Origin of the sequence: Pseudomonas sp. D8002, from assembly GCF_013385695.1 — a bacterium.
Classification (GTDB): domain Bacteria; phylum Pseudomonadota; class Gammaproteobacteria; order Pseudomonadales; family Pseudomonadaceae; genus Aquipseudomonas.
Window position 1 is genome coordinate 1 of the sequence record NZ_JACAPM010000004.1, and the last position, 214826, is coordinate 214826.

Sequence of the window (214826 nt, forward strand, 5' to 3'; positions counted from 1 at the left end):
ACGAAGCCGCCGAGCGTATCGCGCGCGTGCTGCACAACGACCCGGCGACCGGCGTGATGCGTCATGCGGATGCGGGCTACCAGATCGCCATCGACTGCGCCAAGGAGCAGGGCCTCAATCTCCCGATGATCAAATAACTAATGTGGGAGCGGGCTTGCTCGCGAATGCGGTGTATCAGTCACTGAAGTCGTTAGCTGACCCATCGCTTTCGCGAGCAAGCCCGCTCCCACATGTGATCTGCGTTTCACCCAAAAACAATCCATCAGAGGTTGAACATAAATGGCAGTAAAAGACGCTCGTGCAAGCACCACCCCGTTGATCGAAAGGCGTTCGATCGACTACATCCCGGAAGCGGAAAGACACGGCCGTCTATTGAGTCAGTTCACCCTGTGGTTGGGTGCCAACCTGCAAATCACTGCGATCGTCACCGGGGCCCTGGCCGTGGTGCTGGGCGGTGATGTGTTCTGGTCGTTGATCGGTCTGTTGATCGGTCAACTGCTGGGCGGTGGCGTCATGGCCCTGCATGCGGCGCAAGGCCCGCAACTGGGCTTGCCGCAGATGATCTCCAGCCGCGTGCAGTTCGGCGTGTATGGCGCGGTGATTCCACTGGTGCTGGTGTGCCTGATGTACATCGGTTTTTCCGCCAGCGGCTCATTGCTGGCGGGGCAGGCGGTGGCGCAGTTGCTTCACGTTGAAGACTGGGTCGGCATCGTATTGTTCGCGGGGCTGATCATGGTGTTTACGATCTTCGGCTACCGGGTGATCCACGGCATCGGTCGCATCGCCAGCGTGCTGGGGGTGGTTGCCTTCGTGTACCTGTTCTACAGGCTGCTGGCCGGTAACGACATCGGTGCGTTGCTGGGCAACAAGCATTTTTCCCTCAGCAGTTTCCTGCTGGCGATTTCTCTCTCGGCGTCCTGGCAGATTGCGTTCGGCCCGTATGTGGCGGACTACTCGCGCTACTTGCCGCGCAGCACGCAGGCCTCGAAAACCTTCTGGGCCGTGGGCCTCGGTTCGGTGATCGGCGCGCAGGCTTCGATGGTGTTCGGTGTGTTTGCGGCAGCCCTGGCAGGCTCGCAATTCGCTCACCACGAAGTGTCGTTTATCGTCGGCCTGGGCGGCACCGGGATCGTCGCGGCGCTGCTGTATTTCAGCATCGCCTTCGGCAAGGTCACCGTCACCACCCTCAACGCCTACGGCAGCTTCATGTCGATCGCGACAATCATCAGTGGTTTCCGTGGCAGCCGGCATATCGGCAGTGGCACGCGGCTGTTGTACATCTTCGTGATGGTGTCGATTGCCGCCGCGCTGGCGTTGCTGGGCAAGGACTCGTTCCTCAAGGATTTCTCCGCGTTCATCCTGTTCCTGCTGGCGTTTTTCACGCCCTGGAGTGCGATCAACCTGGTGGACTTCTACTGCATCACCAAAGAGCGCTATGACATCCCGGCCCTGTCCAACCCCAATGGTCGCTACGGTCGCTGGAACCTGATGGGCATCAGCATCTACGTGTTCGGCGTGCTGATTCAAATGCCGTTCATCTCGACGCATTTCTACACCGGCCCACTGGTCGCGAGCCTGGGCGACACCGATATCTCGTGGATCATCGGGCTGGTGGTGCCGGCGGCGTTGTACTACTGGGCTGCGAAAAAATGGCACAGCCCGATTCCTGAGCGCCTCGTGCTGCCCGATGTGCAGGGCGCCGCTGCTCAACCTGCTTAACCAGAACCCGGTACGCATGACAAACAGCGAATTGAAACAGCAAAACTGGCGAAAACTTTCCTCAAGGGACATCCTGAACTCTGGCACGCATGGTGAGCGACAACGCAGCCAAGAAAATCGACGCGGCCTTGTAGGTTGAGCGTTTCCGGTTGCCGCCACAGGCAACCGGGCGCCCGGCCACAATCCACTGGATCGAGAGCACACTATGTTTCCTGAGAGTTTTACGTTTTCCATCGCCGACTGGGTCAACAGTTGGGTCGATGCGCTGGTGACCAACTACGGCGATGTGTTCCGGCACATCTCCGATACGTTGCTGTGGGCCATCGTTAACCTGGAAGGTTTGCTGCGCGCAGCGCCCTGGTGGTTGATGTTGCTGATTGTCGGCGGTATTGCCTGGCATGCCACTCGCAAGTGGTTCACCACCGTCGTGATCGTCGGCCTGCTGTTTCTGGTGGGCGCGGTCGGGCTGTGGGACAAACTGATGCAAACCCTGGCGCTGATGATGGTGGCCACGGTGATTTCGGTGCTGATCGGCATTCCCCTGGGGATTCTGTCGGCCCGCAGCAACCGCCTGCGGTCGGTGCTGATGCCGCTGCTGGACATCATGCAGACCATGCCCAGCTTCGTGTACCTGATCCCGGTGTTGATGCTGTTCGGCCTGGGCAAGGTCCCGGCGATTTTCGCCACGGTGATCTACGCCGCACCGCCGCTGATTCGTCTCACCGACCTGGGCATTCGCCAGGTGGACGGTGAAGTCATGGAAGCGATCAACGCCTTCGGTGCCAACCGCTGGCAGCAACTGTTCGGCGTGCAACTGCCGCTGGCCCTGCCGAGCATCATGGCCGGGATCAACCAGACCACCATGATGGCCCTGTCGATGGTGGTGATCGCCTCGATGATCGGCGCCCGTGGCCTGGGTGAAGATGTACTGGTGGGCATCCAGACCCTCAACGTTGGACGCGGCCTTGAAGCCGGTCTGGCGATCGTGATTCTTGCCGTGGTCATCGACCGCATTACGCAAGCCTATGGTCGTCCACGGCATGAGGCGAGCAAATGACTACTGTCAGCAAAATTGAAGTCAAAAACGTATTCAAGATTTTCGGCAACCGCTCCAAGGATGCACTGGCGTTGATTGGCCAGGGCAAGACCAAGGACGAGGTGCTGGCCGAGACTGGTTGCGTGGTGGGTGTGAACGACCTGTCCCTGAGCGTCGACACCGGTGAAATCTTCGTGATCATGGGGCTGTCGGGTTCCGGCAAGTCGACCCTGGTGCGTCACTTCAACCGGCTGATCGACCCTACCAGCGGTGCGATCCTGGTGGACGGTGAAGACATCCTGCAACTGGACATGGAAGCCTTGCGCCAATTCCGCCGGCACAAGATCAGCATGGTGTTCCAGAGCTTTGGCCTGCTGCCTCACAAGAGTGTGCTGGACAACGTTGCCTACGGCCTGAAAGTGCGTGGCGAAACCAGGCAAGTGTGCGCCGAGCGTGCGCTGCACTGGATCGAAACCGTGGGCCTCAAGGGCTATGAAAACAAATACCCGCATCAACTTTCCGGCGGCATGCGTCAGCGTGTAGGCCTGGCCCGGGCGCTGGCGGCCGACACTGACATCATCCTGATGGACGAGGCGTTCAGTGCGCTCGACCCGCTTATCCGTGCCGAGATGCAAGACCAGTTATTGGAGCTGCAAAAGACCCTGCACAAGACGATCGTGTTCATTACCCACGACCTCGATGAGGCGGTGCGCATCGGCAACCGCATTGCGATCCTCAAGGACGGCAAGCTGATCCAGGTCGGCACGCCCCGCGAGATTTTGCATTCACCGGCGGATGAGTACGTGAACCGGTTTGTCCAGCGGCGGGTGGCGGTGGTTTGATCCGATATTTGTGGTGAGTTGGCTGAGGCTATCGCAGGCAAGCCAGCTCCCACATTTGGAATGCGTTTCCCCTGTGGAAGCTGGCTCGCTTGCGATGAGGCCAGTGAAGCTGCACAACAATTGCGAATTTCATGAAGAGGTCAACGATGTCCCAGGCTGAAAAAATCATCATCGCCGACGCCCCGATGCGTTGGCAGGACGTGGTCGCCGTGGCTCGCCACGGTGCGATCCTCGAACTCTCGGGCCAGGCCTGGGCTCGCATCGACAATGCACAGGCCATCGTCCAGCGCATCGTCACCAGCGGCGAGCGCGCCTACGGCATCAACACCGGCCTGGGTGCCTTGTGCAACGTGTCGCTCAAGGACGAACAACTGAGCCGGCTGTCGCGCAATACCCTGCTCAGCCATGCCTGCGGCGTCGGTGCGCCACTGAGTGTGGAGCAAACCCGCGCGATCATTTGTGCGGCGATCATTAACTACAGCCACGGCAAATCCGGCTTGCATCCGCAGGTGGTGCATTCGCTGCTGGGGCTGCTCAACCATGGCATCACGCCGCAAGTGCCGTCCCAGGGGTCCGTGGGTTACCTGACCCACATGGCGCACATTGGCGTCGCCTTGCTCGGCGTCGGCGACGTCAGCTATCGGGGCCGTATCGTTCCCGCACACCAGGCGCTGGCTGAAGAAGGTTTGCAGCCGGTAGTGCTTGGCGCCAAGGACGGGCTGTGCCTGGTCAACGGCACGCCGTGCATGACCGGCCTCAGCAGCCTGGCCCTGGCCGATGCGCACCGCCTGCTGCAATGGGCCGACGTGATCGGTGCCATGAGCTTCGAAGGCCAGCGCGGCCAGATCGACGCCTTCGACGAAGAAATCATCGCGCTCAAGCCGCACCCGGGCATGCAGCAAGTGGGCATCAACCTGCGCGCGTTGCTGGACGGCAGCGAAGTGATCGCCAGCAGCAAAGGCATTCGTACCCAGGACGCCCTGAGCATCCGTTCGATTCCCCAGGTGCACGGCGCGGCCCGCGACCAACTGGAACACGCCACCCGGCAGATCGAAACCGAACTCAACGGTGCCACCGATAACCCGCTGGTGCTCGGCACTCCAGACAACTACCGCGTGGTGTCCCAGGCCAATCCCCACGGGCAGTCCGTGGCCCTGGCGGCAGACATGCTGGCCATCGCCATGGCCGAAATCGGCTCCATCGCCGAGCGTCGCCTGGACCGTCTGATCAACCCGCACGTCAGTGGTTTGCCGGCGTTCCTGGTGAGCAACCCCGGGGTCAACTCCGGGATGATGATCGTGCAGTACGTCGCCGCCTCGCTGTGCGGGCAAAACCGCCAGTTGGCGCAACCGGCGGTGCTCGACAACTTCGTCACCTCGGGCCTGCAGGAAGACCACCTGAGCATGGGCACCAACGCCGCGCTGAAGCTGTATTCGGTGCTGGAAAACGTCACCCAGATCCTCGCCATCGAGTACTTGCTGGCGGCCCAGGCGTTCGAGTTCCTCCAGGAGCAACGCTTCGGCGCCGGCACCGATGCCGCCTGGCGTTTGCTGCGCGAACACGTCCCGGCCTACGACCAGGACCGCTGGCTGGCGCCAGACATCGCAGCCACCGCCGCGTTGCTCAAGGACGCCGATTTACTGCAACGCACGCTACCGAATTTGCACTGACCTTTTCCCAACAATAACCAGCGTGCCAAGCCGACTGATCCTCTAAAAGAGCACAGCGGCGGATAACGGAAGCATCCGGAGCGACTGGTAGTTAACAACACTCTCAAAAGGAGCATGAATGTGACTGCGCTAAACCTGATTCCAGGCCAACTGAGCCTTGCCCAACTGCGGGCCATCTACCAGCAGCCGGTAACCCTCAGTCTGGATGACAGCGCCTCGGCCCAGATCGAAGCCAGTGTCGCCTGTGTGGAGCAGATTCTCGCCGAGAACCGCACCGCCTACGGCATCAACACCGGTTTCGGCCTGCTGGCCTCGACCCGCATTGCCAGCGAAGACCTGGAAAACCTCCAGCGTTCCCTGGTGCTGTCCCACGCCGCCGGCGTCGGTGAGCCCATCAGCGATGCGCTGGTACGGCTGGTCATGGTGCTCAAGGTCAACAGCCTGAGCCGGGGCTTTTCCGGGATTCGCCGGCAGGTCATCGACGCGCTGATCGCCCTGATCAATGCCGAGGTCTACCCGCACATTCCACTGAAAGGTTCGGTGGGCGCCTCCGGTGACTTGGCACCATTGGCCCACATGTCGCTGGTGCTGCTGGGCGAAGGCAAGGCCCGCTACAAAGGCGAATGGCTGGAAGCTACCGAAGCGCTGAAAGTTGCCGGCCTGACGCCGCTGACCCTGGCGGCCAAGGAAGGCCTGGCGCTGCTCAACGGCACCCAGGTTTCCACCGCTTATGCATTGCGTGGGCTGTTCGAGGGCGAAGATCTGTTCGCCGGTGCCCTGGCCTGTGGCGCCCTGACGGTGGAAGCCGTGCTGGGTTCGCGCTCGCCGTTCGACGCACGCATTCACGCTGCCCGGGGCCAACGCGGCCAGATCGACTCTGCGGCCGCGTATCGCGCCCTGCTGGGTGAAAGCAGCGAAGTGTCGCAATCCCACGAGAACTGCGACAAGGTCCAGGACCCGTACTCCCTGCGTTGCCAGCCACAAGTCATGGGCGCCTGCCTGACCCAGTTCCGCCAGGCGGCCGAAGTGCTGGTGGTGGAAGCCAACGCCGTGTCGGATAACCCGCTGGTGTTTGCGGCTGAAGGTGACGTGATTTCCGGTGGCAACTTCCACGCCGAACCGGTGGCCATGGCGGCGGACAACATGGCGCTGGCCATCGCGGAAATCGGCTCCCTGAGCGAGCGTCGCATCTCGTTGATGATGGACAAGCACATGTCGCAACTGCCGCCATTCCTGGTGGGCAATGGCGGTGTGAACTCCGGCTTTATGATCGCCCAGGTGACGGCGGCGGCATTGGCCAGCGAGAACAAGGCACTGGCGCATCCCCATAGCGTCGACAGCCTGCCGACGTCAGCCAACCAGGAAGACCACGTGTCGATGGCCCCGGCGGCGGGCAAGCGCCTGTGGGAAATGGCCGAGAACACCCGCGGTGTGCTGGCGGTGGAATGGTTGGCGGCTTGCCAGGGCCTGGACCTGCGCAATGGCTTGAAGACTTCGCCGGCGCTGGAAAAGGCGCGTGGGATCCTGCGCAGCAAAGTCGCGTTTTATGAGAAGGACCGCTTCTTTGCGCCGGACATCAATGCCGCCAGTGAGCTGCTGGCAACGCGTTGCCTGAACGAGCTGGTGCCGGCGAAGTTGTTGCCGAGCTTGTAAGAGCGACACCGATCCAGTGTGGGAGCTGTCGAGCCCCGGCGAGGCTGCGATGGCGCCGGAACAGGCAACACTTTCGTAGCCTGACCCACCGCTATCGCAGCCTCGCTGGGGCTCGACAGCTCCCACATTTGATCTTCTACAGATTCGAATTTTCTCAGGATAAAAATAATTAAGGACGAGAAATGCACCAGCAAGAAAAGACGTTAAAACGCGGGCTCTCCGCCCGACATATTCGCTTCATGGCCCTCGGTTCCGCGATCGGTACCGGGCTGTTCTACGGCTCTGCCTCCGCCATCCAGATGGCCGGCCCGGCCGTGCTCCTGGCCTACCTGATCGGTGGCGCCGCGGTGTTCATGGTCATGCGCGCCCTCGGCGAAATGGCCGTGCATAACCCGGTGTCCGGCTCCTTCGGCCAGTACGCCAGTACCTACCTGGGCCCGATGGCCGGCTTTATCCTCGGCTGGACCTACGCCTTTGAAATGATCATCGTCTGCCTCGCCGACGTCACCGCCTTCGGCATCTACATGGGCTTCTGGTTTCCCGAAGTCGCGCGCTGGGTCTGGGTGCTGGGCATCGTGTTGCTGATCGGCGGCCTGAACCTGTGCAACGTCAAAGTCTTTGGCGAAATGGAGTTCTGGCTGTCGCTGCTCAAGGTCGGTGCCATTGTCGCAATGATCCTCGGCGGCTTCGGCATCATGCTGTTCGGCATTCACTCGGCGGGCGAAGCACCCGCTACCGGCCTCAGCAACCTGTGGGCTCACGGTGGCTTCATGCCGAACGGCGTGGGTGGCTTGATCGCGTCCTTCGCGGTGGTGATGTTTGCGTTTGGCGGCATCGAAATCATCGGCATCACCGCCGGCGAAGCCAAGGACCCGCAGCGGGTGATCCCCAAGGCAATCAACGCCGTGCCGTTGCGTATCCTGCTGTTCTACGTGCTGACGTTGTTTGTGCTGATGGCGATCTACCCGTGGCCGCAGATCGGCAGCCAGGGCAGCCCGTTCGTGCAGATCTTCAGCAACCTGGGGATAGGCTCGGCGGCGACCATCCTTAACATTGTGGTGATCTCGGCCGCCGTCTCGGCCATCAACAGCGACATCTTCGGCGCCGGTCGCATGATGTATGGCCTGGCCCAGCAAGGGCAGGCGCCCAAGGGCTTTGCCCAACTGTCGAGCCAGGGCGTGCCGTGGATGACCGTAGTGGTGATGGGCGCCGCGTTGCTCGGCGGTGTGGTGCTCAATTACCTGATCCCGGAAAACGTGTTCCTGGTCATCGCCTCGATTGCGACCTTCGCCACGGTGTGGGTATGGCTGATGATCCTGGTCACCCAGGTGGCCATGCGTCGCTCGATGACCAGGGAACAGATTGCCGAGCTGAAATTCCCGGTGCCGTTCTGGCCCTACGCGCCAGCGGCCGCCATCGTGTTCATGCTGTTCATCTTCGGCGTGCTGGGTTACTTCCCGGACACCCAGGCCGCTCTTATGGTCGGCGCCGTGTGGATCGTCTTGCTGATCGTCGCCTATCTGCTGTGGGTCAAGCCCGCCGCCGGGCAAACGGCCAAGGTCCACTACGACCCGGCTTTGTCTCATCGATAACCTAATGGAGGCGTTGATGAAAACGCTTTGGCAACACTGCCACGTTGCAACCATGGCCCAGGGCAACTACTCGATCATCGAGGACGCCGCCATTGTTACCTCGGGCACGCTCATCGAGTGGATCGGCCCGCGCGCCGATCTGCCGGATGCGAGCTACGCAACCACCCATGACCTGCAAGGGGCGTGGGTCACGCCCGGGCTGATCGACTGCCACACCCACACGGTGTTCGGCGGCAATCGCAGCGGCGAGTTCGAGCAGCGGCTGCAAGGCGTGAGCTACGCCGAGATCGCAGCGGCCGGTGGCGGTATTGCCAGCACCGTGCGCGCCACGCGTGCGGCGAGCGAAGATGAACTGTTTGCCAGCGGCCACAAGCGCCTGCGCAGTTTGCTGCGCGACGGTGTAACCACCGTCGAGATCAAGTCCGGCTACGGCCTGGACCTGGCCAGCGAGCGCAAGATTTTGCGGGTGATCCGTCGCCTCGGCGCCGAGTTGCCGGTCAGTGTGCGCAGCACCTGCCTGGCGGCGCATGCGTTGCCGCCGGAGTACGTGGACCGGGCCGATGCCTACATCGATCACATCTGCACCGAAATGCTCCCGGCGCTGGCAGCGGAAGGCCTGGTGGACGCGGTCGACGCCTTCTGTGAGTACCTGGCGTTCTCACCGGAGCAGGTGGAGCGCGTGTTCATCGCCGCCCGGAAACTTGGCTTGCCGGTAAAACTGCACGCCGAACAGTTGTCGTCCCTGCATGGCTCCAGCCTGGCGGCGCGTTACCAGGCGCTGTCGGCGGACCACCTGGAATTCATGACCGAGGAAGACGCCATCGCCATGGCCGCTTCCGGCACCGTCGCGGTGCTGCTGCCGGGCGCGTTCTACTTCCTGCGGGAAACCCAGTTGCCGCCGATGGATGCCCTGCGCAAGCACGGCGTGAAGATCGCGATCGCCAGCGACCTCAACCCGGGCACCTCGCCGGCGTTGTCGGTGCGCTTGATGCTGAACATGGCCTGCACCCTGTTCCGCATGACCCCGGAAGAAGCCCTGGCCGGCGCCACGCAACACGCGGCCACCGCCCTGGGCCTGGGCAACAGCCATGGCTCGCTGGAAGTGGGCAAGGTCGCGGATTTTGTCGCCTGGCAGATTGATCGTCCCGCCGACCTGGCCTACTGGCTGGGTGGCGAGCTGGATAAACGCGTCGTGCGCCACGGCGTCGAAGTCACCGTTTAAGGAGTACCGCTGTGGATAAGGTTCTGAACTTCAAACAAGGCCGTGTGCCGCTGCTGATCAGCATGCCCCACGCGGGGCTGCGCCTGACGCCGGCGGTGCAAGCCGGGCTGATCCCCGAGGCGCAAAGCCTGCCGGACACCGACTGGCACATTCCCACGCTGTATGACTTCGCCGAAGCGCTGGGCGCCAGCACTCTGGCGGCGGAGTATTCGCGCTTTGTCATCGACCTGAACCGGCCTTCAGACGACAAGCCGCTGTACGTTGGCGCAACCACCGGCCTGTACCCGGCGACACTGTTTGACGGTGTGCCGCTGTTCCGCGAAGGCCTGGAACCGTCCAAGGCCGAGCGCGCCACGTACCTGGAGCAGGTGTGGACGCCGTATCACCGCACCCTGCAAAACGAACTGGCCCGGCTCAAGGCCGAGTTCGGTTATGCGCTGCTGTTTGATGCGCACTCGATCCGCTCGGTGATCCCGCACCTGTTCGAAGGCAAGCTGCCGGACTTCAACCTCGGCACCTTCAACGGCGCGGCCTGCGATCCGCAGCTGGCCAGCGAACTGGAAGCCATCTGTGCCGGCCACCCGCAGTACAGCCATGTGCTCAACGGGCGCTTCAAGGGCGGGCACATCACCCGTCACTACGGCAACCCGGCCGAGAACATCCACGCCGTGCAGCTGGAGTTGGGGCAGTGCACCTACATGGAAGAGTTTGAGCCCTTCCGTTATCGCGCCGACCTGGCCGAGCCGACGCGGGTGGTGTTGAAGGAACTGCTGGAAGGGTTCCTGGCGTGGGGCAAGCGGCATTACTCCTGAGTGGCGTCGCTGCTGAGATAGCCTTCGCGAGCAAGCCCGCTCCCACATTCGACCGTGTTTCTTCAGGAGGAACACGGTCGAATGTGGGAGCGGGCTTGCTCGCGAAGAGGCCCTCAACAGCAACACACCTCCCAAGTCGTCTGTGTGCAAATCCCTGTCGCCACAGGGCGCTTTGATCGAGGTCTCGCTGGGTAAGGTGTTGGGCACGGCGCGTCAGTCGCCACTCCCACAATAAAAACTGCCGAGTGAGACCGCATCGATGAAAAGACTGTTCAACCGTTGCCTGTTGATTCTCACCGGCGCCGCACTCTTGAGCGCCAACGCGATGGCTGCCGACCCGGCCTCGTGCAAGGTCGTGCGCATGGGCGTGGTCAGCTGGACCGACGTGATCGCCACCAGCGGCATGGCCGATGTGCTGCTCAATGGCCTGGGCTATGACAGCAAGCAAACCAGCGCCGTGCAGCAAATCATCTTTGCCGGCATCCGCGACAAACGCCTGGATATCTTCCTCGGCTACTGGAAACCGGCGATGGACAACAACATCGCGCCATTCCTCGCGGCCAAGCAGGTCAAGGTGTTCGACAAGCCGAGCCTGTCCGACGCCCAGGCGACGCTGGCGGTGCCGCAGTACGTTGCCGACGCCGGCTTGAAAACCTTTGCCGACATTGCCCGCTTCAAGGACAAGCTGGGCGGCAAAATCTATGGCATCGAGCCGGGCAGCGGTGCCAATACCGATATCCAGAAAATGATCGACAGCAACCGCTTTGGCCTCGGCGGCTTCAAGCTGGTGGCGTCCGGCGAGGCAGGCATGCTGGCGGCGGTGCAGCGGGCAGTGAATCGCAAGGAGTTCGTGGTGTTTGTCGGCTGGACCCCGCACCCGATGAACATCAACATGAAAATGGCGTACCTGACCGGCAGTGAAGATGTGTTCGGTGCCAACGAAGGCATGGCCACGGTCTCCACGGTGACGGCGCCGGATTACGCCGAGCGTTGCCCCAACGTGACCCGCCTGCTGGAAAACCTGACCTACACCGCGGCCCAGGAAAGCCAGTTGATGGTGCCGATCATGGACCGCAAGACGCCGCAGGATGTGGCCAGACAGTGGCTGCGCGACAATCCCGAGGACTTGCAGCGCTGGCTGGCGGGCGTGACGACCCTGGATGGCAAGGACGGCGTGGCGGCGGTGCAGGCCAGCCTCAAGCCCTGAGCAAATGAAGATCAAAATGTGGGAGCGGGCTTGCTCGCGAATGCGGTGGGTCAGCCACACAAGTATTGACTGATAGACCGCATTCGCGAGCAAGCCCGCTCCCACATTGCATTCGTGGCGGCTGTTAAATCCTTATCTTCAGGACGATCCTTCGATGTCCCATTACCCGATTTCCGCGCAGATGTGCGCATTCGTCGAAAAAACCGAATCCTTCACCAGCGACGACACATCGCTGGCCGGATTGCGCCGAGGCTACGACCGCATGTGCCAGGCGTTCACCCCGGCGCGGCCCGAAGGGTTACAGGTGTCAGACGTTTCCCTGGGTGGCGTGGGCGTACGCATTTATCAACCGGCGACGCCAACCCCTGATAGCGGCTGGCCATGCATCCTTTATATGCACGGTGGCGGCTGGGTGGTCGGCGGCCTGGATTCCCATGACTTCATGTGTGCTGAACTGGCCGACTCACTGCAAGTGTTGGTCATCGCCATCGATTACCGCCTGGCACCCGAACACCCGTTTCCGGCCGCCTTTGAGGATTGCCGTGCGGTCTGGCAGGCGATCCAGGTGGGCGAAGCGCCCCAGCCGATCAACCTTCAGCGTCTGGTGGTGGCGGGTGACAGCGCCGGCGGTAACCTGGCGGCGGCCCTGTGCCTGGGCCTGCGGGATGACCATCAGCCGCAGCCCCTGGCGCAAGTCCTGATCTACCCCGGCCTGGGCGGCCCCGCCGACCTGCCGTCCCGCCGCGATTGCGTCGACGCGCCGCTGCTCAGTACCGCCGACACCGAGTGCTACCTCGCCCTTTACCTGCGTGGGCCGGACAAGCCGTCGCCCTACGCCATGCCATTGCTGGCCGTGGATTTCAGCGGGTTGCCGCAGGCTTTGATCGCTGTCGCCCAGTTCGACCCGTTGCGGGACGACGGCATGCTCTACGCCGAACGCCTGCAAGGCGCCGGGGTGGCGGCCACGCTGTATCCCGGCAAAGGCCTGGTTCACGGCTGCCTGCGGGCCCGGGGCCAGGTGTTGGAGGTCGACCGGCTGTACGTTTATCTGCTGGACTACCTGCGTGGTGTTCTGCTGACACAGGTCTAGGTCCACGAGGACATGCTCATTGCACAATTCGGGTTTATGATGCCAGACGGCAAAATAATAGACGTCCCCCCAGGGATGAACTCGACCCCTTACGGAGCGCGCAATGCAGACTTTGTACCCGCAGATCAAACCCTACGCCCGGCACGATCTGGCCGTCGATGAAACCCACGTCCTGTACGTCGACGAAAGCGGTTCCCCGGAAGGCTTGCCCGTTGTGTTCATCCATGGCGGCCCCGGCGCCGGGTGTGATGCCAATAGCCGCTGCTATTTCGATCCCAATCTGTACCGAATTGTTACTTTTGATCAGCGTGGCTGCGGGCGCTCCACCCCACGGGCCAGCCTGGAAAACAACACCACCTGGGACCTGGTGGCCGACCTTGAGCGGATTCGCGAACACCTGGGCATCGAAAAATGGGTGCTGTTCGGCGGTTCCTGGGGCTCGACCCTGGCCCTGGCCTACGCGCAAACCCACCCGGAGCGTGTGCACGGCCTGATCGTGCGGGGCATTTTCCTGGCCCGCCCCCAGGACATTCAGTGGTTCTACCAGGCTGGCGCCAGCCGGCTGTTCCCCGATTACTGGCAGGACTACCTGGCGCCTATCCCGGCGGAGGAGCGGCACGACCTGCTCAGCGCCTACCACAAGCGCCTGACCGGCAACGACCAGATCGCCCAGATGCACGCCGCCAAGGCCTGGTCCACGTGGGAAGGGCGCATGTTGGGCCTGTGCCCGAACCCGCAATTGATCGAGCGTTTCTCCGAACCCCAGCGCGCCCTGTCGATTGCCCGTATCGAATGCCATTACTTCACCAATAACTCGTTCCTTGAACCTGACCAACTGATCCGCGACATGCACAAGATCGCCCACCTGCCTGGCGTAATCGTGCATGGCCGCTACGATATGATCTGCCCGCTGGACAATGCCTGGGAGCTGCATCAGGCCTGGCCCAACAGTGAGCTGCAGATCATCCGCGAGGCCGGCCATGCGGCTTCCGAACCCGGAATTACCGATGCGCTGGTGCGTGCGGCGAGTGAAATGGCACGGCGCCTGCTTGATTTGCCGCCTGAAGAAGCATGAAGGGGCTTTTGCAACGGGTGCGCGGCGCCCGGGTCGAGGTAGAGGGGCAGGTGGTCGGGGCGATAGACCAGGGTTTGCTGGTGCTGGTGGCTGTCGAGCCTTCGGATACGCAAGCCAGCGCCGACAAGCTGCTGCATAAGCTGCTTAACTATCGGGTGTTCAGCGACGACGAGGGCAAGATGAACCTGTCCTTGAAAGACATTGGCGGCGGTTTGCTGCTGGTGTCGCAGTTCACCCTGGCGGCAGACACCAAGAGTGGGCTGAGGCCGAGCTTCTCCACGGCGGCACCGCCGGCGTTGGGCGAGGCGCTTTTCGACTATCTGCTGTTACAAGCGCAACAATTGCATGGCACGGTAGCGGCAGGGCGTTTTGGCGCTGATATGCAGGTGCATTTGGTCAATGATGGGCCGGTCACCTTCCTGTTACAGACGTGAATGTACTGAAAACGACTTGTGATGCCCAAAAAACCGGGTTTTCGCTACAAATACTTCGCTGACCCTGATGCGTTGTCACGCGGGCTACTAGATAATCGCGCGCTACGGGGATCAGCGTTAATTGGTCCATTTTTGACTTAGGTAGAGACTTGTCCGATAGCCATTGGGGAATCATTTAGCCCCATGGGAGTCGGAACAATGCTCGCCAACCTGGCATATAGATAGCTGGCCGTTGGTTTTTTGATCTGTTTTCGGCGAGGGTTGCTCGTGATTGTTAGTCCCTGTAATGCACCAAAATTGTCTGCCAAACGGTTACGAAACGTACTGGTGACGGGCTCTGCCCTGTTTTGCCTGTTCGGCGCGGGTCAACTGTGGGCATTCAGTCTGGATGATGTGTCGGCCAAGGCAAAAGAGCTGGCCGGGCAGAAGTACGAAGCTCCGCGCAGCAATTTGCCGAACGAATTCCGCGAAATGAAATTCGCTGATTACCAGAAAATTCGTTTCCGCAACGAAAAAGCCGAGTGGGCCGATCAGAACACCCCGTTCAAGCTGTCCTTCTACCACCAGGGTATGCATTTCGATACACCGGTGAAAATCAACGAAGTCACCGCCGACAGCGTTCAGGAAATCAAGTACGACCCGTCCCGCTTCGATTTCGGCGACGTCAAGTTTGATCCCAAATCCACCGAACAGCTGGGTTATGCCGGTTTTCGTGTGCTGTACCCGATCAACAAGGGTGACAAGCAAGACGAAATCATGACCATGCTCGGCGCCAGCTATTTCCGCGTCGTGGGCAAGGACCAGGTCTACGGCCTGTCTGCCCGCGGCATGGCGATCGACACTGCGTTGCCGTCCGGCGAAGAATTCCCGCGTTTCACCGAGTTCTGGATCGAGCGTCCAAAACCGGGTGAGAAACAGCTGGTGATCTACGCCCTGCTGGATTCGCCGCGGGCCACCGGCGCTTATCGCCTGATCCTGCGCCCGGGTACCGACACCATCGTCGACGTCAAATCCCAGATGTACCTGCGTGACAAGGTCACCAAGCTGGGCATCGCCCCGCTGACCAGCATGTTCCTGTTCGGCGCCAACCAGCCGTCCAAGGTCCTCAACTACCGTCGCGAGCTGCACGATTCCAGCGGCCTGTCGATCCATGCCGGCAACGGCGAGTGGATCTGGCGCCCACTGAACAACCCCAAACACCTGTCGGTCAGCAACTTCACCGTGGAAAACCCGCGTGGTTTCGGCCTGCTGCAACGCGGCCGCAACTTCAGCCACTACGAAGACCTCGACGACAACTACGACAAGCGCCCAAGCGCCTGGATCGAGCCTGAAGGCGATTGGGGCAAGGGCTCCGTCGACCTGGTAGAGATTCCGACCGCCGATGAAACCAACGACAACATCGTTGCGTTCTGGAGCCCGGAAACACTGCCTGAGCCAGGCAAGCCGCTGGACGTTGCCTACCGCCTGCACTGGACATTGCAAGACGCCGAGTTCCATTCGCCAGAAAGCGCTTGGGTCAAGCAGACCCTGCGTTCCACCGGCGACGTCAAGCAATCCAACCTGATCCGTCAGCCAGACGGCAGCGTGGCTTACCTGGTGGACTTCGAGGGCCCGTCCCTGAAGAAACTGCCAGCTGACGCACCGGTTCGCAGTCAGGTCAGCGTGGGCGACAACGCCGAAATCGTTGAAAACAGCGTGCGCTACAACCCGCACACCCAAGGCTGGCGCCTGACCCTGCGCATGAAGATCAAGGACGCAGGCAAGCCGACTGAAATGCGTGCTGCTCTGGTTCAGGACATCGTGCAGCCGGAACCGGAGAAGGTTTCGACCCAAGTGTTGAAAGCCGACAAAGTACTGGCTAAACAGCACGAGAAAGCGGCCAAGAAAGACGCCAAGGACAAGGACGCCAAGCAGCCGGAAGCGGCTGCCCCAGCCACACCACTCCCTACCCAGGATCAGGCCAAGACAGAGCAAGTCCTGACCGAAACCTGGAGCTATCAGTTGCCTGCCGATGAGTAATTCTCAAGTCCAGCCAGAGACTCTTGCCGAGTACCTGGCGCATCTACCGATGACCGATGAGCAGCGCGCCGAACTGGCGGGCTGCGAGTCCTTCAGTGAATTGCACAAGCGCCTGTCATCGTCCACGTTCGACGCGCCTGCCGACGCTGCCCAGGCATCGGTAGGCGCCCGGCTGACCCTCAACACTGCCGAAGAGCTGCAAGACGCCGAAATGCTGGTGCTCGACGCCAGCGGCCGGGTTTGCCTCAAGGCCACGCCGCCGATCCGTCGGACCAAGGTCGTGCCTGAGCCGTGGCGCACCAATATCCTGGTGCGTGGCTGGCGCCGCCTGACCGGCCGCACGAATCCACCGGCCCCGCCGAAGGATGAGCGCGTACTGCCGGCCGCCCGCTGGCGCACCGTCGGTTCGATCCGTCGCTATATCCTGCTGGTGCTGATGCTCGGCCAGACGATCGTTGCCGGCTGGTACATGAAAGGCATCATGCCGTACCAGGGCTGGTCCTTCGTCGACTTTGACGAGATCCGCAACCAGACCCTGCTGCAAACCGCGACCCAGGTACTGCCTTACGCCCTGCAAACCAGCATCCTCGTGCTGTTCGGGATTCTGTTCTGCTGGGTCTCGGCCGGTTTCTGGACCGCGCTGATGGGCTTCCTGGAACTGCTGACCGGTCACGATAAATACCGTATCTCCGGTAAAAGTGCCGGTGACGAGCCGATTCCGAAAGACGCCCGCACCGCCCTGGTCATGCCGATCTGCAACGAAGACGTGCCCCGGGTATTTGCCGGCCTGCGCGCGACGTTCGAATCGGTGGCTGCCACCGGTGACCTGGACCGTTTCGACTTCTTCGTCCTCAGCGACAGCAACGAGGCCGACATCTGCATCGCCGAGCAGCAAGCCTGGCTCGACGTGTGCCGCGAAGCCGGTGGCTTCGGCAAGATCTTCTATCGCCGTCGTCGCCGTCGCGTCAAACGCAAGAGCGGCAACCTCGACGACTTCTGCCGTCGCTGGGGCGGTGACTACAAGTACATGGTGGTGCTCGACGCCGACAGCGTGATGAGCGGCGAATGCCTGACCAGCCTGGTGCGTCTGATGGAAGCCACGCCGGATGCCGGGATTATCCAGACCGCGCCACGTGCGTCGGGCATGGATACCCTGTATGCGCGCATGCAGCAGTTCGCGACCCGGGTGTACGGCCCGCTGTTTACCGCCGGCCTGCACTTCTGGCAGCTGGGTGAATCCCACTACTGGGGTCACAATGCGATCATCCGCATGAAGCCGTTTATCGAGCACTGCGCCCTGGCGCCGTTGCCGGGTAAAGGTGCGTTTGCCGGTGCGATTCTTTCCCACGACTTCGTTGAAGCTGCGCTGATGCGCCGCGCCGGCTGGGGCGTGTGGATTGCCTACGACTTGCCGGGCAGCTACGAAGAGCTGCCGCCGAACCTGCTGGACGAACTCAAGCGTGACCGTCGCTGGTGCCACGGTAACCTGATGAACTTCCGCCTGTTCCTGGTAAAAGGCATGCACCCGGTGCACCGTGCGGTGTTCCTCACCGGCGTGATGTCGTACCTGTCGGCGCCGTTGTGGTTCTTCTTCCTGGTGCTGTCCACGGCCTTGCTGGCGGTCAACACACTGATGGAGCCGCAATACTTCATGGCGCCGCGCCAGTTGTATCCGTTGTGGCCACAATGGCATCCGGACAAGGCGGTGGCGCTGTTCTCCACTACCATCGTGCTGCTGTTCCTGCCTAAATTGCTGAGCATCATCCTGATCTGGGCCAAGGGCGCGAAAGAGTTCGGCGGCAAGTTCAAGGTGACCCTGTCGATGCTGCTGGAGATGCTGTTCTCCATGTTGCTGGCGCCGGTGCGGATGATTTTCCACACCCGTTTCGTACTGGCCGCGTTCCTCGGCTGGGCGGCGACCTGGAACTCGCCACAGCGTGACGACGACTCCACGCCATGGAGCGAGGCAGTCAAGCGCCACGGTCCGCAGACCCTGCTCGGCTTCTTCTGGGCGCTGCTGGTGGTGTGGTTGAACCCAAGCTTCCTGTGGTGGCTGGTGCCGATCGTCGGTTCGCTGATGCTGTCGATTCCGGTGTCGGTGATTTCCAGCCGGGTCAAACTGGGCCTCAAGTCTCGCGACGAGAGCCTGTTCCTGATCCCCGAGGAATACAATCCGCCCCAGGCGCTGTTGTCGACCGACAAGTACACCCACGAAAACCGTTGGCATGCGCTCAATGACGGTTTTGTGCGGGCGGTGGTCGATCCGCAGCAGAACGCCCTGGCGTGCGCCTTGGCAACTTCCCGTCACGGGCAGGCGGAGCCGATTGAATGGCTGCGTGTTGACCGGGTTCGCCACGCGTTGAAAGTCGGCCCGGCCGGCCTCAACAACGGTGAACGCCTGGCCTTGCTCAGCGACCCGGTCGCCCTGGCACGCTTGCACGAGCAGGTCTGGAGCGAAGGCCACGCCGAGTGGCTGAGCGCCTGGCGCGAATCGGTCAAGGCCGATCCGCATGCGCCATTGCTGCCATTGAAGCCGCTGTCGTCCCAGGCTCAACCGGCCTGATTCCGACGCCCCCGAGGTGCCACCTCGGGGGCGTTTGCGATAACCGTCCTACGTTGTTTTTCCCTTCTGCTGCATCGCGCTAACTCCTTGTTATTTCGAAACAAAAGACCCTTCTCCGAGGCATATTGCCGTGCCTGCGAGTGGGTTAGCATCGCCCCCCAAATCTGACTCGAAGCCTGCGGCTTACGCGAACTTGCGCGTGGCCGGGTGTGGGAGTGTTTAATGGAACAGGGGCTTTTTTCATGATCAAAAGGTATTTGTCGATGCTGCTGCTCGGCATCGTCACATTTTCCCACGGTTACCTGGCGCATGCCGGAGCCATAGATGAGGCCGTTCGGCGGGGTGTGTTGAAAGTCGGCACCAATCCGGCCTACGTGCCCTTTGAGATGACCGACAAGAAAGGCCGGATCGTCGGGTTTGAAATTGACCTGCTCCGGGAGATGAGCAAGGGGCTGGGGGTCAAGCTGGAGCTGGTTTCGGTACCGTATATCGACCTGATTCCCGGCCTGCTGGCCAGCCGGTTCGACCTGATCGGCAGCGGCATGACTGTCACGCAGGAGCGCAACCTGACCCTCAATTTCAGCGACTCGTTCATCATCGTCGGCCAGACCGTGCTGCTGAACCCTCGGTTGGCCGACAAGGTCCAGAGCATCGAGGACTTGAACGAGGCCGGTTACCGGATCGTGGCCGCCGAAGGCACCACAGGCGAGGCGGCGGCGAAAAGGTTTCTCGGCACTGCACGGCTGCGCAGTTTTCCAACACCTGAAGAAGGCGTGCGCCAGGTGGTGGAGGGCAAGGCCGATGCGTTTATCCATGATGCGCCGTATAACCTGATCGCCATTACCAAGCCCCAGAACAGTGCGCTGTTGGCGCTGGAGCAACCCTTCACCTACGAGCCCCTGGCGTTCGGCTTGAAAAAGGGCGATTACGACAGCCTCAACTGGATCAATCATTTCCTCAACCAGGTGGCCCAGGACGGCACCTACGATCGGCTGCATGACAAGTGGTTCAAGGACTCGGGCTGGATGGCGGAAGTGGACTGGTAGTCATAACTGCTTACACATCAAGCAATTGGCTGGGCCGTGGGTCGAGGTGTCTAGCCATGCCTTTCTCTGCACGGTTGTGGGGCTTTTCTGTCATACCTTGGCAACAAATCCCGGCGAAACCTTTGTACCCGGCGGTGAGTGAGTTAGGATCGCACCCCGAAATGGTGCAGCCCTTTTGCGCGCCGACCTCACAAGAAAATGAGTTCAGGGGACTTGATGATGAAAAAGTATCTTTCGATGCTGCTGCTGGGCGTCACCGCACTGGTGGCGGTCAACGCGGCACATGCCGGCGCCATCGATGATGCGGTCAAGCGCGGTACGCTGAAAGTCGGCATGGACCCGACCTACATGCCGTTCCAGATGACCAACAAACGCGGTGAAATCATCGGCTTTGAAGTCGACATCCTCAAAGCCATGGCCAAGTCGATGGGCGTGAAGTTCGAGCCGATTTCCACCGGTTACGACGGCATCATCCCGGCCCTGTTGACCGACAAGTTCGACATGATCGGCAGCGGCATGACCCTGACCCAGGAACGCAACCTGCGCCTGAACTTCAGCGAACCGTTCATCGTGGTCGGCCAGACCCTGCTGATCCGCAAGGAGCTGGAGGGCACCATCAAGTCCTACAAAGACCTGAATGACGAGAAATACCGCCTGACCTCCAAGCTCGGCACCACCGGCGAGATGGTGGCCAAGAAGCTGATCTCCAAAGCCAAGTACCACGGCTATGACAACGAGCAGGAAGCTGTTCTGGACGTGGTCAACGGCAAGGCTGACGCCTTCGTCTATGACGCCCCGTACAACGTGGTGGCCGTGAACAAGGTCGGCGCCGGCAAACTGGTGTTCCTTGATCAGCCGTTCACCTTTGAACCCCTGGCGTTCGGCCTGAAGAAGGGCGACTACGACAGCATCAACTTCATCAACAACTTCCTGCACCAGATCCGCAACGACGGCACCTACGATCGCATCCATGACAAGTGGTTCAAGAGTTCTGAGTGGCTCAAGGACATGGAATAAAAGCTGACCTGCATTGATCGTTCCCACGCTCCGCGTGGGAATGCAGCCCGTGACGCTCTGCGTCACAAAGCGGACGCTGAGCGTCCAGTGAGGCATTCCCACGCAGAGCGTGGGAACGATCTCGACATATCCCGGAACCCGTAATGAAACAGAAAAAAGCCCAATGGCCCTGGCACCTGCTGACGGTGCTGGTGCTGGTCGGCCTGGCCGGCGCGTTGTATTACGCCACCTCGCTGATGTCCTACGAATGGCGCTGGAACCGCGTGCCGCAGTACTTCGTCTACCAGGCCGAAGAATCCCAGCGTGCGTCGGACATTTCCACCGTCAGCGAGCTGGTGCGCAAGGGCGATGTGGCTGACGTCACCCTGCGTAATGACGAGGGCAACGAACAGCACCTGACCGTGGCCGAGAACAGTCTGCAAGTGGCCAAGGGCGATGACGTGGCCGAGGGCGATGTGGTCGGCGTCACCCGGCATTGGGCTGCGGGCCCTCTGCTGTGGGGCTTGTGGACTACGTTGTGGCTATCGGTGGTGTCCGGGGTGCTGGGACTGTTGATCGGCCTGGCGACCGGATTGTGTCGCCTGTCGAACAACCCGACCTTGCGCGATCTGTCGACGATCTACGTCGAACTGGTACGCGGTACGCCACTATTGGTGCAGATCTTCATTTTCTATTTCTTTATCGGCACGGTGCTCAACCTGTCCCGGGAATTCGCCGGGATCGCCGCGCTGTCACTGTTTACCGGCGCGTATGTGGCGGAAATCATCCGTGCCGGCGTGCAGTCGATTGCCCGGGGCCAGAATGAAGCGGCACGTTCCCTGGGGCTCAGTGCTGGCCAGTCGATGCGCCATGTGGTGTTGCCGCAAGCCTTCAAGCGCGTGCTGCCGCCCCTGGCCGGGCAATTTATCAGCCTGGTGAAGGACACGTCCCTGGTGTCGGTGATCGCGATTACCGAGCTGCTCAAAAGCGGCCGCGAGGTCATCACCACCTCGTTCTCGCCGTTCGAAATCCTGTTCTGCGTCGCAGGCCTGTACCTGCTGATCAACCTGCCGCTGTCGAAAATCGCCAGCCGGCTTGAGCGGAGGCTCGCGCAAAGTGATTGAAGTCCGCGATCTGGTAAAAGTCTTCGACACCCGTGGCCACGTCGTGCGCGCGGTGGATAACGTGACCACGCAGGTGGCCAGGGGTGAAGTGCTGGTGGTGATCGGCCCGTCCGGTTCCGGCAAGTCGACGTTCCTGCGCTGCCTTAACGGCCTGGAGGAATTCGATTCCGGCTCGGTAAGCATCGACGGCCTGCAACTGGCAGACCCGAAGACCGACGTGAACGCCTACCGCCGTGAAGTCGGCATGGTGTTCCAGCACTTCAACCTGTTCCCCCACATGACCGTGCTGGAAAACCTCTGCCTGGCGCAAAAAGTCGTGCGCAAGCGCGGCAAGAAAGAGCGCGAGGCCAAGGCCCTGGCGCTCCTGGAGAAAGTCGGCATTGCCCAGAAAGCCCACGAGTTCCCGTCGCGGCTTTCCGGTGGCCAGCAGCAGCGCGTCGCGATTGCCCGTGCGCTGGCGATGGAGCCCAAGGTGATGCTGTTTGACGAGCCCACCTCGGCCCTGGACCCGGAAATGGTCGGCGAAGTGCTGGACGTGATGAAGACCCTGGCCCTGGAAGGCATGACCATGGTCTGCGTCACCCATGAAATGGGCTTTGCCCGGGAAGTGGCTGATCGCGTGCTGTTCTTCGATCACGGCAAACTGTTGGAGGACGCCGCCCCGGCGCAATTCTTCGATGCGCCGAAGGACCCTCGCGCCCAAGCCTTCCTGCGCCAGGTTCTATAAATGCGTGGGAATGCTTCTTGTGGCGAGGGAGCTTGCTCCCGCTGGGCTGCGTAGCGGCTCCCAAAAAAGATAGGAGCGCTGCGCACTCCAGCGGGAGCAAGCTCCCTCGCCGCAGGTTGGGTTTTTTCAGACCTTGAACTTGCCCACCCACACCTGCAAATCCGCCCCCAGGCGCGCCAGTTCGACACTGGCCGCCGCTGTGTCCTGACTCGCGGCCCAGGTCTGTTCCGATACATCCTTGACCTTCAACACGCTGCGGTTGATCTCCTCGGCGACTGCGGTTTGTTCCTCGGCGGCAGCGGCAATCTGCGGGTTCATCTCCTGAATCACGGACACGGTACGGGTGATGCCAGCCAGAGCCTCTCCTGCGCGGCGGGTCAGTTGCACGCTGTTGTCGGTGAGGCTGCGACTGTTGTCCATAATGTCCGCGACCTGCTGCGTGCCCCGGTGCAGGCCGCTGATCAACTCCTCGATTTCCTCGGCCGACTGCTGGGTGCGTTGTGCCAGGCTGCGCACTTCATCGGCGACCACGGCAAACCCCCTGCCGGCTTCGCCTGCGCGGGCCGCCTCGATCGCGGCGTTGAGGGCCAGCAAGTTGGTCTGTTCCGATACCGACTTGATCACCTCCAGCACGCTGCCGATCTTCCGGCTTTCCTGTTGCAGGCCTTGCATGGCCTGGCTTGAACGCGCCATCTCCTGAGCCAGGTGCTCGATGTGGGTAATGGCCTCAGCCACCACCTGATCGCCCTGGCCCGCCTGCCGGTCGGCCTCGGCAGCAGCCAGCGACGCTTGCTCGGCATGGCGCGCAACTTCCTGGGAGGTGGCGAGCATCTCGTTCATGGCGGTGGCCACCTGTTCGGTTTCCTGCTTCTGGCCGTCGACCCCGTCGCGGGTTTGCTCGGTGACCGCCGAGAGTTGCTCGGCGGCGCTGGCGATCTGCTGGGCGCTGTCGCCGATGCCGCTGATCAAGCCCCGCAGGTTGAGGGTCATTTGCCCGATGCTGCGCTGCAACTGCCCCAGTTCATCCTGGCGCGAGGCCTGGATGTCGTGGCTCAGGTCACCTTCGGCAATCCGGTTGGCCACGGACAGGGCCTGGCGCAGTGGTGCGACGATCTGGACGGCGATCAACCAGGCGGCCACGACACCGAGCAACAGCGCCGCTGCAGTAACGTTGAGCAGCAGGGTGCGGGCGAGGCTGGCTTCGTTGTCACGCTTGGCGGTCTGGTCCTGGCTCAGCAGGTCGCTTTCCGTGAGCAATTGATCCAGCCACTGTTCAAGCTGGTTCTGGGTGGTTTCGGCGCTGAGTTGGGCGTCCTTGAGGCGTGTCAGGTGAGTCCGAAAATCGAGCAGGACTTTTTTCAGGGCGCTGGCGTCAACCGGCAGCGCGCCTACCGCCGCCTGGGCGCCATCCAGGGCCAGTAGCGCATCACCCACGCCCTTGGCGTAGGCGTCCAATGACGCAGCGGCCCAGGCGGGGCTCTGGGCGCGGTCTTCGGCTTGTTCCAGGGCCTGGCGCAATTGTTCCACGGCATCGAGAGCCTTTTCATCGTCTTGATTGGGCAGGTTGCTCGACAGTTCAGAGAGGCTGTCACTGCTCTGGACTGAGCTGCGCTTGAGCTGTTCACGGGCGTTTTCACGTTGCTTGATCAGCCCCTCCAAGCCGCTTAAGGCGGTCTTGAAACTGGTGACGAAGCGTCGGCTTTCCTGCAGTTGTTGTTGGTTGACCGGGTCGGTAAATCGCGGGGAAAGATCCACCAGGAACTGGTCGATCTTGTCCATGTGCAGCTCTATTTTGGACAGGCTGGCCGGGTCGTTCAGGGTGCGATAGACGATGCGATCAGCGCGCAACTCTTCGCCGACGACTGCCAATTGCGAGAGCAGCGTGAGTTTTTGGGAGCGCTCGAGGGATGCGCTCAAGGCTTGCCAGCCGGTAGAGGCGATGATCAGGCTGAGGCTGAGCACCAGGCCAAAGCCCAGGGCAAGTTTGAGGCTGATGCTGATGTTTCCGAGCAGGCGGGTCAGTGGACGAAACATGGTGAACCTCCAACGAATCAAAAGGAGCGTCTCAAGCGTCCGGCCAACAATGGTCAGGGGAGTTGAAACGCTACTTTTATTCGGCGCCAGGTGTGTGATCCACGACCTGAAAAACGCGTAGGAAATTTCACATATTGTCGGAGCGGTGGCCCTGATGGCCGCCGCAAGCGGGTCAGACCTTGAAGCGACCTACCAGGCTTTGCAGGTAAACCCCCAGGCGCGCCAGCTCGGCACTGGAAGCCGCGGTTTCTTCGCTGGCCGCCGAGGTTTGTTCGGAAACATCCCGCACGTTGAGCACGCTGCGGTTGATCTCTTCGGCCACGGCGCTTTGCTGCTCGGCGGCGGTGGCGATCTGCTGGTTCATCGCCTGGATCGCCGAGACGGTACGGGTGATGTTCTCCAGGGCATTGCCGGCCCGACGGGTCAGCTCGACGCTGCTGTCGGTCAGGCCGCGACTGTTGTCCATGATGGTTGCTACCTGCTGGGTGCCGCTTTGCAGGCCGACGATCAACTCTTCGATTTCCTCGGTGGACTTCTGCGTCCGCTGGGCCAGGCTGCGCACTTCATCGGCAACCACCGCAAAACCGCGTCCGGCCTCACCGGCGCGCGCCGCTTCAATCGCTGCGTTAAGGGCCAGCAGGTTGGTTTGCTGGGCCACCGACTTGATGACGTCCAGCACACTGCCGATCTTGTCGCTCTCACGCTTGAGATGGCCCATGGCTTCGGTGGAGTTGCCCACCTCGCTGGCCAGGCGCTCGATCTGGGCGATGGCCTCGCCGACCACCTTGTCGCCTTCACGGGCCTGTTGGTCGGCGGCTACGGCGGCTTCCGAGGCTTCTTCAGCGTTACGGGCGACTTCCTGCACGGTAGCGGCCATTTCGTTCATGGCGGTGGCCACCTGGTCGGTCTCGACCTTCTGGCTGTTGACCCCGGCGCTGGTCTGCTCGGTAACGGCCGATAGCTGCTCGGCGGCACTGGCGATCTGGGTGACGCCGTCGCTGATACCGCCAATCAGCTCCCGCAGGCCCACGGTCATGCTTTGCATCGACCGTTGCAGCTGCCCCAGTTCATCCTGGCGCCGGGAGATCAGGTTGTGGCTCAGGTCGCCGGACGCCACGCGTTCGGCGACTTTGAGGGTCTGGTTCAATGGAATCACGATCTGCCGGGTAATGGCCCAGGCGGCGAGTACACCAAACGCCAGCGCGAGGGCGGTGGCCAGTAACAGCAGGTTCTTGGCGTGGGCGGCATCGGTATCACGCACCACGGTTTGCGAAGTGGTGAGTTTGTTACTGCGGTCGAGCAGGATATCGCCCTGCTCGCCCATGATTTTCATCGCGGCGGCACTGGCCACCTGGGAGTCGCGGTACTGGCTCACGGCGGCGCGGTAGGCCTGCAGCGAGACGCTGGCCTCTTGCAGGTTGGCCCGGTATTGCTCGGGCAACTGATCGTTGAGGTCGGTGATTTTCTTCAGGGCGTTGTCGATGGCATCCAGCGCCGGCTGTTCGGCCTCGACCTTGCCGCTGTAGGTGTAGCCGCGCACCTGGAAGCGCGCTTGCTGGATCAGTTTGCTCAGGTCGACCACGCTGTTGAACAGGGTGACGCTGTCGCCTTGCAGCAGGGATTTTTCCACTTCGTTGATTTTTGCGACGGCGTTGTCGGCGGTATCGCCCAGTTTGCTGCGGGCGCCTTCACGCTTGAGGCCGGCCTGCACCATGGCGCCGAAGGCTTTTTTGTATTGGCCCAAGGCATCCTGTTGCTGCTCTACCACGAGCTTGTCGTCGGGTTGCTCGATCAGGTCTGCGGCGGTTTTCAGGCCACTGTCCAGCTGGGTGATCAGGTCGTTGACCGCGCTGGTGCCTTGTTCGCCACGGCGCATTTCGAAGTCCAGTCGCGCCAGGCGCAGGTCCTTGGTCAGCCCGTTGAGGCTGGAGATGTAGCCCAGCTTGTCGCCACGGCTGATCACGCCGCTGAGGCCGGTCCAGCCGGTGAAGGTGATCAATAGGGTCAGGACCAATACCAGGCCGAAGCCTATGCTCAGCTTGCGGTTGACGCTGACATTCCCCAGTTTCTCGGCTAACCAACGATACATGCTGCGAACTCCCCTGGAACAAGGCTTGGACTTATTCAGAGCGTATCGGCAGATTCGGATGTTTCTGTAGGAGCGAGCTTGCTCGCGAAGGTCGTCAACGATAACGCGGGCATTCTGAGTGAGCGCGGTGTCCTTGAGTTTTTCGCGAGCAAGCTCGCTCCTACAGGAGAGGGCGGTGTTAGAAAAGGCGGGCGAGCAATGCGGTGACGGCGGTTTCGACTCTCAGGATGCGCGCGCCGAGTTGCACCGGCTGCAATCCGGCCTTGGCCAGCAGGTCCACCTCGTAGGGAATCCAGCCGCCTTCCGGCCCGATGGCCAGGGTGACCGGCTCATCCAGCCCGCGAGGGCAGGGCGGATAGTCGCCAGGGTGACCAATCAGGCCGAGGGTGCCTTGCGCCATGGCGGGCAGGCGGTCTTCGACGAATGGCTTGAAGCGCTTTTCGATCACGATCTCGGGCAGCACTGTGTCCCGGGCCTGTTCCAGGCCGAGGATCAATTGCTCGCGAATCGCTTCCGGCTCCAGGAACGGCGTCTGCCAGAAGCTCTTTTCCACGCGATAGCTGTTCACCAGCACCACCCGCGGCACGCCCATGGACGCCACGGTTTGCAGCACCCGGCGGAGCATTTTCGGGCGGGGCAGGGCCAGCAGCAGGGTCAGGGGCAGTTTGGCCGGCGGCGGCTGGTCGAAGGTCACTTCCAACTCGGCTTCCCGGGCTTCCAGGCGCAGCAACTGCGCGTTGCCCATCAAGCCGCCAATCCGTCCGACCCGCAGGCTGTCGCCTACGGCGGCACGGTGGACTTCCTGCATATGCACCAGGCGCCGATCACGCAGCACCACCCGGTCGGCCGCGATAAAGTCGGCCTCCTCAAGCAGCAGCAGGTTCACGGCTGGGTCGCTGGCGGCTGGTCGTCGTCGGCGGGTTGGTCATCGGGGTGATCGCCACGCTTGCTCACCAGGCTGCCAAACAGGATGCCAATCTCGAACAGCATCCACATCGGTACGGCCAGCAGGGTCTGGGAGAAGATGTCCGGCGGGGTCAGGATCATGCCGACCACGAAGCAGCCGATGATCACGTACGGGCGGATCTTCTTCAGGTATTTGACGTCGACCACGCCGATCCACACCAGCAGCACCACGGCCACCGGGATTTCGAACGCCACGCCGAAGGCGAAGAACAGCGTCATCACGAAGTCGAGGTAGCTGGTGATGTCGGTCATCATCTCTACGCCGGCCGGGGTGGCGGCGGCGAAGAACTTGAAGATCAGCGGGAACACCAGGAAGTAGGCAAAAGCCATCCCGGTATAGAACAGCAGGATGCTCGACACCAGCAGCGGCACGGCGATGCGTTTTTCATGCTTGTACAGGCCCGGCGCGATAAAGCCCCAGATCTGATGCAGGATCACCGGGATCGCCAGGAACAGCGAAACCATCATCGTCAGCTTCAACGGCGTGAGGAACGGTGACGACACGTCGGTGGCGATCATCGTCGCGCCGGCCGGCAGGTAATTGCGCAGCGGCGTGGAGACGAAGGTGTAGATCTGCTGGGTGAAGGCAAACAGCCCGGCAAAGATGATGAAGATCGCCGCGACACAGCGCAGCAGGCGGGTGCGCAACTCGGTGAGGTGCGAGACCAGTGGCATGTGCTGGTCGGTTTCCGGTTTATCAGCGCTCATGGGGCTCGCGGCGGCAATGTAGGGTCGTGGGGCGCGGGCGACACGGCAGGTGTCGGCGCGGGTTCGGTCGGGGTCACGGGCGCAGTGGGCGCAGGCTCGACGGCGTGCACGGGTTCAGCGACCGGTGCAGGCGCGGGTGCGGCGGGCGGAGCAATCGAATGCTCGGCCACAGGCTCGACCGGCTTGGGCGTTTCCTGCACCGGCGAGAGAATCTTCCGTGCCTCCTGCTCCAACGACAGAATGTGTTCGTTGTGCAGTTGCCGGCGAATCTCGTCGGCGCCGATTTCCCGTTCAACTTCTTGTTTGATGGCGTTGAAACTGCGTTTCAGGCGCCCGATCCACAGGCCGGCCGTGCGCGCGGCACCGGGCAGGCGTTCCGGCCCCAGTACCAGCAGGGCCACGAGGCCGACGAGCAGCAGTTCAGAGAAGCTGATACCAAACATTATTCAGTACTCACGAGTCTTTTTGGTTCTGCTCTTTGACGTGCTCGGCCTGCACGTCGAAGGTGCGACGTTCAGTGATCGGCTGAGTGGCCTGCGGGTGTATAGGCTGCGCCGGTGGCACCGGATTGACGGCCGGGTCGGCAGGCTTTTCGTCGTCGTTCATGGCCTTGCGAAAGCCCTTGATCGATTCACCGACGTCGGTGCCGAGGTTTTTCAGTTTCTTGGTGCCGAACACCAGCACAACGACCACAAGAATGACGATCCAGTGTTTCCAGTCAAAAATGCCCATGCTGCAATTCCTCTGTAAAAGTTGGTCAGACGGACGGGCGCGAGGCCTTTTCGGCATGCCCGGACAAGCCGAAGCGACGGTCCAGTTCATCAAGCACTGCCTGTGGATGCTGCCCCAGTTGGGCGAGCATGACCAGACTGTGGAACCACAAGTCGGCAGTTTCGTAGATCACGTCGCTGCAGTCGCCGCTGATTTGCGCGTCCTTGGCCGCAATAATCGTCTCGACGGATTCTTCGCCGAGTTTTTCCAGGATCTTGTTCAGACCCTTGTGGTACAGGCTGGCGACGTAGGAGCTGTCGGCGTCCGCGCCTTTGCGGTCTTCCAGCACCTGGGCCACACGGTTGAGGGTATCGCTCATGTTCAGTGTCCTGGCGAATAGATAGCGTGCGGGTCTTTGAGCACGGGCTCGACGGTCTTCCACTCGCCGTTCTGGAACACGCGGTAGAAGCAGCTGTGACGGCCGGTGTGACAGGCGATATCGCCGATCTGCTCGACCTTGAGGATCACCACATCGGCATCGCAGTCGATGCGCATCTCATGCAGGGTTTGCACGTGCCCGGACTCTTCGCCCTTGCGCCACAGTTTGCCACGGGAACGTGACCAGTAGATGGCGCGGTTCTCTGCGGCGGTCAGGCTCAGGGCCTCGCGGTTCATCCAGGCCATCATCAGCACGCGCCCGGTCTTGTAGTCCTGGGCAATGGCCGGCACCAGGCCGTCACTGTCCCACTTGATCTCGTCCAGCCAGTCTTTCATTTTCGGCTCCGGCAATTTGCGACAGTGTATAACCGGATTGGCTATCGACGCACGATCAGATACACGCCCACCGCGACCATGATGCCGGCCGGCCAGTGGCCCAGTTCGTTCAGCGGCCCGCCGGCGGCCAGTATCGTACCGCCCACCAGGTGCGCGGCACCCAGCAGGCGCAGGAACCAGTCGTCCTTGCGCTTGTGCCACGGCGGTGCGGGGTCCTTGGCGTGGGGCTGGGACATGCGCTCCAGCAGGTCGCGGGTCATGTTGGCCAGGTGCGGCAGTTGCTCGACCTGGCTTTGCAGGTTGCCCAGCAGGGTTTTCGGGCTGATACGGTCCCGCATCCAGCGCTCGAGGAACGGCTGGGCGGTGTTCCACAGGTCGAGGTCCGGGTACAGCTGGCGGCCCAGGCCTTCGATGTTCAGCAGGGTCTTTTGCAACAGTACCAACTGCGGCTGCACTTCCATATTGAAGCGCCGCGCCGTCTGGAACAGACGCATCAGCACCTGACCGAAGGAAATATCCTTTAACGGTTTTTCAAAGATCGGCTCGCACACAGTGCGGATCGCCGCTTCGAATTCGTTGAGCTTGGTTTCGGCCGGCACCCAGCCCGAATCGATGTGCAACTGCGCCACGCGGCGGTAGTCACGCTTGAAGAAAGCGAACAGGTTGCGCGCCAGGTAATCCTGGTCTTCCGGGGTCAGGCTGCCGACGATGCCGCAGTCGATCGCAATGTACTGCGGGCTCCACGGGTTCACGGTGCTGACGAAAATGTTGCCGGGGTGCATGTCGGCGTGGAAGAAGCTGTCGCGGAACACCTGGGTGAAGAAAATTTCCACGCCGCGCTCGGCAAGCATCTTCATGTCGGTGCGCTGGTCGGCCAGGGTCGCCAGGTCGGTGACCTGCACGCCGTAGATGCGTTCCATCACCAGCACTTTCGGGCGGCACCAGTCCCAATAGACTTGCGGCACGTACAGCAGCTGCGAGCCTTCGAAGTTGCGCTTGAGCTGGCTGGCATTGGCCGCTTCGCGCAGCAGGTCGAGTTCGTCGTAGATGGTTTTTTCGTAGTCCAGCACCACGTCCACCGGGTGCAGCAGGCGTGCATCGGCAGAAAAGCGCTCGGCGGCGCGGGCAAGGATGAACAGCCACGCCAGGTCCTGGCCGATGATCGGCTTGAGGCCCGGGCGGATCACCTTCACCACCACTTCTTCGCCGCTTTTCAGTTGCGCGGCATGCACCTGGGCCACCGAGGCCGAGGCCAGCGGCGCGATGTCGAAGCGGCTGAAGACTTCGCTGATCTTCTTGCCCAGCTGTTCTTCAATCAGCGTGACTGCCAGTTGCGAGTCGAACGGTGGCACGCGGTCCTGCAACAGCATCAGCTCGTCGGCGATATCTTCGGGCAACAGGTCGCGGCGGGTGGAGAGGATCTGCCCGAACTTGATGAAGATCGGCCCCAGGTCCTGCAACGCCAGGCGCAGGCGCGCGCCACGGCTCAGCTCGAGGGTCTTGCGCGGGAACCAGCGCCACGGCAGCACATAGCGCACCGCCAGCAGGAACCACGGCAGCGGCAGGGCGAACAGCAGGTCATCGAGGCGGTAGCGGATTACGACGCGCTGGATACGAAACAAACGGCGGACGGCGAGCAGCTTCATGCGTTATCGCTTGAATCAAGGGAGCGGCTCAGGCGCTCGAAGCGCGCCTCAAGTCGTTCCAGGTCGAGTTTGGCCTGGTCGAGTTCGCGAAAGCGCGCTTCCGCTTCCCGTTGTCCGACCAGGGTGCGCGATTCTTCGCTCAGGTATTCGGCGAGGTTCTGGTTCAGGCTGGCGAAACCCTGCTGGTACCAGCGCGTACGGCTGCGCAGATGACCGCTGATCAGTTGGGTGGCCACCGGGCCGAGCCAACGTGACAGCTCGTATTCCCAGTCCAGTTCCAGGTCTTGCAGCACGGCGGCCAGGTCCATCAGCACCGCGCTGTCGCCTTCAAGTTCCACGTCCGGGCCGTGGAGGATCGCCGTCTTGTCCCGGCTCAGGGCCAGGCGCAGCAGGCTTGAGCCGGAAGCACGCAGGGTGCAGTCGGCGTCGGCGGCCCAGTGGGACGCCAGCAACAGGCCTTCATCGCTGGGCAGGATAAACAGCTGCAAGGCGGGGCTGGTGCAGTCGACGGCGATGATCCTGCCGTTCAGGTGCGCCAGCCGTGCCAGGGCGGTGCTGTCCAGGCGCAGTACACGGTTGAGGCCGTGTTCGACGCTGGCGAGAAGGCCTGCGAAGAGCATCAGGGCTTGATGCCGCGGTGCAGGGCGACGATGCCCGAGGTCATGTTGTGGTAGGTCACGCGGTCGAAACCGGCCTCTACCATCATCGACTTCAGGGTTTCCTGGTTCGGGTGCATGCGGATCGATTCGGCCAGGTAGCGGTAGCTTTCGGCGTCATTGGTGATCAGCTTGCCCATCAACGGCATGAAGGCGAACGAGTAGGTGTCGTAGACCTTGGACATCAGTGCGTTGGTCGGCTTGGAGAACTCCAGCACCAGCAGGCGACCGCCGGGCTTGAGTACGCGCAGCATCGAGCGCAGTGCGTCTTCCTTGTGGGTCACGTTACGCAGGCCGAAGGCGATGGTCACGCAGTCGAAGTGGTTGTCCGGGAACGGCAGCTTTTCAGCGTCGGCCTGGACGAACTCGATATTGCCCGCCACACCTTTGTCCAGCAGGCGATCACGACCGACCTTGAGCATCGAGCCGTTGATGTCGGCCAGTACCACCTGCCCGGTGGGGCCCACCAGCTTGGAGAACTTGGCGGCCAGGTCGCCCGTGCCGCCTGCGATATCCAGCACACGGTTGCCGGTGCGTACACCCGACAACTCAATGGTGAAGCGCTTCCACAGGCGGTGCATGCCGCCGGAGAGCACGTCGTTCATCAAGTCGTACTTGGCGGCGACCGAGTGGAACACCTCGGCGACTTTTTCCGCTTTCTGGCTTTCCGGGACGTTCTTGAAGCCGAAGTGAGTGGTGGGTTCGGCATCGCTGCCTTTGCGCTGATCAGTCATATCGCTGTCACCAAAAGAGAATGGGGGCATTCTAATCCCCAAGGCATGCTTTGTCTTGGCAAGGCTGAAGGTAAGATAGGTGGTCACCGAGACCTTTTGCCGCATGGCGGGTCGACAAGTCTCTATAACGAGGAGTCATTCAAATGGCCCGTATACAGGTTGAACGTGCCCACACACTGGGCAAAGACGCTGCCCGAGAAAAAGCCGACAAGTTGGCGAGCAAACTCAAGGAGCAATATGGCCTGGAGTCTTCCTGGGCCGGCGACACACTGAACCTCAAACGTTCGGGCGTTAAAGGCACCGTGAAAGTGGCGGAAGATTCCCTGCGGATTGAAGTCGAACTGGGCCTGTTGATGTCGGCCATGAGTGGCACCATCAAGTCCGAAATCGAGAAGGCACTGGATAAAGCCCTGGCCTGATTTGCGACCTTCTTAGGGTGCCGATTCTAATTTTTCTGCCTACTTTGTGCCCAAGCCCCCAACTTCTGTGGGCAGTTCCTCCCCCCTTTATGCGTGAGGTGCACCATGGCCAAAGTTATTTTGAAGAAAAAAATTGCTACCGGAACTAACGCCCTGACTGACGTTAAATCCTATGCCCGCAAGATCTGGCTGGCCGGTTTGGGGGCTTACGCCAAGGTCGGAAGCGAGGGCGCCGAGTACTTCAAAGAGCTGGTTAAGACTGGTCAACATGTTGAAACTAAAGGCAAAAAAGTTGTGATTGAACAACTTGATGCAGCCAACAGTCAGATTGATCAAGTCAAGAGCGAAGTCTTCGGCATCAAAGGTCGAGTCGAAGTGCAACTGGATAAAGTTGAAAGCGCTTTTGATAGTCGTGTTGGAAGTGCCTTGAATCGGATCGGCATTCCGTCTAAACATGACGTGGAGACACTCTCTGCTAAGCTCGATGAGCTGACGGCATTGCTCGAACGTGTCGCGCGTAAACACTAAGGAGACAACGGGATGGCTGGTAAAAAGACTACTGATAAAGAAGGCAGCTCGTGGATCGGGGAAGTTGAAAAATACTCCCGCAAGATCTGGCTGGCCGGTTTAGGCGTGTACTCGAAGGTGAGCAGTGACGGCGGTAAATACTTCGAGACTTTGGTTAAGGACGGCGAGAAGGCCGAGAAGTTGACCAAGAGCACAGTGGGTAAACAAGTCGATGCGGCAAAGGCTTCCGCCGGTTCTGCCAAATCACGTATCAGCGACAAGTGGGGCGAACTGGAAGGGGCTTTTGACAAGCGCCTGAACAGTGCCATTTCGCGACTGGGCGTACCTAGCCGTACTGAAGTGAAAGCGCTGCACAGCAAGGTCGATACCTTGACCAGGCAAATCGAAAAACTCACTGGCCTCAAAGCTGCGCCAGTAGCGGCTAAAACTGCAGCGGCTAAACCGGCTGCCAAGCCTGCGGCGAAAACTGCAGCGGCCAAGCCTGCTGCTAAAACCGCCGCTAAACCGCTGGTCAAGGCCGCCGCCAAACCGGCAGCCAAGCCAGCCGCCAAGGCGCCGGCCAAAGCTGCTGCAAAACCGGCTGCCAAGCCTGCGGCGAAAACCGCAGCGGCTAAACCGGCCGCCAAGCCTGCCGCTAAACCAGTGGCCGCTAAAGCAGCTGCAAAACCTGCGGCGAAACCTGCAGCCAAGCCGGCAGCAAAAGCAGCAGCCAAGCCAGCGGCGAAAACCGCTGCCGCCAAACCTGCTGCAGCGAAGCCTGCTGCCAAGCCAGCCGCTGCGAAACCTGCAGCCAAGCCGGTTGCTGCCAAACCCGCCGCCAAGCCTGCGGCTGCAAAACCTGCAGCGGCCAAGCCAGCTGCAAAACCGGCTGCGGCGAAGAAGCCGGCCGTAGCCAAAAAGCCAGCAGCGCCGAAGCCAGCGGTAGCGGCCAAGCCTGCAACTGCAGCGCCGGCGACCAACTCGGTCACGCCACCGACGCCTGCTGCTACCCCGACTGCAACGCCGGCAACCCCGACGCCTACCAGTCAGTCCTGATTTTTACGGGACACATAAAAACGCCCGGCCTGCGAAGGTCGGGCGTTTTTTATGGAGTCTACAGAACAACACAAATCCAATGTGGGAGCGGGCTTGCTCGCGAAAGCGGTGGATCAGTCACACATGTATTGACTGACACTCCGCTTTCGCGAGCAAGCCCGCTCCCACATTTTAGTCCGCGTCGTCCAGGTAGCGCAGCGCCAACCTCTCTGTCGCCAGCCTCGCCGGCATCAGCAGATGCGGGGCCACCAGCATCATGATCTGGTACACCACCACCCGTACCTCACCTGCTCGGTCGAGAATCCGCTGGTAGTCCAGGGAAAACAGCAAGGTCATGGTGATCTGTTCCACCAACTGCCCCAGCGCCTGGGTTTCACTGACCAGTTGCCCATCCGTCTTGAGGCGGGCCAGCAACGAGGCCAGCGTGCGCTTGAGCGCCGTCAGCAGGTTGCGGATGCCCTTGGCCAATTTCGGCAGGCGGCCCGCCAGGTTCGACAGGTCCTGGAACAGAAACCGATAGTGCGCCATGCGCTCCACGATCAGGTGCAGGAACAGCCAGTAATCCTCGGCCGCCAGTTGGGCGTCTTCCGGCGGATCGAGCAACGGCGCCAATTCGTTTTGAAAGCGCTCGAACAGCCCGAGCACCAACGGTTCCTTGCCATGGAAGTGGTAATAGAGATTGCCGGGGCTGATCCCCATTTCATTGGCCACCTCCATGGTCGACACGTTCGGCTCGCCCTTGTGGTTGAACAACTGCAAGGCACATTCAAGGATACGGTCGCGGGTCTTCATCCAGTCTTCTTAAAGTCGTCGTGGGGCTCAGCGGACTCGCACATAGGTGCCCGGCGCCGCTTCCATCGGTGGGTAATTCTGGTTGCCCAGGGCGGTCAGTGTTTCGCGCTGCACACCGGAGCGCTGCTGGATCCACGCCAGCCAGTTGGGCCACCAGCTGCCCTCGACATGATTGGCGTCGTAGTACCAGGCGCGCGGGTCGCTGCTCAGCTTGAGGTTCTCGACGTAGTTGGCCTTGGGGTTGCCCGGCGGGTTGAGGATGCTCTGGACATGCCCGCTGTTGGACAGAATGAAGCGCTTGTCGCCGCCCAGCAGCTGGGTGGAGCGGTACACCGCGTCCCACGGCGTGATGTGGTCGTTGATGCCGCCCACGCTGAAGCTGTCCACCGTCACCTTCTGCAAGTCGACAGGCGTGCCGCACACCTCCAGGCCGCCGGGATGGCTCAGCGGGTTGTGCTTGAAGAAGTCCAGCAAGTCGCCATGCAGCGCGGCGGGCAGGCGGGTGTTGTCGTTGTTCCAGTACAGGATGTCGAAGGCCGGCGGTTCCTTGCCCAGCAGGTAATTGTTGATCCAGTAGTTCCAGATCAGGTCGTTGGGACGCATCCAGGCGAATACCTTGGCCATGTCCCGGCCGTCGAGTACGCCTTGTTGGTAGGAGCGGCGCTTGGCGGCTTCCAGCGTCTGTTCGTCGGCGAACAGGGTGGCGGGGCTGTCGATCTGGCTGTCCAGCAGGCTCACCAGGTAGCTGGCGCTGGAGATGCGGCGCAGCTGGCGCTTGGCCTGCAGATGGCCTTGCAGCGCGGCGATGGTTAGGCCACCGGCGCAGGCGCCCATCAGGTTGACCTCACGGGCGCCGGTGATTGCGCGGGTTACGTTCAGCGCTTCTTCCAAAGCCGCGACGTAGGTGGACAAGCCCCATTCGCGGTGGCGTACATCCGGGTTGCGCCAGCTGACCATAAACACTTGCAGGCCATTTTTCAGAGCGAACTGGACGAAGCTGTTGTTCGGGCTCAGGTCGAAAATGTAGTACTTGTTGATTTGCGGCGGCACCACCAGCAGCGGCTTGGCGTACTGTTTTTCGCTCATGGGCTTGTACTGGATCAGCTCCAGCAGTTCATTGCGAAACACCACCGAACCGGGTGTGGTGGCCACCGTCTTGCCGACTTCAAAGGCCTGCTTGGTGACCTGGCGCGGCAAGCCGTTGTTGTGCAGCAGGTCGTCGAACAGGTTGCTGACGCCACGCACCACGCTGTTGCCGCCGGAGTTGAGCAGCTCCTTGATCGCCAGCGGGTTGAGCAGGGTGTTGGATGGCGACACCGCATCGTTGAGCAGGGCAAAGGCAAAGTGCGCCCGCGCCCGGTCGTCGGCGCTGAGGTTGCTGTCGTCGATCCAGTGGCGGGTCTGTTTTTGCCAGCTCAGGTAGGCTTGCAGGCTGCGCCGATAAAACGGGTTGAGCTGCCAGGTCGGGTCGGCGAAGCGGCTGTCCTTCGGGTTCGGCTCGTGCACCGTTTCCCCGAGCAGCACGCGGCCCAATTGCCCGCCCAACTTCAAGGCGTGACGGGCGGTGTGCACCGGGTTGCGCAAGCCGTGTGCGGCGACGCTGCGCAGGGTCGAGAGCAAATCCCGGCCGCGCAGGCCGGTGATCGCACTTTCAATATTGATGAACGCGGCGGGTGTGGGCACCGGGTTCGATACGGGTCTTTCTCGCATGCGCCAACACTCCTTCGTCAAGCCATCAACAAGCACGCCAATTCAGAACCATAGTCGGTTCTGGCCAAGTTGCGCGGCGCGGTCGTCCTGACCGCTGCCGTCTAAAGTGCGGGTTGCGGGTGAATCACCGCCCTCAGGCGTTCCTCCTGGAGAAACTTCATGATGATCGGCGCCACGGCCTCGGCCCGGGTAATCAGGAACAGATGGCCGTCGTCGATGATGTGCAGTTGGGCGTTGGGAATGCGCCAGGCCAGCATGCGCATGTTGATCAGCGGGATCAGCGGGTCGTCGTCGCCGGCCAGCACCAGGGTCGGCTGCTTGATCTTGTGCAGCCAGTGGATGCTGGTCCAGCCAAGCCCGGCGAACAGTTGCCAGTAGTAACCCAGCTTGCCCGCCGAACGCACTTTGCTCGCGTGTTCGGCGGCCAGTTTCGAATCCCGACGGAAGGAGCCGCCGTAGATCATCGGTGCAATGCGCACCACGTGGGACGGTTGGATATAACGCCGGGGGCTGGCCATCAGCCACAAGACCTTCGGCTTGCCCGGCACCATGAAGGCACCGGCGGCGGTGGCGGCCAGAATCAGCTTCTTGCAGCGTTCCGGATAGTCATAGGCGAACTGCTGCGCCAGCGCGCCGCCCCAGGAAACGCCCACCGCGTTGACCTGGCCATAGTCCAGGTAATCGAGCATGCGCGCGGTGAGTTTGGCCAGGCCGGGAAAGCGATAAGGCCGGCTGGGGGTCGACGAGCCGCCGACGCCTGGCACATCAAAGGCAATCACTTCCAGGTCCGGGTCCAGGGCCTGGACGAACGGAAACACCAGCTCAAGGTTGGCGCCGATGCCGTTGAAAATCAGCAGCGGCGTCAAGTGAGGCTTGCCCGGGCGTACCGCCGTGCGGATGGCTTGGCCATCCAGGTCGATGGTACGGAAGATGAACGGTTGCGGCATGGGCTTACCCTGCAAAATGGCGCGCTATTCCCTGTCGGAACTCGGTCAGTGTGGGAGCGGGCTTGCTCGCGAAGGCGGTGAATCCGTCTCTAGATGCATCAACTGACACACCCCCTTCGCGAGCAAGCCCGCTCCCACAGTTGATACCGTTCCAGTCACAAAAGTGTGTGTGCTTTATCGTTCATGTACATAAGTGCCCGGCGCCGCTTCCGCCGCTGCATAAGTCTTGTTGCCCAGGTTCGCAGGCGCCTTCTTCAACTTGCCCGACCGCTCCGCCTGCCACGCCTGCCAATGCAACCACCACGAATCGGTGTGCTTGGTGGCGTTCTCCTGCCAGTCCAGGGCCTTGCCCGGCATTGTATCGCTGGTCTGGTAACGCGATTTTGGATTGCCCGGCGGGTTCAGAATGCTCTGGATATGCCCGCTGCTGGACAGCACAAACTCCACCTTGCCGCCAAACAGCTGCGCCGACTTGTAGCAGGACTGCCACGGTGTGATGTGGTCGTTGGTGCCGGCCAAAGAATAAATATCGGCAGTGACCTGCTTCAGGTCGATCGGCGTGCCGCACACTTCCAGGGCATTGGCGCGCACCAAGGGATTGTTCTTGAACAGTTCGATCAGGTCGCCATGGAACGCGGCCGGCAAGCGGGTGGTGTCGTTGTTCCAGAACAGGATGTCGAACACCGGTGGCTCGTTGCCCAGCAGGTAGTTGTTGACCCAGTAGTTCCAGATCAGGTCATTGGGGCGCATCCAGGCAAATACCTTGGCCATGTCGCGGCCTTCCAGCACACCGGCCTGGTAGGAATGGCGCTTGGCCGCTTCCAGGGTCTGTTCGTCGACGAACAACGCCACCTGGGTGTCCAGGGTGGTGTCCAGCACGCTCACCAGCAAGGTCAGGGCGTTGACCTTCTTCTCGCCCAGCGCCGCGTAGTGGCCCAGCAGGGCGGTGCAGGTGATGCCGCCGGAGCAGGCGCCGAGCATGTTGATGTCTTTGCTGCCGGTGATCGCGCTCACCACATCGACCGCTTCTTTCAGCGCCTCGATGTAGGTCGACAGGCCCCACTCGCGCTGGGCCTTGGTCGGGTTGCGCCAACTGACGATAAACGTCTGCTGGTTATTGCGCAGGCAGAAGCGCGCCAGGCTCTTGTCCGGGCTCAGGTCGAATACATAGAACTTGTTGATCTGCGGCGGCACTACCAGCAGCGGACGTTCGTGCACCTGCTCGGTGATCGGCCGGTACTGGATCAGCTCCAGCACATCGTTGCGAAACACTACGGCGCCTTCGGTGGTGCCCAGGCTCTTGCCCACTTCAAAGGCGCCCATGTTGACCTGGCTCGGCATGCCGCCGTTGTGCACCATGTCCTTGGCCAGGTTGGACAGGCCATCCAGCAGGCTCTTGCCGCCGGTTTCAAAGAAGCGTTTGACCGCCGCCGGGTTGGCTGCGCTGTTGGTGGGCGCCATGGCTTCGGTCATCAGGTTGATGACGAAGTGGCCGCGGCTGATGTCGTGTTCCGACAGGTTGCTGTCACCGATCCAGTCGTGCAGCTCCTTGCGCCACGCCAGGTAGGTTTGCAGGTAACGTTTGTAGAGCGGGTTCTGGGTCCACGCCGGGTCGTTGAAACGACGGTCGTCGGCCTCGGGTGTCAGCTGTGATTTGCCGAACACCACGTTCTTCAATTCGACGCCGAAATGGGCGACATGCTTGACGCTGTGCAACGGTTGTTTGATGGCCTGGGTCAGCACCATCCGAGCGGATGCCAGTAAATCCTTTTTCCGTAACGCGATGATCGGGTTCAGCCCCAGGGTGTTTTCCGAGGCCTGGCGTTTCAAGTCATCGTTGTTCTTGTTACTCATCTACGACGCTCCATTGTCCGACAGACGAGTACCGGGTACCGCTGTGTACCACTACTTGCCACACAGCACAGCCTGGTACTACTGCTCGGGTGACCGTTAATACCGCATCGTCAAATGCAGGGAACTTGCCAGTTCCATTGGTTACCCGAGTTTAATTTTTTTCGCAAGCGGGCCAATCGTTGGCCACGACAGAGGGGCATTCAAGCAGATGGAATTAGAAAATGCCCACTAATGAGCAAGAGGCCTGGGCTAGAGCATCAGCCGCACGACCGACTGGCTCGGGTCGCGGGTTTTTCCGGCGGCTTTCAGCTCGGCAAGATAGTCAGCCCACAGCGCGTCCTGACGCACGGCAAGTTGATAGAGGTAGTCCCAGGTGAACAATCCGCTGTCATGGCCATCGTCGAAGGTCAATTTCAGTGCGTATTGGCCGGCGGGTTCGATCTTGGTCAAGCCGACATTGAGCTTGCCGAATTGCAGGATCGGTTTGCCGTGGCCCTGGACCTCGGCGGAGGGGGAGTGCACGCGAAGGAATTCGGCGGGCAGTTGATACACCTCGTCGGGACCGTAGGTGAGGCCCAGGGTCCTGGAGGCTTTGTGCAGGTTGATGGCGGTAGGCAGTTTGGTCATTTGGGGAACCGCTCAGAGATGATCCTGAAGGAACCGGCTTTAAACTGTGGGAGCGGGCTTGCTCGCGAATGCGGTGGGTCAGTTCATGCAATTGTGACTGACCCACCGCATTCGCGAGCAAGCCCGCTCCCACATTAAAGCAGAGCGGTTCCTGCGTGAGGCTTACAGGATATAACGAGACAGATCTTCGTTCTGCGCCAATTCGCCCAGGTGGCTGTTGACGTAGTCGGCGTCGATCTTGATTGCCACGCCATTCTGCGCGCCCGCCATGTCGCCAGCACTGAAGGACACTTCCTCCAGCAGGCGCTCCAGCAAGGTGTGCAAACGACGGGCACCGATGTTCTCGGTCTTCTCGTTGACCTGCCAGGCGATCTCGGCCAAACGCTTGATACCGTCCGGCAGGAACTCAATCCCCAGGCCTTCGGTTTTCAGCAGCTCGCGGTATTGCTCGGTCAGCGACGCGTGCGGCTCGCTGAGGATGCGTTCGAAATCGCCCGGCGTCAGCGCTTTCAGTTCAACGCGAATCGGCAGGCGGCCTTGCAGCTCCGGCACCAGGTCACTTGGCTTGCTCAGGTGGAACGCACCGGACGCGATAAACAGGATGTGGTCGGTCTTGACCATGCCCAGCTTGGTGTTGACGGTGCAGCCTTCGATCAGCGGCAGCAGGTCGCGCTGCACGCCTTCGCGGGACACATCGACCCCGCCGGAATTACCGCGCTTGGCCACCTTGTCGATCTCGTCGATAAACACGATGCCGTGCTGCTCGACTGCTTCCAGGGCCTTGGCCTTGAGTTCTTCCTCATTGACCAGGCGCCCGGCCTCTTCGTCACGCACCAGTTTCAGCGCTTCCTTCACCTTGAGCTTGCGGCTTTTCTTCTTGCCCTTGCCCATGTTGGCGAACAGGTTCTGCAACTGGCTGGTCATTTCTTCCATGCCAGGCGGTGCGGAGATGTCGACGCCGGACACTTCGGCGACTTCGATCTCGATTTCCTTGTCGTCCAGCTGACCTTCACGCAGGCGCTTGCGGAACAGCTGGCGGGTGTTGGAATCCGAGCTTGGTGCGGCGTCTTCGTTGAAGCCCATGCGTGCCGGTGGCAGCAAGGCGTCGAGGATGCGTTCTTCAGCGGCGTCTTCGGCGCGATGGCTGACCTTGGTCATTTCCTGTTCGCGCAACAGCTTCAGGGCAGCGTCGGCCAGGTCACGAATGATCGATTCGACGTCACGGCCCACATAGCCCACTTCGGTGAACTTGGTGGCTTCGACCTTGATGAATGGAGCATTGGCCAGCTTGGCCAGGCGCCGGGCGATCTCGGTTTTACCGACACCGGTCGGGCCGATCATCAGGATGTTCTTGGGGGTTACTTCAACGCGCAATTCTTCGGGCAGTTGCATCCGGCGCCAGCGGTTACGCAGGGCGATGGCAACGGCGCGCTTGGCATCGTCCTGGCCGATGATATGGCGATTGAGTTCATGGACGATTTCGCGGGGAGTCATGGACATAGTAATTGGCGGTCCTCAAGCGGGAATAAGCCTGCGGCTTATTCGGCGAGGTCCTGCTCCTCAATGGTCAGGTTGTGGTTGGTGAAGACACAGATGTCGCCAGCGATACCCAGGGCAGTCTCGACGATTTCCCGGGCCGACAGGTCGGTTTTCTTCAACAGGGCGCTGGCCGCCGCTTGTGCGTAGCCGCCGCCGGAGCCCATGGCGATCAGGCCTTCTTCGGGTTCAACCACGTCGCCGTTGCCGGTGATGATCAGCGAGGCGTCTTTGTTGGCGACGGCCAACATGGCTTCCAGGCGGCTGAGGGAGCGGTCGGTGCGCCATTCTTTGGCGAGTTCGACGGCGGCACGGACCAGATGGCCCTGGTGCTTCTCAAGTTGGCCTTCAAAGCGCTCGAACAGGGTAAAGGCGTCAGCGGTGGCGCCGGCGAAACCGGCGAGGACCTGGCCGTGGTACAGGCGACGGACTTTTTTCGCGTTGCCTTTCATCACGGTATTGCCAAGTGAAACCTGGCCGTCGCCGCCCATGACGACTTTGCCGTGGCGGCGAACTGAAACGATGGTGGTCAAGGGGAGAGTCTCCACGCTGCGGGGCGAAAATGCCCTGATGGAACTCATATGGGGGTGGCGGGGGGGATTTCAACTGTAGGACGGGAGGGCGGACGAGTGGTGTTTATGTGTCGGACTCGGTCCTGAGGCCGATGAAAATCAAATGTGGGAGCGGGCTTGCTCGCGAATGCGGTGTGTCAGTCACCTAAAATATTGACTGATCTACCGCATTCGCGAGCAAGCCCGCTCCCACATTAACCCGATGCTGTTTCCGGAATCAGCGGCTCTGGCGTTGTTGTAACAACAGGTTGCTAAACCCGGCGCCGGCCAGTTGCTTCTGCGCCACGGTCAGCTGTTCACGGTTGCTGAACGGCCCCACCAGCACGCGATACCAGGTCGCATCCTTAACCGTCCCGGACTCCACCGTCACCGCCTGCCCCAACAGAATAATCTGCGCGCGTACCCGGTCCGCATCCGCCTGTTTCGGGAACGAGCCCGCCTGCAGGAAGAACTTGGTCACGGGCGCGGCCTTGGTGGTGGCGACCGGCGGCGGTGGCGGCGGGGTAATCCCGGCCAGCGCAGCCTGGGCCCGGGCCGTGTCGATCTTCGCTGCTTCCGCCGGGGTAACCGGCGTAGTCGGCACCGGCTGCGGCGTCGGCAGGGTTTTCTCCGGCACGGCGTCCGGCGGCACGATCACTTCCGATTCCGGCAGCAGCGTGTAGAAGTCGTATTTCGGCTTCACCGGCGCAGTCGGGCTAGGCGGTGTCTTGTTCGCCTCGGCCATTTTCGTGGCCTTCTGCTGTTCTTGCTTGACCCGTTTGACGTCATCGCCCTTGCCCGGGTCGAGCTTCATCAGGAACACCACAAACGCGCCGACCGTCAGGCCGATGGCCATCCACAACCAGCCCGGAATAGGCTTCTTCGCCGGTGCCTGGTAGCGGCTGGCGCCGCGCTTGGGTGCAGGTTTTTTCTTGGCAGCCAACTTACATACGCTCCAGAGTTTCCAGGCCCAACAATTCCAGGCCTTGCTTGAGGGTCCGTCCTGCCAGTGCGGCGAGGCGCAGGCGGCTCTGCTTTTGGGCTTCGTCGTCTGCGGTCAGGATCGGGCAGTTCTCGTAGAAGCTGGAGAACAAACCGGCGACTTCGTACAAATAGGTGCAGAGGATGTGCGGTGTGCCTTTTTCGCCGACGCTGTTCAGCACTTCGCCGAATTGCGCCAGTTTGGCGGCCAGTTCCTGCTCGTGTGGCGCCTCAAGGTTGATCTGGCCTTCGACTTCGCTGAAGTCCTTGCCCAGCTTGCGGAACACACTGGCCACCCGCGTGTAGGCATACAGCAGGTACGGCGCAGTGTTGCCTTCGAAGTTGAGCATCAGTTCGAAGTTGAAGCTGTAGTCGCTGGTGCGGTGCTTGGACAGGTCGGCGTATTTCACCGCGCCAATCCCCACGACGCGGGCGATGTTGCGCAGGTCGGCTTCGGCCAGCTCCGGGTTCTTTTCCTTCACCAGGTTGTAGGCGCGGTCCTGGGCTTCGTTCAGCAGGTCGATCAGCTTCACGGTGCCGCCGTCACGGGTCTTGAACGGGCGGCCATCGGCGCCGTTCATGGTGCCGAAGCCCATGTGTTCCATCTGCATCGGGTGGGTGACGAAACCGGCGCGGCGCGCCACTTCGAACACTTGCTGGAAGTGCAGGGCCTGGCGCTGGTCAACGAAATACAGGGCACGGTCGGCTTTCAGCACGCCGCTGCGGTAGCGCACGGCGGCCAGGTCGGTGGTGGCGTAGAGGTAGCCGCCATCGGCCTTGACGATAATCACCGGCAGCGGGTCGCCATCGGCGGTCTTGAATTCTTCGAGGAACACGCACTGCGCGCCGTTGCTTTCAACCAGCAGGCCCTTGGCCTTGAGGTCGTTGACCACGTTGATCAGGTCGTCGTTGTAGGCGCTTTCGCCCATCACGTCGGCCATGGTCAATTTGACGTTGAGCAGCTCGTAGATTTCCTGGCAGTGGGACAGCGAGATCTCGCGGAAGCGGCCCCACAGTTCCAGGCATTCGGCATCGCCGGCTTGCAGCTTGACCACCAGGCCACGGGCGCGGTCGGCGAACTCTTCGGATTCGTCGAAACGCTTTTTGGCGGCGCGGTAGAAGTTCTCCAGGTCCGACAGCTCGTTGCTGGTGATCGGGTTTTCCTGCAGATAGGCCATCAACATGCCGAACTGGGTACCCCAGTCGCCCACGTGGTTCTGGCGGATCACGTCATCGCCGAGGAACTCCAGGACCCGCGCCACGCCGTCACCGATGATGGTGGAGCGCAGGTGGCCCACGTGCATTTCCTTGGCCAGGTTCGGTGCCGACAGGTCGATGGCCACGCGCTGTGCCGGGCCGGCCTTGCGCACGCCGATTTTCGCGTCGGCCAGGGCCGCGTCCAGGCGCGAAGCCAGGGCCTGGGTGTTCTGGAAGAAGTTGATGAAGCCTGGGCCGGCGATTTCAGCCTTGGTCACCTGTGGATCGGCCGGCAGCGCGGCGATGATTTTTTCCGCCAGGTCGCGCGGCTTCAGGCCGGCCGGCTTGGCCAGCATCATCGCGATGTTGCTGGCGAAATCACCGTGGGTCTTGTCGCGGGTATTTTCCACCTGGATCGCCGGCGTCAGGCCTTCAGGCAACACACCTTCGTTGACGAGTTGGGTGAGGGCTTGTTGGATCAGCTGGCGAATGGTGTCTTTCATGGTGTTCTCTTTCGACCGCAAGCGGTGGCGCGCGATGCGCAGGTGGAAAAACTGGGCATTATCCGTGGCGAGGGCGGGCTTGCCAACCTTCGCGGGACCTTGACGGACGATTAACCTGTGGCGAGGGAGCTTGCTGTGGCGAGGGAGCTTGCTCCCGCTGGAGTGCGTAGCGCTCCCGGCTTTTTTGGGGCTGCTACGCAGCCCAGCGGGAGCAAGCTCCCTCGCCACAGGGGGTTAGTACAAATCTACCGGGTCTACGTCCAGCGACCATCTCACCTGGCGACCACTGGGCATTTGCTCCAGCGCAAGTAACCAGCTGCTTAATAAACGATGCAGCGGCGCGCGGGCGCTGGCTTGCAAAAGTAGCTGGGCGCGGTAACGCCCGGCGCGGCGTTCCATCGGTGCTGGCACCGGGCCCAATAGCTCGATGCCGGTCAGACCCAGTTCCCCCAGCAAACGTTCAGCCTCGCTGCACGCTTCATCCAGGAAACCTTCGGCCTGCCCCGGCTTGTGCGCTTCGGCCCGCAGCAGCGCCAGATGCGCAAACGGTGGCAGACCTGCCGAGCGTCGCTCGCTCAAGGCCTGTTCGGCGAAGGCAAAGTAACCTTGTTCTGTCAGTTGAATCAGCAGCGGGTGGTCGGCCAGGTGCGTCTGGATGATCACCTTGCCCGGCTCTTCGGCCCGCCCGGCCCGGCCTGCGACCTGCACGATCAACTGCGCCATGCGCTCGCTGGCGCGAAAATCCCCGGAGAACAGCCCGCCGTCGGCATCCAGGATCGACACCAGGGTCACCCGTGGGAAGTGATGCCCTTTGGCAAGCATCTGCGTGCCCACCAGAATGCACGGCTGGCCCTTCTGGATCGTGGCGAACAACTGATTCATCGCGTCCTTGCGCGAGGTGCTGTCGCGGTCGACCCGCAGCACCGGGTAATCCGGGAACAGGATGCCCAGTCGTTCTTCGGCGCGCTCGGTGCCCGCGCCCACCGGTCGCAAGTCGACTTTGCCGCACTGCGGGCAGTGCCGCGGCACCCGTTCCACATGGCCGCAGTGATGGCAGCGCAACTCGCCGGAGCGCTGGTGCACGGTCATTCGCGCATCGCAGCGATTGCACTCGGACATCCAGCCGCAATCGTGGCACAGCAGCGTCGGCGCAAAACCCCGGCGGTTGAGGAACACCAGCACTTGCTGGCCCGCCGCGAGGGTTTGCCCGATGGCTTGCTGCATCGGCCCGGAAATGCCGCTGTCCAGCGGGCGACTTTTTACATCCAGGCGCAGGAAGCGGGGCTGCTTGGCACCGCCGGCACGTTCATTGAGACGCAGCAGGCCGTAGCGCCCGGTGTAGGCGTTGTGCAGGCTTTCCAGGGACGGCGTGGCCGAGCCCAGCACAATCGGGATGTTTTCCTGGCGAGCACGCACCAGCGCCAGGTCGCGGGCGTGGTAGCGCAGGCCTTCCTGCTGTTTATAGGAGCCGTCGTGTTCTTCGTCGATGATGATCAGCCCGGGATTTTTCATCGGGGTGAACAGCGCCGAACGGGTGCCGATAATAATGTCGGCCTCGCCGTCCCGGGCGGCGAGCCAGGATTCCAGGCGCTCGCGGTCGTTGACCGCCGAGTGCACCAGGGCGATGCGCGCGTTGAAACGCTGCTCGAAACGCGCCAGGGTTTGCGGGCCGAGGTTGATCTCGGGGATCAGCACCAGTGCCTGTTTGCCGGCTTCGAGGGTTTCGCGGATCAGTTGCAAATAGACTTCGGTCTTGCCGCTGCCGGTGACGCCCGCCAGCAGGAACGCGTGGAAACTGTCGAAACCGGCGCGAATCGCTTCATAGGCGGCACGTTGTTCGGGGTTGAGCGGCAGTTCCGGCTGGGCCAGCCAGTGTTCGTGGCGCTCGCCGGGAGCATGCTTGCGGATCTCCACCTGCACCAGGCCCTTGGCCAGCAGCAAGTCCAGGCTGTCCTTGCTCAGCATCAGCTTGCTTAACAGCTGATGGGCGACACCGTGGGGATGCTGGGCCAGGGTTGCCAGGGCTTCACGCTGGCGCGGGGCGCGGGCGATGCGCGGGTCGTCCATGCGCGCCCCCGGGACCATCGACCAGAAACGCTCCTGGCGCGCCTCGGCCAGTTCGCCTTGGCGCAACAGCACCGGCAGCGCCCAGCTCAAGGTGTCGCCGAGGCTGTGCTGGTAATACTGCGAGGTCCACAGGCACAGTTTGAACAGTGCGGGCGGCAGCGGCGGCGTGCTGTCGAGGATGGCCACGGCGGGCTTGAGCTTCTCGGCGGGCACTTCGCTGTGATCGGCGACCTCCACCAGGATGCCGATCATCTCCCGCCGGCCAAACGGTACCCGTACGCGCATGCCGGGCTGCAACTGCGACCGCAATACGCCGGCAGGGGCCCGATAATCGAACAGGCGGCGCAGGGGCGAGGGCAGGGCGAGGCGCAAAATGGCGTCGGGCACGCGGGGGTTCTCATATGACGGGCGGCGAAGAAGGGCGGGAGCCTAGCAGACCAGCGGTGGATGTGGGAGCCGGGCTTGCCCGCGATAGTATCGACACGGTGCACCTGAGGCACCGCAGCGCCTGCATCGCGGGCAAGCCCGGCTCCCACAGGGCCTTGTGTATGCCGCGCTTTTCTGATGAAAGGGGCCGTTGTGCTTCTTGCGCGTTTAAAAAGGTCTGGTAGAATCCGCGGCCTAATTACGTGCGGTATTCAACAATAGTGTTGATTGGCGGCACGCTAGCCTGAGGAATACACCATGAAAGCCGATATCCATCCAAACTATGTTGCCATCGACGTTACCTGCAGCTGCGGTAACAAGTTCGAAACCCGTTCGACTTTCGGCAAAGCTCTGCCAATCGACGTGTGCAACGAGTGCCACCCGTTCTACACCGGTAAGCAGAAGACTCTGGATGTTGGCGGCCGTGTTGACCGCTTCAAGACCCGCTTCGGTGCTTTCGGCGCTAAAGCTGCTCCTAAAGCCGAGTAAGGCTGGTCCGCTTGGATGGCCTGTATGGCTTGTCCTCGCTGATGAAAAAGGCGTCCCTCGTGGGCGCCTTTTTTGTGTCTGCGATTTGGCTGGCGCCCGCCCAGGCCGAGGTGTTCTGCCCGGCGCCCGGCGATGTCGCGACCTTCGACGTGCAGCGGGTAGTGGATGGTGACACCGTGCGCCTCAAGGACGGCCGCAGTATACGCATGATCGGTGTCAATGCCCCGGAAACCGGCAAGCAGGGGCGCACTGACGAGCCCTTCGCCGTGGCCGCTCGCGAGCGCCTGCAAAGTCTGGTGGACGCGAGCGGTGGGCGCGTTGGCGTGGTGCCCGGACGGGAGAGCAAGGACCGTTACGGCCGCACCCTGGCCCATCTCTACGGTGCCAATGGAGCAAATCTGGAAGCGCAGTTGCTCGCCGAAGGCCTTGGCTTCCAGGTGGCGGTCGCGCCGAATGTGGAACTGGTGGCCTGCCAGCAAGCCGCCGAACGCAGCGCCCGGCAGGCCCGGCTGGGGGTGTGGCGCCGGTCACCGGTGGTCGATGCGGCGAAGATCCAGCGCTCGGGCTTTGCCGTGGTCAACGGCCGAGTGAGCAAAATCGAACGCAATCGCGGCGGAGTCTGGATTGAGTTGCAGGGCTCACTGGTACTGCGCATTGCACCCAATCTTGTGGGCCGATTCGACAGTGCGCTGTTGAAAGGTTTGCAGGGCCAGTCCATCGAAGCCCGCGGCTGGGTGCTGGACCGCTCCCGACGCGGCGGCTTGGAAAAGGGCCAGGCACGCTGGCTGTTGCCACTGACCGATCCCGGCATGCTCGAGCAGGCGCCGTAAGAAAAAATTGTAGACATTTTTCAGGTCGATTGTGAACAGTTGAGCCCTTGTATCCCGTGGCTCTTGGCCAAAAGTCGTAGGGCAGGGCCCTTGACACCTGTGACTGCCCAGTCTTGTGGGGACTTTGCGACACGCGTATCCTCGGCGGTCCGTCGACCAACAGTAAAAGCGGAATGCCGATATGTCTGATTTGAAAACTGCCGCTCTCGAATATCATGCCCATCCTCGTCCAGGAAAGCTGAGTGTAGAGCTCACCAAAGCCACTGCCACCGCCCGCGACCTGTCGCTGGCCTACAGCCCTGGCGTTGCCGAGCCCGTACGTGAAATCGCCCGCGATCCTGAACTGGCCTACAAGTACACCGGCAAAGGCAACCTGGTTGCAGTGATCTCTGATGGCACCGCGATCCTCGGCCTGGGTAACCTCGGCCCATTGGCTTCCAAGCCAGTCATGGAAGGTAAGGGCGTGCTGTTCAAGCGCTTCGCCGGCATTGACGTATTCGATATCGAAGTCGATTCCGAGAGCCCGCAGGCTTTCATCGACACCGTAAAGCGCATCTCCATCACCTTCGGTGGCATCAACCTGGAAGACATCAAGGCACCTGAGTGCTTCGAGATCGAAAAGGCCCTGATCGAACAGTGCGACATCCCGGTATTCCACGATGACCAGCACGGCACCGCGATCGTTACCGCGGCCGGCATGATCAACGCCCTGGAAATCGCCGGCAAAACCCTTGGCGAAGCCAAGATCGTTTGCCTGGGCGCCGGCGCCGCGGCCATCTCCTGCATGAAATTGCTGGTGAGCATGGGCGCCAAGCTGGAAAACATCTACATGGTCGACAGCAAGGGCGTTGTGCAGTCCGAGCGTACCGACCTGAACCAGTACAAGGCGATGTTCGCGCATCCGTCCTCCAAGCGTACCCTGGCTGACGCCCTGGACGGTGCAGACGTGTTCGTTGGCTTGTCCGGCCCGAACCTGCTGAGCGCCGAAGGCCTCAAGTCCATGGCGGCCAACCCGATCGTGTTCGCGTGCTCCAACCCGGATCCGGAAATCTCCCCGGAACTGGCCCACGCCACCCGTAGCGACGTGATCATGGCCACCGGCCGTTCGGACTACCCGAACCAGGTCAACAACGTACTGGGCTTCCCGTTCATCTTCCGTGGTGCCCTGGACGTTCGCGCCAAGCGCATCAACGAAGAGATGAAAGTCGCGGCCGCCAACGCCCTGCGCGAACTGGCCAAGCTGCCGGTTCCTCAGGAAGTGTGCGACGCCTACGGCGGCATCAAGCTGGAATTCGGTCGTGAGTACATCATCCCGAAACCAATGGACAAGCGCCTGATCACCCTGATCTCCGATGCCGTGGCCAAAGCCGCAATCGAGACGGGTGTGGCCACCCTGCCGTATCCGAAGAACTACCCGCTGCAAAGCGTGGATGATGTGTTCAACGGCTAAGCCGTTGTAGCGCACCACCAAAAAGCCCCGGCTCTTGCGAGTCGGGGCTTTTTTTGTGGCTGGCAATTGGCTCGAGCCTGGCGGTGATCCAACTGTGGGAGCGGGCTTGCTCGCGAAGACGGTGTGTCAGTCGGCCCATCTGAGCCTGATACTCCGCTTTCGCGAGCAAGCCCGCTCCCACATTGGAACTGCGTGTTAGAACAAGTCGATCGGCGCCGCCTCGTCCGCCGGCAGCGGGCTGCCCGGTGCAACACCATTGCCCAGCTCGTTGACCGACGGCGGCGTGTCCTCGCTCTTGAACAGCTCGAAGTACGCATTCGGCGTGCTCGGCGCTGCTGCACGGCCGCTGACCGGGTCGATCCGCAGGCTCAGGATGCCTTCCGGTTCCGGCTGGGTATGCAGCGGCATATCCTTCAGCGCGGCGCCCATGTAGCTCATCCAGATCGGCAGCGCGACGGTGCCGCCGAACTCCCGGCGACCGAGGCTTTCCGGCTGGTCGTAACCGGTCCATACGGTGGTCACGTAGTCGGCGTTGTAGCCGGAGAACCAGGCATCCTTGGAGTCGTTGGTGGTACCGGTCTTGCCGGCGATATCGGCACGGCCCAGGGCCAGGGCGCGACGCCCCGTACCTTTCTTGATCACGTCTTCCAGGATGCTGTTGAGGATGTAGGTGGTACGGCCGTCCACAACGCGTTCGGCTACCGCCGGCGCTTGTGGTGCGGCGGGGGTGCCGGCTGCGGGGGCTTCGCCTGGCGTTGCCTCGATGGTGATGCCGCCGTTGGCCGGTGCTGCCTGGCCGTCAGTGGCCGCGACGCCATTGACCACGTCGCCCGGTACCCGTGGCGGGTTGGCGGTGAACAGGGTTTCGCCGCTACGGCTTTCGATCTTGTCGATCAGGTACGGGGTGATCTTGTAGCCACCGTTGGCAAAGGTGCTCCAGCCGGTGGCGATTTCCATCGGCGTCAGCGTGGCGGTACCCAGTGCCAGGGACAGGTTGGGCGGCAGGTCCGACTTGTTGAAGCCGAAGCGGGTGATGTAGTCGATGGTCTTGCCTACGCCCATCGCCTGCAGCAGGCGGATCGACACCAGGTTACGCGACTTGTACAGCGCCTCGCGGACGCGGATCGGGCCGAGGAAGGTGTTGGTGTCGTTCTTCGGGCGCCAGACCTTGTCCAGGTACTCGTCGACGAACACGATCGGTGCATCGTTGACCAGGCTGGCGGCGGTGTAGCCGTTATCCAGTGCAGCGCTGTAGATGAACGGCTTGAAGCTGGAACCCGGCTGGCGCTTGGCCTGGGTGGCGCGGTTGTAGTTGCTCTGCTCGAAGGCAAAGCCGCCGACCAGGGCGCGGATTGCACCGTTCTGCGGGTCAAGCGAAACCAGCGCGCCCTGTGCCACGGGCACCTGGCTGAATTTCAGGCTGTCGTCCTTCTGGCGCTGCACACGAATCAGGTCGCCGACCTGGGCCACGTCCGACGGCTGCTTGGGCATCGGGCCCATGCTGTTGGTGTTCAGGAAAGGGCGGGCCCATTTCATGCTGTCCCACGACACATGCTCTTCGCCGGTGCGCGTCAGTACCTGCACGCCATCTTTCTTCACCTGGGTGACGATGGCGGGTTCAAGGCCGCTGATCGGGCGCTGTTTGCCCAGCTCGACGGTCCAGGCGCTCAGGGTCTTGCCCGGCAGGCGCGATTCAGGGCCGCGGTAGCCATGGCGCTGGTCATAGGCGACCAGGCCGTCGTGTACCGACTTGTTGGCGATTTCCTGCAGGTTGCTCGGAATCGTCGTGGTCACGCGGAAACCTTCGGTGTACGCCTCGCTGCCATAGCGGCCGACCATCTCGGCACGGGCCATTTCGGCGATATACGGGGCATTCACTTCCGGGGTCGGCACGTGATAGCTGGCGTTCAGCGGCTCGGCCACCGCACTTTCGTACGCGGCCTGGTCGATCTTGCCCAGCTTGTACATGCGGCCCAGGATCCAGTCGCGGCGCTCTTTGCTGCGCGCCGGATTGGCCAGCGGGTTGAAGCGCGAAGGCGCCTTGGGCAGGCCGGCAATCATGGCCATCTGCGCCAGGCTGGCGTCACGAATCGACTTGCCGTAGTAAACCTGTGAAGCCGCCTCGATGCCGTAGGCGCGGTTGCCCAGATAGATCTTGTTGACGTACAGCTCAAGGATCTCGTCCTTGGTCAGCTGACGTTCGATCTGCAACGCCAGGAGGATTTCCGTGGCTTTGCGGGAAAAGCTGCGTTCGCTGGTGAGGAAGAAGTTCTTCGCCACCTGCATGGTGATGGTGCTGCCACCGGATTGAATGTGTCCGCTTTTTACCAACTGCGTGGCCGCCCGCACCAGGCTGCTTGGGTCGACGCCATAGTGATTGGCGAAGTTATCGTCTTCAGCCGACAGCAGGGCGTTGATGAAATTGGGCGGAATGTCGGCGAAACGGATCGGTGTGCGGCGCATTTCGCCGAACTCCGCGATCAGTTTTTCATCGCTGCTGTAGACCCGCAAAGGAATCTGCAACTGGATACTTCTCAGGGCCTCTACGGAGGGCAAACCCGGACTAAGGTAGAGATAGGCCCCGCTGAGCACGAGCATCAGCCCGCAGACGATCGCGACAATGGAGTACCCGAAAAACTTCAGCAGACGAATCAAGGCTTTTGGATTTCCAAGGAAAAGAATGGGTTAGGCGTCGGGGCATGCACGGCAAGTGGTGGATCGACCCGGCCAGCAGATAAACGCGGGAAAAAACGCTGGGCATTAAAGCATTTTTCGGCTTCGGGCGTCATTCGCGCCGCTCATACAAGCCGACCGAATGCAGGAAGCCTGGCAGCAATCAGTCCGTAAGACAGGGAAAGTTTTGGGGAGTTTTATGAGAAAGGGATTTTTCAGGCGAAAAGCCGATGCCGTCCTGGGTATCGACATCAATGACACCGGCGTCAGGCTGGTGGAGCTGGAGGCTTCAGGCACTGGCTACAGCGTGCGGGGCTACGCCATGCAGCAGTTGCCGGCCCATGCGGTGGTCGACAGCAGCGTGGTTGATTTCGATGCCGTCGCGCAGGCACTTTCCCGGGCGCTGGTACAGGCGCATACATCACTCAGGCATGCCGCCGTGGCCGTGGCAGGGCCCTCGGTGATTACCCGCGTGCTGGAGATGGACGCGGGGCTGACGGATGCTGAAATGGTGCGTCGAATCCATGGCGAAGCAGACCAGTACATTCCTTGTCCGCTGGAGGATGTGGCTATCGACTTCCAGGTGCAGGGCCCGTCGGCCCATGACCCGCAAAGCGTCGATGTGCTGCTGGTTGCCTGCCTCAAGGAACAGGTGGAGGCCCGTGAGGCGGTTTTGGCCCTTGCGGGGCTGACGACGCGGATAGTGGATGTCGAAGCATTTGCATTGGCTCGCGCGGGCAGGCAGGCTTCGGACAGCATCACGCCGGGCCGTCGTGTCGATGGCGCGCAATGGGCCGTGGATGCCCAGGGAATGGGAGTGGCCTGCGGGCTGGCCCTGAGGAGTTTCGACTGATGACACGAATCAACCTGTTGCCGTGGCGCGCAGAACGGAATGAGCGGCGGCGCAAATATTTTCTGGTGTTTTTGGCGGGGGCTGCAGCGGTGGCGCTGGCTGCGGTTTGGCTGGCAGACCAGGTGATCGACCGTGCAGTCGATCGGCAGTTGGCCCGCAATAACCAGTTGAGCCAGGGTGTCATCGGGCTCGACTCGCGGATCAAGGCCATCGACGAACTGCATGAGCAGCGCCAGCAGTTGATGGAACGGATGAAAGTTGTGCAGGGTTTGCAGGACGATCGTGCGGCGGGTGCTCAGTTGCTGGACCAGTTGGCCCGTGCCGTGCCGGACGGGGTGCAGTTGCGCGAAGTGAGCGTCGACGGCGGGTCTGTTTCCATCAGCGGCACGGCCGGATCGAACCGGGACATTGCTCAGTTCATGCGAGGCCTCGAAGCTGCCGAAGACTTGGAAGCGCCCCGGCTTCAACGGGTTCGCGGCGCGCAGGAGGGCGACGACAATGGCTTCCAGTTGACGGTTCGCCATGGTCACTCGGATGAGGTGCGCCAATGAGAGGGGCGTCAGGCCTGCCAGGGCTGACGGAATCCGATATAACCCAGCTCTGCCAGAACGCCGCCAACTGGCCCTTGCCGGGCAAGGCGTTGCTGGCTGGCGCGGTGGTTTGCCTGCTGTGGGCAGTGGGCAATACCTTCTACTTGAGTGGGGCGCGGGAGCAACTGCGCCAGCTTGAGTCGCAGGAAGTGGCGCTTGAACAGCAGGTCGCGCTGAAAACCAGCCAGGCTGCCGGCCTGGAGTCCCTGGTCCGCGAACTCGAAACAATGCGAGGCCATTTCGCCAACCTGTTACGGCGGCTGCCTGCCGACACCCAGGTACCCGGCCTGCTTGAAGATATTGGCCGCCTGAGTGCCGCCAATGGCTTGGTGCTGGAGGCCATCGAACTTCGGGATGACCAGCCTCGCGCCCTGTACATCGAATCGCCCATGCAGATTGGCGTCACCGGGACTTTTCACGATCTGGCGGCGTTCATCAACGGCATGGCCAGCTTGCCAGGAATTGTCACGGTGCATGACTTGGCATTCAGTCCTGTCGATCCCTCGGTGTTGCATCTCAGTCTGGTAGCCAGGACCTATCGTCACAACCGCCAGGCGGGCGATGACCTGGAGGTTGATTTGCACCCGCCGGCACAGGCTGTCGCCGAGCCCGGGCCGCAGCAAGTGGCGTACGATTTTGCAGCCTTGCGCGACCCTTTCCAGCCGCCCTCTCGGCAACTGGTTCGACCCGCCGGGCGACCGGCTGCCGGACCTGATCTCGCCAGGCCTCGCGGAATTCTCGAAGGCTTCGCCGTGGAGCAGTTCGAAATGGTCGGGACCTTGTCCCTGGGGGCTCAAACCTTCGCCCTGCTGCGCGGAGCGTCGTCTGTCCATCGGCTGGCAATCGGCGATTACCTGGGCCCGGACCACGGGCGCATCACGGCGATTCATGACTCCCATGTCGAACTGGCCGAGCTTTTCCCGGATGGCCAGGGCGCGTGGCTGGAACGCTCGCAAACCCTTGCCCTGAACGTGAACTCATAACGGAAACAAACAATGAAAAGGACTTTTTCGTCCTTCGGTGTGGCGCTATGGATAGCGTTCACGGCACCGATGGTCATGGCTGTGCCCAATCGAATCGACTTGATTCACCTGCCGCCACCTGGCAATGCGCCCCTGAGTACCGGGCAAGTGGCGTTCACCGGGGACAAGCTGTCCCTCAACTTCCAGAACATCGAGTTGCGCGCGGTGCTGCAGCAGATTGCTGACGTTGCCGGCCTCAATCTGGTGACCAGCGACGACGTGCAGGGTTCGATCACACTGCGCCTCAAGGACGTGCCCTGGGACCAGGCCCTGGACCTGGTGCTGCAAACCAAGGGGTTGGATAAACGTGTGACGGCCAATGTGCTGCTGGTCGCGCCGGCCGAGGAGTTGGCCGCCCGCGAGTTGCTGGCGATGGAGTCGCGCAAGCAAATGACTGACTTGGCACCGCTGCGCCGCGAGTTGCTGCAAGTCAATTACGCCAAGGCGTCGGACCTGGCCAAGCTCTTCCAGTCGGCCGTGGGCCTGGAAGGCGCCACCGATGAGCGCGGCTCGGTGGCGGTGGATGACCGCACCAACAACATCATCGCCTACCAGACCCGGGAGCGGCTGGAGGAGCTGCGCACGATTGTGGCGCAACTGGATATTCCGGTTAGGCAGGTGATGATCGAGGCGCGGATCGTCGAGGCCAATGTGGATTACGACAAAAGCCTTGGCGTGCGCTGGGGCGGGCAACTGAATCGGGGTAACTGGAGCACTGGCGGGATCAGGAAACCGCTGGCCGAAGGCACCGAGCCGCCTGAAATCCCGCCCAGCTCGCCGTTTGTGGACCTGGGGGCGGTCAACGGCAGCGCCGGCCTGGGTGTCGCGTTTATCACCGACAACCTGCTGCTGGACCTGGAACTGACCGCCATGGAAAAAACCGGCAATGGTGAAATCGTTTCGCAGCCCAAGGTCGTCACCTCCGACAAGGAAACCGCGCGAATCCTCAAGGGCACCGAGATTCCCTATCAGGAGTCCAGCTCCACCGGCGCGACCTCGGTGTCGTTCAAGGAGGCCTCCTTGTCATTGGAAGTGACCCCGCAAATCACCCCGGACGGCTGGGTGATCATGGAGGTCAAGGTCACCAAGGACGAGCCCGACTACCTGAACAGGCTCAACGATGTGCCGCCGATCAAGAAAAACGAGGTCAATGCCAAGGTGCTGGTCAAGGACGGGGAGACCATCGTGATCGGCGGGGTTTTCTCCAATACTCAAAGCAAAGTGGTAGATAAAGTGCCATTTTTGGGCGATGTGCCGTATCTTGGCCGCCTTTTCCGGCGGGATGTGGTTTCGGAGAAAAAATCCGAGCTGCTGGTATTCCTGACTCCGCGTATTATGAATAACCAGGCGATTGCTGTGAGTCGTTGATTCTGTGCGAAATTTGATTCTTGTAGGACCGATGGGGGCTGGAAAAAGCACCATCGGCCGTTTGCTGGCCAAAGAGCTGCGCCTGCCATTCAAAGACTCCGATAAGGAAATTGAATTGCGCACGGGCGCCAATATCCCGTGGATCTTCGATAAGGAAGGCGAACTGGGCTTTCGCGACCGCGAGCAGGCGATGATTGCCGAACTGTGCGGCTGCGATGGCGTGGTATTGGCCACCGGCGGTGGCGCAGTGATGCGCGACGAGAACCGCCGGGCGCTGCACGCCGGCGGTCGCGTGGTTTATCTGCACGCGTCTGTCGAGCAGCAGGTGGGCCGCACCGCTCGCGACCGCAATCGCCCATTGCTGCGCACCGCCGACCCGGCAAAAACCCTGCGGGACCTGCTGACGCTGCGCGACCCGCTTTATCGGGAAATCGCCGATCTGGTGGTGGAAACCGATGAGCGGCCGCCACGAATGGTGGTTCTCGACATTCTCGAGCGCCTGGCACAGTTGCCACCCCGTTAAAGCCAGGGCCGAAATGCGCTATCCTCGGCGGCGCGTCATGACCGTCCGAGTTGTGGCGTAGAGCCATCAGGCAGCGTCAGATCCCGACGTTGCCGACAACGTTAATGTAGGGCAGGACGCCTGCTTTCATCTTCAACGCGGGGACACATGCAGACACTTAAGGTCGATCTTGGCGAGCGCAGCTACCCGATCCATATTGGCGAAGGTTTGTTGGACCAGCCCGAGTTGCTCGCACCGCATATTGCCGGGCGGCAAGTGGCGATCATCTCCAATGAAACGGTCGCGCCGCTGTATCTTGAGCGTCTGAGCCGCAGCCTGGCGGCGTACTCGGTGATCTCGGTGGTGCTGCCGGACGGCGAGGCCTTCAAGACCTGGGAAACCCTGCAACTGATCTTTGATGGCCTGCTGACGGCCCGTCATGACCGGCGCACCACGGTGGTGGCGCTGGGTGGCGGTGTGATCGGCGACATGGCCGGCTTTGCGGCGGCCTGCTATCAGCGCGGCGTGGACTTTATCCAGGTACCGACCACCTTGCTGTCCCAGGTCGATTCGTCGGTGGGCGGCAAGACCGGCATCAACCACCCCCTGGGCAAGAACATGGTCGGCGCGTTCTATCAGCCGAATGTGGTGCTGATCGACACTGCCACCCTCAATACCCTGCAACCCCGCGAGCTGTCGGCGGGCCTGGCGGAAGTCATCAAGTACGGGCTGATCTGCGACGAGCCGTTCCTGACCTGGCTGGAAGAACACGTCGACGCCCTGCGCGCCCTCGACCAGGTGGCACTCACCGAAGCGATTTCCCGCTCCTGCGCCGCCAAGGCGCTGGTGGTGAATGCCGACGAACGTGAGTCCGGCGTGCGCGCCACCTTGAACCTCGGCCACACCTTCGGCCATGCGATCGAGACCCACATGGGCTATGGTGTGTGGTTGCATGGAGAGGCCGTAGCGGCTGGCACAGTGATGGCATTGGAGATGTCGCAACGCCTGGGCTGGATCAGCGCCCAGGAGCGTGATCGCGGGATCCGCCTGTTCCAGCGCGCCGGGTTGCCGGTCATTCCTCCCGAGGAGATGACCGAGGCAGATTTTCTCGAACATATGGCAATAGACAAGAAAGTGATCGACGGTCGACTGCGACTGGTGCTGTTGCGCCGAATGGGCGAAGCGGTAGTGACCGACGATTATCCGAAAGAGATTTTACAGGCCACGCTGGGAGCGGATTACCGCGCCCTGGCCCAGCTTAAAGGTTAATAAGATCCCGATGACTAGTTTGCATGCCGACGAGGCGTTCCTCGGCCATTACCAGTTAAGCCACGACCCTTTTGCTCCTCGGGTGCCTGGTTTCAAGTTTTTCCCTGCGCAACGCAAGCCGGTGCTGGGACAACTGCACCACCTGGCGCGCTACAGCCAGTTGCTGCTGGTGGTCACCGGCCCATTGGGCAGCGGCAAGACCTTGCTGCGCCAGGCGCTGGTGGCCAGCACCAACAAGCAATCGGTACAGAGCGTGGTGGTTTCCGCCCGTGGTGCCGGTGATGCGGCAGGCGTGTTGCGTCAAGTGGCCCAGGCCCTCGACGTGTCCACTGCCGAGCCGAATGCGATCCTCAAGCAAGTGGTGCAACTGGGCCTGACCGGCCAGGAAGTCTACCTGCTGGTGGATGACGCCGAGCAGCTCGACGAATCTGCCCTGGAAGCGTTGCTGGCCCTGGCGGCCGGTACGCCTGAAGGGCGCCCGCATGTGTTCCTGTTTGGCGAGTCTTCGCTGATCGCCGAACTTGAACAGATCAGCGGTGAGCAGGAGCTGTTCCACGTCATCGAACTGCAGCCTTACGAAGAAGAAGAAACCCGCGAATACCTGGCCCAGCGGCTGGAAGGCGCAGGGCAGGGCATCGAACTTTTCTCCGCTTCGCAGATCTCTGATATTCACGAAAGCTCCGACGGCTGGCCTGGCACCATCAACCAGGTTGCCCGGGATGCCATGATCGAAGCCATGATTGCCAGCCGCTCAGCGGTAAAGCGTCCAAAGATGGGGTTTACTATGCCGAAGAAGCACGTATTGGCAATTTCTGCCGTTGTCGTGGTTGCCGTCGCCGCCGCCTGGTTGATTCCAGGTCGCAACAAGGCACCGACCACCGCTGGCGCGCCAACCGAACAGGCGCAGTTGCCACTGGGCAAGCCAACACCGAACGTTGAGTTTGCCAACTCCGGCCAACCCACCAACCTGCCAATGGTCGGCCAACCGGTAATGCGCGGCCCGCTCGCCGAAGAAGCTGGCGGCATCTCCGAAGGCGACGATGGGGTGCCCGTTGAAGGCTCCAGCGCCACGCCGCCGACCGTGACCACCACCGCGCCACCTGCGGGCGTGCCAGCCGGTCAGCCAGCGGCCAAGCCGACGCCAGCGCCAGCCCAGGTCGCCACCGCCAAGCCTGCGCCTGTTGCCAAGCCGGTCGCCCCGGCGCCTGCGGCCAAACCGGCTCCAGCCGCCAAGCCTGCCGAAAAACCGGCCGTCGTGGCCAAGGCCGCGACTGGCGCTGCCGGCAGCAGCTGGTATGCCAGCCAGCCTACCGGTAACTTCGTGGTGCAGATCCTCGGCACCAGCTCCGAAGCCAACGCCCAGGCGTTCGTGAAAGAGCAGGGCGGCGAGTACCGTTATTTCAAGAAAGTGCTCAACGGCAAGCCTCTCTACGTGATCACTTACGGCAACTTCTCCAGCCGTACAGCAGCGGAATCCGCTATCAAGGCCTTGCCAGCGAAGGTTCAGGCTGGTAAACCTTGGCCTCGCACTGTCGCCAGCGTTCAACAAGAACTGGCAACAACTCGCTGAAGATCCGGCGGCCTTACCCAGGCCGCCCTCCCGGCACCTCAAAAAAAACAACACAGCGTGCAGCCCTGAAGGCCGCGCGCTTTGTGGTGTCTGCGTCACAGTGGCTTTTGAGTCGTAGCGGTCAAAATTAAAAAAGTTTTGACTAGCACAGCATATCGCTTTAAACCTTTCATAAATGCGACATAGATTTGCGACATTTCGTCGCTAAATTTGTGAGCGTCTGTGTCGGTGTGTACAATGACCTCCCTTTTGCCCCCGCTAAGCCGGCGTACGTTCGGCGTGGAAGGTAACCGGTTGAATTGAAAAGAAATTTGCCTCGAAATAAGAGGCAGCCTGGTGAGAAAGTGTCTATGAAAGCAGGTCTGTACCAACCCGATGAATTCAAGGATAACTGCGGTTTCGGCCTGATAGCCCACATGCAGGGCGAGCCCAGTCATACCCTTTTGCAAACGGCCATCGAGGCCCTGACCTGCATGACCCACCGCGGTGGGATCAACGCCGACGGCAAGACCGGTGACGGTTGCGGCTTGCTGATTCAAAAGCCCGACCAGTTCCTGCGCGCAGTCGCCAAGGAACATTTCGGCGCCGATTTGCCCAAGCAGTACGCTGTGGGCATGGTGTTCTTCAACCAGGACCCGGTAAAAGCCGAAGCTGCTCGCGAGAACATGAACCGCGAGATCCTGGCCGCTGGCCTGCAGCTCGTCGGCTGGCGCAAAGTGCCGATCGACACCAGCGTACTGGGCCGCCTGGCCCTGGAGCGCCTGCCGCAGATCGAACAAGTGTTCATCGCAGGCGACGGCCTGAGCGACCAGGACATGGCGATCAAGCTGTTCACCTCTCGTCGTCGCTCGTCCGTGGCCAATGCCGCCGACACCGACCACTACATCTGCAGCTTTTCCCACAAGACCATCATTTATAAAGGCCTGATGATGCCGGCGGACTTGACCGCCTTCTATCCAGACCTGAGCGATGAGCGCCTGCAAACCGCAATCTGCGTGTTCCACCAGCGCTTCTCCACCAACACCCTGCCGAAATGGCCGCTGGCCCAGCCATTCCGCTTCCTCGCCCACAACGGCGAGATCAACACCATCACCGGCAACCGCAACTGGGCCGTGGCCCGTCGCACCAAGTTCGCCAACGACCTGATGGACCTGGAAGAGCTCGGCCCGCTGGTCAACCGCGTGGGTTCCGACTCCTCCAGCATGGACAACATGCTCGAACTGATGGTCACCGGCGGCATCGACCTGTTCCGTGGCGTGCGCATGATCATTCCGCCAGCGTGGCAGAACGTCGAGACCATGGACCCCGACCTGCGGGCGTTCTATGAGTACAACTCGATGCACATGGAACCGTGGGACGGCCCGGCCGGCGTGGTAATGACCGACGGTCGCTACGCCGTGTGCCTGCTCGACCGTAACGGCCTGCGCCCGGCGCGCTGGGTGACCACTACCAACGGCTTTATAACCCTGGCGTCGGAAATCGGCGTGTGGAACTACAAGCCGGAAGACGTGATCGCCAAGGGCCGTGTTGGCCCGGGCCAGATCCTCGCCGTGGACACCGAGACCGGTCAGATCCTCGACACCGATGCCATCGACAACCGCTTGAAGTCCCGTCATCCGTACAAGCAATGGCTGCGCAAGAATGCCCTGCGCATCCAGGCAACCATGGAAGACAACGACCACGGTTCTGCCTTCTACGACGTCGACCAGCTCAAGCAGTACATGAAGATGTACCAGGTCACTTTCGAAGAACGTGACCAGGTGCTGCGCCCACTGGGCGAGCAGGGCTATGAGGCCGTTGGCTCCATGGGCGATGACACGCCAATGGCCGTGCTGTCCCAGCGCGTGCGCACGCCGTACGACTATTTCCGCCAGCAGTTCGCCCAGGTGACCAACCCGCCGATCGACCCGCTGCGCGAAGCCATCGTGATGTCCCTGGAAGTGTGCCTCGGTGCCGAGCGCAACATCTTCCAGGAGTCGCCTGAGCACGCTTCCCGCGTGATCCTCAGCTCGCCGGTCATTTCCCCGGCCAAGTGGCGCTCGTTGATGACCCTGGATCGCCCGGGCTTCGACCGGCAGATCATCGACCTGAACTACGACGAGAGCCTCGGCCTGGAAGCCGCTGTGCGCAACGTCGCCGATCAGGCTGAAGAAGCCGTGCGCGCCGGCCGTACCCAAATCGTGCTGACCGACCGCCACATTGCCCCGGGCAAGTTGCCGATCCACGCTTCCCTGGCCACCGGCGCGGTACACCACCGCCTGACCGAAAAGGGCCTGCGTTGCGATTCCAACATCCTGGTTGAAACCGCCACCGCCCGCGACCCGCATCACTTTGCGGTGTTGATCGGCTTCGGCGCCTCGGCGGTGTATCCGTTCCTGGCTTACGAAGTACTCGGCGACCTGATCCGTACCGGCGAAGTCCTGGGCGACCTCTACGAGGTGTTCAAGAACTACCGTAAAGGCATCACGAAGGGCCTGCTGAAGATCCTGTCGAAGATGGGCATCTCCACCGTCACGTCCTACCGCGGCGCGCAATTGTTCGAAGCCATCGGCCTGTCGGAAGAAGTTTGCGAGATGAGCTTCCGTGGCGTGCCAAGCCGCATCAAGGGCGCACGTTTCGTCGACATCGAAGCCGAGCAGAAAGCCCTGGCCGCCGAAGCCTGGAGCGCGCGCAAGCCGATCCAGCAAGGTGGCCTGCTGAAGTTCGTGCACGGTGGCGAATACCACGCCTACAACCCGGACGTGGTCAACACCCTGCAAGCCGCCGTGCAGCAAGGCGACTACGCCAAGTTCAAGGAATACACCGCGCTGGTGGATAACCGCCCGGTGTCGATGATCCGCGACCTGTTCAAGGTGAAAACCCTGGACACGCCGCTGGCCATCAGCGAGATCGAGCCACTGGAATCGATCCTCAAGCGTTTCGACTCCGCCGGTATTTCCCTGGGCGCCTTGTCGCCTGAGGCTCACGAAGCCCTGGCCGAAGCCATGAACCGCCTGGGTGCGCGTTCAAACTCCGGCGAAGGCGGTGAAGACCCGGCGCGCTACGGCACCATCAAGAGCTCGAAAATCAAGCAGGTCGCCACTGGCCGCTTTGGTGTGACCCCGGAATACCTGGTCAACGCCGAAGTGCTGCAGATCAAGGTTGCCCAGGGCGCCAAGCCGGGTGAAGGCGGACAGCTGCCAGGCGGCAAGGTCAATGGCCTGATCGCCAAGCTGCGTTATGCAGTGCCGGGCGTGACCCTGATTTCGCCGCCGCCGCACCACGACATCTACTCGATCGAGGATTTGTCGCAGCTGATTTTCGACCTCAAACAAGTCAACCCGCAGGCCCTGGTCTCGGTGAAACTGGTCGCAGAAGCCGGCGTGGGCACCATCGCCGCGGGTGTGGCCAAGGCCTATGCCGACCTGATCACCATCTCCGGCTACGACGGCGGCACCGGCGCTTCGCCGCTGACCTCCATCAAGTACGCCGGTGCGCCGTGGGAACTGGGCCTGGCCGAGACTCACCAGACCCTGCGCGGCAACGACCTGCGCGGCAAAGTCCGGGTGCAGACCGACGGTGGCTTGAAAACCGGCCTCGACGTGATCAAGGCTGCAATCCTCGGCGCCGAAAGCTTCGGCTTCGGCACCGCGCCAATGATCGCCCTGGGCTGCAAATACCTGCGCATCTGCCACCTGAACAACTGCGCCACCGGCGTGGCCACTCAGAACGAGAAGCTGCGCAAGGACCACTACATCGGTACCGTCGACATGGTGGTGAATTTCTTCACCTACGTCGCCGAGGAAACCCGTGAGTGGCTGGCCAAGCTGGGCGTGCGTTCCCTGGAAGAGCTGATCGGCCGTACCGACCTGCTGGACATCCTCGAAGGCCAGACCGCCAAGCAACAGCACTTGGACCTGACGCCGCTGTTGGGCAGCGATCATATCCCGGCCGACAAGCCACAGTTCTGCCAGGTTGACCGCAACCCGCCGTTCGACAAGGGCCTGCTGGCCGAGAAGATGGTCGAGATGGCCACTTCGTCGATCAACGACGCAAGCGGCGGCGAATTCGCCCTGGATATCTGCAACTGCGACCGTTCCATCGGCGCACGCATCTCCGGCGAAATCGCGCGCAAGCACGGCAACCAGGGCATGGCCAAGGCGCCGATCACCTTCCGCTTCAAGGGCACCGCTGGCCAGAGCTTCGGCGTATGGAACGCCGGTGGCTTGAACATGTACCTCGAAGGCGACGCCAACGACTACGTGGGCAAGGGCATGACCGGCGGCAAGCTGGTGATCGTCCCGCCAGTGGGCAGCGTCTACAAGACTCAAGACAGTGCCATCATCGGCAACACCTGCCTGTACGGCGCAACCGGCGGCAAGCTGTTTGCTGCGGGCACGGCCGGTGAGCGTTTCGCAGTGCGTAACTCCGGTGCCCACACCGTGGTTGAAGGCACGGGCGATCACTGCTGCGAGTACATGACCGGTGGTTTTGTCGCGGTGCTGGGCAAGACCGGCTACAACTTCGGTTCGGGCATGACCGGCGGTTTCGCCTACGTGCTCGACCAGGACAACACCTTCGTCGACAAGGTGAACCACGAGTTGGTGGAGATCCAGCGGATCAGCGGCGAAGCGATGGAATCCTATCGCAACCACTTGCAGCATGTGCTGGACGAATATGTCGAGGAAACCAACAGCGAATGGGGTCGCAACCTCGCTGAAAACCTCGATGACTACCTGCGTCGTTTCTGGCTGGTCAAGCCCAAGGCTGCCAACCTGAAATCGTTGCTTTCCAGCATCCGTGCCAACCCGCAGTGATATGCGCCTGAAGAGTTTGATGAGGTTTTAACATGGCTGAACGTCTGAATAACGACTTCCAGTTCATCGATGTCGGGCGCAAAGATCCGAAGAAGAAACTGTTGCGTCAACGCAAGAAAGAGTTCGTGGAAATCTACGAGCCCTTCAAACCCCAGCACTCGGCGGACCAGGCCCACCGCTGCCTGGGTTGCGGTAACCCGTATTGCGAATGGAAGTGCCCGGTGCACAACTTCATTCCGAACTGGCTGAAGCTGGTGGCCGAGGGCAACATCCTCGCCGCCGCCGAGTTGTCGCACCAGACCAACACCCTGCCGGAAGTGTGCGGCCGGGTGTGCCCGCAGGACCGTCTGTGCGAGGGTGCGTGCACCCTCAACGACGGCTTCGGCGCGGTGACCATCGGTTCGGTGGAGAAGTACATCACCGACACCGCGTTCGCCATGGGCTGGCGCCCGGACATGTCCAAGGTCAAGCCGACCGGCAAGCGCGTCGCGATCATCGGCGCGGGCCCGGCGGGCCTGGGCTGTGCCGACGTGCTGGTGCGTGGCGGCGTGACCCCGGTGGTGTTCGACAAGAACCCGGAAATCGGTGGCCTGCTGACCTTCGGCATCCCCGAGTTCAAGCTGGAAAAAACCGTACTGAGCCATCGTCGCGAAGTCTTCACCGGCATGGGTATCGAGTTCCGCCTCAATACCGAAATCGGCAAGGACGTGACCATGGAGCAACTGCTCGAAGAATACGATGCCGTGTTCATGGGCATGGGCACCTACACCTACATGAAGGGCGGCTTTGCCGGTGAGGACCTGCCGGGCGTGTACGACGCTCTGGACTTCCTGATCGCCAACGTCAACCGCAACCTGGGCTTTGAAAAGTCGCCGGAAGATTTCGTCGACATGAAAGGCAAGAAGGTCGTGGTGCTGGGCGGTGGTGATACCGCGATGGACTGCAACCGCACTTCGATTCGCCAGGGCGCCAAGTCGGTGACCTGTGCCTACCGTCGTGACGAAGCCAACATGCCGGGTTCGCGCAAAGAGGTGAAGAACGCCAAGGAAGAAGGCGTGAAATTCCTCTACAACCGCCAGCCGATCGCTATCGTCGGTGAAGACCGTGTCGAAGGCGTGAAAGTGGTCGAGACCCGTCTCGGCGAACCGGATGCCCGTGGCCGTCGCAGCCCCGAGCCGATCCCGGGTTCCGAAGAGATTATCCCGGCAGACGCCGTGGTCATCGCCTTCGGTTTCCGCCCAAGCCCGGCGCCGTGGTTCGAGCAGTTCGAAATCCAGACCGACAGCCAGGGCCGCGTTGTAGCCCCGGAACAAGGCCAGTACAAACACCAGACCAGCAACCCGAAAATCTTCGCCGGTGGCGACATGGTGCGCGGGTCTGACCTGGTAGTGACGGCCATCTTCGAAGGCCGCAACGCCGCCGAAGGGATCCTGGATTACCTGCAGGTCTGACCCCGATCCCGGATTGAAATGGGATCAAAATGTGGGAGCGGGCTTGCTCGCGAATGCGGTATATCAGTCACCAGATGTGTTGGCTGACCCACCGCTTTCGCGAGCAAGCCGGCTCCCACATTTGTTTTGTGGCGCTTTCATATCCGCGACAAATTGACCCGATAGACAAAAGGCACGGCTCTTGCCGTGCCTTTTGCGTCGCGCTCTGAGAAAATGCCCGCACTTTTTTTGCGGATGCCGACATGACTGCCCTCAAGAACGACCGTTTCCTTCGTGCCCTGCTCAAGCAACCCGTGGACGTCACCCCTGTGTGGATGATGCGCCAGGCCGGTCGCTACCTGCCGGAATACCGCGCCAGTCGCGCCCACGCCGGCGACTTCATGAGCCTGTGCATGAACCCGGAGTTCGCCTGCGAAGTCACCATGCAACCGCTGGACCGCTATCCACAGCTGGATGCGGCCATCCTGTTCTCCGATATCCTGACCATCCCTGATGCCATGGGCCAGGGCCTGTACTTCGAAACCGGCGAAGGCCCGCGTTTCAAGAAAGTCGTCAGCACCCTGGCCGATATCGAAGCCCTGCCGATCCCCGATCCCCACAAGGACCTGGGTTACGTCATGGACGCCGTCAGCACCATCCGCCGCGAGCTGAACGGCCGCGTGCCGCTGATCGGCTTCTCCGGCAGCCCGTGGACCCTGGCCACCTACATGGTCGAAGGCGGCTCGTCGAAAGACTTCCGCAAGACCAAGGCCATGCTGTACGACAACCCGCAAGCCATGCACCTGCTGCTGGACAAGCTGGCGCAGTCGGTCACCTCCTACCTCAACGGCCAGATCATGGCCGGCGCCCAGGCGGTGCAGATCTTCGACACCTGGGGTGGCAACCTGTCGGCGGCGGCGTACCAGGAGTTCTCCCTGGCCTACATGCGCAAGATCGTCAGCGGCCTGATCCGCGAACACGAAGGCCGCAAGGTGCCGGTGATCATGTTCACCAAGGGCGGCGGCCTGTGGCTGGAAAGCATCGCCGACGCCGGCGCCGACGCGCTGGGCCTGGACTGGACCTGCGACCTCGGCGAAGCCCGTCGCCGCGTGGGCAACAAGGTTGCGCTGCAAGGCAACATGGACCCGACCGTGCTGTACGCCAAGCCGGAAGCCATCCGTACTGAAGTGGGCCGCATCCTCGCCAGCTACGGCAAAGGCAGTGGTCACGTGTTCAACCTTGGCCACGGCATTACTCCGGAAGTTGATCCGGAGCACGCAGGCGCGTTCCTGCGGGCGGTGCACGAGTTGTCGGCGCAGTATCACGAGTGATCGCGCGGCAATGAAAAAGCCCGGCAGATGCCGGGCTTTTTTGTAAGCGCTGGTTAAGCCTTGGCTTCCTGCAACGGTGGCAACTTCGCCAGCTTCAACGCCACCAGCAACGCGACGATCAACAGCGCGACGATAAACCCGCCAATCCCGTTCCACCCGGCGTAGTGCCAGAAAAACCCGCCCGCCGTCCCCGCAATACTCGACCCCACGTAGTAACTGAACAGGTACAGCGACGACGCCTGGCCCTTGGCTTTTAGCGCGCGGCGGCCGATCCAGCTGCTGGCCACCGAGTGGGCGCCGAAGAAGCCGAAGGTGAAGATCAGCATGCCGGGCACTACCAGCCACAGCGGGGTAAACAGCGTCAGGGCGATACCGCCGAGCATCAGCACGATGGTGCCCCAGAGCACACGACGACGGCCCAGGCGGTCGGCCAGGGAGCCGATTTTCGCCGAGCTGTAGATACCCGAGAGGTAGACCAGCGACAGCAGGCCTACCACGGCCTGGCTCAAATCGTACGGGTCCGCCAGCAAGCGGTAGCCGATGTAGTTGAACATCGTCACAAAGGCGCCCATCAGCACGAAGGCTTCGAGGAACAGCCACGGCAGGCCAGCGTCCTTGAAGTGCATGGTGAAGCCGTCCATCAGGCTGCGCGGGTGCAGGGTGCTGGCGCGGAAGTTGCGCGATTCGGGGAGGATCTTCCAGAACACCGTGGCTGCGATCAGCGCCAGGGCGCCGATGATCAGCATCGCCGTGTGCCAGCTGACGAAGTCGATCAGCACACCGATGATCAAGCGGCCGCTCATGCCGCCAATGGCGTTACCGCCGATATATAGGCCCATGGCCAGGCCGATGTGTTGCGGGTGGATCTCTTCACTCAGGTAGGTCATGGCCACCGCTGCCAGGCCGCTGAGGGACAGGCCCACCAGTGCGCGCATCAGCAGGATGCCTTCCCAGCTTGGCATCAAGCCGCTGGCGATGGTGCACAGTGCGGCGCAGAACAGCGCGGCAACCATCACGGGCTTGCGCCCCAGGGTGTCGGAAATCGGCCCGGTGATCAGCAGGCCAATGGCGAGCATGCCGGTGGCCACCGAGAGAATCAGGCTGCTTTGCGCGGCATTGATGGAAAATTCGTGGGACAGCGCCGGCATCATCGGCTGTACGCAGTAGAGCAGGGCGAAAGTGGCGAAACCGCCGGAGAACAGCGCCAGCACCGTGCGCATGAACATCGGGGTGCCTTTTTCGATGTACTGCTCGTTGAGCTGTGCCACCACTTCATCGAGGGCGGTGGGCGGTACTTCTTGAGCAAGCGGAGCGACAGCAGATTTCACGCGGGACCTCGGGGAGGAAAGGCTGCCAGGGCTGGCAATGCAAAAAAGAATATAGCTCCCTATTGATTCTTTCCAATATATTGTTCGACCTGTTTAAGAGCTTTTACGACCTAATGAGGTTTTCATGGAACTGCGCCACCTGCGTTACTTCATCGCCGTGGCTGAAGAGCTGCATTTTGGCCGCGCCGCGCAGGTGCTGGGGATCTCCCAGCCGCCCCTGAGCCAGCAGATCCAGGCGCTGGAGCAGGAGATAGGTGCGCGGTTGTTTGAGCGTACCAATCGTCGGGTCGAGCTGAGCGAGGCCGGCAGGTTGTTCCTGCAAGAGGCGCGGTTGGTGCTGGCGCAGGTGGATAAAGCGGCGGACGTGGCGCGTCGGGCGCAGTTGGGGGAACTGGGGGAGTTGAAGATTGGCTTCACCTCTTCTGCGCCGTTCAACTCCAGCATCCCACAGGCGATCTTCGCGTTTCGCCAGGCATTCCCGGCGGTGCATTTGAATCTGCAGGAGATGAGCAGCACGGAGGTGGCCGAGTCGCTGGTGGATGAGTCGATTCAGGTGGGGTTGATGCGACCGTTGCCGTTGCCCGATTCCCTGAGCGTCGTGGAACTGATGCGCGAGCCCTTGGTGGCCGTGCTGAACGCCGGGCATCCGCTGGTGGAGGGCAGTGAGCAGGGTTTGCACCTGGCGCAATTGGCCGAAGAACCGTTTGTGTTTTTCCCGCGGACTTATGGCAGTGGCTTGTATGCCCAATTGATGAGCCTGGCGCGTGATGCCGGCTTCAGCCCGCACTTCGCGCAGGAGGCCGGGGAGGCGATGACCATCATCGGCCTGGTGGCGGCGGGGTTGGGTGTCTCGGTGTTGCCGGCGTCGTATCAGCGGATCCGCATTGATGGCGTGGTGTATCGCACGTTGCTGGATCAGGAGGCGGTGACGGCGGTGTGGCTGGTGCAGCGCAAGGGTCAGCAGACGCCGATGGCCAAGGCGTTTGTCGAGCTGCTGACCCGCAAGGCATTGGTATGACCGACGTATAACCTGTGGCGAGGGAGCTTGCTCCCGCTGGGCTGCGCAGCAGCCCCGAAACCCGACGACTGAGTTTTACCAGGCAACCTTCAATCGCAGGTTTCAGGGGCGCTTCGCGCCCCAACGGGAGCAAGCTCCCTCGCCACAGGGAAGCGGGTGTTTCAGTTCTGCTTCGACGTCCCGGTCTGCTGGAGCAACTGCGCCGTGTCACTCACACCATTGGTGCGCAACGCCGCCAGGATGTCACGGTCCAGCATGCTCACCCAGCGGTTGTAGTTGCGGTGAATCTTGCCGTCCTTGTAGCCCAGGTCGCGGCTGTCGCGGTAGGTGATGGCGTAGCTGGTGGCGGTGTAGCGAATGTCGATTTCAGCGTGGAACTGGTTGCGCACGTTGATCTCGGCCTGCACCAGTTGCGGGCTCAGGCGCTGCACCACCCATTGGCGTTTGTTCAAGGCCGCGATAATGGTCTGCTTCATTTTTTCTTCGTTGACCTGCGGGTTCGCCGGCAAGTCATGCTGGGTGTTGAGCACCGGTTTGTTGGTGCAGCCAGCGGTGGTGAGCAGGGCCAAAGCGACCAGTGTTGCGCGTAGCAGGGAAGACATTCCATTTCTCCAGTCAGTAAAAAAACTTACACCCAGCGGCGGAAAATCAGCGAAGTGTTGACGCCGCCAAAGGCAAAATTGTTGTTCATCACGTAGTCGCTGTGCAGCTCGCGGAACTCACCTTGCAGGTAGTCCAGCTCGCCGCAGCGCGGGTCGACTTCGTCGAGGTTGAAGGTGTGCACGTATTGGTTGCGGTTCATCATCTCGATGCTGAACCACGACTCCAGCGCGCCGCATGCGCCCAGGGTGTGGCCGAGGAAACTCTTCTGCGAGCTGATGGGCATGCGGCTACCGAACAGGCTGCTGGTGGCCAGGGTTTCGGCGATGTCGCCCTGGTCGGTGGCGGTGCCATGGCCGTTCACATAGCCGATCGCGTCGGGCGCAAGCCCCGCATCTTCCAATGCCAGTTCCATGGCGCGGCGCATGGTGGCCTGTTCCGGGCGGGTGGTGTGCTGGCCGTCGGCGTTGCTGCCGAAGCCGACGATTTCGGCGTGGATATGCGCGCCACGGGCCAGTGCATGTTCCAGTTCTTCGAGTACCAGGATGCCGCCGCCTTCGCCGATCACCAGGCCGTCGCGGCCACTGTCGTAGGGACGCGGGCTGGTTTGTGGTGCATCGTTTTTCAGGCTGGTGGCGTACAGCGCATCGAACACCATGGCTTCGGTAGGGCACAGCTCTTCGGCGCCACCTGCCAACATCAGCGGCAGGCGGCCGAACTTGATGGCTTCATAGGCGTAGCCGATGCCCTGGCTGCCGCTGGTGCACGCGCTGGACGTGGGGATCAGCCGGCCGGTGAGGCCGAAGAAGATGCTGATATTCGCCGCCGTGGTGTGGGGCATCATCCGCACGTAGGAGTTGGCGTTCAGCCCCTCGGCCACCGAGTTCAGCAGCATATTGCCGAAGGCCTTGATCTCGTCGGTGCTGCCGGTGGACGAGCCACAGGCCACGCCCATGCGCCCGTCCTTGATCGACTCGTCGCCCAGCAAGCCGGCATCTTTCAGCGCCTGCTCCGCTGCCCATACCGCTAGCCGGGAAACCCGGCCCATGCTGCGCAGTTGCTTGCGGGTCCAGTGGGCGGGCACCACGAAATCATCGATCGGCCCGGCCAGCCGTGTGTTCAGTTCGGTGAAACGGTCCCACTCATCCATGCGCCGGATGCCGCTGCGGTTGGCGCGGAAGTTGGCGGCGATGGTTGCCCAATCGCTGCCCAGGGACGTAACGCCGGCCATACCGGTGACCACCACGCGTTTCATCAGCACAGGCCTCCATTCACGGCCAGTACTTGGCGGGTGATGTAGCCGGCTTCTGCCGACATCAGGAAGTTCACCGCCCCGGCGACTTCTTCCGGCGTGCCCATGCGCTGGGCCGGGATCATTTTCATCAGCTCTTCCACCGGTACGTTTTCATCGAGCATCGCGGTGTCGATCAGCCCGGGGGCCACGCAGTTGACGGTGATCTTGCGCTTGCCCAGCTCGATGGCCAGGGCCTTGGCGGCGCCGATCAGGCCGGCCTTGGACGCGCTGTAGTTGACCTGGCCGCGGTTGCCGATCAGCCCGGATACCGAGGTGATGCACACGATCCGCCCGGCGGCGCGACGACGAATCATCGGCATCATCACCGGGTGCAGCACGTTGTAGAAACCGTCGAGGTTGGTGCGCATCACCACGTCCCAATCGTCTTCCGACAGCGCTGGAAACGCGCCGTCGCGCGTCAGGCCCGCATTGAGCACCACGCCGTAATACGCGCCATGGGCTTCCACGTCGGCTTCAAGGATCTCCTTGCAGCTGGCGCGGTCCGCCACATCGAATTGCAACACCCGGGCCTTGCGCCCCAGCGCTTCGATTTCGACCTGCACCGCATCCGCCTCGGCACGCCCGCTGCGGCAGTGCAGCACGATGTCGTGCCCGGCCTGGGCCAGGCGCACAGCGATAGCGCGGCCGATGCCACGGCTGGAGCCGGTCACCAATACGGATTCAGTCATGGCGTGGTGTCCTTCGATTCATCTAAATAGTTGGCCGCCTGGGGCGGTCGAAATACGTTCAAGCGCGCGCTGGCCTGGATGCCGTGACCGGTGAGGTGGCATTCGAACACACCCATGCCGTTGTCGTCTTCCAGGGAGCGCAGGCCGTGGATGGTCAGCTCGGTGCCTGCGGGAAAGTGCTCGACGTTGCACTCGAACTTGCGCGTGCCCAGCAGGAAGCCCAACTCCACGGCTTCACCTTTCTGGCGCGCGCGGCAACCGGCGTAGGCCGCGACGCTTTGCGCCATCAACTCAATGCCGACCCACGCGGGCAGGCTGCCATCGGCGCGGTTGAAAAGACCGCCGGGCTTGACCGTCAGGCGGGTCTGGATCTGTTCTTCATCAAAGCTCAAGACCTGATCGATCAGGATCATGTCACCGGCGTGGGGCAGCAGTTCGGCGAGCGGCCAATCAGTCATGGGGCGTCTCCGATAATCAGGCTGACGTTGTTGCCGCCGAAGGCAAACGAGTTGCTCATCAGGCAGCGTTTTTCCAGGGCGTCGCCGGGCGACGCCCACTTCAGTACGGGCAGGTCGGGGTCCGCCTGGCCATCCCAGACATGCGGCGGCACTACGCCTTCTGCCAGGCTCAGCCAGCAGAACGCCGCTTCCAGCGCGCCGGCGGCGCCCAGGGTGTGGCCGGTCATGGGTTTGGTCGAGGAGCAGGCTACGCCGTCCGGGAACAGGGCCGCGACCGCCAGGCTTTCCATGGCATCGTTATGTTGGGTAGCGGTGCCGTGCAGGTTCAGGTAACCGATTTGTCCGGGCGCCAGTTGTGCGCTGGCCAGGGCCTTGCGCATCGCTTGCAACGCACCCTTGCCGGTAGGCTCGGGGGCGGAAATATGGTGGGCGTCGCAACTGGCACCACTGCCCAGCAGTGCGACCGGCGCCGGGGTTTTGCTCATCAGGAACAACACGGCGGCTTCGCCGATATTGATGCCGTTGCGGTTCAGCGAAAACGGATTGCAGCGCTCTGCCGAAACCGCCTCCAGCGACGAAAAACCATTGAGGGTCAGCTTGCACAGCGTGTCGACGCCACCGCAGATCACCGCATCGCACACACCCAGGTCCAACAGGCGTTGGGCACTCATCAGCGCCCGTGCGCTGGAGGTGCAGGCGGTGGAAATCACGTAGGCCGGGCCGCTCAGTTGCAGCCAGTCGGCGAGGAAATCGGCCGGGGCGCCAAGCGCCTGTTGCTGATAGTCGTAGTCGGCGGGGAACTGGTTTTCCCGCAGATAGTGGGCGATGCCACGGCTGGCTTCATCGATGCCCGAGGTGCTGGTGCCGAGCACGATGCCAATGCGCGACGCGCCGAACGTCTGGATCGCTTGCCGGATCTCGTCGTCAATCTGCAACGCGGCTTCCAGCAGCAACTGGTTATTGCGGCTGCGATGGGATTCCAGCCCGGGCGGTATCGCCGCCAGTTCACCGTGCACAGCGGCCACCGGCAACACACGCTCCGGCACCCAGCCGCTTTCGGCGCGCATGCCGGAGCAGTCGCCGGCAAACAGGCTGCGGCTGACTTCGCGCTTGTCGCGGCCCAGGGCGCAGATCACGCCGAGGGCATTGAGGTAGGCGCTCATCGGGCAGCCCCTAGCGGCGAGATGTGGTAGGTCAGGTGTTGCCCGATCACGTCCACGCGAAACACCAGGGAGGAGTGATAGGTGATCTTCCAGTGGGACGGCAGGGTGCGGATCAGGTCCATTTCCTGGGTGCCGGGGTACAGCCTGGAAACTTCATCCGCCGAGGTCAGGGCGAACAACAGCGCGGCAAACAGTTCACGCGCCTGGGGATTGGGCGGCAGCAGACCGTCGGCCCGCCAGGCGCCATTGATCAGCATCTGCCGAGCCTGGGGAATGCCCAGCGGGTCCATCATCGACCAGCGGATCCCGCCGCCTTCGCGCTGCATCACCAGCAACCAGTCCTGGCGCTGGCCGCCCTGTTCGCGCTGTATGTGCAGTTGCAGTGGCAGGCTCAGTACCGGGTTTTTCGTCGGCAACGGCGGCTGGCTGGCGCACGCGCCCAGCAGCAACAGGCAGCCGATCAACAGCATTCGGATCATGTTTCAGCGCTCGCCAGAGGTTTGCGGGCGACCACGTTGACCAGGGTTTCTTCGCGCTGGCCGGCCGGTTTTGGCTGGCGCAGGCCCCAGCGCTCAAGCAGGCCGAAGTCGGTGGCGCGGCTCCACCACAGGTACGGGTACGAGACGTTCTGCGGGCCGAACTCAAAGCCCTGCTCGCGAATCATCTCAAGGTACTCCTCGGCGCTTTTCTGCACATGCATCGGGTGACGAAACAGCCAGCGGATTACCCAGGTGTCGATATAGGCCTCGGTGGATTCGGCAAACAGCAGGTAGCCGCCCGGCTTGAGCACCCGATAGAACTCTTTCAGGGCGCGATGCTGTTCCACCAGATGATGGAAGGTCTGGTGACAGAACAGCACGTCGACACTGGCGTCGGCCACGTCGAGGGTCGCGCAGTCGCTGCCGATCAACTCGATGGCGATGCCCTGGCGCGCGGCTTCGGCGCGGCTCAGGTCGAGGCTGTGTGGGTCGGCGTCGAGGCCGATCAGGCGTTCGGGGGCGAACACCTGCTGCAGGTACTGGAACGACTTGCCCTGGCCGCAGCCGGCGTCCAGCAGCACCGGGGCAACCGGCAGCGGGTCGCTGAACAGGCTGCGCAGGTCGTTGATGGCCACGCGCAGCACATGGTGCTGCCAGGTGTGGCTGCGCAGGAACCAGAAGCCGAATTTGGTTTCTTCGACGTAGTTTTTACTCAGGTATTGGCTGCTCATCTTATCTTCCTTGTCCCGGACGGGCTGGCCCACGGCGCCAGCATGAAGCTGAACGCCAGCCCCAGGCTCACCGACAGCCCAAAATTACTCACCGCCGGTGTGCTGGAAATAGCCAGCAGGCCGAACGATAGCCAAGTAGTCACGGCCGCCAACAGTGTGCCCAACAGGCTCACGGCGGCGCCGCCAATTTGTTCACGCATCAGGATCGCGTAGTCGACGCTGATGGCGGTCACCAGCAGCAGGCCGAACAGGCTGAACAACGTCAACGGCTGCCCCAGCCAACCCAGGCTGGCCAGGCTGCACATCGCCGCCAGCAACGGCAGGGCGACGATGCGCAAGGCACCGCCGAAGCCGAACGGCAGGATCAGCAGCAGTACGATCAACACGCAGGACATCAATTTCAATTCCGCCGCGCTGATCTGTGTGGCAGCGAATACCTGGTTCAAGTCGCCGAGGCGATCCACCAACTGCACGCCGGGCAGATCCAGGGCCTGCACCCGCAGCAAGGCCGGGTTGTTCAACCCTTGCAGGCTCACCATCGCCGCCACGCCACCGTCGACATTCCCCAGCCACAGCGTGCGCCATGGCTCGGCCAGCGGGCCGACCAGTGCTGCGTCGATGTCTTCGGTGGGCAAGGCCTGCAACTGGGCCAGCTCGGCTTGCAGCGCGCTGGCGGGCACACCGAGGTCCAGCAATGGCTGCCAGTAGTGCGGCAGCTTTTTCAGGGCCTCGCGCAGTTGCTGTTGCTCTGCCGGCGCGCTGACCAACTGGTTGAGCGCCAGGTAACCCTGGAGCTTGTCCATGTTCACCAGCTGATCCAGGCGCTGGCTCAGCGCGGCCTGGCGCTCCAGCAATTGCGGTTGATTGTCCGCCCGTACCAGAAAGAACTGGCTGGTGGGCTGGAACCCGGTAATCCGCGCAACGGCCTGGGCTTCCTGCAGCAACTGCGGCGGCGCACCGATCCACTGGCGGATATCGTTTTTGCTGTTCAGGTGCCACAGCCCACCGGCGCAAAACACCAACACCAGTACCAGCAACACCGGGCTTGGCAGGCGCTTGAGCAGCGACTCGCGCACGCTCAGCAGGAACTCGGCAATGCGCAGGGGCCATTGCGCCGGGCGCAGCTCGACGCCTTTGAGCAAGGCCGGCAACAGGCACACGGCCGACAGGTAAGCGCCCACCAGACCGGCAGCGGAGAACACCGCGATTTGCGTCAGCGCCGGGAACGGCGTCCACGCCAGGGCCAGGTAACCGATGCAACTGGTGGCCAGGCTCAGGCTCAGGCCCGGCAAGGTCAGGCGCAAGGCCGGCCAACTGCGCCAAGGGCTCATGCTCCAGCTCTTGGACAGGTAATGCAGCGGGTAATCCACCGCCACGCCGATCAGGCTCGAGCCCAGCACCAGCGTGATCACATGCATATGCCCGAACAGCGCCACACAGGCCACCGCACCAAACAGCATGCCCACCAGCACCGGCACGAACGCCAGCAACACCCGCCAGCGGCGGAACGCAAGCAGCAGCAATAACAGGATGCCTACCGTCGCGCCGCCGCCGACCCAAGTGATTTCCCGGGTGGCCTGCTGCTGACCATTGGCTGCATACAGCAGGCCGCTTGCGGCGAGCAATTGCGCGCCTTGCTGGTCGGCCTGCTCGCGGCTGGCCTTGAGCAGGTCAGCCACTTGCAGCGGCAGTTTCATGTCGAAGGCATTGCCGGTGGTGCGGGCCCGCAGCAGTACCCAGCTTTTGCCGTCGGCATCGGCGATCAGCGCGCCGCTGCCGATATCCAGCTGCACCGAACCGTGTTGCGGCTGGCTGTTCTGGATGCGCCCGGTGAGGCCCAGCCAATCGTCCTGGCTCGGCACCAGGCTGAAGCCGGTGAACGGGTCGAACAGCGCCTGAACCCGCTGCTGAATAAACGCCTGGGGCTCGTCGATCAGTTGCTCGCGATCCTTGGCCGAGAGCATCGCCAGCCGGCCTTGCAGCAACTGCTGACGCAGGGCTGGCAGGTCGGCTTGGAGGTTCCACTGGACCTTTTCAAACAGGCCGCTGGCTTGCCAGGCTTCGCCCAATTGCGTCGCCATGGCCACGGCTTTTTGCCGGTCGGCATGCCCCACCAGCACCAGCATTTCGCGGTTCAGTGGTTCCTGCATGCGCTGTTCGGCGCGCAGCTCCAGCGCATCCGGCGCGGTGCCGGGCACCAGTTCCATCAGGTTCGCCGACAGCGGTGCGCCATGGCGCCATTGCCAGCCCGCCAGGGCCAACACGGCCACCAGCAGGATCAGGAACAGGCGCGGCAACCAGCGTTCACTCGGCAAAGTCGTGTTGCTCCGCGTCGCTCAAGGGCTGGCTGCTGGTGCTGTCCTGCATGCGCAGTACGGTGCTGTCGCCCTGGGTTTCCAGCAGCTCGATCTTCTGCACCAGTTCGCCGCCGTCGATATTGATTTGGGTGAACACCTGCTTGAGCAGCAGCGAGCGCGGGATCAGCGTGAGTTTCCACTGCTGGGCTTCGCCTTGCAGTTGCAGCTCGAAGTCACGCTGCAAGCCGCTGCTGTCGCCCTGCAACACCGCGAGGAACAAACGATTCTGCTCGGCGCCGGCGCTCTTGTTCGGCAGCAATTGCCAGCCGTTGGCGTCACGCCGGGCGATGCCGTTGGCGCTGATGCGGTAGTCCTGTTGCAGCGGGGTTTTCAGCAGCCACAGCAGGCCGTGATCCTTGGCCAGGACAAACGTGCCCTTGCTGGTCAGCGGCTGCGGCAGCGCGCGCAGGTGTTTTTCCTGGATGAAGTTGCCGTGGATCACCGTTGGCTTTGCAAGCTGATCACTGAGTTGTTGCAGGTCGAAAGCATGGGCCAGGCCTGGAATGCTTAACAACAGAATGAAGGCGATTCCTGTGGGAGCGGCGGTGCGACGATTCGACTTGCTCGCGAAGAACCTGAGGGCGCCACGGGGTGTCAGGCGGCCTGCGTTATCGTTGACGATTTTCGCGAGCAAGTCGAATCGTCGCACCGCCGCTCCCACAGGGAATCTCATTTCAAGGCTCTCTCTATGGCGTCAGTGAATATTTTTGGCGACGCCAACTGCATTTCGCGGCTGGCAATTTCCACCGCCACTTGCACGGTGCTGGCGCGGGTCAGGCGTTCACCGGTGGCCTTGTCGCTGATCAGGTAATTGACCTTCAAGCGGTTCTCCCACTCCACCAGGCTGGCGCGCACGTTGATGGTCTGGCCGAAGGTTGCACCGCGCACATAGCGCAGTTGCATGTCGATCACCGGCCAGGCGTAGCCCGCTTGCAGCATCGCCGTGTAGTTGTGGTCGATCTTGTCCAGCAAGGCGCAGCGGGCGACTTCCAGGTACTTTACGTAGTGCCCGTGCCACACCACGTTCATGGTGTCGATGTCGAAAAACGGCACGAGGATTTCAGTGTCGCAGTGCAACACGCCGGGGCTACGCATGCAGCCTCCAGTGTTGCTCGGCGATGCGTTTCAGGCACAGGCGCAGTTCGCCTTCCAGGGCGCGGTCTTCGATGACCGGCGGGAAGTCTTTGGCCAGTTCGATGTGCATGGCAGCCAGCGCCGGGGGCAGCGGGCGCGCGTCTTCTGCCTGAGCCCGCAGCCATACGCCCTGGTTGGCGGCGAGCAAGGTGGCGGCGGCGACTTGTTCGGTCAGTTCCAGCACACGAATCGCATCGCGGGCGGCGATGGTGCCCATGCTCACCTTGTCCTGGTTGTGGCACTCGGTGGAGCGCGAGAACACGCTGGCCGGCATGGTGTTTTTCAGCGCTTCGGCGGTCCAGGCGCTGGTGCCGATCTGCACAGCCTTGAAGCCGTGGTTGATCATCGCCCGCTCGGCTGGCGCACCGGACAAATTGCTCGGCAAGCCGTGGTTGTAACGCACGTCCACCAGCAGCGCGAGCTGGCGGTCCAGCAGATCGGCGACGTTGGCCACCAGGGTCTTGAGGCTGTCCATGGCGAACGCGATGTGGCCGCCGTAGAAGTGGCCGCCGTGCAGCACGCGTTCTTCTTCGGCGTCGATGATCGGGTTGTCGTTGGCGCTGTTGAGTTCGATCTCGATGAACGAGCGCAACCAGTTCAGGCTGTCGGCCAGCACGCCCAGGACGTGGGGCGCGCAGCGCAGGGAGTAACGGTCTTGCAGGCGATGCAGCGGCGCGGTCGGCGCGTCAATCGCCAGATCCTTGCGCAGCCAGGCGGCGACTTGCATCTGCCCCGGGTGTGGCTTGGCGGCGAACAGGCGCTCGTCGAAATGCTCCGGGTTGCCTTGCAGCGCCACCACGTTCAGCGCGGTGATGCGCGTGGCCAGTTGCAGCAGGTAGTCGGCGCGGGCGAAGGCCAGGCAGGCGAGGCCGGTCATCACGGCGGTGCCGTTCATCAGTGCCAGGGCCTCTTTCGGGCGCAGTACCAGCGGGTCCCAGCCCAGCTCGCGGTGCACCTCCGCCGCCTGGCGGCGTTCGCCACGGAACAGCACTTCGCGCTCGCCTGACAAGGTTGCGGCCACGTAGGACAGCGGCGTCAAGTCACCGCTGGCGCCTACCGAGCCTTCTTCCGGAATCAGCGGCAGCACGTCAAATTCCAGGAACGCGTGCAGGCGCTCCAGCAACTCCACGCGCACGCCCGACACGCCATGGCACAGCGACTGCAACCGCGCCGCCAGCACCGCGCGGGTGGCTTGCGCATCCAGCAACTTGCCCAGGCCGCAGCCGTGGAACGTGTAGAGGTGGCGGGGCAGCGCTTCGACGTGCTCCAGCGGCACCGCCACCACGCACGAGTCGCCGTAGCCGGTGGTCACGCCGTAGATCACGCCTTCCTTGTCCAGCAACGAATCCAGGAACTGCGCGCCCTTGGCGATGCGCTGGCGGTACTTGGCATCGGCTTGCAGTTGAGTCGGCGCCTGACGGTTGGCCAGGGCCAGCACGTCTTCGATGCGCAGGGGAATTTCGCCGAAGGTTACCGGCTCAAGATGCGTCGTCATCGGTCTTCCAGAAAGGGTAAAAGTTGAACCATTGTTGGGGCGCTTCCAGGCAGAACTGGCCCAGGCGCTCGGCGTAGCGGGCGGTCCATTGTGCGATCACCTGCTGGCGGTCGCTGCGTTTCCATTCGATCAACTGGGCAAAAGGCTCGATGATCAGGCGATAACGGCCTTGGTGCTTCAAGCACATCAGCAGGTTGACCGGGCATTTCAGCAAACCGGCCAACAGCCACGGGCCTTGGGGGAAGGCGGCGTCATGGCCGAGGAAATCCACGCGTACCGTGCGCCCGCCATGCAGCGGTACGCGGTCGCCGGCAATCGCCAGCCACTCGCCGTCGTCGAGGCGCTGGCTGAGCAGCATCATCACTGCCGGGTCAAGTTCGCTGACCTGGATCAGGCGCAGATTGGTCGCCCCGGCTTCGCCCAGAATCCGGTTGAAACGTTCAGCGTGCTTGGTGTGCACCAGCACGTTCATGGTGACCTTTTCGCCAAGCTCGGCGAGGGCGCGGCACACCTCAAGATTGCCCAGGTGCGCGCCCACCAGCATCTGCCCGCGTTCGCTACGCAGTTGGCCGCGCAGTTGGGCCGGGTCGATGATTTCGATCTGCTCCAGGCGCAACTTGCCGTTCCATACGTCGAGCTTGTCCAGCAGGGCGTCGGCGAACGCCATGAACTGGCCGAAGACGCTTCTGTGGGTAGGGCGCAGGTCGTCGCGCCGGCTCCAGTCGGCCAGGCGCTGCTGGTATTGCCAGGCGCTTTGGCGGGCCGTGCGGCCGAACAGAAAGAAGTAGAAAACGATGCCGTAGAGCAGCGGGCTCAGCAGCCGGCGCCCGAGGACCTTGGCGGCGAAGGCGGTGAATTTCATCAGCCAGAAGCTGCCGCGCTCCTCGCGGTCGGCCCAGTGCTTGGTGTCCTGGCTCATGCCTGCCACCGGCGCCAGAGGATCATCGGCGCGCGCACCAACATGCCGAAGAACAGCCGGGTGTGCATGGAGGAAATCAGCGCATTGTCATGGAACAGGCGAAAGTGCGACAGGCCGTCGGCGGGGTAGTGCACCTTGGTCGGCAGCCAGCGCATCGGCTGGTTGCGCCAGGCCAGGCGCACCAGGATGTCGGAGTCGAAATCCATGCGTTTGCCGATGCTGGCCGAGTCCATCAAGGCCAGGGTCGGTGGCAGTGGGTACACGCGAAAGCCGCACATGGAGTCGCGGATCTGCAGCGACAAGGTGTTGATCCACACCCAAACGTGGGTCAGGTAGCGCGCGTAAAGGCGGCCCTTGGGCACGCTGTCGTCGTATTCCGGGTAGCCGCAGATCACCGCATTCGGGTGGGCGCGGGAGGCGTCGAGGAAGGTACCGACTTCCCGCAGGTCGTGCTGGCCGTCGGCGTCCACTTGCAGGGCGTGGGTGAAGCCCAGGCGTGCGGCTTCGCGAAAGCCGGCCATGACGGCGGCGCCTTTGCCCTGGTTGGCGGGCAGGGTCAGCAGGGACACGTTGTCGAGGGTTGCCAGTTGCGCCAGCACGGCGGCGCAGGCGGCGCTGCTGCCGTCGTCTACCAGCAGGCATGGCAGGCCGCTGGACAGCACGCTATGAACCACGGCGGGCACGGCGGCCTCGTGGTTGTAGACCGGGATCAAGGCGCAGGGGTTATGCATAACAGGTACCCCATTGGCAGAAGCGCTGTGCGTGGCGAGGGAGCTTGCTCCCGCTGGGCTGCGAAGCGGCCCCAACACAGGCGACACCGATTTGCCTGATAAACCACAGTGCCTGGGTTGGGAGCGCTGCGCACTCCAGCGGGAGCAAGCTCCCTCGCCACAAAAGCTTAATCACTGACCCTCCCCAGCACGATCCGCCCACTGGAGCAGGCGGCCGCCTCATTGCGGTAGGCGAAGTACAACTTGCCGCGCTCCTGGTCGAACCGCAGGTGCAGTTCGATCCGGTCATCCGGGCGTACCAGTTGCTGGAACTTGAGCACTTCCATCCCGGCGAACGGCCCCGGCAGCTTGAGCAGTTGCTGGCCCAGGCTCAGCGCCCAATCCACTTGCACCACGCCCGGTAGCACCGGGGTTTGCGGGAAGTGGCCGCTGAAGTAGGCGAGGTCCGGCGGGATCGCCAGTTGCAGGGTCCATTCACCGTTGGCTTCGACTTGTTCCAGTACTTCCGGGGCTTTCGGGCGCGGTGCCAGCAGCAGGGCTTCGACGTCGGCCTGGGGCAGCTTGCCTTGGGTGTTCAGCGGCAATTGGCGCAACAGGCGCCAGCGGCGGGGCAGCGCCAGGGCTTCGCAGTGTTGGCTCAAGTGCTGGCGCAGGGTTTGGGTGACGGTGCGCCGGCCCTGGTTACGCAGGGCATGCAAGCCGCCTGCGCTGAGCACCACGAGGGCGCCGAGGGAGGCGCGGTTTTCCTGCACCACGCCCAGGCGCGTTTCAGCGACCCAGGCATGGTCCATCAGCGCCTGTTCCAGCATCGGCAGGGAGATGCGTTTTTCTTCCAGCTTGACGATGCGGTCCAGGCGGCCGAGCAATTCGAAGCGGCCGTCGGCGTGGATGGTGGCGGCGTCGGCGGTCTGTTCGACATGGCCGGCGGGCAAGTATGGCGAGGCGATGCGCAAGGCGCCGTCGGCGTCCTGGCTCAGCTGCACGTCGGCAAACGGCTGCCACGGTTGTTCGCCCTGGCGCCAGGCGATGCCGCCGGTTTCCGAGCTGCCGAGGATTTCCGTCGGCCATTGCTGCAAACGCTGATGCAGGCTGCCGGCGGCTTCAAGGGGCAAGGCGCCGCCGGAGGAAAACACCCGTTTGACCGGTGTAAGCGCTGGCCAGTCGAGGTTGTCACCCATGCGCTTGAGGAGCGCCGGGCTGGCGACCCAGGCAAATTGCGCATGCTCGCGGCTGGCGCGCTGCAAGTCCTCGGGAAATGCCAACTGTTGGCGCACAAAGGTGCGCCCGGCACACAACGGCCACAGCACCCGGAACAGCAAGCCATAGATATGCTGGGTGGCGACGCTGCCGATGATGCACGCCTCGCCGAGGTCGGCGCCCCACAAGGTTTCCAGCGCCTGGACTTCATTGGCCATCTGCCGCAGGGTTTTGTCGATGCGCTTAGGCTCGCCGCTGGAGCCGGAGGTGCACAGGCTCAGGCAGCAGGCGTCCAGGTCCAGGGCCGCGGCGCTTAATGGCCCTTGATACAGCGCATCCAGGTCGCCAGCTTTGGTCAGCCAGGCATCGACGACATCATCCCAGCGTTGGCGCGTTTGTGGTTGCAGGTCAGCGGGCAACAACACGCTGACGCCTGCGCGCCACGCACCCAGCAGGGCGATCGCCAGCAAGCCGGCATCTTCCAGGTACACCGCCAGGCGCTGGATGCCCCGGGCTTGCAACCCGGCGGCCAGGCTCAGGGACTTCTCCCACAGGTGTGGGTGATCCAGGGCAGGTTCGGTGGTCACCAAACGCTGCTCCACAGGCTCAAGCAGCAAGTGCTCAAGATTCAACCAATTCATACGCGGCCTCGAACCCTTTGTCGTACCAGCCATTCCACGGCAAACAACAGCCCCATCAGCCCGTAGGCGATCATGCCGTTGTACAACGTCCACCAGCTCAGCGGCGCCCACAGGGTGAGCGCGGCGGCGAGCAGGCCGTTACACAGGAAAAATACACTCCACACCACGGTGACCTGGCGGGTATACACAATCGCTTCTTCGGGCAGTTGCGGCTCGCTCATGCGCGCCAGGCGCTCGACCATCGGCGGCCCGTATTTCAGGCTCAGGCCGAACAGTGCCAGCATGAAGGCGCTGACCAGGCTCGGGTACCAGCGCAGCATCTGCGGGTTGTCGAACCAGGCGAGCAGCAGGCAAAAGACAATGATCGCCGCCGCCATCCAGCGGCTGCCCGGGCGCCTGGCGCCGGTCAGGGCGCGCAACAGCCACAGGCTGCCCAGCAGCAGGCCAAATTGCCACGGGGCAAAATGCTCAGTGCCGTAATACACCGCAAAAGGGTACAGCAGCCCCGCCAGCAACAGGCCAAGGCCGATCAGCCGGCTCATGCGGCCGGTTGAACCAGACGGTAGACCGCCTCGACCACGTCATTCACGGTACGCACGGCCTTGAACTCTTCGGCGGCGATTTTCTTGCCGGTCTGGCGCTTGATGTGGTCGATCAGGTCAACTGCATCAATGCTGTCGATTTCCAGGTCCTGGTACAGGTTGGCGTCGAGCGTGACGCGTTCCGGTTCCAGTTCAAACAGTTCCACCAGGGCGTCGCGCAAGGTGTTGAAAATATCGTCACGAGTTTGCATGGTACGGTCTCAAGCTGCCTGTCGGGCCGTGACGAACGCCGCGAGGCTGGCCACGTTGGTGAAGTGATTGCGGGTGTCCTTGGCGTCGGCATCGATCTTGATGCCGTACTTTTTCTGGATCGCCAGGCCCAATTCCAGGGCGTCGACTGAATCCAGGCCAAGGCCTTCGCCGAACAGGGTTTGCTCGTTGCCGATGTCGCTCTCGCTGATGTCTTCCAGGCCCAGGGCCTCGATGATCAGCGTTTTTATGTCGTGCTCAAGGCTATGTGGGTTGCTCATCTTCGGCGAGCTCCTTAATAAAATACTGGTGCAGGTAATCGTTGAGCTTGCGTGATGCCTGGGGCGCGGGCCCTTGTGCGGCAAACGCCTGTGGTTCTATATCGGCACCCACGCGCAAACTGAAGTGAAAGCGGCGATTCGGGATGCGATACCAGGGTTCGGCCTTGGTCAGTGTGGTGGGGCTGACCTTGATCACTACCGGAGTGATGATGCTCGCACCGCGCAGGGCAATGGCGGCGGCGCCGCGATGAAAGGTCGGTGCCTGGCCCGGTGAGGTGCGGGTGCCTTCCGGGAAAATGATCAGGGTCTGGCCGTCCCGCAGGGCATCGGCGGCGGCGTCGAGCATGTCGGCGCTGCCGTCGTTGCTGATGTAACCGGCGTCGCGCACCGGGCCCCGGGTGAACGGGTTCTGCCACAGGCTCTGCTTGACCACGCAGTTGGTCTGGCGCATCTGGGCGATCAGGAACACCACGTCCACCAGCGATGGGTGGTTGGCAATGATCATCTGGCCCGGGCGGCCGAGCTTTTCCGCGCCTTCGACGCTGTAGGTCAGGATGCCCAGGCGCATCATCATGCGGATAAACAACCAGAACAGGCAGCTGATGGTGTGGCGGGCGCGTCGCTGATGCTGTTTGGCATCACCCGGCAGGCAACTGAGCAGCGGGAACACCAGCACACGCAGGCACAGGCCGCCGAGGCCAAACAGGCCGAAGGCGGTGGCAGTGGCGAACAGGCGCCAGTAGTAGGCCTTCCGGGGCTTTTCGGTCAGGACTTGCGTTGCCAGTTCCATACTCGGTTCTTCCAGGCATGTTGGCAGGCGCCCTCTTCGTTCAGCAGGGTGCGCAGCAGGTTCAGGGCGTGGGGCCACTGGGCTTTGGTGGTGGGTTGGACAGCGGCTGTATTCAGTTCCAGCTGCCACTCGTCGCCCGGTGTCAGCAGCAGGCCGAGGGCGTAGGGGAAGGGCACGTCCTCGATCCAGCGCGCATAGGCTTCGGGGGGCTGTTCCTCGGTAATGATCAGCAATACAGCCGGTGCGCCTTCATTGAGCAGGGCAGCGGCTTCGAGCATGCCGTGCTCCAGGCCATCGCCGGCGGCGGCGAGGGCGGTCATTTCACTGGTTTCATTGCGCAGGATCGACCACAGGCCAATCACCGCGTTATGCACCGACAGGCTGAACTGGGTCGGCGACAGGGGCTCGTCGTTGGCCAGGTCGCTGAGAATATCGAGGGTGCGTGGGGTTTCGCCGTGACGGGAAACAAACACCAATGGCAGCTGTTGCAAGCCTTCGGCCAGGGGCCAGCCCACACTGAAGGCCATGCGCGCCAGGCGGCTCAGGCGCCGGCGCTGCATGGCCGGCAGGAAGGACACGTCGGGTGCCGCGTCGCTGCGGGCGAGCAATGTCGGCTGCCGGCACCAGGTGCGCCAGTCGTCCGCGCTTTCGAGCCCGGGAGCCCAGGCGCGCCATTGGGCGATGTTGAAATTGATCACTGAGAAGTTATCCCGCCCCTGCGGGCTTCCTTGTGCGGCCATTGGCCCCGAATACCGGGACAGGGTGCAATCGCCGAATGGCGCGCATTATCCCGGTGCTGCGGGGTTCTAGCAAACTTTGGTAAAGAATTGTTCACGGATGATTACAAATTCGCTGGAAAGAATTACCGATTGTCCATCATGCAGGTAGGGCAGCAGGTGTCAGGCAATTCCTGCTGTGTCGGACAGACGGGAAATTGTTATGCGAGATAGAGCCTCTGATGCTGTAGTACAGGAACAAACGAGGTAGCTAACGGGCGCTTTTGCCCTCTACACTCGGGTCATTCATTGATACACGGAGGTTTTTCCATGCGGCGCGTGGTGTTCAACCAAAAAGGCGGTGTTGGCAAGTCCAGCATTGCCTGCAACCTGGCGGCGGTCAGCGCCAGCGAAGGCTATCGAACCCTGTTGGTGGACCTCGATGCCCAGGCTAACTCTACCCAGTACCTCACCGGGCTGACCGGAGACGATATCCCCATGGGAATCGCCGACTTCTTCAAGCAAACCCTGTCTTCCGGGCCGTTTTCGAAGAAGAACCAGGTGGATATCTACGAAACCCCGTTCGACAACCTGCACGTCATCACCGCCACCGCGGAACTGGCAGACCTGCAGCCCAAGCTCGAGGCCAAGCACAAGATCAACAAGCTGCGAAAGCTGCTGGATGAATTGAGCGAGGACTACGACCGGATCTACCTGGATACGCCGCCGGCGCTGAACTTTTATGCCGTTTCAGCGCTGATTGCCGCTGATCGCGTGTTGATCCCCTTCGATTGCGACAGCTTCTCCCGCCAGGCGCTGTATGGCCTGTTGGCCGAGATCGAAGAATTGAAGGAAGACCACAACGAAGGGCTGGAAGTGGAAGGCATCGTGGTCAACCAGTTCCAGGCCCGGGCGAGCCTGCCGCAGCAGATGCTGGATGAATTGATTGCCGAAGGTTTGCCGGTACTGCCGGTGTACCTCACCAGTTCGGTGCGCATGCGTGAATCGCACCAGGCGAACATGCCGCTGATCCACATGGACCCACGGCACAAGCTGACACAGCAGTTTGTGGAATTGCATAACTTGCTGGAAAACGCGTGATTTAGCAGGCAACACATCACCCATGTGGGAGCGGGCTTGCTCGCGAATGCGGTGGATCAGTCGAATTCTCTATTGACTGACTCACCGCATTCGCGAGCAAGCCCGCTCCCACATTTGGTCTTTGTTCCTACAGGGAAATCGTCGTCTTGCGCCGTTGCCTACAGTTACGCCAGAATCCGCCGGCTTGTGCGTCTGGATGGGCGTCTCTAAGGTTGCTCGGTCGCTGAATTCTCAGTGATCGGGTTTAGTAGCCCGAGTGTTTGTCGTTAAGTGCATAAGCTTCATCTTTCAGGCGCTGAGTCTGTGCTTGATGGTAGCTGTGCGTAGGGCGTCTTCGGGCGCGCCGGCTTCGACATTTCCCGGTCTACTAACCTGCGTACAGCTGCCACCCTAATTCGTTTAGTAGCGATCAGATGGCGGCTCCAATCAGGAATGTCGACCATGTTTAAAGCTACTCCAAATCCCCCGTCGTACCTTTTTACAGTCAGCCCCGGCCAAGCCACCGAAACCCTGATCCTCAATACCTACGAAACCTTCTCCTCAGTCACCACCCTCTTGCTCGACCTTTCCGACGACCTCACCGGCAAGCAGCGCGATGTCGCGTTGGCCATTCATCAATTGAGCGAATTGGGCGTATTGCTGATGGGGCAAGTGATGGACCGGGGTGTCCCGTTACCTCAAACACCCTGACTGCGCAGCCAGCTCATCAATTGCGGTAACGGAAACGCACCGCTCTGACGCGCCACTTCCCGGCCATTCTTGAACAGGATCAGGCTGGGAATCGAGCGAATCCCCAACTGAGCGGATAACTGCTGATTGGCCTCGCTATCGAGCTTGGCCAATCGGCACTTCCCGGCCAACTGCCCGGCGGCCTGCTCAAACACCGGTGCAAACGACTTGCACGGCCCGCACCATTCGGCCCACACGTCCACCAGCAACGGCAGGTCGCCCTTGATCTGGCTGGCGTAATCGCCCTGTTTCAGCTCAAAGGGTTTGCTCAGCAGCACCGGTTGCTTGCAGCGCCCGCATTTAGGCGCATCGCCCAGGCGTTCATTGGGGATGCGGTTAAGACCGTTGCAGTGGGGGCAGGGAATTACTAGAGAGTCGGACATGCTGGGCTCCGTGAAAGTGGCCAATGGGTTCTATTTGGAGCCGACGACTTGGTTTATCAAGGAACAACTGAAAGAGAGGGCAACATGAGCGAAATCGTCAAGCAGGCTATCGAACATTGGCCTTTTGTTTCTGCTCTCTTGCGTAAGCCCAAGACCGAGAAGGATTACGATATTTTGGTTATGGCGCTCGACGAGTTGCTGGATGAGGTTGGGGAGGACGAAAGCCACGCGCTGATTGGGATGTTAGATATCATCGGTGATTGGATCGAAGGTTATGACCTTGAGCATCGTCCGATGCCTGTAAATGGCTAATAGCGTTAGTCATAAGCCATCAGTGCCCAATCTTCTTTCGTGCCAGTTGGCAGGCAAACACGTTGCCCACAGCACAACCCCCAATCACCAGCATCAGAGTGAAAAGCAGTGGTGCATTCCATTGAGACCCTAGCCAGGTTAATAATCCTGCCCCGGCCACAGTGATGCATCCGAAAACCGCAGAAGCTTTGGCTTGGTGAGACGCGTCGATATCCAGTGCCCAGCCGGTCGCAAGGGGCAACAAAATGCAGAAGGCAATACTGGTTGCTGCTGCAGCTGCCAGGTAAAGGTAGATATTGACATGTAGCCATGCCGCTACCATCAACAGTGCGGCGAGGCACTGAGAGGCGGATCCTGCATTTAGGCGTTGGGCGTCACTGAATCGTGTGACGGCTTTCCCTGAAAAGAAAAAACCTGCCGCTACCAGCGCCGCCCAACCTGAAAGGATCATGCCTGTTGCTTGTGGTGAGAGATGAAAAACTCCCTGCAGGGCAAACGCCTTGCTGAGGTTCAGCTGTGTGAAGGCGCTCTGTATCAGGAGTGCAAGCAGTAAACCGCAGATGAATTTCGGGTGTTTCCCTAGTAAAGATTGGGTTTCAGTTGCAGCCTGTTGGCCTTGGTCGGTTGCCTTGCCGTGATGAGTGGCCAGAAGTCCCAGGCCGATTATAAAAAGCAGGCAACCGAGTACGCCAAAAACCCATCTCCACCCCCAAAACGAGGCTGCCGCCAGCAGAGTCGGCGGGCTTAGTACCGTAAGGACGCTAATAGCACTCAAGAGATAAGCTGTTGCGCTTTGGAAGGTTGCTTGCCTGAGTCGTTGACGTAGCCAAAGGCGTGAAGAGGTTGCTGCCACCGCGTTGGCGATGAACATGAAAGTAAAGATGATCGATAGCATGAGGGCGCTTGTTGATAACGCCACTGCGACACATAGCAGCGCGATCAGCACCGATGCACCGGCCAGGCTGACGCTGGTTCCCAGTCGGTTGACCAGCGGCGTTGAAAACAACTGGCTGAATGCGAAAGCCATCAGGCACAAGCCGAGCATGCCTTGAAAGAATGCCGGAGAAACACTCAAGTCCTGAGCGATTAACGGAGAAAGAGGAACAAGAGCGTCGAAAACAACCGCACTGACCAGCGTCCTGGCCACCACGACCCTAAGGCCTGGGGTCACGGCCTGATGCTCCAGCTCCTCTGTACCACTGCTTACGTATTCACTGCGCGCAGAGTGGCGACAGGCTCATTCGCCTCGGCCCTGGCTTGGCTCCCTTGGAGCCACAGCGCTATTACTTCCTTGTGCTGTGGATATCGCTCAACCAAAAACAGCTCAAGTGGCTTCCATGCCCGCTTTTCCAGCCAGGCATTGACCTGGGAAAGGTCGTGGTGAGGGAAGGACAAGTCCATGTGTAGACGGACAGCGGAATATTTCTCGGGTGTAGCGTGATCGCACACCGATTCCAGGTTTGGAACATCGACGCCCATGACGCACCTCCATTTCATATCTGCTTAGGTTTGTTGCGTGATTGCAACAGGCCAACCCTAGGCCGAAGAGATGTTTAATGATGTCAGGCGCGTCCGGTATTTATTTCTTTATATGTCGCTCGGGTTTAACTCCTACGACGAACAACTAATCTCCAAATGCTTCCCCCAATCCGGCGGCCGCTGAGCGTATTGCTCCATCCCCGGCTGCTCTTCAAACGGTTTGCTCAGCACTTCATGCAGCCGGCGCACTTCGCTGTAATCCCCAAGCTCCGCCGCCTGGATGGCGTTCTGCGCCAGGTAGTTGCGCAGGATATAAAGCGGATTCACCCCATGCATCCGCTCACGTCGCTGTTCTTCTGTGCCGCCGGCGTCGCGTTCCACACGGGCTTTGTACAGGTCCGCCCACTCATCAAATCCCTTGAGGTCGACAAAATCGTCGCGCAACCGCGCCACGGCTAATGCGGCGGATTCATCCCCCAGCCGGCGGAAGAACAGGGTGTAGTCGACGCCGCTGTTCTGCATCAGTTGCAGCAGGCGCTCCACCAGTTTCTGATCGTCATCTTCGGCGGTGGTGAGGCCCAGTCGGCGGCGCATCAGGTCCAGGTAGTGGGCCTGGAACAACGGCAGATACAGCCCCAGCGTTTCCCGCAGCGCCTCGACGCTGATAAACGGCGTCAACGCCTGGGCCAGAGCGCTCAGGTTCCACTGCCCGATCGGCACCTGGTTGCTGAAGGAGTAACGCCCTTCATGGTCCGAGTGGTTGCAGACGAACTGCGCGTCGAAATCGTCCAAAAATGCAAACGGCCCGAAGTCGAAGGTGATGCCGAGGATCGACATGTTGTCGGTGTTCATCACTCCATGGCAGAACCCATAGGCCTGCCACTTGGCGATTAACTCGGCATTACGCTCGACGATTTCGCGGAACATCGCCAGGTACGGCTCGGGCTGTTCCATGCATTCCGGGAAGTGCAGGGACAGCACGTGCTCCGCCAATTGCTTCTGCAATTCAGGCTTCTTGGTGTAGTAGAAATATTCGAAATGCCCAAAGCGCACGTGGCTGTGGGCCAGGCGCAGCACCATGGCGGCGCGCTCCTGTTTCTCGCGCCACACCGGCGTGGTGGAACCGATCACACACAGCGCACGACTGCTGGGAATGCCCAGCGCATGCAGTGCTTCCGACGCCAGAAACTCCCGGATCGACGAGCGCAACACCGCACGACCATCGCCCATGCGCGAGTACGGGGTTTGCCCGGCACCCTTGAGGTGCAGGTCCCAATGCTCGCCGGCCTGGTTGTACACCTCGCCCAGCAACAATCCGCGGCCATCCCCCAGTTGCGGGTTGTACGAGCCAAACTGATGCCCGGAATAGATCATCGCCCGCGGCTCGGCCTCGGCCCACAGCTTGTGCCCGCCGAACAGCTCGGCAAATACCGGTGTTTCGGCCACGGCGGGGTCGAGATCCAGCAGCGCCATGGCTGCCTCGCTCGCCACCACTAAACGCGGTTCGTCGATGGGCTCGGGCAGCACATGGGTTGAGAAGCCGTCGCCCAGGCGGGCGAAGCGGTTGTCGAAGGTCAGTTCGTCGAGGGCTTTCAACGGCCATCTCCTGAGCAGAATGTCCGACCATTCTGCTGGGGAGAGCGCGTTTAGTCGAGTTTGGCGGGCGGCGGCTCGGGCAGGTCCTGGTCCTGGGCGGGCGGCAGGATGGTCCGGTTTTCTTCTTCCACCGGCACCAGCTTGTATTCCTGGCCATGCAGGTTCTTCAGGTAAACCTCCATCTGCCGGAACGAGATGTTGATGTGGTGGTTCTTGAACTCGCGGTTGATGAAGCGGTTGACCTCATCGATCACCGGGTTGCGGTCGCCCAGGTCCCGTACATGCATGCGCAGTTCGTGATCGAGGGTGCTTTCACCGAAGTTGAGGAAGTACACGTGGGGCGCCGGGTCCTTCAACACGCGTGGGTTTTCGGCGGCGGCCTTGAGCAGCAATTCCTTCACCAGGTCCAGGTCCGAGCCGTAGTCCACGCCCAGTTTCAGGGTGACCCGGGTGATGGTGTCGGTCAGCGACCAGTTGATCAGTTGCCCGGTGATGAACGTCTTGTTCGGGACAATGATGTCCTTGCGGTCGAAGTCGGTGATGGTGGTGGCACGGATGCGGATCTTGCTCACCGTGCCCGACAGGTTGCCGATGGTGATGGTGTCGCCGATCCGTACCGGCCGCTCGAACAGGATCATGATGCCAGAGATGAAGTTGGCGAAGATTTCCTGCATCCCGAAACCCAACCCCACCGACAGCGCGGCCACCAGCCATTGCAACTTGTCCCAGCTCACGCCGAGGGTCGACAGGGTGGAGACAAACCCGACGCCGGCAATCACGTAGGACAGCAAGGTGGTGGTGGCGTAGGCGCTGCCCTGGGCCAGGTCGAGCTTGGACAGCACCAACACTTCCAGCAGGCCGGGCAGGTTGCGCGCCAGGGCGAAGGTGATGCCGATGATGATCAGGGCGCCGAGCAAGTCGCCGATGCTGATGGGCACCATGCTGATATTGGCGCCGGTGCCGCTGGTGTATTCGTAGAGGGTGACGTTGTCCAGGTAGGAAAACACCGAGATCAAGTCGGACCACACCCAGTACAACGCAGCGATAAAGCCGCCCAGCAGCGCCAGGCGAATCAGTCGCATCGACTGTTCGTTGACCTGTTCGATGTCCAGGGTCGGCTCTTCGATCACTGCTTCACCATCACCGGCTTCCTTGGCGGCCTGGCGTTTGGCCAGGGCCCGCGCATAGGCCAGGCGCCGTGCCGCTACGCCCAGGCCACGTACGAAGGTGGCTTCGATCACCAGCCAGAACATCAGCAGGTACAAGGTGTTGATCAGCCGGTCGCTGAGCTTGAGGGCGGTGTAGTAGTAGCCAAAGCATACGGCGATAAACAGCGCCACCGGCAGTGCCGTAAACACCAGGCCCACGGCCTTGCGAAACAGCGAGGCTTTTTCATGAGTCGGGCTGTTGAGCAGCAGGCGCCCGAGCAGCCACGCCATCAGTGCGTAGCAGGTCAGTACCACGCCGATGCCCAGCACATCGTCGGCCAGCGCTGCCGGCTGATGCTCGGCGATGGCCACGACGGCCACCAACGCCAGTACCACGAGCCCGAGCTTGCGTACCCAGCCCTGGAGGAATTCGACCTGGGGTTTTTCCCAGCGGAAGTGCAACTCGGCGACGCCGCCGGGCGCGAGGATCCGATACGCGGTGTAGAACACCAGCCACGCCTGGGCGATCTGCAGCAGGGCGGCGCCGAGGTTGGCGTTTTGCCCACGGGCGTCGATCTGCAGCGCATAGCCGCAGAGTGCCAGGCCCAGGGCCACCGGCATCGCCAGCGCGATATTCACCAGGATCGCCACCGGCGTGTGCCACTGGCTGTCGCGTTTGAAGTGGCCGATGTCCATATGGATTTTTTTCAGCCGGGCATACAGGTAGCTGCGACGCCACAGCAGCGCGCCGATCAACAACAGCAGCGGCAGGAACAGCAGCGGGCGCTGGGTCAGGCCGTCATACAGCTCGCTGACGCTGGAGGCCCACGGCAGGGTATTGACCTGTTTGCTCAGGTGCGCCGGTACGGTTTCCAGCCATTCGGTATCCAGCGGCTTGTTGCTGGGAATCCAGAACATCTGTTCGTCGAGGGTCGCCCGCAAGGTGGTGGCGGTGCTCAGCAGTTGTTTCTGGTTCAGTTGCAGGGTGATGGATTCGTTGAGCAGTGCGCTCAGTTCCCGGCTCAAGCGTTCCAGCAGGTCGCTGCGGGTGATCGCCAGTTCCAGCAGGGTGCGCCGCAGTTGTGGCGTCACCTGGTCGGCCGGCTGGTTGGCCAGCAAGCTGTCGACGTAGGTGCTCGGGGTGCTGATCAGTTCGCGCTGTTGATTGACCTCGAACTGGTACAGGCGAATGTTGGCGATGTCATCCGCCAGGTCGCGGTCCACGGTCAGGCGCGGCAAGGCCTGCTTTTGTTTGTAGAGGATCTTGGACAGCAACAGGCTGCCCTTGAGCACGTTGATCTGCTCGTCCAGCGCCGAGTCGCTTTGGGTCACGCTGTCCAGTTGCTGCTTGGTTTGCAGGTTTTTCTGGGTCAGCTCGTTGAGCCGGTCAGTGCTTTTGAGCAGGTAGTCGGACAGTTTCAGGTTGGCCGCGCTTTCCGTGGCGAGCAGGCTGCTGCCCCCGGCCTTCTGGGCTTCGATGGACTGCTGGGTCACGGTTTCCTGGGACTGGGCCAGGCGTTTCTGGTTGATCAGGGTTTGCAGGTCCTGGATTTCCTGCTCCAGGCGCGCGGTCTTTTCCAGCACCAGGTCGTGCTGGCTGTTGCCCAGGTCTTGCAGTTGGCTGTTGCCGGCCAGTTCCTGGCGGCGCAGGGGAATCAGGGCGTTGAGTGCGGCCAACTCGGCATTCAGCTGGTTGCGCTGGTCGCCGCTGTGGGTCTTGCCGTTGTCCTTGCCTGCCTTGAGGGTCGCGTTGATCTGCTGGATACGTGTCTGGCTGCTGCTGATTTCGGTCTGGGCGCGCTCGGGTCGGGTCTGGGCCGCGATGGTCAGGCTGTTGGCGTCGGCCAGTTCCTTTTGCAGGTCGCCTTGCTGGGTGGTGCGCTGCACCAGCAGTTGTTCAAGTTGCGGCACCGGCAAGGTGGCATAGCGCTGGGCGACGGGAATCACCTTGGTGGCCTTGAGGCGGGTCAGTTCGCGCTGGTTGTCGACGGTCTGGCGCGGCGCGTCTTCGAGCTGGCGCTTGAGGTCCACCAGGCGCTGCTGGTAGTCCTGCTGGTTGCCGAGGAAGGTGAGCGTTTGCTGCAGGATGCTTTGCAGCGCCTTCATGTCGGCGTCGGGCAGCTTGCGGTCCGGCAGCTTGTCCAGGGTTTGCTGGACGGAATCGATGCTGGGCGGGTCGGCCGCGTGTACGGTGCCGACGCAGAGAGTCAGGCCCAGCAGGGCAGTGGCGAGAAAAGTGCGCAGGGTTGTCATAGAGACCGGTCGAGCAAGGTGAAAAATAGGGGGCGTCCCGACATCGACTGGCGCGCCGTCGCCCCGCAGTTTAGAGGAAGAGTCCGGGGCCCGGGCGACTTCCTTCGGGGAATCTGACGCCGACTTTGCCGATCTTGTTCCCGTCCATGACCGCGACGGTCCAAATGGTGTTGTTCCATTCCACCTGGTCGCCGACCACGGGTGCCCCGCCGACTTTCTGGGTGATGAAACGACTCAGTGGCATGTCCGGGTCGATGCCCTCGAGCTTGAGCCCGTACAGAGCCGAAACCGCGCCCAGCTGGGCGTCGCCTTCCAGGACGAAGTCACCGAAGAAGCGCAGGTCGAGGCCCCGTTGTGGTGCCTGGCTGAACAGTTTGCCGAGGGCCGGCAAGTTGTGTTCATGGCCGATTACGCACAGCAAATCATCGACTTCGAGCACCGTACTACCCGACGGATGGAGCAGTTGCTGGCCACGAAACAGCGCGGCGATCCGCGTGCCTTCGGGCATTTTCAGCTCCCGCAGGGCGGCGCCGATGCACCATTTTTCGGCGCCCAGGCGGTAGACGAACAGCTCCCACTCGCTGGTGACGTGCACTTCCAGGGCCGCCCGGGAAATCGGCGCCGGCTCTGGCGGTACCGTCACTTTCAACAGTTTGGCGACCCACGGCAGGCTCGTACCCTGCACCAGCAACGACACCAGCACGATAAAGAACGCCAGGTTGAAGTACAGCTGCGCGTGGGGCAGGCCGGCCATCAGCGGGAACACCGCCAGAATGATCGGTACCGCACCGCGCAGGCCGACCCAGGCGATAAAGGCTTTCTCTCGGCCATGGAAGGCCTTGAACGGCAACAGGCCGACGATCACCGACAGCGGCCGTGCGAAGAGAATCATCCACAGCGCCAGGCCCAGGGCCGGCAGCGCGATGGGCAGCAAATCATGGGGCGTGACCAGCAGGCCCAGCACCAGGAACATGCCGATCTGTGCCAGCCAGGCCATGCCGTCGAGCATATGCAAAATGCCGTGCCGGCTGCGCACCGGGCGGTTGCCGATCACCAGGCCGCACAGGTAAACGGCGAGGAAGCCGCTGCCGTGCAGGGCGTTGGTCAGGGCGAACACGAAAAGGCCGCCGGAAATCACCAGGATCGGGTACAGGCCGTTGGCCAGGTTGATCCGGTTGACCATCTGCAGCATCAACCAGCCGCCGCCCAGGCCGATGATGCCGCCGATGCCGAACTCGCGGATCAGGTGGCCCAGCAGGCTCCAGTGCAGGCCAGTCTGGCCGCTGGCGAGCATGTCGATCAGGGTGACGGTGAGGAACACCGCCATCGGATCGTTGCTGCCGGATTCGATTTCCAGGCTGGCGGTGACCCGTTCGTTCAGGCCTTTGCCGCCCAGCAGCGAGAACACCGCTGCGGCGTCCGTGGAGCCGACGATGGCGCCGATCAGCAGGCCTTGAATGATGTTGAGGTTGAACAGCCAGGCGGCTGCCATGCCGGTGAGGCCGGTGGTGATCAGCACCCCGACCGTCGCCAGGGACAACGCAGGCCAGAGGGCTACACGGAAACTGGCTACCCGCGTTCGCAGTCCGCCGTCGAGCAGGATCACGGCCAGGGCGAGGTTGCCCACGAGGTAGGCAGTCGGGTAGTTATCGAAGATGATGCCGCCGCCGTCGACGCCGGCGATCATGCCCACGGCCAGGATGATTACCAGGATCGGAATCCCCAGGCGGGACGAAAGAGAACTCACCAGAATGCTCGCACCTACCAGCAACGCGCCGATCAAGAACAGGCTGTTGATGGTCGTCGCATTCAAAGGCATTACTCCATGAGCAGGAAAGACGAGGCGCAAACTGACCATGCAGTCTGCGTGCCAGCGATTCTAACCTGTTGAATTGCTGTGCTGTCAAAAAGGTTTTGAATGGCTGGCGCATATTCAATGTGGGAGCGGGCTTGCTCGCGAAAGCGGTGTGTCAGTCGCCTTATGCGTATCTGATCCACCGCATTCGCGAGCAAGCCCGCTCCCACATTTTTAGCCCTGCGGTATCCGTTAAAGCCTGAACCGCCCCACCATCCCGTTCAAATCCACCGCCAACCGCGACAGCTCACTGCTCGCCGCACTGGTCTGGCTGGCGCCGGTCGCCGACTGCACCGACAAGTCACGAATATTCACCAGGTTGCGATCCACTTCCCGCGCCACCTGCGCCTGCTCTTCAGCGGCACTGGCGATCACCAGGTTGCGCTCGTTGATTTCAACGATGGCAGTGTTGATGGTGTCCAGCGACATCCCCGCACCCTTGGCGATGTTCAACGTCGATTCCGCCCGCTCGGTGCTGTTGCGCATCGAATCCACTGCATGCTCGGTACCGGCCTGAATGCTGCCGATCATCCGCTCGATTTCGCTGGTGGACTGCTGGGTGCGATGGGCCAGGGCCCGCACCTCATCCGCCACCACCGCAAAACCACGCCCGGCTTCACCGGCACGCGCCGCTTCAATCGCGGCGTTCAGGGCCAGCAGGTTGGTCTGGTCAGCCAAGCCACGAATCACGTCCAGCACCTTGCCGATGTCCCGGGACTCTTCCGCCAGGTTGCCAATCAAGGTGGCAGTGGCTTGCACGTCGCTGCTCATGCGTTCAATGGCGCTGACGGTTTCCTGCACCAAATCACGTCCATCGCCCGCAGACGACGTGGCGTTCTTCGAGGCTTCGGAAGTGCTGACCGCGTTGCGGGCCACTTCTTCAACCGCGCTGGTCATCTCGTTCACCGCCGTGGCGGCCTGTTCGATTTCGTTGTTTTGCTGGGTCAGGCCACGGGCGCTTTCGTCGGTCACGGCATTCAGCTCTTCCGCGGCGGAGGCCAATTGGGTGGCCGAGCCGGAAATGCGCTGCAAGGTGTCCTTCAATTTGTCCTGCATCTTGGCCATTGCCAACAGTAGTCGGCCGGCTTCGTCGTTGCCTTCCACCTTGATCGGGCGCGTCAGGTTGCCTTCGGCGATTTCCTCGGCGGCATCCAGGGCCTGGGCGATCGGCAGGGTGATGCTGCGGGTCAGCAACCAGGCGAACAGCATGGTCAGCGCCGTGGCGAGGATCAGCAGGATCACCACCAGCTCAAACGCCATGTCGTACTGGTCGGCAGCTTGCTGGTTGGTGGCCAGCGCCATCTTGTTGTTGATGTCCAGCAGGCGGTTCAGTACGGCGTTGACCTGATCCGAGTTGTTCAGCAGCTCGGTATTCAGCAGCGTGCGCAGCTCTTCCACCTGATTGGCCCGTGACAGGCTCTTCATGCGCTCTTCAATCTGATGGTACTGGGCCAGCAGACGCACGTATTCATCGTAGGCAGCACGTTCTTCGCTGCTGTCGATCAACTTCTCGTAGACCGCCTGGGCCGTACGAATCTGCTGATTGCGCACGTCAAAAGACTCAAGGGTCTTTTGCTGGACGTCAGGCTCGCGGTTGGTCAGCAGGCGATACGACAGCACCCGCAGGCGCAGGGTCAGTTGAGTGAACTCGTCCAGGGCGCGAATGCTCGGCACGCTGCTAAGGGTGATGTCTTCCGTCGCCGCACGGATCTTGCTCATCTGGTTCAGGGCGAACACACCGAGAAACAACATCAGCGCGCCAATCAACGCGAAGCCGAGAAAGGCCCGCGGCGCGATATTCATATTACGAAGAGACATGTTGTGATCCTGGGGAGAAGCGCGATCCATGCGGGGTTTGAGCGGGGTGTCCATGACCTATCGGTCATACGACTAAAGTCTTGAGGGGGTGCGCGCTTTTGTCGCAGATCGGGGCGGGCCGACGGGATTCAGGAACCAGATGCCATAAATGCAGTCACTAAGGCTCGAAAGCGTGGCCTGCCCTGTAAAATCAAGGCCCCGCGCCAGGGATAACCCTGGCATCCGAGGTGAATTTTCTTTATCGTCACCGCCCTTTGAAAAAGCCCGAGAAATCAAAATGTTAGAAGCATCCCTCAGCCAATTGGAACAACTGGTCAGCGACCTGGTACAGCAGAACCAGGATCTACTGGGCACCAACGAATCCCTCAAGGCCGAACTGGCTCGCGCCAAGGATGAAAACGACAGCTTGCAGCTGAACCTGATGGAACAGGAAGAAAAGCAGGGCGCCACCGCTGCCCGTATCCAGGCGTTGGTTGAGCGTGTGAGCGCAGGTCCTGTCGGCGCATGAATGAAGGGATAAAGGTCGTTTCGATTCTCGGTGAGGATTACTCGATCAAGGCACCGGAAGGGGAAGACAACACCCTGATGAGCGCCGTGACGATGCTCAAGGCATCCCTGGCCACCACCAAGAAAAAGTACCCGACGCTGATCGGTGACAAGCTATTGGTGCTGGCGGCGCTGAACCTGTGCGCCGAGCAGATCGAAATGCAAAAGCACCACCAGCAGGAACTCGACCGTTACCAAGAGCAAGTCAGCGCCACGGTCGAGGTGATTTCCAAGGCAATCGGAACGCCTTAGAACCACTCATCCTGCATCCCCAGGCACGTGTCATCGCGTGCCTCGAGAATCGCCAGTTCATGATGGCAGCCCGGTATTTCCCACGTCAGGAAGTACCGGGCGGCCTGGAGCTTGCCCTTATAGAAGGCGACATCGGCAGCATTGCCCCTGGCCAGCCCTTCCTCGGCGCGAATTGCCTGTTCCAGCCAGCGCCAGCCAATCACCGTATGCCCGAACACTTTCAGGTACAGCGCCGAATTCGCCAGGCTGCTGTTGACCTTGCCTTGGGCGAGATCCGTCAACAGGCCGAGGGTGACCTCTTGCAGGCGTGCCACCAGTTGTTCCAGCGGTTCCCGCAAGGCATTCAGCGACGGATACTCCTGTGCCCGTGCGCCGGTCTCGGCGATCAGGCGGATCAGTTGCTTCAAGCCCGCACCGCCGTTCTGCGCCAGTTTGCGCCCGAGCAAGTCCAGCGACTGAATGCCGTGGGTGCCTTCATGGATCGGGTTCAGACGGTTGTCGCGGTAGTACTGCTCCACCGGGTATTCGCGGGTGTAGCCGTGGCCGCCGAGGATCTGGATCGCCAGTTCGTTGGCTTTAAGGCAAAACTCCGACGGCCAGGATTTGACGATCGGCGTCAGCAGGTCCAGCAGTTCGTGGGCCTGTTTGCGCTCGGCTTCGTTGGGCAGAGTAGTGGTGTCATCGAACAACCGTGCGGCGTACAAGCCAAGGTCGAAGGCGCCTTCCACGTAGGCTTTTTGGGTCAACAGCATGCGTTTGATATCGGCGTGCTGGATGATCGACACCGGCGCGGTGTTGGGATCCTTGCTGTCGGGCAAGCGGCCTTGGGGACGTTCACGGGCATATTCCAGGGAATACAGGTAGCCGGCGTAACCCAGCATCACCGCGCCCATGCCCACGCCGATCCGCGCTTCGTTCATCATCTGGAACATGCAACTCAGGCCCTGATGCGGCTGGCCCACCAGGTAGCCGACGCACTCGCCGTTATCGCCGAAATTCAACGCGGTCGAGGTGGTGCCACGCCAGCCCATCTTGTGAAACAGCCCGGCCAGCAGCACATCGTTGCGCTTGCCCAGGCTGCCGTCCTCGTTGACCAGGAACTTGGGCACGATAAACAGCGAAATGCCCTTCACCCCGGCAGGTGCGTCCGGCAGCTTGGCCAGCACCATGTGCACGATGTTCTCCGATAGCGGGTGATCGCCGCCGGAGATGAAGATCTTGTTGCCCTTGAGGCGATAGCTGCCATCAGCCGCCGGCTCTGCGCGGGTACGAATATCCGACAGCGATGAGCCCGCATGGGGCTCGGTCAAGGCCATGGTGCCGAAGAAGCGGCCTTCGATCATTGGTTGCAGGAAGCGTTGTTTCTGCTCCTCGGTGCCGAAGCTCTCGATCAGGTTGGCGGCGCCCATGGTCAGAAACGGGTACGACGTGGAAGCCGCGTTGGCTGACTGGAAGTGTGCGAAACACGCCTGGGACAGCAGGGTTGGCAATTGCATGCCGCCAGCGTCGAAGCTGCGGGCGGCGTTGAGAAAGCCGGCTTCAAGAAAGGCCTCCACCGCCGGTTTCACTTCAGGAATCAGAATCGCCTGACCGTTCTCGTAGCGGGGTTCGTTCTCGTCGCCCTTTCGGTTATGCGGGGCGAAGAACTTCTCGGCAATGCTGCGGGCGGTGCCGATGGCGGCGTCGAAGGTTTCACGGTTGTGTTCGGCAAACCGCTCGCGCTGGGTCAGGCCCTCGGCATCGAGGACTTCATACAGCTCGAAAGCCAGATTGCGGGAACTGAGCAGCGTCTCGGACATGGCGGCTTACCTGTGTGGGAATGGGCCTGAGTCTAAGTGCGCAAATAGAGGCTGGATAGCAAGATTGATCTGGGTGATGGAGGGGCAAAACGCGGCTCGAAGGTGGAACGCGGTCAATGTGGGAGCGGGCTTGCTCGCGAATGCGGTGGATCAGTCAGTACCTCCGGTGACTGACACTCCGCATTCGCGAGCAAGCCCGCTCCCACAGTTTTACCGCGTTTCTTCAGTTAGCCGATGGTCATCAGGCTGGCGTTGCCGCCCGCAGCAGCAGTGTTGACGCTCAACGCCCGCTCGATCACCAGGCGCTCCAGGGCAATCCCGGTTTCGCCCGAAGACAAACCGTGAACCCCGACAATCGCCCCGCCACGCTTGGCCACTTGCTGGCAAACCCCGCGCAGTTGGTCGGAATCACCGTGATGCAGCACGGCATCAAACACGGTTTCATCCTTGGTCCAGTCAGCCACCCGCGTGATCTTCGCCTGAATATCCTTCGGCAAGCGTGCGAACACGGCCTTGGTCAATTCAGTTTCCGGCCATACCGCCGAGCCGCCGACTGCCAGCACGGCCGCCAGTTGCGTCAGCAGGTCGCCTTCCACTTCCGCCAGGCACAACACGTGCTCGCGGGGCAGGATGGCGTAGCTGTTGCGCTCGCCGGTCGGGCCGGCCAGTTGGCGGGTGATACCGCTTTGGGATTGCGCGGCGAACTGCACGCACAGGGCGCTCAAGTCGCTCAGCTTGCTGCTGTCGGCCCAGGCTTTCAGGGCGGTCAGCGGCTTGCTCATGGCATCCCGCAGGCGAACATCCGGTGCGGCCAGTGCATCACCACGGACGAAGGATTGCTCGATGGCGTCCGTAGGACGGGTCGACAGCAGACGGTACAGATACAGCGGGCCGCCAGCTTTCGGGCCAGTGCCCGACAAGCCTTCGCCACCGAACGGCTGCACACCGACCACGGCACCCACGATGTTGCGGTTAACGTAGACGTTACCGGCATGGACGTTGTCGATCACCTTGGCGATGGTCTCGTCGATGCGGGTGTGCACGCCCAGGGTCAGGCCATAGCCGGAGGCATTGATCTGGCCGATAAGCTGGTCGATCTCTTTGCGCTTGTAGCGCACCACGTGCAGCACCGGGCCGAAGATCTCCCGTTGCAGTTCGTCGAAGCTTTCCAGTTCGATCAGGGTTGGCATCACGAAGGTGCCGCGCTTGATCTCTTCGCTATCGGCAATCGCGACCTGGTAAACGTTGCGGCCTTTGTCGCGCATGGCCTGGATATGTTTCTCGATGCCAGCCTTGGCTTCGGCGTCGATCACCGGGCCGATATCCACCGACAGGCGCTCCGGGTTGCCGAGGCGGCATTCAGCCATGGCACCTTTAAGCATTTCGATGACGCGGTCAGCGGAATCTTCCTGCAAGCACAGTACGCGCAGGGCCGAGCAACGTTGGCCGGCACTGTCGAAGGCCGACGACACTACGTCGATCACCACTTGTTCGGTGAGTGCCGAGGAGTCGACGATCATTGCGTTCTGGCCACCGGTTTCGGCGATCAGCGGAATCGGACGACCCTGTGCATCCAGACGGCCGGCGACACTGCGTTGCAGCAAGCGCGCAACCTCGGTGGAACCGGTGAACATCACGCCCTTGACGCGATCATCACCCACCAGGCGCGCACCGACGGTTTCGCCCTGGCCCGGCAGCAGTTGCAGCACGCCTTCCGGAATCCCGGCTTCCAGCAGCAGGCGCACGGCTTGTGCGGCCACCAGCGGTGTTTGCTCGGCAGGCTTGGCCAGTACCGGGTTGCCGGCGGCCAGTGCAGCGGCGACCTGCCCACTGAAGATCGCCAGCGGGAAGTTCCACGGGCTGATGCACACCACCGGACCCAGCGGGCGGTGAGCGTCGTTGGTGAAATCGTTGCGAGCCTGCACCGCGTAGTAACGCAGGAAGTCCACGGCTTCACGCACTTCGGCGATGGCGTTGGCGAAGGTCTTGCCGGCTTCGCGGGCCAGCAGGCCCATCAGCGGCTGGATCTCGCCTTCCATCAGGTCGGCGGCACGTTCCAGGATCGCGGCGCGTTCGGCGGGCGGGGTGGCCTGCCAGATTGGCGCAGCGTTCAGGGCGCACTGGATGGCGTTGTCGACGTCTTCGACAGTTGCTTCCTGTACGTGGCCAACCACGTCACGCAGATCCGACGGGTTCAACACCGGTGCAGCCGCTTCATTGCTGGAAGCGCAACCGAGCATCGGCGCGGCTTTCCAGTTGTTATGCGCGGTAGCCAGCAAGGCGCAGGACAGCGACGCCAGGCGGTGTTCGTTGGCCAGGTCGATACCGGCGGAGTTGGCGCGCTCGGCACCATACAGGTCGCGGGGCAGCGGGATACGCGGGTGCGGCAGGCCGAAGCCGCCTTCCAGCGTCGCCATCTGCTCGATGCTGGCCACTGGATCGGCCACCAGCTCCTGGATCGAGATGGATTGGTCGGCAATACGGTTGACGAATGAGGTGTTGGCGCCGTTTTCCAGCAGGCGACGCACCAGGTAAGCCAGCAGTGTTTCGTGGGTGCCGACGGGTGCGTACACGCGGCACGGACGGTTCAGCTTGCCTTCGGAGACCTTGCCTACAACCTGCTCGTAAAGCGGCTCACCCATGCCGTGCAGGCATTGGAACTCGTACTGGCCGGGGTAATAGTTCTGACCGGCGATGTGGTAGATCGCCGACAGGGTGTGGGCGTTGTGGGTAGCGAACTGCGGGTAGATAACTTCCGGTACCGAAAGCAGTTTGCGTGCGCAGGCAATGTAGGAAACGTCGGTGTACACCTTGCGGGTGTACACCGGATAGCCTTCCAGGCCTTCGACCTGGGCGCGCTTGATTTCGCTGTCCCAGTACGCGCCTTTTACCAGGCGGATCATCAGGCGGTGGCGGCTGCGGCGTGCCAGGTCGATCACGTAGTCGATCACATACGGGCAACGCTTCTGGTAAGCCTGGATCACGAAACCGATGCCGTTCCAGCCGGTCAGTTGCGGCTCGAAGCACAGGCGTTCCAGCAGGTCGAGGGACAGCTCCAGGCGGTCGGCTTCTTCGGCGTCGATGTTCAGGCCGATGTCGTACTGCTTGGCCAGCAGGGTCAGCGACAGCAGGCGCGGGTACAACTCGTCCATCACGCGCTCGTACTGCGCACGGCTGTAACGCGGGTGCAGGGCCGAGAGCTTGATGGAAATGCCCGGGCCTTCATAAATCCCGCGACCGTGGGACGCCTTGCCGATCGAGTGGATGGCTTGTTCGTACGAGGCCAGGTATTTCTGGGCGTCGTGTTCGGTAAGTGCGGCTTCACCGAGCATGTCGTAGGAATAGCGGAAGCCCTTGGCTTCGAACTTGCTCGCATTGGCCAGGGCTTCGGCGATGGTTTCGCCGGTGACGAACTGCTCGCCCATCAGGCGCATGGCCATGTCGACGCCCTTGCGGATCATCGGCTCGCCGCTCTTGCCGATGATGCGGCTCAGGGATGAGGTCAGGCCGGCTTCGTTGTGGGTCGCGACCAGTTTGCCGGTCAGCAACAGGCCCCAGGTGGCGGCGTTGACGAACAGCGACGGGCTGTTGCCCAGGTGCGGGTGCCAGTTGCCGGTGCTGATCTTGTCGCGGATCAGTGCGTCGCGGGTGCCCTTGTCCGGGATGCGCAGCAGCGCTTCGGCGAGGCACATCAGCGCTACGCCTTCCTGGGACGACAGGGAGAATTCCTGTAGCAGGCCTTGGACGATGCCTGCACGGCCGCCGGCGCTTTTCTGATTGCGCAGTTTCTCGGCGATCGAAGAGGCGAGCTTGTTGGTGGCCTCGGCCATTGCCGCGGGCAGGCGAGCCTGCTCGATCAGCATCGGCACCACTTCCGGCTCCGGGCGACGGTAGGCGGCGGTGATCGAGGCGCGCAGTACGGATTGCGGCAGGATGCTTTCGGCAAATTCCAGGAAGCACTGGTGGGCGTGGTCGGTCTGGACCTCGCCGGCTTCTTCCGCGTCCTTGCTGCCCAGGCCGTTGAGCTCGGCCAGGGTTGCACCACCCTCGAGTTTCTCCAGGTAATTGAAAATCGCCTGCTTGATCAGCCAGTGCGGCGTGCGATCAATGGAGGTCGCGGCCGCCTTCAGGCGCTCGCGGGTCGGGTCGTCAAGTTTGACCCCAAGGGTGGTCGTAGCCATCTTCTTATCCTCATGGGTGCCACTACTGCGTGGCATCAGCTGGCGGCAAGATTAGCTTTGCGCCGAGAGAGGTGCAACCGGGTGCAACCCTTTTTATCCATGAAATTTTTGATGCTGATCGGGAAAAATTATCGCCGCAGCCGAATCGGCTGCGCCTTGGTGCATTTGCTTCTGACTTTGGCTGCTCTTGCTCCGAAAAGGAGCAAAAACACGGTGTTTTTCGCAAAATACATCAAGGTGCAACTTATTCTCAAGAAACTGGTTGCACCTTATTTGCTTTGTTGAATAGCATTCGCGCCCAAGGTGCAACCTCTTACTGACGGTTCATCGGCTGATGGCTTTCCTGGGGAAACGTCAGTCATAAATGCGCGGCGCCAGGCTTCGTCTATCCACTAGCAAAGTGGATGGCCGTCCGGACAGACCGCCGCTACATAAAAACAAAGCCAGGGCGTAACTCAATGAGCGTAAGTAATCCTACCCTGATCACATTTGTGATCTATATCGCTGCCATGGTGCTGATCGGCTTTATGGCCTATCGCTCCACCAACAACCTTTCCGACTACATCCTCGGCGGTCGCAGCCTCGGCAGCGTGGTTACCGCGCTTTCGGCCGGTGCCTCGGACATGAGCGGCTGGTTGCTGATGGGCTTGCCCGGCGCGATCTACATGTCTGGCCTGTCGGAAAGCTGGATCGCCATCGGCCTGATCGTCGGTGCCTACCTGAACTGGCTGTTTGTAGCCGGCCGCCTGCGGGTGCAGACCGAGCACAACGGCGACGCCCTGACCCTGCCGGATTACTTCTCCAGCCGTTTCGAAGATAAAAGCGGCCTGCTGCGAATCATCTCTGCGGTGGTGATCCTGGTGTTCTTCACCATCTACTGCGCTTCCGGCATCGTGGCTGGCGCCCGTCTGTTTGAAAGCACCTTCGGCATGTCCTACGAGACCGCGCTGTGGGCCGGTGCTGCCGCGACCATTGCCTACACCTTCGTCGGTGGTTTCCTGGCCGTGAGCTGGACCGACACCGTGCAAGCCACGCTGATGATCTTCGCCTTGTTGCTGACCCCGATCATCGTGCTGCTGGCCACCGGTGGCGTCGACACCACCTTCCTGGCGATCGAAGCGCAGAACCCTGACAACTTCAACATGCTGAAAAACACCACCTTCATCGGTATCATTTCGCTGATGGGCTGGGGCCTGGGTTACTTCGGCCAGCCGCACATCCTCGCGCGTTTCATGGCGGCGGATTCGGTGAAATCGATTGCCAACGCACGTCGCATCTCCATGACCTGGATGATCCTTTGCCTGGGCGGCACCGTGGCGGTGGGCTTCTTCGGTATCGCCTACTTCTCGGCGCACCCGGAAGTCGCCGGTCCCGTGACCGAGAACCACGAGCGTGTGTTCATCGAGCTGGCCAAGCTGCTCTTCAACCCATGGATTGCCGGTGTGCTGCTGTCGGCCATCCTGGCGGCGGTAATGAGCACCCTGAGCTGCCAGTTGCTGGTGTGCTCCAGTGCCCTCACCGAAGACTTCTACAAAACCTTCCTGCGTAAAAACGCCTCCCAGGTCGAGCTGGTATGGGTCGGTCGCGCCATGGTGCTGTTGGTGGCGCTGATTGCCATCGCCATGGCCGCCAACCCGGAAAACCGCGTACTGGGCCTGGTGAGCTACGCCTGGGCTGGTTTCGGTGCTGCGTTCGGTCCCGTGGTACTGATCTCCGTACTGTGGAAAGGCATGACACGCAATGGCGCACTGGCCGGCATCCTGGTGGGCGCGATCACCGTGATCGTGTGGAAGCACTTCAGCCTGTTTGGCCTGTACGAAATCATCCCGGGCTTCATCTTCGCCAGCCTGGCGATCTACTTCGTGAGCAAGCTGGGCGCGCCGACGGCTGGCATGCTTCAGCGGTTTGACGCAGCCGAGGCGGATTACAACCTCAACAAGTAATCGGCGGGGGCTCGAATGCCCGCTGAAGTGAAAACGGCCCGCATCTTTTGGATGACGGGCCGTTTTTTTTGCCTTCCAGATCTCGCAGTGTTGTTTTCACGGGTTCAGATGATCACTGAAGTAAACGGCCAATGTAAGCGCTCGCCTGGTGGCTGTGAGCGTTGAATGTGAGGCGGTTTTTATACTTTGGGAAAAGGGCTACAAACTACCGTCAGCTATCTGACAGTAGTTTGCGAAAGGGCATCCACCGATTTTGAATTCGTGGTTTTTCAGTCGTGGTCAGTGTCCGGCTGGTTGAGAAAAATCAGCACACCCAGGATCGCCATATAGAACTTGAACGCCGCTTCCTGGCCGTTCCACTGATGGGATTGCCACATCAGGAACCACTCGCCGCCGATCACCATAAAGCCGAAGAACCACACCACAAAACCCAGGGTCAGCCCGACGATTGCGCTTTTCTTGGCGCGATTGAAGTCGATACCTGTGGCACGACGAGCCCGCCACAAGGCCAGTGCTCCACGCGCCAGCAGCACGGCCGTCAGGGCTTCACCGGCGATGATCAGCCAATATGCACCGTGCCACAGCCATGGGGTGGTGATGGCGCGATACATCGCGGCGTTGCCGGGGAAGGTGGTGTCCATGCTCAGCACATGTTTGACGAAGGCAAAGTTGGAGCCGTAGTCGGTGATGTTGCTGAAGGCCACGAGTGTGGCGAAGGCTGCCAGGGCAAGGGTCAGGACGATTTTTGCGTAGCGGGTGGCCATGTTTTTTCCATTGTCATGGGGCGACGGGGGACGAATACGCTAGCACGCTGGTGGTAGGGCTTCGATGCCTGATACATGAAGATTAAAGCGCCTGCGATGTAGGGATTTACTGATTTGCCTGCAGCGCACTCAGCTCGGCAAACAGCTGGTGCAGAATCGGCCACCCACTACTCGCAGAGAAACACCGGATGTTCGCTCCTGCCAATCAAAGTGCCTTTAGCCTGACCCTCGACGGTGTGCCCAGTGATCTCAAGGTACGTGAGTTCACGGGCGATGAATTCATCAGCCTGCCCTATCGTTTTGACCTTGAACTGGTCAGCGAGCAACCCGACCTTGACCTGGAAAGCTTGATGCATCGCCAGGCGTTCCTGGGGTTTGATGCGCATGGCCATGGTATTCATGGCCAGGTCTATCGGGTGGCACAAGGCGACTCGGGCAAGCGCCTGACGCGTTATCAGATCACGCTGGTTCCGCGGTTGGCTTATCTTGAGCACAGCGCTCACCAGCGGATTTTCCAGAGCCGGACGGTGCCGCAGATCATTGCACTGGTGCTGGAAGGGCAGGGTATCCAGGCGGATGCCTTCTCGTTTCAACTGAGCGGGGTGTACCCCGAGCGTGAGTACTGCGTTCAGTTTGGCGAAACCGATCTGGCGTTCATCCAGCGCTTGTGCGCCGAGTCGGGCATTCACTACCACTTCCAGCATCACCCCGAGCGCCACCTTTTGGTGTTCGGCGATGACCAGAGCGTGTTCGCCCAGCCTGAGCAAGCCACTCAATACGCGGCGGGTTCGGGGATGGTTGCCGACACGCCGGTGATCAAGCGTTTTACCCTGCGGTTGAAGACCCGTACCACCGATGTGAATCTGCGGGACTACGACTTCAGAAAGCCACGCCTGAGCTTGGAAAGCACGGCGTCCGGCGGCCAGCGTCCCATGCTGGAGGAACAGTGTTATCCCGGGAATTTTACGGATCGCGCTCATGGTAAATACCTGGCGCAACGTAGGTTGGAGCACCATCGCGGTGACTTTCGCCAGGCCAGTGGCCATAGCGACCAGCCGTCCCTGGTCAGCGGGCAGTTCCTGAGGATGGAAGGGCATCCTCGCCAGGAATGGAATGATTTGTGGCTGGTCACCCAGGTGACGCATGCAGGGCGCCAGCCTCAGGTGCTGGAGGAGTCGGCCATCGACGCCTCAGGTGATGAATCGGCTCAGGGCTACAGCAATCACTTTGTCGTAACGCCATGGGAGGTGCCGTTTCGAACACCGCTGCTGGTATCGCGACCGCCGGTGTCTGGCTATCAAAACGCCGTGGTTACAGGGCCGGCAGGCAGCGAGATCCATTGTGACGAGTATGGCCGGGTCAAGGTGCAGATGGCCTGGGATCGCGCCGGGGAGCACGACGAACATTCCAGTTGCTGGCTGCGGGTGGCCAGTGGCTGGGCCCATGAGCACTACGGCTCGGTGTTGATCCCGCGGGTGGGCATGGAGGTGCTGGTGGGTTTCGTCGACGGCGACGCCGACACGCCGCTGGTGGTCGGTTGCCTGGCCAATGCCGCCACGCCGGTGCCGCTGGACCTGCCAGCCGACAAGACCCGCAGCATCTTCCGTAGCCAGACCAGCCCCGGCGGCGGTGGCTACAACGAGCTGCGCATCGAGGACCGCAAGGGTGCCGAGGAAATCTACCTGCGCGCCCAGCGCAACTGGACCCAGCATGTACTGCACGACCAGCACGTGCAGGTCGACAACCAGCGCGATGTGATCGTCAAAGGCCTTGATCGTCACGAGCTTCAGGGCGAAGAACAGCGCACCACCCACGGCAACCGCCTGACCGAACTCAAGCAGGACGATCACCTGATGGTCGCGGGCTCCCAGCAGGTACGTGCCGGGTTGACCATTCACATCGGTGCCGGGCAAAACGTCGTTATTGATGCGGGTGCCAGCGTGACCCTCCAGGCCGGTGGGCAGTGGATCAACGTTTCGGCGGGCGGGATTTTCAGCAGCACGCAAATCCAGCTTGGCGGCGCCCCGGCACCGGCGGGAGCGCCGCTGACGCCGGGGCTGCAGGAAAAGTTGCTGGCGGTAATACCTGCACCGTTGAGTGCCGTCCAGGTGTTAAGCCTGAAGCGCAGCGCACCCTTTTGCGAAGAGTGCGAGCGCTGCAGGAATGGCGTGTGCAATACGCCCCTGCATCGCAATACATCACTGCCCGCGGGTGCGCCATGATTTCTCCCGGGCAGTGGCTTGAGGCTGCGCCGTTGCAGGCGGGCGAGCAGTTGTTTGTGGTGATGGGCAATGCCAGCGACTGCAAGCCGCTCGATGCGTGGCGGCGTACCGACGGACGTGCACTTAGCCCCATCTGGGCGGGCAGCGAGTATGCAGCGTGGGAGGAGGTCATGCCCTACGTCGCGGTGGTCGCCGTGGACAGCGCTTTTCTGAAATGGGCCGCCGAATGCGAAGGTATCGACTGGGGTTGGCTGGCGGTGTCGTCCTGTTCCTTGCACACCGTCGTCGAGCATCTGCGCAGCCTGACCAAGGTACTGTTGCCGGAAGGGCCGGCGGTGTTCTTTCGCTTCTGGGACGGTGCTTATGTCCTGCCTGTGTTGCAGGCGCTGGGGCCACAGGCAAAGGAGTTGCTCCCGGTGTTCAGTCGCTACTGGATCAATGGTCGCCAGCATGAGGTAGCGGTTACGGCGGCGGGAGCGGCAAAGCCCGGCCCATGGTGGCAAGTGCCGCCGCATGTTCTCCAGCACCTGGGTGAGCAATCGAGCGTTACGCAGGTGGACAACCTGTTGCAGTGGCTGGAAGAACAGCGCCCGGACCTGTACAGCGCCTTTGTGCCGGCGACCTTGAAGCACAAGGTCGCCTACTTCGTGCGCCGGCCGGATGTCAGCCATCAGGCGCTGGCCGCCTGGCTGGCCTCAGAGCTGGGTTGAGGTCAGCGACTGCTGCAGGTCCTCGATCAGGTCTTCAATGGCCTCGATGCCCACCGACAGGCGAATCATCTCCGGCTTCACCCCGGCCTTCGCCTGCTCCTGTTCATTCATCTGGCGATGGGTGGTGGACGCCGGGTGGCAGGCCAGGGACTTGGCATCGCCAATGTTCACCAGGCGCTTGAAGATCTGCAGCGAATCGTAGAAACGCACGCCCGCCTGATAACCACCCTTCAGGCCGAAGGACAGAATCGCCGACGGTTTGCCCTGCATGTATTTCTGCGCCAGGTGATGGTGGGGGTGATCCGGCAGGCCGGCGTAGCTGACCCACTCCACCAGTGCGTGGTCTTGCAGGAAGTGGGCAATCTTCAAGGCGTTTTCGGTGTGGCGCTCCATGCGCAGGGCCAGGGTTTCCAGGCCTTGCAGCAGCAGGAATGCATTCATCGGCGCCAGGGCCGCGCCGGTGTTGCGCAGCGGCACGGTACGGGCGCGGGCAATGAACGCCGCCGGGCCGAATTTTTCGGTGTAGACCACACCGTGATAGGCCGGCTCCGGCTGGTTGAGGCCGGGGAATTTCTCCGGGTACTGGGTCCAGGGAAAGGTGCCGCTGTCGACGATCACGCCACCCAGCGAGTTGCCGTGGCCGCCCACGTATTTGGTCACCGAATGCACGACGATGTCCGCGCCGAACTGGATCGGCTTGCACAGGATTGGCGTGGCCACGGTGTTGTCCACCATCAGCGGCACGCCACGGGCGTGGGCGACGTTGGCCAGGGCTTCGATATCGATGATATTGCCTGCCGGGTTGCCGATGCTCTCGCAGTACACCAGTTTGGTGTTGTCATCGATCAGCTCGGCGATGGCTTCGGCGGAGTCGTCACGGGCGAAGCGCACGTCAACGCCGAAGCTCGGCAGCAAGTGGGCGAACAGGGTGTAGGTGCCACCGTACAGCTGCGGGGTGGTGACGATGTTGTCACCGGCACGGGTCAGGGTCTGGATCGCGTAGTGGATCGCCGCGCTGCCGGCCGACACCGCCAGGGCCGCGATGCCGCCTTCCAGCGCCGCGATGCGTTGCTCCAGCACGTCGTTGGTGGGGTTCATGATGCGCGTGTAGATATTGCCGGGCACGTCGAGGTTGAACAGGTCGGCGCCGTGCTGGGCGTTATCGAATTCGAAAGCGACGTTCTGGTAGATCGGCACGGCGACGGCCTTGGTAGTCGGGTCCGACTTGAAGCCATGGTGCAAAGCGATGGTGGCGTCTTTCATGAGTTGTTATGACCTCCATGGATAATTGCTCGCCACAATAAATCCGCTTTCGCACCGCCAATTAGACTATTTTCGGCAGCGCCCCTGTGTTTGCGGCATAAGCGCCACCTGACGTGCAGCCCTGCACCTTTGCCTGCGTAAAAGGTAAACTTCGCCCCCTGCGCAGGAGCAACCATGAATTATCGTCACGCCTTTCACGCCGGCAACCACGCCGATGTCTTCAAACACCTGACCTTGACCCGCCTCATCGCCCTGATGTCGCGCAAGGAGCAGCCGTTTGCCTATCTCGACACCCACGCCGGCATTGGTCTGTACGACCTGCAGGGCGACCAGGCGAACCGTACCGGTGAATACCTGGAAGGCATCGCCCGCCTGTGGGGCCAGGCCGACCTGCCGCCGCTGACCGCCGATTACATGCGTGTGCTGCACGAGATGAACCCGGATGGCGAATTGCGCTACTACCCGGGTTCGCCGGAGCTGGCGCGACGCCTGACTCGTCCTCAGGACCGCGTGCTGCTCAACGAAAAGCACCCGGAAGACGGCCTGCTGCTCAAGGACAACATGAAGGGTGATCGTCGGGTGAAAGTCCACCTTGGCGAAGGTTGGCACGTGCCGCGGGCATTGCTGCCGGTGCCGGAAAAGCGTGCGTTGATGTTGATAGACCCGCCGTTCGAGAAGCTCGACGAGATGCAGCGCTGCGCCGCGTCCCTCAAGGAAGCCGTGAGCCGGATGCGCCAGACAGTGGCTGCGATCTGGTACCCGGTGAAGGACCAGCGCATGCTGCGCCGCTTCTACCAGGACCTGGCCGGTACCGGTGCGCCGAAGTTGCTGCGGGTGGAATTGCTGGTGCATCCGCTGGACACGCCCAACACCCTGACCGGTTCGGGTCTGGCGATTGCCAATCCGCCGTGGGGGCTGGAGGAGGAGTTGCGTGAGCTGCTGCCGTGGTTGTCCAAGCAGCTTGGGCAAACCCAGGGTGGCTGGCAGATGGATTGGCTTATCGCCGAGTAACTGATCGTTCCCACGCTCTGCGTGGGAACGCATCCTGTGACGCTCTGCGTCACGAATTTCAGAGCGGACGCGGAGCGCCCAGAGCGGCATTCCCACGCAGAGCGTGGGAACGATCTGGTGCAATCAGATCGGGCAGGTCACGCCGGTGCCGCCGATTCCGCAGTAACCCTGCGGATTCTTCGCCAGGTACTGCTGGTGGTACGCCTCGGCGAAATACACCGTCGGCGCTTCTTCGATTTCGGTGGTGATGGTGCCCAGGCCGGCCTTGGTCAATTCCGCCTGATAAGCCTCTGCGCTGGCCTTCGCCGCCTCCAGGTGCTCCGGCTTGACCGCGTAGATCACCGAACGATACTGGCTGCCGATGTCATTGCCCTGGCGCATGCCCTGGGTCGGGTTGTGCAGTTCCCAGAACATTTTCAGCAGCTCTTCGTAGCTGATCTTGTCCTGGTCAAACACCACCAACACCACTTCGCTGTGGCCGGTCAGGCCCGAGCAGACTTCTTCATACGTCGGGTTCGGCGTGTAGCCGCCGGCATAGCCCACCACCGTGCTGACCACACCGTCGCGCTGCCAGAAACGACGCTCTGCACCCCAGAAGCAACCCAGGCCGAAGATCGCAAACTCTACGTTATCGACAAACGGGCCCAGCAGCGGGTTGCCGTTGACGAAGTGCGTCTCGGGCAGCGACATCGGGGTTTCACGGCCAGGCAAAGCTTGTTCTTGAGTGGGAAGCACGTTTTTATTCACCAGGATTTCCGAGCGCAAGACCATGATCAGTCCTCTCAGTCAGATTGAGTTACAAGTAAGAATTCAGACTGCCAGTGTGCCCGAGTGTTACCGCGCTGTCAGGCGATTGGCCCGCGAGGGTAGCGTTTAAGCATCGTCATCAGCTCGGCCCCCGGGATTGGCCGGTCGAACAGGTAGCCCTGGCCGACGTCGCAACGGTGGCGTCGCAGGAACGCCAGCTGCTCGGCGGTCTCGATGCCTTCGGCCACCACCTTTAGCTTGAGGTTGTGGGCCATGGCGATCACCGCCGAGGTGATTTCCATGTCGTCCTGGTTGTCCGGGATTTCATGGATGAAGCTGCGATCAATCTTGATGATGTCGATCGGGAATTTTTTCAGGTAGCTCAGCGACGAGTAACCGGTACCGAAGTCATCCATCGCCAGGGTCAAGCCGAAACTCTTCAGTTGGTCCAGTTGCAGGCGCGTGTCTTCGGTGGCTTCCAGCAGCAGGCCTTCGGTCAACTCCAGTTCCAGCAGGTTGGCCGGCAACTGTTCTTCCTTGAGGATCGTGGCAATCGAGGCCACCAGGTCCGGGTCGGAAAACTGCTTGGGCGACAGGTTGATCGCCACTTGCAGGTTGCCCATGCCGGCGGCGGTCAGCTGTCGGCTCATGCGGCAGGCCTGGCGGGCGATCCATTTGCCGATGGGGATGATCAGCCCGGTCTCTTCAGCCACGCTGATGAATTGATCGGGGCGGATCATGCCCTTTTCCGGATGGTTCCAGCGTAACAACGCTTCCATCCCCAGCAGACGACCGCTGCGCAGGCACAGCTTGGGCTGGTAGAACACGTCCAGTTCGTTCTGGGTCAGGGCGCGGCGCAGGTTGTTTTCCACGAACAGTTTGTAGCTGGCTTCGGCATTCAGCGCTTCGGTAAATACCTGCACCTGGTGTTTGCCGTTGGCCTTGGCCTTGTGCAGCGCCAGGCCGGCGTTGCGCATCAGGGTCTGCGGGTCGCGGCCATGCAGCGGCGCGCAGGCGAGGCCCACGGAGCCGGTGACGCTGATCAGCTGGTTGTCGACGAACATCGGCTTGTCGAGGGTGGCCAGCAACTGGCTGGCGACCTGCTGGCCGGTTTCAAGGTCGGTATCGTCCAGCAGCACGGCAAATTCGTTACTGGCAAACCGCGCCAGGCTGCCACTGGCGGTCAGGCTGTTGCGCAGGCGCCGGGCCAGGCTGATCAGCAGCTTGTCGCCGGTCTGGTGGCCGAGGCTGTCGTTGATCCGCTTGAAGTTGTCGATGTCCACCAGCAGCAGGCTGATGGGGCTGTCGCTGTCCCGGGCAAAGCGTTCGTCCAGGTTGCGGATGAACGCCGGGCGGTTGCCCAGGTTGGTCAGGTTGTCGGTGTAGGCCAGCCGCTCGATGCGCTGCTGGGCCAGCTTGGTCTGGGTGATGTCTTCGTAGATGCCGATGTAATGGGTCAACTCACGGTTGTCGCCATAAACCTTGGAGATCGACAACTGGCCCCAGTAGGGTTCGAGGTTCTTGCGCCGGCTCTTGAACTCACCTTGCCAACTGTTGCTCTTGGCCAGGCTTGAAGGCGCGTCGAACAGCAGCTCGCTGAGGTTCTCCAGTGCCGGCAGTTCCGACAGCTGGTGGCCGTGGACTTCTTCGGTGCTGTACTGGGTGATCGCGGTAAAGCTGGGGTTGACGTATTCCACCACGCCGTCGCAATTGACCAGCAGGAACGCATTGGCGCTTTGCTCCACGGCTCGCTGGAACAAGTGCAGGGCACTGGTGGCGGTGCGGCGGTTGTGGTTGTTGATCACCTGGGCGAACTGGTCGGCCAGCTCGCCGGCAAAGGCGATCTCGTCGGACTGCCAGACGCGGGTGCTGCCACTTTGCTCCAGGCACAACACGCCGACCACGTTGCCATCGACGCGGATGCTGGCGTCGAGCATGGCGTGGATGTCCCGCGGGCGCAGGCTCTCGGCCATTTCACGCGTGCGTGGGTCGCGCATGGCGTTGGTGGCGTCGATGGCACGGCTGGTTTGCAGGGCTTCCAGGTAATCCGGGAAGCCACTGGCATCGATAGACTCTGGCAGGTGGTGCTGCTGATCGGCGCGGTGATAAGCGGAAATCGGCACCAGATGCTGGTTTTCGAGGTTCCAGATGCTCGCGCAGTCGATCTGGTAGATATCGCAGGCACTGCGGGTGATCAGCTCGGCGGCTTCCTGCAGCGAGTTGTTGGTGCTGTAGCGCTGGCGGGCCAGCAGCAGGATCAATTCCTGCTGGGCGCGTACCCGCTCAAGGTGTTGCAGTTGTTCTTGCTGGGCGCGCTGGTTGAGTTCCAGGGCAATCTGCAAGCGGCTGTTCTGGCTCTCCAGGTCTGCCGCAGGGGCCGGTGGGAGATCACTGAACAGGCCGTCGACCACCATCAGGTAGCCGCGCAGCAGGTGACGATTGTGTTGTTTGTAGGCTTCACCCAGTTCCAGCAGGCTCAACGGGCCGTCGTTGGTGTGCAGGGTGTAGCGCACCAGGTAATGCGGGCTGATGGTCAGCTGTTCCTGGATCGCATCATGCAGCTGATAGCGCGCCTGGGGCTCCATCAGGCTGGCGTAGGGCGAGCCGATCAGGGCGCACAGTTCCATCGCGGGCAGGCCGAACTGGCGTTCGCAATTGGGGTCGAGGTACAGCAGGGCCCAGCTAGCCTCATTAAGCCGCTCGAAACGCAGCATACCGAGGCGCGAAGGCACCGGTAATTGCGTTACTACCTCGGCCGCCGTACGGGCGACATCGGGTTGGCTTTTCATGGGGAAACTCGCTTGGAAAAATGCGCATCGCGCCGGGCTCACGCCCTCTTTACTGTTGCCTGCGGCAAGGTTGCATCATGCAGCACAGGCTGACAAGAGAGGATGAAGGCTAAGTGCTATAAGTGGGTTATCGGCCAGCGAGCGGTTTTCTGCAACCGGGGTGATGGGCGGTGTACAACCTCGATTTCCGTGTCCAGGTTTTCCCTGGAAAGCAGGCAAAAAAAGCCCCGCCAATTGGCGGGGTTGAGGTACGAGCGTGGCGCTCGGAAATCGTTGAAGCCAGGTCTTCTGCATGGGCAGAAGACCTGTTGTGGCTTAAAGCAGGATGGTGCGGATGTCGTTCAGCAACTGGCTCAGGCGCTGGGTGAAGCGTGCGGCAGCCGCGCCGTTGATCACACGGTGATCGTAGGACAGCGACAGTGGCAGCATCAGCTTCGGCTGGAACGCTTTACCGTCCCACACAGGCTGGATAGTGGCCTTGGAAACACCCAGGATCGCCACTTCCGGCGCGTTGACGATTGGCGTGAAGCCAGTGCCGCCAATGTGCCCGAGGCTGGAGATGGTGAAGCACGCGCCCTGCATGTCGTCCGGGGTGAGCTTCTTGTCGCGGGCCTTGGCAGCCAGTGCAGCAGCCTCAGCGGCAAGCTGCAGCAGGCTCTTCTGGTCGACGTTCTTGATGACCGGTACCAGCAGGCCATCCGGAGTGTCAACGGCAAAGCCGATGTGCACGTACTTCTTGCGAATGATCGCCTTGCCGCTTGGCGCCAGCGAACTGTTGAAGTCCGGCAGTTCCTTGAGCAAATGTGCGCAAGCCTTGAGCAGCAGGGGCAGCACGGTCAGCTTCACGCCGGCCTTCTCGGCCACGGCTTTCTGCGCAACGCGGAATGCTTCCAGGTCGGTGATGTCGGCCTGGTCGAACTGGGTCACGTGCGGGATGTTCAGCCAGCTGGCGTGCAGGCCGGCCGCGCCGATTTGCATCAGGCGGGTCATCGGCACTTCTTCGATTTCGCCGAAGCGGCTGAAGTCGACGGTGCGGATCGGCGGAATGCCCGAGCCACCGGTAGCAGCGCCGGCAGCCGGAGCTTCCTTGGCCTTCTGCATCATGGATTTGACGTAAACCTGCACGTCTTCCTTGAGCACGCGACCGTGAGGACCGCTGGCGGTTACCGCGCTCAACTCGACGCCGAATTCACGGGCCAGTTGGCGCACGGCAGGGCCGGCATGAACCTTGGCACCGCTTGGCGCAGGTGCAGCCGCCGGAGCCGGTGCGGCCTCGGCTTTTGCAGCAGGCGCAGGTGCAGGCGCGGCGGCAGCCGGTGCGGCTTCAGCCTTGGCGGCCGGAGCAGCGGCGGCTGGAGCGGCAGCAGCAGGAGCCGAAGCGCCCGCTACTTTCAGCTTGAGGATGAAGTCACCAGTGCCGACTTCGTCTTCCAGCTTCACGGCAATGCTTTCCACCACACCGGCAGCCGGCGAAGGGATTTCCATGGAGGCCTTGTCGGACTCCAGGGTGATCAGCGATTGATCGGCTTCGACGGTGTCGCCGACTTTAACCAGCAGCTCGATGATCTTGGCCTTGCCCGACGAACCGATGTCCGGAACATGAATGTCCTGGACTGTTTCGGCGGCAGGTGCAGCCGCCGGAGCCGCAGGGGCCTCGGCAGCAGCGGCAGGCTTCTCGGCGGCAGGAGCCGGGGCAGCAGCAGGAGCGGCCGCCGCAGGGGCCGCATCAGCGGCACCTTCGATTTCCAGCTCAAGCAGTTCGTCGCCTTCTTTCAGGCGGTCGCCCAGCTTCACTTTCAGGCTTTTGACCACGCCGGCCTTGGGAGCAGGGATTTCCATGCTCGCCTTGTCCGATTCCAGGGTCAGGATGCTCTGGTCGGCTTCGACGGTGTCGCCGACCTTCACAAACAGTTCAATTACTTCACCTTCACCGCTGCCGATGTCAGGTACGCGAATGAGTTCGCTCACAGAAAGTCTCCTCAGCAGTCCAGTGGGTTGCGTTTTTCCGGGTTGATCCCGAACTTGACGATAGCGTCTGCTACCACCTTGGGTTCGATTTCACCACGGTCAGCCAAGGCTTCCAGGGCTGCCAACACCACGAAGTGACGGTCGACTTCGAAGAAGTGACGCAGCTTCTTGCGGCTGTCACTACGGCCGAAACCGTCGGTGCCCAGGACTTTGAATTCCTTGGACGGTACCCACTGACGAATTTGTTCAGCAAACAGCTTCATGTAGTCGGTAGAGGCGATAACCGGACCCTTACGGCCAGCCAGGCACTCTTCGACGTAGGTGCGCGCAGGCTTCTGGCCCGGGTGCAGGCGGTTGCTGCGCTCTACGGCCAGGCCGTCGCGACGCAGTTCGTTGAAGCTGGTAACGCTCCATACGTCAGCACCGACGTTGAACTCTTCACGCAGGATTTTTGCAGCTTCACGCACTTCGCGCAGGATGGTGCCGGAGCCCATCAGTTGCACGTGGTGAGCGGCTTCCTTGGTGTCTTCTTCGAGCAGGTACATGCCCTTGATGATGCCTTCCTCGACACCGGCCGGCATGGCTGGCTGCTGGTAGGACTCGTTCATCACGGTGATGTAGTAGAAAACGTCCTGCTGCTCTTCGGTCATCTTCTTCATGCCGTCCTGGATGATCACCGCCAGCTCATAGCCGTAGGTTGGATCAAAGGTGCGGCAGTTCGGGATGGTGCCCGCCAGGATGTGGCTGTGACCGTCTTCGTGTTGCAGGCCTTCGCCGTTCAGCGTGGTCCGCCCGGCAGTACCGCCGATCAGGAAGCCACGGGTACGGCTGTCGCCTGCTGCCCAAGCCAGGTCGCCAATACGCTGGAAACCGAACATCGAGTAGAAGATGTAGAACGGCAGCATCGGCTGGTTGTGGCTGGAGTACGAAGTACCGGCAGCGATGAAGGAGCTCATGGCGCCCGCTTCGTTGATGCCTTCTTCGAGGATCTGGCCCTTCTTGTCTTCCTTGTAGAACATCACCTGGTCTTTATCGACTGGCTCGTAGAGCTGGCCGACGGAGGAGTAGATGCCCAGCTGACGGAACATGCCTTCCATACCGAAGGTACGGGCTTCGTCCGGGATGATCGGCACGATACGCGAGCCGATTTCCTTGTCCTTGACCAACTGCGCGAGGATCCGCACGAAGGCCATGGTGGTGGAGATTTCACGGTCGCCCGAGCCGTCCAGGATCGCCTTGAGGGTATCCAGTGGCGGAGTCGGGATGTTGAAGCTCTTGGCGCGGCGCTGTGGCACGAAACCGCCCAGTGCAGTGCGACGCTCGCTGAGGTAGCGGGCTTCGGCGCTGTTTGGCTCCGGCTTGAAGAACGGCAGGTTCTCCAGCTCTTCGTCCTTGACCGGAATGTCGAAGCGGTCGCGGAACAACTTCAGGCTGTCGACATCGACTTTCTTGGTGTTGTGCGCAGTGTTCTTCGCTTCTCCGGCACCGGTGCCATAACCCTTGATGGTCTTGGCCAGGATGACGGTCGGTTGTTCTTTGTGGTTGACCGCTTCGTGGTACGCCGCGTAGACCTTGTACGGGTCGTGGCCGCCACGGTTGAGTTTCCAGATCTCGTCGTCGGACAGGTCTGCAACCATTGCCTTGAGTTCAGGCGTGTTGAAGAAGTGTTCACGTACGAACGCGCCGTCTTTGGCTTTGTAGTTCTGGTACTCGCCGTCGATGACTTCGTCCATGCGACGTTGCAGGATGCCGTCGACGTCCTTGGCCAGCAGTGGGTCCCAGAAACGGCCCCAGATGACTTTGGTCACGTTCCACTGAGCACCACGGAACACGCCTTCGAGTTCCTGGATGATCTTGCCGTTGCCGCGAACCGGGCCGTCGAGGCGCTGCAGGTTGCAGTTGATGACGAAGATCAGGTTGTCCAGCTTCTCGCGGCCGGCCAGGGAGATAGCGCCCAGAGATTCCGGCTCGTCACACTCGCCGTCGCCCAGGAAGCACCAGACTTTCTGCTTGCCTTCAGGGATGAAGCCACGGGCTTCCAGGTACTTCATGAAGCGTGCCTGGTAGATCGCCTGGATCGGGCCCAGGCCCATGGATACCGTCGGGAACTGCCAGAAATCAGGCATCAGCCAAGGGTGCGGATAGGACGAGAGGCCCTGGCCGTCGACTTCCTGGCGGAAGTTGTTCATTTGTTCTTCCGTGATGCGGCCTTCCATGAACGCACGGGCGTAGACGCCTGGCGAGGTGTGGCCCTGGAAGTAGATCAGGTCGCCGCCATGTTCTTCGGTCGGGGCCTGGAAGAAGTAGTTGAAGCCGATGTCATACAGGGTTGCGCTGGAAGCGAAGCTGGAGATGTGACCGCCCAGGTCAGAATCTTTCAAGTTCGTGCGCATTACCATCGCCATGGCGTTCCAGCGTACCAGCGAGCGAATGCGGCGTTCCATGAACAGGTCGCCAGGCATGCGTGCTTCGTGGGTTACCGGGATGGTGTTGCGATACGGCGTGGTGATGGCGTAGGGCAGTTGCGAGCCGCTGCGGGTCGCGAGTTCGCCCATACGGGTCATCAGGTAGTGAGCACGGTCTTCGCCTTCTTTGTCGAGAACCGATTCCAGGGCGTCCAGCCATTCCTGGGTTTCGACGGGATCGAGGTCTTGCATGGCTTGCTCCAGGGCGGAAAGGCTACCAGAATCGGTTGCCTGAAGTTTGCGACTGGCCTTGTGGGCAGACGACATAAATTCTTGGATGGCCGAAGGTTGCTTCGGCGTCCTGTAGTTTTACTACAAATCGTCGGCCATTTCAGCCTTTCGAATGTATATACGAGTAGTAAAACTACACAAGACTGAGCGGATTGCTCGGTCTAGCTGGCGAGCATAATCGTTATTGTTGATCTTTTGCGAACAAGAAAGGGTAGAGATTTGATGTTGACTGCCAAAAAAGAAAAATTTTCAGCTATTTCTAACCTTTGTTCGACAGTCCTTCACCGAGCGTGGTTCTTGCGTTCACAGCTACAAGCCCTTTACGCGCCGATCAAGGATAGACCATGAGCCTTCCAATGCAGGCCGAACTCCCGGCCATCCTGCTTCCATTTGCCAAGCGGGCCGAGCAGTCATTTCGTGACGCCGTGGCCGGATTGGACGGCGATAATGGCCTTTCTGAGTGGACGCCGCAACGTTGGGCTGACTTCGCCCGTGTGTGCGCCGCCAGTGATTTCGTCATTGAACAGAGTGTTCGTGACCCTTTGATGTTGCTCGAGCTGGTGGCCTGGGGCGAACTGGACCGCAGCTTTGCCCCCGGCGAGCTGTGCGGACAGATTGCAACGGCCGTGCAACAAGCCGAGACAGAAGACGAACTGGGCCGGGTTCTGCGCCGCCAGCGCACCCGCCAGCAGGTGCGGATCATCTGGCGCGACCTGACCCGACAGGCGGACCTGGTGCAAACCTGCCGCGACCTGTCGGACATGGCCGACGCCAGCATCGACCAGGCCTATCAGTGGTTGTACCAGCGCCACTGCGTATTGTTCGGCACACCCACGGGCCGTCGCAGCGGCGAACCGCAGCACATGGTCATCCTCGGCATGGGCAAGCTCGGCGCAGTGGAGCTGAACCTGTCGTCCGACATCGACCTGATCTTCGCCTACCCCGAAGGCGGCGACACGGTTGGCGTGAAGCGCTCGCTGGACAACCAGGAGTTCTTCATCCGCCTTGGTCAAAAACTGATCAAGGCCCTGGACCCGATGACCGTCGACGGCTTTGTGTTCCGGGTCGACATGCGCCTGCGACCTTACGGTTCAGCCGGGGCGCTGGTGCTCAGCTTCAACGCGCTGGAGCAGTACTACCAGGACCAGGGCCGCGACTGGGAACGCTACGCCATGATCAAGGCGCGGGTGGTGGCCGGTGACCAGGTGGCCGGTGCGCAACTTCTCGACATGCTGCGACCGTTTGTCTACCGGCGTTACCTGGACTTCTCCGCCATCGAAGCGCTGCGCACCATGAAGCAGCTGATCCAGCAGGAAGTGCGGCGCAAGGGCATGGCCGAGAACATCAAGCTCGGCTCGGGCGGCATCCGTGAAGTCGAATTTATCGCCCAGGCGTTCCAGCTGATCCACGGTGGCCGTGACCTGAGCCTGCAGCAGCGCCCACTGTTAAAAGTGCTGGGTACCCTGGAAGGCCAGGGTTACCTGCCGCCGGCGGTGATCGCCGAGCTGCGCGATGGCTATGAATTCCTGCGCTACACCGAGCACGCGATCCAGGCGATCGCCGATCGCCAGACGCAGATGCTCCCGGATGGCACCGAAGACCAGGCGCGGATTGCCTTCATGCTGGGCTTTCCGGACTGGACCGCGTTTCATGAGCGCCTGATGTACTGGCGTGGCCGGGTGGACTGGCATTTCCGCCAGGTGATTGCCGATCCGGATGAAGAAGAGGGCGAAGAGAGCGAGTTGATGGTGGGCGGTGAGTGGTTGCCGTTGTGGGAAGAGTCCCAGGACGAGGAAGCCGCCTGCCGTCAGTTGCAGGAAGGCGGTTTTACCGACGCGCCCAAAGCCTTGAAAACCCTGGCCGGCCTGCGCAGCAGTCCGCAATTGCGTGCCATGCAGCGCCTGGGTCGCGAGCGTCTGGATGCATTTATCCCGCGCTTGCTGGCCCAGGCCGTCGAACATGCCAACCCGGACCTGGTACTGGAGCGCGTCCTGCCCTTGGTCGAAGCCGTCGCCCGGCGTTCCGCTTATCTGGTGTTGCTGACGGAAAACCCCGACGCCCTGCGTCGCCTTCTGACCCTGTGCGCCGCCAGCCCATGGATTGCCGAGCAGATCACCCGCTTCCCGCTGCTGCTGGACGAACTGCTCAACGAAGGCCGCCTGTTCAAGCCGCCGCTGGCGCCGGAACTGGCCGCCGAATTGCGCGAGCGCCTGACGCGCATCCCCGAAGATGACCTTGAGCAGCAGATGGAGGCCCTGCGCCACTTCAAGCTGGCCCACCGCCTGCGGGTGGCCGCCTCGGAAATCGCCGGCAGCCTGCCGTTGATGAAAGTCAGCGACTACCTGACCTGGCTCGCCGAAGCCATCCTCGAACAAGTGCTGGCCCTGGCCTGGCGCCAGACGGTTGCCCGCTACGGCTCGCCGCAACGGGTGGACGGCACCTTGTGCGATCCTGGCTTCATCATTGTCGGTTATGGGAAAGTCGGCGGCATCGAATTGGGGCATGGTTCGGACCTGGACCTGGTGTTTATCCATGACGGTGACCCCCAGGCCGAAACCGACGGTGCCAAGCCGATCGATGGCGCGCAGTTCTTTACCCGGCTGGGGCAGCGAATCATTCATCTGCTGACCACCCAGACCAACTCGGGCCAGTTGTATGAAGTGGACATGCGCCTGCGGCCTTCGGGCGCATCCGGTTTGCTGGTGAGTTCCCTGGGCGCATTTGCGCGTTATCAGGAAAACGAAGCCTGGACCTGGGAGCACCAGGCGCTGGTGCGTGCGCGAGTGCTGGTAGGCAGTCAGGATGTGGGCCGTGCTTTCGAGCAGGTACGGGCGCAAGTGCTGGGCCGCGCACAGGACCTGGACAAGCTGCGCCAGGAGGTCAGCGAGATGCGCGCCAAGATGCGCGACAACCTCGGCACCAAGTCCACGGCGGCGGGAACGGCGGCGAATGCCTTCGAACCCACGGCGTCGTTCGACCTCAAGCAGGACGCCGGAGGTATCGTCGATATTGAATTTATGGTGCAATACGCGGCTCTGGCGTGGTCTGCGCAACATCCATCGTTGCTGCGCTACACCGACAATATCCGCATTCTGGAAGGCCTGGAGCAGGTCGGGCTGATGCCCGCCGCCGATGCCCATTTGCTGCGCGAGGTGTATAAAGCCTACCGTTCCGCCGCTCACCGCCAGGCCCTGCAGAACGAGGCCGGTACGGTGGCCGGGGACCAGTTCGCTGACGAACGGCGCCAGGTGCAGCGAATCTGGCATGAACTGGGGTTAAGCTGAAACACTATATAAGGCGGGGAGGCATGAGCCTCCCCGTATCGTTTGTGGAAACTACATGAATATTCTGATCGTTGGGCCCAGTTGGGTCGGTGACATGGTGATGGCGCAGACACTGTTCCAGTGCCTCAAGCAACGTCATCCCGACTGCCAAATCGACGTGCTCGCCCCCGAGTGGAGCCGGCCGATCCTTGAGCGCATGCCCGAGGTGCGTCAGGCCTTGAGCTTCCCGCTCGGCCACGGCGCGCTGGAGCTGGCGACCCGTCGACGCATCGGCAAGTCCCTGGCCGGCCAGTACGATCAGGCGATCCTGTTGCCCAACTCGATGAAGTCGGCACTGGTGCCGTTCTTCGCCGGTATTCCCAAGCGCACCGGCTGGCGTGGCGAGTTTCGCTATGGCCTGCTCAACGACGTACGCAAGCTCGACAAGGCCCGTTACCCACTGATGATCGAGCGCTTCATGGCCCTGGCCTACGCGCCGGGAGCCGAGTTGCCGACGCCTTATCCGCGCCCGAGCCTGCAAATCGACCCGGTCACCCGCGACGCCGCCCTGGCCAAGTTCGGCCTGGAGCTGGACCGTCCGGTGCTGGCGCTGTGCCCTGGCGCCGAGTTTGGCGAGTCCAAGCGCTGGCCTTCGGAGCATTACGCCAAGGTTGCGGAGATGAAGATTCGCGAGGGCTGGCAAGTCTGGCTGTTCGGCTCGAAAAACGATCATTCGGTGGGCGAGGATATTCGCCAGCGCTTGATCCCGGGGCTGCGCGAAGAGGCGGTCAACCTGAGCGGCGACACATCCCTGGCCGAGGCCATCGACCTGCTGTCCTGTGCCGACTCGGTGGTGTCCAACGACTCCGGCCTGATGCACGTGGCCGCGGCGCTGAACCGCCCGCTGGTGGCAGTGTATGGCTCGACGTCTCCCGGGTTTACCCCACCGCTGGCCGACAAGGTCGAAGTGGTGCGCCTGGGCCTGGATTGCAGCCCGTGTTTTGATCGCACCTGCCGCTTCGGCCACTACAACTGCCTGCGCCAGTTGCTGCCGCAACCTGTCAGCGACGCGTTGCAGCGGTTGCAGGGCACTGTGGTCGAGGTTCGTTAAGTTGCGGGTTCTGGTAATCAAGACCTCATCCCTGGGCGATGTGATTCATGCCTTGCCGGCGTTGACCGACGCGGCGCGGGCGATCCCGGGAATCCGGTTTGACTGGGTGGTGGAAGAAGGCTTCGCCGAGATTCCCACCTGGCACCCGGCGGTGGACAAGGTGATCCCGGTGGCGATCCGCCGCTGGCGCAAGAACCTCTGGCAGACCTTCAAGAGTGGCGAATGGCGGCGCTTCAAGAAGAGCGTGCAGTCGACCAAATATGACCTGGTGATCGACGCCCAGGGCCTGCTGAAAAGTGCCTGGCTGACCCGCTACGTACGTGCCCCGGTGGCCGGTTTCGACAAACAGTCGGCTCGCGAGCCATTGGCGGCGCACTTCTATTCCCGACGCCTGGCCGTGGCCCGTGGGCAGCACGCGGTGGAGCGCTTGCGCCAGCTGTTTGCCGTCGCCCTCGGTTATGACCTGCCAAAAGGCCTGGGCGACTACGGCCTCAGTGTCGACAAGCTGCTGGGCCTGCCGCCGAAAAAACCGTTTGTACTGCTGCTGCACGGCACCACCTGGGACACCAAGCACTGGCCGGAAGCCTACTGGCGCGACCTGGCCGAACGCATGGACCGCTTTGGCGTGGACGTGAAGTTGCCGTGGGGCAATGCCGCCGAAAAAGCCCGGGCTGAACGCCTGGCCCAGGGCCTGAAAAACGCCGAAGTGCTGCCCAGGCTGAACCTCGCGGGCGTGGCCCGGGTGCTGGCGGGTGCGAAGGCGTGTGTCGCGGTCGACACCGGCCTTGGCCACTTGGCCGCAGCGCTGGATGTGCCAACGATTTCCCTGTTCGGCCCTACCAATCCTGGCCTGACCGGGGCTTATGGCAAGGCGCAGATTCACCTGGCCAGCGACTTCCCGTGTGCGCCATGCCTGCAAAAGAAATGCACTTATCAACCGACTGCCGAAGACCAGCGTCGGTTCGATCTCAAGCGCGAGTGGCCCCTGTGCTTCACTCGCCTGAACCCTGAGCGTGTCGCAACTCGTTTAAGCACGTTGTTACTGGCTGAGGAACACTGATGCAACTGGCTTTTGTCCTCTACAAATACTTCCCCTTTGGTGGCCTGCAGCGCGACTTCATGCGCATTGCCCTGGAGTGCCAGCAGCGCGGGCATCAGATTCGCGTCTATACGCTGATCTGGGAGGGTGACGTGCCGCCGGGCTTTGAAGTGCTGGTGGCGCCGGTCAAGGCGCTGGTCAACCATCGGCGCAATGAAAAGCTCTACGCCTGGATCCAGGCCGACCTGGCCAAGCGCCCGGTCGACCGCGTGGTGGGCTTCAACAAGATGCCGGGGCTGGACCTGTACTTCGCCGCCGACGGCGTGTTCGAAGACAAGGCGCAGAACCTGCGCAACCCGATGTATCGCTGGTTCGGCCGGTACAAGCACTTTGCCGAATACGAGCGTGCAGTGTTCGACAAAGACGCCAAGACGCAGATCATGGTGCTGTCCGAACACCAGCAGCAGCTGTTCACCCAGTATTACGGGACCCAGGCCGAGCGTTTTCATTTGTTGCCGCCGGGCATCGCCCGCGACCGCCGCGCGCCGCCCAATGCTGCCGAGATCCGCGCCGAGTTTCGTCGCGAATTCGGCCTGGCCGACGATGATTTGCTGCTGGTGCAGATTGGCTCGGGCTTCAAGACCAAGGGCGTCGATCGCAGCCTCAAGGCCGTGGCCGCGCTGCCGTCGAGCCTGAAGAAACGCACCCGGCTATTTGTAATCGGCCAGGACGACCCCAAAGTATTCCAATTGCAGAGTGCTGCGCTGGGCCTGGGCGACCAGGTGCAGTTCTTCAAGGGCCGCAGCGACATCCCGCGCTTTCTGCTGGGCGCCGACCTGTTGATCCACCCCGCGTACAACGAGGCGGCCGGCATGGTGCTGATCGAAGCGGTGGTCGCCGGCCTCCCGGTGCTGGTGAGCAAGGTCTGCGGCTACGCGTTTTATATCGACAAGGCCCAGAGTGGCCGGGTGTTGGACGAACCGTTCGAGCAGGCCCAGCTCAACCAGTACCTGGTGGATATGCTCGACGATCCACAAGCGCGCGCGGCCTGGAGCCGCAATGGTCTGGCCTTCGCTGAGACGGCCGACCTCTATAGCATGCCGCAGTACGCTGCGGACCTGATTCTGGCGGAGCCAAACCGATGAAGTTGATTCTTGCCGAACCGTTCAAGACCCTGTGGGCCGGACGCGATGCGTTCGCCGAAGTCGAGAAGCTGGACGGCCAGGTGTTTCGTGAGCTGGCCGCGCGCCGTACCCTGCGTACGGAAGTGGAAGGCCGCCATTATTTTGTAAAGATCCACCGGGGAATTGGCTGGGGTGAAATCCTCAAGAACCTGATCACGGCCAAGTTGCCTGTCTTGGGCGCGGGCCAGGAGTGGGACGCGATCCAGCGTCTGCGGGAGCTCGGCGTGCCCACCATGACGGGCGTGGCCTTTGGTGAAAAGGGCAGCAACCCGGCCGACCAGCACTCGTTCATCGTCACTGAAGAGCTGGCGCCTATCGTCAGCCTTGAAGACCTGACCATGGACTGGGTCAAACAGCCGCCCGTGCCGGCGATTCGGCATGCCTTGACCGTTGAGCTTGCGCGCACCCTGGGCACGATGCACCGGGGTGGCGTGAACCACCGTGATTGCTACCTGTGCCACTTCCTGTTGCACACCGACCAACCGGTTACCGTGCACAACATCAAGCTCTCGGTGATCGACCTGCACCGTGCCCAGGTGCGTTCGAAGATTCCCCGGCGCTGGCGTGACAAGGACCTGGCTGGGCTTTACTACTCCGCCCTGGAGATCGGTTTGACCCGGCGCGACAAACTGCGGTTTCTCAAGGCGTACTTCCAGCAACCTTTGCGTCAGATCCTGGGCGAGCAAAGCGCGCTGCTGTCGGCGTTGGAACGCATGGCCGCCAAGCTTTACGCACGCAAGCAACGATACGGGGATGCGCTCTGATGGCGGGTTGGAACCTGGAACCCGCTTACGCCGCCCTGGCGGATGACTTTGGTAGCCTGGAAGCCGTGTTCGCCCTGCAAGGCGAGCGGCTGACCCGCGATCCGTTGTCCGAAGTGATTCGCGTGGAACGCGGCGGGATCAACTATTACGTCAAGCGCTACGTCGGTGCGGGCAAGGGTTTGCGCCGCTATCTGGGCAAGCCACGAGTCAAGTCCGAATGGCAGAACCTCAAGCGCTTCGCGAAGTGGGGCATACCCACCGCCGATGTGATCGCCTGGGGCCTGGAGCGTAAAGGCCTGGCGTATCACCGCGGGGCGATGATCACGCGCGAGCTGCCGAAGACTGAAGACTTGTCGGCATTGGCCGAGCGCAATGACCCGCAACTGTCAGACCCGGTGTGGGTCAACAAGATCAGTCGCCAGCTCGCTGAATACACGCGGACCATGCACGACCACCGGTTTACCCACAACGATTTGAAGTGGCGCAACTTGTTGGTGGACGACCAGCAAACCCTGTACCTGATTGATTGCCCCAACGGCGATTTCTGGCGCGGGTTCTGGCTCAAATACCGCATCACCAAGGACCTGGCCTGCCTGGACAAGGTCGCCAAGTATCACTTGTCGGCCACCCAGCGCCTGCGCTTCTACATGCAATACCGTCAGCGCAAACACTTGAGCGCGGCGGACAAACAGCGAATTCGCCACGTGGTGAAGTTTTTCGAGGGGCGAGAATGAGTGATTTCCTGGCGGCCGAAGATCGAGCATTGCTTGAGCGCAACGGCCTCGGCACTTTCGACGCGCTGTGGGCCAAGCAACTGGATGCGGTGGACGAGCCCAATACCAGCCGCGGCGGCTGGAGCAGCGTGTTTCGCCTCGAACTCGAAGGCCAGGGCTACTACCTCAAGCGCCAGAGCAACTACCTGACGCGCACCTTGCACCGCCCGTTTGGCGAGCCGAGCTTTGCTCGCGAGTTTCGTAATATCAGCCGCTATCGGCAATTGGGTATTCCGGCATTGCAGGCGGCGTTTTTCGGTGAGCGCAAAGTGGCCGGAGAGCATCGGGCGATGTTGCTGACCCGGGCGCTGGATGGTTGGAATGACCTGGATTCATTGCTGGAGCAATGGTCTGAGTTGAGCGACGTGCAGCAGCGGGCAATCCTGCTGGCCTGCGGTCAGCTTGCTCGTCAGTTGCACAGCGTGAGCCAGGTGCATGGCTGTTTTTATCCCAAGCATATTTTCCTGCAAGCCACCGGCGACGGGTATGCGGCACAGTTGATCGACCTGGAGAAAACCCGCCCGCTGCTGTTCGGCTGGCGGGACCGGGTCAAGGACCTGGAACCGCTGCTGCGCCGTGCGCCGCAATGGTCGGACGATCAGGTTCGCCAGCTGTTGGCGGCCTACCTGGACCAGCCGCAGGACAGCGCATTGGTTGCCACCTGGCACCAGCGCCTGGCGGCCCGGCGCAGTCATAAGGAGAACCGCTGATGCGTTTGTCCGAACTGAAAAATGCCGGCCGCACGCCAAGCCTGCCCCTGAGCATCGAACTGGCAGACGCTGCCGGGCCTGGGCAGTTGCAACTGCTGAGCCTGCTGCGGGTATTGCCGGGCCAGCGTTATGTCGGCGCAGCTGTGTGGCGCGGGCGCCCGGTGCTGGCCAAATTGTTGGTGGGCAGCAAGGCGGCGCGGCATTTTCAGCGTGAACTCAAGGGCGTGCGGCTGTTGGCCGAGCAAGGCCTGACCACGCCGCTGTTGCTGGCCGATGGTCTGCAAGAGGGTGAGGGCGGTTGGCTGCTGTTCGAGTTTCTTGAAGGCGCCGACAGCCTGGCTGATGCGTGGCAGGCTGTTGAACACCTGCCGCCGCTGGCTGACCAGCAGCAAGCGGTGCTCGCCGAAGCGCTGGGTGCGATTGCGCAGATGCACGCCAAGGGCCTGTGGCAGGAAGACCTGCACCTGGACAACCTGCTGCGTCAGGACGGCAAACTGTATTTGATCGACGGCGCCGGGATCTGTGTCGAAGAAGCGGGCAAACCGCTGTCGCGCAACCGGGTGCTGGAAAACCTTGGGGTGTTTTTCGCGCAGTTGCCGAAAAACCTCGAGCCGTTTACCGAAGAGTTGCTGGTGTATTACCTGCTGAGCAATGGCGAACACGCGTTGCCGCTCGAAGCGTTGCAGAAGCAGGTACGCAAGGTCAGCGTCTGGCGCTTGAAGGATTTCCTGAGCAAGGTTGGCCGGGAGTGCACGCTGTTCAGCGTCGTGCGCGGGCCGTTCGCTCTGCGCGCGACTCGTCGTGAGGAAGAAGCGGCGATGCTGCCGGTGCTGGCGCAGGCCGATGCGCTGCTCGACCAGGGCCACCTGTATAAAACCGGTGGGGCGGCCAGTGTCGCCAAGGTCGAGGTGGCCGGTCGACCACTCGTGATCAAGCGCTACAACATCAAGGGGTTTGCCCATTGGCTCAAGCGCTTCTGGCGCCCGAGCCGGGCCTGGCATTCGTGGCGCGAAGGCAATCGCCTGGCGTTCCTCGGCATCGCTACGCCCAAGCCGCTGGCGTTGCTGGAAAAGCGCTTCCTGTGGCTGCGCAGCCGCGCGTATCTGGTGACCGAGTACCTGCCGGGGCCGGACATCATCGAGCGGTTCGCGCCGTATGTTGAGAGTGGCGAGGCACCCGTGGCCGAATTGCAGGCCCTGGATAATTTGTTCGCAGAGTTGATCCGCGAGCGCATCAGCCATGGGGATTTCAAGGGGCATAACCTGTTCTGGCACACGGATCGCTGGGCGCTGATCGACCTGGATTCGATGTGTCAGCACACGTCCTTGAGCAGCTTCGCTCCGGCATATGCCAGGGATCGGGCAAGGTTTATGCGTAACTGGCCTGAGAGCAGTGCGTTGTATCGGGTGATTGATCAGCGGTTGCCAAAGGCAGTGGGCTAGGGGTTTAGGGCCGCTGCGCGGCCCAACGGGAGCAAGCTCCCTCGCCACAAGTTCGATGGTCAGTTTCTAAAATGTGTACTCGGCGCCGGCGCCTGCATACCACGAGCGTCCCGGCGCTGCTTCGTAATAGCGGCCGTTGCCGTCTCCGACAATCACCGACCCCACATATTGGCGATCCAGCAAGTTATCCAGGCGCAGGGTCTGGTGGAACGTCCAGTGCTCCACCTTCTGCTCAAAGCGTGCACGCCAGTTGAACACGCTGTAGCCCGGTGCCGCGTGTTGCTGGTTGGTGTCTTCGACGTAGACCTTGCTGCGGTACATGCCTTCCACGGCGGTGCTGACCCAGTCCCGGGGTTTCCAGTTGAGCTCTGCGAACAGTGTGGTTTGTGGCACACCGGGGAGGTAGTTGCCTTTGTCCACCGGTTTGCCGCCGCCAATGAAGTCGCTGTCGTAGGTGGCTTGCAGGCGGGTGTAGGCGATGTTGGTACTCCACTGCTCGCTGAGCTGGCTTTCGATGCCCAGCTCGAAGCCGCGGCGCAGGGTGCGGCCGGCGTTCTGGTAGCTGGTGCGGCCACCGATCGATTGGTCCACCACCAGCTCGTCCTCGGTGGTGATCTGGAAAACAGCGGCGTTGACCCGGGTGTCGTTCAACTGTGCCTTCAAGCCCACTTCATACTGCGTGCTTTCCGACGGCTTCAGGCCGAAGTTGAACCCTTCGATGTTGCCCGGCGCGTACGCCAGTTCCGCCTGGGTTGGCGTCTCGAACCCCTTGCCGGCACTGACGTAGCCGTGCAGGTCGGGCGTGAAGGCGTACATCACGCTCACGGACGGTGTGTTCTTCTGATAGGTCTTGTTGCCGCTGGAGTCGCCGTTGCTCAGGAACTGGTCGTCGACATCCAGTTCCATGGTGCTGTGGCGTACCCCGGCTTGCAGGGTCCAGCGATTGATGGCCCAGTTGGCCTGGATGTAGGGGTCGAGGCTGCGGGCGGTGTCGATTTCATCCCGGCGCAACTGGCCTTTTACGCCAAGGGTGCTGCCGCTGTAGTTCTGGTAGCCGTGGCGGCTGTCTTCGCTCTGGTCGAAATCCAGGCCGGTGATGATCATCAGCTCGCCCGGCACGCTGTAGACCGGTTGCATCCAGCGCACGGAGCCGCCGTAGAACTTGCGGTCGAACTGCACCACGCCGCCGCCGCGTTCGTTGGCGGGCGTTCCCTTGGGAATCGACAGGTACTGAATCACGCTCCGTCGCCCGGTATAGGCATTCACCTGCAGTGTGGCGTCACCGAAATACCGCTCGTAATTCATCCCCAGTTGCTGGTGGTCGATGCTTTTGCGGGTGTTGTACAGCTCGGCGGCGCTGCTGACCGAGCGCGGGTCAGCCTTGTACGCATCCCACGCCTGCCCCAGCGGATCCTGCGTGCCGTTCTGTTCCAGGCTGCTGTAGATCAGCGCCAGTTTGCTGTCTTCATCGGGCTCGAAATTGAGCTTGGCAAAGGTCTGGTCGCGGCGGGCGCTGCTGTGGTCGCGATAACCGTCGGTGTCCATGCGCGAGGCGTCCAGCACGAAGCCTGCGCCGTCTGCCGCGCCTTCGGCGGTGAGGTGGTTCTTGCTCAGGCCGTCACTGCCCACCAGCGTCTCGGCACCGATGCGCGGCGGGCCTTCGCCGTTGCGGGAGAACATCTGGATCACGCCGCCGGCATTGCTGCCATACAGCGTGGCGGCCGGGCCGCGCAGGACTTCGATGCGCTCGGCGGTGTCGAGGTTGAACGTCGCCGCCTGGCCCTGACCGTCCGGGGTGCTGGCGGGTATGCCGTCGGCGATCAGCTTGATACCGCGCACACCAAATGCCGAGCGAGCACCGAAGCCACGGGAGGAAATCTGCAAGTCCTGGGCGTAGTTCTGGCGATTTTGAACCACCAGGCCGGGCACGCGGGACAGTGCCTCTGAAGCATTGATGCCCAGTTGGCCATCGCTGATTTGCTCGCGGCTGATGCTGTCCACCGAATACGGCAGGTCAAACGACGGGCTGGCACTGCGCGAACCGGTGACCACGCTGGGGTCCAGGACCAGTGGCGCTTCATCGGCCTGGGCGCTGCTGTACAGGCCAAGCAGTCCGGGAAGCAGCATCGCAAATCGAGTGGGTACAACAACTTTCATGAGTAAACCAGCATCCATGGCGCACAAAAGTGCGCGAGTTTAACGATTCAGCCAGCTTTTGCCATTTCGGAATCTTCTTACATGGCGCGGCGGTGCGTGGGGTCTGGGTCGCCAACAGGGCCGATGTTAGCGTTGCTGGCCATTCAGAGGGCTTGCCATGACGCTAAAAATGACTGCTGCGCTAAGCATTGGAATCCTTGTGTTGAGCGGCTGCGGAACGGCCAATACGCTGTTGCGCGAAGACGCAGCGGCGGCACGTGAACTCAGGAAGCAAAAAACCTACTGCCAGTCGATTCCCCGTGTCTACAGCGGGGTTGCCTTTGATTTCTGCCTGCTGCACGCCGCGCCGGACCTCACTGGCGTGCTGATGCCATTCGTTCTATTGGATATAACGGTCTCGGGCATTGTTGATACAGTGGTCCTGCCCTATACGGTCTACAAGCAAGGTACCGATGGCAACATCAGTATCTATTGGCGCCCGGGTTCATAAACGGATCCGGCAAGGTTGTATGGGGCAGGGATGAATGCCCACACTTATGCCAAATGGAGTTGTCCGTGAGTCTTGCAACCAGAGTCCTTCTCGCCGCTGTACTGGTATCCACCACCGGTTGCGGCACCATCAACACGGTGTTTCGCCCGGACGCCGTTGCCAGCCAGAACCTCAAGGAATCGCGCAGTTATTGTGAAAACGTGCCGCGTATCTACAGTGGGGTGATCTACGGTTTCTGCACCTTGAACGGCGCGCCCGACACCACCAAAGAGCACACGCGCGATGCCTCCGGCTCCCTGCCGATCTTCGCCGCCGAGCTCGTGGCCTCCGGCTTGCTCGACACCCTCGTGCTGCCCTACACGGTCTACCGCCAGAACAGGGACGGCAGCATCGAGATTTTCCGCTAGGCCTGCAGTGACAACCGGTCGCCACAATCCCTAGATCATCCCGCGCCGTGTTTACGCTATAATCCCGCCCTTTAGCTGTTTCTCGCCCAGGCGGGAAGCACACTTTTTTCAGGCGTGACGCGCCTGCATGCAGACTAAAAGAGGCTAGACCCCTGTGGCATTGACGATTCTTGGCCTGTCCGGCGCCCTTAGCCATGATCCTTCCGCAGCCTTGTACATCGACGGCAAGCTGATCGCGGCCGCCGAAGAAGAGCGCTTCGTACGCGACAAACATGCAAAGAACCGCATGCCCTACGAGTCGGCGAAGTTCTGCCTGGAACAAGCCGGTATCAAGCCTTCCGACGTTGATGTGGTGGCGATTCCGTTCGCCCCCATCAGCCTGTTCGGCGAGGCCCGCTGGCACTACGCCAAGCGTTACTGGTACGCCCCGGACCGCGCCCTCGACGCGATCCTGATGGGCAACCGTCGCTACAAGCGCTATCGCAACAAGATCGTCTGGTGCCTGGAGCAACTGGGCTTCGATCCGAAGAAAATCAAGATCGAACCGGTTGAACACCACCTGGCTCACGCCTCCAGTGCCTACCATTGCTCGGGCTTCCAGGAGAAGACCGCGATCCTCGGGATCGACGGCAAGGGCGAGTACGCCACCACCTTCTTCGGCTACGGCGAAAACGGCAAGATCCACAAGATCAAGGAATTCTACGATCCGGACTCCCTCGGCGGCCTGTATGGCGCGATCACCGAGTTCCTCGGTTTCGAGATGCTCGACGGTGAGTTCAAGGTCATGGGCATGGCGCCGTATGGCGATGCCAGCAAGTACGATTTCTCGCGCCTGGCCTCCTTTGAAAACGGCGAGCTGGTGATCAACACCGACTACGCCAACGTCATCGGCCTGCGCCGCTACAAAGAGAAGGGCAAGGGTTTCTACTTCTCGCCAAAACTGATCGAGTGGCTGGGTCCGAAGCGCGAAGGCGATATCGCCGACGAGCCGTACATCCACTACGCGGCCAGCATGCAGGCGCTGTTCGAGAAGCTGGCGTTGCAGATGATCGACCATTACCTGGGCGACATCCTCAAAGACACCGGCAAGCTGGCGTTTGCCGGCGGCTGTGCGCTGAACGTCAAGCTGAACCAGAAGATCATTGCCCGCGACGACGTCAAGGAGCTGTTCGTGCAGCCGGCGTCCGGCGATGCCGGTACTGCGGTGGGTGCAGCCGCCTACGTGTCTCACGCCCGTGGCGTACCGGTTGAGAAGATGGAACACGTCTATCTCGGCCCGTCCTACAGCAACGAAGACGTGATCGCAGCGTGCGCCAAGCACGAGAGCAAGCCGGTCTGGCGCAAGATTGAAAACATGCCCAAGCGCATCGCCAGGATCATGGTCGACGGCAACCCGGTGGCCTGGTTCCAGGGCCGCATGGAGTTTGGCCCGCGTGCCCTGGGCGGTCGTTCGATCATCGGTTGCCCAAGCGCCACCGGCGTGGCTGACCGGATCAACCACCAGATAAAGTTCCGCGAGCGCTGGAGGCCTTTCTGCCCGTCGATGCTCGACACCGTTGCGCCACAGATGATCAAGGTCGATCACCCGGCGCCGTTCATGACCTTCACTTTTGAAGTGTCGGAAGAGTGGAAAACCCGCGTGCCGGAAGTGGTCCATGAAGATGGTACCTCCCGTGCCCAGGTGCTCAAGCGCGAATACAACCCGCGCTACTACGACATGATGAAAGAACTGGAAGTACTGACCGGCAATGGTGTGTCGCTGAACACCTCGCTCAACCGTCGTGGCGAAGCGATGATCTGCTCGCCGACCGACGCGCTGAACATGTTCTTCGGTTCCGACCTGCAGTACCTGATCATGGAAGACATCCTCGTGGTCAAGGACGGCGTGGACCCTTATGACGCCGTGGTCTAAATGCTGAACCGCTTCCAGGGCTGGCGTGAACGTGGCTGGACGCCTGTCGAGGCCGAGGTTTACGCCCAGGCCTGGCAGCGTTTTGGCGGCAGCGTGGCGACTCATCCGCAGATCGTCGAGCGGCTGGCGCACCTGGCGCAGATTCCGGTGCGCTACCTGGGCTGGGAGCAGGACGGTGAGCTGAAGGGCGCAATTGCTACCTGGGGGCGCGACCTGGCCCTGTCCAAGGACGTGCTCAAGCGCAAAGGCAAAAAAGGCCTGTTTGATCTGGGTAACGCCGAGATCATCCTGCCGATTGCCGCCGATGCGCAGGTGCCGTTGCGCCATCGCGCGCGTTATCTCTCTGCATTGAATGAAGGGCGCGTGAGCACCCTCAGGCCCCAGGCCGAGCAGTTGGCCATGGCGCGCACACCGGAAGAGCTGTCGAAGAAGTTTCGCTACAACCAGCGCCGCGAACTGCGTTTGCTGGAAGAGGCGGGCGGCGTGGTAAGGGCGGTCGGCGAGTTTTCCAGCAGCGAACTGGCGGCGATTTACTGCGACCTGTTCCAGCGGCGCTGGGGTTTCCCGGCGGCGGGTGCCGAGCGCTTGGCCGAGGTGCTGGAGTTGCTCAAGGAATTCCTGTTCGGCTCGGTGCTGTTTCTCAATGACGCTGCGATTGCCGTGCAACTGGTGTATCAGGTGCAGGCGCCGCAGTGGGTCAGCGCCGAATACGTCAACGGCGGTGTCGACCCTGAAACCAAGGCGTTCAGCCCCGGCAGCGTGCTGAGTTTCCTCAATACCCAAAGTGCCTGGGAGCAAGCGCGGGCGAGCGACAAGCCGCTGCGTTTCTCCTTCGGGCGTTCCGACCGTGAATACAAGGAGCGCTGGTGCAACCCGGTGCCGGTGTTCAGCGTATGAGTCGCAAACAGCAATTGCTCAAGCAGCACCGGCGCAACAAGCGTATTGCGCTGTTGGTGGGCCTGTTGCTGTTGGTGGCTGTCGGTGTGCTGGTGGCCTGGTGGTTGCCACTGGTGCTGGCCGTGGTGCTGTGGGCCGCACATGAGGCCTGGTTTGCCGATCATCTGTTCTACTCGCCGAAAGACGATTATGAGTACGCGTTTCCTGAAGGGAGCGAGTGCGCGGGCCTGCGTCTTGAAGCCGGGCGCCTGCTGTTGGACACGCCTCTGGTGGGCGATGAAACCCTGATCGTCGGGGTTGAACTCAAAAGCTCTTGGCTCGGGCGTTTTCTCGATCCTGCGGTGGAGTTATCGGGCCTGGATGCACCAGACCGGCAAGTCTTCGAGCGGGGGGTTGCAGGACGGCGCTACCTCAACCTGACAGGCATGGGCGAAGCGCTGGCCAGCGGTAAGCTGCGCTTGCGCGGGCGCTTCTGCCGGATCAAGGGGCAGCCGACGCTCTGGTTGTTCCGCCAACCGGACTACCGTCGCCAACGGGTGATGGTCATCGCGCCCCATGCCGACGATGCCGAACTGGCCGCTTTCAGCCTCTACAGCCAAGCCGATGAGAGCTGGATCGTCACCCTGACGGCGGGCGAAATCGAAGCCGATCACTATCAACAAATGGGCATGCCCAAGGCCGATGCCGCACGGCTTAAAGGCCGCCTGCGTGCCTGGGACAGCGTCACCGTGCCGCGTTGGGCGGGAGTACCCGAGGCGCAGTGCGTGCAGTTGGGCTACTTCTGCATGCAACTGCCGGCGATGCAGGCTGCGCCGGATCAGCCCCAGGCCTCCCGGGAAGCCCAGTTGGACGATACGCGGCTGTTTCGCCAGTTCAATGCCCTGGCCTTGCCCGGGGATGTGGACGGCGCCCCAACCTGGAATAACCTGATTGCCGACCTCCGAGCGCTGCTGCTCAAGGCGCGCCCGCAGGTGATCGTGTTGCCGACGCCGTTGCTGGATCCGCACCCGGATCACATCTGCGCCCACGCCGCGATCCTTGAGGCCCTGCAAGGCCTGGAGTGGCAACCGGGCACGTTGCTCGGCTACGCCAACCACCTGCATGATAACGATCGTTGGCCCATGGGTGATTCGGGCGCTGGCGTGGCCTTGCCGCCGCGTTTTGATGCCTCTCGTGAACTTGTGCCTTGCAGCTTGCCGCTGACGCTCAGCCAGCAGCAGGACAAGGCCATGGCCCTGGGCATGATGCACGACTTGCAGCCGCGGGCGCCGTTCAAGCGCCGCGTGCGCAGGTGGTTGCAGCAATTATTGGCGGGCCGTAGTCCATCGCCTTACGGAGAGAATGAGTTCTTCCGCAAGGCGGTGCGCCGTCATGAGTTGCTCTGGGTGTTGAAGCAGGATTGAGACCTTATTGAAGGCAGGCTTGCAGCGCCTGCCGCCCCTTTTCGCCGGGCTGCGCGCCCGCAGCCAGATTGCAGCATGGAGAGTTATGAAACCTCGTTTCAAGGTTTTGCAGTTACAGCCGGACTACAACGTCAAGACCCACGACTTCGCCGACCTCGGCGAGCAGATCGTCAAGGCCTTGCCGGCTGAACGTTTCGAGGTCACATCCGGGTTCCTCAGCGGCCGCCCGCTGCCCGGCCAGCCCCTGAGCGTGGCTGAGCACTCCCATTATTTCGAGTTGCCGGAAAAGTCCCTCAAGGGCATTCGTTTCGGCGCGATGTGGCAGATCTACAAATATTGCCGCGAGCAGAAATTCGACGTGGTCATCTGTAACCGCTTCAAGTCGGTGAACATGATGCTGTCGCTCAACCGCTGGTTGAAGATCCCCCTGTGCATCGGCATCTCCCACGGTTTTGGCGAGTACGCCCGGGGCTACCGTCGGCGCCAGACGCAGAAGTGGGTCAGCCCGGCGTGGCGATTCGTCGGGGTGTCGGCAGCGGTCAGGGATTACCTGGTGGACCTCAACTGCGGGTTCACCCGCGAAAACACCACCTTTGTCACCAATGCCATCGACATCCCCCAGGCCGAAGCCTTGCAGTTGCCACGGGATGAAGCGCGCGAGGCCCTGGGCCTGCCGCTGGATGCACGGATGATTGGCGCCCTGGGCCGCCTGGTGCCGATCAAGGGCCACACCCATTTGTTGCAAGCGTTCGCCACCCTCAAGGACAAATACCCTGAGGCCCAGGTGGGGATCATCGGCTCCGGCCGCGCCGAAGCAGACCTGCGCGCCGATATCGAGCGCCTGGGCCTGACCGGCCGTGCGCACCTGCTGGGCTTTCGCGAAGATGGCATGAAGTATGTGCGCGGTTTCGACATCTGGACCATGCCGTCGTTGTTCGAAGGCCTGGGCCTGGCGCTGCTGGAAGGCATGAGCGGCCATCTGCCGGTCATCGCCTCCAATGGCCCGGCGATGCTGCCGTTGGTGCAAGGTGCCGGCGGCCTCTCCCATGATCCGGGCAATGTCGAGCAGTTGGCGGCAGCACTGGACACTTACCTGGCGCTGAGCGACGAAGAGCTGCGTGCCAAGGGTGAGCAAGTGTTCCGCTACCTGGAAGAAAACCACACCCTGGACGAGTTCCGGCACAAGTATTTGAACCTGATCGAAACCGGTCTGCGTGAAGTAGGTAAAGCATGAGTCTGCAGCAACCCCTGGTCACTGTGATCATCGCCTCCTACAACCACGGGCCGTACATCGAGCAGAGCATTCTCAGTGTGCTCGGCCAGACCTACCCCAACATCGAGTTGCTGGTGGTAGACGATGGCTCCAGGGATGACAGCGTGGAGCGCATCCAGCGCTTGCAGGCCGAACACGGGTTTGATTTCCAGGTGCAGCAGAACCAGGGCCTGACCAATACCCTGAACGGTGCCATCGCTCGCGCCAAAGGCAGCCTGATCGCGCCATTCGGCTCCGATGACATCATGCTGCCCGAGCGCATCGCCACCCAGGTTGCCTACATGGAAGGCAAGCCGAAGGTGGGCATTTGCGCCGGCAATATCGAGTTGATTGATGGGGACGGCAAGCCATACCCGGAGAAGAAGCAGCGCCGCGACTTGCCGTTTCGCAGCCTGGATTTCGATGACCTGTTCCTCGATCGCAAGCCCTTTCCGCCGGCACCGACGCTGATGATCCGTCGGCAGGCGCTGGAAGAGGTCGGAGGGTTCGATCCGCTGATTCCGCTGGAAGACTTGCTGATCGAATTGAAGATCACCCACGCCGGGTACACCATCGACGTGTTGAGCGTGGTGATGGCGCGCTATCGCCAGCACGCGACCAACACCTACAAGAATCACCGCTACATGATCCAGAACATCCTCAAGACCTACGGGTTGTTCAGCGATCATCCAGCCTACGATCAGGTTCGCTACAACTTCCTGAACTCGATGTTCCTCAAGACTGCCGACCGTGACCGCCCACTGGCGCGGGAGATCCTCAAGCAGATTCCGTTGAAGTTCTGGGGTCGCAAGACCTTGCGTGGGTTGGTGCGGCTGTACCTGGCGCCGCAGCGCAGCTCATAGGGCTTCGGCCGGGCCATTGCGTTCACCGCAATGGCCCGGGGCCTGCAACCCCGGCGCTTCAAACCATCACTTGGCCGGGTTCGCTACCTGCGCAACCGGACGATTGAGCCTGGACACCTGGTCACGGATCTTCGCCGTGGCGCTTGGCGATGCTGCCGAAGCGTAGCCAGCGGCGAGTTGTTCAAAGTGGGTTTCGAACAACCAGTTGCGGTCCTGGGGATAACGCTGCATGTGCCGCAGGTTGCGCTGGCGCAGGGCGTTACGCAGCGGCGATGGGTAGATGCGCATGTCTGCCACGTCAATCAGGCCGAACTCGCCATCATCCATCAAAAGTACGTTGCCCAGGTGCAGGGAGCGGAAGTACACGCCGCGCTCGTGGAGCTGGGCCATGAACCGGCCGAAACGTTCGATCAGCGATTCCCGCAGGCTGCTGTCCAGGCTTTGCAGGGCCTGGCGCAGGGTCAGGCCGGGCAGCGGCTGATAACGTACGGCGCTGCTCGCATCCTTTAACTGATAGAGATTGAGGATGACCGGTGATGGAATCCCCAATGCACGCAGTTGCTCGCTGTTGCTGGCAAAGCGCTCCGAATAGGGATTGAAGCTGCCTGAGGTGTACCAGCGACGAGGGCGGAACAGCTTGAGGAAGCTGCCATCGTCCAGGCGCAGGACCTTGGGCCCGAGGCCATCGGCTTCGATCACGTGGGCGTTGGCGCACAGCTGTTCGAAGTCTTGCGATTTCAGGCGTTGAACCGGCATGCGCAGCAGGCTGCGGCGACGCTGGGCGATGCTCAGGCCGGCGATCAGTGCCAGCGGGATCCACAGCAGGAACCAGTGTTCTTTTGGCCGCGAGAGAATGCCGCCGCCTTCGGTCAGGCCGGCACCGATGCCATAGGCCAGCAAGGAGGAGGCCAGGATGAACAATGGCTGTGCACGTTCCTTGAGGCTTTTGTACAGGCCCCAGCCGAGCATGAAGGCCCACGGGATGAAGCCGATGATGCCGACGTAATACAGCACGCCGAGGGCAAAGCTGTGGGGTTCGCGCAGTTGATAGCCGTCGGCAATCGTCAGGTACAACTCTGAGTCGTAGCTGTGGCCGATCCAGGGGTGTTCGGCGATACGCGCGAGCGACATGCTCCAGAGTTCGAACCGGAACGAGCTGCCACGATTGGTGATCATTTCGGGATAGAACAGCAACAGCGCCGCAGCGCCCAGCGCCATACAGGCGATCAGCAGGGCCGAGCGCCGATTGCGACTGATGAAACTCATCCAGAGCACGGCGAGGACCAGTGCAACCATCGGTGTTCTCGAGCCGGTGGCCAGCACCGCCGCGGCCATGATTGCCAGTGCCGGAACGCTGAACCAGAGTACGTGAGCACGCTTGGTAGTCATGCACACGTACAGCCAGTAAACGCAGAAGAATCCGAATACGTGAGAGCTCAGCAGCGGATTATCAAGTGCCCCACGCCCGCCGATCATTCGCGTGCCATCCGAGATATGGGGAGCAAAAGCCACCAGGCTGCAGGCGCTCGATACAAGCGCAATCAGCGCGGCGCAGAAGAAGATCGGCTTGAACAGTTCGTTGCGGTAATGCAGCAACAGTCCGAAACCGGCAAACAACGTGAAGGTATTCGGTGGCCGCTTGAACAGGTCGGAGTCTGTCGTAGCCTCAGGGCTCCAGAGCAGGCTGGTGAGCGCCCAGCCCGAGAAAACCAGGAAGGCAATCGCCAGGGGCTCGCGCAATACCTGCTTGAATTCCGTCGGGCGCAGGCACAGCAGCAACAGTGTCGGCGCGGCGAATAGAAGGTAGTAAAACCTGTGCAGCACATTTCGATTGGTAACGAAGAACAGCGCACTCAGGAGCAGCAACAAGCCGATGGGCAGAATCCACAGACAGAGGAAGTCGAAAACGCGGTTTGAGCCATAGGTAAGGCGCTTGGATTGCATACAGAAAAGCCGTTCCAGTATAAAGAAAGCCAACCATACTAAAGTAGTGGCTATACAATGTCGCCCGTTGGATCCAACGGGGCCGCGGTTGTGCCGCGTGCAAGTACAACAGAGAAGCTGTGCTAAAGTCAGCCTCCTTTTTCAAAACCGCCGCGTGATATGACCGACTCCAGTCCGAGCGCAAGCCCTTCGAGCTTGAAAATATACTTCCGCCTGCTCAGCTACGTTAAGCCCTATGCCGGCTTGTTCGCGCTGAGTATCGTCGGCTTTCTGATTTTCGCTTCGACCCAGCCGATGCTGGGCTACATCCTCAAGTACTTTGTCGATGGCCTGTCCAACCCTGAAGCGGTGTTGTTCCCCACGGTGCCTTTCCTGCGTGACCTGCAACTGCTGCAGGCCGTGCCGTTGCTGATCATCCTGATCGCCGCGTGGCAGGGCCTCGGTTCGTTCCTGGGCAACTACCTGCTGGCCAAGGTTTCCCTGGGCCTGGTCCACGACCTGCGGGTGCAGTTGTTCAACAACCTGCTGACCCTGCCGAACCGCTATTTCGACAATCACAACTCCGGGCACCTGATCTCCCGCATCACCTTCAACGTGACCATGGTCACCGGTGCTGCGACCGATGCCATCAAGGTGGTGATTCGCGAAGGCATGACGGTGATCTTCCTGTTCGCCTCGCTGCTGTTCATGAACTGGCGGCTGACCCTGGTGATGATCGCCATCCTGCCGTTGATTGCCGTGATGGTCAGCACCGCAAGCAAGAAATTCCGCAAGCAGAGCAAGAAGATCCAGGTTGCGATGGGTGACGTCACCCACGTTGCCTCGGAAACCATCCAGGGCTACCGCGTGGTGCGCAGCTTCGGCGGTGAGGTGTATGAGCAGAAGCGCTTCCTCAAGGCGAGCCTGAGCAACACCAACAAGCAACTGCGCATGACCCGCACCGGCGCGATCTATACGCCGGCGCTGCAACTGGTGATCTACAGCGCCATGGCAGTGTTGATGTTCCTGGTCCTGTACCTTCGCGGTGATGCGTCGGCGGGTGACATGGTCGCCTACATCACGTTGGCCGGCCTGTTGCCCAAGCCAATCCGCCAGCTGTCCGAAGTCAGCTCGACCATCCAGAAAGGCGTGGCCGGTGCCGAAAGTATTTTCGAGCAGTTGGACGAAGACGTGGAAATCGATCGCGGCACCATCGAGCGCGACAAGGTCAGCGGCCGCCTGGAAGTGCGCAACCTGAACTTCACCTACCCGGGCACCGAGCGTCATGTGCTCAAGGACATCACTTTTACCGCAGAGCCCGGGCAGATGGTTGCCCTGGTGGGGCGTTCGGGTAGCGGCAAGTCGACACTGGCCAGCCTGATCCCGCGTTTCTACCACCATGAGAGCGGTGAGATCCTGCTCGACGGCGTGGAAATCGAAGACTATCGCCTGCTCAACCTGCGTCGGCACATCGCCCAGGTGACCCAGCATGTGACCCTGTTCAGCGACACGGTGACCAACAACATCGCCTACGGTGACCTGGCCGGCGCACCGCGGGCCGATGTCGAGGCGGCAGCGGCCGATGCCTATGCCAAGGACTTCATCGACCAGTTGCCCAAGGGCTTCGACACCCAGGTCGGCGAAAACGGCGTGCTGCTGTCCGGCGGCCAGCGCCAGCGCCTGGCAATCGCCCGGGCCTTGCTCAAGAACGCGCCATTGCTGATCCTCGACGAGGCCACCTCGGCGCTGGACACCGAATCGGAGCGCCATATCCAGGCCGCCCTGGACAAGGTCATGCAAGGCCGCACGACCCTGGTGATCGCTCACCGCCTGTCGACCATCGAGAAAGCCGACCTGATCCTGGTGATGGACGATGGCCGGATAGTCGAGCGCGGTACCCACGGCGAATTGCTGGCGCAAAACGGTTACTACGCCCGGCTGCATGCCATGGGCCTGGACGCGCCGATCCCGGCCGACATCACCTGATCTGCAGGAGCCGGCTTGTCGGCGATGGCCACCGCGGTTGCACTGAAAAACCGCGGTGGCCGCATCGCCGGCAAGCCGGCTCCTACATTGCACAAGCCTTTGACAACCCTGTGGTAATATCGCGCCCCTGTTCATTTTGTATGTGGGTTGCTCCATGAAGTTGTCCATGCCGCGATTCGATCAAGCCCCTGTCTTGGTGGTCGGCGATGTCATGCTCGACCGTTACTGGCATGGCGGTACCTCACGGATTTCCCCTGAGGCACCGGTACCGGTAGTCAAGGTCGAGCAAATCGAAGACCGTCCAGGTGGCGCTGCCAACGTTGCCCTCAATATTGCCGCCCTCGGCGCCCCGGCATCCCTCGTGGGTGTGACCGGCGACGACGAGGCTGCCGACAGCCTGGCCAACAGCCTGAAGGGTGCGGGTGTGCGTGCGCTGTTCCAGCGCATTCCCCACCAGCCGACCATCGTCAAGCTGCGGGTCATGAGTCGGCACCAGCAATTGCTGCGTATCGATTTTGAAGAACCCTTCGCCACCGACGCCCTGGTGCTCAGCGCCCAGGTCGACGAGATGCTCGAAGGTATCAAGGTGCTGGTGCTGTCCGACTACGGGAAAGGCGCCTTGAAAAACCATCAGGTACTGATCCAGGCCGCCAAGGCCCGGGGCATTCCGGTGCTGGCAGATCCCAAGGGCAAGGACTTCTCGATTTATCGGGGCGCCAGCCTGATCACGCCGAACCTCAGCGAATTTGAAACCATCGTCGGCGGTTGCGTCGATGAGCACGAGCTGGTGACCAAGGGCGCCCAACTCATGGCCGACCTCGACCTGGGTGCCTTGCTGGTGACCCGTGGCGAACACGGCATGACCTTGCTGCGTCCCGATCACCCGGCCATGCACCTGCCGGCGCGGGCCCGTGAAGTGTTCGACGTGACCGGTGCCGGTGATACCGTGATTTCCACCCTGGCCGCGGCAATTGCGGCGGGCGAGGAATTGCCCCATGCGGTGGCCCTGGCCAACCTGGCAGCAGGTATCGTGGTCGGCAAGCTCGGTACGGCGGCCATCAGTGCCCCTGAGCTGCGCCGCGCCATCCAGCGATCCGAAGGCTCGGAGCGCGGCGTGTTGAGCCTTGAGCAACTGTTGCTGGCGATTGACGATGCCCGTGCCCATAACGAGAGCATTGTCTTCACCAACGGTTGCTTCGACATCCTCCACGCCGGTCACGTGACCTATCTGGAGCAGGCGCGGGCCCAGGGCGATCGCTTGATCGTGGCAGTCAACGATGATGCGTCGGTCAGCCGCCTCAAGGGGCCAGGCCGGCCGATCAACAGTGTCGACCGTCGCATGGCGGTGCTGGCAGGTTTGGGGGCGGTGGACTGGGTGATCAGCTTTGCCGAGGCGACCCCGGAAAACCTGCTGGCCCAGGTCAAGCCCGACGTGCTGGTCAAGGGCGGTGATTATTCCGTCGACCAGGTGGTGGGTGCCGATATCGTCAGTGCCTACGGTGGCAAGGTCAAAGTGCTGGGGTTGGTGGAAAACAGCTCGACCACGGCGATTGTCGAGAAGATCCGCAATAACTGATGGTGGGAGCGGGTTCGTGTGGGAGCGGGCTTGCTCGCGAAAGCGGTGGGTCAGCTGGCAGATGCAGTGACTGATACACGGCCTTCGCGAGCAAGCCCGCTCCCACATTTGACTGCCGCGACCTGACGTCCGGTTACCGGTTGGCTTTTTTCTTCGGCACGATCTTGCGCAAGATCTGCCGCGCCTTACCCGTCAAGCGCTTCAGCTTCGACTCTTTCTCGGGTGCACTCAGCCCTTGCTGGCGCAGCCAGTCCTTCCAGCGGATCCGCTCATCCCGCACGATCCAGCCTTCCTGCTGGGCAAAGCTTTCAGCCAGATACAACCCTCGCGTACTCGCCGGATACAGCTGATCCTTCTTCAAGGTATACAGCTCCGCACACGGCTGCCCGTCCTTCAGCGGCATCAGGTACAGGTCCGGGCGCTGGCGGTCCAGGCGGGCCACCAATTGGTCGCCCTCCAGGCGCTCGTCCACATGAAACAGGCTCAGGGACTTCGCCTCCTTGGGCACTTCCAGGCGCAAGTCATAAATCAACTGCAGCGAAGCCGTGGGCAGGTGCACGTAGGCGCGTGGCCGTTCAATCAATTGCATAGTGGCGCATCGCACCGGGCGCGCGGCCCCGGACAGCGGTGAGAGACGGAACGGCAACGCTTCGCGGTAGTGCAGGGCCGACGAGTAGGGCGCCGGCAGCCAGGTGTCATTGAAACGACCGCCCAGCCAGCCTTCCGGGGTTTCCAGCAGGCATTCCTCGGCGATTTCCTGGATGGCGGTGTGCAGTGGCAGGTTCAGTTCGTGGGCCGGCACATAGCCGGAGATCAGCTTGAGCACGACGTCGCCACGGTCTTGTCGGCGCTGGCGCACCAGCACCCAGTAATCGCGGTTCTGCCAGTGCAGCGTCAGGCGCACCGAGACCCCAAGGTTGGCCAGCTCCAGCACGAAACGCTCGGTGTCTTTCACCTCCACCGGCTTGCGCCGTTGCAGGGTCTGGGCGAAGTTGAGCGGCATGCCGACGCTCTGGTAGCTCAAGCCTTCGGGGGTTGCTTCGACGTGCAGCGGCAGTGTCTTGAAGTTGCTGGGGTTCTTTCTTATGAGCGTTCGCGGCATGTCGGCTCCTTCTTGCGTCGGGGTCGGCCGCGTCGGCGGCATCAGAGTTGGCGAATGACCTTGGCAGCGGTCGCCACGTTGTGGGCGAGGTGCAGCGGATTAATGGTCCCGACAATAGCACTGGCAACGCCAGTTTGCGCAAACAACAGCATGAAACTGGCGTGAATTGGATCCACTCCGGATTCCAGGCAGACATGGCCACTGGCTAGTGCCTTTTTCACGAGGATGCCCTTGCCGTGTGCGGCGGCATAATCAATGACGGCTTTCTCGGCCTGTTCGTTCAAATTGTAGGTGACCATGGCGCAATCACCTTGTTCCAGAGCCTTTACACCGCCCTCGACGGTTTTGCCGGAGAAGCCGAAACCACGGATCTTGCCCTCGCGCTTGAGGTCTTCCAGGGTCTGGTAAACCTCGCAATCATTGAGGATATGCAGGTCGTTGCCGTCGGAGTGCACCAGCACCAGATCGATAAAATCCGTTTCCAGTCGTTTCAGGCTGCGCTCCACCGAAAGCCGGGTGTGGGCTGCGCTGAAGTCGTGATGGGATACGCCTTCGGCAAATTCTTCGCCCACCTTGCTGACAATTACCCATTCCTGGCGCTGGCCGCGCAACAGCGGGCCCAGGCGTTCTTCGCTGCGGCCATAGGCGGGCGCAGTGTCGATCAGGTTGATGCCCAATTGCCGGGCCTGGCGTAACAGCATCCGCGCCGCATCGTCATCGGGAATCTGGAAGCCACTGGGGTATTTCACCCCTTGGTCGCGGCCCAGCTTGACGGTGCCCAGGCCCAGCGGCGAGACCAGCAGGCCGGTGCTGCCCAGCGGGCGGTGGAGGTCGTGCAGAGTCGGCAGGGTCATGGCAGCAGTTGCTCCCAGGCGGGTTGGGCGATGGCGGGTTTCGGCAGCTCGGGCAGTTTTTCGGTAGTTCCGGGCTTGATGCCGTCACGTTCCAGTGCGTTGATCACTCGATCGGCGAAATCCGGTGCCAATGCCAGCTTGGTCGGCCAGCCCACCAACAGGCGATCCTGTTCGGCGAGGAACGCGTTGTCCGGGCGGGTCAGGCCTGACTGCAATGGTTCGGCGCGGTCGACGCGCAAGGTGGCCCATTGGGTCTGGCTCATGTCGATCCAGGGCAGCAACTGCCCCAGCTCTTTTTGGGCGGTGGCGATCTGTTGCTCCGGGGTACGGGCCACACCTTCGGCTTCGGCGATATCGCCGCCCAGGTACCACACCCAATTGCCGTCGGCGGCGGGATGCGTGGTCACGGTGATGCGCGGCTTGGTGCCGCCCCCCAGGCAGTGGGCGTACAGCGGCTTCAGGCCGGGGCCCTTGGCGATGATCATGTGCAGAGGTCGGCGTTGCATGGCGGGCTGGCTCAGGCCCAGGGCGCCGAGCAGGTCAGCGGTGCCGCCGCCGGCGCTGACGACGATACGCTGGGCGCGGATCTCACGGCCATCGACCTTCAGGCCGACCAGTGTGCCTTGTTCCAGCAAGGGTTCGATCTGTTTACCCGCGAGCAAACCGTCGCCGGCCAGTTGGGCCAGGCGTTCGATAAGGCTTGGGACGTCGATCACCAGTTCGGCCAGGCGATAGACCTTGCCCTTGAAGCGGCGATCTTGCAGGGCCGGTGGCAGGTCATCGCCCTTCACTTGATCCACGCGGCCACGCACGGCCTTGCTCGCGAAGAAACTGGTGAGGTTGCCGGCGATGGTGCCCGGCGACCACAAATAGTGGGCTTCGGACAGCAGGCGCACACCGGAGAGATCCAGTTCACCGTTGCCCGCCAGGGCTTCGCGCCAGCGGCGGGGCATGTCGGCGATGGCTTCGGAGGCACCGGTCAGGGCGCCGTGCAGTGCGTATTTGGCGCCGCCGTGGATGATCCCCTGGGACTTCACGCTTTGCCCGCCACCGAGGGTGGCGCTTTCCACCAATACCGTGGAAAAGCCCTGGCGGCGCAGGCGCGCATTGAGCCAGAGGCCGGCAACCCCGGCGCCGACAATCAGAACGTCGGTGGAAATAACGGATGGCATGCAGCGACCTCAGTGTTCAAGACAGGCTGCGCAGTATACAGGCTCATGAAGTGAATCTTCGCCCCAACGCTCCCTGATGACAGACGCACCGCAGGAGCTGTCGAGTGGAACGAGGCTGCGAGTTTCGGCCTCAATTGAATCTCGCGTGAACGCTCAGTGCCCGGCCGTTTTCGAGAACAACTGAATCACCACCACGCCCAGCACAATCAGGCCCATGCCCAGCATCGCCGGGATATCCAGTTTCTGCCCGTAGATAAACAGCGCGGCGATGCTGACCATCACGATGCCCATCCCGGCCCACACTGCATACGCGACACCCACCGGCACGGTGCGCACCACCAGCGTGAGCATCCAGAAGGCCACGCCGTAGCCGACGATCACCAGCAACAACGGGATTGGCGTGCTGAAACCCTTGATCGCTTTCATGGAAACGGTGGCGATCACTTCCGAGCAGATGGCAATGGCCAGGTAATAGTAGGCGGCGTTCATGGGGTAAATCCTCGGTACAGGGTCGCTTGATAAGGTTGGCATTTTAGAGACTTGTCAGATGCGGTAAAGTCATTACCTATCCGAATTGAAGATGGGTTGAGCCATGAGCGTGCAGTGGAGTCTTGAGCAAATGCGCCTGTTTGTCAGCGTCGCCGAGCAGCGTTCATTTTCGGCGGTGGCGCGGGACCAGCGTCGGGCACAATCGGCAGTCAGCAATGGGATTGCCCTGTTGGAGGCGGACCTGGGCGTATCCCTGTTTGATCGCAGCAGCGGCCGCCAGCCCCGTTTGACCGAGGCGGGCACGGCACTGCTCGAGGAGGCGCGGGAAGTCTTGCGCCAGTGCGAGCGCCTGAATGGCCGTGCCTTGTCATTGATGCGCGGTGAAGAGGCGCGCCTGCGCCTGGCCCAGGATGAAGCCATGCTCTATCAGCCGGTGCTCGATAGCCTCGAAGCGCTGGCGGGAAAATTTCCCAGCCTGGAAGTGCAGTTGTCCAGCGCCGCCCAAGGCGATGTCGCGCGCAAGCTGGTGGAGCGCAAGGCGGATCTGGGCCTGCTGTTCTATCACGATCAGATCCCCGAAGCGTTGGAGCGCCGCGTGCTGGGCAGTGTGGAGATGGTGACCGTGTGCGGTATCGGGCATCCCATGGCCAAGGAACAGTTCGTGGATTGCCAGCGCCTGGCGCAGTTTCGCCAATTGCTGATGGCGACCCAGACCAGCGTGTATCCCGGCAGCGAGGCCGCCAGCCCGCAAGTGTGGCGGGCTGACAGTTTCTACGTGCTGGCCGAGTGGCTGGCGCGCGGCCTGGGTTGGGCCTGGTTGCCGCGGCATGTGGTGCAGTATCCGGCCTATCAGAACCAGATGGTCGAACTGAACAGCGAATGGACCCCGCCGGCGCTGGTGGTGGAGCTGGTCTGGCGTCGCGACGAGCCCCTCGGCCCGGCCGCGCGTTTCCTCGCCGAACGTTTTGCCGAGTGCTTGCAGGCGATCGACTGAAAAAGCCGATAAACTCCGCCGCCATGAATAGAACTCTCTACAGCTGTCTGTTTTACCTGGCGCTGCCGTTGGTAGCTTTACGTCTGTGGCTGCGAGCCCGCAAAGCGCCTGCTTACGCGAAGCGCGTGGGAGAACGCTTCTCCTGGGGCTTGCCGGTGATGCAACCCGGCGGGATTTGGGTGCATGCGGTGTCGGTGGGCGAAAGCATCGCCGCTGCGCCGATGATTCGCGGGCTGCTGGAACGTTATCCACAGCTGCCGATCACCGTCACCTGCATGACGCCCACCGGTTCCGAGCGCATCCAGGCGTTGTTCGCCAACGAGCCGCGCATCCAGCACTGCTACCTGCCGTACGATTTGCCCTGTGCGGCCAAGCGTTTTCTCGATCGCGTGCAGCCGAAACTGGCGGTGATCATGGAGACCGAACTGTGGCCCAACCATATTCACCAGTGCGCCAAACGCGGGATTCCCGTGGCATTGGCCAACGCGCGGCTGTCGGCTCGCTCGGCCAAGGGCTACGGGCGTTTCGCCAGGCTGACCGCGCCGATGCTGGCGGAAATGAGTCTGTTCGCGGTCCAGACCGAAACCGAGGCCGAGCGTTTTCGCAGCCTGGGTGCACGGCCCGAGACTGTCGAAGTCACCGGCTCGATCAAGTTCGACCTGGCCATCGACCCGCAACTGCTGGCGCTCGCCGCCGCGTTGCGTGAACAGTGGCACGCCAGTGAACGCCCGGTGTGGATCGCCGCCAGCACCCACGAAGGCGAAGACGAAGTGGTGCTCGCTGCCCATCGCCAGTTGCTTGCCAGTTATCCCAATGCGTTGCTGATCCTGGTGCCGCGCCATCAGGAGCGCTTCAACCCGATGTTCGAGCTGTGCCAGCAACAGGGTTTCGCCACGGTGCGTCGCTCCAGCGGCGAGGCGGTGACGGCGCAAACCTCGGTGCTGCTGGGCGACACCATGGGCGAGTTGCTGTTTCTGTATGCCCTGGCCGACAGCGCTTTTGTCGGCGGTAGCCTGGTTGCCACGGGCGGGCATAACCCGTTGGAGCCGGCGGCCTTGGCCAAGCCGGTGATCTGCGGGCCCCACGTGTTCAACTTCCTGGAAATCAGCGCAATGATGCGCGACGCCGGCGCGTTGCAGGAAGTGGACGATGCCGAGGGTTTGGCGGTGGCGGTGCAGCGTTTGTTCGAGCTGCCGCAGGACGCGCAGAAGATGGGGCAGGCGGGGCTGGCGGTGATGCGCGCCAATCAGGGGGCATTGAAGCGTTTGCTGGACGGATTGGGCAGACTGCTCAGCCACTGACAACACAAATCAAATGTGGGAGCGGGCTTGCTCGCGAATGCGCAGTGTCAGTCAGCGAATAAGTCGACTGATACACCGCCTTCGCGAGCAAGCCCGCTCCCACATTGGGTTATTTGGCAGTCTTAGTAACCCGGGTTAGCCTTCAGCTGCGCCGCGGCGGCCTTGGCCAGGTCCGGCGGCAGGAAGTCCTTGTCCGGGTTGTAGTCGGCCTTCAGGTAACGCGCCAGATCCTGCAAGTCCCCCGGGTTCAACGTGCCCGCCGCCTGCTTCAAGCGCAGGTTGTCGAGGATGTAGTCGTAGCGGCTGTTGTTGTAGTTGCGCACCGAGGTGTACAGCTGGCGCTGGGCGTCCAGCACATCGACGATATTGCGCGTGCCCACCTGGTAACCGATTTCCGTGGCCTCCACCGCGCTCTGGTTGGAGATGATCGACTGACGGCGCGCCTGTACCTGCTCCACATCGGTGTTCACCGCGCGGTGCAGGTTGCGGGTGTTTTCCACCACCTGGCGACGCAGGCCTTCGCGTTGCTGCTCGGTCTGGCCCAGGCGGGAATAGGATTCGCGCACTTGCGAGCTGGTCAGGCCGCCGCTGTACAGCGGGATGCTCAACTGCAAGCCTACGGTGCGTTGCGACACGTCACCGTGATACGGCTGGCCAAAGGCGCTCGGGTTGCTGAAGCCCAGGGCGTCGTTGTCACCTTTTTCATATTGCGCCACGGCATCCAGCGTCGGCGCGTGGCCGGCCTTGCGTTGCTTGAGGGTTTCTTCGGCGGCGGTGACGGCATAGTTGCTGGCCAGCAGGTTCAGGTTCTGGCGGCCGGCGGTTTCGACCCAGGCCTTGGCGTCGTTCGGCGCCGGTGGCAGCACCGGCAGCGTGTGGACGATGCCCTGGATCGAGTTGTACTGGCGGTTGGTCAGGGTGATCAGCGCTTCGAAGGCGTCGTCCACCTGGCGCTGGGCCAGGATGCGATTGGCCCGTGCGGTGTCGTAGCTGGCCTGGGATTGCAGCACGTCGGTCTTGTCCGACAGGCCGACGTCAAAGCGTTCGTTGGACTGGTCCAGCTGGCGCTTGAACGCGGCTTCTTCGGCCTTGGTGGACGCCAGGTTGTCCTGGGCTCGCAGCACGGCGAAGTAGTTTTCGGCGCTTTGCAGGATCAGGTTCTGTTCGGTGGCCGAGAGTTGCAGCGCGGCCTGCTCGTTGACGGCTTCAGCGGCTTGCAGCTGGAACCAGCGATCAGCGCGGAACAGCGGCTGGCTCAAGGTCGCGCGCCAGGAATGGGCGTCGCGGTTGACCGTGGCGGCGGGCTGGTCCAGCTGGGTGCGCACATTGTTGATGTCGGCACCGGCCGACAGGTTCGGCAGCAACCCGGCGCGGGCCTGGGGCACCACTTCTTTCTGCGCGCCGTATTGGGCGCGGGCGGCGGCCAGGTCGGCGTTGTTGTCCACCGCTTCCTGGTAGACGCTGACCAGGTCGGTTTTGGTCGTCAGGGGCGCTTCAGCTGCCCAGACCAGTCCGTTGGTCGCACAAGACACGGCGAGAGCCAGTGAAAGTTTGCGCAGCATGAGGCGATCCCTAGAATAAATATTACAGCGATAATTTGGAGCCCAAGGCTAAGGCGGCCCATTCCTGGCGTCAAGACCTCAGGCAGTCACCGAGTGTAGTGGCGCTATCACGGCACAACAATCCTGTAATTACGCCATTCATCACGATGAATGCACCGCCGTTGGCAATTTGCCTGCTCCATGGTCTAGACTGGCCGCGTTCTTGTCGGGGTGCCTTGTTGGAAGGCTGAGATCGGTAAATACCGGATCCCGTTGAACCTGATCAGGTTAGCGCCTGCGTAGGGAACAAGATTTCTCGTCACCCGGCGAGTCCTCTTGTGCTTCGTCCGGGATGTTGTTCGACAATCGAACAGCCCGTGCGCCAAGCACAGCACTGTCACAGTGCGTCCATCCGTCACAGGTTCACTCCGACAAAAATCCACCGCCTGGATAGTTGGAGAGCCCGTGATGAGCATCGAATTAAAAAGCCAAAAATCAAAAAATACCGTGCACTTGAGTGAATCGGCCAAGGTCGACTCCGGTTCCGTGCAGCCGTTTACCCGCTCGCAAAAAATCTACGTTCAGGGCACCCGTCCGGATATCCGCGTGCCGATGCGCGAAGTCAGTCTCGACGTGACCCCCACCGACTTCGGCGGCGAAATCAATGCGCCCGTAGTGGTCTACGACACCTCAGGCCCCTACACCGACCCGAACGTGATCATCGACGTGCGCAAAGGCCTGGGCGATGTGCGCTCGCCGTGGATCGAATCCCGCGGCGACACTGAGCGCCTGTCGGGCTTGAGCTCGCACTTCGGCCAACAGCGCCTGAGCGATGCCGAGCTGACCGCGCTGCGTTTTGCCCACGTGAAAAACCCGCGCCGTGCCAAGGCCGGGGCCAACGTCACCCAGATGCACTACGCCCGCAAAGGCATCATCACCGCCGAGATGGAATACGTCGCCATCCGCGAAAACATGAAGCTGGAAGAGGCCCGCGCCGCCGGCCTGCTGGACCAGCAACACGCCGGCCACAGCTTCGGCGCCAGCGTGCCGAAAATCATCACCCCGGAATTTGTCCGCGAAGAAATCGCACGTGGCCGCGCGATCATCCCGGCCAACATCAACCACACCGAACTGGAACCGATGATCATCGGCCGTAACTTCCTGGTGAAGATCAACGGCAACATCGGCAACAGCGCCCTGGGTTCGTCCATCGAAGAAGAGGTGGCGAAACTGACGTGGGGCATTCGCTGGGGTTCGGACACGGTGATGGACCTGTCCACCGGCAAGCACATCCATGAAACCCGCGAGTGGATCATCCGCAACTCGCCGGTGCCGATCGGTACCGTGCCAATCTACCAGGCCCTGGAAAAAGTCGGCGGCGCCGCTGAAGACCTGACCTGGGAGCTGTTCCGCGACACCCTGATCGAACAGGCCGAGCAGGGCGTCGACTACTTCACCATCCACGCCGGCGTATTGCTGCGCTATGTACCGCTGACCGCCAAGCGCGTCACCGGCATCGTGTCCCGTGGTGGTTCGATCATGGCCAAGTGGTGCCTGGCGCACCACAAAGAGAACTTCACCTACACCCATTTCGACGAAATCTGCGAAATCATGAAGGCCTACGACGTCAGCTTCTCCCTGGGAGACGGCCTGCGCCCGGGCTCGATTGCCGACGCCAACGACGCCGCGCAATTCGGCGAGCTGGAAACCCTCGGCGAGTTGACCAAGATTGCCTGGAAGCACGACGTGCAAACCATGATCGAAGGCCCGGGCCACGTGCCGATGCAGTTGATCAAGGAGAACATGGACAAGCAGCTGGAGTGCTGCGACGAAGCGCCGTTCTACACCCTCGGTCCGCTGACCACCGACATCGCCCCGGGTTATGACCACATCACCTCGGGCATCGGGGCGGCGATGATCGGCTGGTTCGGTTGCGCGATGCTCTGCTACGTCACGCCGAAGGAGCATTTGGGCCTGCCGAACAAGGACGATGTGAAGACCGGGATCATCACCTACAAGATCGCGGCCCATGCGGCGGACTTGGCCAAGGGGCATCCGGGGGCGCAGATTCGTGACAACGCGTTGAGCAAGGCGCGCTTTGAATTCCGTTGGGAGGACCAGTTCAACCTGGGCCTGGACCCGGACACGGCGCGTTCTTACCACGATGAAACCTTGCCGAAGGACTCGGCCAAGGTCGCGCATTTCTGCTCGATGTGCGGGCCGAAATTCTGCTCGATGAAGATCACCCAGGAAGTGCGTGAGTACGCGGCCAACCAGCGCATTGAAGCGGTGGATGTGGACGTGGCCAAGGGACTGGCGGAGCAGGCGGAGCGGTTCAAGCAGGAAGGTAGCCAGCTGTACAAAAAGGTCTGAACCCGATGATCGTTCCCACGCTCCGCGTGGGAATGCATCCCGTGACGCTCCGCGTCACAAAAGCGGACGCAGAGCGTCCAAAGCGGCATTCCCACGCAGAGCGTGGGAACGATCATGTCCCTCTGAGATAGCACCCTTGAGCATTCAACCCAGCACCTATTCCCCAGACATCGCAGTCCCCTTGGACAAACGCGTCTTCGGCGCCCGCGATCTCTTCTCCTTGTGGTTCTCCCTGGGCATCGGCCTGATGGTCCTGCAAACCGGCGCGCTGTTGGCGCCGGGACTGGGCCTGTCCGGCTCGTTGCTGGCGATCTTCCTCGGCACTCTGGTCGGCGTCCTGCTGCTGGCCGCCGTCGGCGTGATTGGCAGCGACACCGGCCTGTCCTCCATGGCTGCCCTCAAACTCAGTCTCGGCATCAAGGGCGCAAGCCTGCCGGCGCTGCTGAACCTGCTGCAGCTGATCGGCTGGGGCTCATTCGAAATCATCGTGATGCGCGACGCCGCCAGCCTGTTGGGCGCCCGCGCGTTCAGCGAAGGCAGCCTGCTGACCAGCCCATTGTTCTGGACCCTGGTATTCGGCGCCCTCGCGACCTTGCTTGCCGTCAGCGGTCCGCTGACCTTCGTGCGGCAGATCCTGCGCAAGTGGGGCATCTGGCTGCTGCTGGCCGCCTGCCTGTGGCTGACCTGGAACCTGTTTGCCAAGGCCGACCTGGCCACTCTCTGGGCCCAGGCTGGTGACGGTTCGATGCCGTTTGCCGTTGGCTTCGATATCGCGATTGCCATGCCGCTGTCCTGGCTGCCACTGATTGCCGACTACTCACGTTTCGGCAAACGCGCGAAAAACGTGTTCGGCGGCACGGCACTGGGTTTCTTCATCGGCAACTTCTGGCTGATGAGCCTTGGCGTGGCCTACACCCTGGCGTTTGCGCCGAGCGGTGAAGTGAATGCGTTGCTGCTGGCATTGGCCGGAGCCGGCCTGGGGATTCCGCTGCTGCTGATCCTGTTGGATGAATCAGAAAACGCGTTCGCCGATATTCACTCGGCGGCGGTGTCCAGCGGGATTCTGTTGCGCTTGAAAGTCGAGCACTTGGCATTGGCCATTGGCGTTATCTGCACGCTGATCGCCTGCTTTGCACCGTTGGCGCAGTACCAGAACTTCCTGCTGCTGATCGGCTCGGTGTTCGCGCCGCTGTTCGGCGTGGTGCTGGTGGATCACTTCATCCTGCGCCGTCGTGGCCATGGTGTTGCCGCCAACCTGCGCTGGCCGGCACTGCTGGCGTGGCTTGGAGGGATCAGCACCTATCACCTGTTGGCGAATCTGTACCCGGATGTCGGCGCGACCCTGCCGGCGCTGGTGCTGGCAGGGCTGTTGCACTTTATCCTGGGCCGGGCCTTCAGTGGCGTGCGGGCACCAGCTCAGGCTTGATCACGCCGGTGAGGCGCGCATAGGGGATGGTCATTTCGATCAGCCCCAATGCGTACGGCGCGATGGTGGTCACGTTGTACTTGAGCACCACGCCATTGCTGGTCAGCGCCACATTCGGGGTTTTCTGGAACGGCCAGTTCTTCACGAACTCCGGGTCACGGTCCATCTGCGAGTTGATCAGCCAGTTGTTGTGGGCGACTTTCGCGGTCTTCCAGAATGCATCTTCCTGGCCCGGCAACAGCATGTCGGTCAGGCTCAGCTCTTTGTGCAGCAGGCGTGAATAGTTGATGAAACCGCGGCCCGGCTCGCCGTGGGCGGTGCCGGTGTCCAGGTAGCTGGACACTTCGATGATCACCAGTCCGTCATGCTGCTCACGTACCTTGGCCTGCAAGTACATGCTGTTGCGGTCCGGGGACTCACGCAAGAACTTGTCGCGGTAGGCGTTCAGGGTGGCGGGCATGGCCTGGCCAGGTGAAGTGCGGGCCATCTGCAGCAGGCGCTGTTCGATGATCTGGTCCAACTGCGGCTCGGACGGGAAGTGCACGGTGTCGATGTTTACCAGCGGGCAATCCGGACTGCTGCAGCCGGGTTTGATCTGCTCGGAGGCGTCGGCGGTGGTGTCCAGCGGCTTCAGATAGGCCGGTTGGAACAGGCTCTGGCAAGCACCCAGGGTCAAGGCGATACAGGCCACGGAGGCGATTTTTAAAAGCGACATGTGTGTCCTTCATAAATCGAGGAAAGGTGAAAATGTGGAGCTTCGACTCCCGACAAGGCAGTCAGTTCGCCACTAAGCTGATTAGAGTGAGTTTGACGCCCGCCGTCTATCCCGGCAACCGGAAAGGGGCTGCATCAAGGGGCACGAGCGCGTTAGGATGGCGCGATGTCGAGGCCGCCTCGACACCGCAAGGCAATAAACGAGGGTTGATATGACGGACACAGCGAAATCGACGCCGAGCAAGGTCGAGATTGTTCAGCGCGACAATGCCTACAAGGGCTTCTACAAACTGGATCGGCTGAAACTGCGGCACGAGAAGTTTGATGGCGGCATGAGCCGTGAGCTCAATCGCGAAGTCTTTGTGCGTCATGACGCCGTGTGTGTACTGCCCTACGACCCGCAGCGCGATGAAGTGGTGCTGATCGAGCAGTTTCGCGTCGGCGCCATGGGGCGTACCGACAACCCGTGGCTGATCGAAATGGTCGCCGGCCTGATCGACAAGGATGAGCAACCGGAGGAGGTTGCACACCGCGAAGCCGAGGAGGAAGCTGGCCTTACATTCTCCGCACTCTGGCCGATCACCAAGTACTTTCCGTCGCCGGGTGGCAGCACCGAATTTGTCCACTTGTTCCTGGGCCGTTGCGAAAGCGCCGGGGCCGGTGGCGTCCATGGACTGGAAGAGGAAGCCGAAGATATCCGCGTCACCGTCTGGGCCTTTGAAGACGCTCTGCAGGCGGTACGTGACGGTAAAATTTCCAACGCAGCGAGCATTATTGCCCTGCAATGGCTTGCGCTTAATCGCGCGGAAGTGAGGGGGTTATGGCAGTAAAGGCACGGGAGCGATATCGGGTTGACCTGATCGGGCTGCAAGCAGCCTGCGAGGCCAACTATGCACGGCTGATGCGGCTGCTGCCGGACATGCGCCACACCCCCGAGGCGCGGCGCATTGCCGTGACCCACGGCGACCAGATGCTCGGCGTGCTGACCCTGGAAGTGATCGTGAACTGCCCGTACACCACCACTTTGCGGGTGCGTCAGGAGCACAGCCTGCCGTGGCTGCCGGTGCCGCAGCTGGAAGTGCAGGTGTACCACGACGCACGCATGGCCGAAGTGATCAGCGCCGAACATGCACGACGCTTTCGCAGCATCTATCCTTACCCCAACGTGTTCATGCACCAACCCGATGAGAAAGCACAGCTCAATGTGTTCCTCGGTGAATGGTTGAGTCACTGCCTGGCCCTGGGCCACGAGTTCGAAGTCGTTCGATAGATGTGAACTGCGTCCGCTTCACGGGTTTCCTCTTTGTGTCCTGCCCCAGCATAATCGCCTCAAATGTCCATTCCTGTGATCACGCCCTGGGAGAACGCCTTGCCGAGCGTATCCGCCTTGAACCCTGACGCTTCGGCGTTGCTGGTGCAGTTGTCCGACAGTCACCTGTTTGCCGAGGCGGACGGCGGCCTGCTGGGCATGAATACCCGCGAGAGCCTGCAACGGGTGATCGACACGGTGCTGGTGCAGCAGCCGCAGATTGATCTGGTGCTGGCCACCGGGGATTTGTCCCAGGACGGTACGCTGGAGTCGTATCAGGCGTTTCGTGACATGACGCGGCAGATTCAGGCGCCGGCGCGCTGGATCCCGGGGAATCACGATGAGCCGCAGGTGATGCAGCAGGCGGCGGTCAATAGCGCGTTGCTGGAACCGGTGGTGGATGTGGGCAACTGGCGCATTACCCTGCTGGACTCGGCGGTGCCGGGTTCGGTGCCGGGGTATTTGCAGGATCAGCAGCTGCAATTGCTGGCGCAGTCGTTGAGTGAGGCGCCGGCTCGGCATCATTTGGTGTGTTTTCACCATCATCCGGTGTCGATTGGGTGCGCTTGGATGGAGCCCATCGGTTTGCGCAATCCTGAGGCGTTGTTTGCGGTGCTGGATCGGTTTCCGCAGGTGCGGGCGGTGCTTTGGGGGCATGTGCATCAGGAAATTGACCGGGAGCGCAATGGGGTGCGTTTGTTGGCTTCGCCTTCTACCTGTATTCAGTTCGCTCCCGGGAGTGAGGATTTCAGCGTGAGTGAGCAGGCACCCGGGTATCGCTGGCTGCGGTTGCATGCCGACGGGCGGTTGGAAACCGGTGTGGAGCGGGTGCAGGGCTTCGCGTTTCAGGTGGATTACGGTAGCAACGGCTACTGAGATTTCCCTGTAAACTGCGCCTCTTTGGCAGACCCACAGAGGACCCGGAATGTCCGCATCGATCTTGTATATCCACGGTTTCAACAGCGCACCAGCCTCCAACAAGGCGAGCCAGTTGATCACCGTGATGGACAGCCTCGGTCTGGCCGACCAGCTGCGCGTGCCGGCCCTGCATCACCACCCCCGCCAGGCGATCCCCCAGTTGGAGGCGGCTATCCGTGACCTCGGAAGGCCACTGCTGGTAGGCAGCTCACTCGGCGGCTACTATGCAACCCATCTTGCCGAACGCCATGGCCTCAACGCCTTGCTGGTCAACCCGGCAGTCAGCCCTCATCGGATGTTCGACGGTTACCTGGGCACCCAGAAGAACCTCTACACCGATGAGACCTGGGAGCTGACCCACGACCACGTCGCGGCCCTGGCCGAGCTGGAAGTGCCGGCGCCCCAGGACGCCCAGCGTTATCAGGTGTGGTTGCAGACCGGCGATGAAACACTGGATTATCGCCTCGCCCAGCAGTATTACCGGGCCTGTGCCTTGCGCATCCAGGCCGGTGGCGATCACGGTTACCAGGGCTTCGCCCAACAGTTACCGGCGCTGTTGAGTTTTGCCGGCATAGGCTCCGATCAGTACCAATCCTTCGATTTCACCGCATTGTGAAACCGCAGGTTACTTTTTAATCGAACGACTCACGACGAGACCCCATGGCCACTCCCAGCGCTAGCTCTTATAACGCCGACGCCATCGAAGTCCTCTCGGGCCTCGACCCGGTGCGCAAACGCCCCGGCATGTACACCGACACCAGTCGGCCGAACCACCTTGCCCAGGAAGTCATCGACAACAGCGTCGACGAAGCCTTGGCCGGGCACGCCAAGTCGGTACAAGTCATCCTTCACGCCGACCATTCCCTGGAAGTGTCCGACGACGGTCGTGGCATGCCGGTGGACATTCACCCGGAAGAGGGTGTGTCGGGCGTCGAGCTGATCCTCACCAAGCTGCACGCCGGCGGCAAGTTCTCCAACAAGAACTACCAGTTCTCCGGTGGCTTGCACGGTGTGGGTATTTCCGTGGTCAACGCCCTGTCGAACCACGTACGGGTCAAGGTCAAGCGCGACGGCAACGAGTATCAGATGACTTTCGCCGATGGCTACAAGGCCACCGACCTGGAAGTGATCGGCACCGTCGGCAAGCGCAATACCGGCACCAGCGTGTACTTCGCGCCGGACCCGAAATACTTCGATTCACCCAAATTCTCCATCAGCCGCCTCAAGCATGTGCTCAAGGCCAAGGCTGTGCTGTGCCCGGGCCTGCTGGTCAGCTTTGAAGACAAAGGCACCGGCGAAAAGGTCGAGTGGCATTACGAAGACGGCCTGCGGTCCTACCTGGAAGACTCTGTCAGCGAATTCGAGCGCCTGCCGAACGAGCCGTTCTGCGGCAGCCTGGCGGGTAATAAAGAAGCCGTGGACTGGGCCTTGTTGTGGCTGCCGGAAGGTGGCGACAGCGTCCAGGAAAGCTACGTCAACCTGATCCCGACGGCCCAGGGCGGTACCCACGTCAACGGTTTGCGCCAGGGCTTGCTGGATGCCATGCGCGAATTCTGCGAATACCGCAGCCTGCTGCCGCGCGGCGTGAAGCTGGCGCCGGAAGACGTCTGGGAGCGGATCGCGTTCGTCCTGTCGATGAAAATGCAGGAGCCGCAATTCTCCGGCCAGACCAAGGAGCGCCTGTCGTCCCGTGAGGCAGCGGCGTTCGTCTCCGGGGTGGTCAAGGATGCCTTCAGCCTGTGGCTCAACGAACACCCTGAATTGGGCCTGGCCCTGGCGGAGCTGGCGATCAACAACGCCGGCCGTCGCCTGAAGGCCAGCAAGAAAGTCGAACGCAAGCGCATTACCCAGGGGCCGGCACTGCCTGGCAAGCTGGCGGACTGCGCCGGGCAAGACCCGATGCGCTCCGAGCTGTTCCTGGTGGAAGGTGATTCTGCCGGCGGTTCCGCCAAGCAAGCGCGGGACAAGGAATTCCAGGCGATCCTGCCCCTGCGCGGCAAGATCCTAAACACCTGGGAAGTCGATGGCAGCGAAGTACTGGCCAGCCAGGAAGTGCACAACATTGCCGTGGCCATCGGTGTCGACCCGGGCGCGGCGGACATGAGTCAGCTGCGCTACGGCAAGATCTGCATCCTCGCCGACGCCGACTCCGACGGCTTGCACATTGCGACCTTGCTCTGTGCATTGTTCGTCCAGCACTTCCGCCCATTGGTGGATGCCGGTCACGTCTATGTCGCCATGCCGCCGCTGTACCGCATCGACCTGGGCAAAGAGATTTTCTACGCCCTGGACGAAGCCGAGCGCGATGGCATTCTCGACCGCCTGGTGGCCGAGAAGAAACGCGGCAAGCCGCAGGTCACCCGATTCAAGGGCCTGGGTGAGATGAACCCGCCGCAGCTGCGGGAAACCACCATGGACCCGAACACTCGGCGCCTGGTGCAGTTGACCCTGGAAGATTTCGCCGCCACCTCGGAAATGATGGACATGTTGCTGGCGAAGAAACGCGCGCCGGATCGCAAGAACTGGCTGGAGTCCAAGGGTAACCTGGCCGAGGTTCTGGGCTGATGCGCAGCAGTTTCGCCCTGGCGATTCTGTTGTTGAGCGGGTTGGCGACCACCTCGGTGGTCGCGGCGCCCGTGGCTGAGCTGAAGCTGTTGTCGGAACACCCGGTGGAAGGCATGCGCGGCGGCAACCTGTCGGGCCTGGCCTTATGCGGTAGCGAATTGTGGACAGTCTCCGATCGCGATGACGATCAGATCTACCGGCTCGATACCGCCGGTGACGTCTGGAAAGCAGAGACATACGTGATTGATGTGCCGCCGGTGCCGGCGTCGGGTTTGCCCTTTGGCCTGCGCTCACGCACCAGGGCAGCTGCGTTGATTCGTGGTGGTGATCTGGATTTTGAAGGCATCAGCTGCGATGCGGCGGGTAACCGCTACATTGTCAGCGAAGCCCACGCGGCGGTTCTCAGGGTGCCTTTCTCCTCAGAACACGGTGAAACGGAGTGGCTGAAGATCGCCCCGGGCATGGTTCGCGAAGCTCGGGCCAGTGGCATGTTGCTGCACTTCAACGCGCTGTTTGAAGGCATCGTGGTGAACCCGGAAGGCAATCAAATCTGGCTCGCAGCAGAGCGTGAGCGGCGCGGGTTGATCTCCATCAAGCGCCCGCAAACCCTCTGGGATTGTGACGGCCCTTGTGTATTGCTGAGCGAGGCCGGCCAGGAGATGCAGCCGGCGCAGTTTCCGGGCGCCAAGGCGGTGTCCAAGGACTTTGCCGACCTGGCGATGTTCAATGGCAAGCTGTTTACCCTGGAGCGCAATGCGTTTCAGGTGTGTCGCCGGGATGCGGTCACGGCCCAGGTGGAGTTGTGCTGGTCGTTTGCCGATGAAGCGCTGACGCCGAATCGGCGTTATGCCCAGGCCTATGGATTGGCCGAAGCCTTGGTGGTGGACGCTGACGGTGCCTGGATCGGCATCGACAATAACTTCGGTGCCCGCGCCGATGGCGAAAAGCGGCCGGTGGTCTATCGTTTCGCCGCCCCTGCGGGTGGCTGGAGCGCCAAGCCATGAGTGCGCAACAACCCGGCAAGCGCGCCGGGCGTGTGTTGATGTTCGTCGCGTGGGGCGCCGGCCTGTTTTTGGCGACACGATTTTTTGGGCAGTGGGAAGCGCGACAGGAAAACCCCAATGCCGTGGTGACCTCGGAGCAGCACGAGGGTTATATCGAAGTAAAACTGCTGGGCAACGGCCAAGGGCATTTTGTCGCCACTGGCCAGATCAACGGCAAGCCGGTGCAGTTCATGCTCGACACCGGGGCCACCGACGTGGCGGTTCCGGCTGAATTGGCCGACCGTCTCGGGCTTGAACGCGGCATGCCGGTTGGCGTGAGTACGGCCAACGGGCGAACCCAGGGCTTTCGGACCGAGTTGGGCCGTCTGCAACTGGGCGATATCGTCCTTCGGGACGTGCGCGCCATCGTGGTACCGGGTTTGGGCGATGAACAGGTATTGCTGGGCATGAGTGCATTGAAACAACTTGAATTTACCCAGCGCAGCGGCACTTTGCTGCTGCGCCAGACCAAACAATGATGAGGCCCGCATGAGTGACATCCTTGCAGACAGCTTAGATGGCGTTGAACGCCGGTCGCTGGCTGACTTCACCGAAAATGCCTACCTCAACTACTCGATGTACGTGATCATGGACCGTGCCTTGCCGCATATCGGCGACGGCCTGAAGCCCGTACAGCGGCGCATTATCTATGCGATGAGTGAGTTGGGCCTGGACGCTGACTCCAAGCACAAGAAGTCGGCGCGTACCGTCGGTGACGTGCTCGGTAAATTCCACCCTCACGGCGACTCGGCGTGCTACGAAGCCATGGTGCTGATGGCCCAGCCGTTCAGCTACCGCTACACGCTGGTGGACGGCCAGGGTAACTGGGGTGCGCCGGATGATCCGAAGTCCTTCGCCGCCATGCGTTACACCGAAGCGCGTCTGTCGCGGTATTCGGAAGTGCTGCTGAGCGAACTGGGCCAGGGCACGGCCAACTGGGGCCCGAACTTTGACGGCACCCTCGACGAGCCGCTGGTGTTGCCGGCACGTTTGCCGAATATCCTGCTCAATGGCACCACGGGTATCGCCGTGGGCATGGCCACTGACGTACCGCCCCACAACCTGCGGGAAGTGGCCAGCGCCTGCGTGCGCCTGCTGGATGAGCCGAAGGCTACGGTCGAACAGCTCTGCGAGCATATCCAGGGCCCGGATTACCCGACCGAAGCAGAAATCATCACGCCTCGCGCCGACCTGCTGAAAATCTACCAGACCGGTAAAGGCTCGGTGCGCATGCGCGCCGTGTACCACATCGAAGACGGCGACATCATCGTCACGGCGCTGCCGCACCAGGTGTCCGGCGCCAAGGTGCTGGAGCAGATTGCCGCGCTGATGCAGGCCAAGCCGTCGAAGCTGCCGCAAGTCGCCGACCTGCGTGACGAGTCCGACCACGAAAACCCGTGCCGCATCGTGATCATCCCGACCAACAGCCGGGTCGACCATGAAGTGCTGATGCAGCATCTGTTCGCCAGCACCGAGCTGGAGTCCAGCTATCGGGTCAACATCAACATCATTGGCCTGGACGGCAAGCCGCAGTTGAAGAACCTGCGGGCTTTGCTGGTGGAATGGCTGGAATTCCGGGTGCAGACCGTGCGTCGCCGCCTGCAATTCCGCCTGGACAAGGTCGAACGCCGCCTGCACCTGTTGGACGGCTTGCTGATCGCTTATCTCAACCTGGATGAAGTGATCCATATCATCCGTACCGCCGAGCACCCGAAGGCCGAGCTGATCGCGCGCTTCGAACTCAGCGAAATCCAGGCCGACTACATCCTCGACACCCGTCTGCGTCAGTTGGCGCGACTGGAAGAGATGAAGCTGCGGGACGAACAGGACGCGCTGCTCAAGGAACAAGCCAAGCTCCAGGCCCTGCTGGGCAGCGAGGCCAAGCTGAAGAAGCTGGTGCGCACCGAGCTGATCAAGGACGCCGAAACCTATGGCGACGACCGCCGCTCGCCGATTGTCGAGCGCGCCGAAGCCAAGGCCCTGACCGAAACCGAGCTGCTGCCCAACGAGAAAATTACCGTCGTTCTGTCGGAAAAGGGTTGGGTTCGCTCAGCCAAAGGGCATGATATTGACGCCACCGGCCTGTCTTACAAGGCTGGCGACGGTTTCAAAACCGCGGCGGCGGGGCGTTCCAACCAGTTTGCGGTGTTTATCGACTCCACCGGTCGCAGTTACTCGGTGCCGGCGCACACCTTGCCATCGGCGCGGGGGCAGGGCGAGCCATTGACCGGACGCCTGACACCGCCACCGGGTGCGAATTTTGAGTGCGTGCTGCTGCCGGACGATGACTCGTTGTACGTCATCGCTTCCGATGCGGGCTATGGGTTCGTGGTCAAGGGTGAAGACCTGCAGGCCAAGAACAAGGCGGGCAAGGCGTTGTTGAGCCTGCCGAACAACGCCAAGGTGATCCTGCCGCGTCCGGTGGAAGACCGTGAAGGCAACTGGCTGGCGTCGGTGACGACCGAAGGGCGCCTGCTGGTGTTCAAGATCAGCGATTTGCCGCAGTTGGGCAAAGGCAAGGGCAACAAGATCATTGGTATTCCCGGGGAGCGGGTGGCCAGTCGCGAAGAGTACGTGACCGACATCGCCGTGATCCCGGAAGGCTCGACCCTGGTGTTGCAGGCCGGCAAGCGCACGTTGTCACTGCGCCCTGACGACCTCGAGCACTACAAGGGTGAGCGGGGTCGTCGTGGCAATAAACTGCCGCGCGGCTTCCAGCGAGTGGACGCTTTACTGGTGGAAACGCCCGTTTAAGGCGATATAGAGCGCCCGATCTACGATTTAACCCGTAGATCGACGCTTTCGCGCTGGAGTCATGGCGCATATTCACGGATGATATGGCCTTTCCAGCGCCGGCGTGGCTGAGCGCGTACAGGTTATTTTTGAGTATTACATTGTGGTTCGCCTTGTGGCAGCCACCTGGATGGGATGATGACTGCTCCGCGCCTTCCTTTATTTTTGTTGCTCGCTGGCCTTTTGGGCCTGGCGGGTTGCAGCACACACCAACCGGTGTCGCTGTATCAGCTGGACAGTGGAAGTCCGGCTCAGCCTGCACAAAGTGCCGGCATGGCTGTATTGCTTGGCCCTGTTGTAGTGGCCGACTACCTGCAACGTGAAACCCTGCTGCAACGTCAGAACGACGGCAGCCTGCAAGGTTCCACCGATGGCCGCTGGGCCGGTAGCCTTTCGTCCGACATCAATCAGTTGATGTTGCGCCAGGTGGCTGGCCACCTGGACAGCCAGCGTGTGGTATTGGCGCCGGCGCCGTTGGGTTTTGCCCCGGACGTACAGGTGCTGCTGACCATTACGCGACTGGACTCGGGCGTTTCGCAGCCCGCTATCCTCGACGCGCAATGGCGCTTGATCGACCGTCGTGGCCAGGTGCGGGATAACCGCATCGTGCACTTGCAGGAAGAGCACAGCGGCAGCACCGCGTCCCAGGTCCAGGCCCAGGGTGTGTTGCTGCAACGTTTGGCTGACCAGCTGTCGGTGGCCCTCAAGCCATTGGCCAATCAGCCAGCGGTGGCAGAAGCGCCACGCAAACAAGCCCCGGCGCAGCCCAAGGCTGCGGCACCGGAGAAGCCGAAGATGCCGATGGCCGTGCCGATTCGCACCGATATGGAAGTGTTCAGGTTCTGACCTGAATACAGACCAACAAAAAGGCCCGCTGATGAGCGGGCCTTTTGTTTGTGCGGGATTTGAGCGGTACGCAGATCTAATGTGGGAGCGGGCTTGCTCGCGAATGCGGCGGATCAGTCGATACATAGGCTGACTGACAGGCCGCTTTCGCGAGCAAGCCCGCTCCCACATTGATTTGCGTTGTTCTTTAGTTCTTCGCCCGCGTCTCATGCATCCGCGCCAGCTGGCGCTCAAGCATCGACGGGTAAGGCTCCATCAACCGCTCCACACAGCACGCACCTTCAGGGCTGGCAATCGGGCGGATCCGCGCACGCTGGCGAATCAGTACGTCGTCACTGATCTTGCGTTCCACCAGCAGCAGGTTGCGGCTGTGTTGCGACAAGGCCAGCGCATCCTGGGCAATCTCGGTCAGCAGCAGGTCGATCTGGCTCATGCCATACAGATCGTCGCCCACCGTCAGGCCCAATTGCAGTTGCAGGGTGATGCCGCTGTCGGCCACTTCGATTTGCAGCGCATGGCCCAGGGCCCGCAGCAGTTCACCGCAGCAGATGGCGTTGGTCAGGTAGTCTTCGCCGCTGTCTTCGCTGTGGAACAGCATCAAGGTGCTGCCGTCGTTCAGGGTGTGCAGTTCGCTCTGATACAGCGAGGCCGCCTGGTCGAGGCAGTCACGATAACGTTCCAGCAGCTCGGTCAGGCGTGCCCGCGGCAAGCGACGCAGTTGATCCTGTGCGCCCAGTTGCACGGCCAATACGGCGCTGTGCTGGGGCTGGGTGCTGCGCACCGGAGCAGGCTGCACAGCAGGAGCGGTTGGCACTGAAGTATCGCGAAGATCGGCGAACGGGTCTTCTTCGTCCAGTTCGTCTTCTTCTGCCTTGATCACATGACGGGTCGCCGGCTTTTGGGCCGCTACCGGCGCAGACTCGTCGAAGCTCGGGTCCCGCAGGTTGCGCACTTCAAACTCGGGCTCGTCGTCTTCGTAGTCGGTGTCGTCGAACTCGGGCTCGGGTTCAACCTCGGGCACTACGGGCTCCGGCGCGAAGCTGGTGTGCAGTTGGCGGGCGAGGTCGCCGATTTCGTCCTGGCGGTCGGTGGCCGGGGTGTGTTCATCGATATCCCGCAGCCAGATGCGCAGTTGCATCAGTGGCGTGGAGATATGCCGGCCCAGGCGCAGGCTCAAGGCCAGGGACAGTGCCAGCAGGATCGCACTCAGGATGCCCATGCTCTGCAGGCTGATGGTCATCGGCTGCTGGAACTGTTGCATGTCCAGGCTGATGCGCAGTTGGCCGGCCTTCACGTCCTGAAACGTGATATTGCTCTGGTACAGGCCTTCGGCTTCACCCAGCAGGCCGTTTTTCGGGCGTTGCCCGGCTTCGGCCATGATCCGGTTGTCCACGCTATAGATAGCGGCGTGGGCCACCAGCGGGTTCTTGGTCAGGTTGTTGAGCAGCACGTTGAGGCTGAGGATGTCGTTGGACACCAACAACTCAGTCGCCGAGGTGGCGGTCTGGGTGGTCAGGCTCTCGCCCAAAGCGTCGGCTTGCTCGTGCATGGCCTGCTTGAACTGCAAACCCATCACGCAGGCGTAGATGACCAGGGCCAGGGCGACCAGGATCACGTTATGGCTGGCGATGCGTAATGCGATCGGTACACGGCGGTGGCGCAGTGCCCGGAAGATCAGCAGGAAGAAGTTATCGGTTTTTACTGGCGTGGGCCGGTTCACTTAAGCTCGGCTCTTTAGTCCGTGAAGTTGACGCGCAGTATAGCGACAGGCCCAAGACCGGCAAAGCGCTGGCTGTGCCCGATGGTCACTGAAAGTGGGTAGAATGCGGTTTTTTTCCAGCTCGGGGGTGCGCTTTGCGCGAAATTGTCCTGATTAACATCACAGGTGAGGACCGTCCGGGTCTCACCGCAGCCATTACCGGTGTTCTGGCCCAGGGTGGTGTGAACATTCTCGACATCGGCCAGGCAGTGATTCACGACACGCTGTCGTTCGGCATCCTGGTGGAAATTCCCAGCACCGAGCAAGCCTCGTCCGTGCTCAAGGACATCCTGTTTACGGCGTATAAGCTCGATCAGCAGGTGCGTTTCACCCCGGTGTCCGAAGAGGATTACCAGAGCTGGGTGGCCGGCCAGGGCAAAAAACGCCACATCGTGACGCTGTTGACTCGCAAGGTGACGGCCGAGCAACTGCAGCGTGTCAGTTCGATCACGGCTCAGTACGGTTTGAATATCGACCATATTGACCGTCTGTCGGGTCGTATGCCGTTGGACACGCCGGCGGACAAGGGCAAGGGCTGCATTGAGTTCTCCGTACGCGGTGAGCCGGCAGATCCCCAGGCCCTGCGTGCCGAATTCCTGAGCGTTGCCCAGGAGCTGAATGTCGATATCGCCTTCCAGGAAGACTCGCTGTTCCGCCGCAATCGCCGCCTGGCGGTGTTCGACATGGACTCGACGCTGATCGAAGCCGAAGTCATCGACGAATTGGCCAAGGCTGCCGGTGTAGGTGAGCAAGTCTCGGAAATCACCGAGCGTGCCATGGCCGGTGAGCTGGATTTCCGTGCCAGCTTCAAGGAGCGCCTGGCGCTGCTCAAGGGCCTGGATGTGAGCGTACTGGACTCCATCGGCGCCTCGCTGCGCCTGACCGAAGGCGCCGAAACCCTGTTCGCCGAACTCAAGCGCCTGGGCTACAAGACCGCGATCCTGTCGGGCGGTTTCACCTACTTCGCCAAGCAATTGCAGGCCAAGCTGGGTATCGACTATGTGTTCGCCAACGAGCTGGAAGTGGTAGACGGCAAGGTGACGGGCGTGGCCGTGGAGCCGATTGTCGACGCACAGCGTAAGGCTGACCTGTTGCGGGAATTGGCACACAAGGAAGGGTTGCGTCTGGAGCAGACCATTGCGGTCGGCGACGGGGCAAATGACTTGCCGATGCTGGCGATTGCCGGGTTGGGTGTGGCGTTCCGGGCCAAGCCGCTGGTCAAGCAATCGGCCAAGCAGGCGATTTCGACTTTAGGGCTGGATGGCGTGTTGTACCTGTTGGGCTTTCGCGACCGCGACGGTCAGCTCTGAAGATCGTTCCCACGCTCTGCGTGGGAACGCCGCCCTGGACGCTCCGCGTCCGATTTTGAGGTTGGGACGCGGAGCGTCCCGGGATGCATTCCCACGCGGAGCGTGGGAGTGATCGCTAGGTCAGGCTTTCGGCAAACCCATGCCCTGGCCCATCTGCACCGGCGTCCCCGCCTGCAGTGCTTCCGACCATTGCACCTGGTCCGGCCCAAACAGCACGATTGCCGTCGAACCCAGCTTGAAGCGCCCCAGTTCCGCACCTTTTTCCAGGTGGATCGGCCCACGGGCAGCTTCGTCATAACGGAAGGTTTTCAGCTCGCGTTTTGGCGGCGTTACCAAGCCTGCCCAAACCGTTTCAATCGACGCCACGATCATCGCGCCAACCAGCACCACGGCCATCGGGCCGCGTTCGGTGTCGAAGATGCAGGCAACACGCTCGTTACGCGCAAACAGTTCCGGCACATTTTCGGCCGTGGTCTGGTTCACCGAGAAGATTCGGCCAGGGATATAAACCATTTCCCGCAGGGTGCCGGCCAATGGCATATGCACCCGGTGGTAGTCCTTCGGCGACAGGTAAACAGTGGCGAAATCGCCGCCCATGAACGGCGCAGCCACCGCCGCATCGCCGCCCAGCAATTCCAGCACGCTGAAGCTGTGGCCCTTGGCCTGGAACACCCGGCCATGTTCAATCGGGCCCAACTGGCTGACCGCGCCATCGGCCGGGCTCAATACCGCGCCTGGGGTCTGATCCAGCGGGCGTGCACCGTCTTTCAGTGCGCGGGTGAAGAAGGCGTTGAAGTGCTCGTAAGCGGTCACGTCTTCAACCAGGGCCTGGGACATGTCCACTTGATAACGCTTGGCAAACCAGCTGGTGAACGCATTCTTGAACCAGCGCACGCGGCATTCGGCAATGCAACCGGCCAGACGCGACAGCAGGTGGTGGGGCAGCAAGTACTGGCTGAGGATGAACAACTGCTTTTTCATTAACTGTCCTTAAACCTTAAATCTCAACGGGGGTGTCGGGGTGGTTGCCCCATTCGCCCCAGGAACCGGCATAACCTTTGACTCGCGGATAACCGAGCGCCTTGGCCACCAGGTAGGTGAAGCCAGAACGATGGTGAGTCTGGCAGTGGGTGATGATTTCTTTGTCGCGGGTCAGCCCGAGGTCTTCGAGGATCTGCGGCATGTCGCGGCGGATGCGCAGTTGGCGTGCCTTGTCCATGCCGGCGGTCCATTCGAAGTTCACTGCGCCCGGGATGTGTCCACCCTTGGCCGCGAGGACTTTCTCGCCGGAGTATTCCAGCGGGCCACGGGCGTCCCAGATGCCGAGGTCGGCAGCGCCGAGACGGCTTTGCAGGTATTCGCGGGTGGCGGTGGGTTCTTCATGCAACGTCAGGCTGACCGGGCCGCCGGCGCTGGCCGGTACCTCGGTGGACACTGGGTGTTTTTCTTCCAGCCACGCCAGCAGGCCGCCGTCGAGGTAGTGGTACTTCTTGTGGCCGATGACGTCGAGCATCCAGATGAATCGCCCGGCCCAGCCACCGCCTTCGTCGTCATACACCACGTAGGTGGCATCCGGGGTGTGGCCCAGTTCGCCGAACAGCTTTTCCAGATCAGCCTTGCCCGGCAGCAGGCCCGGCGCCGGTGGCTGGCCCAGTTGGGTGCGTTTTGGATCAACGAAACGTGCGCCGGGGATATGCCCTTCGGCGTAACGCGCAGCGCTGGTGAGGTCCACCAGGATCAGGTGTTCGGCATCGAGGCGACCGAGCAGGTCACTGGCCTCGATGACCAGCGGCAAGCCAGAGAAGTCAGGCATGTGAGGTCTCCTGGGCATAAAAATTGGGCGCTAAGGGAGGGCGATTGTAGCGCAAGCGTCAGGCACTGCGGTTGGTAAAGCTGTGCAGGGCCTTTTCGATGCATTGGGCGGTTTTGCCGAAGGCCTGCACGGTGGTTTCCGAGAACGGCCCGCCGCCCTGGTCGGCCACCATCAGCATCACCACCCGGCCATTGCAACTCAGGGAGCGCAGCAGCAGGTGTTCGCCCTTGAACAGGCGGCGCAGTTCCGGCGGCAGCAGTGCCGAGAACTGGGCGTGGTTGTCGGGGTTGAGGCGCACCTGGGCGGACTTGGCCAGCAGGCGTTGCAGCAGGGTGCTTTGCGCCACGTCGAGGCTCATGTGGTCGGCGTCCTTCGGCAGGCCGTCGACTTGATGCACACGTAGCGTGCTCAAGGTTTTGTCCGCCATCAGCAGCATCACCCGTTGCATGCCGCAGGCCACGAGGGCTTCCTTGGCGCAGGTGGTCAGGTGCATGGCGTTGGCAAAGCGGCTCGGCTCTACGAGCAATTCGGTGCAGCGCTTGCGCCAGATCGCCAGGGACTCGGCGGTGGGTGGCGGTGCCGGCAGCAAGCCGTGGTGAACGCGCTGCACATCCCATGGCCAGATCAACGACAGCGCCGGGTGCCACAGGTCGCGCATCAGGGTGCTGCGGGCGCTGATTGCCGCGTGTTGGTGGGACTGTTGCTGCACTTCGGCCAACGGTTGCTGCAGGTAAAGCGCAGTGAGGTATTGCCAGCGCTGGGTGTGCGGGCAGGTCCAGGACTCCTGCGCCGCCAGCGCCAGGCCGTTGGCCAACAGCACAGTGTTGGCCGGCTGGTTCAGCCAGCGGCGCAGGTTCGGGTCGGCATCCAGCAACTGCTGTTGGCGCAACGGCTCGTCTTCACGGGCAATGCTCAGCGCCTTGACCAGCAAGCGTTGTTCCGTCAGCAGTAACGTATAACCCTGGGATACCCAGATCGGCAGGCGCCAGGTGTTGGTCAACCCGAGGCACAGGTCCAGCAGGCGTACGCCGAACAGCTCCTGTTCGACTGTGCGTGCCGATTCGCCCTTGTGAATCACCCGCAGCTCCCATTCTTCCAGCAGCTTGGGATAGGCAATCGCCATCGGCCACAGCGGCGAAAGGAACAGCAGGCTGCCCCAGTGAATGTCTTGCCACAACCGCGCCAGGCGGCTGGCGAACAGGCCGCTGGCTTGTTGCGAAGCGTGCTGGCTGATCATCTGCAGCTGGCGCAGGGCCACGGGGATTTCATTCAGAGGCACGGAAGGCAGGCGCCGCAGCAGCTCCTCGGTGCGCTTGAGGCCGAGGCGATTGATCGCCACTTCGAGATTTTCTGCCGGCTCCGCGAGGCTGCCGTGGGCCTGGTTGTTGGCCTCGCGCATCACGCTCAGCACCAGCGCCGGGCTGTTCTGCATCAGCTCTGCAATATCCCGCAACGAACTGCGGTTGTCGCCGATGGCCTTGCAAACCCGGTCGTGGCTCGCCTGTGGAACAGGCAACAGCACATCGTCCAGGCGCTTTACCCAAGCGGCGAGGGTGGCGGGTTTTTGAGTTGGGACTGTCGTTTCATTTGCCATGATTGGGGCGCGATCATCACTTGCGGTCAACACGCCCGGGACGGGCCGAACTGGTTTTTCGCCATAACGGGCTATAGTCTGGCGCAGATTTGCCGATAAGTAGAACAAGAGTTTTCAACTCTTGCGAATATGACCCTGAACCCGACGGCGCAAGTACTCATCCCCTATGGCTAAAATTATCGGCATCATCGTCGTCATCGCGAGCGTGCTCGGCGGATACGTCCTTTCCCACGGCAAGATTGCGGCGCTGATCCAGCCTTTCGAAGTGCTGATTATCGGCGGTGCGGCGTTCGGCGCATTCCTGCAGGCCAACCCCGGCTACATGACGATGCACGTGATCAAGAAGTCGCTGGGCATGTTCAGCTCGCGCTTCTCCCACACCTTCTACCTGGAAGTGCTGGGGCTGATCTACGAGATCCTCAACAAGAGCCGCCGCGAAGGCATGATGGCCATCGAAGGCGACATCGAGGACGCCGCGGCGAGCCCGATTTTCGCCAAGTACCCGGCCGTGCTCAAAGACGAGCGCATGACCGCCTACATCTGTGATTACCTGCGCATCATGTCGTCCGGCAACATGGCGCCCCATGAGCTGGAAGGCCTGTTCGACATGGAACTGTTCAGCCTCAAGGAAGAGCTGGAGCACCCATCCCACGCCGTGACCGGCATCGCCGACGGCATGCCCGGTTTCGGTATTGTTGCCGCGGTGCTCGGGATCGTGGTGACCATGGCCTCCCTGGGTGAAGGCGACCAGAAAGCCATCGGCATGCACGTAGGTGCGGCACTGGTAGGTACCTTCTTCGGTATTCTCGCGGCCTACGGTTTCTTCGGCCCGCTGGCCACGTCCCTGGCCCACGATGCCAAGGAAGAAGTGAATCTGTACGAAGCCATCAAGGCCTGCCTGGTGGCTTCGGCTTCCGGCATGCCGCCATCGCTGGCAGTGGAGTTCGGGCGCAAGGTTCTGTATCCGAAGCACCGTCCAAGCTTCGCTGAGCTGGAACAAGCGGTTCGCGGTCGCTAAGCCATGGAAAACAACCAGCCGATCATCATCAAGCGCGTCAAGCGCTTCGCTGCGGGACACCATGGCGGCGCCTGGAAAATCGCCTTCGCCGACTTTGCGACGGCGATGATGGCGTTCTTCCTGGTGCTGTGGCTGATGTCCACCGCTACGCCGGAACAGAAGATCGCCATCGCCGGGTACTTCAAGGACCCCATCGGTTTCTCCGAGAGCGGCACGCCTTTTGTGATCGACCTCGGTGGTTCGCCGCAACTGGCGCCAGAGCGCACCATCAACCCGGAAATCAAGACCGACTCACCCCAGGAAAAGATCCCGATCGAGCGCGACACCGTCGAGAGCATGGCCGAACAGGTCGAGCAGGAACGCCTGGAATTGCTGCTGCAGGAACTGCAAACCAAGGTTGAGGAAAACCCGCAACTGCTGAAGTTCAAGGACCAGATTTCCTTCGAGATCACCCCGGATGGCTTGCGCATCCAGATCACGGACGCCGCCAACCGGCCGATGTTCGATTCCGGCAGTGCACGCTTGAAGCCGTACTTTGAAGACATCCTGCTGGCCATGGCCGACACCATCAAGGCGGTGCCGAACAAGATCAGCATCAGCGGCCACACCGACGCCAAGCCGTATGCAGGCCAGGGCGACTTCGGCAACTGGGAGCTCTCGGCCAACCGGGCCAATGCCGCGCGTCGTGCACTGGTGGCCGGCAGCTATCCGGACCCGCAAGTGGCACGGGTGGTGGGGTTTGCTTCCTCGCAGCTGTTTGATCCCAAGGATCCGTTCAATCCGATCAACCGACGCATCGATATCGTCGTGCTGACCAAAAAGGCCCAGCGTGCAATTGAAGGTGACCCGCCTGCGACGCCACCGGTACCGACCCAGGGTGAAGGCGCGCCGGGCGAAGTGCCGGCAGACCCGAACGCACTGCCGCCGGAGCAGGAGCCGTTGCCGGCCCATGAGCTGCGGCAGAAGCTGAACCTGTTTGACGATGGCGGTGTGAAGGATCCGACTCAGCCAGCCACTGGCTCGTAAGCAGATACAAAAAGGCCGCGATGATCGCGGCCTTTTTGTATCTGCTACATCCTGTAGGAGCGAGCTTGCTCGCGATGGACGTTAACGATGACGCGTGCTCTCTGAATGCACGCGGCGCCCTCAAGCTTTTCGCGAGCAAGCTCGCTCCTACATGTTAATAGCTGGTCTCGGGCAAGCTGGCGATGATCGAGCGATAGCTGTTCATTCGCTGCTGCTGCACGCGGCCGTCTTCCAGTGCCTTGAGCAGGGCGCAACCCGGCTCGCGGTCATGTTTGCAGTCACGGAAGCGGCAGGTGCCGATCAAGTCGTTGAACTCGATAAAGCCCGCTTCAACATCGGCACGGCTCACATGGCCCAGGCCGAATTCACGGATGCCGGGGGAGTCGATCAGCTCGCCGCCGCCCGGAAAGTGGAACAATCGCGCGGTGGTGGTGGTGTGGGTGCCCTGGCCGGACAGCTCCGACAGCGGGCCAACACGGGTTTCGACTTCCGGCAACAGGCTGTTGACCAGGGACGACTTGCCCACGCCCGACTGGCCGACGAACACGCTGATGCGCCCGTCCAGTTCAGTCTGTAACTGTTCCATGCCATTGCCGTGATGCGCCGAGACTTCCAGCACCGGGTAGCCGAGGGTGCGGTACACCGCCAGCAACGCGTTGAGCGCCGGGGCGTTCTGTTCGTCGATCAGGTCGAATTTGTTCAGCAGCAACAGCGGGCGAATGCCGGCGTGTTCGGCGGCTACCAGGTAGCGGTCGATCAGGTTGGCATGGGGCTCAGGCAGTGGCGCGAAGACAATGACGATCATGTCGACGTTGGCCGCTACCGGCTTGAGCTGGCCACGGCTGTCGGGGCGACGCAGTTCGGTGGTGCGCGGCAACTGGGCGACGATCACGCCGATGCCCTGGTTGCCGGCACGCCATACCACCTTGTCGCCGGTCACCAGCGCAGGCAGGTTGGCGCGCAGGTGGCAACGGAACACCTGGCCGGCGTGATCGCCTTCGGTGGCCTCGACTTCGACCTGCACACCGAAGTGCGCGATCACCAGGCCCGTTTGCTCGGGGCCCAGGTCGCCGCCCTCAAGCGCTTCCACGGCGGAGGATTCACGTTTGGCGGCGCGGGCAGCGCGTTCGCCCTGAATCTTTTCGATGCGCCAGTTTTGGCGACGGTTGAGCTGGCGTTTGGCCATTGGTGTTCCGTGTCGATAATGCAAAGGTTAGGTGAAACGGTCGCGAGTCTAGCACGCCCTGCCTGCTAAACTGCGCAGCTACGCCAAGGTGCCAAGGAACCACGACATGCAAAACCCACAGAACCTGATTTGGATCGATCTGGAAATGACCGGTCTGAACCCTGACACCGACGTCATCATCGAGATGGCGACCATTGTCACCGACAGCAACCTCAACACCTTGGCCGAAGGTCCGGTGATCGCCATTCACCACAGCGACGCGGTGCTGGCCACCATGGACGAGTGGAACACCCGCACCCACGGCAACTCGGGCCTGACCCAGCGTGTGCGCGACAGCCGCGTGAGCATGGCTGAGGCTGAAGCCGAAACCATCGCCTTCCTGGAAAAGTGGGTACCCAAGGGCAAGTCGCCAATCTGCGGCAACAGCATTTGCCAGGACCGCCGCTTTCTCTATACCCACATGAAGGCGCTGGAAAGCTACTTCCACTACCGCAACCTGGACGTGTCGACCTTGAAGGAGCTGGCCGCGCGCTGGGCGCCGGAAGTCAAAGACAGCTTCCACAAGGGCAGCACCCACCTGGCGCTGGACGATATTCGCGAGTCGATTGCCGAGCTGCAGCATTACCGCAAGCATTTCATCAAGTTCTGACTTGAGTCGTGGTGAGGCGTTTTTGTGGCGAGGGAGCTTGCTCCCGCTGGGCTGCGAAGCGGCCCTGAAAAATGGGACTGCTGCGCAGTCCAACGGGAGCAAGCTCTCTCGCCACATCAGCAAGAGCTTTAAGCTCTTCAGCGCTCGCCCCCTTTTGGTGCCATCACCAAATGATTAGACTGCGCGCCTCTTTGCAAGGATCGCCACCATGCTGCTGATGCTCTACCTCATCGCCATCACCGCCGAAGCCATGACGGGCGCCTTGTCCGCCGGGCGGCGCGGGATGGACTGGTTCGGTGTGGTGCTGATCGCCTGCGTGACGGCGCTGGGCGGCGGTTCGGTGCGTGACGTGTTGCTCGGCCACTACCCGCTGACCTGGGTCAAACACCCGGAGTACCTGGTGCTGACCTCCGTCGCGGCCCTGGTGACCATCTTCATCGCTCCATTGATGCGCCACCTGCGCTCGCTGTTCCTCGCGTTGGACGCCGTGGGCCTGGTGGCCTTCACCCTGATCGGCAGCATGACCGCCCTGGAAATGGGCCACGGCATGCTGGTGGCGTCAGTCAGCGGTGTGATCACCGGGGTATTCGGCGGCATCCTGCGGGATATCTTCTGCAACGACATTCCGTTGATCTTCCGCCGCGAGCTGTACGCCAGCGTGTCGTTCCTGGCCGCCTGGTTCTACATGCTGTGCATCTACCTTGAGCTGCCAAGTGAGCAATCGATCCTGCTGACGCTGTTCAGCGGCTTTCTATTGCGCCTGCTGGCGATCCGTTTTCACTGGGAAATGCCCAAGTTCGTCTACAACGACGACGTGCACTGACGTTCGGCGTGCTGGTTCAGCGCCCATTCCACATGTTCGCGCACCAGTTCCGAGGGGTATTCCCGACGCGCCTTCAGCGCTTCCAGCACCGGAATGCTTGATGGCGCATTGCCCAGGCCCACCGCCAGGTTGCGCAGCCAGCGCTCATAGCCGGCGCGGCGCAGGGGAGAACCTTCGGTGCTGCTGAGGAATTTGTCCTCGTCCCACATAAACAACTCGGCGAGCTCTGCGTTATCCAGGTTGTGCCGTGGCTTGAAATCGCCTTCGTCGGTAGGCCGCGCGAAACGATTCCACGGGCAAACGATCTGACAGTCATCGCAGCCGAATACCCGATTGCCGATCAGTGGGCGCAGTTCTTCGGGGATCGCGCTTTTCAGCTCGATGGTCAGGTAGGAAATGCAGCGCCGGGCGTCCAGCACGTAGGGCCCGACGAAGGCGTTGGTAGGGCAGATATCCAGGCAGGCGGTGCAGCGGCCACAATGTTCGGTGGCGTGGGGTGGGTCGACCGGCAACGGCAGGTCGACAAACAGCTCGCTCAGGAAGAAGTAACTGCCCGCCTTGCGATTGAGTACCAAGGTGTTCTTGCCGATCCAGCCGAGCCCGGCCTGCTCGGCGATGGCTTTTTCCAGCACGGGGGCGCTGTCGACAAAGGCGCGGAAGCCGAACGGGCCGATTTGCGCCTGGATGCGGTCGGCCAGTTGCTGCACGCGCTTGCGGATCAGCTTGTGGTAGTCGCGGCCCAGGGCGTAGCGGGAGATGTAGGCTTTTTCGGGTTTGGCCAGCAGTTGGGCCATTTGGGTGTCGCCCGGCAAGTAGTCCATGCGCAGTGAGACCACGCGCAAGGTGCCGGGTACCAGCTCCTCCGGGTGTGAGCGCTTGCTGCCGTGGGCGCCCATGTAGTCCATTTCGCCGTGGTAGCCGGCGTCGAGCCAGCGTTGCAGGTGCTGTTCATGCTCGGCGAGGTCGAGGCCGCTGATGCCCACTTGTTGAAAGCCCAGCTCGCGGCCCCAGTCTTTGATCGATTGGGCGAGGGCGGGCAGGTCGTAGGTAATAGCAGGCATGAACAAGAGAAACCGCAGGTTAGATGCGTATAATTCTGCCAGACATCGGAGCTTGAAGACGCATGCCGCAGACAAAACACGAAATACCCGACGTTCAGCACCTGTTGCCCGGCCAATTGCCGCAACTCGCTGCGCGTTCCCCGGACGCCCATAAAGGCCAGTTCGGCCATGTATTGCTGATCGGCGGCGACCGAGGTTTTGGCGGCGCCGCCTTGCTCAGTGCTGAAAGTGCCCTGCGCAGTGGTGCCGGCATGGTTTCCCTGGCGACCCGTAGCGAACACGTCGGTGCGGCGCTGGCGCGGTTGCCGGAAGTGATGACGGTGGGCGTGCACTCGGCCAATCAATTGATGGGCCTGCTGGAAAAGATTTCCGTGATCGTCATCGGCCCGGGCCTGGGCGAGGTCTCCTGGGGCAAAAGCCTGCTGTCGGTAGCGGCCAATGCCAGGCAGCCGCAAGTCTGGGACGCCGATGCCTTGAACCTGCTGGCGGCGGGCAGCGTCAGCTTGCCGGCCAATTGCGTGATCACTCCGCATCCTGGCGAAGCGGCCCGCTTGATGGGTATTTCGACAGCCGAGGTTCAGGCCGACCGCCTTAACGTGGCGCGCGCCTTGAGTCAGAAATTCAATGCGGTGGCCATCCTCAAGGGCGCCGGCAGCTTGATCGCCAGCCCGGACGGTCGGGTTGCCCGCTGCGATCAGGGCCATCCTGCAATGGCAACCGCTGGCCTTGGCGATGTGTTGGCCGGCCTGGTCGGTGCTTTGCTGGCGCAAGGCATGCCGGCATTTGATGCCGCCTGCCTGGCGGTCTGGCTGCATGCCACTGCCGGAGATCGCCAGGGTACCTACGGTCGCGGGCTGGCCGCCAGTGACCTGATTCCTGCCATTCGTCAGTTGCTGGAGGAGCAATCGCCGTGTCTGAAGTAGTTCTTTTCCTGCCTGATGAAGACGCCATGGTCGCCTTGGGCAACCGTATTGCCCGGGTCACTCAAGGCTCAGGGCTGATCTTTCTGGAAGGCGATCTCGGCGCCGGAAAAACCACCTTGTCCCGGGGCATCATTCGCGGGTTGGGGCACGCGGGTGCTGTGAAAAGCCCTACGTTCACCTTGGTAGAACCCTACGAAATCGGTGACGTACGAGCGTTCCACTTCGACCTGTATCGCCTGGTGGACCCGGAAGAACTGGAATACATGGGCATTCGTGATTACTTCGATGAGGACGCCTTGTGCCTGATCGAGTGGCCAGATAAAGGCACAGGCTTTTTGCCAAAGCCGGACCTGACCATTACCATTACCCCGCATAAGCAAGGACGTCAGCTGAAGTTGTTGTCCCAGAGCGCGCGCGGCGAGTCGTGGTGCGCCGCCTTGGCATTGGAATTCAAATAATTGATGGGGTTAGGTATGCGCTTTCGCGCGTTGGTTACTGTCGTAGGGGTGTTGCTTGCGGCAATGACTTTCAATGCACTGGCGGCCTCACAGGTGAAAAGTGTTCGCCTGTGGCGGGCACCGGATAACACGCGACTGGTATTCGACCTGTCTGGCCCGGTTCAGCACAGCGTCTTCACCCTCACGGCGCCTGATCGCCTGGTGATTGATATCAACGGTGCGACCCTGGCCGCGCCGTTGAAAGTCGCCATGGCCAATACCCCGATTACCGCGATGCGCTCGGCCCAGCGTACGCCGACCGACCTGCGGGTGGTCATCGACCTGAAAAAGGCCGTGACCCCGAAAAGCTTCGTGCTGGCGCCCAACGCGCAGTATGGCAACCGGCTGGTGGTCGACCTGTTCGACAACGCCGCCGATGCCGCGCCGCCGCCTGCGCCAACTCCAAGCGTCGCGACGATACCTGCGGTGCCGGTCAACCAGTCGCAACCCCAGGTCAAATTGCCGCCGCTGCCACCGGCTCCGGCGGGCAAACGTGACATTATCGTGGTCATCGATGCCGGTCACGGCGGCGAAGACCCGGGAGCCTCCGGTTCGCGCGGCCAGCATGAAAAAGACGTGGTACTGGCCATCGCTCGCGAACTGCAGCGCCAGATCAATGGCATGAAAGGCTACCGCGCCGAGCTGACCCGTACCGGCGACTACTTTATTCCGCTGCGTGGCCGTACCGAAATCGCCCGCAAGAAGGGCGCCGACCTGTTCGTCTCGATCCACGCCGACGCCGCACCTTCGGCCGCGGCGTTTGGTGCCTCGGTGTTTGCCCTGTCTGATCGCGGCGCTACGTCCGAGACCGCCCGCTGGCTGGCGGACAGTGAAAACCGTTCCGACTTGATCGGCGGGGCTGGCAACGTATCCCTCGACGACAAGGACAAGATGCTCGCTGGCGTATTGCTCGATCTGTCGATGACTGCCTCGCTGACCTCCAGCCTGAACGTGGGGCAGAAAGTCCTGAGCAACATTGGTCGCGTCACCTCGCTGCACAAACAGCGCGTGGAACAGGCCGGGTTCATGGTGCTCAAGTCGCCGGATATTCCGTCGATCCTGGTGGAAACCGGGTTTATCTCCAACTCCAACGAAGCCTCGAAACTGGCCTCGGCCAGCCACCAGCAGGCGTTGGCGCGCTCCATCAGCGCCGGTGTTCGCCAGTTCTTCCAGCAGAACCCGCCGCCGGGCACTTATATAGCCTGGCTGCGTGACTCCGGGAAAATCGCCCAGGGCCCGCGTGACCATCGCGTGCAGCCGGGCGACACCCTGGCGATGCTGGCGGTGCGCTTCCAGGTGTCAGCGGCAACCTTGCGCAGTGCCAACAACCTCAAGACCGATGAATTGAAGGTCGGCCAGGTGTTGACCATCCCGGGCACTGAACTGGCGGCGCAATAATGAGCGAAACAGTCTTGAGCAATACCTCGCGCATCGAGCTGCTAAGCCCGCGTCTCGCCAACCAGATCGCGGCGGGTGAGGTGGTCGAGCGGCCAGCGTCGGTGATCAAGGAGTTGCTGGAAAACAGTATCGACTCCGGCGCCAGGCGCATTGATGTCGATGTTGAGCAAGGCGGCGTCAAGCTGCTGCGAGTGCGCGACGACGGCAGCGGGATTTCCTCCGATGACCTGCCGCTGGCCCTGGCCCGTCACGCCACCAGCAAGATTCGTGACCTGGAAGACCTGGAGCGGGTGATGAGCCTCGGGTTTCGTGGTGAGGCCCTGGCCTCCATCAGCTCCGTGGCTCGCCTGACCCTGACTTCCCGCACCCGCGACGCCGACCAGGCCTGGCAGGTTGAAACCGAAGGCCGCGACATGGCGCCCCGGGTCCAGCCGGCGGCACATCCGGTGGGCACCTCGGTGGAAGTACGCGACCTGTTCTTCAATACCCCGGCCCGGCGTAAATTCCTCAAGGCCGAAAAAACCGAATTCGATCACCTGCAGGAAGTCATCAAGCGCCTGGCCCTGGCTCGGTTTGATGTGGCTTTCCACCTGCGCCACAACGGCAAGACCATCCTCAGCCTGCACGAGGCCCATGATGATGCGGCCCGTGCGCGGCGTGTCTCGGCCATCTGCGGCGCGGGGTTCCTGGAGCAGGCGCTGCCGATCGAGATCGAGCGCAATGGCCTGCGGCTGTGGGGTTGGGTGGGTTTGCCGACTTTCTCCCGTAGCCAGGCGGACATGCAGTATTTCTTCGTGAATGGCCGGGCGGTGCGCGACAAGCTGGTGGCCCACGCGGTGCGCCAGGCGTATCGCGACGTGCTGTTCAACGGGCGGCATCCGACGTTTGTGCTGTTTTTCGAGGTCGACCCGTCGGTGGTCGACGTCAACGTGCACCCGACCAAGCACGAAGTGCGCTTCCGTGACGGTCGCATGGTCCACGACTTTCTTTACGGCACCCTGCACCGCGCCTTGGGCGATGTGCGGCCAGATGATCACCTGGCGGCGCCGATTGTCACGGCTGTTGTCCGTCCTTCAGGGCCGGAAGCCGGCGAGTTCGGGCCCCAGGGCGAAATGAGCCTGGCGGCCAACCTGCTGCAATCGCCGCAAGCCCAGCCGAGCTTTACCGCACCTGGTTCAGGCGCCGGCGCCGGTTATCAATACCAGTACACCCCGCGTCCGCAATCGGCGGTGCCGGTGGCCGAGGCCCAGGCGGCCTATCGCGAGTTTTTCGCGCCGCTGCCCGGCGCCGAGCCAGGTGCTGCCGCGTTGCCGGAAGGCCAGGGCGACGTGCCGCCGTTGGGTTACGCGCTGGCACAGCTCAAGGGTATTTATATTCTTGCGGAAAACGCCCATGGCCTGGTGCTGGTGGACATGCACGCCGCCCACGAGCGGATCATGTACGAGCGCCTGAAGATCGCCATGGCCAGCGAAGGCCTGAGCGGCCAGCCGCTGCTGGTGCCGGAATCCCTGGCGGTCAGCCAGCGGGAAGCGGATTGCGCCGAAGAGCACGTCAGCGTGTTCCAGAAGCTGGGCTTTGAGCTGCAACGCCTGGGGCCGGAAACCCTCGCTATCCGCCAGATTCCGGCTTTGCTCAAGCAGGCAGAGGCCAACCGGCTGGTGGCCGACGTACTGGCAGACCTGATGGAATACGGCACCAGTGACCGGATCCAGGCCCACATCAATGAACTGCTCGGCACCATGGCCTGTCACGGCGCCATCCGTGCCAACCGCCGGCTGGCCTTGCCGGAAATGAACGGCCTGCTGCGGGACATGGAAAACACCGAGCGCAGCGGCCAGTGCAACCATGGCCGCCCGACCTGGACCCAGATGGGCCTGGACGACCTGGACAAACTGTTCTTGCGCGGCCGTTGATGAGTGCCTTGCCCCCCGCCATCTTCCTGATGGGCCCGACGGCCGCCGGCAAGACCGACCTGGCCATCGAGCTGACCAAGGTCTTGCCGTGCGAGTTGATCAGTGTCGACTCTGCACTGGTTTACCGGGACATGGACATCGGCACTGCCAAACCTTCAAAAGAGCTGCTGGCCCAGTATCCGCACCGGTTGATCGACATTATTGATCCCAGCGAGAGCTATTCGGCGGCGGATTTTCGCATCGATGCGCTGGCCGCCATGGCCGATATCACCGCGCGGGGCAAGATTCCGCTGCTGGTCGGCGGCACGATGCTCTACTACAAGGCCTTGCAGGAAGGTCTGGCTGATATGCCGCCAGCTGATCCACAGGTGCGCGCCGAACTTGAAGAAGAGGCTGCGCGCCTTGGCTGGCAGGCCTTGCACGATCAGTTGGCCATTGTGGATCCGGTTTCCGCCGCGCGAATTCATCCCAATGACCCCCAGCGCCTGACGCGAGCGTTGGAAGTCTGGCGGGTCAGTGGCCAGACCATGACTGAACACAGGCTGAAACAAACTGCGCAAAGTGCTGAAGCAGGCGCCTCGGGACACTCACAATTGCCCTATACTGTGGCGAATCTGGCCATCGCTCCGACGGATCGCCAGGTGCTGCATGAACGAATTGCACAAAGATTCACAATTATGTTGGAACAGGGGTTTGTGGAGGAGGTCGTAGCACTGCGTTCAAGAGGTGACCTGCATCCAGGGCTGCCTTCGATACGTGCTGTAGGCTACCGCCAAGTCTGGGATCATCTGGATGGCAAGCTGACGTCAGCCGAAATGCAGGAGCGCGGCATCATTGCCACGCGCCAATTGGCGAAGCGTCAGTTCACCTGGTTGCGCAGTTGGAGCGATTTGCACTGGCTGGACAGCCTGGGCAGCGACAATCTGTCACGCGCCTTGAAATACTTGGGAACGGTCTCCATATTGAGCTGAGTCCTTGCAATTGCCGTCTATCCTTGGGGGTGTGACGGCCATGAGCTATCTATTTTCCGATTTTTATTATTGATCCTTAAAGGAGTGCGGCACATGTCAAAAGGGCATTCGCTACAAGACCCTTACTTGAATACTTTACGTAAAGAGAAAGTTGGGGTTTCCATCTATCTGGTCAACGGTATCAAGCTGCAAGGTACGATCGAGTCGTTCGACCAGTTCGTGATCCTGCTGAAAAACACCGTAAGCCAAATGGTTTACAAGCACGCTATCTCGACCGTAGTGCCGGTTCGTCCAATTCGTCTGCCTAGCGCAACCGAAGAACAGGGTGACGCCGAGCCTGCACCAGGTAACGCCTGATAGGAGTCTCCTTTGTTCTTTGAGCGCCACGGTGGTGGTGAGCGAGTAATCCTCGTTCACTTGGATGGACAGGACCCTGAGGCGCGCGAAGATCCGCAGGAGTTTCAGGAGTTGGCAAATTCGGCCGGCGCCGAGACCGTCGCGTTTTTTAACGTGCCGCGTCATCGGCCAACCGCCAAATTCCTGATCGGCAGCGGCAAGGTCGAGGAACTGCGCGACCTGGTCCACGCCGAAAAGGCCGATCTGGTGATTTTCAATCACATCCTCACGCCCAGTCAGGAACGTAACCTCGAACGAGTTTTCGAGTGTCGCGTGATCGACCGCACGGGTCTGATTCTCGATATTTTCGCTCAACGCGCCCGTACCCATGAAGGCAAGCTCCAGGTAGAACTGGCCCAGCTTGACCACATGAGCACCCGGCTGGTGCGTGGCTGGACTCACCTTGAGCGCCAGGGTGGCGGCATCGGCATGCGCGGCCCGGGTGAAACCCAGCTGGAAACCGACCGGCGTCTGCTGCGGGTGCGCCTGCGACAGATCAAGGGCCGCCTGGAGAAGGTGCGCAGCCAGCGCGAACAATCGCGACGTGGCCGTATGCGTGCGGATATCCCGACCGTTTCCCTGGTGGGCTATACCAACGCCGGCAAATCCACACTCTTCAACAACGTGACGAAATCGGACGTGTACGCGGCCGACCAACTGTTCGCGACCCTCGACCCGACCTTGCGCCGTCTGGAACTAGACGACCTGGGGCCGATTGTCCTGGCCGATACCGTGGGTTTCATTCGTCACTTGCCCCACAAGCTGGTCGAGGCATTTCGGTCTACGCTCGAAGAGTCGAGCAATTCCGACCTGCTGTTGCACGTGATCGATGCGGCCGAACCGGATCGCATGTTGCAGATTGAACAGGTCATGGTGGTGCTGGGCGAGATTGGTGCCCAGGACTTGCCGATCCTCGAGGTCTATAACAAACTCGATTTGCTTGAAGGCGTTGAGCCACAAATCCAGCGCGACGAAAACGGCAAGCCCCAGCGGGTCTGGCTGTCGGCGCGTGATGGCAGTGGCCTGGAATTGCTTGAACAAGCCATTGCCGAGCTGTTGGGCAGCGATTTGTTCGTCGGCACCTTGCGCTTGCCGCAGCGTTTTGCTCGACTGCGTGCACAGTTTTTCGAGCTGGGCGCGGTACAGAAAGAAGAACACGACGAAGAAGGTGTCAGCTTGCTGGCCGTTCGATTGCCGCGCTCGGAGCTGAATCGGCTGGTCAGCCGTGAAGGCGTTGTGCCGACAGAGTTCATCGAACAACACACTTTGCAATAAAAGCCTGAGAAAGCGGTTGTGCCGCTGTGACAGGCATTCTGTAGCATTGGTCGGCGCGCCGTGGGTGCGTCTTTGCTTTATCAGATGGAGAGCGCTATGGCTTGGAATGAGCCGGGTGGCAACTCGAATAATCAGGATCCTTGGGGTGGTAAACGCCGCAATAATGGCGACCGCAAGGGGCCACCAGATCTCGACGAGGCCTTCCGAAAGCTGCAGGAAAGCCTGAATGGGTTGTTCGGTGGTGGAAAAAAACGTGGTGGTGACGAAGGCGGTCGTACGAGCAAGGGCGGTGGTTACGGCCTGCTCGGCATCGGCCTCGTCGTGCTGGCGGCCGTCTGGCTGTACAGCGCCGTCTATGTGGTGGACGAGCAGGAGCAAGCCGTGGTGCTGCGCTTCGGCAAGTACTACGAGACTGTCGGCCCTGGCCTGAACATCTACTTCCCGCCGATCGACAAGAAGTACATGGAAAACGTCACGCGTGAGCGTGCCTACACCAAGCAGGGCCAGATGCTGACCGAAGACGAGAACATCGTCGAAGTGCCGCTGACCGTGCAGTACAAGATCAGCAACCTGCAGGACTTCGTGCTGAACGTCGACCAGCCGGAGATCAGCCTGCAACATGCGACCGAAAGCGCCCTGCGCCACGTGGTGGGTTCCACCGCAATGGACCAGGTGCTGACTGAAGGCCGTGAATTGATGGCCAGCGAAATCAAGGAGCGCCTGCAACGGTTCCTCGACACGTACCGCACCGGTATCACCGTGACCCAGGTCAACGTACAGAGCGCAGCGGCACCGCGTGAAGTGCAGGAAGCCTTCGATGACGTGATCCGTGCCCGTGAAGACGAGCAGCGTTCGCGCAACCAGGCTGAAACCTACGCCAACGGCGTGGTGCCGGAAGCCCGTGGCCAGGCCCAGCGCATCCTTGAGGATGCCAACGGTTACCGCGACGAAGTGGTCTCCCGCGCCAAGGGTGAGGCAGATCGTTTCACCAAGCTGGTGGCCGAGTACCGCAAGGCACCGGAAGTCACCCGTGAGCGTCTGTACCTGGACACCATGCAGGAAGTCTTCAGCAACACCAGCAAGGTTCTCGTGACCGGCAGCAAGGGCGGGCAGAACAATCTGCTGTACCTGCCGCTGGACAAGATGATCGAAGGTGGTCGTAGCAGCACCAGCGCACCGGCTACCGGTTCCAATGCTGCTGCCAACGAAGCGAGCGCCCGTGCGGCCGCTGACCTGCTGCAACAGCAAACACGTACCAGGGAGAGTCGTTGATGAGCAATAAATCGCTGACCGCCCTGATTGTGGGCGTCGTCGTGGTCATCGCTGCCTGGAACTGCTTCTATATCGTGTCTCAGACCGAGCGCGCGGTGTTGCTGCAATTCGGTCGCGTGGTCCAGGCGGATGTCCAGCCGGGCCTGCATGTGAAAGTCCCCTACGTCAACCAGGTGCGCAAGTTCGACGGCCGCCTGATGACCCTGGATGCACCGACACAACGCTTCCTGACCCTGGAAAAGAAAGCTGTGATGGTTGACGCCTACGCCAAGTGGCGCGTCAAGGATGCCGAGCGCTTCTACACCGCGACCTCCGGCCTCAAGCAGATTGCCGACGAGCGTTTGTCGCGCCGTCTGGAATCGGGCCTGCGTGACCAGTTTGGTAAGCGCACCCTGCACGAGGTGGTATCCGGTGAGCGTGACGCGCTGATGGCGGACATCACGCGTTCGTTGAATGCGATGGCGGAAAAAGAACTGGGCATCGAGGTGATCGATGTTCGGGTCAAGGCCATCGACCTTCCGAAGGAAGTGAACCGCAGCGTGTTCGAGCGTATGAGCACCGAGCGTGAGCGCGAGGCTCGTGAGCACCGCGCCAAGGGTAACGAACTGGCAGAAGGGATCCGCGCGGATGCCGACCGTCAGCGTCGCGTACTGTTGGCTGAAGCCTATCGCGAGTCTGAAGAGGCCCGTGGTGATGGTGATGCTCAAGCCGCTTCGATCTACGCCAAGGCCTATGGCCAGGACCAGGAGTTCTACGCGTTCTACCGTAGCCTGCGCGCCTACCGTGAAAGCTTTGCGAACAAAACCGACGTCATGGTGCTGGACCCAAGTAGCGATTTCTTCCGCTACCTGGAAAAGTCCAAGTAACCCGCATGTAGTCTGAGAATCGCTCCGTCGGGCGGCTAAAATGCCGGGCGGGGTGATCCTTTCAGAAAACGGGTGTATGATGCGGCAGCCGGGAAATTCCCGGCTTTTTTGCGTCTGCATGTTTGATTGTGGTTTTGCTCCGCAGGCGCCACAGGTTTTTCGAGGAAAGTGCCCGACGAGGCCGATTGTTGGTCGTTCGTCACGTCGCTCTTGCGCGTGGTTTATGCAGGGGCCGGGTATTTTCTGCTTCACTCAAGGCTCGCCCGAGGGCTGGCCGCCCGGATCATAGGGGAATGGCGTAATGGCAACGGTAGACCGCTGGCTGCTGCCAGATGGCATCGAAGAAGTACTGCCACCAGAAGCTGCGCGCATTGAAATCGCGCGCCGCCAGGTGTTGGATCTGTTCCAGAGCTGGGGTTACGAGTTTGTCGTGACTCCGCATATCGAGTACCTGGAATCCCTGCTGACCGGCGCGGGCCAGGACCTGGATCTGCGCACCTTCAAGGTCATCGACCCGCAATCGGGCCGGCAAATGGGCTTTCGTGCCGACATCACGCCGCAAGTAGCGCGCATTGATGCGCACACCCTGCGTCGCGAAGGGCCAAGCCGCCTGTGCTACGCCGGCAGCGTGCTGCATGCGCAACCGCGTGCGTTGTCGTCGTCCCGCAGCCCGATCCAGTTGGGCGCCGAGTTGTACGGTGATGCCAGCCCGAGCAGCGACGTGGAAGTCATCAGCCTGATGCTGGCCATGTTGCAGCTGGCCGATGTGCCGGATGTGCACATGGACCTTGGGCATGTCGGTATCTACCGCGGCCTGGCCCGTGCGGCCGGCTTGTCGGGTGAAGTGGAACAACAGTTGTTCGATGCCTTGCAGCGCAAGGCCATCGATGAAGTGATTGCCCTGACGGCGGGCGTGCCTGCCGACCTGGCCGGCATGCTGCGTGCGCTGGTGGATCTGTGTGGCGGCCGTGAAGTACTGACCGCCGCCCGTGATCGCCTGGCGAATGCGCCGGCTGATGTATTGGCGGCCCTGGACGATGTGCTGGCGATTGCCGAGCAGTTGTCTGCGCGCTTCCCGCAGTTGCCGCTGTACTTTGATTTGGGTGAGTTGCGCGGCTACCACTACCACACCGGTGTGGTGTTCGCGGTGTTTGTCCCGGGTGTTGGCCAGGCCATCGCCCAGGGCGGTCGTTACGACGATATCGGCGCCGACTTCGGTCGCGCTCGTCCGGCGACCGGTTTTTCCACCGATTTGAAAACCCTGGTGACCCTGGGGCGTGCTGAGGTCGAACTGCCGTCTGGCGGTATCTGGATGCCCGACAGTACGGACGCAGCACTCTGGCAGCAGGTTTGCCAGTTGCGCAGTGAGGGTCAGCGTGTGGTCCAGGCCTTGCCTGGGCAGCCATTGGCCGCCGCCCGTGAAGCGGACTGCGACCGGCAATTGATTCAGCAGAACGGGCTTTGGCAAGTATCGCCACTGGCTTCTTGAGTTTTCCTGCCGGCCACTGCCGGCACCAAGTTTGCGCGAATGAGGACAAGTGTTATGGGTAAGAATGTCGTAGTCCTGGGCACCCAATGGGGTGATGAGGGCAAAGGCAAGATCGTTGATCTGCTGACCGAACATGCTGCCGCCGTAGTGCGCTACCAAGGTGGCCACAACGCTGGCCACACCCTGGTCATCGATGGCGAAAAAACCGTCTTGCACCTGATCCCGTCGGGTGTACTGCGCGAAGGCGTGCAGTGCCTGATCGGCAACGGCGTGGTGGTTGCACCTGACGCCCTGTTGCGCGAGATCACCAAGCTGGAAGAGAAAGGCGTGCCAGTGCGCGAGCGCCTGCGTATCAGCCCTTCCTGCCCGCTGATCCTGTCCTTCCACGTTGCGCTGGACCAGGCCCGTGAAAAGGCCCGTGGCGAGCTGAAGATCGGCACGACCGGTCGCGGCATCGGCCCGGCCTACGAAGACAAGGTTGCACGTCGTGGCCTGCGTGTGGGCGACTTGCTCAACATGCCGCGCTTTGAAGACAAGCTGCGTGAACTGGTGGATTACCACAACTTCATGCTGGTGGGTTACTACAAAGAGCCGGCCATCGAGTTTGAAAAGACCCTGGCCGAGTGCAAGGAATACGCCGAGCTGCTCAAGCCGCTGATGCTGGACGTGACTGCCGAGCTGCACGACCTGCGTCGCGCCGGCAAAGACATCATGTTCGAAGGCGCCCAGGGCTCGTTGCTGGACATCGACCACGGCACCTACCCGTACGTCACCAGTTCCAACACCACCGCTGGCGGCGTTGCGACGGGTTCGGGCGTTGGCCCGATGTTCCTGGACTACATCCTCGGCATCACCAAGGCATACACCACGCGTGTAGGTTCGGGTCCATTCCCGACTGAACTGTTCGACGACGTCGGCGCGCACCTGGCCAAACAAGGCCACGAGTTCGGCGCGACGACCGGCCGTGCCCGCCGTTGTGGCTGGTTCGACGCCGTTATCCTGCGTCGCGCTATCGATGTGAACAGCATCTCGGGCATCTGCCTGACCAAGCTGGACGTACTCGACGGCCTGGAAACCATCAACATCTGCATCGGCTACAAGGATGCGGAAGGCAAGGACGTTGCCCCGACTGACGCGGACAGCTACGTAGGCCTGCAGCCTGTGTACGAAGAGGTGCCAGGCTGGACCGAATCGACCGTGGGCGCCAAGACCCTGGAAGAACTGCCAGCCAACGCCCGCGCTTACATCAAGCGCGTTGAAGAGCTGATCGGTGCGCCAATCGACATTATTTCGACGGGCCCGGACCGCAACGAGACCATCGTTCTGCGTCACCCGTTCGCTTAATAAGCTGTTGATGTAAAAAGCAAAGGGCTCCTTCGGGAGCCCTTTGTCGTTTCCGCCTGGTAAACGGCACGACCCTTGCTATGGTTCTTTCTTTCGCGGTGCTATCAAATTAATGGCACCCGTGGTGGAGGGATTCCCAGTGTCTGCCGTTCTCTCATTGTTACAAAGCCGGCTGTTGCGGCCGGTGTTCGTTACCCTAGGTATCGCTCTTTTGGTGCAAGTACTGGTGGCCGTCGCCCTGACGCGAAGCACCGTCACTGCATTGGAAGCTGATTTGGGCAATCGCCTGGGTGTCGACAGCCAGAAACTGTCCGGCGAGTTGGCGCAAGCCGGCAAGGAAGTGACATCCAGCCTGGACAGTCTGTCTTCCAGCACGCGCCAGCGTCTGACGGCGGGGCTTTCCACGCGCCTGCAGGAAGAGCAGAAGCAACTGCGTGCGACCCTGGAAAAAGACCTGCAGGACTCTGCCAATGACATGGCGCAACTGCTCGCTTCGGTGGCGCCGCGCGCCATGTGGGACAGCGACGTGCCGACGCTGTCTGAGTTTGCCCGCAGAGCCCAGCGCAATCCCAACGTGTTGTTTGTGGTGTATGACGACGCGGCTGGCGAGCACCTGACCCGTTACCTTAATCGTGAAAACCCGATCAACCAGGCGCTGCTGGAAAAGGGCAAGGGCGAACGTGCCCTGGATAAAGTGCTGGATGCGGCGAAGAATGATCCCTCGGTGTTCTACGTCGAAGCGTCCATCAGCCCCAATGGCGTAGAGATCGGCAAGGTCCGCATGGGGGTTTCGACTGCCTCGGTCGAGGCTGACCTGGCCGCGCTGGACAAGCGTTTTGCTGCACTGATTGCCAGCGGTGACCAGTTGGTGGGCGACAGCCTCAAGGGTGCCGCGGCTGACAGCGCGGCGGCCATGGGCGCGCGTTTGCAGTCGGCGCAAGCCACCGCCACCCAGATGACCGCCAATACCACCAGCGCCGTGCAAGAGGCGGCGGGCACCTTGCGCTGGCGCATCGGCATGGGCCTGGCAGTTGTAGGTTTTGGTGTATTGCTGTTGATTGCTGTAGTGCTCGGCCGTCGGGTGGTCAATCGCCTGAAGCTGCTGATTGCAGCGATGGACGATTTGGCGGCAGGCGAGGGCGACCTGACCAAGCGCGTGCAGATCAACAGCCGGGACGAAATCGGCGACATGGCCTCGGCGGTCAATCGCTTTGTGGATAAATTGCAGCCGATCGTGCGTGAAGCCGGTGATGTGGCCCAGCGTACCGGCGTGGAAATCGGCGCGATGACCCTGCGCAATGCGGGTGCCGATGCGGCCGCCGGCTTGCAGCGTGATGAGGTTGCCGAAAGCCTGCGGGCGCTGTCGCAAATGGCGGATGAGGCCCAGGCGGAAAGCCATGCGATGCAGGCCGCCTTGCAGCAGGTGGTGGATATTCGCCAGGCGACTGATGAAAATTCCCGCACTTCAGCCGAAGTCGGCAGCTTGATCGAGGCGTTGGCGGGGCAGGTGCAGGCCGGTTCCAAGGTGATCGAGCGGCTGGCGCAGCAGAGCGAGCAGATCGAGGTGGTGTTGACGGTGATCCACGGGATTGCCGAGCAAACCAACCTGCTGGCGCTCAACGCGGCTATTGAGGCGGCGCGAGCCGGTGAGACCGGGCGCGGCTTTGCGGTGGTGGCGGACGAGGTTCGCGCCCTGGCCAGTAAAACCCAGAGTTCTACCGGCGACATCCAGGCCCACATCGTGGCCTTGCAGCAAGGCGCCCGTGAGGCCGTGGAAACCATCGGCAAGGCCGGGCGCCAGGCCAGCGAAGGTTTGTTGGTATTACGCGACAGTGTACGCCTGCAGCAGTCGGTACAGGCCTCGGTGGAGCAGGTGCATGCAGCGATTGGCCTGGCGACGCGGGCGGCTGAGCATCAGGCGCAGGGTGCGCATGCGGTGCGTGGGCGAGTCGAGATCATTCATGCCCAGGCTGAGCGAGCGGCGCAGGCGGTGGTAGAGACTACAGCCAGTGGCAAAGTGCTGGATGGGTTGGCGGCGCAGTTGAAGGCGAGCCTGGGGCAGTTCCGGGCTTGATGTCGCCTGGTGCGGCCCTTTCGCGAGCAAGCCCGCTCCCACATTCGACCGAGTTCCACTTCTGGAATGCGAGCAAATGTGGGAGCGGGCTTGCTCGCGAAAGCTATTTCAGCGGCTCAGATACATCCGCGTCGTAAGCAGATACACCGGCAGCCCCGACACCAAAATCAACAATGCCGCATAGGGCGCCGCTGCCGCGAATTCCACATTCGAGGTGTGCGCCCACACGGCAGTTGCCAAGGTGTTCAGCCCGGTCGGACTAAGCAGTAACGTCGCCGTCAATTCCTTCATCGCATCCAGGAATACCAGCGCAAACGCCGCCCCCAATGCCGGGAAAATAATCGGCAGCGTCACCCGGCAAAACGCACTGAACGACGACGCGCCCAGCGTTCTCGCCGCCTCTTCCAGCTGTGGTGCTGCCTTGTTCAGCGCCGTGCGGATCGGCGCCTGGGCCAGGGGCAAAAACAGCAGCGCATAAGCGATCAGCAGCAATGCCGACGTTTGATACAGCGCCGGCACGTAATGCAGGGCGAAATACACCAGTGTCAGCGCAATCACCAGGCCGGGCAGGGCGTGCAGCAGGTACGGCAGGCGTTCCGCCCACAGTGCGAGCTGGCCCTTGTAGCGCACCACCAGCAAGCCCACCGGCACGGCAAACAACAGGCAAAGCGCGGCGCCACCCAGGGACAGCGCCAGCGAAGAAAGCAGCGCCTCGCTGATCTCGGCTATCGGAAATGCCGCCGAACTGCCCACTGCCAGCCAATAACCGAGCATGCCCAGTGGAATGCCGCTGCCGATGATCGCCAGGAGCAGGCAATACAGCTGCCCCAGCGCCGCCCATTTGCCGAGTCGAACCTGTTCGGCATGCCGCGCCGCGCCCTGGCCGGTACGCACGTGCCGGCCCTTGCCGCGCACCCGCAGCTCCAGCCAGAGCAGCGTCAGGCACATCACCAGCAGCACCGCCGAAAGCATCGCCGCATTGGCGTTGCTGAACTCCAGCTCGAATTGCTGGTAGATTGCGGTGGTAAACGTCTGCAAGCCGATGATCGACAGCGCGCCGAACTCCACCAGCATATGCAGGGCAATCAACAGTGCCCCGGCCAGCAGTGACGGCCACAGTAAAGGCAAGGTGATGCGAAAGAACACGCCCCAGCGATTCAGGCCAAGGGTGCGGGCCGATTCTTCCAGGGATGGATCAAGATTGCGCAGGGTTGCCGCCACCGGCAGAAACACCAGTGGGTATTTGGACAGGGTCATCACCAGGATCGCTCCGCCCAACCCTTCAAAGTTGGCGCTTAACGAAACCCAGGTAAAGCTGCTGACAAACGCCGGCACCGCGAACGGCAGGCACAGGATCACTCCCCAGATCCGCCGCCCCGGCAGGTTGCTGCGTTCCAGCAGCCAGGCCAGGGACAAGCCGATCACGCCGCAGGCCACGGTGACGCCGACCATCAGCGCCAGGGTGTTGCGCAGCAACCCGAATACATAGGGCCGCCACAGCAAATGCACCGCTTCGGCCCATCCTGCCTGCCAGGCCTTGAGGCCGACATACGCCAGCGGCAACAGGCTCAGGCCTACCAGCAGCAGGACTGGTAGCAGCAACCAGATCGAAGGGCGTTTGCGTCTCGGCGTAAAACCCCCGCGCAAGGCGAGGGCGGGGAGCGATGGGTTCATCAGTTCAAGCCAACGTCACGTTCCAGTTCCAGGGCTTCTTCGGCGTTGCCCAGGTCGGCAGGGGTGACTTTCGGCGGTTGCAGCTCGCTGAAAGGCTTGAGGCCGCGGTTGGATTCCATGCCCTTGCGCAGCGGGTATTCGGCGGAAGTGTTGGTGATCACCCGCTGGCCTTCTTCGCTGGCCATGAATGCCAGCAGTTGCTGGGCTTCCTTTGGATGCTTGCTGGATTTCAGTGCAGCCGCGGCAGACACGGTGATCAGGCCACCGGCATCGCCGTTGGTGAAGTAGTGCAGCTGCGAATCCAGGTTGGTTTTTTCTTTCTTCAGGGCGAACCAGTAGTAGTTGTTCACCAAGACAGTGGCGACTTCGCCATTTTCCACGGCCTTGAGCGCAACCATGTTGTTGCTGTAGACCTTGCCGAAAGCGCGCAGGCCGGTCAGCCACTCTTCAGCCGCTTCGCGACCGTGCAGCTTGATGATCGCTACGGCTTGTTCCTGGAACGCGCCGCTGGTGGGCACGAAACCGACCTTGCCTTGCCACTCGGGCCCGGCGAAATCCAGTACCGACTTGGGCAGGTCTTTCTCGGCGATCAGCTTCGGGTTGAAGGCCACGACGCGGGTGCGTGCGGTCACGCCCATCCAGGCGCCGTTGGCGGCCACGTATTCCTTCGGCAGGACGTCGAGGGTGCTGGCGTCGATGGTTGCCAGCAGGCCTTGCTCGCCGAGTTTATTCAGCGGCGGCGATTCTTCGGTGTAGATCACGTCGGCAGGGGAGCGGTCACCTTCTTCGACGACCTGGCTGGCCAGCTGGTTGCTGCTGCCCTTGCGCACATTGACGTGGATGCCGGTCTTGGCTTCGAAGGCCTTGGCAAGTTCATCGCCGACCTCCTTGTGTTGGCCGTTGTACAAGGTCAGTGCAACCTTGTCGGCAGAATAGGCAGCGGGCGAGAGCAGGGTCAGGCCGAGCAGAGTGATGGTCAGGCCACGCAGAAGGGATGTCTTGAGACGGGTATCGCGGATCATCATCCGGGGTTTTCCTCACTTGAGTGCAACAAATCCTTACAAGGATAAACGATAAAACTTCTCAAGTGCGGACGAGGGGGGGAAATCACCGGTCAGGCTTTCAAACCCCGGAAACGAAAAAACCCGCTTTCGCGGGTTTGATCTGAATTTGGTGCCCAGGAGAAGACTCGAACTTCCACGACCTTGCGATCACCAGCACCTGAAGCTGGCGTGTCTACCAATTTCACCACCTGGGCATTATCAACGCTTGCGCTGTTGATGGAGCGAACTATACGGAGGGCTTTTTGATCTGTAAACCCCTGATTCAAAAATATAAATCAAGATTCTTGTTAAAAATCAAAGGCCTGAAACGCAAAAACCCGCTTTCGCGGGTTTTTGGAGACTCAAGGCATAACCTTGAGTTTGAAATTGGTGCCCAGGAGAAGACTCGAACTTCCACGACCTTGCGATCACCAGCACCTGAAGCTGGCGTGTCTACCAATTTCACCACCTGGGCAGCATCAACAACGTTGCCGTCGTCGATGGCGCGCACTATACGGAGGCTATTTTGAGCTGTAAAGCCCTGCCATGAAAAAAGTCTGGAATATTTCGCCGACGGTCGCGCAAGGTGCATTCCAAGGGCTACAAAGTGCTTTTACGGGCTTGTTGACACCTGAAATTTCCCGTTTCAATACGCGTATGCCAAACTAACCCGCATATAGACAAGGTGAAAACTCTCTAATGGCCGATTGGCAGTCCCTCGATCCCGAGGCCGCTCGTGAAGCGGAAAAATATGAAAACCCCATTCCTAGCCGCGAACTGATCCTGGCGCACCTCGCCGATCGGGGTTCGCCTGCTAGCCGCGAGCAGCTGGTTGAAGAATTCGGTCTGACCACCGAAGACCAACTCGAAGCCCTGCGTCGCCGCCTGCGCGCCATGGAGCGCGATGCCCAGTTGATCTACACCCGCCGCGGCACCTACGCGCCGGTGGACAAGCTCGACCTGATCCTCGGCCGCATCGCCGGCCACCGTGACGGTTTCGGCTTCCTGATCCCGGACGATGGCAGCGACGACCTGTTCATGAGCCCTGCGCAAATGCGCCTGGTGTTCGATGGCGACCGTGCCCTGGCCCGCGTTTCCGGCCTCGACCGTCGCGGTCGCCGTGAAGGCGTGATCGTCGAAGTGGTGTCCCGTGCCCACGAGTCCATCGTCGGCCGTTACTTCGAAGAAGGCGGCATCGGCTTCGTGGTGCCGGATAACCCCAAGGTTCAGCAGGAAGTGCTGATCACTCCGGGGCGCAATGGCGCCGCCAAAGTGGGCCAGTTCGTCGAGGTGAAAATCACCCACTGGCCCACTGCGCGCTTCCAGCCACAGGGCGATATCGTTGAAGTGGTCGGCAACTACATGGCGCCGGGCATGGAGATCGATGTTGCGCTGCGCACCTACGATATCCCTCACGTCTGGCCTGAGGCTGTGCTCAAAGAAGCCGCCAAGCTCAAGCCGGAAGTCGAAGAAAAAGACAAAGAGAAGCGCATCGACCTGCGTCATCTACCGTTCGTCACCATTGACGGCGAAGATGCCCGCGACTTCGACGATGCGGTCTACTGCGAAGCCAAGCCTGGCAAACTGCGCCTGTTCTCCGGCGGCTGGAAGTTGTTCGTCGCGATTGCCGACGTGTCCAGCTACGTGAAGATCGGTTCGGCCCTGGACAACGAAGCCCAGGTGCGCGGCAACTCGGTGTACTTCCCCGAGCGCGTCATCCCTATGCTGCCTGAGCAGCTGTCCAACGGCTTGTGCTCCCTGAACCCGAAAGTCGACCGTTTGGCCATGGTGTGCGAGATGACCATCTCGAAAACCGGCGAAATGACCGACTACCAGTTCTATGAAGCGGTGATCCACTCCCAGGCCCGCCTGACCTACAACAAGGTCAGCACCATCCTGGAGCAGCCGAAAACCAGCGAAGCCAAGGCCCTGCGCGGTGAGTACGGGCATGTCGTGCCGCATCTCAAGCAGCTCTACGCGCTGTACAAGGTGCTGTTGGGCGCTCGTCACGTGCGTGGCGCGATCGACTTTGAAACTCAGGAAACCCGGATTGTCTTCGGTTCCGAGCGCAAGATTGCCGCGATCACCCCGACCACGCGCAACGATGCTCACAAGCTGATCGAGGAGTGCATGCTGGCGGCCAACGTGGCCACCGCAGAATTCCTCAAAAAGCACGAGATTCCTGCGTTGTACCGGGTGCACGACGGCCCGCCGCCGGAGCGTCTGGAGAAGCTGCGCGCGTTCCTCGGTGAGCTCGGCCTGTCCCTGCACAAAGGCAAGGACGGCCCGACGCCGAAGGACTATCAGGCTCTGCTCGCGAGCATCAAGGACCGTCCGGATTACCACGTGATCCAGACCGTCATGCTGCGCTCCCTGAGCCAGGCGGTGTACAGCGCCGATAACCAGGGCCACTTCGGCCTGAATTACGAAGCGTACACCCACTTCACCTCGCCGATTCGTCGTTACCCGGACTTGCTCACGCACCGGGCGATCCGCAGCGTGATCCATTCCAAGCAGAACACCCCGCACGTCAAGCGTGCTGGTGCCATGACCATTCCGAAGGCACGGATCTATCCGTACGACGAAGCGGCCCTGGAACAGTTGGGCGAGCAGTGCTCCATGAGCGAGCGCCGTGCCGACGAAGCCACCCGCGACGTAGTGAACTGGCTCAAGTGCGAGTTCATGAAAGACCGCGTGGGCGAGTCGTTCCCGGGTGTGATCACTGCCGTGACCGGTTTTGGTTTGTTCGTCGAGCTGACCGACATCTACGTCGAGGGCCTGGTGCACGTCACCGCCTTGCCGGGTGACTACTACCACTTCGACCCTGTGCATCACCGCCTGGCGGGCGAGCGCACCGGTCGCAGCTTCCGTCTGGGCGATACCGTGGAAGTGCAGGTCATGCGCGTCGACCTCGACGAGCGCAAGATCGATTTCGGTATGCCTGACAAGCCGGCTGAACCGACTGGCCGTAAAAAACGTGGCAGCGAAACTGCAGCCCCGGCCAGCAAAGGCAAAGGCGCTCCTGCGAAAGCAGCGGTCGCCGAGCCTGCGCCAGCCAAGCCTGCGCGTCGTTCGTCTGCCAAGGACAAGGCCCCCGAAGCCTACCGCCCTAGCGATGCCGCGGCGAAAAACGCCGAGCTGCGCAAGAGCCGCGAGTTGAAGCAGCAGTTGCTCAACGAAGCCAAAAGCGGTGGTAAAGCGGCGTCTGGGGGAAAGTCCCGCGAGGCGGAAAAGCCGTCGAGCAAGCCGAGTAAACACCGTAAAGGCCCGCCAAAAGCGGGTTCGGCCCCCGCGAAAAGCGGCGGGTCGCGCAAACCTAAGGCCAAGTCATGAGTCTGGAAAAAATCTACGGCGTGCACGCCGTAGAAGCATTGCTGCGTCACCACCCGAAACGCGTCAAGCAGGTGTGGTTGGCAGAAGGCCGCAGTGAGCCGCGTGTTCAAGCGCTGGTCGAACTGGCCAATCAGAACAAAGTTGCCATCGGCCAGGCCGAGCGGCGCGAGATGGACGTCTGGGTTGAAGGCGTTCACCAGGGCGTGGTAGCCGACGTCAGTCCAAGCCAGGTCTGGGGCGAAGCGATGCTCGACGAGCTGCTCGACCGCACCGAAGGCGCACCGCTGTTGCTGGTGCTCGACGGCGTGACCGATCCGCACAACCTCGGCGCCTGCCTGCGTTCGGCGGATGCCGCCGGTGCGTTGGCGGTGATCGTGCCTAAAGACAAGTCGGCAACCTTGACGCCTGTCGTGCGTAAAGTCGCCTGCGGTGCTGCGGAAGTGATTCCGTTGGTGGCCGTGACCAACCTGGCGCGCACCCTCGAGAAACTCCAGCAGCGCGGCCTGTGGGTCGTGGGTACGGCGGGAGAGGCCGAGGTCAGCATTTATGACCAGGACCTCACCGGCCCGACCATCCTGATCATGGGTGCCGAAGGCAAGGGCATGCGCCGCCTGACCCGCGAGCATTGCGATTACCTGGTGCACCTGCCGATGGCCGGTAGCGTCAGCAGCCTCAACGTTTCAGTCGCAACGGGCGTCTGCCTGTTCGAAGCCCAGCGCCAGCGCGGCGCCAAGGCTAAAGCCAAGAAATAACCAAGTCTGGCGCAGGTCAAAATGTGGGAGGGGGCTTGCTCCCGAATACGGTGTATCAGTCAGTGCATTTGGTGACTGGCACATCGCTTTCGGGAGCAAGCCCCCTCCCACATTTGTTTTTGTGGTGTATGGGGGCTGTTCAAATAATCACCAATCACCTTGCACCCTTTCTCCCCCTTCTCTACAATTGCGCCCCTTGCCTTCATGGCAGGCACGCATGTGCCTCCCTTCGGCAAGATCCATAAGTGTCATTCACTCCTTGTCTGACCGTTTTTGAGCGGCAGGCTACAACCCGTAAGGAGCATTCATGCGTCATTACGAAATCATCTTTTTGGTCCACCCGGATCAAAGCGAGCAAGTCGGCGGCATGGTAGAGCGTTACACCAAGCTGATCGAAGAAGACGGCGGCAAAATCCACCGTCTGGAAGATTGGGGCCGTCGTCAACTGGCCTACGCAATCAACAATGTTCACAAGGCTCACTACGTGATGCTGAACGTTGAGTGCACTGGCAAGGCCCTGGCCGAGCTGGAAGACAACTTCCGCTACAACGATGCAGTGATCCGTAACCTGGTCATCCGTCGCGAAGAAGCCGTTACCGGCCAATCCGAGATGCTCAAGGCTGAAGAAAACCGCAGTGAGCGCCGTGAGCGTCGCGACCGTCCTGAGCACGAAGGCGCTGAAAGCGCTGATAGTGATGACAGCGACAACAGCGATAACGCTGACGAGTAATCCACGGACCTTTTAAGGAGCCTATCAAATGGCACGTTTCTTCCGTCGTCGTAAATTCTGCCGCTTCACCGCTGAAGACGTGAAGGAGATCGATTACAAAGATCTCAACACTCTGAAAGCCTACGTATCCGAGACCGGCAAAATTGTTCCAAGCCGCATCACCGGTACCAAAGCTCGTTATCAGCGTCAGCTGGCCACCGCTATCAAGCGCGCCCGCTTCCTGGCCCTGCTGGCCTACACCGACAGCCACGGCCGCTGAGACCGGGCAGTCGACAAGTAGTAAGGGATTGAATGCATGCGCGCCTTAGCTGAGTTCATCATGCGCGGTCGTGTGCAGGCCACTCTGGTAGTGGCTGGATGTGCAGCATTGCCGTTGTTGTATTGGTTGGGTGCTGCCGCGGGTTGCCTTGTGCTTCTGCGGCGCGGTTTGAAGGACGCCCTTGGCGTTCTTGCCCTGGGAATACTGCCGGCCTTGGTCTGGTGGTTGAAATTCGATGATCCACGGGTACTTCTGGTACTGCTCGGTTCATCGACCCTTGCGTTGGTTTTGCGCGCAAGTGAGTCCTGGGTCCGTACGCTGCTGGTCAGCGTGGCATTGGGGTTGGTGTATTCACTGGCGCTTGGCGCGGCTTTCCGCCCGCAAATCGAGGCGCTGGCGCAGGAGATCATAAAGATCCTGCCGCTGGCCCTCGGGGATCTCTACCAGCAGTTATCGGTAGAGGAGCGAGCGCGCTTTGCGTCAGTGGTTGCACCGATGCTTACCGGCCTGATAGCGGCACTGTTGCAGATTGTCAGCTTGCTGAGCCTGATTCTTGGGCGTTACTGGCAGGCGTTGTTGTATAACCCGGGTGGTTTTGGTCGCGAGTTTCGCAGTATCAGAATCCCCGCTGGACCGGCGATGTTGCTGCTGGCGTTCATGGTGGTCGGGCCGACTTTTGGCCTGGCGCTGTTGGTGCCGTTGTGCAGCGTACCGCTGGTATTCGCCGGCCTGTCCCTGATTCATGGGCTGGTGGCGCAAAAGCGACTGGGCAGATTCTGGCTGGTGGGGTTGTACGTGACGCTGTTGCTGTTCATGCAGCTGATCTATCCGTTACTCGTGGTCTTGGCCATTGTCGACGGCCTGATTGATTTTCGCGGTCGTCTGGCGCCGAAAGACGCCGATAACGCGAACGGTGAAGGTTAAAAGTTAGAGGATTTTCACATGCAACTGATCCTTCTGGAAAAAGTCGCCAACCTGGGCAACCTGGGCGACAAAGTGAACGTTAAGGCCGGCTACGGTCGTAACTACCTGCTGCCATACGGCAAAGCCACCGCTGCAACCGCTGCCAACCTGGCTGCGTTTGAAGAGCGTCGTGCCGAGCTGGAAAAAGCAGCAGCAGACAAAAAAGCTTCGGCCGAAACTCGCGCTGCCCAACTGGCTGAGCTGGAAGTGACTATCACTGCCACCGCCGGTGACGAAGGCAAGCTGTTCGGTTCGATCGGCACCCACGACATCGCTGATGCACTGACCGCCTCCGGCGTTGAAGTGCAGAAGAGCGAAGTTCGTCTGCCGAACGGCACCATCCGCAACGTTGGCGAATTCGATGTAGCCGTGCACCTGCACGCTGAAGTCGAAGCAACCGTACGCGTTGTTGTGGTAGCAGCTTAAGCAACACCTAACTGACTGGCACCTCGCGTGCCAGGCAGTTAACATCGGGCACGATCCTGTTCACAGGTCGTGCCTTTTGTTTTTCTGTAGCCCCAGATTCTCCAACTATTCCAAGTGGCCATGAACGATATCTCCGCTCCTGAGCAATATGACCTGCAAACCGCTGCCCTGAAGGTGCCGCCGCATTCCATCGAGGCCGAACAGGCCGTGCTCGGTGGCTTGATGCTGGACAACAACGCCTGGGAACGCGTGCTGGATCAAGTCTCGGACGGCGATTTCTACCGTCATGACCACCGCCTGATCTTCCGCGCCATTGCCAAGCTGGCCGATCAGAACTCACCGATTGACGTGGTGACCCTGGCCGAGCAATTGGACAAGGAAGGCCAGACGTCCCAAGTGGGCGGCCTGGGTTACCTGGGCGAGCTGGCGAAAAACACGCCATCGGTTGCCAACATCAAGGCCTATGCACAGATCGTCCGTGCGCGGGCCACGTTGCGCCAGTTGATCGGCATCGCCACCGAGATCGCCGACAGCGCGTTCAACCCGGAAGGCCGCACCGCCGAAGAGATTCTCGACGAAGCCGAACGGCAGATCTTCCAGATCGCCGAGGCCCGGCCTAAAACCGGCGGCCCGGTCAGCGTCAACGACTTGCTGACCAAGGCCATCGACCGTATCGACACCTTGTTCAACACTGACAACGCCATCACCGGCCTGTCCACCGGCTACACCGACCTCGACGGCATGACCAGCGGCCTGCAGCCAGCCGACTTGATCATCGTCGCCGGCCGTCCGTCCATGGGTAAAACCACCTTCGCCATGAACCTGGTGGAAAACGCCGTGTTGCGCAGCGACAAGGCCGTACTGGTTTACTCCCTGGAGATGCCAGGCGAATCGCTGATCATGCGTATGTTGTCGTCCCTGGGCCGCATCGACCAGACCAAGGTGCGTGCCGGCCGTCTGGAAGACGACGACTGGCCGCGGCTGACCTCGGCGGTCAACCTGCTCAACGATCGCAAGCTGTTTATCGATGACACCGCGGGCATCAGTCCGTCGGAAATGCGCGCGCGTACCCGACGCCTGGTGCGTGAGCACGGCGATATTGCCCTGATCATGATCGACTACCTGCAGTTGATGCAGATCCCGGGTTCCAGCGGTGACAGCCGGACCAACGAGATTTCCGAGATTTCCCGCTCGTTGAAAGCCCTGGCCAAGGAATTCAACTGCCCGGTGGTTGCCCTGTCGCAGCTCAACCGATCTCTTGAGCAGCGTCCGAACAAACGCCCGATCAACTCCGACTTGCGGGAATCCGGAGCGATCGAGCAGGATGCTGACGTGATCATGTTCGTATACCGGGACGAGGTGTATCACCCGGAAACCGAGCATAAAGGCATCGCTGAAATCATTATCGGTAAACAGCGTAACGGGCCAATCGGCACCACGCGCCTGGCCTTCATCGGTAAATACACCCGCTTCGAGAACCTGGCGCCGGGCAGCTATAACTTCGAAGACGAGTAAAAGCGCTGCCCGCCAATTCCGACTGCAAAGGTCGGAATTGGTCAAATTTTGTGCTATATTCCGCGCCCGCGATTTTTCATCTCAACACCGGTCACCGTCATGCAAACAGCCAAGCCGTTATTTGACTATCCCAAGTACTGGGCCGAATGTTTCGGTCCTGCGCCATTCCTGCCGATGAGCAGGGAGGAGATGGATCAGCTTGGCTGGGATTCATGCGACATCATCATCGTCACCGGTGACGCGTACGTGGACCATCCGTCGTTCGGCATGGCAATCATCGGCCGGCTGCTGGAGTCCCAGGGCTTTCGCGTCGGGATCATTGCCCAGCCCAACTGGCAGTCCAAAGACGACTTCATGAAGCTCGGCGAGCCGAACCTGTTCTTCGGCGTCGCGGCCGGCAACATGGACTCGATGATCAACCGCTACACCGCCGACAAGAAAATCCGCTCCGATGACGCCTACACCCCAGGCGGCATGGCCGGCAAACGTCCGGACCGCGCGAGCCTGGTCTACAGCCAGCGCTGCAAGGAAGCCTACAAGCACGTGCCGATCGTGCTCGGCGGCATCGAAGCCTCCCTGCGCCGCATCGCCCACTACGACTACTGGCAGGACCGTGTACGCAACTCGATCCTGATCGACGCCTGCGCCGATATCCTGCTGTACGGCAACGCCGAGCGGGCCATCGTCGAAGTCGCCCAGCGCCTGTCGTGGGGCCACAAGATCGAAGACATCACCGACGTGCGCGGCACTGCGTTCATTCGCCGTGACACGCCCGAAGGCTGGTACGAGGTGGACTCCACCCGTATCGACCGTCCGGGCAAGATCGACAAGATCATCAACCCGTACGTGAACACCCAGGACACCCAGGCCTGCGCCATCGAGCAGGAAAAGGGCCCGGTGGAAGACCCGGAAGAGGCCAAGGTGGTACAGATCCTGGCCAGCCCACGCATGACCCGTGACAAGACCGTGATCCGTCTGCCGTCCGTGGAAAAAGTCCGTGGCGACTCGGTGCTGTATGCCCACGCCAACCGCGTGCTCCACCTGGAAACCAACCCGGGCAACGCCCGCGCGCTGGTACAGAAGCACGGCGAAGTGGATGTGTGGTTCAACCCGCCGCCCATTCCCATGACTACCGAAGAAATGGACTACGTGTTCGGCATGCCTTACGCCCGTGTTCCACACCCGGCGTACGGCAAGGAAAAGATCCCGGCCTACGACATGATCCGCTTCTCGGTGAACATCATGCGTGGCTGCTTCGGCGGCTGCACCTTCTGCTCGATCACCGAGCACGAAGGCCGGATCATCCAGAACCGTTCCGAAGAGTCGATCATTCGCGAAATCGAAGAGATCCGCGACAAGGTGCCAGGCTTCACCGGCGTCATTTCCGACCTCGGCGGCCCGACCGCGAACATGTACCGCATTGCCTGCAAGAGCCCGGAGATCGAATCCGCGTGCCGCAAGCCATCCTGCGTGTTCCCGGGTATCTGCCCGAACCTGAACACCGACCACTCGTCGTTGATCCAGCTGTACCGCAGCGCCCGTGCGTTGCCGGGTGTGAAGAAGATCCTGATCGCTTCCGGCCTGCGCTACGACCTCGCGGTCGAGTCGCCGGAGTATGTGAAGGAGCTGGTGACCCACCACGTCGGTGGTTACCTGAAGATCGCCCCGGAACACACCGAGGAAGGTCCGCTCAACCAGATGATGAAACCGGGCATCGGCAGCTATGACAAGTTCAAGCGCATGTTCGAGAAGTACACCAAGGAAGCGGGCAAGGAGCAGTACCTGATTCCTTACTTCATCGCCGCCCACCCGGGCACCACCGATGAAGACATGATGAACCTGGCCCTGTGGCTCAAGGGCAACGGCTTCCGCGCCGACCAGGTGCAGGCGTTCTACCCGTCGCCAATGGCCACCGCCACGGCGATGTACCACTCGGGCAAGAACCCGCTGCGCAAGGTCACCTACAAGAGCGACGCGGTGACCATCGTCAAGAGCGAAGAACAGCGCCGCCTGCACAAGGCCTTCCTGCGCTACCACGACCCGAAGGGCTGGCCGATGCTGCGTGAAGCATTGACTCGCATGGGCCGTGCAGACCTGATCGGGCCGGGCAAGGAGCAACTGATCCCGTTGCACCAACCGTCCACCGACAGCTACCAGAGCGCTCGTCGCAAAAACTCGACGCCGGCTGGCAGCCACAAGGTTGCGAAGGAAACCACCACCAGGATCCTCACCCAGCACACCGGCCTGCCGCCGCGAGGCAGTGATGGCAGCAACCCGTGGGACAAGCGCGAGCAAGCCAAGGCCGCAGCCATGGCGCGCAACAAGCAGGCCGCCAAGGAGCGCACCGACGCCGCCAAGGGCAAAGGCAAGAAGCCAGCCCGCAAGCCGGTGGTGCCGCGTTGATCGCCGCCTGAAACGCAAAACGCCAGCCTCGTGCTGGCGTTTTGCTTTCTAGCGGGTGGGTAGCCTGTTTGTTAAGGTGGCGCCCATTCGAGCGCCATCGCAGGCAAGCCAGCTCCCACATGTGACCGGGTTTCAGCATGAGAATGCGGTCGAATGTGGGAGCGGGCTTGCTCGCGAAAGCGCCAGTTCAGACACCACCCATTTCAAGGAAGAACACCCCCATGAGCAGCCCCCTGCTTGGCATCGGCATGGACTCCAACCGCTCCCAGTTCATGGCCCGCCAGCGCATCGAAAGCCAGATCAACCTGCCACGCCTGTTTGCCGCCATCGACGCCGACCCCGGCATCGTGGGGGCGGGTGTGGTGTATATCGATGCCGACTTCAACATCGTGACCCTGCGTGAATTCAAACCCCTCTGCAGCATTAAGCCCAAGCGCGTGATTCTGCGGGAGGCGCAGAAGTACATTGCCCCCACGCAATTTGCTGAACATGTTGTGAGTAATCCGCGCGAATCCCGCCTGATTGGTGAGGCCGTGAATACCGGCATTTCTTGTTTTGGCGCCGTCATCAGTTGGGCGGCTATTGCCAGCGGAACCATTTTGGTTCCATTCAGCGCCGGCGCGAGTTCGGTCATCGTCGTGGTCGGATACGCGGCTGCTGGTGCAAGCGCACTCCAGTGTTTCAATGGCATTACTCGAACGGTACTCGAGGTGGCAAGGCCAGAGGGAAATGATTGGCTCGACAGCGAGGCGTGGTATCAGAACACCTCAACGGTTTTGGACGCAGTATCGTTAGCTGGAGTGGGTGCCTCCGCCCTGACGACAATAAAACTTGTCAATGTCGCGAAGGCGGCCACAGGCAAGACGTTGCGCGAAGTGCTTCGTGGCTTGAATCGACAAGAAAGAGCGAAGCTCACAAAAGAACTGCTGACCATCAATGACCCTCGCCTCACATCGAAGATGCTCAAGCTCAAGCAGTTGTCGGGCGAACTGCCCAAGCGTTTTACCCCGACCCAACTTAAACACAGTACCAAAACCCAGATTAAAGACGCCTTAGGCGCAACGGCGGGCCTTATAGGGAGTGCTTACACGGGCAACGTAAAAACCATCGCATTGGGGTTGTATGAGGAGGTCGGAGAATGAGCGAGCTGATGACGCTTCGTGATTTTTTCAGGCATTACTTCCTTACTTTTATCGGTGGTGTATTTGCGGCCTATTTTTCTTTGGGCTTCGCTACAGCGCTTTCCTTTGCGACCTATTTTCGTGATTCGCCTCTCGCTGGCGGCTTGGGCTTTTCGATCATGCTCATCGGAGCATTGCTGATCCTGTTAACGGTCCATAGCAATTTCATGATTTTGCGCGGGCGCCCGTCGTGGGTGTGGGTAATGGTGGGTATTTACTTCGCCTGCTTTCTGTTTGTGCTTCCCATGATTCAGTACGCGCCGCACGCCGTTCTTTATGGCCTGGCGTTGGTTTTTCCGCTGTTTGGCCTCTTGATACTCAACAGCTCTGTTCAGCGAGATATGCGCATTAAACTCGTAGGAATTCGCCACATTCGACAGTCTTTGAAGACCAAGAGCCGAACCCGATAGGTATCAGGACATCACTCCTGTCGATTTTTATCAGGGAATCGAGCAATGAACCAAGCACCGAGCATTCGCGGTTTTCTATCTCGGTATTTTCCTGTTTTCATGGGGGCGATATTGGCATCGGTATTTTCCCTGGCCTTTGCGGTGCCATTGTTTTTTGAAAGCTATTTCCGGGATCTTTCTGTGGCCGATACCGCTAAGTACTCCTTTATCGGCGGAATCGCTTTAACGATGGTCATCGTGCACTGCAACTTCATGATTGCGCGCGGGCACCCGCAATGGGTCTGGCCACTGGTGGTGTTACTGGGGCTTTGTTTCGCGTGTGTGCTGCCCACTATCGTGTATCAGCCGCATGCGTTCATTTATGGCGTGAGCGTGCTTTTACCCTTGCTTGCACTGCTATTGCTTAACAGCAAGCGCCACCGCGAAATGCGCCAGAAACTGGTCGAAGTTCGCCACCTGCGTGAAGCCGTGATCGCCAGGCACAAAGCCCGTTGACTGGGTAGATTCACCACCCACCCTCACACTCCCGCCACAAATATGTGCAACCCTCGCACCACGACGGCAGCCATCGCGCCGTTTTGGTGCTGTACTGCACCGGGTCCCACGATAAAGCGCAATGACCACTGCTCTGGCATAAGTCTTGCGCGCTTTGTTTCCATGCCCTGGCTCGCAGGAGGCCGCCGTGTCGATTCATGTCGCGTTGCACCACGTTACGCATTACCGCTACGACCGCGCGGTCGAACTCGGCCCACAGATTGTTCGTCTGCGTCCGGCGGCCCATAGCCGCACGCGGATTCTTTCCTACGCGCTGAAGGTGCTGCCGGAACAGCACTTCATCAATTGGCAGCAAGATCCCCAGGGCAATTACCTGGCGCGTCTGGTGTTCCCGGAAAAAACTGACGAGCTGCGCATCGAAGTCGACCTGGTGGCGGAGATGGCGGTATTCAATCCGTTCGATTTCTTCCTGGAACCCTACGCCGAAAAAATCCCGTTCAGCTACGCCGCCGATGAGCAGCGCGAGCTGGCGCCGTACCTCGAAACATTGCCGCTGACCCCGAGATTCGCCGCGTATCTGGCGGGTATCGACCGCACGCCGTTGCCGGCGGTGGATTTCCTGGTGGGCCTGAATCAGCGCCTGGCCGCCGATATCGGCTACCTGATCCGCATGGAGCCGGGGGTACAAACTCCGGAATTCACCCTGGAAAACGCCTCCGGTTCCTGCCGGGATTCGGCGTGGTTGCTGGTGCAACTGCTGCGCAACCTTGGGTTGGCGGCACGGTTTGTGTCGGGCTATCTGATCCAGCTGACCGCCGACGTCAAAGCCCTCGACGGCCCATCCGGCACCGAGGTGGATTTCACCGACCTGCACGCCTGGTGCGAAGTGTATTTGCCCGGCGCCGGCTGGATCGGCCTCGATGCCACCTCCGGTTTGTTCGCCGGTGAAGGTCATATCCCGTTGGCCTGTAGTCCTGATCCTTCTTCCGCAGCGCCCATCAGTGGCCTGGTGGAACCCTGCGAGTGCGAATTTACCCACGAGATGTCCGTGGAGCGGATTTGGGAAGCCCCCAGGGTTACCAAGCCCTACACCGAAGAGCAGTGGCTGGCGATCCAGGCCCTGGGCCGGCAGATCGACGGTGACCTGCACAAGGACGACGTACGCCTGACCATGGGCGGCGAACCCACCTTCGTTTCCATCGACGACCCCGACGGCGCCGAATGGAACACCGCCGCCCTGGGCCCGGACAAACGCCGGCTGTCCGCCGAGCTGTTCCAGCGCATGCGCAAGCACTACGCACCCAAGGGCCTGGTGCATTTCGGCCAGGGCAAGTGGTACCCCGGCGAGCAACTGCCGCGCTGGTCTCTCAACTGCTACTGGCGCCGCGACGGCGTGCCGATCTGGCACAACAGCGCGCTGATCGCCGATGAGCAGGAAAGCTATGGCGCCGACGGCGTGATGGCCGGGCGTTTTCTGGCCAGCGTTGCCGAGCGCCTGAAACTGCCCGCGCAGTTTGTATTCCCGGCCTACGAAGACAATTTCTATTACCTGTGGCGCGAAGGCGCCTTGCCGCAAAACGTCAGCGCCGAAGATCCGCGCCTGGAGGACAAGCTTGAGCGCGAGCGCCTGCGCAAGGTCTTCAGCCAGGGCCTGGATAAAGTCATCGGCCAGGTGCTGCCGCTGGCGCGCACGGCGGCCAATGACCGCTGGCAGAGCGGGCGCTGGTACCTGCGGGACAACCATTGCCGCCTGGTGCCGGGCGATTCACCGTTGGGTTATCGCCTGCCACTGGCCTCGCAACCGTGGGTAACGGCGGCGGACTATCCGTTCGTGCACCCCACCGATCCGAATCAGGACCTGGCAGACCTGCCGACCACCTCGCAACTGCAAAGCCATGGCGAGGCAGCTGCCAGCCAAGACCGTATCCCGAAGATCGACGAGTCTGCCGACTGGCTGACCCGCACCGCCCTGTGCGCCGAGGCACGGGACGGCCGCTTGTACCTGTTCATGCCGCCGCTGGAACGGGTCGAGGATTACCTGGAACTGGTGGCCGCCATCGAAGCCACCGCCGAAGAACTGCATTGCCCGGTGTTGCTGGAAGGTTATGAGCCGCCGAGCGACCCACGCCTGAGCAACTTCCGGGTGACGCCGGATCCGGGTGTGATCGAGGTCAACGTGCAGCCGTCCGCCACCTGGGACGAGTTGGTGGAACGCACCGAGTTTCTCTACGAAGAAGCCCGGCAAACCCGCCTCACCACAGAAAAATTCATGATCGACGGGCGCCACACCGGCACCGGCGGCGGTAACCACTTTGTGCTCGGTGGCGCTACGCCCAAGGATTCGCCGTTCCTGCGGCGTCCCGATCTGCTGCGCAGCCTGATCAGCTATTGGCATAACCATCCGTCATTGTCCTACCTGTTTTCCGGCCTGTTCATCGGCCCGACTTCCCAGGCACCACGGGTCGACGAAGCGCGCAACGATGCGCTGTATGAGCTGGAAATCGCCTTCGCGCAGATGCCCGAAGCGGGCGAAGAATGCCCGCCATGGTTGGTGGACCGCCTGCTGCGCAACCTGCTGATCGACGTCACTGGCAATACCCACCGCGCCGAGTTCTGCATCGACAAGCTCTACTCGCCGGACGGTGCCACCGGCCGCCTGGGCCTGCTGGAATTGCGTGCCTTTGAAATGCCGCCCCACGCCCGCATGAGCCTGACCCAACAGTTGTTGCTGCGGGCACTGGTCGCGCGGTTCTGGCGTGAACCCTATGCGCCGCCGAAGCTGGCGCGCTGGGGCACAGAGCTGCATGACCGCTTCCTGCTGCCGCACTTTATCGAGCAGGATTTTGCCGACGTGATCGTTGAGCTGAACGCTGCCGGTTATCCGCTGCGGGCCGAATGGTTTGCCGCGCACCTGGAGTTCCGTTTTCCCAAGGTCGGTGACTACGCCGTCAGCGGCATCGAACTGGAATTGCACCAGGCCCTTGAGCCCTGGCATGTGCTGGGCGAAGAGGGTGCGGTGGGCGGTACGGTGCGTTACGTGGATTCGTCCCTGGAGCGCCTGCAGGTCAAGTTGAGTGGCCTGCCGCCCCAGCGTTACCTGCTGACCTGCAATGGCATCCCGGTGCCGCTGCAACCCACCGGGCGTGTCGGCGAGTTTGTGGCTGGCGTGCGTTATCGCGCCTGGCAACCGGCCAACTGCCTGCAGCCAACGATCCCGGTGCATGCGCCACTGGTGTTCGATCTTTTGGATACGTGGATGCAGCGCTCGCTGGGCGGTTGCCAGTACCATGTCGCCCACCCGGGCGGGCGCAATTACGACAGCCTGCCGGTGAATGCCAATGAAGCTGAAAGCCGGCGGATGGCGCGGTTTTTCCGCTTGGGACACAGCCCCGGGAAATTGCCGGTGCCGAGTGTGGTGATCAATGATGAATTGCCGATGACCCTGGATTTGCGGCGCTTCCCCAATAAGAATGACTAAATGCGATTCAAAATGTGGGAGCAGGGTTTGTGTGGGAGCTGGCTTGC

Annotated in this window: 175 protein-coding genes, 2 tRNA genes, 6 pseudogenes and 1 riboswitch; of the genes and pseudogenes, 107 read left to right on the top strand and 76 right to left on the bottom strand. The window is 61.6% G+C overall.

What is annotated here, in order from left to right:
- The 20 genes and pseudogenes from HX807_RS01385 to HX807_RS01480 form a co-directional block, all read left to right on the top strand.
- On the top strand, positions 1–137 hold a 137-nt coding region (locus tag HX807_RS01385; protein WP_177008282.1), incomplete at its 5' end, for a hypothetical protein.
- A 142-nt stretch (positions 138–279) separates the two neighbouring features.
- On the top strand, positions 280–1719 hold the full coding sequence (locus HX807_RS01390; protein ID WP_087692903.1) for a cytosine permease: 1440 nt from the start codon (positions 280–282) through the stop codon (positions 1717–1719).
- Positions 1706–1853, top strand: a pseudogene (locus HX807_RS01395) (histidine ABC transporter substrate-binding protein); the annotation flags it as partial. The gene HX807_RS01390 and the pseudogene HX807_RS01395, both read left to right, overlap by 14 nt.
- A 71-nt stretch (positions 1854–1924) precedes the next feature.
- Positions 1925–2776 carry a proline/glycine betaine ABC transporter permease gene (locus HX807_RS01400; protein WP_003209260.1) on the top strand — a complete coding sequence of 284 codons (852 nt, stop codon included), beginning with the start codon at positions 1925–1927 and terminating at the stop codon, positions 2774–2776.
- Positions 2773–3597: a glycine betaine/L-proline ABC transporter ATP-binding protein gene (locus tag HX807_RS01405; RefSeq protein WP_008430269.1), complete on the top strand. Its 825-nt coding sequence runs from the start codon at positions 2773–2775 to the stop codon at positions 3595–3597. The genes HX807_RS01400 and HX807_RS01405 overlap by 4 nt, the downstream gene beginning before the upstream one ends.
- Before the next feature lie 146 nt (positions 3598–3743).
- On the top strand, positions 3744–5267 hold the full coding sequence (gene hutH, locus HX807_RS01410; RefSeq protein WP_003209264.1) for a histidine ammonia-lyase: 1524 nt from the start codon (positions 3744–3746) through the stop codon (positions 5265–5267).
- A gap of 114 nt (positions 5268–5381) precedes the next feature.
- Positions 5382–6920 carry a histidine ammonia-lyase gene (gene hutH / locus HX807_RS01415; protein ID WP_085984627.1) on the top strand — a complete coding sequence of 513 codons (1539 nt, stop codon included), beginning with the start codon at positions 5382–5384 and terminating at the stop codon, positions 6918–6920.
- Positions 6921–7102: 182 nt separating this feature from the next.
- The gene (locus HX807_RS01420) at positions 7103–8512 is read left to right on the top strand and encodes an amino acid permease (protein ID WP_003209267.1); all 1410 of its coding nucleotides are present in this window, start codon (positions 7103–7105) and stop codon (positions 8510–8512) included.
- A gap of 16 nt (positions 8513–8528) precedes the next feature.
- Positions 8529–9734: an imidazolonepropionase gene (hutI, locus tag HX807_RS01425; protein WP_177049083.1), complete on the top strand. Its 1206-nt coding sequence runs from the start codon at positions 8529–8531 to the stop codon at positions 9732–9734.
- Positions 9735–9745: 11 nt separating this feature from the next.
- Positions 9746–10546 (top strand): N-formylglutamate deformylase, encoded by an 801-nt coding sequence (gene hutG, locus HX807_RS01430; RefSeq protein ID WP_087692905.1) that lies wholly within the window; start codon positions 9746–9748, stop codon positions 10544–10546.
- Positions 10547–10805: 259 nt separating this feature from the next.
- The gene (locus tag HX807_RS01435) at positions 10806–11753 is read left to right on the top strand and encodes a choline ABC transporter substrate-binding protein (RefSeq protein WP_008439284.1); all 948 of its coding nucleotides are present in this window, start codon (positions 10806–10808) and stop codon (positions 11751–11753) included.
- Between the two features lie 154 nt (positions 11754–11907).
- On the top strand, positions 11908–12843 hold the full coding sequence (locus HX807_RS01440) for an alpha/beta hydrolase (RefSeq protein ID WP_177028685.1): 936 nt from the start codon (positions 11908–11910) through the stop codon (positions 12841–12843).
- A gap of 103 nt (positions 12844–12946) precedes the next feature.
- Positions 12947–13918, top strand: a complete 972-nt coding sequence (gene pip, locus HX807_RS01445) for a prolyl aminopeptidase (protein WP_008439282.1) — start codon at positions 12947–12949, stop codon at positions 13916–13918.
- Positions 13915–14352 (top strand): D-aminoacyl-tRNA deacylase, encoded by a 438-nt coding sequence (dtd, locus tag HX807_RS01450; RefSeq protein ID WP_087692908.1) that lies wholly within the window; start codon positions 13915–13917, stop codon positions 14350–14352. Before pip ends, dtd begins: the two co-directional genes overlap by 4 nt.
- Positions 14353–14619: 267 nt before the next feature.
- Positions 14620–16371, top strand: coding sequence for a glucan biosynthesis protein G (locus HX807_RS01455; RefSeq protein ID WP_008439280.1), 1752 nt, complete (start codon positions 14620–14622; stop codon positions 16369–16371).
- Positions 16364–18939, top strand: a pseudogene (gene mdoH / locus HX807_RS01460) (glucans biosynthesis glucosyltransferase MdoH); the annotation flags it as partial. The gene HX807_RS01455 and the pseudogene mdoH, both read left to right, overlap by 8 nt.
- A gap of 237 nt (positions 18940–19176) precedes the next feature.
- Entirely contained in the window at positions 19177–19980 is an 804-nt protein-coding gene (locus tag HX807_RS01465) for a transporter substrate-binding domain-containing protein (RefSeq protein ID WP_177049084.1), read from the top strand.
- A gap of 219 nt (positions 19981–20199) precedes the next feature.
- Complete coding sequence (locus tag HX807_RS01470; protein WP_003209284.1) at positions 20200–20997, top strand: transporter substrate-binding domain-containing protein; 798 nt, start codon at positions 20200–20202, stop codon at positions 20995–20997.
- A gap of 143 nt (positions 20998–21140) precedes the next feature.
- Positions 21141–22100, top strand: coding sequence for an amino acid ABC transporter permease (locus tag HX807_RS01475; RefSeq protein ID WP_003209286.1), 960 nt, complete (start codon positions 21141–21143; stop codon positions 22098–22100).
- The gene (locus HX807_RS01480; RefSeq protein ID WP_087692909.1) at positions 22093–22827 is read left to right on the top strand and encodes an amino acid ABC transporter ATP-binding protein; all 735 of its coding nucleotides are present in this window, start codon (positions 22093–22095) and stop codon (positions 22825–22827) included. The genes HX807_RS01475 and HX807_RS01480 overlap by 8 nt, the downstream gene beginning before the upstream one ends.
- 126 nt (positions 22828–22953) lie before the next feature.
- Here the strand turns inward: HX807_RS01480 and HX807_RS01485 are convergent, their stop codons facing one another.
- The 12 genes and pseudogenes from HX807_RS01485 to ubiE all read right to left on the bottom strand — a co-directional run bounded on the left by HX807_RS01485 (position 22954) and on the right by ubiE (position 33145).
- On the bottom strand, positions 22954–24861 hold the full coding sequence (locus tag HX807_RS01485; RefSeq protein WP_177049085.1) for a methyl-accepting chemotaxis protein: 1908 nt from the start codon (positions 24859–24861) through the stop codon (positions 22954–22956).
- Between the two features lie 172 nt (positions 24862–25033).
- On the bottom strand, positions 25034–25906 hold the full coding sequence (locus HX807_RS31885; RefSeq protein ID WP_371103578.1) for a methyl-accepting chemotaxis protein: 873 nt from the start codon (positions 25904–25906) through the stop codon (positions 25034–25036).
- Positions 25892–26950 (bottom strand): annotated as a pseudogene (locus HX807_RS31890) (methyl-accepting chemotaxis protein); the annotation flags it as partial. The gene HX807_RS31885 and the pseudogene HX807_RS31890, both read right to left, overlap by 15 nt.
- 178 nt (positions 26951–27128) lie before the next feature.
- Complete coding sequence (locus HX807_RS01495; protein WP_003209293.1) at positions 27129–27836, bottom strand: 16S rRNA (uracil(1498)-N(3))-methyltransferase; 708 nt, start codon at positions 27834–27836, stop codon at positions 27129–27131.
- Positions 27833–28624 carry a twin-arginine translocase subunit TatC gene (gene tatC / locus HX807_RS01500; protein ID WP_003209295.1) on the bottom strand — a complete coding sequence of 264 codons (792 nt, stop codon included), beginning with the start codon at positions 28622–28624 and terminating at the stop codon, positions 27833–27835. Before tatC ends, HX807_RS01495 begins: the two co-directional genes overlap by 4 nt.
- Positions 28621–29067: a Sec-independent protein translocase protein TatB gene (gene tatB / locus HX807_RS01505; protein WP_003209296.1), complete on the bottom strand. Its 447-nt coding sequence runs from the start codon at positions 29065–29067 to the stop codon at positions 28621–28623. Before tatB ends, tatC begins: the two co-directional genes overlap by 4 nt.
- 10 nt (positions 29068–29077) lie before the next feature.
- Complete coding sequence (locus HX807_RS01510; RefSeq protein WP_177049086.1) at positions 29078–29356, bottom strand: twin-arginine translocase TatA/TatE family subunit; 279 nt, start codon at positions 29354–29356, stop codon at positions 29078–29080.
- A 25-nt stretch (positions 29357–29381) separates the two neighbouring features.
- Positions 29382–29714, bottom strand: coding sequence for a phosphoribosyl-ATP diphosphatase (locus HX807_RS01515; protein WP_008439273.1), 333 nt, complete (start codon positions 29712–29714; stop codon positions 29382–29384).
- Between the two features lie 2 nt (positions 29715–29716).
- Positions 29717–30109: a phosphoribosyl-AMP cyclohydrolase gene (gene hisI, locus HX807_RS01520; RefSeq protein WP_177049087.1), complete on the bottom strand. Its 393-nt coding sequence runs from the start codon at positions 30107–30109 to the stop codon at positions 29717–29719.
- Positions 30110–30150: 41 nt separating this feature from the next.
- A complete protein-coding gene (gene ubiB, locus HX807_RS01525; RefSeq protein ID WP_003209302.1) occupies positions 30151–31755 on the bottom strand; it encodes a ubiquinone biosynthesis regulatory protein kinase UbiB in 1605 nt (534 codons plus the stop codon).
- Positions 31752–32375, bottom strand: coding sequence for an SCP2 domain-containing protein (locus tag HX807_RS01530; RefSeq protein ID WP_003209304.1), 624 nt, complete (start codon positions 32373–32375; stop codon positions 31752–31754). Before HX807_RS01530 ends, ubiB begins: the two co-directional genes overlap by 4 nt.
- Positions 32375–33145, bottom strand: coding sequence for a bifunctional demethylmenaquinone methyltransferase/2-methoxy-6-polyprenyl-1,4-benzoquinol methylase UbiE (gene ubiE, locus HX807_RS01535; protein WP_003209306.1), 771 nt, complete (start codon positions 33143–33145; stop codon positions 32375–32377). The genes HX807_RS01530 and ubiE overlap by 1 nt, the downstream gene beginning before the upstream one ends.
- Positions 33146–33288: 143 nt before the next feature.
- On the opposite strand from ubiE, the gene HX807_RS01540 reads away from it, so the two are divergent.
- From HX807_RS01540 to HX807_RS01550, 3 genes are all read left to right on the top strand, one after another.
- Positions 33289–33564: a polyhydroxyalkanoic acid system family protein gene (locus HX807_RS01540; RefSeq protein WP_008439272.1), complete on the top strand. Its 276-nt coding sequence runs from the start codon at positions 33289–33291 to the stop codon at positions 33562–33564.
- 105 nt (positions 33565–33669) lie between these two features.
- Complete coding sequence (locus HX807_RS01545) at positions 33670–34092, top strand: phasin family protein (RefSeq protein WP_102605850.1); 423 nt, start codon at positions 33670–33672, stop codon at positions 34090–34092.
- Between the two features lie 12 nt (positions 34093–34104).
- On the top strand, positions 34105–35127 hold the full coding sequence (locus tag HX807_RS01550; protein WP_134325604.1) for a phasin family protein: 1023 nt from the start codon (positions 34105–34107) through the stop codon (positions 35125–35127).
- 171 nt (positions 35128–35298) lie between these two features.
- Here HX807_RS01550 and HX807_RS01555 read toward each other — a convergent pair whose 3' ends face one another.
- The 10 genes from HX807_RS01555 to HX807_RS01600 form a co-directional block, all read right to left on the bottom strand.
- Positions 35299–35919: a TetR/AcrR family transcriptional regulator gene (locus HX807_RS01555; RefSeq protein WP_008439270.1), complete on the bottom strand. Its 621-nt coding sequence runs from the start codon at positions 35917–35919 to the stop codon at positions 35299–35301.
- A 27-nt stretch (positions 35920–35946) separates the two neighbouring features.
- Complete coding sequence (phaC, locus tag HX807_RS01560) at positions 35947–37629, bottom strand: class II poly(R)-hydroxyalkanoic acid synthase (RefSeq protein ID WP_003209314.1); 1683 nt, start codon at positions 37627–37629, stop codon at positions 35947–35949.
- A 101-nt stretch (positions 37630–37730) separates the two neighbouring features.
- A complete protein-coding gene (phaZ, locus tag HX807_RS01565; protein WP_003209316.1) occupies positions 37731–38576 on the bottom strand; it encodes a poly(3-hydroxyalkanoate) depolymerase in 846 nt (281 codons plus the stop codon).
- Positions 38577–38750: 174 nt separating this feature from the next.
- Positions 38751–40430 carry a class II poly(R)-hydroxyalkanoic acid synthase gene (gene phaC, locus HX807_RS01570; RefSeq protein ID WP_102605853.1) on the bottom strand — a complete coding sequence of 560 codons (1680 nt, stop codon included), beginning with the start codon at positions 40428–40430 and terminating at the stop codon, positions 38751–38753.
- Between the two features lie 249 nt (positions 40431–40679).
- Positions 40680–41057 (bottom strand): gamma-butyrobetaine hydroxylase-like domain-containing protein, encoded by a 378-nt coding sequence (locus tag HX807_RS01575; RefSeq protein ID WP_003209319.1) that lies wholly within the window; start codon positions 41055–41057, stop codon positions 40680–40682.
- Positions 41058–41219: 162 nt separating this feature from the next.
- Positions 41220–42557, bottom strand: a complete 1338-nt coding sequence (gene hslU, locus HX807_RS01580) for an ATP-dependent protease ATPase subunit HslU (RefSeq protein WP_003209321.1) — start codon at positions 42555–42557, stop codon at positions 41220–41222.
- 38 nt (positions 42558–42595) lie between these two features.
- On the bottom strand, positions 42596–43126 hold the full coding sequence (gene hslV / locus HX807_RS01585) for an ATP-dependent protease subunit HslV (protein WP_003209323.1): 531 nt from the start codon (positions 43124–43126) through the stop codon (positions 42596–42598).
- Between the two features lie 256 nt (positions 43127–43382).
- Entirely contained in the window at positions 43383–44087 is a 705-nt protein-coding gene (locus HX807_RS01590; RefSeq protein WP_003209324.1) for an SPOR domain-containing protein, read from the bottom strand.
- A gap of 1 nt (position 44088) precedes the next feature.
- A complete protein-coding gene (gene argS / locus HX807_RS01595; RefSeq protein ID WP_177049088.1) occupies positions 44089–45825 on the bottom strand; it encodes an arginine--tRNA ligase in 1737 nt (578 codons plus the stop codon).
- 234 nt (positions 45826–46059) lie between these two features.
- A complete protein-coding gene (locus tag HX807_RS01600) occupies positions 46060–48279 on the bottom strand; it encodes a primosomal protein N' (RefSeq protein WP_008439257.1) in 2220 nt (739 codons plus the stop codon).
- Positions 48280–48576: 297 nt separating this feature from the next.
- Between HX807_RS01600 and rpmE the strand changes: the two genes are divergently transcribed.
- The 3 genes from rpmE (at position 48577) to HX807_RS01615 (ending at position 51087) form a co-directional block, all read left to right on the top strand.
- Positions 48577–48807, top strand: a complete 231-nt coding sequence (rpmE, locus tag HX807_RS01605; protein ID WP_003209330.1) for a 50S ribosomal protein L31 — start codon at positions 48577–48579, stop codon at positions 48805–48807.
- 41 nt (positions 48808–48848) lie between these two features.
- The gene (locus HX807_RS01610; protein ID WP_102606389.1) at positions 48849–49637 is read left to right on the top strand and encodes a thermonuclease family protein; all 789 of its coding nucleotides are present in this window, start codon (positions 48849–48851) and stop codon (positions 49635–49637) included.
- Between the two features lie 181 nt (positions 49638–49818).
- Positions 49819–51087, top strand: a complete 1269-nt coding sequence (locus HX807_RS01615; RefSeq protein ID WP_003209334.1) for a malic enzyme-like NAD(P)-binding protein — start codon at positions 49819–49821, stop codon at positions 51085–51087.
- A 195-nt stretch (positions 51088–51282) separates the two neighbouring features.
- On the opposite strand, the gene HX807_RS01620 is transcribed toward HX807_RS01615, so the two are convergent.
- Positions 51283–53739, bottom strand: coding sequence for a penicillin-binding protein 1A (locus HX807_RS01620; RefSeq protein ID WP_371316446.1), 2457 nt, complete (start codon positions 53737–53739; stop codon positions 51283–51285).
- Positions 53740–53959: 220 nt separating this feature from the next.
- Between HX807_RS01620 and pilM the strand changes: the two genes are divergently transcribed.
- The 10 genes and pseudogenes from pilM to hemE all read left to right on the top strand — a co-directional run bounded on the left by pilM (position 53960) and on the right by hemE (position 68491).
- A complete protein-coding gene (pilM, locus tag HX807_RS01625) occupies positions 53960–54613 on the top strand; it encodes a type IV pilus biogenesis protein PilM (RefSeq protein ID WP_177049090.1) in 654 nt (217 codons plus the stop codon).
- Positions 54613–55164, top strand: coding sequence for a PilN domain-containing protein (locus HX807_RS01630; RefSeq protein ID WP_177049091.1), 552 nt, complete (start codon positions 54613–54615; stop codon positions 55162–55164). Before pilM ends, HX807_RS01630 begins: the two co-directional genes overlap by 1 nt.
- Positions 55161–56186, top strand: a complete 1026-nt coding sequence (locus HX807_RS01635; RefSeq protein ID WP_177049092.1) for a pilus assembly protein PilP — start codon at positions 55161–55163, stop codon at positions 56184–56186. The genes HX807_RS01630 and HX807_RS01635 overlap by 4 nt, the downstream gene beginning before the upstream one ends.
- 150 nt (positions 56187–56336) lie before the next feature.
- Positions 56337–57593, top strand: a pseudogene (locus HX807_RS01640) (type IV pilus secretin PilQ); the annotation flags it as partial.
- Positions 57594–57597: 4 nt separating this feature from the next.
- Complete coding sequence (gene aroK / locus HX807_RS01645) at positions 57598–58116, top strand: shikimate kinase AroK (protein ID WP_003209345.1); 519 nt, start codon at positions 57598–57600, stop codon at positions 58114–58116.
- A 147-nt stretch (positions 58117–58263) separates the two neighbouring features.
- Positions 58264–59364: a 3-dehydroquinate synthase gene (gene aroB / locus HX807_RS01650; protein WP_177049093.1), complete on the top strand. Its 1101-nt coding sequence runs from the start codon at positions 58264–58266 to the stop codon at positions 59362–59364.
- A gap of 10 nt (positions 59365–59374) precedes the next feature.
- Entirely contained in the window at positions 59375–60934 is a 1560-nt protein-coding gene (locus HX807_RS01655; RefSeq protein WP_003209350.1) for an SPOR domain-containing protein, read from the top strand.
- Between the two features lie 350 nt (positions 60935–61284).
- Complete coding sequence (gene gltB / locus HX807_RS01660) at positions 61285–65730, top strand: glutamate synthase large subunit (RefSeq protein WP_003209351.1); 4446 nt, start codon at positions 61285–61287, stop codon at positions 65728–65730.
- Between the two features lie 32 nt (positions 65731–65762).
- Complete coding sequence (locus HX807_RS01665; RefSeq protein ID WP_003209353.1) at positions 65763–67181, top strand: FAD-dependent oxidoreductase; 1419 nt, start codon at positions 65763–65765, stop codon at positions 67179–67181.
- A 242-nt stretch (positions 67182–67423) separates the two neighbouring features.
- Positions 67424–68491, top strand: coding sequence for a uroporphyrinogen decarboxylase (gene hemE, locus HX807_RS01670; protein WP_087692524.1), 1068 nt, complete (start codon positions 67424–67426; stop codon positions 68489–68491).
- Positions 68492–68544: 53 nt separating this feature from the next.
- On the opposite strand, the gene HX807_RS01675 is transcribed toward hemE, so the two are convergent.
- Complete coding sequence (locus tag HX807_RS01675) at positions 68545–69762, bottom strand: MFS transporter (protein WP_371316176.1); 1218 nt, start codon at positions 69760–69762, stop codon at positions 68545–68547.
- 181 nt (positions 69763–69943) lie between these two features.
- Here HX807_RS01675 and HX807_RS01680 point away from each other — a divergent pair, with 181 nt between their 5' ends.
- Positions 69944–70837 (top strand): LysR family transcriptional regulator, encoded by an 894-nt coding sequence (locus HX807_RS01680; protein WP_177049094.1) that lies wholly within the window; start codon positions 69944–69946, stop codon positions 70835–70837.
- A 161-nt stretch (positions 70838–70998) separates the two neighbouring features.
- Here the strand turns inward: HX807_RS01680 and HX807_RS01685 are convergent, their stop codons facing one another.
- The 19 genes from HX807_RS01685 to HX807_RS01775 all read right to left on the bottom strand — a co-directional run bounded on the left by HX807_RS01685 (position 70999) and on the right by HX807_RS01775 (position 87285).
- A complete protein-coding gene (locus tag HX807_RS01685; protein WP_003209360.1) occupies positions 70999–71439 on the bottom strand; it encodes a hypothetical protein in 441 nt (146 codons plus the stop codon).
- A gap of 26 nt (positions 71440–71465) precedes the next feature.
- Positions 71466–72692 carry a beta-ketoacyl-ACP synthase gene (locus tag HX807_RS01690; RefSeq protein WP_008439241.1) on the bottom strand — a complete coding sequence of 409 codons (1227 nt, stop codon included), beginning with the start codon at positions 72690–72692 and terminating at the stop codon, positions 71466–71468.
- Complete coding sequence (gene fabG, locus HX807_RS01695; RefSeq protein ID WP_087692521.1) at positions 72692–73420, bottom strand: 3-oxoacyl-ACP reductase FabG; 729 nt, start codon at positions 73418–73420, stop codon at positions 72692–72694. The genes HX807_RS01690 and fabG overlap by 1 nt, the downstream gene beginning before the upstream one ends.
- Positions 73417–73878: a hotdog family protein gene (locus tag HX807_RS01700; protein WP_102604305.1), complete on the bottom strand. Its 462-nt coding sequence runs from the start codon at positions 73876–73878 to the stop codon at positions 73417–73419. Before HX807_RS01700 ends, fabG begins: the two co-directional genes overlap by 4 nt.
- Positions 73875–75041, bottom strand: a complete 1167-nt coding sequence (locus HX807_RS01705) for a beta-ketoacyl-[acyl-carrier-protein] synthase family protein (RefSeq protein ID WP_134325613.1) — start codon at positions 75039–75041, stop codon at positions 73875–73877. The genes HX807_RS01700 and HX807_RS01705 overlap by 4 nt, the downstream gene beginning before the upstream one ends.
- Entirely contained in the window at positions 75038–75520 is a 483-nt protein-coding gene (locus HX807_RS01710) for a hypothetical protein (protein ID WP_166742139.1), read from the bottom strand. The genes HX807_RS01705 and HX807_RS01710 overlap by 4 nt, the downstream gene beginning before the upstream one ends.
- Positions 75517–76251: a class I SAM-dependent methyltransferase gene (locus HX807_RS01715; RefSeq protein WP_003209370.1), complete on the bottom strand. Its 735-nt coding sequence runs from the start codon at positions 76249–76251 to the stop codon at positions 75517–75519. Before HX807_RS01715 ends, HX807_RS01710 begins: the two co-directional genes overlap by 4 nt.
- Entirely contained in the window at positions 76248–78566 is a 2319-nt protein-coding gene (locus HX807_RS01720; RefSeq protein ID WP_177049095.1) for an MMPL family transporter, read from the bottom strand. The genes HX807_RS01715 and HX807_RS01720 overlap by 4 nt, the downstream gene beginning before the upstream one ends.
- Positions 78556–79281, bottom strand: a complete 726-nt coding sequence (locus HX807_RS01725) for an outer membrane lipoprotein carrier protein LolA (RefSeq protein ID WP_177008293.1) — start codon at positions 79279–79281, stop codon at positions 78556–78558. The genes HX807_RS01720 and HX807_RS01725 overlap by 11 nt, the downstream gene beginning before the upstream one ends.
- Complete coding sequence (locus tag HX807_RS01730; protein ID WP_177049096.1) at positions 79278–79703, bottom strand: thioesterase family protein; 426 nt, start codon at positions 79701–79703, stop codon at positions 79278–79280. The genes HX807_RS01725 and HX807_RS01730 overlap by 4 nt, the downstream gene beginning before the upstream one ends.
- The gene (gene hutH / locus HX807_RS01735; protein ID WP_177008294.1) at positions 79696–81237 is read right to left on the bottom strand and encodes a histidine ammonia-lyase; all 1542 of its coding nucleotides are present in this window, start codon (positions 81235–81237) and stop codon (positions 79696–79698) included. Before hutH (HX807_RS01735) ends, HX807_RS01730 begins: the two co-directional genes overlap by 8 nt.
- On the bottom strand, positions 81221–82156 hold the full coding sequence (locus HX807_RS01740; protein ID WP_008439230.1) for a glycosyl transferase: 936 nt from the start codon (positions 82154–82156) through the stop codon (positions 81221–81223). Before HX807_RS01740 ends, hutH (HX807_RS01735) begins: the two co-directional genes overlap by 17 nt.
- Positions 82153–82887: a glycosyltransferase family 2 protein gene (locus HX807_RS01745; protein WP_102604298.1), complete on the bottom strand. Its 735-nt coding sequence runs from the start codon at positions 82885–82887 to the stop codon at positions 82153–82155. The genes HX807_RS01740 and HX807_RS01745 overlap by 4 nt, the downstream gene beginning before the upstream one ends.
- Positions 82888–83054: 167 nt before the next feature.
- Positions 83055–84725: an acyl-CoA synthetase family protein gene (locus tag HX807_RS01750; RefSeq protein ID WP_177049097.1), complete on the bottom strand. Its 1671-nt coding sequence runs from the start codon at positions 84723–84725 to the stop codon at positions 83055–83057.
- Positions 84722–85267, bottom strand: a complete 546-nt coding sequence (locus HX807_RS01755) for a membrane protein (protein WP_008439202.1) — start codon at positions 85265–85267, stop codon at positions 84722–84724. The genes HX807_RS01750 and HX807_RS01755 overlap by 4 nt, the downstream gene beginning before the upstream one ends.
- Positions 85264–85518: an acyl carrier protein gene (locus HX807_RS01760; RefSeq protein WP_003209389.1), complete on the bottom strand. Its 255-nt coding sequence runs from the start codon at positions 85516–85518 to the stop codon at positions 85264–85266. The genes HX807_RS01755 and HX807_RS01760 overlap by 4 nt, the downstream gene beginning before the upstream one ends.
- 9 nt (positions 85519–85527) lie before the next feature.
- Positions 85528–85797: a phosphopantetheine-binding protein gene (locus HX807_RS01765; RefSeq protein ID WP_003209392.1), complete on the bottom strand. Its 270-nt coding sequence runs from the start codon at positions 85795–85797 to the stop codon at positions 85528–85530.
- Entirely contained in the window at positions 85781–86587 is an 807-nt protein-coding gene (locus tag HX807_RS01770) for a 1-acyl-sn-glycerol-3-phosphate acyltransferase (protein ID WP_177049098.1), read from the bottom strand. Before HX807_RS01770 ends, HX807_RS01765 begins: the two co-directional genes overlap by 17 nt.
- Positions 86563–87285, bottom strand: a complete 723-nt coding sequence (locus HX807_RS01775) for a beta-ketoacyl synthase chain length factor (RefSeq protein WP_177049099.1) — start codon at positions 87283–87285, stop codon at positions 86563–86565. Before HX807_RS01775 ends, HX807_RS01770 begins: the two co-directional genes overlap by 25 nt.
- Positions 87286–87633: 348 nt before the next feature.
- Here HX807_RS01775 and HX807_RS01780 point away from each other — a divergent pair, with 348 nt between their 5' ends.
- Both HX807_RS01780 and HX807_RS01785 read left to right on the top strand, forming a co-directional pair.
- Positions 87634–88404, top strand: a complete 771-nt coding sequence (locus HX807_RS01780; RefSeq protein ID WP_177049100.1) for a ParA family protein — start codon at positions 87634–87636, stop codon at positions 88402–88404.
- 441 nt (positions 88405–88845) lie between these two features.
- Positions 88846–89094: a DUF6124 family protein gene (locus HX807_RS01785; RefSeq protein ID WP_003209399.1), complete on the top strand. Its 249-nt coding sequence runs from the start codon at positions 88846–88848 to the stop codon at positions 89092–89094.
- Here the strand turns inward: HX807_RS01785 and trxC are convergent.
- Positions 89082–89516 (bottom strand): thioredoxin TrxC, encoded by a 435-nt coding sequence (trxC, locus tag HX807_RS01790; RefSeq protein WP_003209402.1) that lies wholly within the window; start codon positions 89514–89516, stop codon positions 89082–89084. The two genes, HX807_RS01785 and trxC, sit on opposite strands and share 13 nt — an antisense overlap.
- 84 nt (positions 89517–89600) lie before the next feature.
- Here trxC and HX807_RS01795 point away from each other — a divergent pair.
- Positions 89601–89819 (top strand): annotated as a pseudogene (locus HX807_RS01795) (hypothetical protein); the annotation flags it as partial.
- Between the two features lie 28 nt (positions 89820–89847).
- Here HX807_RS01795 and HX807_RS01800 read toward each other — a convergent pair.
- The 6 genes from HX807_RS01800 to HX807_RS01825 all read right to left on the bottom strand — a co-directional run bounded on the left by HX807_RS01800 (position 89848) and on the right by HX807_RS01825 (position 99977).
- Positions 89848–90999: an MFS transporter gene (locus tag HX807_RS01800; protein ID WP_177049101.1), complete on the bottom strand. Its 1152-nt coding sequence runs from the start codon at positions 90997–90999 to the stop codon at positions 89848–89850.
- 32 nt (positions 91000–91031) lie between these two features.
- On the bottom strand, positions 91032–91307 hold the full coding sequence (locus HX807_RS01805) for a hypothetical protein (RefSeq protein WP_177049102.1): 276 nt from the start codon (positions 91305–91307) through the stop codon (positions 91032–91034).
- Positions 91308–91439: 132 nt separating this feature from the next.
- Positions 91440–92903, bottom strand: a complete 1464-nt coding sequence (selO, locus tag HX807_RS01810) for a protein adenylyltransferase SelO (protein ID WP_134325621.1) — start codon at positions 92901–92903, stop codon at positions 91440–91442.
- Positions 92904–92953: 50 nt separating this feature from the next.
- Positions 92954–96304 (bottom strand): mechanosensitive channel MscK, encoded by a 3351-nt coding sequence (gene mscK, locus HX807_RS01815; RefSeq protein ID WP_177049103.1) that lies wholly within the window; start codon positions 96302–96304, stop codon positions 92954–92956.
- A gap of 70 nt (positions 96305–96374) precedes the next feature.
- Entirely contained in the window at positions 96375–98117 is a 1743-nt protein-coding gene (locus HX807_RS01820) for a potassium/proton antiporter (protein ID WP_003209410.1), read from the bottom strand.
- Positions 98118–98351: 234 nt separating this feature from the next.
- Positions 98352–99977, bottom strand: a complete 1626-nt coding sequence (locus HX807_RS01825) for a methyl-accepting chemotaxis protein (RefSeq protein ID WP_023659353.1) — start codon at positions 99975–99977, stop codon at positions 98352–98354.
- A gap of 277 nt (positions 99978–100254) precedes the next feature.
- Here HX807_RS01825 and HX807_RS01830 point away from each other — a divergent pair, with 277 nt between their 5' ends.
- Both HX807_RS01830 and HX807_RS01835 read left to right on the top strand, forming a co-directional pair.
- Positions 100255–100485 carry a hypothetical protein gene (locus HX807_RS01830; RefSeq protein WP_010169256.1) on the top strand — a complete coding sequence of 77 codons (231 nt, stop codon included), beginning with the start codon at positions 100255–100257 and terminating at the stop codon, positions 100483–100485.
- Positions 100482–100775: a cell division protein ZapA gene (locus tag HX807_RS01835; RefSeq protein ID WP_003209415.1), complete on the top strand. Its 294-nt coding sequence runs from the start codon at positions 100482–100484 to the stop codon at positions 100773–100775. Before HX807_RS01830 ends, HX807_RS01835 begins: the two co-directional genes overlap by 4 nt.
- Here the strand turns inward: HX807_RS01835 and HX807_RS01840 are convergent.
- Together HX807_RS01840 and putA are read right to left on the bottom strand one after the other, a co-directional pair.
- A complete protein-coding gene (locus tag HX807_RS01840) occupies positions 100772–102574 on the bottom strand; it encodes an acyl-CoA dehydrogenase (protein WP_177049104.1) in 1803 nt (600 codons plus the stop codon). The genes HX807_RS01835 and HX807_RS01840 overlap by 4 nt on opposite strands.
- A gap of 227 nt (positions 102575–102801) precedes the next feature.
- The gene (gene putA, locus HX807_RS01845) at positions 102802–106755 is read right to left on the bottom strand and encodes a trifunctional transcriptional regulator/proline dehydrogenase/L-glutamate gamma-semialdehyde dehydrogenase (RefSeq protein ID WP_134325624.1); all 3954 of its coding nucleotides are present in this window, start codon (positions 106753–106755) and stop codon (positions 102802–102804) included.
- A gap of 29 nt (positions 106756–106784) precedes the next feature.
- Between putA and HX807_RS01850 the strand changes: the two genes are divergently transcribed.
- A complete protein-coding gene (locus HX807_RS01850; protein WP_158213528.1) occupies positions 106785–107075 on the top strand; it encodes a hypothetical protein in 291 nt (96 codons plus the stop codon).
- A gap of 138 nt (positions 107076–107213) precedes the next feature.
- Complete coding sequence (gene putP / locus HX807_RS01855) at positions 107214–108698, top strand: sodium/proline symporter PutP (protein ID WP_003209422.1); 1485 nt, start codon at positions 107214–107216, stop codon at positions 108696–108698.
- A 269-nt stretch (positions 108699–108967) separates the two neighbouring features.
- Here the strand turns inward: putP and HX807_RS01860 are convergent, their stop codons facing one another.
- Complete coding sequence (locus tag HX807_RS01860) at positions 108968–109462, bottom strand: DUF2165 family protein (RefSeq protein WP_008439179.1); 495 nt, start codon at positions 109460–109462, stop codon at positions 108968–108970.
- A 188-nt stretch (positions 109463–109650) separates the two neighbouring features.
- Between HX807_RS01860 and HX807_RS01865 the strand changes: the two genes are divergently transcribed.
- Together HX807_RS01865 and HX807_RS01870 are read left to right on the top strand one after the other, a co-directional pair.
- Positions 109651–111684 (top strand): type VI secretion system tip protein VgrG, encoded by a 2034-nt coding sequence (locus HX807_RS01865; protein WP_177049105.1) that lies wholly within the window; start codon positions 109651–109653, stop codon positions 111682–111684.
- Positions 111681–112394 carry a DUF4123 domain-containing protein gene (locus HX807_RS01870; protein ID WP_023659354.1) on the top strand — a complete coding sequence of 238 codons (714 nt, stop codon included), beginning with the start codon at positions 111681–111683 and terminating at the stop codon, positions 112392–112394. Before HX807_RS01865 ends, HX807_RS01870 begins: the two co-directional genes overlap by 4 nt.
- Here HX807_RS01870 and HX807_RS01875 read toward each other — a convergent pair.
- Positions 112380–113657, bottom strand: a complete 1278-nt coding sequence (locus tag HX807_RS01875; protein WP_177049106.1) for an O-acetylhomoserine aminocarboxypropyltransferase/cysteine synthase family protein — start codon at positions 113655–113657, stop codon at positions 112380–112382. The two genes, HX807_RS01870 and HX807_RS01875, sit on opposite strands and share 15 nt — an antisense overlap.
- Before the next feature lie 174 nt (positions 113658–113831).
- Between HX807_RS01875 and HX807_RS01880 the strand changes: the two genes are divergently transcribed.
- A complete protein-coding gene (locus HX807_RS01880) occupies positions 113832–114668 on the top strand; it encodes a 23S rRNA (adenine(2030)-N(6))-methyltransferase RlmJ (protein WP_076015494.1) in 837 nt (278 codons plus the stop codon).
- A gap of 123 nt (positions 114669–114791) precedes the next feature.
- Here HX807_RS01880 and msrA read toward each other — a convergent pair whose 3' ends face one another.
- The 4 genes from msrA to aceE form a co-directional block, all read right to left on the bottom strand.
- Positions 114792–115439 (bottom strand): peptide-methionine (S)-S-oxide reductase MsrA, encoded by a 648-nt coding sequence (gene msrA / locus HX807_RS01885; RefSeq protein ID WP_003209436.1) that lies wholly within the window; start codon positions 115437–115439, stop codon positions 114792–114794.
- Between the two features lie 74 nt (positions 115440–115513).
- Positions 115514–118204: a bifunctional diguanylate cyclase/phosphodiesterase gene (locus HX807_RS01890; protein WP_003209437.1), complete on the bottom strand. Its 2691-nt coding sequence runs from the start codon at positions 118202–118204 to the stop codon at positions 115514–115516.
- Positions 118205–118519: 315 nt separating this feature from the next.
- Entirely contained in the window at positions 118520–120172 is a 1653-nt protein-coding gene (aceF, locus tag HX807_RS01895; protein ID WP_003209438.1) for a dihydrolipoyllysine-residue acetyltransferase, read from the bottom strand.
- An 11-nt stretch (positions 120173–120183) separates the two neighbouring features.
- Positions 120184–122829 (bottom strand): pyruvate dehydrogenase (acetyl-transferring), homodimeric type, encoded by a 2646-nt coding sequence (aceE, locus tag HX807_RS01900; protein WP_003209439.1) that lies wholly within the window; start codon positions 122827–122829, stop codon positions 120184–120186.
- Between the two features lie 383 nt (positions 122830–123212).
- Between aceE and glnE the strand changes: the two genes are divergently transcribed.
- From glnE to HX807_RS01940, 8 genes are read left to right on the top strand one after another with little or no spacing between them, the layout of a single operon-like run.
- Positions 123213–126152 carry a bifunctional [glutamate--ammonia ligase]-adenylyl-L-tyrosine phosphorylase/[glutamate--ammonia-ligase] adenylyltransferase gene (glnE, locus tag HX807_RS01905; protein WP_087692499.1) on the top strand — a complete coding sequence of 980 codons (2940 nt, stop codon included), beginning with the start codon at positions 123213–123215 and terminating at the stop codon, positions 126150–126152.
- Between the two features lie 55 nt (positions 126153–126207).
- Positions 126208–127242, top strand: coding sequence for a lipopolysaccharide heptosyltransferase II (gene waaF / locus HX807_RS01910; RefSeq protein WP_087692498.1), 1035 nt, complete (start codon positions 126208–126210; stop codon positions 127240–127242).
- 1 nt (position 127243) lies between these two features.
- Complete coding sequence (waaC, locus tag HX807_RS01915) at positions 127244–128302, top strand: lipopolysaccharide heptosyltransferase I (protein WP_003209442.1); 1059 nt, start codon at positions 127244–127246, stop codon at positions 128300–128302.
- Positions 128302–129426 carry a glycosyltransferase family 4 protein gene (locus tag HX807_RS01920; RefSeq protein WP_003209448.1) on the top strand — a complete coding sequence of 375 codons (1125 nt, stop codon included), beginning with the start codon at positions 128302–128304 and terminating at the stop codon, positions 129424–129426. Before waaC ends, HX807_RS01920 begins: the two co-directional genes overlap by 1 nt.
- Positions 129423–130229 (top strand): lipopolysaccharide core heptose(I) kinase RfaP, encoded by an 807-nt coding sequence (gene rfaP, locus HX807_RS01925; protein WP_003209450.1) that lies wholly within the window; start codon positions 129423–129425, stop codon positions 130227–130229. The genes HX807_RS01920 and rfaP overlap by 4 nt, the downstream gene beginning before the upstream one ends.
- Positions 130229–130963, top strand: coding sequence for a lipopolysaccharide kinase InaA family protein (locus HX807_RS01930; protein ID WP_177049107.1), 735 nt, complete (start codon positions 130229–130231; stop codon positions 130961–130963). Before rfaP ends, HX807_RS01930 begins: the two co-directional genes overlap by 1 nt.
- Entirely contained in the window at positions 130960–131712 is a 753-nt protein-coding gene (locus tag HX807_RS01935) for a lipopolysaccharide kinase InaA family protein (protein WP_134325630.1), read from the top strand. The genes HX807_RS01930 and HX807_RS01935 overlap by 4 nt, the downstream gene beginning before the upstream one ends.
- Positions 131712–133154, top strand: a complete 1443-nt coding sequence (locus tag HX807_RS01940) for a lipopolysaccharide kinase InaA family protein (protein WP_177049108.1) — start codon at positions 131712–131714, stop codon at positions 133152–133154. Before HX807_RS01935 ends, HX807_RS01940 begins: the two co-directional genes overlap by 1 nt.
- A gap of 66 nt (positions 133155–133220) precedes the next feature.
- Here the strand turns inward: HX807_RS01940 and HX807_RS01945 are convergent, their stop codons facing one another.
- Positions 133221–135311, bottom strand: a complete 2091-nt coding sequence (locus HX807_RS01945) for a TonB-dependent receptor (RefSeq protein WP_177049109.1) — start codon at positions 135309–135311, stop codon at positions 133221–133223.
- Positions 135312–135468: 157 nt separating this feature from the next.
- Here HX807_RS01945 and HX807_RS01950 point away from each other — a divergent pair, with 157 nt between their 5' ends.
- The 7 genes from HX807_RS01950 to HX807_RS01980 all read left to right on the top strand — a co-directional run bounded on the left by HX807_RS01950 (position 135469) and on the right by HX807_RS01980 (position 142535).
- The gene (locus HX807_RS01950) at positions 135469–135801 is read left to right on the top strand and encodes a YceK/YidQ family lipoprotein (protein ID WP_010169294.1); all 333 of its coding nucleotides are present in this window, start codon (positions 135469–135471) and stop codon (positions 135799–135801) included.
- Positions 135802–135854: 53 nt separating this feature from the next.
- Positions 135855–136208, top strand: coding sequence for a YceK/YidQ family lipoprotein (locus HX807_RS01955; protein ID WP_008439144.1), 354 nt, complete (start codon positions 135855–135857; stop codon positions 136206–136208).
- Positions 136209–136362: 154 nt separating this feature from the next.
- Entirely contained in the window at positions 136363–138120 is a 1758-nt protein-coding gene (locus tag HX807_RS01960) for a carbamoyltransferase (protein ID WP_008439143.1), read from the top strand.
- Positions 138121–139017, top strand: coding sequence for a GNAT family N-acetyltransferase (locus tag HX807_RS01965; RefSeq protein ID WP_177036440.1), 897 nt, complete (start codon positions 138121–138123; stop codon positions 139015–139017).
- Positions 139014–140420 (top strand): PIG-L deacetylase family protein, encoded by a 1407-nt coding sequence (locus tag HX807_RS01970; RefSeq protein WP_177049110.1) that lies wholly within the window; start codon positions 139014–139016, stop codon positions 140418–140420. The genes HX807_RS01965 and HX807_RS01970 overlap by 4 nt, the downstream gene beginning before the upstream one ends.
- An 85-nt stretch (positions 140421–140505) precedes the next feature.
- Positions 140506–141654, top strand: coding sequence for a glycosyltransferase family 4 protein (locus HX807_RS01975; protein ID WP_134325632.1), 1149 nt, complete (start codon positions 140506–140508; stop codon positions 141652–141654).
- Positions 141651–142535, top strand: a complete 885-nt coding sequence (locus HX807_RS01980) for a glycosyltransferase (RefSeq protein ID WP_003209477.1) — start codon at positions 141651–141653, stop codon at positions 142533–142535. Before HX807_RS01975 ends, HX807_RS01980 begins: the two co-directional genes overlap by 4 nt.
- Before the next feature lie 66 nt (positions 142536–142601).
- Here the strand turns inward: HX807_RS01980 and HX807_RS01985 are convergent, their stop codons facing one another.
- The gene (locus HX807_RS01985) at positions 142602–144479 is read right to left on the bottom strand and encodes a bifunctional O-antigen ligase/aminoglycoside phosphotransferase family protein (RefSeq protein WP_102604280.1); all 1878 of its coding nucleotides are present in this window, start codon (positions 144477–144479) and stop codon (positions 142602–142604) included.
- Between the two features lie 159 nt (positions 144480–144638).
- On the opposite strand from HX807_RS01985, the gene msbA reads away from it, so the two are divergent.
- Together msbA and hldE are read left to right on the top strand one after the other, a co-directional pair.
- A complete protein-coding gene (gene msbA / locus HX807_RS01990; protein WP_003209481.1) occupies positions 144639–146444 on the top strand; it encodes a lipid A export permease/ATP-binding protein MsbA in 1806 nt (601 codons plus the stop codon).
- A gap of 154 nt (positions 146445–146598) precedes the next feature.
- Positions 146599–148020, top strand: coding sequence for a bifunctional D-glycero-beta-D-manno-heptose-7-phosphate kinase/D-glycero-beta-D-manno-heptose 1-phosphate adenylyltransferase HldE (hldE, locus tag HX807_RS01995; RefSeq protein ID WP_003209486.1), 1422 nt, complete (start codon positions 146599–146601; stop codon positions 148018–148020).
- Positions 148021–148153: 133 nt separating this feature from the next.
- Here hldE and HX807_RS02000 read toward each other — a convergent pair whose 3' ends face one another.
- The 4 genes from HX807_RS02000 to HX807_RS02015 all read right to left on the bottom strand — a co-directional run bounded on the left by HX807_RS02000 (position 148154) and on the right by HX807_RS02015 (position 151637).
- A complete protein-coding gene (locus HX807_RS02000; protein WP_008439131.1) occupies positions 148154–149122 on the bottom strand; it encodes a hypothetical protein in 969 nt (322 codons plus the stop codon).
- A gap of 41 nt (positions 149123–149163) precedes the next feature.
- Positions 149164–149976 carry an aldo/keto reductase gene (locus HX807_RS02005; protein WP_003209490.1) on the bottom strand — a complete coding sequence of 271 codons (813 nt, stop codon included), beginning with the start codon at positions 149974–149976 and terminating at the stop codon, positions 149164–149166.
- A complete protein-coding gene (locus HX807_RS02010) occupies positions 149973–151148 on the bottom strand; it encodes an FAD-binding oxidoreductase (protein WP_008439128.1) in 1176 nt (391 codons plus the stop codon). The genes HX807_RS02005 and HX807_RS02010 overlap by 4 nt, the downstream gene beginning before the upstream one ends.
- Positions 151149–151301: 153 nt before the next feature.
- The gene (locus HX807_RS02015) at positions 151302–151637 is read right to left on the bottom strand and encodes a multidrug efflux SMR transporter (RefSeq protein WP_003209492.1); all 336 of its coding nucleotides are present in this window, start codon (positions 151635–151637) and stop codon (positions 151302–151304) included.
- Between the two features lie 103 nt (positions 151638–151740).
- Here HX807_RS02015 and HX807_RS02020 point away from each other — a divergent pair, with 103 nt between their 5' ends.
- Together HX807_RS02020 and waaA are read left to right on the top strand one after the other, a co-directional pair.
- On the top strand, positions 151741–152631 hold the full coding sequence (locus HX807_RS02020; protein WP_008439125.1) for a LysR family transcriptional regulator: 891 nt from the start codon (positions 151741–151743) through the stop codon (positions 152629–152631).
- 23 nt (positions 152632–152654) lie between these two features.
- Positions 152655–153932: a lipid IV(A) 3-deoxy-D-manno-octulosonic acid transferase gene (waaA, locus tag HX807_RS02025; RefSeq protein WP_177049111.1), complete on the top strand. Its 1278-nt coding sequence runs from the start codon at positions 152655–152657 to the stop codon at positions 153930–153932.
- A 122-nt stretch (positions 153933–154054) separates the two neighbouring features.
- On the opposite strand, the gene HX807_RS02030 is transcribed toward waaA, so the two are convergent.
- Positions 154055–155494 carry a TolC family outer membrane protein gene (locus HX807_RS02030; RefSeq protein WP_102604279.1) on the bottom strand — a complete coding sequence of 480 codons (1440 nt, stop codon included), beginning with the start codon at positions 155492–155494 and terminating at the stop codon, positions 154055–154057.
- 196 nt (positions 155495–155690) lie between these two features.
- Positions 155691–155796: riboswitch (TPP riboswitch) on the top strand.
- Between the two features lie 145 nt (positions 155797–155941).
- On the opposite strand from HX807_RS02030, the gene thiC reads away from it, so the two are divergent.
- Positions 155942–157846 carry a phosphomethylpyrimidine synthase ThiC gene (thiC, locus tag HX807_RS02035; protein ID WP_008439122.1) on the top strand — a complete coding sequence of 635 codons (1905 nt, stop codon included), beginning with the start codon at positions 155942–155944 and terminating at the stop codon, positions 157844–157846.
- A gap of 136 nt (positions 157847–157982) precedes the next feature.
- On the top strand, positions 157983–159272 hold the full coding sequence (cytX, locus tag HX807_RS02040; protein WP_177049112.1) for a putative hydroxymethylpyrimidine transporter CytX: 1290 nt from the start codon (positions 157983–157985) through the stop codon (positions 159270–159272).
- Here the strand turns inward: cytX and HX807_RS02045 are convergent.
- On the bottom strand, positions 159241–159987 hold the full coding sequence (locus tag HX807_RS02045; RefSeq protein WP_087692488.1) for an RsiV family protein: 747 nt from the start codon (positions 159985–159987) through the stop codon (positions 159241–159243). The two genes, cytX and HX807_RS02045, sit on opposite strands and share 32 nt — an antisense overlap.
- Before the next feature lie 211 nt (positions 159988–160198).
- Here HX807_RS02045 and HX807_RS02050 point away from each other — a divergent pair, with 211 nt between their 5' ends.
- The 9 genes from HX807_RS02050 to HX807_RS02090 all read left to right on the top strand — a co-directional run bounded on the left by HX807_RS02050 (position 160199) and on the right by HX807_RS02090 (position 169460).
- On the top strand, positions 160199–160816 hold the full coding sequence (locus HX807_RS02050) for an NUDIX domain-containing protein (RefSeq protein WP_003209505.1): 618 nt from the start codon (positions 160199–160201) through the stop codon (positions 160814–160816).
- On the top strand, positions 160807–161256 hold the full coding sequence (locus HX807_RS02055) for a DUF1249 domain-containing protein (RefSeq protein ID WP_003209507.1): 450 nt from the start codon (positions 160807–160809) through the stop codon (positions 161254–161256). Before HX807_RS02050 ends, HX807_RS02055 begins: the two co-directional genes overlap by 10 nt.
- A gap of 99 nt (positions 161257–161355) precedes the next feature.
- Positions 161356–162171 carry a 3',5'-cyclic-AMP phosphodiesterase gene (gene cpdA, locus HX807_RS02060; protein WP_102370213.1) on the top strand — a complete coding sequence of 272 codons (816 nt, stop codon included), beginning with the start codon at positions 161356–161358 and terminating at the stop codon, positions 162169–162171.
- Positions 162172–162220: 49 nt separating this feature from the next.
- Complete coding sequence (locus tag HX807_RS02065) at positions 162221–162829, top strand: YqiA/YcfP family alpha/beta fold hydrolase (RefSeq protein WP_003209516.1); 609 nt, start codon at positions 162221–162223, stop codon at positions 162827–162829.
- A 44-nt stretch (positions 162830–162873) separates the two neighbouring features.
- On the top strand, positions 162874–164778 hold the full coding sequence (gene parE / locus HX807_RS02070) for a DNA topoisomerase IV subunit B (RefSeq protein WP_003209518.1): 1905 nt from the start codon (positions 162874–162876) through the stop codon (positions 164776–164778).
- Entirely contained in the window at positions 164778–165782 is a 1005-nt protein-coding gene (locus HX807_RS02075; protein ID WP_177049113.1) for an esterase-like activity of phytase family protein, read from the top strand. Before parE ends, HX807_RS02075 begins: the two co-directional genes overlap by 1 nt.
- Entirely contained in the window at positions 165779–166300 is a 522-nt protein-coding gene (locus HX807_RS02080; RefSeq protein WP_177049114.1) for a TIGR02281 family clan AA aspartic protease, read from the top strand. The genes HX807_RS02075 and HX807_RS02080 overlap by 4 nt, the downstream gene beginning before the upstream one ends.
- Before the next feature lie 10 nt (positions 166301–166310).
- Complete coding sequence (parC, locus tag HX807_RS02085; RefSeq protein ID WP_003217539.1) at positions 166311–168575, top strand: DNA topoisomerase IV subunit A; 2265 nt, start codon at positions 166311–166313, stop codon at positions 168573–168575.
- A 177-nt stretch (positions 168576–168752) separates the two neighbouring features.
- A complete protein-coding gene (locus HX807_RS02090) occupies positions 168753–169460 on the top strand; it encodes a membrane integrity-associated transporter subunit PqiC (RefSeq protein WP_003217538.1) in 708 nt (235 codons plus the stop codon).
- A 187-nt stretch (positions 169461–169647) separates the two neighbouring features.
- Here HX807_RS02090 and HX807_RS02095 read toward each other — a convergent pair whose 3' ends face one another.
- Positions 169648–171180: an AhpA/YtjB family protein gene (locus tag HX807_RS02095; protein WP_008439111.1), complete on the bottom strand. Its 1533-nt coding sequence runs from the start codon at positions 171178–171180 to the stop codon at positions 169648–169650.
- 134 nt (positions 171181–171314) lie between these two features.
- Between HX807_RS02095 and serB the strand changes: the two genes are divergently transcribed.
- Positions 171315–172529, top strand: coding sequence for a phosphoserine phosphatase SerB (gene serB, locus HX807_RS02100; RefSeq protein ID WP_003217536.1), 1215 nt, complete (start codon positions 171315–171317; stop codon positions 172527–172529).
- Positions 172530–172649: 120 nt separating this feature from the next.
- Here serB and asd read toward each other — a convergent pair whose 3' ends face one another.
- Genes asd through HX807_RS02115 form a run of 3 tightly spaced genes read right to left on the bottom strand, consistent with a single transcriptional unit; the run spans position 172650 to position 175936 of the window.
- On the bottom strand, positions 172650–173510 hold the full coding sequence (gene asd, locus HX807_RS02105) for an archaetidylserine decarboxylase (protein WP_003217535.1): 861 nt from the start codon (positions 173508–173510) through the stop codon (positions 172650–172652).
- 16 nt (positions 173511–173526) lie between these two features.
- On the bottom strand, positions 173527–174342 hold the full coding sequence (locus tag HX807_RS02110) for a rhodanese-like domain-containing protein (protein ID WP_102367974.1): 816 nt from the start codon (positions 174340–174342) through the stop codon (positions 173527–173529).
- Positions 174343–174400: 58 nt separating this feature from the next.
- On the bottom strand, positions 174401–175936 hold the full coding sequence (locus HX807_RS02115; protein ID WP_008439108.1) for an HDOD domain-containing protein: 1536 nt from the start codon (positions 175934–175936) through the stop codon (positions 174401–174403).
- A gap of 166 nt (positions 175937–176102) precedes the next feature.
- Between HX807_RS02115 and motA the strand changes: the two genes are divergently transcribed.
- From motA to HX807_RS31895, 3 genes and pseudogenes are all read left to right on the top strand, one after another.
- A complete protein-coding gene (gene motA / locus HX807_RS02120) occupies positions 176103–176954 on the top strand; it encodes a flagellar motor stator protein MotA (RefSeq protein WP_003217532.1) in 852 nt (283 codons plus the stop codon).
- Between the two features lie 3 nt (positions 176955–176957).
- Positions 176958–177980: a flagellar motor protein MotB gene (gene motB / locus HX807_RS02125; protein WP_003217531.1), complete on the top strand. Its 1023-nt coding sequence runs from the start codon at positions 176958–176960 to the stop codon at positions 177978–177980.
- Between the two features lie 20 nt (positions 177981–178000).
- A pseudogene (locus HX807_RS31895) lies at positions 178001–178132 on the top strand (outer membrane lipoprotein carrier protein LolA); the annotation flags it as partial.
- Between the two features lie 2 nt (positions 178133–178134).
- Here the strand turns inward: HX807_RS31895 and rsgA are convergent.
- Complete coding sequence (gene rsgA, locus HX807_RS02130; RefSeq protein ID WP_003217530.1) at positions 178135–179166, bottom strand: small ribosomal subunit biogenesis GTPase RsgA; 1032 nt, start codon at positions 179164–179166, stop codon at positions 178135–178137.
- A gap of 106 nt (positions 179167–179272) precedes the next feature.
- Here rsgA and orn point away from each other — a divergent pair, with 106 nt between their 5' ends.
- Both orn and HX807_RS02140 read left to right on the top strand, forming a co-directional pair.
- Entirely contained in the window at positions 179273–179815 is a 543-nt protein-coding gene (orn, locus tag HX807_RS02135) for an oligoribonuclease (protein ID WP_003217529.1), read from the top strand.
- Between the two features lie 208 nt (positions 179816–180023).
- Positions 180024–180638 (top strand): trimeric intracellular cation channel family protein, encoded by a 615-nt coding sequence (locus tag HX807_RS02140; protein WP_003217528.1) that lies wholly within the window; start codon positions 180024–180026, stop codon positions 180636–180638.
- On the opposite strand, the gene queG is transcribed toward HX807_RS02140, so the two are convergent.
- Complete coding sequence (gene queG / locus HX807_RS02145) at positions 180617–181699, bottom strand: tRNA epoxyqueuosine(34) reductase QueG (RefSeq protein ID WP_003217527.1); 1083 nt, start codon at positions 181697–181699, stop codon at positions 180617–180619. The genes HX807_RS02140 and queG overlap by 22 nt on opposite strands.
- A gap of 62 nt (positions 181700–181761) precedes the next feature.
- Between queG and HX807_RS02150 the strand changes: the two genes are divergently transcribed.
- The 12 genes from HX807_RS02150 (at position 181762) to HX807_RS02205 (ending at position 196117) form a co-directional block, all read left to right on the top strand.
- Positions 181762–182622, top strand: coding sequence for an NAD(P)H-hydrate dehydratase (locus tag HX807_RS02150; RefSeq protein WP_003217526.1), 861 nt, complete (start codon positions 181762–181764; stop codon positions 182620–182622).
- Complete coding sequence (tsaE, locus tag HX807_RS02155; protein WP_003217524.1) at positions 182610–183080, top strand: tRNA (adenosine(37)-N6)-threonylcarbamoyltransferase complex ATPase subunit type 1 TsaE; 471 nt, start codon at positions 182610–182612, stop codon at positions 183078–183080. Before HX807_RS02150 ends, tsaE begins: the two co-directional genes overlap by 13 nt.
- A gap of 3 nt (positions 183081–183083) precedes the next feature.
- Entirely contained in the window at positions 183084–184517 is a 1434-nt protein-coding gene (locus HX807_RS02160; protein WP_202948682.1) for an N-acetylmuramoyl-L-alanine amidase, read from the top strand.
- Positions 184518–184531: 14 nt separating this feature from the next.
- On the top strand, positions 184532–186430 hold the full coding sequence (gene mutL / locus HX807_RS02165; RefSeq protein ID WP_003217520.1) for a DNA mismatch repair endonuclease MutL: 1899 nt from the start codon (positions 184532–184534) through the stop codon (positions 186428–186430).
- Entirely contained in the window at positions 186430–187401 is a 972-nt protein-coding gene (gene miaA / locus HX807_RS02170; protein ID WP_177049116.1) for a tRNA (adenosine(37)-N6)-dimethylallyltransferase MiaA, read from the top strand. The genes mutL and miaA overlap by 1 nt, the downstream gene beginning before the upstream one ends.
- Positions 187402–187494: 93 nt before the next feature.
- Entirely contained in the window at positions 187495–187758 is a 264-nt protein-coding gene (hfq, locus tag HX807_RS02175; protein ID WP_003217515.1) for an RNA chaperone Hfq, read from the top strand.
- A 12-nt stretch (positions 187759–187770) separates the two neighbouring features.
- The gene (gene hflX, locus HX807_RS02180; protein ID WP_003217514.1) at positions 187771–189072 is read left to right on the top strand and encodes a ribosome rescue GTPase HflX; all 1302 of its coding nucleotides are present in this window, start codon (positions 187771–187773) and stop codon (positions 189070–189072) included.
- A 96-nt stretch (positions 189073–189168) separates the two neighbouring features.
- A complete protein-coding gene (gene hflK, locus HX807_RS02185; RefSeq protein WP_087692480.1) occupies positions 189169–190344 on the top strand; it encodes an FtsH protease activity modulator HflK in 1176 nt (391 codons plus the stop codon).
- Positions 190344–191210 (top strand): protease modulator HflC, encoded by an 867-nt coding sequence (gene hflC, locus HX807_RS02190; RefSeq protein WP_003217510.1) that lies wholly within the window; start codon positions 190344–190346, stop codon positions 191208–191210. Before hflK ends, hflC begins: the two co-directional genes overlap by 1 nt.
- A gap of 301 nt (positions 191211–191511) precedes the next feature.
- Positions 191512–192699: an ATP phosphoribosyltransferase regulatory subunit gene (locus HX807_RS02195; RefSeq protein ID WP_003217507.1), complete on the top strand. Its 1188-nt coding sequence runs from the start codon at positions 191512–191514 to the stop codon at positions 192697–192699.
- A gap of 54 nt (positions 192700–192753) precedes the next feature.
- Entirely contained in the window at positions 192754–194043 is a 1290-nt protein-coding gene (locus HX807_RS02200; RefSeq protein WP_003217505.1) for an adenylosuccinate synthase, read from the top strand.
- 139 nt (positions 194044–194182) lie between these two features.
- On the top strand, positions 194183–196117 hold the full coding sequence (locus HX807_RS02205; protein ID WP_008439098.1) for a methyl-accepting chemotaxis protein: 1935 nt from the start codon (positions 194183–194185) through the stop codon (positions 196115–196117).
- A 108-nt stretch (positions 196118–196225) separates the two neighbouring features.
- Here the strand turns inward: HX807_RS02205 and HX807_RS02210 are convergent, their stop codons facing one another.
- From HX807_RS02210 to HX807_RS02225, 4 genes are all read right to left on the bottom strand, one after another.
- A complete protein-coding gene (locus HX807_RS02210; RefSeq protein ID WP_008439096.1) occupies positions 196226–197791 on the bottom strand; it encodes an iron ABC transporter permease in 1566 nt (521 codons plus the stop codon).
- Positions 197791–198816, bottom strand: a complete 1026-nt coding sequence (locus HX807_RS02215) for an extracellular solute-binding protein (RefSeq protein ID WP_008439094.1) — start codon at positions 198814–198816, stop codon at positions 197791–197793. Before HX807_RS02215 ends, HX807_RS02210 begins: the two co-directional genes overlap by 1 nt.
- 146 nt (positions 198817–198962) lie before the next feature.
- Positions 198963–199049 (bottom strand) — tRNA-Leu (locus HX807_RS02220).
- A 173-nt stretch (positions 199050–199222) separates the two neighbouring features.
- Positions 199223–199309, bottom strand: a tRNA-Leu gene (locus HX807_RS02225).
- A 224-nt stretch (positions 199310–199533) separates the two neighbouring features.
- On the opposite strand from HX807_RS02225, the gene rnr reads away from it, so the two are divergent.
- The 12 genes from rnr (at position 199534) to HX807_RS02285 (ending at position 214779) form a co-directional block, all read left to right on the top strand.
- Positions 199534–202167, top strand: coding sequence for a ribonuclease R (gene rnr, locus HX807_RS02230; protein WP_003217496.1), 2634 nt, complete (start codon positions 199534–199536; stop codon positions 202165–202167).
- Positions 202164–202919, top strand: a complete 756-nt coding sequence (rlmB, locus tag HX807_RS02235) for a 23S rRNA (guanosine(2251)-2'-O)-methyltransferase RlmB (RefSeq protein WP_003217493.1) — start codon at positions 202164–202166, stop codon at positions 202917–202919. The genes rnr and rlmB overlap by 4 nt, the downstream gene beginning before the upstream one ends.
- Positions 202920–203226: 307 nt before the next feature.
- The gene (gene rpsF, locus HX807_RS02240; RefSeq protein ID WP_003217491.1) at positions 203227–203649 is read left to right on the top strand and encodes a 30S ribosomal protein S6; all 423 of its coding nucleotides are present in this window, start codon (positions 203227–203229) and stop codon (positions 203647–203649) included.
- Between the two features lie 28 nt (positions 203650–203677).
- Complete coding sequence (gene rpsR, locus HX807_RS02245) at positions 203678–203908, top strand: 30S ribosomal protein S18 (RefSeq protein WP_002551829.1); 231 nt, start codon at positions 203678–203680, stop codon at positions 203906–203908.
- Between the two features lie 36 nt (positions 203909–203944).
- Positions 203945–204832, top strand: a complete 888-nt coding sequence (locus tag HX807_RS02250) for a hypothetical protein (RefSeq protein WP_003217488.1) — start codon at positions 203945–203947, stop codon at positions 204830–204832.
- A gap of 18 nt (positions 204833–204850) precedes the next feature.
- On the top strand, positions 204851–205297 hold the full coding sequence (rplI, locus tag HX807_RS02255; protein WP_003171376.1) for a 50S ribosomal protein L9: 447 nt from the start codon (positions 204851–204853) through the stop codon (positions 205295–205297).
- Positions 205298–205417: 120 nt separating this feature from the next.
- On the top strand, positions 205418–206812 hold the full coding sequence (gene dnaB / locus HX807_RS02260; protein ID WP_003217484.1) for a replicative DNA helicase: 1395 nt from the start codon (positions 205418–205420) through the stop codon (positions 206810–206812).
- Between the two features lie 99 nt (positions 206813–206911).
- Positions 206912–209215: a YgiQ family radical SAM protein gene (locus tag HX807_RS02265; RefSeq protein WP_008439091.1), complete on the top strand. Its 2304-nt coding sequence runs from the start codon at positions 206912–206914 to the stop codon at positions 209213–209215.
- 221 nt (positions 209216–209436) lie between these two features.
- The gene (locus HX807_RS02270) at positions 209437–210357 is read left to right on the top strand and encodes a hypothetical protein (protein WP_008439090.1); all 921 of its coding nucleotides are present in this window, start codon (positions 209437–209439) and stop codon (positions 210355–210357) included.
- Positions 210354–210806 (top strand): hypothetical protein, encoded by a 453-nt coding sequence (locus tag HX807_RS02275; protein WP_008439089.1) that lies wholly within the window; start codon positions 210354–210356, stop codon positions 210804–210806. The genes HX807_RS02270 and HX807_RS02275 overlap by 4 nt, the downstream gene beginning before the upstream one ends.
- 45 nt (positions 210807–210851) lie before the next feature.
- Positions 210852–211301 carry a hypothetical protein gene (locus HX807_RS02280; protein ID WP_102367983.1) on the top strand — a complete coding sequence of 150 codons (450 nt, stop codon included), beginning with the start codon at positions 210852–210854 and terminating at the stop codon, positions 211299–211301.
- A gap of 187 nt (positions 211302–211488) precedes the next feature.
- Complete coding sequence (locus HX807_RS02285; RefSeq protein ID WP_177049118.1) at positions 211489–214779, top strand: transglutaminase family protein; 3291 nt, start codon at positions 211489–211491, stop codon at positions 214777–214779.
- Positions 214780–214826: the final 47 nt, after the last annotated feature.

What these genes read in the sequence shown, in the direction of transcription:
- HX807_RS01755 (WP_008439202.1), bottom strand. Translation starts at nt 85,267, where the DNA reads ATGAGCCGGCTGATCGGCCTTGGCCTGTTGCTGGCGGGGCTGCTGTAC.
- HX807_RS01980 (WP_003209477.1), top strand. Translation starts at nt 141,651, where the DNA reads ATGAGTCTGCAGCAACCCCTGGTCACTGTGATCATCGCCTCCTACAAC.
- HX807_RS02200 (WP_003217505.1), top strand. Translation starts at nt 192,754, where the DNA reads ATGGGTAAGAATGTCGTAGTCCTGGGCACCCAATGGGGTGATGAGGGC.
- HX807_RS01610 (WP_102606389.1), top strand. Translation starts at nt 48,849, where the DNA reads ATGAAAAAGGCGTCCCTCGTGGGCGCCTTTTTTGTGTCTGCGATTTGG.
- HX807_RS01935 (WP_134325630.1), top strand. Translation starts at nt 130,960, where the DNA reads ATGAGTGATTTCCTGGCGGCCGAAGATCGAGCATTGCTTGAGCGCAAC.
- thiC (WP_008439122.1), top strand. Translation starts at nt 155,942, where the DNA reads ATGAGCATCGAATTAAAAAGCCAAAAATCAAAAAATACCGTGCACTTG.
- dnaB (WP_003217484.1), top strand. Translation starts at nt 205,418, where the DNA reads ATGAACGATATCTCCGCTCCTGAGCAATATGACCTGCAAACCGCTGCC.
- HX807_RS01540 (WP_008439272.1), top strand. Translation starts at nt 33,289, where the DNA reads ATGGCCCGTATACAGGTTGAACGTGCCCACACACTGGGCAAAGACGCT.
- asd (WP_003217535.1), bottom strand. Translation starts at nt 173,510, where the DNA reads ATGAAAAAGCAGTTGTTCATCCTCAGCCAGTACTTGCTGCCCCACCAC.
- hldE (WP_003209486.1), top strand. Translation starts at nt 146,599, where the DNA reads ATGAAGTTGTCCATGCCGCGATTCGATCAAGCCCCTGTCTTGGTGGTC.
- HX807_RS01840 (WP_177049104.1), bottom strand. Translation starts at nt 102,574, where the DNA reads ATGTCCGAGACGCTGCTCAGTTCCCGCAATCTGGCTTTCGAGCTGTAT.
- gltB (WP_003209351.1), top strand. Translation starts at nt 61,285, where the DNA reads ATGAAAGCAGGTCTGTACCAACCCGATGAATTCAAGGATAACTGCGGT.
- HX807_RS02140 (WP_003217528.1), top strand. Translation starts at nt 180,024, where the DNA reads ATGCTGCTGATGCTCTACCTCATCGCCATCACCGCCGAAGCCATGACG.
- ubiB (WP_003209302.1), bottom strand. Translation starts at nt 31,755, where the DNA reads ATGAAGCTGCTCGCCGTCCGCCGTTTGTTTCGTATCCAGCGCGTCGTA.
- orn (WP_003217529.1), top strand. Translation starts at nt 179,273, where the DNA reads ATGCAAAACCCACAGAACCTGATTTGGATCGATCTGGAAATGACCGGT.
- HX807_RS01440 (WP_177028685.1), top strand. Translation starts at nt 11,908, where the DNA reads ATGTCCCATTACCCGATTTCCGCGCAGATGTGCGCATTCGTCGAAAAA.
- putP (WP_003209422.1), top strand. Translation starts at nt 107,214, where the DNA reads ATGAGCGTAAGTAATCCTACCCTGATCACATTTGTGATCTATATCGCT.
- aroB (WP_177049093.1), top strand. Translation starts at nt 58,264, where the DNA reads ATGCAGACACTTAAGGTCGATCTTGGCGAGCGCAGCTACCCGATCCAT.
- waaA (WP_177049111.1), top strand. Translation starts at nt 152,655, where the DNA reads ATGAATAGAACTCTCTACAGCTGTCTGTTTTACCTGGCGCTGCCGTTG.
- HX807_RS01710 (WP_166742139.1), bottom strand. Translation starts at nt 75,520, where the DNA reads ATGATCCGAATGCTGTTGATCGGCTGCCTGTTGCTGCTGGGCGCGTGC.
- HX807_RS01690 (WP_008439241.1), bottom strand. Translation starts at nt 72,692, where the DNA reads ATGAAACGCGTGGTGGTCACCGGTATGGCCGGCGTTACGTCCCTGGGC.
- HX807_RS01865 (WP_177049105.1), top strand. Translation starts at nt 109,651, where the DNA reads ATGTTCGCTCCTGCCAATCAAAGTGCCTTTAGCCTGACCCTCGACGGT.
- HX807_RS01920 (WP_003209448.1), top strand. Translation starts at nt 128,302, where the DNA reads ATGCAACTGGCTTTTGTCCTCTACAAATACTTCCCCTTTGGTGGCCTG.
- HX807_RS01420 (WP_003209267.1), top strand. Translation starts at nt 7,103, where the DNA reads ATGCACCAGCAAGAAAAGACGTTAAAACGCGGGCTCTCCGCCCGACAT.
- phaC (WP_003209314.1), bottom strand. Translation starts at nt 37,629, where the DNA reads ATGCGAGAAAGACCCGTATCGAACCCGGTGCCCACACCCGCCGCGTTC.
- HX807_RS01630 (WP_177049091.1), top strand. Translation starts at nt 54,613, where the DNA reads ATGACACGAATCAACCTGTTGCCGTGGCGCGCAGAACGGAATGAGCGG.
- HX807_RS01825 (WP_023659353.1), bottom strand. Translation starts at nt 99,977, where the DNA reads ATGTCTCTTCGTAATATGAATATCGCGCCGCGGGCCTTTCTCGGCTTC.
- HX807_RS01870 (WP_023659354.1), top strand. Translation starts at nt 111,681, where the DNA reads ATGATTTCTCCCGGGCAGTGGCTTGAGGCTGCGCCGTTGCAGGCGGGC.
- HX807_RS01390 (WP_087692903.1), top strand. Translation starts at nt 280, where the DNA reads ATGGCAGTAAAAGACGCTCGTGCAAGCACCACCCCGTTGATCGAAAGG.
- tatB (WP_003209296.1), bottom strand. Translation starts at nt 29,067, where the DNA reads ATGTTTGGTATCAGCTTCTCTGAACTGCTGCTCGTCGGCCTCGTGGCC.
- queG (WP_003217527.1), bottom strand. Translation starts at nt 181,699, where the DNA reads ATGCCTGCTATTACCTACGACCTGCCCGCCCTCGCCCAATCGATCAAA.
- HX807_RS02065 (WP_003209516.1), top strand. Translation starts at nt 162,221, where the DNA reads ATGTCCGCATCGATCTTGTATATCCACGGTTTCAACAGCGCACCAGCC.
- msrA (WP_003209436.1), bottom strand. Translation starts at nt 115,439, where the DNA reads ATGGTCTTGCGCTCGGAAATCCTGGTGAATAAAAACGTGCTTCCCACT.
- HX807_RS02160 (WP_202948682.1), top strand. Translation starts at nt 183,084, where the DNA reads ATGGGGTTAGGTATGCGCTTTCGCGCGTTGGTTACTGTCGTAGGGGTG.
- miaA (WP_177049116.1), top strand. Translation starts at nt 186,430, where the DNA reads ATGAGTGCCTTGCCCCCCGCCATCTTCCTGATGGGCCCGACGGCCGCC.
- HX807_RS02270 (WP_008439090.1), top strand. Translation starts at nt 209,437, where the DNA reads ATGAGCAGCCCCCTGCTTGGCATCGGCATGGACTCCAACCGCTCCCAG.
- tatC (WP_003209295.1), bottom strand. Translation starts at nt 28,624, where the DNA reads ATGAGCGCTGATAAACCGGAAACCGACCAGCACATGCCACTGGTCTCG.
- rpsF (WP_003217491.1), top strand. Translation starts at nt 203,227, where the DNA reads ATGCGTCATTACGAAATCATCTTTTTGGTCCACCCGGATCAAAGCGAG.
- motB (WP_003217531.1), top strand. Translation starts at nt 176,958, where the DNA reads ATGGAAAACAACCAGCCGATCATCATCAAGCGCGTCAAGCGCTTCGCT.
- HX807_RS01890 (WP_003209437.1), bottom strand. Translation starts at nt 118,204, where the DNA reads ATGAAAAGCCAACCCGATGTCGCCCGTACGGCGGCCGAGGTAGTAACG.
- HX807_RS01550 (WP_134325604.1), top strand. Translation starts at nt 34,105, where the DNA reads ATGGCTGGTAAAAAGACTACTGATAAAGAAGGCAGCTCGTGGATCGGG.
- HX807_RS02275 (WP_008439089.1), top strand. Translation starts at nt 210,354, where the DNA reads ATGAGCGAGCTGATGACGCTTCGTGATTTTTTCAGGCATTACTTCCTT.
- rnr (WP_003217496.1), top strand. Translation starts at nt 199,534, where the DNA reads ATGGCCGATTGGCAGTCCCTCGATCCCGAGGCCGCTCGTGAAGCGGAA.
- HX807_RS31885 (WP_371103578.1), bottom strand. Translation starts at nt 25,906, where the DNA reads ATGCAAAGCATGACCGTGGGCCTGCGGGAGCTGATTGGCGGTATCAGC.
- rsgA (WP_003217530.1), bottom strand. Translation starts at nt 179,166, where the DNA reads ATGGCCAAACGCCAGCTCAACCGTCGCCAAAACTGGCGCATCGAAAAG.
- HX807_RS01740 (WP_008439230.1), bottom strand. Translation starts at nt 82,156, where the DNA reads ATGAGCCAGGACACCAAGCACTGGGCCGACCGCGAGGAGCGCGGCAGC.
- HX807_RS02030 (WP_102604279.1), bottom strand. Translation starts at nt 155,494, where the DNA reads ATGCTGCGCAAACTTTCACTGGCTCTCGCCGTGTCTTGTGCGACCAAC.
- HX807_RS02015 (WP_003209492.1), bottom strand. Translation starts at nt 151,637, where the DNA reads ATGAACGCCGCCTACTATTACCTGGCCATTGCCATCTGCTCGGAAGTG.
- HX807_RS01730 (WP_177049096.1), bottom strand. Translation starts at nt 79,703, where the DNA reads ATGCGTAGCCCCGGCGTGTTGCACTGCGACACTGAAATCCTCGTGCCG.
- HX807_RS01680 (WP_177049094.1), top strand. Translation starts at nt 69,944, where the DNA reads ATGGAACTGCGCCACCTGCGTTACTTCATCGCCGTGGCTGAAGAGCTG.
- HX807_RS01950 (WP_010169294.1), top strand. Translation starts at nt 135,469, where the DNA reads ATGACGCTAAAAATGACTGCTGCGCTAAGCATTGGAATCCTTGTGTTG.
- HX807_RS01655 (WP_003209350.1), top strand. Translation starts at nt 59,375, where the DNA reads ATGACTAGTTTGCATGCCGACGAGGCGTTCCTCGGCCATTACCAGTTA.
- HX807_RS01805 (WP_177049102.1), bottom strand. Translation starts at nt 91,307, where the DNA reads ATGGGCGTCGATGTTCCAAACCTGGAATCGGTGTGCGATCACGCTACA.
- waaF (WP_087692498.1), top strand. Translation starts at nt 126,208, where the DNA reads ATGAATATTCTGATCGTTGGGCCCAGTTGGGTCGGTGACATGGTGATG.
- glnE (WP_087692499.1), top strand. Translation starts at nt 123,213, where the DNA reads ATGAGCCTTCCAATGCAGGCCGAACTCCCGGCCATCCTGCTTCCATTT.
- hutI (WP_177049083.1), top strand. Translation starts at nt 8,529, where the DNA reads ATGAAAACGCTTTGGCAACACTGCCACGTTGCAACCATGGCCCAGGGC.
- argS (WP_177049088.1), bottom strand. Translation starts at nt 45,825, where the DNA reads ATGAAAGACACCATTCGCCAGCTGATCCAACAAGCCCTCACCCAACTC.
- HX807_RS01750 (WP_177049097.1), bottom strand. Translation starts at nt 84,725, where the DNA reads ATGAATTGGTTGAATCTTGAGCACTTGCTGCTTGAGCCTGTGGAGCAG.
- HX807_RS01880 (WP_076015494.1), top strand. Translation starts at nt 113,832, where the DNA reads ATGAATTATCGTCACGCCTTTCACGCCGGCAACCACGCCGATGTCTTC.
- HX807_RS01635 (WP_177049092.1), top strand. Translation starts at nt 55,161, where the DNA reads ATGAGAGGGGCGTCAGGCCTGCCAGGGCTGACGGAATCCGATATAACC.
- parC (WP_003217539.1), top strand. Translation starts at nt 166,311, where the DNA reads ATGAGTGACATCCTTGCAGACAGCTTAGATGGCGTTGAACGCCGGTCG.
- HX807_RS01470 (WP_003209284.1), top strand. Translation starts at nt 20,200, where the DNA reads ATGAAAAAGTATCTTTCGATGCTGCTGCTGGGCGTCACCGCACTGGTG.
- HX807_RS01770 (WP_177049098.1), bottom strand. Translation starts at nt 86,587, where the DNA reads ATGGAACTGGCAACGCAAGTCCTGACCGAAAAGCCCCGGAAGGCCTAC.
- HX807_RS01715 (WP_003209370.1), bottom strand. Translation starts at nt 76,251, where the DNA reads ATGAGCAGCCAATACCTGAGTAAAAACTACGTCGAAGAAACCAAATTC.
- HX807_RS02150 (WP_003217526.1), top strand. Translation starts at nt 181,762, where the DNA reads ATGCCGCAGACAAAACACGAAATACCCGACGTTCAGCACCTGTTGCCC.
- rlmB (WP_003217493.1), top strand. Translation starts at nt 202,164, where the DNA reads ATGAGTCTGGAAAAAATCTACGGCGTGCACGCCGTAGAAGCATTGCTG.
- HX807_RS01485 (WP_177049085.1), bottom strand. Translation starts at nt 24,861, where the DNA reads ATGTTTCGTCCACTGACCCGCCTGCTCGGAAACATCAGCATCAGCCTC.
- HX807_RS01745 (WP_102604298.1), bottom strand. Translation starts at nt 82,887, where the DNA reads ATGCATAACCCCTGCGCCTTGATCCCGGTCTACAACCACGAGGCCGCC.
- HX807_RS02265 (WP_008439091.1), top strand. Translation starts at nt 206,912, where the DNA reads ATGCAAACAGCCAAGCCGTTATTTGACTATCCCAAGTACTGGGCCGAA.
- hflK (WP_087692480.1), top strand. Translation starts at nt 189,169, where the DNA reads ATGGCTTGGAATGAGCCGGGTGGCAACTCGAATAATCAGGATCCTTGG.
- HX807_RS01860 (WP_008439179.1), bottom strand. Translation starts at nt 109,462, where the DNA reads ATGGCCACCCGCTACGCAAAAATCGTCCTGACCCTTGCCCTGGCAGCC.
- hslU (WP_003209321.1), bottom strand. Translation starts at nt 42,557, where the DNA reads ATGTCCATGACTCCCCGCGAAATCGTCCATGAACTCAATCGCCATATC.
- putA (WP_134325624.1), bottom strand. Translation starts at nt 106,755, where the DNA reads ATGGCTACGACCACCCTTGGGGTCAAACTTGACGACCCGACCCGCGAG.
- hutH (WP_177008294.1), bottom strand. Translation starts at nt 81,237, where the DNA reads ATGACGACGCATCTTGAGCCGGTAACCTTCGGCGAAATTCCCCTGCGC.
- HX807_RS01530 (WP_003209304.1), bottom strand. Translation starts at nt 32,375, where the DNA reads ATGCTCTTCGCAGGCCTTCTCGCCAGCGTCGAACACGGCCTCAACCGT.
- HX807_RS01465 (WP_177049084.1), top strand. Translation starts at nt 19,177, where the DNA reads ATGATCAAAAGGTATTTGTCGATGCTGCTGCTCGGCATCGTCACATTT.
- HX807_RS01975 (WP_134325632.1), top strand. Translation starts at nt 140,506, where the DNA reads ATGAAACCTCGTTTCAAGGTTTTGCAGTTACAGCCGGACTACAACGTC.
- dtd (WP_087692908.1), top strand. Translation starts at nt 13,915, where the DNA reads ATGAAGGGGCTTTTGCAACGGGTGCGCGGCGCCCGGGTCGAGGTAGAG.
- HX807_RS01685 (WP_003209360.1), bottom strand. Translation starts at nt 71,439, where the DNA reads ATGTCTTCCCTGCTACGCGCAACACTGGTCGCTTTGGCCCTGCTCACC.
- HX807_RS02020 (WP_008439125.1), top strand. Translation starts at nt 151,741, where the DNA reads ATGAGCGTGCAGTGGAGTCTTGAGCAAATGCGCCTGTTTGTCAGCGTC.
- hisI (WP_177049087.1), bottom strand. Translation starts at nt 30,109, where the DNA reads ATGAAAGACTGGCTGGACGAGATCAAGTGGGACAGTGACGGCCTGGTG.
- HX807_RS01940 (WP_177049108.1), top strand. Translation starts at nt 131,712, where the DNA reads ATGCGTTTGTCCGAACTGAAAAATGCCGGCCGCACGCCAAGCCTGCCC.
- msbA (WP_003209481.1), top strand. Translation starts at nt 144,639, where the DNA reads ATGACCGACTCCAGTCCGAGCGCAAGCCCTTCGAGCTTGAAAATATAC.
- pilM (WP_177049090.1), top strand. Translation starts at nt 53,960, where the DNA reads ATGAGAAAGGGATTTTTCAGGCGAAAAGCCGATGCCGTCCTGGGTATC.
- HX807_RS02250 (WP_003217488.1), top strand. Translation starts at nt 203,945, where the DNA reads ATGCGCGCCTTAGCTGAGTTCATCATGCGCGGTCGTGTGCAGGCCACT.
- HX807_RS02000 (WP_008439131.1), bottom strand. Translation starts at nt 149,122, where the DNA reads ATGCCGCGAACGCTCATAAGAAAGAACCCCAGCAACTTCAAGACACTG.
- HX807_RS01945 (WP_177049109.1), bottom strand. Translation starts at nt 135,311, where the DNA reads ATGAAAGTTGTTGTACCCACTCGATTTGCGATGCTGCTTCCCGGACTG.
- phaZ (WP_003209316.1), bottom strand. Translation starts at nt 38,576, where the DNA reads ATGCCGCAACCGTTCATCTTCCGTACCATCGACCTGGATGGCCAAGCC.
- HX807_RS01475 (WP_003209286.1), top strand. Translation starts at nt 21,141, where the DNA reads ATGAAACAGAAAAAAGCCCAATGGCCCTGGCACCTGCTGACGGTGCTG.
- HX807_RS01700 (WP_102604305.1), bottom strand. Translation starts at nt 73,878, where the DNA reads ATGACTGATTGGCCGCTCGCCGAACTGCTGCCCCACGCCGGTGACATG.
- aceE (WP_003209439.1), bottom strand. Translation starts at nt 122,829, where the DNA reads ATGCAAGACCTCGATCCCGTCGAAACCCAGGAATGGCTGGACGCCCTG.
- HX807_RS02050 (WP_003209505.1), top strand. Translation starts at nt 160,199, where the DNA reads ATGACGGACACAGCGAAATCGACGCCGAGCAAGGTCGAGATTGTTCAG.
- HX807_RS01875 (WP_177049106.1), bottom strand. Translation starts at nt 113,657, where the DNA reads ATGAAAGACGCCACCATCGCTTTGCACCATGGCTTCAAGTCGGACCCG.
- rplI (WP_003171376.1), top strand. Translation starts at nt 204,851, where the DNA reads ATGCAACTGATCCTTCTGGAAAAAGTCGCCAACCTGGGCAACCTGGGC.
- HX807_RS01615 (WP_003209334.1), top strand. Translation starts at nt 49,819, where the DNA reads ATGTCTGATTTGAAAACTGCCGCTCTCGAATATCATGCCCATCCTCGT.
- HX807_RS01965 (WP_177036440.1), top strand. Translation starts at nt 138,121, where the DNA reads ATGCTGAACCGCTTCCAGGGCTGGCGTGAACGTGGCTGGACGCCTGTC.
- HX807_RS01705 (WP_134325613.1), bottom strand. Translation starts at nt 75,041, where the DNA reads ATGAGCGCCTACCTCAATGCCCTCGGCGTGATCTGCGCCCTGGGCCGC.
- HX807_RS01545 (WP_102605850.1), top strand. Translation starts at nt 33,670, where the DNA reads ATGGCCAAAGTTATTTTGAAGAAAAAAATTGCTACCGGAACTAACGCC.
- HX807_RS02045 (WP_087692488.1), bottom strand. Translation starts at nt 159,987, where the DNA reads ATGTCGCTTTTAAAAATCGCCTCCGTGGCCTGTATCGCCTTGACCCTG.
- HX807_RS02110 (WP_102367974.1), bottom strand. Translation starts at nt 174,342, where the DNA reads ATGCCTGACTTCTCTGGCTTGCCGCTGGTCATCGAGGCCAGTGACCTG.
- HX807_RS01760 (WP_003209389.1), bottom strand. Translation starts at nt 85,518, where the DNA reads ATGCAAACTCGTGACGATATTTTCAACACCTTGCGCGACGCCCTGGTG.
- motA (WP_003217532.1), top strand. Translation starts at nt 176,103, where the DNA reads ATGGCTAAAATTATCGGCATCATCGTCGTCATCGCGAGCGTGCTCGGC.
- HX807_RS02055 (WP_003209507.1), top strand. Translation starts at nt 160,807, where the DNA reads ATGGCAGTAAAGGCACGGGAGCGATATCGGGTTGACCTGATCGGGCTG.
- trxC (WP_003209402.1), bottom strand. Translation starts at nt 89,516, where the DNA reads ATGTCCGACTCTCTAGTAATTCCCTGCCCCCACTGCAACGGTCTTAAC.
- HX807_RS01830 (WP_010169256.1), top strand. Translation starts at nt 100,255, where the DNA reads ATGTTAGAAGCATCCCTCAGCCAATTGGAACAACTGGTCAGCGACCTG.
- HX807_RS02215 (WP_008439094.1), bottom strand. Translation starts at nt 198,816, where the DNA reads ATGATGATCCGCGATACCCGTCTCAAGACATCCCTTCTGCGTGGCCTG.
- pip (WP_008439282.1), top strand. Translation starts at nt 12,947, where the DNA reads ATGCAGACTTTGTACCCGCAGATCAAACCCTACGCCCGGCACGATCTG.
- HX807_RS01955 (WP_008439144.1), top strand. Translation starts at nt 135,855, where the DNA reads ATGGAGTTGTCCGTGAGTCTTGCAACCAGAGTCCTTCTCGCCGCTGTA.
- HX807_RS01725 (WP_177008293.1), bottom strand. Translation starts at nt 79,281, where the DNA reads ATGAGATTCCCTGTGGGAGCGGCGGTGCGACGATTCGACTTGCTCGCG.
- HX807_RS02090 (WP_003217538.1), top strand. Translation starts at nt 168,753, where the DNA reads ATGACTGCTCCGCGCCTTCCTTTATTTTTGTTGCTCGCTGGCCTTTTG.
- phaC (WP_102605853.1), bottom strand. Translation starts at nt 40,430, where the DNA reads ATGAGTAACAAGAACAACGATGACTTGAAACGCCAGGCCTCGGAAAAC.
- rpsR (WP_002551829.1), top strand. Translation starts at nt 203,678, where the DNA reads ATGGCACGTTTCTTCCGTCGTCGTAAATTCTGCCGCTTCACCGCTGAA.
- hfq (WP_003217515.1), top strand. Translation starts at nt 187,495, where the DNA reads ATGTCAAAAGGGCATTCGCTACAAGACCCTTACTTGAATACTTTACGT.
- HX807_RS02005 (WP_003209490.1), bottom strand. Translation starts at nt 149,976, where the DNA reads ATGACCCTGCCGACTCTGCACGACCTCCACCGCCCGCTGGGCAGCACC.
- HX807_RS01835 (WP_003209415.1), top strand. Translation starts at nt 100,482, where the DNA reads ATGAATGAAGGGATAAAGGTCGTTTCGATTCTCGGTGAGGATTACTCG.
- HX807_RS01785 (WP_003209399.1), top strand. Translation starts at nt 88,846, where the DNA reads ATGTTTAAAGCTACTCCAAATCCCCCGTCGTACCTTTTTACAGTCAGC.
- rpmE (WP_003209330.1), top strand. Translation starts at nt 48,577, where the DNA reads ATGAAAGCCGATATCCATCCAAACTATGTTGCCATCGACGTTACCTGC.
- HX807_RS01405 (WP_008430269.1), top strand. Translation starts at nt 2,773, where the DNA reads ATGACTACTGTCAGCAAAATTGAAGTCAAAAACGTATTCAAGATTTTC.
- mscK (WP_177049103.1), bottom strand. Translation starts at nt 96,304, where the DNA reads ATGACAACCCTGCGCACTTTTCTCGCCACTGCCCTGCTGGGCCTGACT.
- HX807_RS02210 (WP_008439096.1), bottom strand. Translation starts at nt 197,791, where the DNA reads ATGAACCCATCGCTCCCCGCCCTCGCCTTGCGCGGGGGTTTTACGCCG.
- HX807_RS01510 (WP_177049086.1), bottom strand. Translation starts at nt 29,356, where the DNA reads ATGGGCATTTTTGACTGGAAACACTGGATCGTCATTCTTGTGGTCGTT.
- HX807_RS01575 (WP_003209319.1), bottom strand. Translation starts at nt 41,057, where the DNA reads ATGACCAAACTGCCTACCGCCATCAACCTGCACAAAGCCTCCAGGACC.
- fabG (WP_087692521.1), bottom strand. Translation starts at nt 73,420, where the DNA reads ATGACTGAATCCGTATTGGTGACCGGCTCCAGCCGTGGCATCGGCCGC.
- hemE (WP_087692524.1), top strand. Translation starts at nt 67,424, where the DNA reads ATGACTGCCCTCAAGAACGACCGTTTCCTTCGTGCCCTGCTCAAGCAA.
- hflC (WP_003217510.1), top strand. Translation starts at nt 190,344, where the DNA reads ATGAGCAATAAATCGCTGACCGCCCTGATTGTGGGCGTCGTCGTGGTC.
- HX807_RS01930 (WP_177049107.1), top strand. Translation starts at nt 130,229, where the DNA reads ATGGCGGGTTGGAACCTGGAACCCGCTTACGCCGCCCTGGCGGATGAC.
- HX807_RS01985 (WP_102604280.1), bottom strand. Translation starts at nt 144,479, where the DNA reads ATGCAATCCAAGCGCCTTACCTATGGCTCAAACCGCGTTTTCGACTTC.
- ubiE (WP_003209306.1), bottom strand. Translation starts at nt 33,145, where the DNA reads ATGACTGATCAGCGCAAAGGCAGCGATGCCGAACCCACCACTCACTTC.
- HX807_RS01435 (WP_008439284.1), top strand. Translation starts at nt 10,806, where the DNA reads ATGAAAAGACTGTTCAACCGTTGCCTGTTGATTCTCACCGGCGCCGCA.
- HX807_RS02010 (WP_008439128.1), bottom strand. Translation starts at nt 151,148, where the DNA reads ATGCCATCCGTTATTTCCACCGACGTTCTGATTGTCGGCGCCGGGGTT.
- HX807_RS01665 (WP_003209353.1), top strand. Translation starts at nt 65,763, where the DNA reads ATGGCTGAACGTCTGAATAACGACTTCCAGTTCATCGATGTCGGGCGC.
- HX807_RS02080 (WP_177049114.1), top strand. Translation starts at nt 165,779, where the DNA reads ATGAGTGCGCAACAACCCGGCAAGCGCGCCGGGCGTGTGTTGATGTTC.
- HX807_RS01765 (WP_003209392.1), bottom strand. Translation starts at nt 85,797, where the DNA reads ATGAGCAACCCACATAGCCTTGAGCACGACATAAAAACGCTGATCATC.
- HX807_RS01555 (WP_008439270.1), bottom strand. Translation starts at nt 35,919, where the DNA reads ATGAAGACCCGCGACCGTATCCTTGAATGTGCCTTGCAGTTGTTCAAC.
- HX807_RS02115 (WP_008439108.1), bottom strand. Translation starts at nt 175,936, where the DNA reads ATGGCAAATGAAACGACAGTCCCAACTCAAAAACCCGCCACCCTCGCC.
- hutH (WP_003209264.1), top strand. Translation starts at nt 3,744, where the DNA reads ATGTCCCAGGCTGAAAAAATCATCATCGCCGACGCCCCGATGCGTTGG.
- HX807_RS01400 (WP_003209260.1), top strand. Translation starts at nt 1,925, where the DNA reads ATGTTTCCTGAGAGTTTTACGTTTTCCATCGCCGACTGGGTCAACAGT.
- HX807_RS02280 (WP_102367983.1), top strand. Translation starts at nt 210,852, where the DNA reads ATGAACCAAGCACCGAGCATTCGCGGTTTTCTATCTCGGTATTTTCCT.
- HX807_RS02195 (WP_003217507.1), top strand. Translation starts at nt 191,512, where the DNA reads ATGGCAACGGTAGACCGCTGGCTGCTGCCAGATGGCATCGAAGAAGTA.
- HX807_RS02075 (WP_177049113.1), top strand. Translation starts at nt 164,778, where the DNA reads ATGCGCAGCAGTTTCGCCCTGGCGATTCTGTTGTTGAGCGGGTTGGCG.
- hutH (WP_085984627.1), top strand. Translation starts at nt 5,382, where the DNA reads ATGAATGTGACTGCGCTAAACCTGATTCCAGGCCAACTGAGCCTTGCC.
- HX807_RS01515 (WP_008439273.1), bottom strand. Translation starts at nt 29,714, where the DNA reads ATGAGCGATACCCTCAACCGTGTGGCCCAGGTGCTGGAAGACCGCAAA.
- HX807_RS01970 (WP_177049110.1), top strand. Translation starts at nt 139,014, where the DNA reads ATGAGTCGCAAACAGCAATTGCTCAAGCAGCACCGGCGCAACAAGCGT.
- parE (WP_003209518.1), top strand. Translation starts at nt 162,874, where the DNA reads ATGGCCACTCCCAGCGCTAGCTCTTATAACGCCGACGCCATCGAAGTC.
- HX807_RS01780 (WP_177049100.1), top strand. Translation starts at nt 87,634, where the DNA reads ATGCGGCGCGTGGTGTTCAACCAAAAAGGCGGTGTTGGCAAGTCCAGC.
- rfaP (WP_003209450.1), top strand. Translation starts at nt 129,423, where the DNA reads ATGAAGTTGATTCTTGCCGAACCGTTCAAGACCCTGTGGGCCGGACGC.